The 230,686-nt window shown below is 62.0% G+C and carries 186 protein-coding genes and 1 pseudogene (2 of these 187 cut by a window edge); 83 read left to right on the plus strand and 104 right to left on the minus strand.

Features of this window, described 5'->3' with window-relative positions; genetic code table 11:
- The 3 genes in view from MKD49_RS08315 to MKD49_RS08325 are tightly spaced (at most 30 nt apart) and all read left to right on the plus strand, a layout consistent with a single transcriptional unit that may run on beyond the window.
- Window positions 1-3,550: the 3' portion of a non-ribosomal peptide synthetase gene (locus MKD49_RS08315; protein ID WP_252696031.1), read on the plus strand. The gene continues 8,651 nt to the left of window position 1, outside the view; only the last 3,550 of its 12,201 coding nucleotides appear in the window; the start codon falls outside the window, past its left edge; it ends in the stop codon at window positions 3,548-3,550.
- Window positions 3,547-6,645: a non-ribosomal peptide synthetase gene (locus MKD49_RS08320; RefSeq protein ID WP_252696032.1), complete on the plus strand. Its 3,099-nt coding sequence runs from the start codon at window positions 3,547-3,549 to the stop codon at window positions 6,643-6,645. Before MKD49_RS08315 ends, MKD49_RS08320 begins: the two co-directional genes overlap by 4 nt.
- A gap of 30 nt (window positions 6,646-6,675) precedes the next feature.
- Entirely contained in the window at window positions 6,676-16,764 is a 10,089-nt protein-coding gene (locus MKD49_RS08325; RefSeq protein WP_252696033.1) for a non-ribosomal peptide synthetase, read from the plus strand.
- Between the two features lie 90 nt (window positions 16,765-16,854).
- Here the strand turns inward: MKD49_RS08325 and MKD49_RS08330 are convergent, their stop codons facing one another.
- From MKD49_RS08330 to MKD49_RS08345, 4 genes are all read right to left on the minus strand, one after another.
- Window positions 16,855-18,126 carry a PepSY domain-containing protein gene (locus MKD49_RS08330; RefSeq protein ID WP_256497636.1) on the minus strand — a complete coding sequence of 424 codons (1,272 nt, stop codon included), beginning with the start codon at window positions 18,124-18,126 and terminating at the stop codon, window positions 16,855-16,857.
- Window positions 18,120-20,339 carry a TonB-dependent siderophore receptor gene (locus MKD49_RS08335; protein WP_252696035.1) on the minus strand — a complete coding sequence of 740 codons (2,220 nt, stop codon included), beginning with the start codon at window positions 20,337-20,339 and terminating at the stop codon, window positions 18,120-18,122. The genes MKD49_RS08330 and MKD49_RS08335 overlap by 7 nt, the downstream gene beginning before the upstream one ends.
- A gap of 94 nt (window positions 20,340-20,433) precedes the next feature.
- Window positions 20,434-21,753 carry a lysine N(6)-hydroxylase/L-ornithine N(5)-oxygenase family protein gene (locus MKD49_RS08340; protein ID WP_252696036.1) on the minus strand — a complete coding sequence of 440 codons (1,320 nt, stop codon included), beginning with the start codon at window positions 21,751-21,753 and terminating at the stop codon, window positions 20,434-20,436.
- A 13-nt stretch (window positions 21,754-21,766) separates the two neighbouring features.
- Entirely contained in the window at window positions 21,767-22,834 is a 1,068-nt protein-coding gene (locus MKD49_RS08345) for a GNAT family N-acetyltransferase (protein ID WP_252696037.1), read from the minus strand.
- Between the two features lie 330 nt (window positions 22,835-23,164).
- Here MKD49_RS08345 and MKD49_RS08350 point away from each other — a divergent pair, with 330 nt between their 5' ends.
- Window positions 23,165-24,814, plus strand: a complete 1,650-nt coding sequence (locus MKD49_RS08350) for a cyclic peptide export ABC transporter (protein ID WP_252696038.1) — start codon at window positions 23,165-23,167, stop codon at window positions 24,812-24,814.
- Between the two features lie 47 nt (window positions 24,815-24,861).
- On the opposite strand, the gene MKD49_RS08355 is transcribed toward MKD49_RS08350, so the two are convergent.
- A complete protein-coding gene (locus MKD49_RS08355; RefSeq protein ID WP_252696039.1) occupies window positions 24,862-25,854 on the minus strand; it encodes a hypothetical protein in 993 nt (330 codons plus the stop codon).
- Between the two features lie 266 nt (window positions 25,855-26,120).
- On the minus strand, window positions 26,121-26,882 hold the full coding sequence (locus MKD49_RS08360; RefSeq protein WP_252696040.1) for a site-specific integrase: 762 nt from the start codon (window positions 26,880-26,882) through the stop codon (window positions 26,121-26,123).
- Here MKD49_RS08360 and MKD49_RS08365 point away from each other — a divergent pair.
- The 13 genes from MKD49_RS08365 (at window position 26,874) to MKD49_RS08420 (ending at window position 43,350) form a co-directional block, all read left to right on the plus strand.
- Entirely contained in the window at window positions 26,874-27,302 is a 429-nt protein-coding gene (locus MKD49_RS08365; RefSeq protein WP_252696041.1) for a transcriptional regulator, read from the plus strand. The two genes, MKD49_RS08360 and MKD49_RS08365, sit on opposite strands and share 9 nt — an antisense overlap.
- Before the next feature lie 870 nt (window positions 27,303-28,172).
- Window positions 28,173-28,757 (plus strand): abortive infection family protein, encoded by a 585-nt coding sequence (locus tag MKD49_RS08370; RefSeq protein WP_252696042.1) that lies wholly within the window; start codon window positions 28,173-28,175, stop codon window positions 28,755-28,757.
- A 1,067-nt stretch (window positions 28,758-29,824) separates the two neighbouring features.
- Window positions 29,825-33,319: a P-loop NTPase fold protein gene (locus MKD49_RS08375; protein ID WP_252696043.1), complete on the plus strand. Its 3,495-nt coding sequence runs from the start codon at window positions 29,825-29,827 to the stop codon at window positions 33,317-33,319.
- Between the two features lie 112 nt (window positions 33,320-33,431).
- Window positions 33,432-34,508, plus strand: coding sequence for a CHC2 zinc finger domain-containing protein (locus MKD49_RS08380; protein ID WP_252696044.1), 1,077 nt, complete (start codon window positions 33,432-33,434; stop codon window positions 34,506-34,508).
- On the plus strand, window positions 34,501-37,698 hold the full coding sequence (locus MKD49_RS08385; RefSeq protein WP_252696045.1) for an RNA-directed DNA polymerase: 3,198 nt from the start codon (window positions 34,501-34,503) through the stop codon (window positions 37,696-37,698). The genes MKD49_RS08380 and MKD49_RS08385 overlap by 8 nt, the downstream gene beginning before the upstream one ends.
- Window positions 37,695-38,570 (plus strand): carbon-nitrogen hydrolase family protein, encoded by an 876-nt coding sequence (locus tag MKD49_RS08390; RefSeq protein ID WP_252696046.1) that lies wholly within the window; start codon window positions 37,695-37,697, stop codon window positions 38,568-38,570. The genes MKD49_RS08385 and MKD49_RS08390 overlap by 4 nt, the downstream gene beginning before the upstream one ends.
- Window positions 38,571-38,585: 15 nt before the next feature.
- Window positions 38,586-39,329 (plus strand): endonuclease NucS domain-containing protein, encoded by a 744-nt coding sequence (locus MKD49_RS08395; RefSeq protein ID WP_252696047.1) that lies wholly within the window; start codon window positions 38,586-38,588, stop codon window positions 39,327-39,329.
- Window positions 39,330-39,348: 19 nt separating this feature from the next.
- On the plus strand, window positions 39,349-40,269 hold the full coding sequence (locus MKD49_RS08400; protein WP_252696048.1) for a hypothetical protein: 921 nt from the start codon (window positions 39,349-39,351) through the stop codon (window positions 40,267-40,269).
- A 33-nt stretch (window positions 40,270-40,302) separates the two neighbouring features.
- The gene (locus MKD49_RS08405; RefSeq protein WP_252696049.1) at window positions 40,303-41,118 is read left to right on the plus strand and encodes a competence protein CoiA; all 816 of its coding nucleotides are present in this window, start codon (window positions 40,303-40,305) and stop codon (window positions 41,116-41,118) included.
- Between the two features lie 60 nt (window positions 41,119-41,178).
- Window positions 41,179-41,595: a hypothetical protein gene (locus tag MKD49_RS08410; RefSeq protein ID WP_252696050.1), complete on the plus strand. Its 417-nt coding sequence runs from the start codon at window positions 41,179-41,181 to the stop codon at window positions 41,593-41,595.
- Between the two features lie 190 nt (window positions 41,596-41,785).
- Entirely contained in the window at window positions 41,786-42,271 is a 486-nt protein-coding gene (locus MKD49_RS08415; protein ID WP_252696051.1) for an ABC transporter ATP-binding protein, read from the plus strand.
- A 40-nt stretch (window positions 42,272-42,311) separates the two neighbouring features.
- Window positions 42,312-42,398, plus strand: coding sequence for a hypothetical protein (locus MKD49_RS26570; protein ID WP_371925463.1), 87 nt, complete (start codon window positions 42,312-42,314; stop codon window positions 42,396-42,398).
- Window positions 42,399-43,026: 628 nt separating this feature from the next.
- Entirely contained in the window at window positions 43,027-43,350 is a 324-nt protein-coding gene (locus MKD49_RS08420) for a hypothetical protein (RefSeq protein ID WP_252696052.1), read from the plus strand.
- Window positions 43,351-43,563: 213 nt separating this feature from the next.
- On the opposite strand, the gene MKD49_RS08425 is transcribed toward MKD49_RS08420, so the two are convergent.
- The gene (locus MKD49_RS08425) at window positions 43,564-44,013 is read right to left on the minus strand and encodes a helix-turn-helix domain-containing protein (RefSeq protein WP_252696053.1); all 450 of its coding nucleotides are present in this window, start codon (window positions 44,011-44,013) and stop codon (window positions 43,564-43,566) included.
- Window positions 44,014-44,118: 105 nt separating this feature from the next.
- Between MKD49_RS08425 and MKD49_RS08430 the strand changes: the two genes are divergently transcribed.
- Entirely contained in the window at window positions 44,119-44,415 is a 297-nt protein-coding gene (locus tag MKD49_RS08430; protein WP_252696054.1) for a hypothetical protein, read from the plus strand.
- Between the two features lie 442 nt (window positions 44,416-44,857).
- Here MKD49_RS08430 and MKD49_RS08435 read toward each other — a convergent pair whose 3' ends face one another.
- The 11 genes from MKD49_RS08435 to MKD49_RS08485 form a co-directional block, all read right to left on the minus strand.
- Complete coding sequence (locus MKD49_RS08435) at window positions 44,858-45,721, minus strand: alpha/beta fold hydrolase (RefSeq protein ID WP_252696055.1); 864 nt, start codon at window positions 45,719-45,721, stop codon at window positions 44,858-44,860.
- A 75-nt stretch (window positions 45,722-45,796) separates the two neighbouring features.
- Window positions 45,797-46,915, minus strand: a complete 1,119-nt coding sequence (locus MKD49_RS08440) for a porin (protein WP_252696056.1) — start codon at window positions 46,913-46,915, stop codon at window positions 45,797-45,799.
- Window positions 46,916-47,085: 170 nt separating this feature from the next.
- Window positions 47,086-47,862, minus strand: a complete 777-nt coding sequence (locus MKD49_RS08445) for an enoyl-CoA hydratase/isomerase family protein (RefSeq protein WP_252696057.1) — start codon at window positions 47,860-47,862, stop codon at window positions 47,086-47,088.
- An 18-nt stretch (window positions 47,863-47,880) separates the two neighbouring features.
- Entirely contained in the window at window positions 47,881-48,789 is a 909-nt protein-coding gene (locus MKD49_RS08450) for an amidohydrolase family protein (protein ID WP_252696058.1), read from the minus strand.
- Window positions 48,786-49,415, minus strand: a complete 630-nt coding sequence (locus MKD49_RS08455; protein WP_252696059.1) for a carboxymuconolactone decarboxylase family protein — start codon at window positions 49,413-49,415, stop codon at window positions 48,786-48,788. Before MKD49_RS08455 ends, MKD49_RS08450 begins: the two co-directional genes overlap by 4 nt.
- A gap of 34 nt (window positions 49,416-49,449) precedes the next feature.
- On the minus strand, window positions 49,450-50,670 hold the full coding sequence (locus MKD49_RS08460; protein WP_252696060.1) for a CaiB/BaiF CoA-transferase family protein: 1,221 nt from the start codon (window positions 50,668-50,670) through the stop codon (window positions 49,450-49,452).
- A gap of 50 nt (window positions 50,671-50,720) precedes the next feature.
- Complete coding sequence (locus MKD49_RS08465) at window positions 50,721-51,341, minus strand: glutathione S-transferase family protein (protein WP_252696061.1); 621 nt, start codon at window positions 51,339-51,341, stop codon at window positions 50,721-50,723.
- A gap of 47 nt (window positions 51,342-51,388) precedes the next feature.
- Window positions 51,389-52,168: a GntR family transcriptional regulator gene (locus MKD49_RS08470; RefSeq protein WP_252696062.1), complete on the minus strand. Its 780-nt coding sequence runs from the start codon at window positions 52,166-52,168 to the stop codon at window positions 51,389-51,391.
- Between the two features lie 149 nt (window positions 52,169-52,317).
- Window positions 52,318-53,106 (minus strand): enoyl-CoA hydratase-related protein, encoded by a 789-nt coding sequence (locus tag MKD49_RS08475; RefSeq protein ID WP_252696063.1) that lies wholly within the window; start codon window positions 53,104-53,106, stop codon window positions 52,318-52,320.
- Entirely contained in the window at window positions 53,103-54,638 is a 1,536-nt protein-coding gene (locus MKD49_RS08480; RefSeq protein ID WP_252696064.1) for a 3-hydroxyacyl-CoA dehydrogenase, read from the minus strand. Before MKD49_RS08480 ends, MKD49_RS08475 begins: the two co-directional genes overlap by 4 nt.
- A 28-nt stretch (window positions 54,639-54,666) precedes the next feature.
- Complete coding sequence (locus MKD49_RS08485; protein WP_252696065.1) at window positions 54,667-56,016, minus strand: MFS transporter; 1,350 nt, start codon at window positions 56,014-56,016, stop codon at window positions 54,667-54,669.
- A gap of 662 nt (window positions 56,017-56,678) precedes the next feature.
- On the opposite strand from MKD49_RS08485, the gene MKD49_RS08490 reads away from it, so the two are divergent.
- Both MKD49_RS08490 and MKD49_RS08495 read left to right on the plus strand, forming a co-directional pair.
- Entirely contained in the window at window positions 56,679-58,307 is a 1,629-nt protein-coding gene (locus MKD49_RS08490) for a methyl-accepting chemotaxis protein (RefSeq protein ID WP_252696066.1), read from the plus strand.
- Window positions 58,308-58,543: 236 nt separating this feature from the next.
- Window positions 58,544-58,852 (plus strand): winged helix-turn-helix transcriptional regulator, encoded by a 309-nt coding sequence (locus MKD49_RS08495; RefSeq protein ID WP_371925464.1) that lies wholly within the window; start codon window positions 58,544-58,546, stop codon window positions 58,850-58,852.
- Between the two features lie 606 nt (window positions 58,853-59,458).
- On the opposite strand, the gene MKD49_RS08500 is transcribed toward MKD49_RS08495, so the two are convergent.
- Window positions 59,459-60,352: a LysR family transcriptional regulator gene (locus MKD49_RS08500; protein ID WP_252696067.1), complete on the minus strand. Its 894-nt coding sequence runs from the start codon at window positions 60,350-60,352 to the stop codon at window positions 59,459-59,461.
- A gap of 415 nt (window positions 60,353-60,767) precedes the next feature.
- On the opposite strand from MKD49_RS08500, the gene MKD49_RS08505 reads away from it, so the two are divergent.
- Entirely contained in the window at window positions 60,768-61,571 is an 804-nt protein-coding gene (locus MKD49_RS08505) for a methyltransferase domain-containing protein (protein ID WP_121040244.1), read from the plus strand.
- An 89-nt stretch (window positions 61,572-61,660) separates the two neighbouring features.
- Here MKD49_RS08505 and MKD49_RS08510 read toward each other — a convergent pair whose 3' ends face one another.
- The 5 genes from MKD49_RS08510 to MKD49_RS08530 all read right to left on the minus strand — a co-directional run bounded on the left by MKD49_RS08510 (window position 61,661) and on the right by MKD49_RS08530 (window position 66,601).
- Window positions 61,661-62,329 (minus strand): methionine ABC transporter permease, encoded by a 669-nt coding sequence (locus MKD49_RS08510; protein WP_039785741.1) that lies wholly within the window; start codon window positions 62,327-62,329, stop codon window positions 61,661-61,663.
- Window positions 62,313-63,482 (minus strand): methionine ABC transporter ATP-binding protein, encoded by a 1,170-nt coding sequence (locus tag MKD49_RS08515; protein WP_252696068.1) that lies wholly within the window; start codon window positions 63,480-63,482, stop codon window positions 62,313-62,315. The genes MKD49_RS08510 and MKD49_RS08515 overlap by 17 nt, the downstream gene beginning before the upstream one ends.
- A 31-nt stretch (window positions 63,483-63,513) precedes the next feature.
- Window positions 63,514-64,335, minus strand: a complete 822-nt coding sequence (locus MKD49_RS08520) for a MetQ/NlpA family ABC transporter substrate-binding protein (RefSeq protein ID WP_121040230.1) — start codon at window positions 64,333-64,335, stop codon at window positions 63,514-63,516.
- Window positions 64,336-64,484: 149 nt separating this feature from the next.
- Window positions 64,485-65,318, minus strand: a complete 834-nt coding sequence (locus MKD49_RS08525) for a MetQ/NlpA family ABC transporter substrate-binding protein (protein ID WP_252696069.1) — start codon at window positions 65,316-65,318, stop codon at window positions 64,485-64,487.
- 221 nt (window positions 65,319-65,539) lie between these two features.
- Window positions 65,540-66,601: a DNA-binding protein gene (locus MKD49_RS08530; protein WP_252696070.1), complete on the minus strand. Its 1,062-nt coding sequence runs from the start codon at window positions 66,599-66,601 to the stop codon at window positions 65,540-65,542.
- A gap of 168 nt (window positions 66,602-66,769) precedes the next feature.
- Between MKD49_RS08530 and MKD49_RS08535 the strand changes: the two genes are divergently transcribed.
- Window positions 66,770-67,765, plus strand: a complete 996-nt coding sequence (locus MKD49_RS08535) for a site-specific integrase (RefSeq protein WP_252696071.1) — start codon at window positions 66,770-66,772, stop codon at window positions 67,763-67,765.
- Window positions 67,766-67,790: 25 nt separating this feature from the next.
- On the opposite strand, the gene MKD49_RS08540 is transcribed toward MKD49_RS08535, so the two are convergent.
- On the minus strand, window positions 67,791-68,159 hold the full coding sequence (locus tag MKD49_RS08540) for a hypothetical protein (RefSeq protein WP_039788085.1): 369 nt from the start codon (window positions 68,157-68,159) through the stop codon (window positions 67,791-67,793).
- Between the two features lie 273 nt (window positions 68,160-68,432).
- Between MKD49_RS08540 and MKD49_RS08545 the strand changes: the two genes are divergently transcribed.
- Window positions 68,433-69,053 (plus strand): carboxymuconolactone decarboxylase family protein, encoded by a 621-nt coding sequence (locus tag MKD49_RS08545; protein ID WP_252696072.1) that lies wholly within the window; start codon window positions 68,433-68,435, stop codon window positions 69,051-69,053.
- A gap of 75 nt (window positions 69,054-69,128) precedes the next feature.
- Here MKD49_RS08545 and MKD49_RS08550 read toward each other — a convergent pair whose 3' ends face one another.
- The 5 genes from MKD49_RS08550 to MKD49_RS08570 all read right to left on the minus strand — a co-directional run bounded on the left by MKD49_RS08550 (window position 69,129) and on the right by MKD49_RS08570 (window position 81,022).
- Window positions 69,129-74,627, minus strand: coding sequence for an AAA domain-containing protein (locus tag MKD49_RS08550; RefSeq protein ID WP_252696073.1), 5,499 nt, complete (start codon window positions 74,625-74,627; stop codon window positions 69,129-69,131).
- Entirely contained in the window at window positions 74,624-75,823 is a 1,200-nt protein-coding gene (locus MKD49_RS08555) for a M48 family metalloprotease (RefSeq protein WP_252696074.1), read from the minus strand. The genes MKD49_RS08550 and MKD49_RS08555 overlap by 4 nt, the downstream gene beginning before the upstream one ends.
- A 226-nt stretch (window positions 75,824-76,049) precedes the next feature.
- Window positions 76,050-76,844: an EAL domain-containing protein gene (locus MKD49_RS08560; RefSeq protein ID WP_121040218.1), complete on the minus strand. Its 795-nt coding sequence runs from the start codon at window positions 76,842-76,844 to the stop codon at window positions 76,050-76,052.
- A 72-nt stretch (window positions 76,845-76,916) separates the two neighbouring features.
- Window positions 76,917-79,436 carry a YbcC family protein gene (locus MKD49_RS08565; protein ID WP_252696075.1) on the minus strand — a complete coding sequence of 840 codons (2,520 nt, stop codon included), beginning with the start codon at window positions 79,434-79,436 and terminating at the stop codon, window positions 76,917-76,919.
- A gap of 23 nt (window positions 79,437-79,459) precedes the next feature.
- Window positions 79,460-81,022, minus strand: coding sequence for an NADH-quinone oxidoreductase subunit L (locus MKD49_RS08570; protein ID WP_252696076.1), 1,563 nt, complete (start codon window positions 81,020-81,022; stop codon window positions 79,460-79,462).
- A 98-nt stretch (window positions 81,023-81,120) separates the two neighbouring features.
- Between MKD49_RS08570 and MKD49_RS08575 the strand changes: the two genes are divergently transcribed.
- From MKD49_RS08575 to MKD49_RS08605, 7 genes are all read left to right on the plus strand, one after another.
- Window positions 81,121-82,014, plus strand: a complete 894-nt coding sequence (locus MKD49_RS08575) for a LysR family transcriptional regulator (RefSeq protein ID WP_252696077.1) — start codon at window positions 81,121-81,123, stop codon at window positions 82,012-82,014.
- Window positions 82,015-82,216: 202 nt separating this feature from the next.
- A complete protein-coding gene (locus MKD49_RS08580) occupies window positions 82,217-82,432 on the plus strand; it encodes a hypothetical protein (protein WP_034329223.1) in 216 nt (71 codons plus the stop codon).
- A 153-nt stretch (window positions 82,433-82,585) separates the two neighbouring features.
- Window positions 82,586-82,903, plus strand: a complete 318-nt coding sequence (locus MKD49_RS08585) for a metalloregulator ArsR/SmtB family transcription factor (protein WP_121040210.1) — start codon at window positions 82,586-82,588, stop codon at window positions 82,901-82,903.
- A 2-nt stretch (window positions 82,904-82,905) separates the two neighbouring features.
- Entirely contained in the window at window positions 82,906-83,355 is a 450-nt protein-coding gene (locus MKD49_RS08590; protein WP_252696078.1) for a YeeE/YedE family protein, read from the plus strand.
- On the plus strand, window positions 83,352-83,780 hold the full coding sequence (locus MKD49_RS08595) for a YeeE/YedE family protein (RefSeq protein ID WP_252696079.1): 429 nt from the start codon (window positions 83,352-83,354) through the stop codon (window positions 83,778-83,780). The genes MKD49_RS08590 and MKD49_RS08595 overlap by 4 nt, the downstream gene beginning before the upstream one ends.
- Window positions 83,781-83,867: 87 nt before the next feature.
- Window positions 83,868-84,743, plus strand: a complete 876-nt coding sequence (locus tag MKD49_RS08600) for an MBL fold metallo-hydrolase (RefSeq protein ID WP_252696080.1) — start codon at window positions 83,868-83,870, stop codon at window positions 84,741-84,743.
- 424 nt (window positions 84,744-85,167) lie between these two features.
- Window positions 85,168-85,863, plus strand: coding sequence for a VIT family protein (locus MKD49_RS08605; protein WP_121040202.1), 696 nt, complete (start codon window positions 85,168-85,170; stop codon window positions 85,861-85,863).
- A gap of 3 nt (window positions 85,864-85,866) precedes the next feature.
- Here MKD49_RS08605 and MKD49_RS08610 read toward each other — a convergent pair whose 3' ends face one another.
- Both MKD49_RS08610 and MKD49_RS08615 read right to left on the minus strand, forming a co-directional pair.
- The gene (locus tag MKD49_RS08610) at window positions 85,867-86,280 is read right to left on the minus strand and encodes a DUF2306 domain-containing protein (RefSeq protein ID WP_252696081.1); all 414 of its coding nucleotides are present in this window, start codon (window positions 86,278-86,280) and stop codon (window positions 85,867-85,869) included.
- A gap of 286 nt (window positions 86,281-86,566) precedes the next feature.
- Complete coding sequence (locus MKD49_RS08615; protein ID WP_134136288.1) at window positions 86,567-88,618, minus strand: response regulator; 2,052 nt, start codon at window positions 88,616-88,618, stop codon at window positions 86,567-86,569.
- A 236-nt stretch (window positions 88,619-88,854) separates the two neighbouring features.
- Between MKD49_RS08615 and MKD49_RS08620 the strand changes: the two genes are divergently transcribed.
- A complete protein-coding gene (locus tag MKD49_RS08620; RefSeq protein WP_252696082.1) occupies window positions 88,855-89,685 on the plus strand; it encodes a VOC family protein in 831 nt (276 codons plus the stop codon).
- A gap of 12 nt (window positions 89,686-89,697) precedes the next feature.
- Here the strand turns inward: MKD49_RS08620 and MKD49_RS08625 are convergent, their stop codons facing one another.
- The 18 genes from MKD49_RS08625 to MKD49_RS08705 form a co-directional block, all read right to left on the minus strand.
- Window positions 89,698-91,710 (minus strand): AsmA family protein, encoded by a 2,013-nt coding sequence (locus MKD49_RS08625; RefSeq protein ID WP_252696083.1) that lies wholly within the window; start codon window positions 91,708-91,710, stop codon window positions 89,698-89,700.
- A gap of 186 nt (window positions 91,711-91,896) precedes the next feature.
- On the minus strand, window positions 91,897-93,642 hold the full coding sequence (locus tag MKD49_RS08630) for a methyl-accepting chemotaxis protein (protein WP_252696084.1): 1,746 nt from the start codon (window positions 93,640-93,642) through the stop codon (window positions 91,897-91,899).
- A gap of 226 nt (window positions 93,643-93,868) precedes the next feature.
- Entirely contained in the window at window positions 93,869-94,261 is a 393-nt protein-coding gene (gene rbsD / locus MKD49_RS08635) for a D-ribose pyranase (protein WP_252696085.1), read from the minus strand.
- A 21-nt stretch (window positions 94,262-94,282) separates the two neighbouring features.
- Window positions 94,283-95,182 carry a ribokinase gene (gene rbsK / locus MKD49_RS08640; protein ID WP_252696086.1) on the minus strand — a complete coding sequence of 300 codons (900 nt, stop codon included), beginning with the start codon at window positions 95,180-95,182 and terminating at the stop codon, window positions 94,283-94,285.
- A gap of 36 nt (window positions 95,183-95,218) precedes the next feature.
- Window positions 95,219-96,232 (minus strand): LacI family DNA-binding transcriptional regulator, encoded by a 1,014-nt coding sequence (locus MKD49_RS08645; RefSeq protein WP_252696087.1) that lies wholly within the window; start codon window positions 96,230-96,232, stop codon window positions 95,219-95,221.
- 11 nt (window positions 96,233-96,243) lie between these two features.
- Window positions 96,244-97,230 carry an ABC transporter permease gene (locus tag MKD49_RS08650; RefSeq protein WP_121040189.1) on the minus strand — a complete coding sequence of 329 codons (987 nt, stop codon included), beginning with the start codon at window positions 97,228-97,230 and terminating at the stop codon, window positions 96,244-96,246.
- 51 nt (window positions 97,231-97,281) lie between these two features.
- On the minus strand, window positions 97,282-98,850 hold the full coding sequence (locus MKD49_RS08655; RefSeq protein WP_134222354.1) for a sugar ABC transporter ATP-binding protein: 1,569 nt from the start codon (window positions 98,848-98,850) through the stop codon (window positions 97,282-97,284).
- A gap of 91 nt (window positions 98,851-98,941) precedes the next feature.
- Window positions 98,942-99,886 carry a sugar ABC transporter substrate-binding protein gene (locus MKD49_RS08660; protein WP_039788120.1) on the minus strand — a complete coding sequence of 315 codons (945 nt, stop codon included), beginning with the start codon at window positions 99,884-99,886 and terminating at the stop codon, window positions 98,942-98,944.
- 426 nt (window positions 99,887-100,312) lie between these two features.
- Complete coding sequence (locus tag MKD49_RS26435) at window positions 100,313-100,438, minus strand: hypothetical protein (protein WP_255475291.1); 126 nt, start codon at window positions 100,436-100,438, stop codon at window positions 100,313-100,315.
- A gap of 491 nt (window positions 100,439-100,929) precedes the next feature.
- Window positions 100,930-102,126, minus strand: coding sequence for a Na+/H+ antiporter NhaA (gene nhaA / locus MKD49_RS08665; protein WP_252696088.1), 1,197 nt, complete (start codon window positions 102,124-102,126; stop codon window positions 100,930-100,932).
- 224 nt (window positions 102,127-102,350) lie between these two features.
- A complete protein-coding gene (locus tag MKD49_RS08670) occupies window positions 102,351-102,788 on the minus strand; it encodes a universal stress protein (RefSeq protein ID WP_034332574.1) in 438 nt (145 codons plus the stop codon).
- A 159-nt stretch (window positions 102,789-102,947) separates the two neighbouring features.
- Entirely contained in the window at window positions 102,948-103,745 is a 798-nt protein-coding gene (hutG, locus tag MKD49_RS08675) for an N-formylglutamate deformylase (protein WP_252696089.1), read from the minus strand.
- A gap of 19 nt (window positions 103,746-103,764) precedes the next feature.
- Window positions 103,765-105,231 (minus strand): formimidoylglutamate deiminase, encoded by a 1,467-nt coding sequence (locus MKD49_RS08680; RefSeq protein ID WP_252696090.1) that lies wholly within the window; start codon window positions 105,229-105,231, stop codon window positions 103,765-103,767.
- A gap of 97 nt (window positions 105,232-105,328) precedes the next feature.
- Entirely contained in the window at window positions 105,329-105,988 is a 660-nt protein-coding gene (locus tag MKD49_RS08685) for a HutD family protein (RefSeq protein WP_252696091.1), read from the minus strand.
- Window positions 105,978-106,754 (minus strand): amino acid ABC transporter ATP-binding protein, encoded by a 777-nt coding sequence (locus MKD49_RS08690; RefSeq protein ID WP_371925450.1) that lies wholly within the window; start codon window positions 106,752-106,754, stop codon window positions 105,978-105,980. Before MKD49_RS08690 ends, MKD49_RS08685 begins: the two co-directional genes overlap by 11 nt.
- Window positions 106,751-107,416, minus strand: a complete 666-nt coding sequence (locus MKD49_RS08695; protein ID WP_039788129.1) for an amino acid ABC transporter permease — start codon at window positions 107,414-107,416, stop codon at window positions 106,751-106,753. Before MKD49_RS08695 ends, MKD49_RS08690 begins: the two co-directional genes overlap by 4 nt.
- 113 nt (window positions 107,417-107,529) lie before the next feature.
- Window positions 107,530-108,282, minus strand: a complete 753-nt coding sequence (locus MKD49_RS08700) for a glutamine ABC transporter substrate-binding protein (protein ID WP_084320297.1) — start codon at window positions 108,280-108,282, stop codon at window positions 107,530-107,532.
- A 138-nt stretch (window positions 108,283-108,420) separates the two neighbouring features.
- Window positions 108,421-109,158, minus strand: coding sequence for an IclR family transcriptional regulator (locus MKD49_RS08705; protein WP_034332582.1), 738 nt, complete (start codon window positions 109,156-109,158; stop codon window positions 108,421-108,423).
- 262 nt (window positions 109,159-109,420) lie between these two features.
- Here MKD49_RS08705 and MKD49_RS08710 point away from each other — a divergent pair, with 262 nt between their 5' ends.
- From MKD49_RS08710 to prpF, 3 genes are read left to right on the plus strand one after another with little or no spacing between them, the layout of a single operon-like run.
- Window positions 109,421-110,143, plus strand: coding sequence for a GntR family transcriptional regulator (locus tag MKD49_RS08710; protein ID WP_034332584.1), 723 nt, complete (start codon window positions 109,421-109,423; stop codon window positions 110,141-110,143).
- Window positions 110,144-110,196: 53 nt separating this feature from the next.
- Window positions 110,197-112,818: a Fe/S-dependent 2-methylisocitrate dehydratase AcnD gene (gene acnD / locus MKD49_RS08715; RefSeq protein ID WP_252696092.1), complete on the plus strand. Its 2,622-nt coding sequence runs from the start codon at window positions 110,197-110,199 to the stop codon at window positions 112,816-112,818.
- A complete protein-coding gene (gene prpF / locus MKD49_RS08720) occupies window positions 112,815-114,005 on the plus strand; it encodes a 2-methylaconitate cis-trans isomerase PrpF (RefSeq protein WP_209568978.1) in 1,191 nt (396 codons plus the stop codon). Before acnD ends, prpF begins: the two co-directional genes overlap by 4 nt.
- A gap of 87 nt (window positions 114,006-114,092) precedes the next feature.
- Here prpF and MKD49_RS08725 read toward each other — a convergent pair whose 3' ends face one another.
- The 3 genes from MKD49_RS08725 to MKD49_RS08735 form a co-directional block, all read right to left on the minus strand.
- A complete protein-coding gene (locus MKD49_RS08725) occupies window positions 114,093-114,299 on the minus strand; it encodes a hypothetical protein (protein ID WP_039788137.1) in 207 nt (68 codons plus the stop codon).
- A 122-nt stretch (window positions 114,300-114,421) separates the two neighbouring features.
- Window positions 114,422-115,171: a transporter gene (locus MKD49_RS08730; protein ID WP_051156555.1), complete on the minus strand. Its 750-nt coding sequence runs from the start codon at window positions 115,169-115,171 to the stop codon at window positions 114,422-114,424.
- Window positions 115,172-115,693: 522 nt separating this feature from the next.
- The gene (locus MKD49_RS08735; protein ID WP_121040171.1) at window positions 115,694-116,626 is read right to left on the minus strand and encodes an HDOD domain-containing protein; all 933 of its coding nucleotides are present in this window, start codon (window positions 116,624-116,626) and stop codon (window positions 115,694-115,696) included.
- A gap of 353 nt (window positions 116,627-116,979) precedes the next feature.
- Between MKD49_RS08735 and MKD49_RS08740 the strand changes: the two genes are divergently transcribed.
- The 12 genes from MKD49_RS08740 to MKD49_RS08795 all read left to right on the plus strand — a co-directional run bounded on the left by MKD49_RS08740 (window position 116,980) and on the right by MKD49_RS08795 (window position 131,270).
- Window positions 116,980-118,050, plus strand: coding sequence for a ligase-associated DNA damage response exonuclease (locus MKD49_RS08740; protein WP_252696093.1), 1,071 nt, complete (start codon window positions 116,980-116,982; stop codon window positions 118,048-118,050).
- Entirely contained in the window at window positions 118,043-119,746 is a 1,704-nt protein-coding gene (locus MKD49_RS08745; protein ID WP_252696094.1) for an ATP-dependent DNA ligase, read from the plus strand. Before MKD49_RS08740 ends, MKD49_RS08745 begins: the two co-directional genes overlap by 8 nt.
- Window positions 119,727-122,285, plus strand: coding sequence for a ligase-associated DNA damage response DEXH box helicase (locus tag MKD49_RS08750; protein WP_252696095.1), 2,559 nt, complete (start codon window positions 119,727-119,729; stop codon window positions 122,283-122,285). Before MKD49_RS08745 ends, MKD49_RS08750 begins: the two co-directional genes overlap by 20 nt.
- Entirely contained in the window at window positions 122,282-122,938 is a 657-nt protein-coding gene (gene pdeM / locus MKD49_RS08755) for a ligase-associated DNA damage response endonuclease PdeM (RefSeq protein WP_121040163.1), read from the plus strand. Before MKD49_RS08750 ends, pdeM begins: the two co-directional genes overlap by 4 nt.
- 61 nt (window positions 122,939-122,999) lie before the next feature.
- Entirely contained in the window at window positions 123,000-123,803 is an 804-nt protein-coding gene (locus tag MKD49_RS08760; RefSeq protein WP_252696096.1) for a transporter substrate-binding domain-containing protein, read from the plus strand.
- A 290-nt stretch (window positions 123,804-124,093) separates the two neighbouring features.
- Window positions 124,094-127,051, plus strand: a complete 2,958-nt coding sequence (locus MKD49_RS08765; RefSeq protein ID WP_252696097.1) for a type VI secretion system tip protein TssI/VgrG — start codon at window positions 124,094-124,096, stop codon at window positions 127,049-127,051.
- Window positions 127,038-128,354 (plus strand): hypothetical protein, encoded by a 1,317-nt coding sequence (locus MKD49_RS08770; RefSeq protein WP_252696098.1) that lies wholly within the window; start codon window positions 127,038-127,040, stop codon window positions 128,352-128,354. The genes MKD49_RS08765 and MKD49_RS08770 overlap by 14 nt, the downstream gene beginning before the upstream one ends.
- Window positions 128,351-128,845 (plus strand): hypothetical protein, encoded by a 495-nt coding sequence (locus tag MKD49_RS08775; RefSeq protein WP_252696099.1) that lies wholly within the window; start codon window positions 128,351-128,353, stop codon window positions 128,843-128,845. The genes MKD49_RS08770 and MKD49_RS08775 overlap by 4 nt, the downstream gene beginning before the upstream one ends.
- Before the next feature lie 94 nt (window positions 128,846-128,939).
- On the plus strand, window positions 128,940-129,512 hold the full coding sequence (locus MKD49_RS08780; RefSeq protein ID WP_252696100.1) for a hypothetical protein: 573 nt from the start codon (window positions 128,940-128,942) through the stop codon (window positions 129,510-129,512).
- A 178-nt stretch (window positions 129,513-129,690) separates the two neighbouring features.
- Window positions 129,691-130,176, plus strand: a complete 486-nt coding sequence (locus tag MKD49_RS08785; RefSeq protein ID WP_252696101.1) for a hypothetical protein — start codon at window positions 129,691-129,693, stop codon at window positions 130,174-130,176.
- Window positions 130,177-130,245: 69 nt separating this feature from the next.
- Window positions 130,246-130,686: a hypothetical protein gene (locus MKD49_RS08790; RefSeq protein ID WP_252696102.1), complete on the plus strand. Its 441-nt coding sequence runs from the start codon at window positions 130,246-130,248 to the stop codon at window positions 130,684-130,686.
- Between the two features lie 83 nt (window positions 130,687-130,769).
- Window positions 130,770-131,270 carry a hypothetical protein gene (locus MKD49_RS08795; RefSeq protein ID WP_252696103.1) on the plus strand — a complete coding sequence of 167 codons (501 nt, stop codon included), beginning with the start codon at window positions 130,770-130,772 and terminating at the stop codon, window positions 131,268-131,270.
- A gap of 45 nt (window positions 131,271-131,315) precedes the next feature.
- Here the strand turns inward: MKD49_RS08795 and MKD49_RS08800 are convergent, their stop codons facing one another.
- The 4 genes from MKD49_RS08800 to MKD49_RS08815 form a co-directional block, all read right to left on the minus strand.
- The gene (locus MKD49_RS08800) at window positions 131,316-132,683 is read right to left on the minus strand and encodes a hypothetical protein (RefSeq protein WP_252696104.1); all 1,368 of its coding nucleotides are present in this window, start codon (window positions 132,681-132,683) and stop codon (window positions 131,316-131,318) included.
- Between the two features lie 106 nt (window positions 132,684-132,789).
- Window positions 132,790-133,875 (minus strand): nucleotide excision repair endonuclease, encoded by a 1,086-nt coding sequence (locus MKD49_RS08805; RefSeq protein ID WP_252696105.1) that lies wholly within the window; start codon window positions 133,873-133,875, stop codon window positions 132,790-132,792.
- Between the two features lie 186 nt (window positions 133,876-134,061).
- Window positions 134,062-136,635, minus strand: a complete 2,574-nt coding sequence (ligD, locus tag MKD49_RS08810) for a DNA ligase D (RefSeq protein WP_252696106.1) — start codon at window positions 136,633-136,635, stop codon at window positions 134,062-134,064.
- Window positions 136,632-137,651 carry a Ku protein gene (locus MKD49_RS08815; protein WP_252696107.1) on the minus strand — a complete coding sequence of 340 codons (1,020 nt, stop codon included), beginning with the start codon at window positions 137,649-137,651 and terminating at the stop codon, window positions 136,632-136,634. Before MKD49_RS08815 ends, ligD begins: the two co-directional genes overlap by 4 nt.
- A 229-nt stretch (window positions 137,652-137,880) precedes the next feature.
- Between MKD49_RS08815 and MKD49_RS08820 the strand changes: the two genes are divergently transcribed.
- From MKD49_RS08820 to MKD49_RS08835, 4 genes and pseudogenes are all read left to right on the plus strand, one after another.
- Window positions 137,881-139,575 carry a thiamine pyrophosphate-binding protein gene (locus MKD49_RS08820; protein ID WP_209569000.1) on the plus strand — a complete coding sequence of 565 codons (1,695 nt, stop codon included), beginning with the start codon at window positions 137,881-137,883 and terminating at the stop codon, window positions 139,573-139,575.
- Between the two features lie 3 nt (window positions 139,576-139,578).
- Window positions 139,579-139,836 carry a hypothetical protein gene (locus tag MKD49_RS08825; RefSeq protein WP_252696108.1) on the plus strand — a complete coding sequence of 86 codons (258 nt, stop codon included), beginning with the start codon at window positions 139,579-139,581 and terminating at the stop codon, window positions 139,834-139,836.
- Between the two features lie 147 nt (window positions 139,837-139,983).
- On the plus strand, window positions 139,984-140,202 hold the full coding sequence (locus tag MKD49_RS08830; protein WP_121040144.1) for a hypothetical protein: 219 nt from the start codon (window positions 139,984-139,986) through the stop codon (window positions 140,200-140,202).
- A gap of 72 nt (window positions 140,203-140,274) precedes the next feature.
- Window positions 140,275-140,823: pseudogene (locus tag MKD49_RS08835) on the plus strand (type 1 glutamine amidotransferase domain-containing protein); the annotation flags it as partial.
- A 385-nt stretch (window positions 140,824-141,208) separates the two neighbouring features.
- Here MKD49_RS08835 and MKD49_RS08840 read toward each other — a convergent pair.
- From MKD49_RS08840 to MKD49_RS08850, 3 genes are all read right to left on the minus strand, one after another.
- Window positions 141,209-141,457 (minus strand): hypothetical protein, encoded by a 249-nt coding sequence (locus MKD49_RS08840; protein ID WP_121040142.1) that lies wholly within the window; start codon window positions 141,455-141,457, stop codon window positions 141,209-141,211.
- 141 nt (window positions 141,458-141,598) lie between these two features.
- The gene (locus MKD49_RS08845; RefSeq protein WP_252696109.1) at window positions 141,599-142,168 is read right to left on the minus strand and encodes a DUF4142 domain-containing protein; all 570 of its coding nucleotides are present in this window, start codon (window positions 142,166-142,168) and stop codon (window positions 141,599-141,601) included.
- A 168-nt stretch (window positions 142,169-142,336) separates the two neighbouring features.
- Window positions 142,337-142,609: a PQ-loop repeat-containing protein gene (locus tag MKD49_RS08850; protein ID WP_034329984.1), complete on the minus strand. Its 273-nt coding sequence runs from the start codon at window positions 142,607-142,609 to the stop codon at window positions 142,337-142,339.
- A gap of 289 nt (window positions 142,610-142,898) precedes the next feature.
- Between MKD49_RS08850 and MKD49_RS08855 the strand changes: the two genes are divergently transcribed.
- Window positions 142,899-143,429, plus strand: a complete 531-nt coding sequence (locus MKD49_RS08855; RefSeq protein ID WP_252696110.1) for a CBS domain-containing protein — start codon at window positions 142,899-142,901, stop codon at window positions 143,427-143,429.
- A gap of 368 nt (window positions 143,430-143,797) precedes the next feature.
- Here MKD49_RS08855 and MKD49_RS08860 read toward each other — a convergent pair whose 3' ends face one another.
- Entirely contained in the window at window positions 143,798-144,058 is a 261-nt protein-coding gene (locus tag MKD49_RS08860; RefSeq protein ID WP_252696111.1) for a hypothetical protein, read from the minus strand.
- 288 nt (window positions 144,059-144,346) lie between these two features.
- Here MKD49_RS08860 and MKD49_RS08865 point away from each other — a divergent pair, with 288 nt between their 5' ends.
- On the plus strand, window positions 144,347-145,102 hold the full coding sequence (locus tag MKD49_RS08865; protein WP_209580474.1) for a YoaK family protein: 756 nt from the start codon (window positions 144,347-144,349) through the stop codon (window positions 145,100-145,102).
- Window positions 145,103-145,290: 188 nt separating this feature from the next.
- Here the strand turns inward: MKD49_RS08865 and MKD49_RS08870 are convergent, their stop codons facing one another.
- Entirely contained in the window at window positions 145,291-145,644 is a 354-nt protein-coding gene (locus tag MKD49_RS08870) for a KGG domain-containing protein (protein WP_209580476.1), read from the minus strand.
- 383 nt (window positions 145,645-146,027) lie between these two features.
- On the opposite strand from MKD49_RS08870, the gene imuA reads away from it, so the two are divergent.
- From imuA to MKD49_RS08885, 3 genes are read left to right on the plus strand one after another with little or no spacing between them, the layout of a single operon-like run.
- A complete protein-coding gene (gene imuA / locus MKD49_RS08875) occupies window positions 146,028-146,777 on the plus strand; it encodes a translesion DNA synthesis-associated protein ImuA (protein ID WP_252696112.1) in 750 nt (249 codons plus the stop codon).
- Entirely contained in the window at window positions 146,704-148,188 is a 1,485-nt protein-coding gene (locus MKD49_RS08880; RefSeq protein WP_252696113.1) for a DNA polymerase Y family protein, read from the plus strand. The genes imuA and MKD49_RS08880 overlap by 74 nt, the downstream gene beginning before the upstream one ends.
- 9 nt (window positions 148,189-148,197) lie before the next feature.
- Complete coding sequence (locus MKD49_RS08885; RefSeq protein WP_252696114.1) at window positions 148,198-151,434, plus strand: error-prone DNA polymerase; 3,237 nt, start codon at window positions 148,198-148,200, stop codon at window positions 151,432-151,434.
- A 25-nt stretch (window positions 151,435-151,459) separates the two neighbouring features.
- Here MKD49_RS08885 and MKD49_RS08890 read toward each other — a convergent pair whose 3' ends face one another.
- The 3 genes from MKD49_RS08890 to MKD49_RS08900 form a co-directional block, all read right to left on the minus strand.
- The gene (locus MKD49_RS08890) at window positions 151,460-152,641 is read right to left on the minus strand and encodes a diguanylate cyclase (protein WP_252696115.1); all 1,182 of its coding nucleotides are present in this window, start codon (window positions 152,639-152,641) and stop codon (window positions 151,460-151,462) included.
- A gap of 243 nt (window positions 152,642-152,884) precedes the next feature.
- Window positions 152,885-153,826 carry a LysR substrate-binding domain-containing protein gene (locus MKD49_RS08895; RefSeq protein ID WP_121040118.1) on the minus strand — a complete coding sequence of 314 codons (942 nt, stop codon included), beginning with the start codon at window positions 153,824-153,826 and terminating at the stop codon, window positions 152,885-152,887.
- A gap of 64 nt (window positions 153,827-153,890) precedes the next feature.
- Complete coding sequence (locus MKD49_RS08900) at window positions 153,891-154,667, minus strand: FadR/GntR family transcriptional regulator (RefSeq protein ID WP_204725461.1); 777 nt, start codon at window positions 154,665-154,667, stop codon at window positions 153,891-153,893.
- A gap of 309 nt (window positions 154,668-154,976) precedes the next feature.
- On the opposite strand from MKD49_RS08900, the gene MKD49_RS08905 reads away from it, so the two are divergent.
- The 4 genes from MKD49_RS08905 (at window position 154,977) to MKD49_RS08920 (ending at window position 159,778) form a co-directional block, all read left to right on the plus strand.
- Window positions 154,977-156,410 carry an aldehyde dehydrogenase family protein gene (locus MKD49_RS08905; RefSeq protein WP_252696116.1) on the plus strand — a complete coding sequence of 478 codons (1,434 nt, stop codon included), beginning with the start codon at window positions 154,977-154,979 and terminating at the stop codon, window positions 156,408-156,410.
- Window positions 156,411-156,454: 44 nt separating this feature from the next.
- Window positions 156,455-157,213 (plus strand): SDR family oxidoreductase, encoded by a 759-nt coding sequence (locus MKD49_RS08910; RefSeq protein ID WP_121040112.1) that lies wholly within the window; start codon window positions 156,455-156,457, stop codon window positions 157,211-157,213.
- Window positions 157,214-157,361: 148 nt separating this feature from the next.
- Window positions 157,362-158,669, plus strand: coding sequence for an MFS transporter (locus MKD49_RS08915; RefSeq protein WP_121040111.1), 1,308 nt, complete (start codon window positions 157,362-157,364; stop codon window positions 158,667-158,669).
- 323 nt (window positions 158,670-158,992) lie between these two features.
- Entirely contained in the window at window positions 158,993-159,778 is a 786-nt protein-coding gene (locus MKD49_RS08920; RefSeq protein WP_227022690.1) for a glycosyltransferase family 2 protein, read from the plus strand.
- A 29-nt stretch (window positions 159,779-159,807) separates the two neighbouring features.
- Here MKD49_RS08920 and MKD49_RS08925 read toward each other — a convergent pair whose 3' ends face one another.
- The 5 genes from MKD49_RS08925 to MKD49_RS08945 all read right to left on the minus strand — a co-directional run bounded on the left by MKD49_RS08925 (window position 159,808) and on the right by MKD49_RS08945 (window position 163,827).
- Entirely contained in the window at window positions 159,808-160,101 is a 294-nt protein-coding gene (locus tag MKD49_RS08925; RefSeq protein ID WP_034335679.1) for a hypothetical protein, read from the minus strand.
- A 99-nt stretch (window positions 160,102-160,200) separates the two neighbouring features.
- On the minus strand, window positions 160,201-160,917 hold the full coding sequence (locus tag MKD49_RS08930) for an ABC transporter ATP-binding protein (RefSeq protein WP_252696117.1): 717 nt from the start codon (window positions 160,915-160,917) through the stop codon (window positions 160,201-160,203).
- Window positions 160,910-161,668 (minus strand): ABC transporter ATP-binding protein, encoded by a 759-nt coding sequence (locus MKD49_RS08935; protein WP_252696118.1) that lies wholly within the window; start codon window positions 161,666-161,668, stop codon window positions 160,910-160,912. The genes MKD49_RS08930 and MKD49_RS08935 overlap by 8 nt, the downstream gene beginning before the upstream one ends.
- A complete protein-coding gene (locus MKD49_RS08940) occupies window positions 161,665-162,888 on the minus strand; it encodes a branched-chain amino acid ABC transporter permease (RefSeq protein ID WP_252696119.1) in 1,224 nt (407 codons plus the stop codon). The genes MKD49_RS08935 and MKD49_RS08940 overlap by 4 nt, the downstream gene beginning before the upstream one ends.
- Before the next feature lie 3 nt (window positions 162,889-162,891).
- Window positions 162,892-163,827 (minus strand): branched-chain amino acid ABC transporter permease, encoded by a 936-nt coding sequence (locus MKD49_RS08945; RefSeq protein ID WP_134136250.1) that lies wholly within the window; start codon window positions 163,825-163,827, stop codon window positions 162,892-162,894.
- Window positions 163,828-163,991: 164 nt separating this feature from the next.
- On the opposite strand from MKD49_RS08945, the gene MKD49_RS08950 reads away from it, so the two are divergent.
- From MKD49_RS08950 to MKD49_RS08975, 6 genes are all read left to right on the plus strand, one after another.
- Window positions 163,992-165,467, plus strand: a complete 1,476-nt coding sequence (locus MKD49_RS08950) for a YdiU family protein (RefSeq protein WP_209569019.1) — start codon at window positions 163,992-163,994, stop codon at window positions 165,465-165,467.
- Between the two features lie 88 nt (window positions 165,468-165,555).
- Window positions 165,556-165,951 (plus strand): peptide-methionine (R)-S-oxide reductase MsrB, encoded by a 396-nt coding sequence (gene msrB / locus MKD49_RS08955; protein WP_034335690.1) that lies wholly within the window; start codon window positions 165,556-165,558, stop codon window positions 165,949-165,951.
- A gap of 45 nt (window positions 165,952-165,996) precedes the next feature.
- Window positions 165,997-166,617 (plus strand): septation protein A, encoded by a 621-nt coding sequence (locus MKD49_RS08960; protein WP_039788195.1) that lies wholly within the window; start codon window positions 165,997-165,999, stop codon window positions 166,615-166,617.
- Entirely contained in the window at window positions 166,614-166,898 is a 285-nt protein-coding gene (locus MKD49_RS08965) for a BolA family transcriptional regulator (protein WP_252696120.1), read from the plus strand. Before MKD49_RS08960 ends, MKD49_RS08965 begins: the two co-directional genes overlap by 4 nt.
- Before the next feature lie 94 nt (window positions 166,899-166,992).
- On the plus strand, window positions 166,993-167,769 hold the full coding sequence (locus MKD49_RS08970; protein WP_121040097.1) for a peptidylprolyl isomerase: 777 nt from the start codon (window positions 166,993-166,995) through the stop codon (window positions 167,767-167,769).
- Between the two features lie 504 nt (window positions 167,770-168,273).
- Complete coding sequence (locus MKD49_RS08975) at window positions 168,274-169,383, plus strand: porin (protein WP_252696121.1); 1,110 nt, start codon at window positions 168,274-168,276, stop codon at window positions 169,381-169,383.
- A gap of 181 nt (window positions 169,384-169,564) precedes the next feature.
- Here MKD49_RS08975 and purL read toward each other — a convergent pair whose 3' ends face one another.
- The gene (purL, locus tag MKD49_RS08980) at window positions 169,565-173,596 is read right to left on the minus strand and encodes a phosphoribosylformylglycinamidine synthase (protein WP_252696122.1); all 4,032 of its coding nucleotides are present in this window, start codon (window positions 173,594-173,596) and stop codon (window positions 169,565-169,567) included.
- Window positions 173,597-174,065: 469 nt separating this feature from the next.
- Here purL and MKD49_RS08985 point away from each other — a divergent pair, with 469 nt between their 5' ends.
- The 3 genes from MKD49_RS08985 to MKD49_RS08995 all read left to right on the plus strand — a co-directional run bounded on the left by MKD49_RS08985 (window position 174,066) and on the right by MKD49_RS08995 (window position 178,042).
- Complete coding sequence (locus MKD49_RS08985) at window positions 174,066-175,337, plus strand: FAD-dependent oxidoreductase (RefSeq protein WP_204725453.1); 1,272 nt, start codon at window positions 174,066-174,068, stop codon at window positions 175,335-175,337.
- A 238-nt stretch (window positions 175,338-175,575) separates the two neighbouring features.
- Window positions 175,576-177,144 (plus strand): NAD(P)H-hydrate dehydratase, encoded by a 1,569-nt coding sequence (locus MKD49_RS08990; RefSeq protein ID WP_252696123.1) that lies wholly within the window; start codon window positions 175,576-175,578, stop codon window positions 177,142-177,144.
- A complete protein-coding gene (locus tag MKD49_RS08995; protein ID WP_121040085.1) occupies window positions 177,098-178,042 on the plus strand; it encodes a DMT family transporter in 945 nt (314 codons plus the stop codon). Before MKD49_RS08990 ends, MKD49_RS08995 begins: the two co-directional genes overlap by 47 nt.
- Window positions 178,043-178,052: 10 nt before the next feature.
- Here the strand turns inward: MKD49_RS08995 and MKD49_RS09000 are convergent, their stop codons facing one another.
- The gene (locus MKD49_RS09000) at window positions 178,053-178,760 is read right to left on the minus strand and encodes an ABC transporter ATP-binding protein (protein ID WP_134136242.1); all 708 of its coding nucleotides are present in this window, start codon (window positions 178,758-178,760) and stop codon (window positions 178,053-178,055) included.
- On the opposite strand from MKD49_RS09000, the gene MKD49_RS09005 reads away from it, so the two are divergent.
- Complete coding sequence (locus MKD49_RS09005; protein ID WP_199725024.1) at window positions 178,759-179,436, plus strand: arylesterase; 678 nt, start codon at window positions 178,759-178,761, stop codon at window positions 179,434-179,436. The two genes, MKD49_RS09000 and MKD49_RS09005, sit on opposite strands and share 2 nt — an antisense overlap.
- 80 nt (window positions 179,437-179,516) lie before the next feature.
- Here the strand turns inward: MKD49_RS09005 and MKD49_RS09010 are convergent, their stop codons facing one another.
- The 3 genes from MKD49_RS09010 to MKD49_RS09020 form a co-directional block, all read right to left on the minus strand.
- Window positions 179,517-180,236 (minus strand): glutamine amidotransferase, encoded by a 720-nt coding sequence (locus MKD49_RS09010; RefSeq protein WP_039788210.1) that lies wholly within the window; start codon window positions 180,234-180,236, stop codon window positions 179,517-179,519.
- Between the two features lie 464 nt (window positions 180,237-180,700).
- Window positions 180,701-182,620 carry a SurA N-terminal domain-containing protein gene (locus MKD49_RS09015; protein WP_252696124.1) on the minus strand — a complete coding sequence of 640 codons (1,920 nt, stop codon included), beginning with the start codon at window positions 182,618-182,620 and terminating at the stop codon, window positions 180,701-180,703.
- Between the two features lie 212 nt (window positions 182,621-182,832).
- Complete coding sequence (locus MKD49_RS09020; RefSeq protein WP_252696125.1) at window positions 182,833-183,357, minus strand: TonB C-terminal domain-containing protein; 525 nt, start codon at window positions 183,355-183,357, stop codon at window positions 182,833-182,835.
- A 337-nt stretch (window positions 183,358-183,694) separates the two neighbouring features.
- Between MKD49_RS09020 and MKD49_RS09025 the strand changes: the two genes are divergently transcribed.
- The 5 genes from MKD49_RS09025 (at window position 183,695) to MKD49_RS09045 (ending at window position 191,255) form a co-directional block, all read left to right on the plus strand.
- Window positions 183,695-184,783, plus strand: coding sequence for a putative 2-aminoethylphosphonate ABC transporter ATP-binding protein (locus tag MKD49_RS09025; protein WP_121040370.1), 1,089 nt, complete (start codon window positions 183,695-183,697; stop codon window positions 184,781-184,783).
- A gap of 12 nt (window positions 184,784-184,795) precedes the next feature.
- Window positions 184,796-186,553: a putative 2-aminoethylphosphonate ABC transporter permease subunit gene (locus tag MKD49_RS09030; RefSeq protein ID WP_252696126.1), complete on the plus strand. Its 1,758-nt coding sequence runs from the start codon at window positions 184,796-184,798 to the stop codon at window positions 186,551-186,553.
- 81 nt (window positions 186,554-186,634) lie between these two features.
- Entirely contained in the window at window positions 186,635-187,666 is a 1,032-nt protein-coding gene (locus MKD49_RS09035) for a putative 2-aminoethylphosphonate ABC transporter substrate-binding protein (RefSeq protein WP_252696127.1), read from the plus strand.
- 155 nt (window positions 187,667-187,821) lie between these two features.
- Window positions 187,822-189,024 carry a TIGR03364 family FAD-dependent oxidoreductase gene (locus MKD49_RS09040; RefSeq protein WP_252696128.1) on the plus strand — a complete coding sequence of 401 codons (1,203 nt, stop codon included), beginning with the start codon at window positions 187,822-187,824 and terminating at the stop codon, window positions 189,022-189,024.
- Between the two features lie 569 nt (window positions 189,025-189,593).
- Window positions 189,594-191,255 carry an MFS transporter gene (locus MKD49_RS09045; protein WP_134222306.1) on the plus strand — a complete coding sequence of 554 codons (1,662 nt, stop codon included), beginning with the start codon at window positions 189,594-189,596 and terminating at the stop codon, window positions 191,253-191,255.
- Between the two features lie 174 nt (window positions 191,256-191,429).
- Here MKD49_RS09045 and MKD49_RS09050 read toward each other — a convergent pair whose 3' ends face one another.
- Window positions 191,430-192,368, minus strand: a complete 939-nt coding sequence (locus MKD49_RS09050) for a LysR family transcriptional regulator (RefSeq protein WP_252696129.1) — start codon at window positions 192,366-192,368, stop codon at window positions 191,430-191,432.
- Window positions 192,369-192,582: 214 nt separating this feature from the next.
- On the opposite strand from MKD49_RS09050, the gene MKD49_RS09055 reads away from it, so the two are divergent.
- The 5 genes from MKD49_RS09055 to nadB all read left to right on the plus strand — a co-directional run bounded on the left by MKD49_RS09055 (window position 192,583) and on the right by nadB (window position 199,207).
- Window positions 192,583-193,884, plus strand: a complete 1,302-nt coding sequence (locus MKD49_RS09055; RefSeq protein WP_039788220.1) for a CitMHS family transporter — start codon at window positions 192,583-192,585, stop codon at window positions 193,882-193,884.
- A 43-nt stretch (window positions 193,885-193,927) separates the two neighbouring features.
- The gene (locus MKD49_RS09060; protein ID WP_252696130.1) at window positions 193,928-195,283 is read left to right on the plus strand and encodes an acyclic terpene utilization AtuA family protein; all 1,356 of its coding nucleotides are present in this window, start codon (window positions 193,928-193,930) and stop codon (window positions 195,281-195,283) included.
- 1 nt (window position 195,284) lies between these two features.
- On the plus strand, window positions 195,285-195,590 hold the full coding sequence (locus MKD49_RS09065) for a hypothetical protein (RefSeq protein ID WP_252696131.1): 306 nt from the start codon (window positions 195,285-195,287) through the stop codon (window positions 195,588-195,590).
- Window positions 195,591-196,221: 631 nt separating this feature from the next.
- Window positions 196,222-197,433: a formate-dependent phosphoribosylglycinamide formyltransferase gene (purT, locus tag MKD49_RS09070; RefSeq protein WP_252696132.1), complete on the plus strand. Its 1,212-nt coding sequence runs from the start codon at window positions 196,222-196,224 to the stop codon at window positions 197,431-197,433.
- A gap of 169 nt (window positions 197,434-197,602) precedes the next feature.
- On the plus strand, window positions 197,603-199,207 hold the full coding sequence (gene nadB / locus MKD49_RS09075; RefSeq protein ID WP_252696133.1) for an L-aspartate oxidase: 1,605 nt from the start codon (window positions 197,603-197,605) through the stop codon (window positions 199,205-199,207).
- Between the two features lie 4 nt (window positions 199,208-199,211).
- Here the strand turns inward: nadB and MKD49_RS09080 are convergent, their stop codons facing one another.
- From MKD49_RS09080 to MKD49_RS09105, 6 genes are all read right to left on the minus strand, one after another.
- Window positions 199,212-199,919, minus strand: a complete 708-nt coding sequence (locus tag MKD49_RS09080; RefSeq protein ID WP_252696134.1) for a hypothetical protein — start codon at window positions 199,917-199,919, stop codon at window positions 199,212-199,214.
- Between the two features lie 156 nt (window positions 199,920-200,075).
- Window positions 200,076-200,399: a DNA-binding transcriptional regulator gene (locus MKD49_RS09085; protein ID WP_252696135.1), complete on the minus strand. Its 324-nt coding sequence runs from the start codon at window positions 200,397-200,399 to the stop codon at window positions 200,076-200,078.
- Window positions 200,400-200,447: 48 nt separating this feature from the next.
- Window positions 200,448-202,040, minus strand: a complete 1,593-nt coding sequence (gene guaA / locus MKD49_RS09090; RefSeq protein WP_039788239.1) for a glutamine-hydrolyzing GMP synthase — start codon at window positions 202,038-202,040, stop codon at window positions 200,448-200,450.
- Between the two features lie 105 nt (window positions 202,041-202,145).
- Window positions 202,146-203,615 carry an IMP dehydrogenase gene (gene guaB, locus MKD49_RS09095; protein ID WP_121040026.1) on the minus strand — a complete coding sequence of 490 codons (1,470 nt, stop codon included), beginning with the start codon at window positions 203,613-203,615 and terminating at the stop codon, window positions 202,146-202,148.
- A gap of 132 nt (window positions 203,616-203,747) precedes the next feature.
- On the minus strand, window positions 203,748-204,053 hold the full coding sequence (locus tag MKD49_RS09100) for an RnfH family protein (protein WP_121040023.1): 306 nt from the start codon (window positions 204,051-204,053) through the stop codon (window positions 203,748-203,750).
- Window positions 204,046-204,477, minus strand: a complete 432-nt coding sequence (locus MKD49_RS09105) for a type II toxin-antitoxin system RatA family toxin (RefSeq protein ID WP_034336959.1) — start codon at window positions 204,475-204,477, stop codon at window positions 204,046-204,048. The genes MKD49_RS09100 and MKD49_RS09105 overlap by 8 nt, the downstream gene beginning before the upstream one ends.
- Window positions 204,478-204,544: 67 nt before the next feature.
- On the opposite strand from MKD49_RS09105, the gene smpB reads away from it, so the two are divergent.
- Entirely contained in the window at window positions 204,545-204,994 is a 450-nt protein-coding gene (smpB, locus tag MKD49_RS09110; RefSeq protein ID WP_088753876.1) for an SsrA-binding protein SmpB, read from the plus strand.
- 73 nt (window positions 204,995-205,067) lie between these two features.
- On the opposite strand, the gene MKD49_RS09115 is transcribed toward smpB, so the two are convergent.
- Both MKD49_RS09115 and MKD49_RS09120 read right to left on the minus strand, forming a co-directional pair.
- Window positions 205,068-206,648, minus strand: coding sequence for a hypothetical protein (locus MKD49_RS09115; protein ID WP_252696136.1), 1,581 nt, complete (start codon window positions 206,646-206,648; stop codon window positions 205,068-205,070).
- Between the two features lie 46 nt (window positions 206,649-206,694).
- Window positions 206,695-207,441, minus strand: a complete 747-nt coding sequence (locus tag MKD49_RS09120) for a hypothetical protein (protein ID WP_252696137.1) — start codon at window positions 207,439-207,441, stop codon at window positions 206,695-206,697.
- A 371-nt stretch (window positions 207,442-207,812) separates the two neighbouring features.
- Between MKD49_RS09120 and MKD49_RS09125 the strand changes: the two genes are divergently transcribed.
- Together MKD49_RS09125 and MKD49_RS09130 are read left to right on the plus strand one after the other, a co-directional pair.
- Window positions 207,813-208,502 carry a response regulator transcription factor gene (locus MKD49_RS09125; RefSeq protein WP_039788247.1) on the plus strand — a complete coding sequence of 230 codons (690 nt, stop codon included), beginning with the start codon at window positions 207,813-207,815 and terminating at the stop codon, window positions 208,500-208,502.
- A 1-nt stretch (window position 208,503) separates the two neighbouring features.
- Window positions 208,504-209,928: an ATP-binding protein gene (locus tag MKD49_RS09130; protein ID WP_209580542.1), complete on the plus strand. Its 1,425-nt coding sequence runs from the start codon at window positions 208,504-208,506 to the stop codon at window positions 209,926-209,928.
- A 107-nt stretch (window positions 209,929-210,035) separates the two neighbouring features.
- Here the strand turns inward: MKD49_RS09130 and MKD49_RS09135 are convergent, their stop codons facing one another.
- The 5 genes from MKD49_RS09135 to MKD49_RS09155 form a co-directional block, all read right to left on the minus strand.
- Window positions 210,036-211,256 carry a serine hydrolase gene (locus MKD49_RS09135; protein WP_252696138.1) on the minus strand — a complete coding sequence of 407 codons (1,221 nt, stop codon included), beginning with the start codon at window positions 211,254-211,256 and terminating at the stop codon, window positions 210,036-210,038.
- Window positions 211,257-211,325: 69 nt separating this feature from the next.
- Complete coding sequence (locus MKD49_RS09140; RefSeq protein WP_034336986.1) at window positions 211,326-212,237, minus strand: SPFH domain-containing protein; 912 nt, start codon at window positions 212,235-212,237, stop codon at window positions 211,326-211,328.
- A gap of 45 nt (window positions 212,238-212,282) precedes the next feature.
- Window positions 212,283-212,717: an NfeD family protein gene (locus MKD49_RS09145; RefSeq protein ID WP_252696139.1), complete on the minus strand. Its 435-nt coding sequence runs from the start codon at window positions 212,715-212,717 to the stop codon at window positions 212,283-212,285.
- Between the two features lie 151 nt (window positions 212,718-212,868).
- Complete coding sequence (gene ppsA / locus MKD49_RS09150) at window positions 212,869-215,223, minus strand: phosphoenolpyruvate synthase (protein ID WP_240733890.1); 2,355 nt, start codon at window positions 215,221-215,223, stop codon at window positions 212,869-212,871.
- Between the two features lie 10 nt (window positions 215,224-215,233).
- A complete protein-coding gene (locus MKD49_RS09155; RefSeq protein WP_084320188.1) occupies window positions 215,234-215,539 on the minus strand; it encodes a hypothetical protein in 306 nt (101 codons plus the stop codon).
- A gap of 49 nt (window positions 215,540-215,588) precedes the next feature.
- On the opposite strand from MKD49_RS09155, the gene MKD49_RS09160 reads away from it, so the two are divergent.
- Window positions 215,589-216,443, plus strand: coding sequence for a pyruvate, water dikinase regulatory protein (locus MKD49_RS09160; RefSeq protein WP_039788257.1), 855 nt, complete (start codon window positions 215,589-215,591; stop codon window positions 216,441-216,443).
- On the opposite strand, the gene MKD49_RS09165 is transcribed toward MKD49_RS09160, so the two are convergent.
- The 15 genes from MKD49_RS09165 to pyrH form a co-directional block, all read right to left on the minus strand.
- Window positions 216,424-216,918 carry a DUF6314 family protein gene (locus tag MKD49_RS09165; protein WP_134222274.1) on the minus strand — a complete coding sequence of 165 codons (495 nt, stop codon included), beginning with the start codon at window positions 216,916-216,918 and terminating at the stop codon, window positions 216,424-216,426. The two genes, MKD49_RS09160 and MKD49_RS09165, sit on opposite strands and share 20 nt — an antisense overlap.
- Window positions 216,919-216,932: 14 nt before the next feature.
- Window positions 216,933-217,724: an RNA methyltransferase gene (locus tag MKD49_RS09170; protein WP_252696140.1), complete on the minus strand. Its 792-nt coding sequence runs from the start codon at window positions 217,722-217,724 to the stop codon at window positions 216,933-216,935.
- An 11-nt stretch (window positions 217,725-217,735) separates the two neighbouring features.
- Window positions 217,736-218,368: a ribonuclease HII gene (gene rnhB / locus MKD49_RS09175; protein ID WP_121040000.1), complete on the minus strand. Its 633-nt coding sequence runs from the start codon at window positions 218,366-218,368 to the stop codon at window positions 217,736-217,738.
- Window positions 218,369-218,427: 59 nt separating this feature from the next.
- Window positions 218,428-219,603 (minus strand): lipid-A-disaccharide synthase, encoded by a 1,176-nt coding sequence (gene lpxB / locus MKD49_RS09180; RefSeq protein ID WP_252696141.1) that lies wholly within the window; start codon window positions 219,601-219,603, stop codon window positions 218,428-218,430.
- Window positions 219,587-220,375: an acyl-ACP--UDP-N-acetylglucosamine O-acyltransferase gene (gene lpxA, locus MKD49_RS09185; RefSeq protein ID WP_039788266.1), complete on the minus strand. Its 789-nt coding sequence runs from the start codon at window positions 220,373-220,375 to the stop codon at window positions 219,587-219,589. The genes lpxB and lpxA overlap by 17 nt, the downstream gene beginning before the upstream one ends.
- 135 nt (window positions 220,376-220,510) lie before the next feature.
- Complete coding sequence (gene fabZ, locus MKD49_RS09190) at window positions 220,511-220,975, minus strand: 3-hydroxyacyl-ACP dehydratase FabZ (RefSeq protein WP_006462531.1); 465 nt, start codon at window positions 220,973-220,975, stop codon at window positions 220,511-220,513.
- Window positions 220,968-222,056: a UDP-3-O-(3-hydroxymyristoyl)glucosamine N-acyltransferase gene (gene lpxD / locus MKD49_RS09195; protein WP_121039991.1), complete on the minus strand. Its 1,089-nt coding sequence runs from the start codon at window positions 222,054-222,056 to the stop codon at window positions 220,968-220,970. The genes fabZ and lpxD overlap by 8 nt, the downstream gene beginning before the upstream one ends.
- Before the next feature lie 128 nt (window positions 222,057-222,184).
- Complete coding sequence (locus MKD49_RS09200; protein WP_227022628.1) at window positions 222,185-222,694, minus strand: OmpH family outer membrane protein; 510 nt, start codon at window positions 222,692-222,694, stop codon at window positions 222,185-222,187.
- Between the two features lie 45 nt (window positions 222,695-222,739).
- Entirely contained in the window at window positions 222,740-225,121 is a 2,382-nt protein-coding gene (bamA, locus tag MKD49_RS09205) for an outer membrane protein assembly factor BamA (protein ID WP_134135298.1), read from the minus strand.
- A 193-nt stretch (window positions 225,122-225,314) separates the two neighbouring features.
- On the minus strand, window positions 225,315-226,688 hold the full coding sequence (rseP, locus tag MKD49_RS09210) for an RIP metalloprotease RseP (RefSeq protein ID WP_252696142.1): 1,374 nt from the start codon (window positions 226,686-226,688) through the stop codon (window positions 225,315-225,317).
- Window positions 226,685-227,857 (minus strand): 1-deoxy-D-xylulose-5-phosphate reductoisomerase, encoded by a 1,173-nt coding sequence (ispC, locus tag MKD49_RS09215; RefSeq protein WP_252696143.1) that lies wholly within the window; start codon window positions 227,855-227,857, stop codon window positions 226,685-226,687. The genes rseP and ispC overlap by 4 nt, the downstream gene beginning before the upstream one ends.
- A gap of 26 nt (window positions 227,858-227,883) precedes the next feature.
- Entirely contained in the window at window positions 227,884-228,711 is an 828-nt protein-coding gene (locus MKD49_RS09220; RefSeq protein WP_039788277.1) for a phosphatidate cytidylyltransferase, read from the minus strand.
- Window positions 228,711-229,469, minus strand: coding sequence for a polyprenyl diphosphate synthase (uppS, locus tag MKD49_RS09225; RefSeq protein WP_083859609.1), 759 nt, complete (start codon window positions 229,467-229,469; stop codon window positions 228,711-228,713). Before uppS ends, MKD49_RS09220 begins: the two co-directional genes overlap by 1 nt.
- A gap of 194 nt (window positions 229,470-229,663) precedes the next feature.
- On the minus strand, window positions 229,664-230,224 hold the full coding sequence (gene frr / locus MKD49_RS09230) for a ribosome recycling factor (protein WP_039788280.1): 561 nt from the start codon (window positions 230,222-230,224) through the stop codon (window positions 229,664-229,666).
- 116 nt (window positions 230,225-230,340) lie between these two features.
- Window positions 230,341-230,686 carry the final stretch of a UMP kinase gene (gene pyrH / locus MKD49_RS09235; RefSeq protein ID WP_006462540.1) on the minus strand. The gene runs 371 nt beyond the window's last position, so only the last 346 of its 717 coding nucleotides appear in the window; its start codon lies beyond the right edge, outside the window; the stop codon is at window positions 230,341-230,343.

Below are 230,686 nucleotides of genomic sequence, written 5' to 3' on the forward strand. Positions count from 1 at the left end.
CATCACTACCTTGCACTTCGTGCCCTCGATGCTGCAAGCCTTCGTCAACGACGGCCACGGCCCGGATTGCCCCAGCCTGCGCCGGGTGATCTGCAGCGGCGAAGCGCTGCCGATGGAATTGCAGCAGCAGACCCAGCGCCAGCTTCCACAGGCGACCCTGATCAACCTGTATGGCCCGACCGAAGCCGCCATCGACGTCACCCACTGGACTTGCCAGCCCGACGACGCAGGCCACAGCGTACCCATCGGCCGCCCCATCAGCGCCACCCGGACCTATGTGCTGGATGCGGCAATGCAGCTGGTGCCGCCGGGGGTAGCGGGGGAGCTGTACCTGGGCGGCGTCAATCTGGCCCGCGCCTATCTGAACAAGCCGGACCTGACGGCCGAGCGTTTCGTCGCCGACCCGTTCTCCAGCGACGGCCAGCGCCTGTATCGCACCGGCGACCTGGTGCGCTGGCGCGAAGACGGGCAGTTGATGTACCTGGGCCGCTTGGATCATCAGGTCAAGCTGCGCGGCCTGCGCATCGAACTGGGCGAGATCGAGGCGGCCTTGCTGGCGCAGCCATCCATCCGTGAAGCGGTGGTGGTGGCGGTAGAGGGGCAGCGGCTGGCGGCGTACGTATCGCTGCATCAGGGCGCCAGCCATGACGAGGCGGCGCTCAAGAGCGCACTGGCCGAGCATCTGCCCGAGTACATGGTGCCGGCCATCATCATGGTGCTGCCGGCATTGCCGCTGAACACCAATGGCAAGATCGACCGCAAGGCCTTGCCGGCCGTGCAGATCAGCCAGCAGAGCAATTACAGTGCCCCGCAAGGCGAGATCGAGCAGGCGCTGGCGGCGATCTGGTGTGAGGTCTTGGGCTTGCCGCAGGTCGGCCGCGATGACCATTTCTTTGCCCTGGGCGGGCATTCGCTGCTGGCCACCAGCGTGGTCACGCGTTGGCGCGCCCGTCATCCCCAGCACGCGCTGACGCTGCGCGACCTGTTCGCGGCACCCGTGCTCAGGGAGTTGGCTGCCGAGATCGCCCGCGCCAGTGCACCCCAACGCGTGCAGGCCGCGCTGCTGCCGGTGGCGCGCACACCACGCATGCCGCTCTCGCCGATGCAGCAACGTTTGTGGCTGGTGCACCGCATGCAGAGCGGGCCGGGTACGGGTGCCTACAACATGACTGCAGCGCTGCAGTTCGATGGCGCACTCGCTCCGGCCTTGCTGGAGCAGACGCTGGCGCTGCTGGTGCAGCGTCACGAGATCCTGCGCACCAGCTATCACGAAGATGACGACGGCGAACCGTTCGCCCGCATCGCCGCGCCCGCAGACAGTGCGCCGCTGCTGGCGATACAGGATCTGCGCGGGCAAGCGCCGGCCGCGCAGCAACAGAGGCTGGACGCATTGATGCGTGAAGAAGCGGCGCGTCCCTTCGATCTGGGCGCCGCACCGCTCGTGCGCGCCGTGCTGGTGCAATTGGCGCCGGCAAGCGATGGGCGCGCCCGCCAGGTGTTGCTGCTGGCCGTGCATCACATCGCTGCCGATGGCTGGTCGGTCGGCGTGCTGATCCGCGAATTCTCGGCCATCTACCGTGCGCTTCACACAGGACGGGCGCCTGGGCTACCGGTACCGACGCTGCAATACGGCGATTACGCGGCCTGGCAGCAGCAGCAGGGCGTGTGCGCCGCCGACGAAGCATTCTGGCGGGAGACGCTGCAAGGGGCGCCCGCGCAGCCGGCCTTACCGTCTGACCTGCCACGTCCGGCAGTGTGGTCCGCAGACGGCGCGGGCCTGTCGGTGCGCATTCCCCAGGCTCTCACGGAGCAGCTGCAAGCGCTGGCCCGCGACAGCGACTGCACGCTCTTCATGCTGCTGCTGGGCAGCTTCCAGTTGCTGGTGCACCGCCTGAGCGGCCAGGCAGACCTGCTCATCGGCACGGACGTGGCCGGGCGCGAGCACGAGGCGCTGGAAGAGATGGTCGGTTTCTTCGTCAACGTGTTGCCGCTGCGCTCGCGCCATCAGGGCGAACAGAGCTTCGTGCAATGGCTGGCGACCACACGCGCCGCCGTGCTGGATGCCTTTGCCCATTGCTCGCCGCCGTTCGAACGCATCGCCGAACTCGCTGCGGCCCGGCGCGACCGCCGCTGGAACCTGCTAGTGCAACTGCTGTTCGTGATGCAGAACATGCCCGTGCATGACGTTGACTTGCCCGGTTTGCAGGTGCAGGCACTGCCATCGCGCCATGCCCATGCCAAGTTCGACATCGCGCTCTTCGTCACTCCGGTGGAGGGCGCGCTGCAGGCCGATTGGGTCTATGCCAGCCAGGTCTTCCAAGGCAGCACCATCGAGCGCATGGCGGCGGCCTGGACCGCGCTGCTGCAACAGATCGTGGCGCATCCGCAATGGCCGCTGTCCCGGTATGAAATCCCTCTCATGAAAGAACCCGTCACCATGCCAAGCACTGCTTCCATTTCCACTGCCCCCGCGCCTCTGGCGCCGGGCAAGCTCGACAAGCTGAGCAAGCTCAAGGGCCTGAGCGCTGCAGCTCCCAAGGCGCACGTGCGCATGAGCCCCTTGCGTCCCGGCGCCGATTTCCCGCTGCTGGTGGAAGCCACCAGTGCCGACCTCGATACGGTCGCCTGGGCGCGCGCCAACCAGCCACTGATCGCCAGCCTGCTGGAACGCCATGGCGGCATCCTGTTCCGCCGCTTCGGCCTGGCCACGCCGCAAGACTTCGAGCGCTTTGCCGAAGCCATCGAGCCCGAACTGTATGGCAGCTACGGCGACCTGCCCAAGAAGGAGGGCGGCAACAAGACCTACCGCTCCACGCCCTATCCCGAGAAACAGATGATCCTGTACCACAACGAGAGCGCCCACATCGAACGCTGGCCGCGCAAGCAATGGTTCTTCTGCGAGTTGCCCTCGCCGGTCGGCGGTGCCACCCCCATCGTCGATTGCCGCGAGATGTTGCGTCGCCTGCCGGCCGAGCTGCGGCGCGAGTTCGAGCAGAAGCAGCTGCGCTACGTGCGCACCTTCACGCCGCGCCTGGATGTGAGCTGGCAATCCTTCTTCGGCACCGGGGAACGCACCGTGGTCGAAAGCAGGCTGGCAGCGGCCGGCACCAGCTATCGCTGGCTCGACGACGACACCCTGCAGACCAGCACGCTGTGCCCGGCCGTGATCGTGCATCCGGTCACCGGGGCCCAGGTGTTCTTCAACCAGGTGCAGCTGCACCATCCGTATTGCCTGGAGCCGGAAGTGCGCGCAGACCTGCTGGCCATGGTCGGGCCGGAGCGCCTGCCGCGCAATGTGCTCTTCGGCGATGGCACGCGCATTCCCGATGCCACCATGGCCTTGATCGGCGAGCTCTACGAGCAGTGCGCGGTACGCTTCGACTGGCAGCAGGGCGACGTGGTCATGCTGGACAACATGCTGGCCGCGCATGCCCGCGATCCCTACGAGGGCCCGCGCAAGATCGTCGTGGCCATGGGGGCCATGGTGGAACGTGCCGAGGTCGCTACCCCTTCGGCTGCGGCGACTGAACTGCCGGAGGGTGCAGCATGATGCCACTGGACCAGACTGTCGCCCTCAGTTCCGAACAGCGCCTGCAGCAGGCGCAGCCACAGGCCACCCGTACCCTGCAACTGGACTGGCAAGGTCCGCTGGAGTTCTCCCGCCTGGAGGCTGCCTGGGAAACGGTGGTGGCGCGCCACGCCATCCTGCGCCATGCCTTCGGCCAGGCCGAAGGCTATCGCGGCCTGCGCCAGGCGCCGCTGTCGCAGCCACCGGCACAGAACCTGCGCTTGCACAGGTTGCCGCCCGGCACCCCTATGCCAACGGCTCGCTTCGACCTGGCGTGCGGGCAGGTGATCCAGGCCTGGCTGGCCCAGGATGAGGCGCAGCGAGGCCGCCTGCTCCTGGCGGCCTCGCCACTGGTGGCCGATCACCGCAGCCTGTGGCTGCTGGCCGATGAAGTGCGGCGCCAGTACCGCGATCAGGGAACACCCGCCCAGGAAGCCTTCCAATATGCCGATTACGTGCAATGGCGCCAGTCTCTCGATGAGGATGACGATGCCCGCATCGGCCAGGCTTACTGGGCCACCCTGGGCCAGCAACTGGCCCAGGTGCCGGCGCTGCGCTTGTCCTATCGGCGCGAGGGAGTGTCTGGTACGGCTGTACCGGCTGTCGTGCGCAGCTGTATCGGTACTGTACCGGCCACTGGCCTGCAGGCGCTTCAGGCCAACCGGCAACTGGACGCCGCCACCGTCCTGCAGGCGGCCTGGCTGGCGCTGCTGGCCCGCTTGGGGCAAGTCGGCCAGGTCGCCTGCGCGTGGCAGCACGATTGCCGCGACGACTACGAACCCATGGCCCAGGCGCTGGGCCTCTATGGCAAGACCTTGCCGCTGACCCTGAACCTGGCGCCGCAAGCAACGCTCGGCGAACTGGCGGCGCAACTGGCCGCCCAGTGTGAACAGCACGTAGGTGCACAGGAATACCTGCCCGATGATCTGGCGGCCAGACTGCCGGAAATCGGCTTCAGCGCCCGTCACACTGCGGGGGGCTGGCAGGATGGCGCGCTGCGTTGGCAGCTGCAATGGCAGGCGTGCCGCGATGCGCGACTGGCACTGTCCCTGCAAGTCGATCTGGCCGATCCGTCAGCGCCCGCGCTGGAATTGCACTACGACGCGCGCCGCTACGATGCCGCTACCATGGCGGGACTGCTGCGCCAGTACGAAGCCTGGCTGGGCGAGGCGCTGGCCCGGCCCGATGCGGCCTGGACGCAATGGCAATGGGAGGATGCCGCAGTGTGGCCCCAGCGGCTGCCGGCACAGGCACAGACCCTGGCGTTGAGCGGTGACAGTCTGCTCACGCACATCGCCGCGCATGCCGTCACCACCCCCGAGGCCATTGCCTTGTCCAGTGCCGGCAGCAGGATCAGCTATGCGCAACTGCTGCAGCGCGTGAACCAGCTGGCGCACTGGCTGCAGGCGCAGGGCGTGGCGCGCGGTGCACACGTGGCACTGGTGTTGCCGCGCTCGCCGGACATGGTGCTGGCGCTGCTGGCGGTGTGGCGTTGCGGCGCAGCCTATGTGCCCATCGATCCGGACTGGCCTGTGGCGCGCCAGCACGCCGTGCTGGCCGATGCTGCCCCGGCGCTGGTGCTGCATGATGGCAAGGCCGCATCCGCAGCGGGCTGGCGCCACGCCGTGCTGCCCGTGGATCTGCAGGGCTATCCCGCGCATGCGCCTGCCATCGAGCCGAGCCTGCAGAATCTGGCTTATCTGCTCTATACCTCGGGGTCCACCGGCACCCCCAAGGGCGTGCTGATCGAGCATGAACAATTGCTCAACTATGTGGTGGCGGCCTCGCAAGGCATGGCGCTGGCACAGTGCCGCTGCTGGGGCCTGACCAGCACGGTGGCGGCCGACCTGGGCAATACGGCCTTGTTCGGCGCGCTCTTGCATGGCGCCGAACTGGCCATTGCCGACGCCAGCGACATGCAGGATGGCGCGCACTTCGCCGCCTTCCTGCAGCGCCATCAGGTCGATGCGATCAAGATCGTGCCCTCGCATCTGGACGCCTTGCTCGATGGCGGATCGGCGGTCTTGCCCGCGACCCTGGTATTGGGCGGCGAGAGTACGCCAGCTGCCTTGTTGCGGCGGATCTGGCAGTGCCGGCCGCAGGCCCGCATCTTCAACCACTATGGCCCCACCGAGACCACCGTGGGGGTGATGTGGCATCCGTGTTGCGCCGCCGATGCGGCCGACGATGCCGGCGCGGTACCGTTGACCCGCGTGATGGCCAATTGCCGCGTGGCGATCCTGGACGACGATCTGCGCCCGGTGCCAGTGGGCGGCATCGGCCAGCTCTGCATCGCCGGCGCCCAGCGCAGCCGGGGTTACCTGAACCGTCCAGAGGAAGACCGCCAGGGCTGGTACCGCAGTGGCGACCTGGCCTGCTATCTGCCGCAAGGTGGTTTGCGCATCCTGGGACGGGCCGACGAGCAGGTCAAGATCCGGGGATTCCGCATCGAACCGGCGGAGATCGAAGCCGCCCTGCTGCTGCAGCCTAGCGTGCGCCAGGCTTGCGTCATGTCGCCGGCGGCACAGGGTGAGCCGGCGCACCTGGTGGCCTGGGTGACCGGCGACGGCATTGTCGCCGACAGCCTGCGCAGCGCTTTGCAGGACTTGCTGCCGGAACCGATGCAGCCGGCCCGCATCGTGGTACTGCCGTCCTTCCCCCGGCTGGCCAATGGCAAGGTCGACCGGCGTGCCTTGCTGGCTAGGCTGGCAGAACAGACGGCGCGCGCAGGGCAGGGGAGTGAAGCCGAAGCGCTACGCGACGATCTCGAATTCATCGTCCTGCACACCATGCAGCAACTGCTGCCCGACGGTGCAGTGCTGGGGCGCGAGAGCGACTTCATCGAAGCGGGTGGTCATTCGCTGCTGGCCATCAAGCTGGTGGCGCGGCTGCGCAAGCTGCTGCAGGTCGACATCGCCCCAGCCCTGGTGTTCGACCATGCCACCCCGGCCGCACTGGCGGCCGCGCTGCGCGCAGAGGCGCCCGATGCGACCGCCCTGGAGCAGCTGGCCGGCCTGCGCCGCACTTTGCTGGAGATGCCCGCTGCGCAACGCGACGCCCTGCTGGAACAGGCCTAGCCGCCGCCTCTTTTCTTGGATCACGCTTTCATGAACGAAAAAAATCATCAATTGCTGGCACTGCTGCAGGCCGATCAACGCGAACAGGAGCAGGCCGCTGGTGCTGCACCTCAGGAGGGCCCGGCGCCGCTGTCGTTCTCCCAGCAGCAGCTGTGGTATCTGCATCAGCTGGCGCCGCACCAGACCGCTTACAACCTGACCCGCGCCTTCCGCCTGCAGGGCCGGCTGGACCGCGCCGCGCTGCAGGCCGCCTTCGATGCCCTCATCGCGCGCCATGCCAGCCTGCGCACGCGTTTTGTCGAGCACGACGGCGTAGCCTGCCAGGAAGTCCTCCCGGCCGTGGCGCTGCCGCTGCAACTGAGCGACCTGCGCGGGCAGCCGGCCGAGGCGCATGAAGCGCTGGTCACGGCGGCCATCGACGCCGCCGCGCACCACGTCTTCGACCTGGGCCAGGCGCCGCTGATGTTCGTGCGGCTGCTGCAACTAGGCGAGCAGGATCATCTGCTGGTCATGGGCATGCATCATATCGTTTCCGATGCCTGGTCCAATCCCGTGATCGCCCGCGACCTGCAGCAAGCCTATGCGCAAGCCCTGGCCGGACAGGCCCCGGCGCTGCCGCCGCTGGCCTTGCAATACGCCGATCACGCGCGCTGGCAGCGTGCACATTGCCAAGGGGAGTGGCTGCGGCAGGAGCTGGATCACTGGCAAGCCAGGCTCGGCCAGGACGTGCCGCCGCTGAACCTGCCGGTGGAGCAGGGCGGCAGCGCCAGCGAGGAAGACGGCGCGGGCTACAGCCTGGTACTGGATGATGCGCTGGCGGCGCGCCTGCGCCCGTTCTGCCATCAGGAGCGCTGCACGCCCTTCGTGGTCATGCTGGCGGCCTGGCAGGTGACGCTGCGCCATTGCTGCGGCCAGGATGATTTCGCGGTCGGCATTCCCCAGGCCGGTCGCAACCGCCCTGAACTGCAGGAGATGGTCGGCTTTTTCGTCACCACCCAGGTGATGCGCGCGCGCCTGGACCCCGGCATGAGCCTGCGTGCGCTTTGCCGCCAGGTGCGCAGCGACACGCTGGACGCCATGGCGCATGCCGAGCTGCCCTTCGAACTGCTGCTGGAGCGCTATCCCGCCGAACGCGGCCTGCCGCGCCATCCGCTGTTCCAGACCCTGTTCGGACTGCAGGTCATCGACGGCAGCGGCACGCTGGATCTGCCGGGACTGCAGTCCAGTACGCTGGAGATTGCCTTGCATGCGGCCAAGTTCGATCTGGCGCTGGACGTCAAGCTCATCCGCGGACAAGTGAAACTGCGGCTGGAATACCGCCGTGCCCTGTTCCGGGAGAGCAGCATTGCCTGTATCGCTGCGGTCTATCTCACCGTACTGGAACAGTTGAGCAGCGCCGCCGACACCCCCCTCGGTGAACTGGCCCTGCTCGGCGGCAAGGAACAGTCGATGTTGCAGGCATGGAGCGTCAATCCGCAAGCGCATGGGGCCGGTGACGTACTGGCGCTGATCGAGGCGCAGGCACAGGCGCACCCCGGCCGGCCGGCCTTGCGCGTGCCGCATACCGGACAGGCGCTGGATTACGGCCAGCTCAATGGCCGCGCCAATGCACTGGCACACTGGCTGATCGCACAGGGCGTCAGCCGCGATCAGCGGGTGGGCGTCTGCATGGAGCGTTCCGAGGACATGGTGCTGGCCCTGCTGGCCATCATGAAAGCCGGGGCCGCCTACGTCCCGATGGACCCCGATCATCCGCCGCAGCGCTTGCGCTACTTCATCGAAGACAGCCGCACCTCTCTGCTGCTGACCCACGCAAGTGTACTGGGCCAGTTACCGGAAGTGTCCGGTTGCCGTATCGTTGATGTCGCCTTACTGTCCGGTCTTCTGCCTGCCGGGAATCCCGGCCTGCCGATTCATCCGGAACAACTGGCCTACGTCATCTACACCTCCGGCTCCACCGGCCAGCCCAAGGGGGCGGCGAACCGCCATGGCAGCCTGCACAATCGGCTGGCATGGATGCAGGCAGCCTATCGGCTGGGCCCCGATGACCGGGTGCTGCAGAAGACGCCCTTCGGTTTCGATGTCTCGGTGTGGGAATTCTTCTGGCCGCTGATGACCGGTGCCGAACTGGTCATGGCCGCGCCCGGTGAACACCGCGATCCGGCACGGCTGGCGGCGCTGATCGAACAAGCCGGCATCACTACCTTGCACTTCGTGCCCTCGATGCTGCAAGCCTTCGTCAACGACGGCCACGGCCCGGATTGCCCCAGCCTGCGCCGGGTGATCTGCAGCGGCGAAGCGCTGCCGATGGAATTGCAGCAGCAGACCCAGCGCCAGCTTCCACAGGCGACCCTGATCAACCTGTATGGCCCGACCGAAGCCGCCATCGACGTCACCCACTGGACTTGCCAGCCCGACGACGCAGGCCACAGCGTACCCATCGGCCGCCCCATCAGCGCCACCCGGACCTATGTGCTGGATGCGGCAATGCAGCTGGTGCCGCCGGGGGTAGCGGGGGAGCTGTACCTGGGCGGCGTCAATCTGGCCCGCGCCTATCTGAACAAGCCGGACCTGACGGCCGAGCGTTTCGTCGCCGACCCGTTCTCCAGCGACGGCCAGCGCCTGTATCGCACCGGCGACCTGGTGCGCTGGCGCGAAGACGGGCAGTTGATGTACCTGGGCCGCTTGGATCATCAGGTCAAGCTGCGCGGCCTGCGCATCGAACTGGGCGAGATCGAGGCGGCCTTGCTGGCGCAGCCATCCATCCGTGAAGCGGTGGTGGTGGCGGTAGAGGGGCAGCGGCTGGCGGCGTACGTATCGCTGCATCAGGGCGCCAGCCATGACGAGGCGGCGCTCAAGAGCGCACTGGCCGAGCATCTGCCCGAGTACATGGTGCCGGCCATCATCATGGTGCTGCCGGCATTGCCGCTGAACACCAATGGCAAGATCGACCGCAAGGCCTTGCCGGCCGTGCAGATCAGCCAGCAGAGCAATTACAGTGCCCCGCAAGGCGAGATCGAGCAGGCGCTGGCGGCGATCTGGTGTGAGGTCTTGGGCCTGCCGCAGGTCGGCCGCCAGGACAATTTCTTTGCGCTGGGCGGCGATTCCATCTTGAGCCTGCAGATCATCGCGCGCCTGCGCAAGGCCGGATGGAAGCTGACGCCGCGCCAGATGTTCGATCGACAGACCATCGCCCAACTGGCCGAGGTGGCGCAGCCCATCGAACAGGCCGTCCGCCCTACGGCCGTGGCGGCCGCCGCCAGCGGCCCCGACCTCAGCCTGCTGGCCTCGGCCGCTATGCCTGCCTTGCCGGTGCCGTCCGAGCAGGTGCTGGCCCTCTATCCGCTCTCGCCGATGCAGACCGGGATGCTGTTCCACAGCGTCTACGAGAGCGGCAGTGCGGCCTATCTCAACCAGTTGCGTATCGACATCGATGGCGAGCTGGACGTGGCACGCCTGCAGCGTGCATGGCAGGCGGTGCAGGACCGGCATGAGGTGCTGCGCACGGGCTTCCTGGCCGAGCATACGCCGCCGCTGCAATGGGTCGCGCGCACGCTGGTGCTGTCCGTCGAGCAAGCCGACGTGCGCGCCAGCAGCGATGCCGAGACGGCGCTCGAAGCGATCGCCGCCGAACAACTGGGGCGCGGCTTCGACCTCGCCCGTCCACCGCTGCAGCGCCTGATGCTGGTGCGTACCGGTGCAGCCCGCCACCATTTCATCTGGACTGTGCACCACCTGCTGCTGGATGGCTGGAGCACTTCGCAACTGCTGGGCGAGGTGGTGCGCCACTACCATGGACAGCCCGCCACCGAGCCGGTGCCGGGAGCCTACCGCGATTACATCGCGTGGCTGCAGCAACAGGATGGCGAGGCCGCCCGCCGCCATTGGCAGGAAAGCCTGGCGCCGCTGGCCGCACCGACCTATCTGCATCAGGCTTGCACCCCGGTGCAGCCGGATCAGGAACCCATGGGCGATGGTGAATACAAGGTCTTCCTCCCGGTGGCGCAGACCGAGCAATTGCAAGGCTTCGCAAGGGCGCAGCGGGTGACGCTGAACACCTTGCTGCAAGCTGCCTGGGGCCTGCTGCTGCAACGCTATACCGGGCAGGCGGCAGTGTGCTTCGGCGCCACCGTCGCCGGACGTCCCGAGGAACTGGAGGGCGTGCAACAATGGCTGGGCCTGTTCATCAACACCCTGCCCGTGCTGGTGGCGGCGGCCCACGCGCAGCCGGTCGGCAAGTGGCTGCAAGCGCTGCAGGACCAGAACCTGGCCGCACGCGCCTTCCAGCACACCCCGCTCTACGAGATCCAGCGCTGGCACAGCCATCTCGGCCAGAGTCTGTTCGACAGCATCTTGGTGTTCGAGAACTATCCCATCGACAGCGTGCTGCGCAGCGGCCAGGCGCAGGGCCCGCGCTTTTGCCGTACCCATACCCGCGAGCAGACCAACTATCCGATGACCGTGGGCGTGGCGCCGGGCGATGGCGTGCAGAGCGGCTTGCAGATCGGCTTGCGCTATCAACGCCAGCACTTCGATGCGCAGACCGTGCAGCAGATCGGCCGCCATCTGCTGCAGGGATTGCTGGCACTGACACAATCGGCGACGCGCGCCGTGGGCGACGTGACGCTGCTGGCGCAGCAGGAGCAGCAGGCGCTCTTGCAGTTGGGGCAGGCGGCACCGGACGAACTTCAGCGCTTGCCGGTGCACGTCATGTTCTCGCAGATCGCGCAGTGTCAGCTGCACGCCGAGGCGGTGGTGATGGGCGAGCGCAGCCTCAGCTATGGCCAGATCGAAGAGCGCTCCAATCGCTTCGCCCATCATCTGCTGGCGCGCGGCCTGCCTTCTGGCACTGGCGCAGAGGAACAGCGCATCGCCGTGGCGCTGCCGCGTTCGCCGGAGATGATCGTGGTGTTGCTGGGCATTCTCAAGGCTGGAGCGGCCTACGTGATGATCGATCTGGAAGCGCCCCAGGAGCGCGTGGCCTATATGCTGCGCGATTCCCGCGCCGGCCTGGTGATCGTGCAGGACCAGCCCTGGCCGGCGCTGGCGACGCAGACCGGCCCCGACTGGCTGGATATCGGCAGCCTCGATCTCGAAGATGGTCCGGCGCGGCTGCCTGCCGTCGATACCAGCCCGGAAAGCCTGGCCTACGTCATCTACACCTCCGGCTCCACCGGCCGAGCCAAGGGCGTGGAGGTGGCGCACGGGCCGCTGTCCATGCACATCCAGGCCACCGCCGGGCTCTACGAGATGGGGCCGCAGTCGCGCGAACTGCATTTCCTCTCCTTCAGTTTCGATGGTGCCCATGAGCGCTGGATGACGGTTCTCTGCGTGGGCGGCGTGCTGGTGCTGCGCGATCCCGACCTGTGGACGCCGGAGCAGACGGCAGCGGCGCTGCATCGGTACCGCATCACCCATGCCGGGTTCCCGCCGGTCTATCTCAAGCAACTGGCCGACTGGGTGGAACGCAGCGGCAATCCGCCACCGGTCTTCCTGTATTCCTTCGGCGGCGAAGCCATGCCGCGCGAGACCTTCGAGCAGGTGCAGCGCGTGCTACGTCCGCAGCGCCTGATCAATGGCTACGGCCCGACCGAAACGGTGGTCACGCCCCTGGTCTGGAAGGCCGCTGCGACCCAGCCGTGCGATGTGCCGTATGCGCCTATCGGACGGCCTGTCGGCCAGCGCACCGCCATGATCCTGGATGACCGGCTGCAGTTGCTGCCGCGCGGCGTGGCCGGCGAACTCTACATCGGCGGCACCGGACTGGCGCGCGGGTACCTGGACCGTCCGGGCTTGACGGCGACGTCCTTCCTGGCCGATCCATTCGGCGCAGCAGGGCGGCGCATGTACCGTACCGGCGACCTGGCGCGCTGGCGCGAGGATGGGCAGATCGCCTACCTGGGGCGTATCGACCATCAGGTCAAGATCAAGGGTTTCCGCATCGAACTGGGCGAGGTCGAGGCGGCACTGCTGGCCCATCCGGCCATCCGTCAGGCCGTGGTGGTGGTGCGTGCCGTGGGCGGGGTCGACCGGTTGCTGGCCTTCGTCAGCGCGCCTGCGGGAAGCACGCCCGATCTGGCGGCGATCCAGGGTGCACTGGCTGCAAGCCTGCCGGCGTACATGCTGCCCAGCCGCATCATCGTGCTGCCGGCGCTGCCGCTCAATGCCAATGGCAAGATCGACCGCAAGGCGCTGCCGCAGGAACTGCCGGCCCTGCCCGAAAGCGATGTCGGCGCGGCCCCCGAGGGCGCGCTGGAAAGCCTGATCGCGGCTACTTGGGCCGAAGTGCTGGGGGTGCAACGGGTCGGCCGTCATGACAATTTCTTTGAGCTGGGCGGCGATTCCATCCTCAGCCTGCAGATCATCTCCCGCCTGCGCCAGCAGGGCTGGACGCTGACCCCACGCCAGATCTTCGAGCAGCAGACCGTGGCGGCGCTGGCCCAGGCGGCCAGTCCGGCCGAGCCGGTGGCGCAGCGGGCACAGGCCGGAACCGAGCCGGATCAGGCCAGCGATGGCCCGGTGCCGCTGCTGCCGATCCAGGCGGATTTCCTGGCCAGCGCCATCCCGCAGCGTCATCACTGGAATCAGGCCATCCTGCTGCACAGCCGCCAGCCCATCGATTTCAGCGCGATGCAGCATGCCCTGGTCGATGTGGTCAACCATCACGACGCCTTGCGCATGGTGTTCCGCCAGGATGCGCAGGGCCAGTGGCAGCAGGCCTATGGCCCGCGCCGCGAGCGCGATGCCGATGCGTCGCTGCTGTGGCAGGCGCAGGTGCATACGCCGGGCGAGCTGGATGCCTTCTGCGCGCGCGTGCAGCGCAGCCTGCAGCTGGAGCGCGGCCCCTTGCTGCGCGCCGGCATCATGACGCTGGAGGACGGCAGCTGGCGCTTGCTGCTGGTGGTACACCATCTGGTGGTCGATGGGGTGTCCTGGCGCATCCTGCTGGAAGACCTGCAGCTGGCCTACCGCCAGCGGCTGGCCCATGCCGAACCGGCCTTGCCGCCGCGCACCGCCTCCTATCGCCAGTGGGGCCACTGGTTGCAGGCCCAGGCCGCCCTGCGCGGCAAGGAGTTCGGCTACTGGCAGGCACTCACCGCGCTGCCTGCCAGCCTGCCGTGCGATCATCCCGACGCACCGCGGCTGGCCGCCGACCAGGCCCGCGTGGCGTGCCGCCTGGATACAGCGCACACGCAGGCGCTGGTCAAGCAGGCAGCGGCGGCCTACCGCACCCGCATCAACGATCTGCTGCTGGCCGCACTGGGGCGTGCGCTGGGGCAGTGGGGCGGCATGGCGCAACTGCTGATCACGCTGGAAGGGCATGGCCGCGAGCAGCTTGAGAGCGGCAGCGAGGTGCTGGACGTCTCCCGCACCATAGGCTGGTTCACCAGCGTCATGCCGATCGCCTTGCCCACGGCCGGCGATTGGCCCACGCTGATCCGCGCCGTCAAGGGCCTGCTGCGCAGCCTGCCGGACAATGGCATCGGCTATGGTCTGTTGCGCCAATGGGGCGACGATGCCCAACGCCAAGCCTTGCAGCGCATGCCCAAGCCGGCGCTGGCCTTCAACTATCTGGGTCAGTTCGACGGCAATTTCCGTGAAGAGGGCGGCTGGCAGCCAGCCATCGAATCACCGGGCGCCTCGCGCGATCCGGCGGCACCGCTGGGCTGCGAGCTGTCCATCAATGGCCAGGTGGTCGGGGGCGAGTTGCGGTTGGAGATCAGCTACAGCCGGCAACGCTATGAGGACGTTACCGTGCAGCGCCTGGCCAGCGCATTGGAAACCGCCTTGCACGAGCTGATCGCCCATTGCACCAGCAGCGCGGGCGGGGTGACGCCGTCGGACTTCCCGCTGCTGCAGCACGACCAGGCGCAGCTGGACGCCATCGTCGCCGAAATGGCTTGCCCGCCGGCCCTAATCGAGGACATCTATCCGGCCACCCCTTGGCAGCGCAATATGTTGCGCCATCTGCAGGACTCGCCCTACTCGGTGGCCAACGTCGTGCAGCTCGATGCCAGCAGCCCCCACATCGATTTGGCGCGCTTCGGCCAGGCCTGGCGCACTGTGCTGCTGCGTCATCCCATCCTGCGCACCGGCTTCGCCCGGGGTGGGCAGGCGCAGCCGGTGCAGGTGGTGTTGCGCCAGGCCGAGCTGCCGCTGACCGTGCTGGACTGGCGCGGCCAGTCGGCGGGCAATGTGCGGCAGCAATGGGAAGCGCTGTGCCAGTACGAGCACCAGCGCGGCTTCGCGCCGCAGCAGGCGCCGTTGATGCGCTTCGTCATTGCTCAGGAGGATGGCGGTTATCGGCTGCTCTGGACCTGGCACCATGTGCTGCTGGATGGCTGGAGCATGTCGCAGCTGCTGGGCGAGGTCTTCTCGCTGATGGAAGAACAGCCGCTGCAGCACCAGGCGCTGGACTTCCGCCACTACATCGCCTGGCTGCAACAGCAGGCCGGACCGCAGGATGAGCCATTCTGGCGTGCCCAGTTCGCGCGCTGCCCGCAGTTCCCGGCCGGGCTGCTGTGCGCTGTCCCCACCCGGCTTCCGCAAGGCCAGGCCAGTGGCGCGCCATCGGCCTATGGCACTGTGCGCGAGCAGCTCACCACCGCGCAGACCCAGGTGCTGCAAGCCTTTGCGGCCCGCAGCAAGGTCACCTTCAATACCCTGGTGCAGGCGGCCTGGAGTCTGGTGTTGCAGGAAGCGACCGGGTCCGATGATGTGGTCTTCGGTGTCACGGCCTCGGGGCGCAGCACCGATTTCCCGGGCATCGAGCGGGTCATGGGCATGTGCATCAATACCTTGCCGCTGATCCAGCATCTGGACGGCGCCATGGGTGTGCCACAGTGGCTGGCCGGGCTGCAATCGCACAACCTGGCGCTGCGCCAGCGCGAGCATGTGGATCTGGCGGCGATTTCGCAATGGGCGGCACGCGATGAGGACGACTGGTTCGACAGCCTGCTGATCTTCGAGAACTTCCCGGTGGATGAATCGCTGAAGAAGGGCGTTGGCCGCTCGCTAGCCTTCGACGCCATCCGCAGCCGCGGCGCCACCGAATTCCCGTTGACGGTGGTGGCGTTGCCGGGCGCTGCGTTGCGCTTCCAGCTCGAATACGACGGCGCACGACTGGAGCAGGCGCGGGTAGCGCAGCTGGCGCGCCGGCTGATCGCACTGCTACTGGCGCTGCCGGGGCAGGACAAACTGTCCGGCCTGCTGCGCCAGGGTGGCCTGGGAGATGCGCGCAAGTGTACAGCCGACCGTACCGGTACTGCACCGGTACTGCAGCGCCATCCGTCCAGCCGCGCGCGCGGCGATGGTCAGGACGAGCGCCAGGAGGATGCGGCACTGGTGTGCATCCCGGCGCACATGTGTAATGCCCATGAGTACGACGCGTTGGCCGCGGTCATCGGCAGCGAGCACACGGTGTACCAGCTGCTGTGTCCGCCGCATGAGCAGTGGCGCTGGAGCAGCATGGATGCCGCTGCGCTGGCGGCGCAATATGCCATTGCGCTGCGCGCAGCCCTGCCGGGCCGTCGTCTACGCCTGCTGGGCTGGTCAGTGGGTGGCCTGCTGGCGCTGGAAACGGCGAGGCAGCTGCAGGCGTGCGGCGATGACACGGTGCAGGTGGAATGGATCGGCCTGGCCGACAGTGCCGACTTTGCCGGGCTGCGTCAGCAGCTTGCGCAGATGCCCATGCCGCCAGCGGATGTGCTGCTGGCCCATGAGGCCACGCTGGATCGCTGGCTGGCGGGTTCGCAGCGGCGCGCACTCTGGTATGCGGTGCTGGGACAGATGAGCGCCGCGCAGCGGGCGTATTTCCTCATGGAGATCGTAGGGCGGCTGGGTGAGCGCCTGCCGCTGGATGCGCCGGGCGCAGTCGGGGCGGAAGCGGCGCTGTGGGAACGCATTCGTTGTCTGCGGCTGGGCCTGCAGGCACAGGTAACGGTGCCGGCGCCGCTGCACGTCTGGCAGGCCGGGCGGCGCGATGCCGGGCAGTCGCCGACCGACTGGGCGCAGCATGGCGCCACGCTCATCTCGGTGAACACGGTACCGCAGGCCGATCACCTGTCCCTGCTCACCGATGGCCACTGGCATGCCAGCGTGCGCGCACTGCTGGCCTGAAGCGGGCAGGGCGGAGATGCAAAAACGGTCTCCCGGAATCATCCGGGAGACCGTTTCAGAGGTCGATGCAAGAGAGTGGCAAGGCGGACTTCAGGCCTGGCGCAACTTCTCCTTGTTGAGCTTGCGGCCCTTACGTTTTTTCCACCAAATCACGATGCCGGTCACCGACAGCAGGGTGATGACCATTCCCATGAAGGAAATGAAGATGCGCCATGGCAGCCCGAACAGATGCCCCATGTGCAGCGCACCTATCCAGTTGCTGAAGGTGTTGCCGCTGCGATCGCCCTCGGGCAGCCAGTGGCCGCGTAACTGCCCGGTGCGGGCATCGATCAGGATGCCGGTGTTGCCGACGTTGCTGCGCAGGTCGGCAGTGCTGTGCACCATGTAGGCATACAGGCCGCGGCGGCGATCGAAGCTGAGTCTTTCCTCGAAATCGGTGCGTATGCCCCGTTCGGCGGCAAAGCGCTGCATCGCCTCGCGCGCCATCGTGTGCGCCTGTTGCCAACTCATCGGCGGCGCGGTCAGCGGCTCGCGCAGCGGTTGCTGCGCGCGCCAGCTGTTATCGAAAGGCAGGATACGCGACATCACCGGCATGTAGATCTGATCACGCAGGTTGAACATCACGCTGGACCAGGCGAACAGCAGCAACATCAGCCAGCACCACAGTCCGAAGGCCCGATGCAGGTCGAGGTTGACGCGGTAGATGCCGGCCTGCCACTTGACCATCCACGTGGGTTTCCACTTGGACCAGAAGGGCCGCCCGCGCGGCCAAGTGAGATAGACGCCGACGAAGCAGTCGATGGTCCAGAAGGTCGAGACCAGCCCCATCAGCAAGGCGCCCGGAACGCGCGGCAGGGCCATGGAATGGTGGATATTGAAGACCAGCGGCATCAGGTTCTGTGGGCGCAGGCTGATCTTGTCGCGGTCGCGCACCCCTTGCACCTTGCCGGTGTAGGGATTGACCAGGATTTCGTTATAGCCCAGTCGGTAGGGCCGGCCCGTAGCCGGATCGGTGGCGGGGTCAGCCATGAAGGAGACGGTGCGGCCGGGTTGCGGATGCAGTATTAGCTGGTTGATGCGGACCTTCTCGCCCAGCTGCTGCTGGACCCGTTCACGCAGGGTGTACGGGTCCAGCATGGCAGTGGCCGTCTGGCCCGGTGCGGGCTGGGCCAGTTGCAGCTCGGGCGCGAGCCAGACCTCCAGCTCATCCTCGAAGGCGAGCAGGATGCCGGTCAGGCTGGCCACCACCAAGAAAAATGCGATTGCCAGACCGGTCCAGCGATGCAGCAGGACGAAGGTCTGGCGAGTTGGCACCCACGGCCTCCAAGCGCGCCCGGAGGGCGCCGGAGCGGGCTTTACCATCGTGTGGTCACCTGTATCAGACCGGTGCGCCGAGCACCGTATTCACACAGTTCCGAGCAAAAGGCATAGACACGGTCGGTGACGTTGTTGAGCTTGAGCGCTAGCTCGAAGCTGCGCCAGTCACTGGAAATGCGGCCCAGGTCGAAGCGCGCGCCGAAGTCCAGCAGTGTGACCGAGGGTGTCTCGAAGGTGTTGAGCGCATTGCCATAGGCGCGGCCGATGTAGCGCACCCCAGCCGAGACGTGCGCCCCAGCGAGCGCGCCGCGCTGGAAGCCGTAGTCCAGCAGCACGCCGGCATTGTGCTTGGAGGCGCCCGGCAAGGCTTTGCCCAACGTGCTGGTAGCGGAACTGCTGGAGGTGTTGCTGGTGACCTTGGTGTTGGTGTAGCTGTAGCTGGAGGTCAGGTTCAGCCCATCGGCCAGCGATATCTTACCTTCCAATTCGACGCCGCGCGAACGGGCCTCGCCCGTTTGCAGGAAGTAACCGGCGTGGGCCAGGTCGGCGGTGGAGACGTTCTGACGGCGCAGGTCGAATACGGCCAAGGTGAACAATGCATTCGTGTTGACCGGTGCGTACTTGACACCGGCTTCGTACTGCTTGGCCGTTTCCGGTGTGAGCATGGCGCCGCCGAAGCTGGTGCCGGTGGTCGGGGTGAAGGATTCCGAGTAGCTGGCATAGGGTGACCAGCCACCATCGAGCTCATACACGGTGCCCAGGTTGCGGGTATTGGCCTGGTCGCTACGCTTGGTCTGGGTTCTGGCGATGTAGTTGCTGACGGTCTGATCGGAATTGTCGTGACGGATACCCGCCGAGACGATCCAGCGCTGGCCAATCTTGAGCTGGTCCTGCAGATACACGCCGACCTGTTCGTCTTCGGTCTTTGTGTTGTAGTTGTCCGCCACCGCCGGCAGATTGGCATAGGTGCTGGTGTAGATGTTGGAGAGGACGTAGCCGGCCAGGGTGTTGGGACTGAGGTAGCCGGTCACGGTGCCGGCGGTGCGATGGTAGTCCACGCCGATGAGCACCTTGTGCTTGACCAGGCCGGTGCTGAAGTCGGCTTGCAACTGGTTATCCGCCGTGAGGGTGTCGGAATTGGTCTTCAGGCGCCAGCGCTGCAGGGCCGCGGTGGCGAACTGCGTGGTCGGGAAGTAGGAGGCGAAGCGCAGGTTATTGCGCGTGCCATCGTACTTGGTATAACGCAGATTCTGACGGAAGGTCCAGACATCGTTGAACTGGTGCGAGAACTGCGAGCTGATCGACGCATTGTCGTACTTCTCGTTGTTGTCGGCCGAACGGCCCAGCGCGGTGCTGGTGGGGATGCGGCCATTGGGGTTGTAGGTGACCGTGCCGGCGGCCGGGAACAGGTTGTTGGCCAGGCCTTCGCTGCGTTGCAATTCGATACGGCCGGTCCATTCGGTGCGGTCGTCGGGGCGCCAGGTGATGGCCGGGGCCAGGAACAGGCGATTGTCGACGGTGTTGTCGACCTGGGTCCTGGCTTCTCGCGCCAGAGCGGTAATGCGATAGGACCAGACACCCGCATCATCGAGCGCTCCGCCGAAGTCACCGGCGATCTGCTTGCGGTCGAAGCTGCCGACCTGCACCTGCAGTTCGTGCTGCGGCGTGCTGGTCGGCTTCTTGGAGACCACGTTGATCAGGCCACCCGGCGAATTCTGGCCAAACAGCACCGAGGCAGGGCCGTGCAGCAACTCGATGCGTTCCAGACCATAGGGCTCGGGCGCATAGCGGCTGTAGCTGGCGTTGGAGGAGGTCAGCATGCCATCGCGATAGAACGAGCCGCCGTTGTTGAGGGCGAAGCCGCGCAGCAGCGAGCCGGTATCGACGATGGCGAAGGCGCCGGTGGAGACCTGCACGCCGCTGGTGTAGCTGAGCGCCTCGGAGACGGTACGGGCCTGCTGGGTGGCGATCTGGTCGGCCGTCACCACCGAGATCGACGTCGGCGTTTCGGTGATGGGGGTGTCGGTCTTGGTGGCGGTGGCGCTGCGCTTGGCCACGAAACCATGCACCGGGCCGGTGGCTTTCTCTTCTTCGCCCGCAGCCGTGACGGTGACCTGAGGCAGTTTCTCATCCGTGCTGGCGTTCTGGGCCATGCTGTTGGCGGATACCGACATGCCGAGCAGGGCGCACTGGAGGGAGCTGACCAGCAGGCGCTGGCGCAGTGGGGAAGGGTGAATCCGGAAGTTTCGTGTGGTCATGGTAAAACGCGTTCCTCGATTGCTGTTGTTGTTGATGTTGTTGACGTGAAATTGAACATGGGGCGATGCGGGCGGCGGCTGGCTTGCCCCGAGGTCAGGCTTGCAAGGCGCCGTGGCGCTGGACATCCCCTGATGCTTGCAGTGCTGTGGGTACGGCATGGCCCTGGTGCAGCGTATGCGCGAGGGCCATGCGGATTTCGTCGGTACGGACCGCGGTGATCGACAGCAGCGTGTCGGACAGGCCATGCGAGGCTTCGCAACTACCTTGCAGGAAGATCGCCGGGCGGAAGTTGGGTGTACTGTCCAGACGGTAGTGCCGATCCACGCGCATGCTGGGCAAATACACCTGCAGCTCGCCCAGCAGGGCGTGATGTTGCTGACGCTGGTAGCCGGTGCCCAGGATCACCGCATCGTAGGTTTCGGTAATCACCGCTCCGCTTTCCAGGTCCTTCAGGGCCAGGTGCACGCCGGTGTCATCGCTCCAGGCCTCGACGGTGTCGTGGCGGCGCAGGAAACGATGGCGCTGCTCGCCCCGCACTTTCTGCTGATACAGGACGTCGTAGAGGCGCTCGATCAGCGCCATGTCGGGCGCGGCGTAATTGGTCTGCATGAATTCATCCAGCAGCGCCGCACGGCTGTCGGCCGGGGTGTTGTAGACGTAATCGGTATAGTCGGGATTGAAGATCTCGTTGACGAAGGGACTGTCGTCGGAAGGCTTGATGGTACGCGCGCGCGTGACCAGGTCCACCGACAGGCGCGGATGGCCCTGCAGTTCCAGGAAGATCTCGGTGGCGCTCTGGCCGGCACCGATGACGGCCACGCGGCGTGGCTGCTGCAGCCGCGCGAAGGCGCTGCGGAAGCTGCTGGAATGGAACACCCGTGGCTCATCGCGCAGATGCGCTAGGCAATCCGGGATATTGGGTGCGCCACCCAGGGCCATCACCAGATTGCGCGTGAGGCGCTCATGGGTGCGATGCTGGGCATCGCGCGAGACCACCCGCAGCAGTGTCACCTCGCTCCCCTTGACCTCGGGCAGCACGGCGATGACTTCTTCGCCGTAGCGGCATTGATGATCGAAGTGCCCTGCGGCCCAGGCCAGGTAATCGTTGAACTCAACCCGGCTGGGGTAGAAGGTCTTGAGATTGATGAAGTCCGACAGCCGCTGCTTCTGGTGCAGGTAGTTGATGAAGGTATAAGGACTGGCTGGATTGCGCAGCGTGGCCAGATCCTTGAGAAAGGAAATCTGCATGTGGGTGCCATCGAGCATCATGTCGCCGTGCCAGGCGAAATGTGGCTGCTTTTCCAGGAACAGGGCATCGATTGCGCCGGTCTGGGGCTGGCCTTCTTGCAGGGCGATGGCCAGCGCCAGGTTGGACGGGCCGAAGCCGACGCCGATGAGGTCATGGATCTTCAAGACGGGTCTCCTTTCAGGGGGAGCAGGGGAAAAACGGCGGGTCCAGTGGCGCCAGCGTGGTCTGGGGTTGCCACAGGCCCTGCCCGAAATAGCGTTCGCGCGACAGCATCACCAGCATGGCGCGCTTGTGGGGGAAATCGAACTCCTTGAGCTTGGCGTAGCCGCTCTTGTCCAGATTGCGAATCTGCTTGTCGTGGTCCGCACGCGGCTCGCCCACCACGGTCTGGGTTCGGCAATCGTCGAGGAAGAGGTAATGCGAGATTGAGGTCAGCCAAGCCACGGCGAACTGCTTGCCACGGAAGGCTTCCTCGCCCACCAGCACATGCCAGCCGCGGTCGAAGTCGCCACAGTCGTAGAAGGGCGCGATGCGGTTTTCCTTGGCCCAATAGACTTCGAAATAGGCAAATGGCTGATCATCGAAACTGGCGATCAGCGAGGTCATGTGTGGATCGGCAGCGATGGTGTCGAGATAGCGGCGATGGCGCGCCAGGTCACCGGCTTCGTCCCAGAACTGCACCACCACCGGATCATTCATCCAGCGGTTGAACAGCGGCAGATCCTGTTCCAGGTGCAGACTGCGCAGCGACAGTGTCTGGCCCAGCCAGGGCAGGTAGCGACGATAGACTTCTCCCTCCGGCTTGGGGGGGCGCAGTGGATGGCGCTTGCCCTCGCTCATCACCTGCTGCACCGGGAAGGCGGGGCGTTCCCGCGGCATCCAGCCGGCGGCGTGCTGCCAGATCAGTTCCGCCGCCGCCACATGGCGTGCGCCTTGGCGCAGCAGCAGGCCGGCGCGGCACATGGTGGTGGCCTGCTCCTGGGCCAGTTCGACAGTGACGATCTTCGCTTCCGGCACATGGAGGAAGATCGTTTGGAGGATGGCCAGCAGATCTGCGTAGGAGACGGCGCCGCCTTCGTGGGCGATGGCCCAGCTTTGGCTGCTTGCACTGTGCTGCCAGGACCAGCGCGTCCGCACGCGCCCATCGGGATCAGTCACGGCGAGTTGTTGTGCCTGGTACGACACCAATAAGGACTCGCCGCTGATGCAGACAGGCGTGACGGCGGAGGAGGGGGACTGCGGCATAAACAAAGGCTCCCAGTAGGCAAGAGGAAGTAGGGCGAGGCAGCAGCGATCGATACTCAAACAAAAATGATTTAAGGCAACCTTTTTGAATGCCCGGATCGCAAAAAATCCTTCACCTTTATCTAGACGAATGAGAAGTATTTTTATTTATAAACGACGATCAAGGCGGCGTAATGCCGCGTCAGCGCGGGAAAGAAGATTGGAAGTCGCTATCCCGATAAGCCAGCAGGGGTAAATGGCGGGGTGGCTGAATCGTCAATTCAGTATGAATTCTGCATTCACAATTTACTTGCATTCCCCCTTCACCCGACTACCAAACTCTGTCACCGCATGCTCAATTTCCTGATACGCCAATCCTGGCGCCTGCTTCTGTTAGCCGCTTCTGCCAGCGTCCTGCGTGGCATCTGCAGCGTGCTCACAGTGGTCCAGATCAATGCTGCCATCGCTGGCCAGGCGGCCAGCCGTCCCCAAGCCGCCTGGCAATTCGCTGCGACGGTACTGTTGCTGATGGTGTTTCACATGCTTTCCAATACTTCGTTCGAGCGGCTGAACCAGCGTGCCCAGGCCGATCTGCGACGCTACATCTCCGCGCGCGTGATCCGCGCCGATTACCGGCATATCGAAAAGATCGGCGCACCGCGCATTCAGTCGGCGCTGACCGAGCACAGCGCCAAGGTCGCCGAATTCTTTGTCGGCATGCCCGCCATCCTGACCAATTCGGTGGTTGTGATCGGCTGTCTGATCTACATGGTGCTACTGTCCTGGCAGGTTTTCCTAGGCGCGCTGGTAGTGCTGGCGCTGGGTTCGGTCGGCTATCACCTGGCCCATCTGAAGGCCATCCGCTACCTGGAGCAGGCGGCGCGCGAGCAGGATGTGATGTTTGGCCATTTCCAGGGCATGACCCATGGGGCCAAGGAGTTGCGCCTGCATCGCGACAAGCGTGAGCGGTTCGAGCGCGGCTTGCTGCACGCAGCCATCGAGAACGTGCGCCGCCTGCGTACCCTTGGCATGTGTACCTTCAGCGCCTCAGCCGGCTGGGGCAATTTCCTGATCTTCGCCTTCATCGGCGTGGTGCTGTTCGCGCTGGTCGGCGATGCCCATGGACAGCGCGCGGTGGTGAGCGGTTTTGCGCTGGTGTTCGTCTACATTGTCACGCCGCTGGAAGTGCTACTGATGAACATCCCGCGCGCCAACCTGGCCCGCGTGGCGGCCGCCCGCATCGATGCCGTTACGCAGGAAATGGCCAACAGCGAGGCGCCCGCGCCGGCCGGTCAGTGTAGCCAGTTGGACAGCTTGGTCCTGCGTGGCGTAACCCACCGTTACTATCATGAGCGTAGCGATGGGATGTTCATGCTGGGTCCGATCGACCTGAGCTTCTGTCCAGGCGAGTTATGCTTTCTAGTGGGTGGCAACGGCAGCGGCAAGACCACGCTAGCCAAGCTGCTGGTGGGATTGTATGTGCCGCAGGATGGCGCGATCCTCTGGAATGGCATCGTGGTCGGCGACGCCAACCGCGATGCGTATCGACAACTGTTCTCGACGGTGTTCTCGGACTTTCACCTCTTTGATCAATTGCTTGAAGGGGTTCGCCCCGACTTGGATACGGAGGCCAACCGCCTCCTGGAACGGTTGCAGCTGCAGCATGTGGTGCAGGTCAAGGAGGGCGCATTTACCACGCGCGCCCTGTCACAGGGCCAGCGCAAGCGCCTGGCACTGGTAGTTACGGCATTGGAGGATCGTCCCTTCATTGTTTTCGACGAGTGGGCTGCCGATCAAGATCCCTTCTTCAAGGACGTCTTTTATCGTGAAATTCTGCCGGAACTGAAAGCGCAGGGGAAGGCTGTGCTAGTTATCACGCACGATGATCGATACTTCGACCAAGCTGATGTGCTCCTGTCCCTAGAGAACGGTCAATTGGCCCGAAAGTCGACAGTGAAGCCAACTGAGAGTGAGTCGCGGCAGGAGGAATTTGCGCCCTGAAGAATAACAAAGGAATGGATGGGTCAGATTCCAATGCAATTCAACAATTAGTAGATCTCTAGCTGGTCAATTCCGAGTTTGGTCCTCAGTTCAGCCTCGCGATTATTCAGCCATGTTTTCGCCTGGTCTTTCCCTCCTTCTAGGCCACTCTGGCGCATCGCTACTCTTGCGCATTTGTATCGCTCGGCGCGGTCATCCACCAGATAGCATAGAAGCTCCATATTGTTGCTCATGAACTGAGCTTCAGCGCCCAGTAATGAATTGCCTTCTTTCATAACCCTATCGAAGTCGTCCAACTGAGCAACTACAGCATCCATTTCGTTCCGTTTGGGGCGGTCTCCTAATCTAGCTGCAGCATCAAATGCACCTAACAGGTTGTTGATGGAAATAAATGTTGGTACGTAAGAGTCTTTAGTCACCACCATCAAGGCATTCAGCATTCCCAATCTGTGCTGAAAGGCACTGCGTTCAGTCTTTTTTCTTCCATTCTCTACGTATTCACGATATCGCACAGCTGTCACGACTACATCCGCAACTCGCGATCGTGCCATATTTAGTAGACGTTTAGAGATTCCGGGACCTAAGTTGATCAAGAAGTCTGAGATACGGATATGCATGGCTTCTAAATCAGTTCTCAGTTTTCTAAGAACCATGGTGCGCTCTGTGCGTTTGCCCAAGTGACTCAGTAGCTTTTCCTGGCGCTCATGTTGCCGGATCGCGTTCTTATAATTTTGAATGTCTTTGATCAGCCTTGGATCAGCACCAAATTTTTCGTTGGCGCAGTCTTTGCCGAGGAGCGTGTGCGTCCCGTCGTCCTTTTCTACGACCCATCCTTTACTATGCTCATGTCTGCAGCGGTTTCCATTTTCTTTCTCAAGGCAACAGAATTGCTTTTCGGCCAAATTGTAGTAACCCACTAGAGCGCGATATGACTGCCGAGTTAGTGGGTTGCCCTCACGGTAACCTTTGAGCTCATGGAATTCATCAGCCGACTCAAAGCATCGCACCTTAATTTGAGCAAACGACGTTCTGCGTGTCATTACTATCTCCTAGGAGAATATGGACACCAGAAATTATACTGTATGCAAATACAGCTATTAATAAAATTGTTGTTCTATCTGGTTCGGACTAAGCGAACGTTCCGCGTGGAAATTCTGCCTAGTCATCTATCTTTTGGCGGTGCTCACGGTCCTAGGGCGCCTAGCCGCGGCTCATTTGCGGGGAATTTCACGAGAAGACTAGTCTGCAGAAAGCTTACGGCTTGATTGCCAACGTCGTACCTCCAGGGCATCTCCGAGAAACGGGATCAAGCAGGTGGCTTTCGAAGTAGGTGTCGCGCAGCATTCTCTTCAAAACGGCCGGCCTCCTCGATGTACCCCTGCACAGTGCCGTCATGTCGCCAGCCGCCTTGCCGTTTAATGTCTCGGAAATCCGCACCGGCGCGATAGGCGCTAGTCGCCATGCCACGGCGCAGGCTGTGACTGGAAAGATCTGGGACATAGTCCAGCCCGGCCAATGCTGCACAGTCGGCCAGGATCGTATTGATGCTCGCCGGGTGGATGGCTCGCTCACCGACCATTTCCCGTTTATTAATCGACCGGAAAACAGCGCCGCCGTCGATGCTAGCTGCGTCCAGCCAGGTCCGCAGTGCTGTGGCCGGGCAGCAGGTACCGGTGCCGTAAGGAATAGCCTTGATGATGCCTTGTCCTTGTTGGTCGGTCTTAGAGCGTTGCAATGTGATGACCAAACCGTCCGGCTCCCATGCAATATCAGCAAACTGCAGCGCGGCCAGCTCGCTGCGGCGATATCCGCCAAAAAACCCCATTTGCAGCAAGGCTATATCGCGTTTTGCCTTGATGGTTTTCAGGCTGGCCAGCTTACAGACGATTTTTTCAAGATCTTCGATAGGCAGGGCCTTGGCCTGTTTTTTGGGGCGACCATAGGTACGACCGATACCTTTGAGAGTCTTTCGCACGGCGGCGGTGCCGGCTGGATCAGGGAACCCTTGATACAAATAGGCGCCGCTGTCAAAACGCGCCGGGAAGAGGTGGGGCTGTCGATGCAGCAACTAGCCGCGTTCAGCGGAATGCACGCCCACACGCTCGCTGCACTGGAAAACGGGACGCTTTCCGATATTGGCTATAACCGGTTGGCCGCCTTGCTGCAGCTCCTCAGCCTGTCTTTCGGGAGCCTGAGCATCTCGGCGCGGCTCGCCAAGCGCGGCCTCTGGATGGCAGCGAAAAACGTGAGTGTCTCTTATCGGAATGAAATGCCGCCTGACCTGCTATCCAGCGTATTGCGCAGCGGGGTCTGTCCGCCCGAATATGCCTCAAATATCGTGTGCTTTCTGGATGAAACACCCCTTGAACTTGTCATTATGACGGTAGAGGAGACGGCCGCCGATGCCCAAGCTAGAGCGCACATCTGGCGACATATCGCCAGCCTGGCGTCACAGTACGGCTCAGCTAGGAATTCACTTTGGGCCTGAGAATGCCACCAGATGAGTGAATATTTTTTAGGAACTAAGCAACGGCACAACAGAAGCTATGTTCCGGCGGCTTAATCTCTCCGCAATCGTATTAAATTTTCAATAAGTTCGCCAAAACTTGCGAAAACTCAGGGAAAGCTTACCGCCTCATCATTAGGGTCTCGTTAGATGAGAGAATCAGGCAGCGTGGCATTGTAAAAAAGACTAAGAATATTTCACAAGGGGGACGTATATGGCTTTGAAATTCTTGGTATTTCGAAGTCGTTAGCTGATAAGAGTTTTCTGGACGATTTGTTGATCGTACCTGATCTGGCTGCGGGAATTCTTCATGACCTGGTGATTTTTCGACGACACGGGCGAAGATCCCCCTGGCAAGGATGGGAAAGTGGATGTACTGATATGGTTAGCTACATCATCTAATTTTCTAACTAAGATCCACCTACGCATTTCGCCGAAAAGTGACGGCACATATGTAGCTCATAATCTTACATTGGAGCCCAAATGGAGTGACCCTCTCGGGCTAGATAACGCCAGTCAATGAAGTGATACGCTTGTCGAGCCTTCCCTTGAAGAACGGCACCATGGCATCACGAGGATCCTAGTAGCAGAAGCTATGAGATAAGAACAAAATGGAAAGGATGAATCCCAATGAGGCAGCTTATTCCGTCGCCAGTAATTTCGGTAGTAGCAGATGCCTGCGCAGCCAGAGAGACACATGCATCTCTCGACAGTCTTTTTGCCTACGCTGACGCGCCAGGAGAGCCGCCCGATGGAAGTAAGCACGTAAAAGCCCTTGAATGGCTCCGTCGTACAAATAAGGACCACTCCGTCGATCCGTTAGTAGTGCTCGGACGGCTGATCGAGAACTATATGGAACAGCCAATTGGAACTTGGAATGATGGTTCGGATGCAAAGAAAATTGAAGCGATCCTGGCGCAATGCAAATTACGTTATGTAACTGGCGGAAGAGTCGTAGCCGCGCAGATGAGCGCAGCCGCATCTCGCACGCTCGAAACCTTGCTTAAGTCTTTCGACTATCGAGCCATTGATGAAGAGTTTTCTAGGGCGTTGGAGAACGTTCAATCGGAACCGCGTGAAGCGGTTTCGGCTGCGAGCAATATATTAGAGTCTTTTTGCAAGGTATTTATCGCAGAAAACTCGTTGGATCTGCCCGCCAAGCAAGACCTGAAACCACTTTGGACGGTAGTTCGCAAGCACTTAGGATTCGATCCATCGGCCATTGCCGATACCGACCTGCAGACTATACTAACTGGTATGCTTGCCACGGTTGAGGGCATCGCAGCATTGCGTACTCATGCCAGCTCAGCGCATGGCGCTGGCGTTACGTCTTACCGCATTGAGTCCCGTCATGCTCGACTCGCCATACATGCTGCACACACTATTACCTTGTTCGCACTGGAGACCTGGGAAAAGCGGCGAAAGGGTGCTGGCTAATTGTTTCGCAAGCTCACCACATGCGCTGGTCGGCCACGCAAACAGGCACCAGGGCTGATGCTGCAAGTTAAGCGCCAACAAGGGAAAAGCCTGATACAAATCGGAAAACTATAATTCCATGAATCCACTACGTGAGCGCATTCGAGAAGAACGAGAAATTTTCCGCATGACGGGGCCACGCGCATTCCGGCGAAAGCGATTTGTTGCGAAGAAAGATCTACGTCCTCTTCGGGTGGTAATTCGACGATCAATGCCTTTGAAACCCAATCCCAAGTGGGACGCCGTACCCAACATACATAGGGCGGCTTAGTTACATTTACACTGATATCCGAAATTTTTCGTTATTTCGGCTGGGTCGCAAGAAGACCGGCGCTTTATCTTTTAAATAATCAATTAAATCAATTGCTTAGATAAACTGCTGCTGCAAAAATTTCCAGAATCTCGGCCGACCCTCATAAAGGTCTCACGCAAAAGACTCGTCAAGAAGACACTCTCCATGTTTGGTGCCCATGGGCAACTTCGTAACAAATTATAACGATGTCATTTACTGCTGAGTTTGAGAATATACTTAACTTGCTGTCAATAAGCTGACACGGCATCAGAGCGCGGAAAGTGTGGCCACATGGGGCAGCTGCACGTTCAATAGCTAAAGTTTTAACATGTCCGCACTGATGACTTTTAGAGGTCCATCGGTGCACTTTCGGTCGAGCGACTGATTCGCTAAAAAGTGCGGGGGCGAAATTGGGTATTGGCGAAAAATTCAAACAGTTTTTCGCGAACATCAAAGTTGAAAATGATGCTCAGATTGAGCTACGGTAAGGTGAAATAACGGCAGCGTTAAATCAAGAGTTTAGGGAACCCAGATAGTAAAACCGCAAACAATCTTCAGGATGGCGCGTAGCGCCGTTAGACAGCGATCAATGGCGTGTCGGATTTGGATATGCTTTATATCGTACCGGCGTCCCAATGGGATCGATATCATGATGGTGGCCAGGCGGCGTTATTGAAGCGAACGTATGAATCTCGATTTCGCTCGATAATCAACAAAAAAAGGGAAGGGGAAGCTCATGCCAGGCACGACAAGAATTATTCAAGATGCACCTGCTGAAGTAGATGAGTTTGGCGGGAAAGGCCATGACCGAACTGCGAATGCGTTGGTAGATGCCGTTAGTCAGATGGAAGGACGTGATGGTGCAATCGGTTTGGAAGGATCTTGGGGGGCAGGGAAGTCGACGGTCATAAGAATTGCTGAGAAAAAGCTCGCTGCCCATGATCGCAACGATCTCAAACATTCGATATTCACGTTCGATCTATGGGCGCATCAGTCTGACGATTTTCGGAGAGCATTTCTTGAGTCATTTGTTGCATGGCTCTCGGGCCAGCATATTTTGAGTTCTTGGACGCTCGATAACGCTCGCAATCAGATACGTGATCGCGTTAAGTCTGTAACGGTTGAGAGTTCCAAAAGGTACAACGCCTTTGGAATTGTCTTTATTCTCATCCTCCCGCTTCTTCCTTTTATATACGCATGGCTCGGCCCATCAGCGCTTAAGCCCGCGAGTGGCCCTAATCCGGCTCAAACTCTGGATTGGACGGTTTATCTTGCTGCCTCTTTAGTCGCGATTCTGTATTTAAGTGTCTTCGTCCGATTTTTCCATCTCTACTTTGTGATCTCTTGGCCATACATTTCACGATCAGGAAAAAGTTTTGCAGATGCAGCCTCTAATTGTGTTTCGATGTTTTCCAAAGACGTGGAAAGTGAGACGACAACGCAAAATATTCGAGAATCAGACCCAACCACAATTGAGTTCCATCGAATATTTCGAAACCTTCTGAGTGAAGCGCAATCACGTGGCGTCACAATCATCCATGTGTTAGACAATATTGACCGGCTTCATAAAGACTCGGTCGCCGGCACGTGGTCTGAGATTCGCGCTTTGTTTGCAATTAGAGGAGAGCCGGCTAGAAGATCCCACGATAGCGTTCTTGTCATTCTGCCGTACGATAAACAGTTCGTGATGAGCGCGATAGGAGAAAAGGGATTAGACAAAGAAGCTGATTTTATTGAAAAAACATTCAGCCGCACTTTACGTGTGGCGCCCCCGATTTCTCACGATTGGCGTAAATTCTTCCTGGCCAAACTAAAAGAGTGCTTTTCTGACATCAATGATGCGGAATTAAATGAGCGCCTTTTCCGACTACTTAGGTACAGCTTTCAGAAGACAGATACTCACGCTAGCCCGCGGCGAATTATCCATTTCATCAATGAGCTAGGTGCATTGGACGCGCAATGGCAGCGCACCATATCGCTCGAAGCATGTGCGATCTACATCCTGAATCGCAAAGAAATCGAGGCGAGTTCAGATAGCTTGCGCAAAGAGGAAACAATTGATCCTCGCTATATCCAGATCGCAAACGTAACTGAAATAAATAAGGAAATTGCTGCACTTGCATTCAACGTAGAGCCGACTGCTGCTAATCAAGTGCTCTTGCAAGATCCGATTTCCAGAGCGTTGACTAGTCCAAATCCTGAAGATTTGAAGAAACTAGCCTCGATACCAGGATTTGATGATGTTCTTCAAGACGTTTTGCAAGATCCGACCCGTGAATGGCTACTTTCACCGAACGGGGTTCTGGATAATGTATGTATCAACTTGGCGAGTCTCGATTTGGACGATGCTCGCGCCAGAGTCTGTTGGCGTGACGTTGCAGGTGACATCAAGAGGCTGAAAGAGAGTATTTATCCAAACGCCAACGTCCTTAAATCCTTGTCATTAGTGATCCCAGGCATTAGAGATGCTCGAACGGCTCCAGACTTGGCGCACAAACTTCAGTCCCTCTTAGGCGGCAGTCAACTTGAGATTGGAGAAAAGGATGCTTTTGATTATGGAGTAGATTGGTTCAACGCAACCATAACTATTCAGGACGCTTTGCAGCCGGTTATCTCAGAAGACGCGCTAGCTGAATTCCGGAAGAAAACAAAAATATCACTTTCTCCCGCAGCTATCATAGGTTGCGCTCACCAATGCGCCCAAGCACGCGACTATAAGCTGTCCGCAGTACATCCGTTACAAGTTGATATAAACAAGCTTGAGCATAGCTTCATCGAGACGTTTGACAATCGTCCCTCAGTTTCCGTGGATGTACTAAATCAAATCATCGGATACTTTACGATCGACAAGTGCAAAGGCCTGTTAACGACGCTTGTAAAAAGTATTCACACGGATCGTCTCGCGTCGGAAGATGAGGCTGAAAAACGAGCTGCGCTACTGCAGGTAATACATCGTCTCTGCTCTAGGATTGGCGATGGTTTGCTTGAGCCATGGAAGGATGTTGTATTGCCTTTGGCAGTGGATGGCTCGCTTGCTGTTCATGCTTTCAACGCCGGAGAGTCCAATGATAAGTCCGGTTCGGCAAAGATGGTGGCCATACTGATGGCATTGCAAGATGCGGCCAAGCCTTATGCCGTGCCAGGTGATCATCCTCATATGGGCAGCGCCGCGCCCACAGCGATCAGATGGTTCAACAGCTTATCGAGCGATGGGGCCGTGGATGACGAATTTCCCAACTTGATTGCACAGGCTACTCGGGAGCTGTCTCCCTTCGGATATTGGCTTGATCGTGGACTCCAAGACGCTGTGCCAGCGATCCTGCACGCAAAGGTATTGTCCAGCATCATTCGCTTACGAAATATGTACCGGCTAAATGTATTCAAGACACTGGCGGCGTATTCCAAGATTAAAACCTTCCTTAGCGAGGATGAAGCGGCGATCCAGTTCCTACTGAAATTGGCCGAATGGAAGAAAGATTTCGACGGTTTCTTAAAAAACAAAGACCTTTTGTTGACTTTGCCTTCCGAACTTATCACCGATATACAAGCTCACGGCGCGAATACCAGCTTGATGGTGATTCTTGAAGCGATAGATAAAGTTCTTACCTCGGCCACGCAAGAGGATTGGAAAGGTGCCTTTAACGAGTCGGATAATTTGTTACGGCTATACCTAATCCGGCATAAAGACGTCTTGCTAATGCCCCCTACCAGCGAATATAAGCCCGCACTGTTCGATCATGCGACTTACTTACTCAAAGGACTTGTTCATGTCGAACTATCGCCAAGTGATTGGCATACTGTGATCGATGGCTTGGGGGCCAGTAGCCAGAGCACATTGGCAGCAGACGTCCTGCTGGCAATCACATCGATCGTGGTTAATGAGGAAGGTTTGCTTTCATTCATTCGAAACTATAGTGAAATCGCTGCCCGCATGAAATTCATTGAGCAACCGAACGTTTCTCTTAATCAGATATTTTCGAAGTTGATTGTTAGCGAAAATTCACAGGCGCAAGCATTCTCCGACCAAAATCTTGAAATAATTGACGCTCTTTTGGCTAACGCTTCAGAGGATGCGAAGGGCACATTTATCGAAACGATTAAATCGAAAGCAATGTTGGATGGGGCGAACGAAGAACGCCTAAGAATGTTAAGAGGGAGATATGGAATCGTTGACGAGGCCTTGCCAGAAGAGGGGGATGATGATGTTGAGGAAGAAGTCGGCCTGTCCTAACCGGCCAGCGTTTCTCGTGCAAATCTAGGAACCCCTTTTTTTATGGACAGATCTACAAAAAAGGCTGCTGCAGGGGGCTACTTCAGTGCCGAAATTAACTTCAAGGTCGCATATGATGACATCTGCGGGGAAACTTGATAGGGATCGACAAGTAGCTCGGCGGCGCATCGATGGGACAATACTCGACGCACTTCGAAATTTGCCGACGGCAGACGTTGCGCTTGCCTTGGGGATAAAGGTTCGAGGGAACAAAGCGATGTGCTTCAATGGGCATGATCGGCAATCGCCGAGTTTTACCATTGGAAAAAATAAGATCTCTTGGAAATGCTACGGATGTGGAGAATATGGGGACTCAATCGCTCTGGTTGAAAAGATTCTCGGTTTTGATTTTAAGGCCGCCTGTGATTGGCTGTGCGATCGATACGGCATAGGCACTCCGTATGCAAGAGGAAAGAGTAGACGTGTTTCTGCTCAAAAACCTCCCCCAATACATTCATCAGCGTCGGACACCAATTCAGGGACGTTGGGAGATCCAGAGATTTATAGCTGGTTAGTCAGCCGATGCGGTCCAGTTACCGATCCGCGAGGACTTGCGTATCTTAAATCGCACGGAATACCTCAAAGCATCGCAGCGGCATTTGGCGTCGTAGAGTTAAGAAATACCACTCGCGCCTATGCGTCATTGAAGTCCAATTGGGGAGCTGATCGTATTAAGAAATGTGGTTTATCAAGTAATGGCCGCTCTCTTTTATGGCGTGGATATTGCCTAATTTTCCCTTTCAAAACTGATTCTCAAGTGACATATCTACAAATCAGATGTCTCGAAGGGAACATGAAATTTGTTGGGCCTATCGGCATAGAAAAGCCAATTTACAACTCAGAGCGGCTCAATAAAATGCCTCGCAATCAACCGCTGCACATATGCGAAGGGATTCCGGACACGTTAGTTCTCGAGGGGCGAGGTCTCGCAGCTATAGGGATACTAGGTGCAAACTCCTTTCGTCGCGAATGGGTTGATGTACTTATCCCATTTGACTTAGTCGGTGTACCGGATGGCGACGACGGTGGAAAAAGATTTCGTCAGTGTCTAACTAAAGAATTTCATGCACGCAGCAAAAGCATCCGATTTGTTGTGTTGCCGGATGGTGAAGATGCATGTGATGTAGTTTCAAAGGTAAACGATGCTTAATTTCTTGGATCAAGTTTGCGATCAGATCAATCTAAGGTGGGCGTGGGAAAAGGTCAAAAGAGCGTCTGTGCCAGGAGATATTTGGATTAACGAAGCGGAGCTTTCGTCTTTTGAATTACATTTGGGAGAAGAACTGGAGCACCTGGCGAAAGACCTGAGAGAGGGGAGATATCAAATCAGGCCCTTGCGGCCGATGGCTTTTCCGAAAAATCCAGATGAAAATGGAAAGGCTCGTGTCCGGCAATATTTCAATTTCTCAATTAAAGATCAGGTTGCTTGGACTGCTGTGGTCAATATAGTTGGCCCATATGTCGATGCAAAAATGCCGGTCTGGAGCTACGGTAATCGCTTGTTTCGCTCAACGTGGATTGACGAAGACGAGATGGGGAAGAGCCGAAAAACGGGGCCCTATAGGCATTCATCTGGTCGTATCTATCGTCCTTTTCAACAAGCATGGCCATTGTTCAGAAGGCACATTGCATTGTCTCTAGCCGCTGCCACTGCGAAGTTCGGTATTGACCAACAAAACCTCGATCAAGATGATCTAGATGAATTAAATGTTCAACGTTCACTTTCGAGAGCTAATCGCTGTCCTTATGTCCTTGGAGAGTATTGGTCCAGGCCTGCTGATCCGACGATGCGAAACGACGTCTATTGGGCATCTATTGATCTTGAGAAGTTTTTTCCATCGATATCAATAACTTCATGTATAGAGGCTCTTGTCTCGTGTCTTCCTGAGTCATTTAAGGAAAGCGCCGCCGGTCTGCTGCAAGGATTAGGTCATTTTCCTTTGGATTTGGCTGATTGGGATGATGATGACCTTTCTCATATAGGGTTACAAAAAGACTCGAAAGATTTTCGAAGCATCCCCACTGGCCTTCTTGTTTCTGGATTTCTCGCAAACGCTGCGTTACTTCGGGTTGATCATGCCGTAGAGCGAGATTTACCTAAAGGATCTGTTGCGCATTTTCGATATGTAGATGATCACGTCGTCGTAGCAACTAGTTTCAAGGATTTGGTGCAATGGATAAGGCGCTATAAAGAAATATTGGACGAACTTGGTGGTGGAGCAAAAATCAATCCGGCCAAAACAGAACCAGCTCAGTTAGGTGAACTTTTTGCGGACGACATAATTGCATCGGAGGACTCTGATTGTTGGATAAAGGCGAAAAAAGCTTGTCTATTAGATCCAGATTTTCCGTCGCCGTTGATGACAAGAACTATCGCACTTGTTTCTGCAATTGGCCGAACTGATTTCACGATTCTGGATGAAAACGAACTCAACATCTTATCTCGTCAGCTAGAGCATCTCCTTTTGGTTGACCTACCAGAAACCGAGATGCCAGAACGTACCCGACTTGCTTTTGCGGCTACGAGGCTCGCGCGTGTCGCGGAGGCTCGACTTTCATCCCCTGAGCTACTGACCAAGCCGACGGCTCCCCCCCATTCCACCGCAATGCAACGTTTCGACACAAGGTCGTTGTTTGGTCGCAATACCGGCGAAAGTGAGCTCGCTCGCTTGATAGGAATTGATGACCCAAATGTACTGGAGCAACTAGAAGGAATAGCTAACCGAGCATTTAATTTAGTGAGACGAGTTCTTCGTGAAAGGCCTGATCGCGTCCGCTTATGGACTCATGCGCTATCGATAGCTCGGCGCTTGGGAGCCAGCGGACTGACTCAATTGTTTAGCGATATTCGCGAATATGGTGACAATTCAATAAACAGACTTTCCGCGCGGTACATTCTAGGAAATTCTTATGCTGTCCTGGCTTCAGAGGTTATAAACGCCTCACAGGTTCTTACAGATCGCGATGCCGCTGGATGGCGAAAAGCTGCGTCGCTCCGGTTCCTCCGGGACGTTGCTACGTGCACCGCTAATAAGGAATTAGGACAAGTGGACTGCTGGTTTGTGCAATTAAGCTATAACCAGCTTTGCGTCGGCATCTACTGTGCGAATCAGATATTGAAAAAGACAATTGCTCAAGGTGCTAATTTTCATTTTTCCTTCAAGCACTCTTTAATCTCGACTGGTGAGGCGTTATTAATATCACGCGACGTTGCTCCCACTTACAGGGTTGCCCTAGCTTGGTGGGGCGCCAGGTTCGAGATGAGACAACCAATTCGAAAAGCTTCAGATCTTATCGGTCATCTCGGTTCTACTATCCAGGAACTGCCGGAGTCAGACGCCTTTTGGGTATTTTTCCCGGAAGCTGCTCCAGCGATATCGATGAAGCGAATGGCCGCGCAAAGAGCTCAGAATAGGGAAGGGTGGTGGTTTGATGCACTTAATGGAAGGGTGCCAACGAATGAACTACAGCACATAGTTGAGAACTCCGTTGTCGCATCGCGAGTTCAAGAAAGCCTGGATAGAACAAAGGAAAGTCGCTTTCTACCACTGCCAGTATGGGCGGAAGCGATTTGGAAGAACGCTGGCACCGAGGAGTTTAGGCTGGGGGAGTGGACGTGTTTGGAAATAATTCGTCAGGCCGCCGTACTATTTACGCAAGAAGAACTGCTTAGTGTTAGCTATCTGGAGAAGGCTTCTAAGCCAAGAGAGTCACCGTGCGCCCACCCGCTAAATTTTCAGCTCCCTTCGGAAATCATCCAAACTCCAGTGACGTCTTGGCTGGACTGGCAACAAAGGTTACGGGCAAACGGAAAAGGAGTTGTTCGATTCTCTCCAATACGACAAAGGCTTCGAGATGAAAGGTATGCGCCGCTTGTATCAAACCAGATAGGAAGTGAACAGAACGTGATTAGAGGCCTTGGATTGTGCCTCTTTGGCCTATTGTCACGTTCGTTTTTGCTTCCTGTGCAGTGGAATGGCGCCGGCCATGAGAGCCTATTGAAATATTTACCTCAGCTTCTTAGAGAAGAAATTACATATTCTTCGGCCACTTTAGGAATTCTTGAGGCTTGTCTTTTGCCCCGTTCTTCCGAAAATGTATTGGCCAATCTCTATCAAACTTGGGCGGCGTTAGCCCCATTTGATGATGACACAAAGCATGATCCTATTCGCTTGATTGATGCCGGGCAGTTGGCGGACGTAATTGGTATTGCTCAAATGGAGCTCGAGAGAAATCAAATTTCCACTTTAAATCATCGACCTCGTCAGCTAACGCCCATAAGCCTCTTTCATCTTACCGAAGTCGATTGGAAATCATATTTTGGTGGAGAAGCCACATGACCAACACTGAGGTATCGCTGATGGACTCTGTGACCATAGGGATAATTCAAACGACACTGGACGCTAGGGCCGCTTGGAACGAAAGCAGTGATCCGAAAATTGGCATTAGGGAGGACAATCGAGCTTGGCATGAAATCCGGCGCGCGATGAAAGCGCTACGGGACCAAGACGATCAACCCCAAATTGTCTTACTACCAGAGCTCGCTCTCCCTCGCACGCGCTTAGATGATTTTCAGCGTCTAGTATGTTCAATGAATGTGCTTGCTATTGTCGGAGTTGATTATCGGTTAGATCACACAGCCAACTCTGCAAAAAATGAAGGATTAGTGCTCGTTCCTAGAAACATCTGGCGCAAACGTCCGTCACGATATGCTTCACGCATATGGTTTGGAAAACATACTGCCGCTCCTGCAGAAAGCGATGGCCTAAAAAAATATAGCCCGCCATGGTCGTTTAACGGCGATGAGAATGTCTATGCTTTTGACGCGGGCCCCTTTGGTCGCTTTGGTGTCGCTATTTGCTATGACTTCATGGATATAGAGCGGGCGCTTTTGTACAGAGGGCGCGTTCACCACTTGATCGTGCTTGCATATAACCGCGATATCAAGATGTTTGAATCACTAGCTGTCTCGCTTTCGAGAACGGTCTATTGCAATGTAATTGTCTGCAATACCGGCTATTACGGCGGCTCCTTATTGGTTTCACCATTTTATGAGGCACATAAGCGGATTGGATATTCAATCGATGGTGGCTCACTATTTTCTGCCCAGTCCGTAACGTTACCAATTCAAGGATTGGACGATGCGATTCATGGCCGATCGGATCCTAAAAATTATAAACATCTCCCTCCTGGGTTCAAGGTAGTTATTTAATCTCCGTGACGCAAAATGCTCAAATATAAAACACTCACACCTTCCAAGCCTGGTGTTCTTCCGTTATTGCAAGCATATGCTTTTGCAAAGGAAATTGGTCTTGAAAAAGAAGCCGAAGAAATACGTTACTTTGAAATCGAATGGGATCGAAAATACAACAGCAAGCTTCGACGTGGCTATATCGTCCGACTTTTGGAAGAACATGGCGTTTACGAGAAGTTTGTCTCTCAGTGTTGGCCAAGTGGTGCAACGTCAGACGGCGTACGTAGGCGGACGCGTTACCTTCAATATGCAGATGACTATGACGCATTTCTGGAGCTGGCGGCTGGAGAGGAGGGGGACAATTCTGAGGGAACAGTGAATGGCTCGCTGGAGTTTGCCCTTGAAGCGCATCTCAGAGATTTTCTAGCTAAAAATCTCTCGCAGATCGAGTCCGGATTGCGCCTGTATCGGGATGGAGAGCGTTCCGGCATTGAGTATCCAGTTGGCGCTGGACGCATAGATATCTTAGCTGTGGACTCGGAAGAAAAATTGGTGGTTATAGAACTAAAGCTTTCGCAAGGAAGAAATAAAGCGCTTGGTCAACTGCTTTATTACATGGGCTGGGTTGATAGTAATTTGAGGCGCGGACAATCTCGGGGAATAATCATAGCTAGTGAAATCTCGGACGAACTATCGATTGCTGTCAAACGTGTGTCTGGCATCTCGCTGTGTCAATACAAAATGGATTTTGCAATTAATAAAGTGGTAGCGGGTTGAGTTATTGCGTCTAACGAAAATGAAAATACTTGATAACCGTCGGTATCTAAAAAATAAACATCTGTATTCAAAAAAAACGGAACCAGCAGCAAAGTCGACCTTCAAGGATACGCTTTCCCTGTTGGCACTTTTTTTGTCGGTCTTGGCGACGGTGCTTTCTTTCACCGGTTACGGTGTCGCTCTTGCCACGAATATAGTGTTTTCGATTCCACATGAGCCGATCTTTCAATCGACATTCGAGCTTCTCGAACTATCAGTGTGGGCGGTGACTTCGCTTTACAGCAAGGCTGGAGAAATCTCCTTCAAATCTACCTACATCACTTTGCTTAGTGAGTCTATTTTTGGAGGACTCATTCTTTTAGCTTCGTGGTTCATTACATATGGCATCATCAAGCTCCCTTCAGTTCGGTCTGCTTCAGCCAAGAAGCTTGATTCTCTAAAACGAAAAATACTTGTTCCACCTAGTGAGAAGGTGCCGTTTAGAATCGTTGTCTTACAAGGGTTACTTGGCTTTGCGACGTATGTTGTGGCAATGCCTTTAATAGTGACATTCCTTCTTTATCTGTTCTTAACGCTGACTTTCATCATGCCGATAATTTCACTTATAGGCGAAGCAGCGGCTGAGCGTCATCTAAAAGAGTACGTAATTGAACCAACGCGCTGCCAGCCGCTACAAGGGCGAATAGAGCGCATTGATACGTTCAATGAGAAGGCGAAAAAAAAATCGAATGAAAAGGTGGCACTTTGCTTATCAATAAAGCTGCCTCGCGAGATCGAATTCCAAGGGAGAGAAGCTGTTACAACCAGCAGCAGCATAGTTTTGTTCGATCCTGATACTGGAAAAGTGCAGAGAATACCTCTTCGAAATGCGATTATCGAAACCGTGGGAGAGCTGCGGCCGACTCGAGAGGAAACTTCACCTACTAATCATCTCAGATAAGCTCATTGCTGAACGGGAAGAAGGAGAGTGGTCATGCTAGTAGCTCTGATGGAGAAACAGAGGATTCTTGCTAGTCTGGCTGAAAAAGGTCGGGCGTATTTCTGTCCTGGTTGCTCGCAAGAAGTAACTTTAAAAAAAGGACGGAAGATGATTCATCATTTCGCGCATAAGCCCCCTGTTAGTTGTTCCTGGGCCGCGGGCGAGACTCAGCTTCATTTGAAGGCCAAAGAGCTTTTATATCTCCATTTCAAAGCTGAAGGTAGGTTTGTTGAAATTGAATACCCAATCGCCGATCGCCAACTAAGAGCGGATGTATTAGTGTCCGCTAGAAACGGTCAATCGGTAGCATTTGAATTGCAGCACTCAACCATAAGCCCGGATGAAATCGAGCATCGTACGAGCCTTTATTTCCAGCATCAGGTGGCTTTAACTTGGCTACCGTTAATCAAGCTAGAGAAGCTGGAGTTCGAAAGAACGATGAGTGGCGGCATAGTTAAACGCTACTCTCCTAAACCATTCGAACGCTGGATACACGGATTTAACTTTGGTCACATTTGGTATTTAGATGCAGAGAGCGCGCAGCTATGGCATGGTAAGTTCGATAAAAGCATGATTGACGTCCCATATAACGAATGGTACGAGAGTGGCGGTCATCACGTTTCCGTTGGAGGCTACGAGAAGATTTCCAAGAGATGGAAAAAGCTAACCTTAACAGGGCCATTTTTTCTCAATGACGTACGCTTCACCATCAAACCGAGGCCAGAGGCAAAGATTGGCACTCATTGGTATCCGAAGGGGGCGATCTTAGCTATTGAATCGAAGGTGAAGGAAAATAGCGTCGCAGGGTAGGTGAGCCCACGGGGTCTTTGTTGGCCCCTGGCACAATTAGTGAACCATAGGAGAGTCATCTTGGGCGCTACATACAACGGACAAAATTTTCGAACTCCACTAGAGGCTCAATGGGCGGCATTTTTTGACTTGGCCGATTGGAACTGGCGAGCGAACCCTTCGCGGGTTGGAAACTGGGCCTCTGATTTTCTAGTCTCTTTTCCATGCAGCCATTCCTATTGCAACGGGCAACATCAATTACTTATCGCCGTTCTGCCGCTTTCTTCGATTGAGCAATTTACTGGTCATCCATGTTTATTGCATTGTTACGGCGTCAAAAATGAACGGGGTCACCTAGTAGCCGATGGTGGAGTGGCGTTTGGAAAAGATTCACATATCACAAGATGGGAAATTAGTCATGGCGCCAGTGGCGGCATCGAAAACGTAGACTTTCGCGTTTCAGATGCTCCGGTTCTGTGGGATCAGGCACACCACTAAGTTGTCCATAACCAATGTTGAGGCTTCACGAAATTGGTGAGGTCGTGGCCACGGCCCCTCGACAGGCGTCGAGTGAGTTACAAAATTACTTCTAAGACGGTAACAAAATTACTTCAATGGACGCCTGGCTAAGGGGCTGAGGGGTATTCGGGCGGTAATTACCGGTGGCGCAGAACAGCATGGGGCAGCATTGCTCCCAATTCTCCGCACCAAGGTCACGGCAGAGCAGCTGTATGAGCATCTCCTCGACCTGAAGCAGCTAGAAGTCAAGTTCTCGCTGAGCCTGGCTGGAACCAGCATCCAGCAAATGTCACCAGGTCAACGCGGCGCCTTGCTACTCATCTTCTATCTGCTGGTCGATACGGACCCGACGCCGCTCATCCTGGACCAGCCGGAAGAAAACTTGGACAACCAGACCGTCTACTCCATGCTAGTGCCAATAATTCAGCGCGCCAGGACGCGCCGGCAGATCGTCATGGTCACCCACAACGCTAATTTGGCGGTGTGCTGCGACGCGGAGCAGATCATCCATGCCGAGTTCGACCGCGGCGACCAGTTTGCGATGACGTACGTCTCCGGTGCCATCGAGAGCTCGGAGATGAATCGTTCGGTCTTGGATGTCCTTGAAGGGACGATCCCAGCATTCGACAATCGCCGAGACAAGTATTTCCACTGACCCGAGGAAGAGCCCTTAGAATTTCCATATTCTAACTGGTATGCTTGCCACGATTGAGGGCATCGCAGCATTGCGTACTCATGCCAGCTCAGCGCATGGCGCTGGCGTTACGTTCTACCGCATTTAGCCCCGTCATGCTCGACTCGCCATCCATGCTGCACACACTATTACCTTGTTCGCACTGGAGACCTGGGAAAAGCGGCGAAAGGGTGCTGGCTAATTGTTTCGCAAGATCACCACACCAGGGCTGATGCTGCAAGTTAAGCGCCAACAAGGGAAAAGCCTGTTGCATATCGGAAACTATAATTCCGTGAATCCACTACGTGAGCGCATTCGAGAAGAACGAGAAATTTTCCGCATGACGGGGCCACGCGCATTCCGGCGGAAGCGATTTGTTGCGAAGATAGATTTACGTCCTCTTCGGGTCGTAATTCGACGATCAATGCCTTTGACACCCAATCCCAAGTGGGACGCCATACCCAACATCCATAGAGCGGCGGCTTAGTTACATTTACGCTGATATCCGAAATTTTTCGTTATCTCGGCTGGGTCGCAAGAAGACCGGCGCTTTATCTTTCAAATAATCAATTAAACCAATTGCTTAGCTCAACTTCTGCAAAAATTTCCAGAATCCCGGTCGACCCTCGCCTTGGCATCACCAGACGTTCAAAGACAGAATCGATAAGCTCGAGCAAGCGCAGCGGTATCTTGAAAAGTCGTGGCCATCATATCCGGACGAGGAGCAATCCAGTGCCATGCGGCAGCAATACAGCAAGTTACGCGCCACGATCGAGCGAATGATTCAAGACATAGTATTCAATGGCGTGGTCGTGAGGTACCGTGACTGGATCAAAGTTGGCAACTTGGGCGAAGTCGTGACCTTTGAGGACACTGATTGCAAAGAGATAGAGCGGCTGCATAAGGCTTGCTGCGATGTAACGGAGGCCCATGATCCATCGTCTGCGAAAAATATACCGGTGCCTACGGCACAACAACTTGGTATCGATATCGCAGCACTCGTTGCGGTGGCCCAGTCCAGTCGGACGAAACGCGACGCTAAAAAAAAGCGGCCAAATTGAGTCCTTAATGGGTGTCAGTTAAGCGCACGCCGAATTGCACCAGGTTCGTTCGGAGCGAAACCAGCAAGCTGCGCAACTCTAGGAGTTGGTTGTAGTGCAACCGATGCAGAGCGGCGATTTGACATCGTGCAGCAGGCGCTGATCAAGGCCAAGGCAGGTGTAGCGGCGACCGGCGCCTCTGGCCGCCGAGTTCTCAGTCTCTTCTTGGCAAATTTATTCAGACCGGGTCTGACTATCAGCATAAGCGGTGATAATTTTAGTTATCGTCAATATATCTTTCGCACTAAGCCGTTGAATTTGTTCCGCCAAGATTAGGCTGTTCGAGACCCTATCTTCTTTCGCGGACAGGAAAAGTGTCCAAACAGGCGTCGTCAGAACACTGGCAATCCTGCCGAGCTGTTCTATCGGTGGAGCTATGTGTCCCCGCTCATATCGAGAGACCGTCTCGACCTCAATTCCTAAAGCCTGCGCCAAATCTTGCTGGATAAGCCCAACAGCAAGACGGCGTCTTCGTATGTTTGCGCCCACTAGGGCGGCCAAGCTGCCTTCGGAAATGTCTTTGTTTATCTTCATGTGTGACCACTGGACAATCACACATAATCCGTTTCTCTGCGGGCAACATACAGGGCGTTTTACATCATGTTTATTGACGTAAAAAGTCATGCCTCCTAATATTAAGCACTTGATGTCGTCGTCGACACCCCAAAAATTTCCTCGTGGAATAAAAAGAAGCGGTTAATGTTGCATGCAGAAACTACTGGAGCTCAAATGAATATTGCCGACATTCGTCCGCTTTCGACTTACATAGGCAACGGGGGCGTGACCCGTAAGGTCAAGTCAATTTCAATGGCTATCGACGGTTCGTTGACAGTGGAATGGCGCCGGGTGCCGCCTTTACATGGGGTATCGCGTTATTCCGAGCCTCGCGGGAATGAGCCGATCGAGCAATTTGCAATGTGGGCAAAGGTTTTAAAAGACACTCTGTCTTCTGATCTCGAGCACCACATGTTTGATCATGATTTGTACTCCGGGCAAGAGGGCGCTCAGGCCTGCAGCTCTGCCTGAAACGATGGTGGAATATCCTCCGATCCAATGCTTAATACGCGGTTTTGGTCATCCAGCTACAGGAAGGGCGGCGAATGATATCCATGCCATATTCAACTGACACACCACAGATGGATCTTCAAGAAGCACTTAGAACGTTTGATCGCCTTCAATTAGAAGGCGGAGATCTAGGTGCCATATATTGGCATCGAATTTCCCTTCTTGTACAAGATGCTGCGCGGTATCAGGCAAGAGCGCTCACGGCGGAGGCGAAACTTGACCAAATAAGGGCGCTACTGCATCAATGAGAAACTGGATGCCCTGACTATTCGCCACGTAGTGACGGTAGCACCTTGTTGCTGTTCCGGCGCATGTTCATCATAGCGACCTTGCCGGGCGGAACACCGCGCGTTGCGAATAGGGCTGCGCAAGCGCCTCCGTCGCCTCCGTCCAACGATGGTGACTAGCGAGGAAGCCTGTCGGCCCAGTCCACAATCTCCTTGGCAACCGCCTGCGGCTGTTCCGGGAACAGCGCATGACTGGCATCAGGAATCACCCGTACCTCCACCATGCCGGGCAGTGCGTCGCACAGTTCATCGCGGGTGGCGGCAGGGCGCCATGGGTCGTGCTGCGCTTGCAGGTCGAGGATGGGTACGGTCGAATACGGCCACCACGTCGATTGTGGTGTCGTCCGACTGGCCTGCCGATAGGCCGAAGCAAGCTCTGGATGCCATCCCTTCAGCCAGGACTGCGGCACGAACGGTCCGGAGAAGAATGCCTCTCTGAGCGCCGCAATCCTTTGCGCGGGTGAGTTGCGCTGGTCAGCAGCGGTATCCAGCGCCGCGCTCAATTCCGCCAGGAGCGGTCCTTTGGCCGCCGCAGCTGCCACGACCACGCCGCGTACCAACGTTGGATAATCCTGCGCAGTGACTCGGGCCACGTAATGTCCGTAGGCATGCCCCACCACGACAGCGCGGCCTTGTCCCAACAGCCGGATCGCCAGCGCCACATCACCGGCCAGGGTGTGCAAGCTCATCCCTTCCAGTGCTCCCCGGCTGGCACCGATGCCACGCGGTTGCGGCCGCAGCACACGGTAACCGGCCTGGGCCAGGAGTTTGGCGACGTTGTCGAAGTCCTCGCTGCCACGTTGTGAGGACGGTAGCAGCACGATTACCCCCTTGCGCTCCCGGGCATCGGGGCCCGAGGCTTCATCGACGATTACCTCAATCGACGTTTCACCCTGTTGAACAATGGCATGGTTGCGTACATTGGCTGCCGCCAGTGGCGTGCTCCACGCCAGCCATGCCGTTACGGCGGCCAGCAACATCGCAATCTCCTTTTCTAGTCATGGTCTTGGCGCGGGCGGCACTCGTATCCACGCATGCGCTCAGGCAGGTGCTGCTCAGAACGTATGCCTGATCCCGGCATTCCAGGCCATGTCGCCCGAGCCAGTCTCGATGGCGCTGCCTACCGTGTAGCCGGCGCCGTTCCGGTTCCAGATCCTGGCTACCGTTGTGTACAGTTCGGTACGTCGGGAGAGCGCATACAGATAGCCCAGTCCCAGTTGCGAAGCGTCCTGGTTGAAGCGGGTGCGGTCATCCTTGCGGATGTAGGAGGCGATCAGCTTGTGCTGTCCCAAGGGCAGGGTCACGCCGAGGATCATGTCGCGGCTGTCGGTGGTCGGGGTAGGGGCCACCGCCAGGCCGTAGGCATTGGCATTGTTGAGTGCCGAGCTGCCATAGCCCTTGTTGATGCCGTAGCCGAAGTTGAACTTGACCACCTTCAGGTCATAACTGCCGGAGAACAGCGTGTTCTTGGCGTTCTCGCTGCGCTGGACGGTGGGGGTATCCATGTTGCGGTTGTGATGCGCCAGGCGTAGCGAAAGGGCGCCATTGGCATAGGCCAGGGCACCGCCCCAGGCGCGGCCCATGGCATTGGAACCGGCGTTTTCGCCGAAGCCGTAGACCGCTTCGGCGGAGACGCCGCCGAAGGAAGGGGACACGTACTTGACCGTGTTGTCCATGCGACTGCCCGAATTCGCCGCCAGGTTCGCGGCGTTACCGGCAAAGCCTGCCGCAAACGGATCGGCCAGCACGAAGCCGGTGTAGTGTGGCGTGTACTGGCGGCCTACCGTGAGCGTGCCTTGCGAACCCGACAGGCCCACATAGGACTGGCGCCCGAAGAGCAGGCCACCCTGGCCCATTGCTCCGGTGTCGCTCTGGAATCCGGATTCCAGTACAAACAGCGCCGCCATGCCGCCACCGAGATCTTCGGTCCCCTTGAAGCCGAGTCGGGAACCCGATCCTATCCCGCCGGTGATCTTGTTGACCGAGCCGTTGCGGCCACCGGATTCGTGCACGAAGCCGGTATCGACAATACCGTAGATGGTCACGCCGGACTGCGCCAACGCGGCTTGGGTCGACAGCAGCAGGGCGGCGCCCATGGCCAGTTGGCGGGCATATGTGCGGGTGTCAGACTGCTTTGTCGACCGGGAAAACTGTGGTGGCAATGGGTAAGACATGGATGCTCCTCCTTGTAGTTGATATGTGTCTGCTGCCCGGCCCGATGCCGGGCGCAGGCAAGACGTGTCCCTTCCACTGCAACGGCGGGGTCGCAGCGGTGGAATCTTGTGAAGGTGTTCCGGGCCGGCCGCTACGTGGGTGTGCAGCGGTGGGACGGCACCGGCAGAGGTCAGCGGCCGGTGAAGACCGGTGCGCGCTTTTCCTTGAACGCCAGCTGCGCTTCGCGCGCATCCTCGGTCTTGCCGATGGCGGCGGTCATGTCCTGTTCGTAGCGATAGCCGTCGCGCAGGCTCAGATCTTCGATGACGTTCATGGTGTGCTTGCTCATGCGCGTCGAGACCGGGCTTTTGGATGCGATCACATGCGCGATCTCCAGTGCCGTCTCCAGCAGGGCCCCGGGCGCCACGCAGGCTTCGACGATGCCCAGCCGGTATAGCTCCAGGCCGCCGACCCGGTAGCCGGTGAGGGCCATGCGGCGCAGGCGCGAATGCGGGAACAGACGCATGGCATGGCGGCAACCACCGAGCAGCCCGACATCGACCTCCGGCAAGCCCAGGCTGGCCTGCTCGGACGCCACCAGGATGTCCGAGGAGGCCACCAGTGCCAGCCCCGAGCCCAGTGCGGCGCCGTTGATGGCGGCCACCACAGGCTTGGCGCATTCACGCACGGCATGGAAGCATTCCCGGGTACGCCGCGAGTGCGCCATGAAGTCGCCCGGCTGGCGGATGTTCTCGGCACGGCCCTTGAGGTCGGCGCCGGCGCAGAACACCTTGCCGGCGCCCGTCAGTACGATGGCGCGAATGTCATCGGTCTCGGAGATGGCGTCCAGTGCCATCGTCAGTTCATCGTTGAGCGTGCGGGTCAGCGCATTGACCGGCGGCGCATTCAGGGTCAGCGTGGCGACATGGCCATCGAGTCTGACATTGAGCTGGGTGAAGTCGAACATGGAATCCCTCGTCGTGAATTAGCGGCCGGCCTGGTCAAAGCCATACAGTGTCTGCGGGTTGTCCACCAGGATCTGCTGCCGCACCGCGGCGTCCGGCACCCACTGGTGGAACAGCTCGATGAGTGCGCCCACATCCGGTGCCTTCTCCCCCATGCGTACATGGGGCCAGTCCGAGCCCCACAGCAGGCGCGCCGGATTGGCCGCCACCAGGGCGTTGTGGAAAGGTTTGAGATCGGCATAGGCGGGGGCCGCACCGGAGATCCGGCAGACCGACAGCTTGATCCATACGTCACCGTCCCGAAGCGCGGCCAGCACCGTCTGGAAGGCGGGATCATCGACGCCGCGCTCGACCTTCAGGCAAGCCATGTGATCCAGCACCAGTGTCAGCCCGGTCGCACGCAGCTGCGGCAACAGCTGCGCATAGTCCTCGCAGGGCGCCCACAGTTGCGCGTGCAGGCCCGCTTCGCGCATGGCCGGTGCCAGCTGCAGCAGATCGTCCACGCCCACGCTGCCGGCAAACCTGTCACCGGCGGGGGTGAGCATTTCCACGAAACGCAGACCACGGATGCCGCCGGCATGCCAGGCCTGCAGAGTGGACAGCGGTGTGTGGGCGCTGGCCACGGCGATGCCGCGTACCTGTCCGGCACTGGCGGCGATGGCTGCCAGCATGCAGGCCGGATCGCTACCGTAAGGAGCGGGTTGCACCAGCACGCCGCGACTTGCACCTACCGTGGCCAGCATCTGCGCATGGAGTTCGGCAGGGGCCAGCGGCGGCGGATAGTTCGATGCGGTGGATAACGGAAAAGCCGCATACGGACCGAAGACATGGGCGTGGCTGTCGCAAGCCTGGGCCGGCAGGGAGGTACGCGGCGCCGTGGGCATGCGCGGTGTCTCGGTCTCGGTGGGGATGAAGCCGGAGGTCGTCACGATAGCGGCTCCTTGACCGGGCTCAACTGGCCGGGTGGCAAGTCGGTCAACTGTGGCCGGCCGTGGTGCGTGGCGACCTGCAGGCGCGGCTCGGCATATTCCTCCGGCACCGGAATCTGGTGCACGTTGAGCGTCATGGCTACCATCGTGTAGTAGCCCAGGATGGCGCCCAGTTCGACGATGCCGGCCTCGCCGTACAGACCCAGCACGCGTTGATACACCTCCTCATCGACGTTGCCGTGTTGCTGCAGTTGCCGGGCATATTCGTAGACGTGGGCATCGGCGGCGTCGGCAAACAAGGGGGCCTGGCATGCGCACAGCGCATCGATCACCGTTTGCGGCAGGCCGGCGGCCTGTGCTGCCTGCGCATGGATGGCCCATTCGAGCTGGCTGTTCCAGCGCCGCGCTGCCACCAGGATCACCAGTTCGCTATGACGCGGCGGAATGCTGGTGCCGAAGCGCAGCAGGGCGCCCATCTTCTGCCAGCGGTCAGCCAGTGCCGGGTTGTGCAGGGCGGCTTTCAAGGGGCCGACCAGGCGCGCGCGCGGGCCGCTGACGATGTCGTCGTAGACCGCACGCTGTTCGGCGTTCATGGTCTCCGGGGAGGGGAAGGAAATTCTTGGCATGGCGTTTCGGTCAAGTTCTTGTCGTGGTTCGATTTCAGATCACGCCAGCGTCATTCCACGCGGCGATCTGGGCGGCATCAAAGCCGAGTTCGGTCAGCACCTCATCGGTATGCTGGCCCAGCAGGGGGGGCGCCTTATCGAAGCGCAAGGCAGCGTCGGCAAAGCGCATCGGGCTGCGGATTTGCGGCACCGACCCCGCAGTGGGGTGGGGAATCTGGATCAGCATTTCGCGGTGCTTCACCTGTTCGTCTTCGAACACCTGCGGGATGGTGTTGATCGGGCTGCATGGGACCCCGGCGGCATCTAGCAGCGCGGCCCACTCCTGCATGCCACGGGTCTTCAATACGTCGGTGATCATGGGCAGCAGCACATCCTTGTTGCGCACCCGATTGCCGTTGGTGGCGAAGCGCTCGTCGGCCGGCCATCCGGCCTGGCCGATCACCTGGCAGAACTTGGCGAACTGGCCATCGTTGCCGACCACCAGGACGATGTAGCCATCGGCGCAGGCGAACACGTCCTGGGGCTGGATGTTGGGGTGCTTGTTGCCAGCGCGTTGCGGGGTCTTGCCGGAGATCAGGTAGTTCATTCCCTGGTTGGCGACCGAGCCCACCATGACGTCGAGCATGCCGATATCGATGTAGTCGCCCAGGCCGGTCTCTGCCCGTCGCGCCAGCGCCGCCAGTACCGACACCGAGGTGTACATGCCGGTCATCAGGTCGACGATGGGCACGCCCACCTTCTGCGGGCCGCCGCCTGGCAGGTCGTCCCGTTCGCCAGTGACGCTCATGAGGCCGCCCATGGCCTGGATCATGAAGTCATAGGCGGCGTTGTCGGCCTTGGGGCCGGTCTGGCCGAAGCCGGTCACCGAGCAGTAGATCAGGCCGGGGTTGATCTGCTTGAGGCTGGCGTAATCCAAGCCGAACTTGGTCAGCGTGCCGACCTTGTAGTTTTCCAGGAGGATATCCGAGCGCGCCGCCAGATCTCGGATGATGCGCTGGCCCTCGGCCGTGTTCAGATCCACCGTGATGGACCGCTTGCCGCGGTTGCAGGCCAGGTAATAACCGGCTTCGCGAGTTTCGTTGCCCTCTGCGTCACGCAGGAAGGGCGGGCCCCAGCTGCGGGTGTCGTCGCCTACGCGCGGGCGCTCCACCTTGATGACGTCGGCGCCGAGATCGGCCAGGATCTGGCCCGACCAGGGACCAGCGAGGATGCGGGAAAGATCGAGCACCTTGATGTGGGAAAGCGGACCTGCCATGAGAACTCCGATATCAAACCAAAAAGCAGAAAAAAGAAGTGCAGCCGTGTTTAGGCCGCAGCGTTGTCCGGCATCGTCGCCTGTGCCGAGGGACGCAGGCAGAATCCCGCGTGCCAGCTCGCCAGCTGCGGGCGGCCGGTACGCCAGTCGAGATCGGCGAAGCGGTAATCGAGATAGGACAGCGTGCAGCCGAGGGTGAGATGGCCGATGTCGAAGCCACCGTCGGCCAGGGCCGGGGCCTCGTTTTCGAGTCGGTCGAGGGCAGTGCTGATCTTGAGCGCAAATGCCTGCAGCCAGCTATCCAGTTGCTGGGCGGGCGTCTTCATGCGTTCCTGGCGCCAGATCAGCAATACCGACAGCATGCCGTCGCCCAGTGCCTGGCGGCGCAGCGCAGTCCAGCGTGCCGGGCCGGCCGCAGGGAAGAACCGTGGGCCGTCGTGCAGGCTGTCGAGGTATTCGCAGATCACCGGCGAGTCGTACAGCGGCTCACCGCCGGGCAGCACCAGCGCGGGAATCTGCGAGAGGGGATTGTCGGCCATGATGGCCGGATTGGGCGTGGCGATGGCGGCCACCGAACGCACCAGCTGCACGCGCGATTCGAGACCGGTTTCCTTGAGCAGGATGACCACCTTGCGCACGAAGGGCGAGCGTGGCGACCAATGGAGTTTCATGCCGTTTCCTCATCTGTCGATGACTGGCAACGGCAATCAGTGCACCGTTACTTCAGTCGTATGTCGAGGCGAATCACATCGCCCCGGTAAATGCCCCGGCCCACGAACACGACGCGGCCGGCCTGGTCTACCGCCGAGCGCGTCACATACGCGATCGGCGCATTGAGCGGGATCTGCAGCAGTTCCGCAATGAGCGGATCGGCCGAGCCCAGCGTCAGCGTCTGGTGCGCCTCCTTGATTTCCAGCCCCGGCAGATCGCGCAAGATGCGCATCGAGGTCTTGGTCTCGAAGGACTTCTTCGGGATGCGAGCGCAGACGCGCGCATCGATATACACATCGCCGAGGTAATACGGCTTGCCATTGCGCCAGTGGCGGCGCCGCCAGTGCTCGTAGGCCTCGGCCATCTGGCCCAGCGACGGCTCCACCGGTGCCGGCGCCAGCCGCTCGCGCTCAGTCAGCACTTCGATGGTGGCACCTTCCGGTGCCAGCAACTGGCCTGACCAGTCGGTGGCCACCTCGCACCAGAACTGCTCCTGCGGTTTGCCGATCACGAATGTGCCCTTGGCACGGTAGCGCGCGATCAGCTTTTCCTCTTCCAGCATGTCCAGCGCCTGGCGTACCGTGGCGCGGGCCACCTGGCATTCCTCGGACAGTTCATCGACCGTGGGAATTTGCGTGCCGACCGCCCAATCACCCGATTCCACCCGATTGCGGAACAGACTGGCCAGCTGGACGTAGCGCGGTACGGCGCTACGGCTGAAATCGATGGCCAGCTTGCGCGGGTCGGCCAGGTCAGGGAGGGAGTGGCGGGAGGGCGGGTTTTTCATCAAAAGCTTTCGTGAGCTTGGCGGCCGCCGGGGGGCGGTGCACTGGGCGATAATTCGGCCGTTTATTGACGAATTATCCCCGAATTATCCGTTAGCTCAAACTTTTGACTGATATCCGTCCGCACTGTCTTTGCCCGCTGCCTGACGGCTCAGCGCCCCTGATAGCGCGCTGTTCTCTTTTCCAGAAACGCCTGCATGCCCTCCTTCTGGTCCTGCGTGTCGAACAGCATCTGGAAGGCGCGCCGTTCCAGCGCCAGCGCACTGTCCAGCGCCATATCCAGACCCTGTTGCATGACCTCCCGGATCGCCCGCACCGCCAGCGGCGGCATGGCCGCAATGGTGCTTGCCAGTTCACGCGAGCGCGCCAGCGCCTGGCCGTCTTCGCAGACTTCGGAGACCATGCCCATGGCCAGGGCATCGCGTGCGCTGACCGCTTCGCCGGTCAATACCAGCTTCATGGCCTGGTACTTGCCGATGGTGCGCACCAGCCGTTGGGTGCCGCCGGCACCTGGCATGATGCCCACGCGGATTTCCGGCTGGCCCAGCCTGGCAGTCTCCCCGGCGACGATGAGGTCGCAGCACAGCGCCAGCTCGCAGCCGCCGCCCAAGGCATAGCCTTCCACTGCCGCGATCAGCACCTTGTCCACACGGCGCAGCACATTGAAGACGCGGTCGGTGGCTTGCAGGGTATGCGAGGTCGGCGTCATCGTCGCCATCTCGCCGATATCGGTCCCGGCGACGAAATAGCTGTCCGAGCCGGTGAGGATGATCACGCGTACCGCCGGGTCCGCCGCCGCCGCGTCGATCAGCTCGGCCAGGGCCTGCTTGACCTCCAGATTGAGGGCATTGCGGCGTTCCGGCCGGTCGATGGTGATGACGGCCACCGCGTCGGAGATTTCGCAGCGGACGGGCGCTGTCCTGTCGGCAGCCTGGCTCATGCGCTGGCCCTCTCGGAAAAGAAGGCGCAATTCGTCAATGCCATGCGCGCCAGCAGCGGCGAGAGACGGTAGCGGTCCTCGCCATAGCTCAGTGACAGATGGCGGATCACGCGCGCCACATGGGCAATGCCGATGCGGTCGGCCCAGGCCAGCGGTCCACGCGGATAGTTCACGCCATTGAGCATCGCCAGATCTACATCGGCAGCCGTGGCAATCGCCTGCTGCACGGCATCCGCGCCTTCGTTGGCCAGCATCGCCACGGTGCGCATGACCACCAGCCCCGGGCAGTCATCCAGCACGACGACCGACTTGCCGATACCGGCGAAGAAGGCCTGGGCGACGGTGAGTGCATGGCGATCCGTCTGGTCGGCCGGCGCCAGCGCAATGCTGCGCGCCTGACGATAGTCCAGGGCCAGGTCGAAAACCACCTGCACGCCATCCCGGGCAAAGCGCTCGCTGGCACTGCGGCCGTCGCTCAGGGCCAGCGTCACGCCATCGATGTGCAGCACACCCGGGCCGTCGGTCACGCGCACTGGCAGGCCGTGTTCGTGCGCCAGGTCGATGAGTGCGGCGACGGGGCCCAGTTCGCCTTCGGCGATGACACTACCTATGGTGTAGCCGGCAGAGGTGTTGGCGCCGGAGGTAACCGCGTCGCCTGTCTGCGCCTCCACGTCATAACGGTAGAAGCCGCGCCCGCTCTTGCGCCCCAGCCAGCCGGCGTCGACCAGCTCTTTCTGCAACAACGAGGGTTTGTAGCGTGGGTCCTGGTAGAGCGCGTCGTAGACCGACTGGGTGACGGCGTAATTGACGTCGTGGCCGATCATGTCCATCAGTTCGAAGGGGCCCATACGGAAGCCGCCCGTCTCGCGCAGCACCCGATCCAGGGTGGCGGCATCGGCAGCACCCTCGGTCAGCAGGCGCAGCGCCTCGCCATAGTAGGGGCGGGCGATGCGATTGACGATGAAGCCCGGCGTGGAGCGGCAATGTACGGGGACTTTTTTCCAGGCCAGGGCGGTCTCGAAGATGGTCTGCACCACTGTCTCGGCACTGGCCTTGCCGCTGACCACCTCGACCAGCGGCAGCAGCGGTGCCGGGTTGAAGAAGTGCATGCCCACCACCTGCTGCGGCCGCGCCAGTCCGGCGGCGATGGCGGTGATCGACAGGGAGGACGTATTGCTGGCGATGATGGCGTCCGGGCGCAGCAGTTGCTCCAGTTGCGACAGCACGGCGATCTTCACGTCCAGTCGTTCGACGATGGCTTCGATCACCAGTGCGGCGCCGGCCAGCTCCTGCAGGGTGCCGCCGCGCAGGCGGACCAGGCAGGCGTCGTGATGGGCCTGGTCTATCTTGTCCTTGGCCAGCAGTCGGGCGTAGCGGCTGCGGATGCCATCGAGGCCGCGTTCCAGTGCGTCCGCTGCGGCATCGTGCAAGACCACCGGGTGACCGGCGTCGAGAGCCACCTGGGCGATGCCGCTGCCCATGGCGCCGGCACCGATGATGCCGATGAGGGCGTCTGGTTTTAAGGCGTTCATGTGGGTATGCAAAGAGGTCATGGCGTGGTCAGGCTGCGGCGGTGCTGGACTTGGGCTTGACACCCAACAGAAGGGTGAACGCACCCACCAGCATCCACGCGCCGAAGTAATACTGGCCGGTGGCGAGGCTGCCGGTAGTGCTGGAGAGCCAGCCCACCAGCATCGGGCTGAACACGCTGCCGATACCAGCCAGGGTGCTGAGCAGGGCGATGCCGGCCGCCAGTGCGGTGCCCGAAAGGAATTGCGCCGGCAGGATCCAGAACGGTCCGGTCAAGCTGAAGGTGCCCGCGGTCACCAGGGTCAGCATCGCCAGCGACAGGGGAATGCTGTTCTGCACCGAAGGCAGAGCGATCCAGCCGATGCCGGCGATGATGGCCGGAATGGCCACGTGCCAGCGGCGCTCGCCGCTGCGGTCGGAGTGACGGGCATTGAGATACTGGATGACGATGGCTGCAGCAAAAGGAATGGCCGAGAGCAGGCCCACCGTGGCGATGTCATGCACGCCGGCCTTGCGGATGATGGTGGGCAGCCAGAAGAACACCCCACCGGTGCCGACCAGCACGGCTACTCCCATGCCGGCCAGCCAGTACAGCTGAGGATTACGCAGCGCGTCGCCGAAGGAATGCCCGCCGCCCTTGAGTTTGGCGGCCTGGTCGGCCTGCATGTCGGCCGCCACCAGGGCGCGTTCTTCGGAAGTGAGCCAGCGGCAATGATCCGGCTTGTCATTCAGGTAGAAATAGGCCACCACGCCCAGCATGCAGGCCGGTAGGCCCTCGATGATGAACAACCATTGCCAGCCGCGCATGCCCGCCACGCCCTCGAAGGCGTGCATCAGCCAGCCCGAGAGCGGGCCGCCGATCAGTCCGGCCAGCGGGATGGAGGCGGTGAACAGGGCCGTGAAGCGTGCACGGCGCGACAGCGGAACCCAATAGGTGAGATAGAGCAGCATGCCCGGAAACAGTCCTGCCTCGGCGGCGCCCAGCAGCAGGCGCATCAGGTAGAAATGCGTGGCGGTCTGCATGAACGCCAGGGCGGCACAGAACAGGCCCCACAGCACCATGATGCGCAGCAGGGTCTTGCGCGCGCCGATCTTTTGCAGCCACAGGTTGCTGGGGACTTCGAAGAGGATGTAGCCCACATAGAAGATGCCGGCGCCGATGCCATAGATGGCATCGGTGAAATTGAGATCGGCCAGGAAGTGCAGCTTGGCAAAGCCGACGTTGGAGCGGTCGATGAAGGAGACCACGTACACCAGCATCAGGAAGGGCATGATGCGCCACAGGATCTTGCGGTAGGTGGCATCAGCCAGCGTGGCGCGGTCCGGCGCCATGAACTGCTGGCCGGCCTGCCCCAGGGATGGGGAATCAGCGTTGCTCATCGGGTCTCCTCGTTCATTGTTCTTTATCGATGCTGTTGGATGCGCCGGCCTCTTGCCTCATGTAAGGGGAGGGGGGAGGGGGAGCGGATCATTAAAATCATTAGGTCATACTTATGACCTTTTTGTGAGAATACCGTGCCGATGCTTCGCTGTCAAATCCGGACCGGGGATGTGGTCCGGTGCGGCGGTTATGTGAGCCCGCAGTACGATGCGCTCGGTCGCGTAGGTTATCAGGATCGTATGACCGCGTGGCTACCTTCGGAAGGCAGTGAAAAGATGGACAACGGCAGAGGCGCAACTCTGCGAGCAAATCAACATGTTATCGGCACAATCTACCTTCAAAGTCTTTGAAATTATGAGCCCGGGCGCTTTCACGATGCTTCGCCGCATGGAGAAGTAGGTCACGAGGCTATCTGACAAAGTCGGCGCAGCAATCCTACGGCGCTGAGCACACCTGGCCATTGCTCAAACAGAAACATAGCTGGGACTTCGCGGCTGATGAGATTTTTGACTCGTGTTTAGTAAGAATGTCGCCTAATCTCTTCAATATGCGGAAAACCCCTAAAGCCCAATATCGATCTACCGCTTATAGTTGACCTCGAAGCGATTGATGCTCATCGAAATCAATCGACACAGAAAACTCGTATTTTCCAGGAGGAAATATGTCTTATTCTCAACGTATGAAGATCGGTACAAAGCTGGCGTTGGCCTTTTCAGTTCTGCTGATTTTGACGGTATCGCTTGCGGGGATCTCGCTGTACAGCATCAGAACGCTGACCGTTTCAATCAAGGCAGCCGACGCGGTACAGGATCAAAAGCTAACCCCCCTCTATCTCGCCCGCGAGGCACTAGATCAAACGGGGCTTGCCGCGCGCAACGCGTATGTATTCCGCAGCGACGCCGATGCTCAAAAAGAGCTCGCCATTGTGGATGAGCAAAAGCAGCTATATTTGCAAGCGCTGAAACAACTTGAGCCACTCTTCGCCGGTGACAGGGACTTTGAAAAAGTGCGGTCTGGACTTCTGAATATGGCAGAGGAACTTAAGCGCCCTCGCATTTATCGGGAAAGCGGTAAATCCGAAGAGTTCCGCGATTTTCTGGTGAATGACTGTAGCCCACTTCGCCGTCAAATCGTTCTAGACATTAATAAGGTCATCTCGAAAGTAGAGGCCGAAGATGATAAGGCTCACGAGGTTACCAACGACATGGCGGGAAATGCTTCGCTAATAGTCATGATATTGACGGCAGTGGTAGCGATCATTTCGGCAATAGTCGCAATTGGCATCACGCGGGGTCTGTTGAAGCAGCTCGGCGGCGAACCCTCATATGCAGCGGATATCGCTCACCGGATCGCCTCCGGCGATTTGGCATCGGAAGTCAATACCAAAGCGGGCGACAATACGAGTCTCCTGTTTGCTATCAAGACAATGCGGGACAGCCTCGTCGCTATCGTCGGAAAAGTTCGGGAGGGTACGCACTCAATTGAGCAGGCCTCATCCGAAATAGCGTCAGGCAACCTAGATCTCTCCTCGAGAACCGAACAGCAAGCAGGAGCTCTTGAAGAAACAGCGTCGGCCATGGAGGAACTGATGGCGACCGTTAAGCAAAATGCTGAGAATGCGAAGCAGGCAAGTGAGCTTGCAATATCGGCGTCAGATGTTGCTAGCCAAGGCGGAGAGGTTGTCAGTCGTGTCGTCACTACCATGGAGGGGATCAATGACTCATCGAGAAAAATCGTAGACATCATCAGTGTCATCGACGGAATTGCGTTTCAGACTAATATCCTTGCGCTGAATGCTGCCGTGGAAGCGGCACGGGCCGGGGAGCAGGGGCGTGGCTTTGCAGTGGTCGCATCGGAAGTGCGGAGCTTGGCACAGCGTAGTGCGACCGCAGCAAAAGAGATTACCGACCTGATTAACGCCTCCGTGGGACAGATTTCGCAGGGGAGTAGCCTTGTGGAGCAAGCGGGGAGAACAATGGAGAACGTTGTGACGAGTGTGAAGCGCGTGACCGACGTAGTGGCCGAAATTTCGTCGGCAAGCCAAGAACAGAGTCACGGGATCGGCCAAGTCAATATGGCGGTAACGCATATGGATGAGGCGACTCAACAAAATGCTGCGCTAGTTGAAGAAGCTGCCGCAGCTGCCAATGCCATGATGGAACAAGCCAGTGCGTTGGCAGGCCTAGTGTCCACATTCAAGCTGGATGCATCAACTGCTCATACAGCAGACCTGATCGCGGGGACCTCGCGCGGCCGTACTGCCCAGCCCGTGATCATGACTCTGACGTGAGACCCATCTTTCCGTGAAAGAGCAATTCTTATATAAATTTTCTCTTGCTATTGCTGTCATTTCTATCTCATGGTGGCTGCCGCCAAGTCTGCGCGCGGCCACCCAAGGAAAAATGTCAATTTGTTGAATTGCGCTGAAAACTGACCCACTTTCTCCGGAAATTTGCATCCTAAGTTGACCCATGTTTAGACCACAATCCTGCTCATGACAGTGAGCGGGAGAACGGAGTGATAAACGTGGCCCTACGTGGAATTATTCGACGCTGGTACATCAGAGACCATATCTCAATCCGGGAAATCGCTCGCCGCCTAGACATCTCCCGGAATACGGTACGCCGTTATATCCGGTCAGACGCGATCGAACCAGCATACCCAGCAAGGCATTCGCCTAGCACCCTGAAACAGATGTTCCTGGATCTACAAGAGCTGGGATATAAAGGGTCGTACGACCGTGTCGCCGCCTTTGGTAGGCGGTGGAAGGTGGGTCAAATGGAGAGGGTCAAATCCGCGAGCAAATCAACAGATGCCAGTTGGCTCACGCCGTGAGCTGAGGCCCCAGAGCGAGTAAGGTCAATCTTTTCCCTGAAGTCCATTTTGCGCTAGGAACTGAGCGGGCCAGCCCTGACATTCCTGGCGGCACTTGTTCTCCCTCTGACATTCATTTTATTTGCTGGCGCACCGCAAGAGTCGCTGGGCACTTGGCTGACACTTCGCTGCAACACGCGTTATTCAGCAGATGAATGAAGACAAGAATATGCGCTGAAAAGAAACAGTAAAATAATTCGGTGACACAAATATGAGATGGAAATGAATAAACGGCGAAAACATCAAAACATCCTATGTTTATGTTTCAAAGACACCGTAATTTATGTCCGGGCGCTGCTGTTGCGATAATTTTTTGAATCCCGCAACACTTCGCCAACTACCAAGCATTCGTATAATTTGTATTATGTAAAATCTAGTTTGCAGCTTGCCTGATTAAGGCAAGCTGCTGCATGGTCCCGATGTCTCAACCAAGCCCGAATTCCTCGACATGCGCCGCCAGGCCGCTCTGGCATGCTGTAGCACGAACGTAACCACGCCCATGGCGGACATCGCTGGCTACGCGACGTGATTATCGAGTTGGCCTCAGACATGTAGCGTATTGACCTGTCAGTTCTTGCTTTCTTTTGTCAGGATCATGTCGTAGAGCGCCTGTGCCGCCGGCGAGAGGCGCGCCGACTTGCGCTTGATCAGCACCAGATTGCGGGACACCACAGGCTCCACCAGCTGGATCGTGCGCACATCAGGATAGGCTCCTTCCTGTACGGCCAGCCCCGGCACCACGGCGATGCCCACCCCCTGCGCCACCAGTCCCATCGCCGTTGAGCTGCGCTGCACTTCATAGAAAGAACGCAAGGCGAGGCGGTTGGCGTCCAGCACCGGATCGAGCAAGGTGCGATTGCCGCTCACCTCCCCTGCAAAGATCAGCGGATACGGCTTGAGCTGCGCCCAGGTGGCCCGGCGGCGCTTGGCCAATGGATGGGTGTGGTGGCAGATCAGCACGTACCGGTCCGTGGTCAATGAAACGCTTGCCAGCTCGGGATGATGTTCCCTGGCCATGTTGATGCCGAATTCGGCTTCCCGGCGCAGCACGGCGTCAGCCACGGCAGATGAGGCGTGATCGAGAATCTTGATGCGGTTGTGCGGATAGCGCGCGGAATACGCCTGCAGGATGCGTGGCAGGTACTGCACACCCACGGTGGGCACACAGGCGATGCAGACGTCGCCACGCCGCGCCATCCCGGTTTCCCGGATCTCCACCAGCGCGCCCGCCAGCTCATCCAGCAGCCGCCGGGCCTGGGGCAGGAAGTCCTGTCCGATGTCGGTGAGGGCAAGGGAGCGCGTGGTCCGCTCTATCAACGTGACACCCAGAAAATCCTCCAGCTTGCGCAAGCGCAGCGTCACCGCCGTCTGCGTTACGTGCAAGGCGCCAGCGGCTCCCTGGAAGCTGCCTTGATCGGCAATCGCAACAAACGCCTGCACACCGAGGATGTCGATTTTCATGAGTAAAACTTATTAATCTTTCAGATAATTTCATTTTACTGCTTCTCCGCCAGCACTCAAGATACAAGCCTCAAGCCAGCCAGGAGGGAGCCAGATCATGAACATCACCCTATCGGACGCGCAGCCAGATCATGAAGAACCGGCCGCAAGCGACGCCGTCGAGCCGCTCATCCTTGATCTTCTCGAATGGATAGGAGCCGATGGACGGCCTTACAGCGAAGTGATCGAACCTTGGCGAACCTCATGCCCTCGCCTGCCGGTCTGGGAAGACGCCAATGCGCGCGGCTATCTGGCACGCGTCCATGCATCTGGCGGCGTGGCCCGGATAAAGGTTAGCCAAGCCGGTGCCGCTCATCTGCAAGCCAGGCGAGGCAGACTGCTCAGCCTGACTCAACCTTCGCCACAGGAGCAATCCATGCAAACCTCTCCAGAATCCATACAAGCCCAGGTTCAATGGGACGTCAGCCAGTATTTGCGTTTCGGCGGCGAACGCCTGCGCCCGGCCCTGGACCTGATGTTGCATCTGCCCACGCAGAACCCCGCGCGCATCCTCGACCTGGGGTGCGGCACCGGCAACCTGACCGCACTGCTGCAGCAGCGCTGGCCACGGGCCGAGGTGCTGGGCGTGGATGGCTCCGATGACATGCTGGCCAAGGCGCGCCTGAACGTGCCGCAGGCCAGGTTCGTCGCTGCCGATCTGAATCATTGGGTGCCCGAGCACAAACTGGACCTGATCTACACCAATGCGACCCTGCAGTGGCTGCCCGATCATGCGCAGCTGTTCCCGCGGCTGCTGTCCTTCCTCAATCCTGGCGGTTGCCTGGCGGTGCAGATGCCGGTCATGCATGACGCGCCGTTGCGGCGCGCGCAGGTGGAGCTGGCGAGGTCACCCGCCTATGCCGATGTGCTGGGCGAGGTGTCGGAACGGCGCAATGTTCTGGAGGTGGGCCGCTATTACGACCTGCTGCGCCCGCGCGTGGCGACGCTGGACATCTGGCAAACGAGCTACCTGCACATCCTCACGGGCGCGGACCCGGTACTGGAATGGGCCAGCGGCAGCAGCCTGCGTCCCTATCTCGAGAAATTGGAAGGCGATCAATTGCAGGCCTTCCGCACCGAATATGCGCGCCGCATGCAACAGGCTTACCCGCCCAGCGCAGACGGCAGCACATTGCTGCCGTTCCAGCGCATGTTCATCGTGGCGAGCTTGCCTGGCTAAGATGGCACTACCACAAATGAAAACAGGGACCTTGCATGCAAGGTCCCTGCATCATCAACAGCAAGCCTCAGGGCGCTACCGGCGCTAAATCAGCGTTGACGCAGCCAGCGCACGTAGCCGTCCCCGATACGCTGCACCACCGACACCAGCAAAATCAGCACCGCAATGACGATCACCATGACCTGCGTATCGAACCGCTGATAGCCATAGCGGATCGCCAGATCTCCCAAGCCGCCCGCGCCCACCGCACCGGCCATGGCCGAAGAGCTGATGAGGGCCACCAGTGTGATCGTGAATCCGCCCACGATGCCGGGCAGAGCCTCGGGCAGATAGACATGCCGCACGATGTCCCATTTCTTGCAGCCCAGTGCCTGCGCTGCTTCGACCAGACCAGGATCAACCTCGCGCAAGCTCACCTCGACGATGCGCGCAAAGAAGGGCGTGGCGCTGATGGCCAGCGGCACGATGGCGGCCCAGACGCCGATGGTGGTGCCCGCCACCAGGCGCGTGAGCGGAATCAGCGCCACCAGCAGAACGATGAAGGGCGTGGCACGAAAACCATTGATGATGCTGCCCAATACCCGGTGCACGCGCGGCGAGGCCAGGAAGCCGCCCGGCGCCGTCACGATCAGCAGCACCGCCAGCGGAATGCCCGCCACCAGCGCCAGTGCGCCCGAGATGCCGACCATCTGCAGCGTATCGACCAGCGCATTGCCGTAGCGCTCGATGGGAATGGAAAGACTAAGTTCGAGTGACATATCCCAACTCCTTGATGTGATGCGCAATCGCCGTGGGTCCCTGCGTCAGGGCCTGCCAGTCTGGTGATCCCGTGACGTCGGCCAAGGCGATGTAGAGCTGACCGTGGGTATGTCCCTGGATGCGCTCCACGCTGGCCTGCAGCAAGCGCGTCTTGCCACCCAGCGCCTGCGCCACGCGCAACAGATCAGGCTCCAGGCCATCCCCGCCACGGTATTGCAATTGCAGAATGCGCTCATGCAGCCCGGACGGCGGCACGGTCTGCAGCTGGTCCAGCAGTTCCGGCGGCAGGCCTTGCTGCAGTGGCGCCAACAAAGCTTGCGTGGCTGGATGGGCGGGATTACCGAACACCTGCCACACCGGTCCCAGCTCGGCGATGCGCCCCTGCTCCAAGACCAGCACCTGGTCGGCGATCTCGCGAATGACGCTCATTTCATGCGTGATCAGAATCACCGTGATGCCCAGCTTGCGGTTGATGTCGCGCAGCAGTTGCAGGATGGCGTGGGTGGTTTCCGGGTCCAGCGCCGAGGTGGCCTCGTCGCAGAGCAGGATCTCGGGCCCGCTAGCCAGGGCGCGCGCGATGCCCACGCGCTGCTTCTGGCCACCGGAGAGGCGGCGCGGATAGGTATCGGCCTTGTCCTCCAGGCCAACCAGGGCCAACAGTTCGCGCACCCTGCCCTCCACCTGCTGGCGCGGCACGCCGGCCACGCGCAGCGGCAAGGCGATGTTGTCAAAGACGGTCTTGGCCGAGAGCAGGTTGAAATGCTGGAAGATCATGCCGATGCGCCGGCGCAATTGCACCAGTTGCGCATCGTCGAGGGTCGCGATATCCACCCCATCGACTTCGATGCGCCCGCTGGTGGGCGTCTCCAGCCGGTTGATGGTGCGCAGCAGGCTGGATTTGCCGGCCCCGCTGCGGCCGATGATGCCGAAGATGCTGCCGGGCGCAATCTCCAGGTCGATGTCCTGCAAGGCCTGCACCGGGCCGGCCGATGAGAGGTAGGTCTTGCCGACCTGGCGCAAGGCCACCCTGCCCTTGGGACCGCTGCCGGGCCACGGGCCGCCGGGGGCCGAGGCCTGCGCGGCAGCATCATGCTCCGCCTCGGGACGGCTGGGAGCGGTCAAGGATTGTCTGGCCGTGATCGAGAGTTCCATGCGGTTTCCTTCCGGGACGGGTGCGGCGGTTTCAGGGCTTCTGCCAGGCCAGCGTGTAGAGACGCTTGTCGCTGTTGAAGGCACGATGGATGTCGGCCTTGACGGTCTCCGAGTTCTGGTAGATGCGGATGAATTTCTGGATCACCGGATCATTCACGCGGCTGGCCTTGGTGACGAACTGGATGGCGAAACGGGCATCCTCGATACCGGAATAGGCCAGGCCGCTGGAAGGATCGAAGGCCTTGGCCGCCACGATGAAGTGCGGATAGCCCTGGGCCAGGTCGACATCCGGCGTGATGCGCACCAGCTGCGGGCCTTCCACTTCGACGAAGTTCAGCTTCTTGGGGTTCTCGACGATGTCATTGAGACTGCCCAGGTAGCCGACGTTGGGCTTGAGCTTGATCAGTCCCACACTCTGCAGCAACAGCAAGCCGCGCCCCTGGTTGACCGGATCGTTGGCGATGCCGACCTTGCCGCCCTGTGGCACCTGGGCGAAGGACTTGTGCTTGAGCGAATACAGGCCGACGTTGGCCAGGATGCCGGTACCGGCACTGGCCAGCTTGTAGCCGTTCTTCTGGATGGCATTGTCGAGGAAGGGCTGGTGCTGGAAATAGTTCAGGTCCAGGTCCCCTGCATCCACCGCCACATTGGGTGTGGTCCAGTCGGTGAATTCGACGACTTGCACGTCAATGCCCTGGTTCTTGGCCTCCTTGGCGGCCACTGCGATGGAGTCGCCATAGGCCCCAGGCACCACGCCGATGCGCAGCTTGTCGGCGGCGTGCGCCACACCGGCATGGGCAGAAAGGACAGTCAGGACGACCAGCAAATGACGGAAAAGACGGGAAGGCTGCATGCAGGGCTCCGGAAAAAATGGGTTTTGGGAAAAAATGTTCAGGTCGTGAATCAGCCGCTGGCAGCGTCGGCGCAACGGGAGGCCGCTGGAAGCGGGCTTGCGGCCGGCGAGGCACGAGAAGATCACTCGCCAGCGACATAAAGCTTCACTCAGGGCTTTTGCCAGGGCAGGCTGTAAAGCCGTTTGTCGTGTGCATAGCGCTCATCGATCTTGGCCAGCACGGCGGGCGATTGCTGGTACAGCGTGATGAATTTGCGGATGCGCGGGTCAGCGGCATTGCTGGTGCGCGAGACGAAAACGATCGCGAAGCGCTGGTCGTCCACGGTCGAATATTGCAGGCCGCTTTTGGCGATCTCCGGCTTGCCGGCGGCAACCAGATGCGCCGGGTAGCCCTGTGCCAGATCGACGTCATCCAGAGCGCGGACCAGTTGCGGACCTTCGATTTCCTTGAAATCCAGTTTCTTCGGGTTGCTGGCGATGTCAGCCAGGCTGGCCTTGGCGCCCACACCGGGCTTGAGTTTGATCAGTCCGGCGCGTTCCAGCAGCAGCAGTCCCCGGCCCTGGTTGACGGGATCGTTGGCCACGGCGACGGTGGCACCGTCCTTGAGTTGCGCCAGGCTCTTGATGCGGGTGGAGAACAGGCCGATGTTGGGCAGGACGCCATAGCCGGCAATCGCAAAGGCGTAGCCACGTTCACGGATGGCGTTTTCCAGGAAGGCGGTGTGCTGGAAGTAATTCAGGTCGAGGTCGCCGGATTGCAGGGCGACATTGGGCGTGGTCCAGTCGGTCATCTCGACCACGCTTACCTCCAGTCCCTGCCGCTTGGCTTCTGCTGCGGCCACTTGGATGGAGTCGGCGATCACGCCGGGCGTCACGCCGATGGTCAGGGCTTGAGCGTGCGAAAACGCTGCGCTCAAGGCCAGGATGGCACCGGCCAGAGTCTGCGGAAACCGGAAGCGGCGAATGAAGTTCTTTACGTGCATGACCTGATCGTGGAGTCGTTCAATGGAGGCAGCGGACACGGCCTCGAAAGCCGCCGCGAGCCCCGATTGTGGGCGATCAGATCATTTGGAGCTACAAAGTAAAACATGCTTGGATATCAGCTTTTTGCATGAGCCTTCATCGGCGGGCATGGCTGGCTGAATGGAAGTGCAGCACGGACGTGCAGCGAGCGCATACACGGCACCACTGCCCTGCCCCGGTATCAGCCGGGGTCGGTGCCTGGGTCTTTTGGTACCGGTGGCGCTGCCTTTTTATCCTGTTGCACAGCGGAGTGGTCGCGCCACTCTTTGAGCAGCGCTTCGTGCGTTTCCAGTCGTGCGCGTACCGCCGCCAGCTCGCGCTCGCCCTGCTGCCATTGCCGGCGCGCGCTGGCGGCCTCTTCTTCGGCACTGATGACCCGGGCCTGCAGTTGCGTCAAGGCCTCGTTCCTGGCAGCCAGTTGCGCTTCGAGCACGCGCTTCTCGGACGCCTGTTCCAGCAGGACCTCCATTTGTTGTTCACGACGCGTCGCCAGCGTGTGCTGTTCTGCCAGCGCCTGCCGCGCATGCGACAACTCGGCAATCAGGCGCACGCCTTCCTGATTGAGCCGGGTGACGTCCTCCTGGCGCACCACTGCATCCTGGCGCAACTGGCGCATTTCGGCTTGCAGGGTCTGGAGTTGTTGCTCGTGGCGTCGCTGGTCCTGGTCGCGCTGGTCCTTGGCGGCACTGCGGTAGTGTTCCAGGGCATCGCGGGCGTGCTGGTGCTTTTCTTCGAGCGACTGGCGGTGCTGTTCGTTTTCGGCCAGGCGTTCCTGCAAGGCAGCGAGCTTCACTTCCAGGGTGCGTGCCATGGCGGTTTGCTCCTGGCGTTCCTCGCGGGTTTTCTCATGGGCAGCGCGCTCGGCGATCAGGGCTTTTTGCGTCTGATCCAGACGCAGGCCCTGCTCGGCATGGGCGGCCTTCAGCAATGCCAATTCCTGCGCCAATCGGGCCGTTACGCTCTCGGTTTCGGCACGCACTGCCTTGACCTCAGCCCGGGCCTCCTCCTGCAACTGCACGGCGAGCCGCTCCACCAGGTCCTGCAGCGCCTCGCTGATGCTGCGCGGCTGGCCCTGGTCGCCCTCCTCTTCTTCCAATTCCTTCAGGTATTTGTGGATTGTAGTCTTGGAGCCGGTATTGCCCAGCTCGACCCGAACGGCATCCACCGACGGATGCCGGCCCAATGCCAGCAAGGAATCGCGCGCTTTCTTCACTTCCGATTTGTAGAGGCCGGTACGTGCCATGGTCCAGATCCGTTATTTGATGATGCATTACATAATACGTAATTACATAACATTATTGAAGAGAAATCGGAAATATTGCAAACAGATTTCACACATGATATTTGATGATTATCGAATCTGATCGCGTAAAATCCTCCGAGTCTGCCGTCACCCGTGTGTAATGAGCCCATGCCAGCCAAACCAGCGCCGTTGAATATCGATGACTATCTGCACGCCGCCACGCGTGACAACACTCGCCGCAGCTATCGTGCGGCCGTGAAGCATTTCGAAGTGGAATGGGGTGGTTTTCTGCCAGCCACGGCGGACAGCCTGGTGCGCTATCTCGCTGAGCACGCTGGCAAGCTGGCCCACAACACGCTCAAGCAGCGCATCTCCGCGCTGGGCCAGTGGCATGTGGACCAGGGATTCCCGGACCCGACCAAGGCTCCGGTCGTGCGCAAGATGCTGCGCGGGATCCTTGAACTGCATCCTGCCCAGGAAAAACGCGCCAAGCCGCTGCAGCTGGAGGCGCTGGAGCAGACCATCGCCCATCTGGAGCGCGAACGGGAACTGGCACGCCAGCAGGCGCGCTTTGCCGACCTGCTGCGGCATACGCGCGACAAGGCATTGTTGCTGATCGGATTCTGGCGGGGATTTCGCAGCGACGAACTGGCGCGGCTGGATATCGAACGCATCGAGGCGGTAGCAGGCGAAGGCATGCGCATCCACCTGCCTCGCACCAAGACCGACCGCAGCCTCAAAGGCAGCACCTACAAGACGCCGGCGCTGTCACGGTTGTGCCCGGTGGCGGCTTATCTCGACTGGCTGGCGGTGAGCGGCCTGAGCAGCGGACCGGTACTACGCGGCATCGACCGCTGGGGCCGCATCAGCGAAGAAGCGGTCAATGCGGCCAGCATCATCCCCTTGCTGCGACGGATCCTGAAATCGGCAGGGATTGATGATGCACATCTCTACAGCTCGCACTCGCTGCGGCGCGGCTTTGCCAGCTGGGCCAGCGCCAATGGCTGGGAGATGCGCGCCCTGATGGAATACGTGGGATGGAAAAACATTCATTCGGCTGCACGCTATGTGGAATCTCAGGATCCCTACCACCGCGCCATGCTGGAGCGTCTGCTGCCGCAGCAGACTGCGGCGCTCGGCACGCCCGATCAGGCCGAACCATAAACCACCGCGATCCCGTCTGGCCGGACTACTCGCAGTCCGGATTGCCGTGCGTTCTGACGCATTGCGCACGGGCGCAAGCGGCGATCACCTGGTTGCGGCCATATTCATTGATGTCGACCGTCACGTAGACGGGATATTGCTGGTACTCGGTACGCAGGATGTCCTGGCAGACCGTATCGGTCCGGTTGCCGTTGACCACCGAGCTGCAGCGCGTCTGCCCGGTCGGTACCTGGATGGTGCGGGTGCGCATTTCCATCCGCGTCTGCTGGATGATCGGGTACTGGGCATAGGCGGCCGGGGCGCACTGGCTCTCGGTGGCCCGATAGGCCTCGGTGGCGCAACCGCCAAGCGCCAGCATCACGGCCAGCCACGGGAGCACGGCGTAGGTTTTCATCGGTAAGGTCTCGTTGCTTGTTCTGTGGGCAGAGATTGTAGCCGCGCACGGGTCCCGGCACCATGACGCCGCGCAGCAGCACCTCCGGACGGGAGCGAAATCGGCAAGGACGTGCCGATGTTGCATGACATTCACATGGGCTCAGGCGAAAGTGAAGACTCAGCAACACAATCCGCTGCAGCTCCCCTATCCTTGGCGAGCCGCCGTCCCGGTGGCCCGCCAAGGCCAGCGTCGGCACCATAACCAGACCAACATCCAGAGACAGAGACCTTCATGAAACGATTCCTGCGCATTGCCCTTGCCTCGACCTTGCTCTCGGCCGCCGTAGCCCAGGCTGCGGATCGCCTGCCGGTGATCCCGCCCGATCAATACACGCCGGAACAGAAAAAAGCCGCCGATGAATTCCTGGCTGCCCGCAAGGTGCCGGTGTTCGGGCCCTTCGAACCGCTGATGCACAGCCCGCAAGTGATGACGCAGGCACGCTCGATGGGCGACTACTTGCGCTACAACTCGGCCATCGGCAATACCCTGAGCGAACTGGTGATCCTCATCACGGCCCGTGAATGGACTCAGGATTACGAGTGGTACGTGCACTACCCCATCGCCATCAAGGCCGGCATCAAGCCGGAAGTGGCGGCGGCCATCGCCGACGGCCGCCGTCCCGAGGGCCTGAGCGAGGACGAGCAGATCGTCTATGACTTCTCGCTCGAACTGCATCGCAACAAGCGCATCTCCGATCCGACCTTCGCCCGCGCCGAAAAGCGTTTCGGCAAGAAGGGCGTGGTCGATCTGACCGGCATCAATGCCTATTACACGCTGCTGGCCATGCAGATGAACGCGGCGCAATACCAGGCACCGAAGGAGGCCAAGCGGCTGGTGCGCTTCCCCGAGTAAGCTCACCTGCCTGCACCGGAGCGGCACTGCGCAGGTTGGCTGTAGCGCTCCGGCCCTTCCCTGCGCCTTGGATGATCATGGTGCGTCGACGTATCCCTTGCGCAGCTTTTCGGCGACCAGTTTTTCCATCTCGCGTTGTGCACGCTCTTCCGATTCATGCGACTTGATCAGGCGCTGACCTTGGGTCCCGGTCCGGCCGTAAGTGACGGTCAGCTCGGCACCCGACCGGCTGATGTTCCAGAACTTGCTGGAACTCCCCTGCGCATAGGAAAGCGCACGGCTCTCGGCGGCGGCACCGCTCGCAGCGGTCACTTCCGACAACTCATCGATGGCAACATGCGCGGTCGGTGTGGCTGTTGACTCGGCGGGCTGCTCGCCCGGAGCGGCGTTCTGCTCCGGCAACACCGCCTCCTCTCCCTCGGCCAATATCCGTTCGATGCGCTCGATCACCGCAACCGGATCGCGCAACCAGTCACGTCCCGGCAGGTCCAGCACTTTCCATCCGAAACTGCGCAGGATGGCCGGACGGAAGACGTAGCGCTCCACCGTATCGGTGACCGCCTGCGCGGGATTGTCGAGCAGGATGGCCAATGCATAGGTACCTTCCTCGCCCTCGATGGCGAGATCGCAGCGGAACTGCGACCGTCCGACCTGCAGCTGGACCCGGTGCCCGCGCTGGCGCAGGGCCTGAGCCAGTGCATCGCGGATGCTGTCTGGCTGCAGCTCGGCGGCAAAGGCCTTGCGCGCCCCCTGGTTGAGCGCGCCCAAGATGGTCTGGGCGTGATCGAAGCGGCCGGTGGCGCTGGCCTGCGCAAATTGCAGGAAGCTACGCAAGGCTGCCGCACCGTCGTTGTGGACGTTGGTGATGGCGTCCGCCTGGATCGAGGTCACCACCGCCATGCGATGGCGTGCCCGGCTGAAGATCACGTTGAGCCGCTTCTCGCCGCCGCGCTGGTTGATCGGGCCGAAGTTCATCAGCATTTTGCCGTTGGAGCCGGGGGCGTAACAGATGCTGAGGATGATGACGTCACGCTCGTCGCCCTGCACGTTTTCGAGGTTCTTGATGAAGAGGCCATTGAACTGGTCGTCGTCCTCGCGCACGTATTCGCGCTCCAGACGGGTACTGAACTCCGGATCTTCAGAGGCCAGCGCCTCCAGCGCCGCTTCGATGGTGCTTTGCTGGGCTTCGGAGAACGCCACGATACCCAGGCTCAGGCCGGTCTCGCGATTGAGCATTTCCCGCACGGCCTGGGCGATGTAGCGCGCCTCGGCTTGATTGCTGCGATCGGCGTAGACCCCGTCCTCCAGCCAGTGGAAGCTGACCGGGCTGCCCATGAGCAGGTCGGCGGCCAGCGTACCGGCATCGTCCTGGTCCGAGCGCGGGCGCGGCAGTTGCTCCAGCGGGCGTTCACGCAGGCGGTCCGGAATGGTGACCAGACGGCCGTCATAGAAGGCCGCATTGGAGAAGCTGATCAGGGTCTCATGGCGGCTGCGATAGTGCCAGGCCAGCAGTGTGGCGGGCAGATTGCGGGCTGCCTGGTTCAGCAGGCTGTCGGAATCCAGATTGATGGCGATGCGCTCCCCATCCTCTTCCACCAGGATCTCGTCTTCCTCGCCGCTGCCGGCCGCCGAGAAGAAACTGGTCGGCGGCAACTGCATCTCGTCGCCCACCACGATCACCTGCTGGGCGCGGCTCAGTGCCGGGATCGCCTCTTCGGTAGGAATCTGGCTGGCCTCGTCGAAGATGACGACGTCGAACAGCGTGCTGCTCAAGGGCAAGGTATCTGACACCGACAGCGGACTCATCAGCCAGATCGGTTTGAGGTCATTGATGACCGCGCCGGTCTCATCATCGGCCAGGTCACGGATGGAGCGATAGCGCATGCTCTTGCCGAACTCATGTTCCAGTTCGCGGCGGCCGGTGGCGTATTGCTTCTTCAGGGCCTTGCCCTGGGTATCGAGCTGCGTGGCCGAGAGCCCGGAAAGGCGTACATGCTCGCTGAACTGTCCCTGCAAGGTGGCCTTGATCGCCTCGGCATTGATGTCCAGCAAGCTGCGCTGGGCCTGGGCTACCGCGCGGGTCGCCAGCGCCAGGTCGGTGCCGCTGAAGCGTTCCAGCACCGGATGGGCGCGCCCCAGGCGACGCCAGGCCTCATCCGCCACCAGGGCTTCCAGCGCCAGCGGATCGGCATGCACGCCAAGTACCGTCGCAGCGTAGGTGGCGTCAGCGTCATGGACCGCCTGCAACAGCGGCAGCAGGTCCGGCAAATCTTCCAGGGCTTCGCGCAGATCGCGGAACAGCTCGCCTGTCTGTTCCAGATTCCGTTGATCCCGAGCCGAAAGCGTCGAATCGACCAGTGCTGCCAGCGCCTGCACATCGTCATGCGCACCCGCCAGACCCATCACCAGCGCAGCCGGATCCCCGGCGCGGCGCAGATGATCGACCAGCGCTTGCAGACCGGCCGGCGTGTTCATGCGGTTCCTGAGCGTTTCCAGGGTCTGCAGGAACTGCTGCATGTCACTGGCCCCATAACGTCGACGCGCCTCCTCCTCCGTCGCAGCCAGCCGTGACAGCGCCTCGTGTTCGGCCTTCAGTTGCGTCAGGACGGTGGCATAGCCGGGGTGCAAAGCATGCTGGCTGAAATCGTAGCGACGCTTGAGTTCTCCGCGCAGACGCCACCAGGCAGGCTTGAACCAGCGCGAGAAGGATGATTCCATCTGGCCGGCCAGCCGCAGCGCGGTCTCGGTATCGTCCGCCCGCAGCTTGTCGCGCCAGTGGCCGGTGACCGACTGGGCTGCCGTCACGGCTTGCTGGCGTTGTGCCATCGCTTCGCGCCATTGCGACAAGGCCGCCTGGCCAGGTGAAGCAGGATCCAGCAGATCCAGATGGCGCGCCAGGCCGCTGTCGACCAGGCGCTTGCTTTCGGTGACGACCTGCTGCGCGGCCTTCAAAGGGGTGTCGGCGACGATCGGACTTTGGCTGCTTTCCAGCAAAGACGTCAGACGCCCGAGGATGGCATCGACCGCATCACAGCGACGCTCCAGTTCCGCCACCACCCCTTGCTGGCGCAAGACCGTGGCAGAGAGCGTGGCAAAGGGATGGGTGGCCGGCACACTGGTGCCAAAACGTTCCTGCATGACGCCCTGCAAGCGCCGGGTCAGCTCGCGCTGCCCGTCCCACAGCGTCCACGCGCACAAAGCTTCACGTACCGCTGCACCCACGTCCAGTGGCGGCGGCAGCTCGGCCAGCCGCCGCAACAGGCTGCGCACGCTCAGGCCGACACTCTCCGGCACCATTGCCATGGCTTGTTCGAACTGGTCGATGTGCCGCTGCTGCTCCTGCAAGCCTGCCGCCACGCCGGCGCGCCGGGCGCGCAAGCGCTCACCCTCAGGCGGCTGGGCGATCCACTGCTCATAGCATTGCTTCAGATCGGCGATGAAGGCCTTCTTGTCGGCCTGTGAGTCGTGGATCAGGCAGCACAGCTGCGCCAGCCCGCTCTGCTTGAGACGGTGGAACACCACATCCAGCGCCGCCCGTTTCTCGCAGACGAACAGCACCCGCTTGCCCTGCCCGGCATAATCGGCAATCAGGTTGGTGATGGTCTGCGATTTGCCCGTGCCGGGCGGCCCCTGGATGATGAAACTGCGCTGCGTGCGCGCCAGTTGCACGGCGGCGTTCTGGGTCGCATCCGAGGACACCACGTTCCATTGCTCGGAGGGGGCCAGCGGTGCCGGCGGGCTGGTATCGAGCTCGCGTGGCTGGATCGAGAAGATGCGATCAAAGGCTGGATTGCCGTTGGCGTCCTCCAGCAGCTGGGCATAGTCGCGCACCAGCGACATTTTCCTGTAGTTGAAATTGGCCAGCGTTACCTGGGTGAGATCCAGATCCCAGGCGTAACGATGCCCGCTGGATTCCTCCAGAACATAGCCGGCCCGCTCTTCCTGCTGCTCGCTGACGGCCGCTTCGCTGGTGGCCACCATCTGCGGGCGGCGCAGCGTGGCACCGGCCTCAAAGCGCTGCGGCAGCTCGCTGGGACGCACATAGTGCTCGAACAGCGCCTTGCCCAGCGGACGATAGTCATCACGGGCATAACTGTAAGGCGGAAGCCATGACGTGGCCCGGCTGCGCTGCGCACCGCCACCCGGGCGGCGGCGCGTGTATTGCTGCATGCGTTGCATGGCCTTCTGCCGCACCAGCCGCACCGAGGCCTTGTCGACCAAACGTAACTCCACCGCCGGTTCGGACTGGTGGATCTTGTTGCGCAAGTCCTCGTGGATCTGCTGCAGGGAGGTCTTGGCCAGGTCGATGGTTTCAGGCAGCGCGATGTCGTACAGCTGGGACAGGCAGTGGCGCAGCACCGGATTGAATTCGGCTTCGGAAGTACTGCACTGGATGAGGTACTGATCCCGCACGCCCTTGCGCTTGACCAGCTCCACCGGCAGCCACAGCAGCGGCGAGACGATACGCTCATCAGGCGCTTCCTTGAGGTTGTGCCAGCGCAGGAAAGCCACCACCAGCCGCAGGTTGCTGAAGCCGAACTCGGCACGGTCGTGGCGTGTCTCGGAAATCAGCTTGTCCAGCGTGGCGGGCAGATAGAGCTGGTCATCGAAGCGCAGCCAGTTCTGCAGGGAAATCGGCTTGCCCGCCACCAGTTGTTCGGCGAAAGGGCCGCCCCAGGTACAAATCTGTTCCGGCTTGATGCTGTCGACGTTGAGCATCAGGGGTACGCTGGCCACCGTCAGGTTGACGTTGGCACTGGTGGGGCGGAAATACAGCAGCCGGTTGCGGCGGGACAGGTCGAACAGGCGATCCCGCAGGTGCGACAGCACGGCGATGCGGCGCGGGGCCACCCCATCCTTGCCCGCCAGCGCCCGTTCCACATCCAGCGCCACCGGCTGGTCGCGCCAGGTACGCAGGCGCAGCGCCAGCGCAGCCACATCGGTGGCGCGATCATGGCGGTTCAGTTCGGTCATCTCGACGATGACGCTGGCGATGATGGGAGACAGCTTGTCGTGCAGCTCAAACAGATTGTGACGGTGCTGCACGAAGAGGCGCAGGTCGTCCTGCTCGGCCAGGTCCAGCCCGCAGGCCAGCCCGCCAAGCAGCATGCCGAGCTGGAACACATCGGTGATTTCATCATGATGGCCCAGCGCGATTTCCCAGCTCTTCGGACCGCTCAGGTAGACCGGCCGCGTCATCCGCGCGGATTCGTCCTCGAGCAAGGCCAGATCGTGCTGGGTGCGCAGGCCGTCGGAGTGATGATCAAGCTGCAGCGCACCCACGATGGACAGGCCCGAAGACAGATGCGGTTGCAAAGCATGGACGGCATCGATATTCATCTGCGGGGCTTGACCCGCCGGATGCCGCAGGGACAGTCCGCCTTGCTGATCCACCAGCAGCGTCTCTTCGCTCAGTGCGGCGACCCGGCCCTGTGAATGCAGTTCTGCGACCTGCGCAAAGAGCGGCAGCATCAGCACCAGCAGGTCATCGTTGGAGAGCAGCTTGCCGGCTTGCGCATCGATCAGCTCGCGCAGGCTGGCCGATGCGGCCGGGGAGGATGGGTGTTCACTCATGCTGCGGCCTCCTTGGCCAGTTGTCGCTTGTATCGGTCCAGTTCGCGCTTGCCGAAGCCAGCCTCGCGTTTGAGCAGTTGATGCAGATGGTCCAGCGTCGCCAATGCTTGCGCGATCACGCCGGCACGCAGCAGGACCGGTTCCTGCTGGTCCGGATCGGCCAAGGCCAGATCGAGCATCAAGGCCGTCAGGTAATGGCGCACGGGTTCATCGGCGTGTTCCGGGGCAAAGGCTTGCGGTGTGACGGCGGGTTCATCCTGGTGCCAGTCGGGGAACATCAGCTCTATCTGCGCCTTCACCGTCTCGCTCAGGAGCTCCGTCCCGGCAAAGAAGTGCGCCAGGAATCCGCGGGTCATGCCTTGCAGCCGGTGCTGGCCAGGCAGGTCCAGGCCGCGCAGCGCCAGCGGCCCCTGCAGACGCTGCTGCAGCCACGGGCCGAGTTCTTCGCTGCCTTCCCACCAAAGCTGCAGGGCGCGGGCGCGCATGAATACTTCCGGATGACTGGCCGCCTCACTGGCACCGGTCTGCTGCGCATCGACCTCGGCCGCCTGCCGCAGATAGGCGGCCGCATCGACCTGGCGGATGCCGGTATTGAGCTTGACCAGCGAGGAAATCGCGGGGTCCGGCGAGCCGCAGGCGATGGCCGCACCGCGATCAGCGAACAGTTCGGTATGCAGCGCGTAGCGACGCCAGGTTTCGCTGAAGGAGGCGGCGGCACCCGGAGCCGCGCTGGCATCGGAGAGGATGCGTTCGGCCTGCAGGAACGCCCCCTCCTCCTGCGACCAGAGCACGTAATGCGCAAGTTCATGCCCGAAGACGGCCAGCAGTTCCTGTTCGGACAGGCGCGCCAGGAGGTCGCCCTGCACGATCAGGTGAACCTCACCGGGCACGAACACCAGCGAGGCATTCATCTCCGTCCCGGCCGACTGGTACAGGGTGGCCGGTACCTCCACGTTCAAGCCCAGGCGCTGCCGCGCCAAGTCCAGTGTGGCGTGAATCTCGGGATGGGCCGCTTGGTCGATGCGGTAAGTGTTGCGCAACAGTGCCGTGCGCAAGGATTCGCGCTGCTCTGCATGGTTGGTCCGGGCGGCCGCCCAGCGCCAGACTTCGGGCTCGTGCGCGCGCAGATGGTCGATGACGGCGAGGTGATAATCAAGCGGAGTCAGCCCCCTGAGCTCCTGCGTCGTGGGATTCATGCAAGCCCTGTCGGTCGTAAATTTTTGTGACGATTCTACAGGGAAACACCAACATGCTGCATACCCACACATGCTGAACTGAAGCACAAATAACGCTACAGGGCGGCGCGAACCCGGTAGCGTTTTATAAGCATGCTTGCGTCAGGATCTTAAAATCGCGCGCGACGCGGCTCACGGGCATCTGCCCACAAGACAGTCCGCCAGCGCCGGTGGGAGCAAGGTTGCGCTATTCCCAAACCGAATTCTCTAACACGCTCAGTGCCTGAAACTTAGGCTTGGCAAACCAGTACCCCTGCATCAGGTCGATCCCCAGCGCCGCCAGGTGATCTCGTTCGGCACGGGTCTCCACGCCCTCGGCCAGGATCTCGATATCCAGTTCCTTGCAGATGGCGGCGATGCCGGCCACGATGGCCTGGCGCGGCTTGTCGGTGTCGATGTTGCGGACCAGGTCCATGTCGATCTTGATCAGATCGGGCTGGTATTCGGCCAGCAGGTTCAGGCCCGCGTAACCGGCCCCGAAATCGTCAATGGCGGTGCGGAAACCGAAGCGGCTGTATTCCCGGAAGATGTTCACCAGGTGCGGGCGGTCGACCACGCGCTCCCCTTCGGTTACCTCGAAGATGATGCGCTCGATCGGGAAGTCATGCTTGCGCGCTGCCTTGAAGGTGCTCTGGATGCAGACCTCCGGGCGATACACCGCATTGGGCAGGAAATTGATCGACAGGTACTGCGTCATGCCCAGCCGTGCCGCGCCTTCCACCGCCTTGGTACGGCAAGCCTGGTCGAAACGATAGACGTTGCTGTCGTTGACCTGCTCCAGCACCGTGTACGCGGGCTCGCCCTGCGGCCCGCGCACCAATGCTTCATAGGCGTACACCGAGCGCGTGGACAGGCGCACGATGGGCTGATAGGCATATTCAAACTCGATGTCCAGCTTACCGTCGTCCGAGCAGCCCTCGCAGGAGCGACGCGCGGCGTCCTCTCCCGGGCTGGCATTGGAGTCTGGAATGATGGGGATCATGCTTTCTCCGGTAAATCATTAGTTGCAAAACGGCATCTATGCTACCGCATCTTGCCAACGATACCAGAAGTTTCACAAGCCGATTGACTTCCATCCCTCGCGCCGCCACTGCTCCAGGCCTGCCTCTCCGAAACGCCACAGGTGCAGCCAGCCATGTTCCAGCAGCTGACGCACGATGGCGTGACGGCCGACGACGGCATCGATGGCCTCGGCCGGCGCATCGATCACGACGGTCAGGCGCAGCGGTTCATGCACCCACTGCTGGCCATCATGCAGCGACTGGCGTGACAGGCCGATGCGCAGATCGCCGCCATTGCCTTCGAACACACCGATGGTGCCCCCGACCACATTGTGCAAGAGCTTGTTGCCGCTGCCCAGGCGCTGCGGATCGCTGGTGGAGGCGTGATATTGCCAGTTGATCCAGTGCGTCACCAGCATGGGCGCGGTCATCAGCAGTTCCAGCACGCTGCCGTCCCGATCCTCGCTGGCCTCATAGTCATGCAGGAAACAGCGGCCACCCAGGTCCAGTCCACGGCTGCGTGAACGCGGGGCGATCAGGAAGGCGGCATTGCCGGTCAGGCCCCATTCAGGACGCGTCTCGGCACCGTCGTTGGCGCGGCGGCGCAGTTGCTTCAGCAAGGCCGGCGCGGCCTGGGCCGGCTCCATCCCCAGGCGCAGCGCACGCTCGCGGCGCACGTGGTCACCGGCTTCGGCCAGCACCGGCTGCAGGGCTTGCCAGCGCGCGCGGGCCGCTGCCGGCATCAGGTCGAGATCGAAGGCTTCGATTTCGTCGGTCGTGGTGTTGTGCAGGACGGCCAGGAAGTGGCTGTCTTCGGGAATGAAGATCTGCCGGTCCAGCAGGCCGCGGCGCACCTCCTGTTCGTTGAGCAACTGGGCCAGCGTGCGCGCGTTGACTTCGCCGGTCTGGCCGCAGCAGGCGCCACAGTCCAGCGCTGCCGCATGCGCGTTGTTGGCGGACTGGCTGCCATGGCCGGCCAGCAGCACCAGCGGGGCCACCTGGCGATCCAGGCCCATGGCGTGCAGCACGCGGGCGGCCAGCGCCACCTTGTCTTCCAGCGCGACGCCGACCAGTTGCGGCCGGCACACATCGCGATAGCGCGCCGGCAACCCGGCCAGGTCATCGCGCGCACGTTCGGCCTGGCCAGGCTGCAGCCATTTCCAGAGACCGCCCAGTGCTGTCACGCCCGCCACCTCGACGAAGGAAAACGCCGACCCCGGCCAGCGCGTATTGCCCTGCCACTGTTCCTTGAAGGCCAATGTCTTGCGCCGCGCCCGTGCCACGGCACTGGCCAGCACGCCGCCATCGGCGACCGTTCCGGCGGGGGCGACCACATCCTGCACCTGATAGGCCGGTGCCAGCAGGCCCGGCAACTGCGGACGGCTGGCCTCGGTGGCCAGCGGCGTGTAGGCCACCGGCAGGCCGAAGAAACCCGCGAAGCCCATCGTCTGCATGCCGGGATGGACCGCCTCCAGCGCCCGCCGTAGCGGTTCGCTGCGTACATCGATGCAGAATGCGGCTTGCACCTCGACCTGCGGCGCTGCATTGGCCGACTGTTGCAGCAAGGCTGCCGCCAGCTTGCGCTGGTAGCCGACCTCCAGTGCGACCTGCCAGAGTTCATCGACCAGCAGGTCCTGACGCACTTGTTCCAGACGCTCCTGCGAGCGTGCCCAGGCCTGTTGCACCGTGTGGAAGGCGTGGCTGGCGGCTTCGTCATCCTTGCACTCCAACAGCAAGGCACCCCAGGCCATGCGGATGGCCAGCAATTCACGCAGGTGTTCATCACTGCCGCCTGCGAGTTTGGCCTCCCAGCCCAGATAGGCACACCACGAGGCCCAGCCATTGACGGTCAGCAGGACCGATTCAAGATAGTCGGCCCAGACCTCGGGCGGCAGGTCCATGCGCCGCATCACCCAGCGTTCGGCCTCGCGCGCGCAGGCCGGCAGCGCCCGGACGCCATCGGCGATGTGCGGCAGGCCCATCAGCAGGCCGATGCCGTGGTCGTGTTCCAGCGTCTCGCGCCAGAAGGCATACAGGCCCATGCCGCGTTCAGGCTGCCAGTCGGCCTGGTGCTGGTCGAAGTAGGCGGCACAGGTCTGGCTGACCTGGTGCGTGATGGCCTGCCGCCAGGAGAGCCGGGTGTGGCGCTGGGGATCGTTGTCCAGCACGTCGATCAGCAGCGGCAGCCTTGGCGCCGGGCCGGTGGCGGCCGGTACCGACAGACAGTGGGCAACGTCGAAACCGCGTTCCTGGGCCTCGATCGAGTGTGCCAGGGCGTATTCCAGATCTGCTTGGGTCACCCGGCCCTGGTCCCAGGCCTGCTGCAGCTGTTCCTTGGGCGGAAAGACCTGGATCCCGCCCAGCAGGGCCATGCGCGCGGCTACCTGGCGCAGCGGCATGCCGACCCGCGACCAGTGCGGATTGACGGCGATGGCACGATCCAGTGGCCAAGCCGGGGCGATGGCACCGCAGGCGTCCTGGCAGGCTTGCTGCAATTGCTGCTCCAGCTCGGCGCTCCACGCAGCGATCGGCGCGGCGGCTGGTCCTTGGCTATCTTGGGCTAATGCGTTCATGCTGTTTCTCCGGTGAGGCGGGCTCAGCCCTGGCTACGGCCATCGGCGGCGAGATTGTTCACTTGTTGTTCGGCAGCGGCCCGGCGGGCACTGGGAGCCCAGTTCGAGGGCCACAACTGCAGCGCCAGGCGGGTATAGGCTTCATCGAGGTAGAAGCCGGCGTAGCTGCGGCGTCGCCAGGCGGCCATGGACTGCGGTGCCAGTTGCAGCAAGCCCATGCAGACATACAGGGCCAGCATCGCCAGCAAGGCCGTCACGCCGAACACGGCACGCGGGTAATCGTTGACGTGCAGCGGCAGCAGGTGGGCCACCAGGGCCGCGAGGGTCAGGCCGGCCGCACCCAGCAGGCCCAGCAGCCAGCCGCGCAGGCCGCCACTGCCCTTGGCCATGGAGCGCCACAGCAGCGGTGCCCAGGCCAGCCCGAGGATGCCGCTCCACCACCATGGCCAGGCCGCATGCGGGCTCAGGCTGTGCAGGCCCAGCACCAGGGCGATGCTGACCATCGGGGCGAGGATCACGCTCCAGGCCGACGGCAGCGCCGGGCTGTGCAAGGCCGACAGGCGGGTCTCCCGCACCACCGAGGAGGCCGACAGGAAGGCGTGTGCCTTGTACAGCGAGTGGCCGATCAGGTGCAGCGCGGCGAACAGGTACAGTCCGGCGGCGCACTCCAGCAGCATGAAGCCCATCTGTGCCACGGTCGACCAGGCCAGTTTGACCTTGATGCTGATGCGGGTCAGCATCACCAGCCCGGCCAGCAGCACGGTACCGGCGCTGACGATGAGCAGCACGGCGCGCGCCGCGACGGCCTGCTCCAGCAAAGGAGCAAACCGCACCAGCACGAAGCCGCCCAGATTCACCACGCCGGCATGCAGCAGCGCCGAGACCGGGGTCGGCGCTTCCATCACCTGAATCAGCCAGCCGTGTACCGGTAGCAGCGCAGTGCGCAGGATCACCGCCAGGGTCAGGCACAGTGCGCTGATCTGCAGGCTGGTGCTCATGCCGTGCTGGCTCAGGTAGGCCCATAGGTTCGAGAAGGAGCCGCTGCCCACGGTCGTCCAGGCCAGTGCGGCCGCCGCGATCAGCAGGCAGTCGGCGATGCGGTCGGCGATGCTTTTCTTGTACGAAGCCAGACGGGCAAAGGGACGTTCCGGATAGAAGCACAGCAGGCGTTGCAGGGCCAGGCCCACGACGGCCCAGGCGGCGATCAGCACCACCCAGTGATCAGCCAGCAACAGCAGGTGGACGGCAGTCAGTACCAGCGCGAGCGCCGCGGCATACTGGCGCTGGCCGGCTTCACCCTGCAGGTAGCGTGCCGAAAAACTGCCGATGACGGTGCCCAGTCCCTGTACCAGCAGGGCCAGCACCAGGCCCAGCGTGGACGGATGCAGCACGCCCGGCCACGGGGCGCTGTCGCGTGCCATCACCAGGTTGAACAAGGTCAGCAGCAAAGCCAACAGGGAGAGCGACTGGAACAGCGTCCAGACGCGCGGCGGTGCCAGCCGGGACAGACACAGCGCCAGGGCGGCGGCCATCGTCAGCGCGGGCGGTGCCCAGGCGCTGCAGGAAATCAGGGGGATGGTCGTCATGACAAGAACCTCATGCATTGGAATGGCATCATGATGCTTGCCATCGATCGTTCTGTAAATTACATTTATCAGAACAAATTCATTCATAAAATCGAACGATGCGCCTAGAACAGCTTAACTTTCATCATTTGCGTTATTTCTGGCGGGTGGCCAAGCTCGGCCATCTGACACGGGCGGCGGAAGAGCTGCACACCTCGCAATCCGCCGTGTCCGCGCAGATCCGCCAGCTCGAAAAGCAGCTGGAAGAAGATCTCTTCATCCGTGAAGGCCGCCGCCTGACGTTGACGGACACCGGGCAATTGGTGTTCACCTATGCCGACAATATCTTTGGACTGAGCCAGGAGCTGCTGGGCCGGCTGGAGGGCCGCTCGGCCGGGGTGACGCGCCTGCGGGTGGGCAGCGTGGCCACACTGTCGCGTAACTATCAGGAAAACTGGATCCGTCCCATGCTCTCTGACCCCTCGGTCTCCCTGACGCTGGAGTCGGGCTTGCTGGAAGGGTTGCTGGAGCGGCTGATGCAGCATCAGCTTGATGTGGTGCTGGCCAATGAGACCGTGCCCTCCGACCCGGATCGGCCCCTGCACTGCCGCTTCCTGGGCAGCCAGGCGGTCTCGGTGGTGGGTCCGGCGCACCGCTGGGAGGCACGCAGCCTGCGCATTCCGCAAGACCTGGAAGGCGTCGACATGGCCCTGCCCGGCCCGCGTCACGCCCTGCGCATGCAATTCGACGCGCTGTGCATCTCCAACGACGTGCGCCCGCGCATGCGCGCCGAGGTCGACGACATGGCCATGCTGCGCCTGATCGCGCGCGACAGCGGCTGGCTCACCGTGTTGCCGGAGGTGGTGGTGCAGGACGAACTGCGCAATGGTGCCCTGGTCGTGGCCGGCCAGACCAGCGATCTGGTGGAAAGCTTCTATGCCATCACCACGCCGCATCATCACTACGACGAGCTGCTGGACCGGCTGCTGGCGGGCGGTCCCGTCCCTTCTTGATCTTCGAGGAAGATTGTTTCAGTCGCACGCTGGTTACCGGCCAGAAATAAATGCTACTCCTTGGTAGAATGCAAGAAGATTTGCGCAAATATATGTACGCTAATGCCAATATTGCCAACGTGGTAATGGCGTACACTTGGGCAACTCAGGGGGCAAGTGTTGTCGAGCTTGCTGCTTCACGACAAGAAACCCGGCGGGCACGATGAGGAAGGCACTTTTCAGGTATCGCGACGAGCTGGTCAGGATAGAGCTCAAGTGTCCGGGCGACGCCGGCACCGGCTGGACCTGGGATCTCTATATCAATGGCGAACTGCAATTCTGTGGCGAAGATGCCCCGTTTGCGTTCGCTGAAGAGGCGATGGCGGCCGCCAAGCAGGCCAGCCGCCACCTGATCGATCTGCTGCACGCCTCCCACTGAGCAGCGCAGCGCGCTTGCCACAGCTGTTTCAGCGAATCACCCATCGTTTCACACCCTCCTCTTGCTTCGCTTCCGGTTCAGAAAGCCTTGCCATCTTCATGTCGCGCATTTATTATATGAATTAATATATTATTAAATTGAATAGTGTTCACCATGACCAGCCCCAGCTCGCTACAAGCCGACCAGATGCGCCGCGCCGCCGGCCAGGCGGTGGCCGCGTTGAAGGTACTCGCCAATGAAGACCGGCTGTTGCTGATGTGCCAGCTATCGCAGGCTGAAATGTGCGTCAGCGAACTGGAGGAAACACTCGATATCCGCCAGCCCACGCTGTCCCAGCAACTTGGCGTGCTGCGCAACGAAGGGGTGGTCAGTACGCGGCGCGAGGGCAAGCGGGTGTACTACCGTGTCGCCGATCCCAAGCTGCTTGAGATGCTGGGACTGATGTACCAACTTTATTGCCCCAAGGAATGAGCATGGACATGGCGTGGAATGCCTTCACCCCCGTCGCCTCGCTGGCTGGTGGCCTGCTGATCGGAGCGGCCGCCAGCGTGCTGGTGCTCTGCAATGGACGCATTGCCGGCATCAGCGGCATCGTCGCCGGGCTGCTGCCGCCCTCGGCATCGGATCGCGCCTGGCGCGCCCTCTTCGTTCTCGGCTTGCTTCTCGCGCCGCTGCTGGTGTCACTGGCAAGCGCCCTGCCCGCGCCCCGCATCGATGCCGGCTATGCGGCCATCGTACTCGCAGGCCTGCTGGTCGGCGTGGGGACCCGTTACGGTGCCGGCTGCACCAGTGGTCACGGCGTCTGCGGCTTGTCGCGCCTGTCGCCACGCTCGGCGGTGGCGACGGCGTGCTTCATGGCGGCCGGATTCCTGAGTGTCTATCTGCTGCGCCACATGCTGGGGTTGCAAGGAGTACTGCCATGAGGCTCCTGCGCAACCTCGCCGCGCTGGCCGCTGGCTTGCTGTTCGGCTTAGGCCTGATCGTCTCGGGCATGGCCGATCCGGCCAAGGTATTGGGCTTTCTGGATCTGGCTGGCAAGTGGGATCCGTCGCTGGCCCTGGTGATGGGCGGGGCCATCGCCATCGGGCTGCCGGCCTTCACGCTGGCACGCAAGCGTCAGCGGACACTGCTGGGCGAACCGATGCAATTGCCCACGGCGCGCACCCTCGACCGCCGGCTGATGCTGGGCAGCTTGCTCTTCGGCATCGGCTGGGGCATTGCCGGCATCTGTCCGGGACCGGCATTGGTCTTGCTAGGCATGGCATCGGGCAAGGGCCTGGCCTTCGTGCTGGCCATGCTGGCCGGCATGCTGCTGTTCCGCTGGAATGAGCGGTTTTGGGCGAAATGAATGTTGCTGCACGCAGGGTGTCCTTACAGGGGGCCTCTTGCCGTAATCTGCCCGTTTGAATGTGAAGAAAAAACACCAAGATCACCCATGGACAATCTGCATATCGAAGGTCATTTCGACACCATCACCAGTACCGTCAGCTACCTCGTGCTGGACCGCGCCACCTTGCACTGTGCGCTGGTGGACAGCGTGCTGGACTACGACCCCAAGTCCGGCCGCACCTCCACTCGCAGCGCCGATCATCTGATCGCCCGTGTGCAGGCACTCGGTGCGACGGTGCAATGGATACTGGAAACGCATGCGCATGCCGACCATCTCTCCGCCGCGCCCTACCTGAAGCAGAAGCTGGGTGGCCGCATCGCCATCGGCGAGCACATCCGCCAGGTGCAGCAGGTCTTTGGCAAGCTCTTCAACGCCGGCACCGAATTCGAGCACGACGGCAGCCAGTTCGATCATCTCTTCACCGATGGCGAAACCTTCCGGATCGGCCAGCTGCAGGCGCGCGTGATGCACACGCCTGGGCATACTCCGGCTTGTGTCACCTATGTAGTGGAAAAAGACGGACACAGCGCCGCCTTCGTCGGTGACACGCTGTTCATGCCCGACTATGGGACGGCGCGTTGTGACTTTCCGGGCGGAGATGCGCGGCAGCTGTTCCGTTCAATCAATGCGGTGCTGTCGCTGCCGCCGCAGACACGCCTCTTCATGTGCCACGATTACCAGCCGGGGGGCCGCGAACTGCGCTTCGAGACCACCGTGGCGGAAGAACGCCAGCACAACATTCACGTTCGCGAAGGGATCAGCGAAGAGGCATTCGTGGCCATGCGCAGCGCGCGTGATGCCACGCTGGACATGCCGGTGCTGCTGCTGCCTTCGGTACAGGTCAATATGCGCGCCGGACAGATGCCGCCAGCGGAAGGCAATGGTGTGCGTTATCTGAAGATCCCGCTCAACGCGGTGTGAGCAAGGTCAGCTGTGTCCGGCGGACTGGAACAGACCCAGCAGCGCGAGGCCGCCGATCAGTGCCAGGATGAGGATGCCGGCCACGATGGCGATGGCGGCTTTGGGCTTGCGATCAGCCATGATGAGATCTCCCTTGATGCATGGATGTAATGGGGTCTGCGGACGGATCGCTCAAAATTCAGAATGAAGACTCATCCGCAAGCGTTCACCCTAGCAAGCGGAGTCGGGCAACGGCATCAGCGCCAGCCTGGAAATGGCCTTCCGAAAGCCTGTCATCCTCGTGGGACAAACGGCGGTCAAGCTGCGCCATCCGTTCGCCATCAAATACGAATTGCCCTCATTTTCGCTAATTGTCGTGGCCTTTGCCGCAGCACAGCCCTAGAATCTGCGCCATTCCGCAACCCTGTATATGAACAGAAGTGTCATGGCCAAATTCCATCTCGAACATCACAAGGTCGACGCCATCTCCTGGCTACGCGCCGCCGTCCTGGGTGCCAACGACGGCATCGTCTCCACTGCCAGCCTGCTGGTGGGCGTGGTGGCGGCCAATGCCACGCATGAGAACGTGCTGCTGACCGGCGTCGCCGGCCTGGTCGCGGGCGCCATGTCGATGGCGACCGGCGAATATGTCTCCGTGCACTCACAAGCGGACAGTGAACACGCCGCCCTGAGCCAGGAGCGCGAAGAACTGGCCACGGATCCGGAAGGCGAACATCGCGAACTGATGGGCATCTACATGCGCCGGGGACTGAGTCAGGAGACCGCGCATCAGGTCGCCACCCAATTGATGGCCCACGATGCCCTCGATGCGCATGCGCGCGATGAACTGGGCATTTCCGAAACCACGGCAGCGCGGCCGGTCCAAGCGGCCATCGTCTCGGCCCTGAGCTTTGCCGTCGGTGCGGCCTTGCCACTGGCGGTGGTGCTGCTGGCACCGGTCGCCAGCCTGTTGCCGGCCATCGTGATCGCCGCCCTGCTGTCGCTGGCAGTACTGGGTGCGGTCGCGGCCAAAACCGGTGGTGCCAACTTGTGGAAGGGAGCCTTGCGGGTGAGTTTGTGGAGCTCGCTGGCCATGGGGTGTACGGCGGCGATCGGGTCTTTCTTCGGCGCGGCCGTCTAGCCATCAAAGCCAACCCAGCCATTGCCCCCAAATCAGTTGGCCGAGATAGCGTGACGGCAGCAACGTGAAGACCCCCGCCACCAGGCAAGCACCGATGTAGACCCGCTGCATGGTGCGCCGATGCAGTGCGATATCACCACGCATCACCGCCGAGAGCCCGCGGTAGAGCAGGAAGGCCGTAGCTGGCACCAGCAGATGCAGCGGCGTATAGCCCGCGATGTTGGGCAGGTCATGCGAACGGATGAAGAGCGCCGAAAGGACGGTAACGGCCATGCAGCTGAACCAGGCATAGCCCAGGACGCGGTGCCATCGTGGCCGCACCGTGCGGCCGAGCCGGGCCCAGAAGGCGAAGGGTCCAATGACGACCGCAGCGAGTGCGACGCTCAAATGGAGTGCGATGAGAGGTGTGAGGGACATGGCAGGCTTTCAGCGAATCGGTGGAGCGATTCTGCTGAGGCTGCTGGCAGGACGATAGCGGGATGCGACGAAATGCAGATGGGATGCCGCAGAGTGCAGCGGCAAGGCGAATTAGTGTCGTCAAGGCCGCCCAAGTCCGATCAACACTTGCCGCAATACCCCGACCACCTACGCGAGGGATGGGCCGTCCTCAGCGGTGGTGGCGGAGCAAGCACGTCGGGGTCGGAAACACGACGAACCACTCGGGCACCCGACCCGGGCCGCCGGAGGCACCCCCGCTGCCGTATCACCCGCTGCGATCCGAACTCTCCTCCCCCACCAGCTCCCTGACCCTGCGCGCCAGTACATCGGCCGCAAACGGCTTGGTCAAGACCTGCATCCCGCGTTCAAGATGACCATGATTGAGCACCGCATTCTCGGCATAGCCGGTCACGAACAGCACCGGCAATTCGGGCCGCGGTGCGCGGATGGCATCGGCCAGCTGGCGGCCGTTCATGCCATTGGGAAGCCCGACGTCGGTGACCAGCAAATCCAGCTCGGGATAAGCGGCCAAGACGCGCAAGGCCGAGGGACCATCTTCCGCCTCCAGCACGCTGTAGCCCAGATCGCTCAGGACCTCCACCGTCACCATGCGCACCAGCGGTTCGTCATCGACCACCAGAATGGTCTTGCTGCCAGGCGCTGCCGCCGCAGAGCCGTCGTCCGGCAACGGCAGGTCCTCTTCCCCGGCTTCGCCCAGGTGGCGTGGCAGGTAGATGCAGAGCGTCGCGCCCTGACCCAGTTCTGAATAAATGCGCACCGCACCGCCCGACTGGCCGGCAAAACCATACACCATGGACAGCCCCAGCCCCGTGCCCTGCCCGGTCGGCTTGGTGGTGAAGAAAGGATCAAAGGCGCGTGCCACCACATCCGGCGACATGCCGGTGCCGGTATCGCTCACGCACAGCGACACGTACTGGCCCGGCGGCACACCGCGCTGCATGGCGGCAATGTCGTCCAGCCAGCGGTTGGCGGTTTCAATGGTCAGCCGCCCGCCGTGCGGCATGGCGTCGCGCGCATTGATGCACAGATTGAGCAAGGCGTTTTCCAGCTGGCCGACGTCCACGAAGGTGTTCCACAAGCCACCTGCCGCGATGGTTTCCACCGTGATCGCCGGGCCCACGCTGCGGCCTATCAGTTCGTGCATGTCAGCCACAATGCGGTTCAGGTCGGCTGATTTCGGATCCAGCGTCTGCCGGCGCGAGAAGGCCAGCAGCCGCTGCGTCAATGAAGCCGCACGCTTGACGGCAGATTGCGCGCCATTGAGGTGGCGCTCGATGTCCGAGATGCGGCCCTGGGCCAGCCGCACTTTCATCAGTTCCAGGCTGCCGCTGATGCCGGCCAGGATGTTGTTGAAGTCATGTGCCAGGCCGCCGGTGAGCTGGCCCACCGCTTCCATCTTCTGCGCCTGGCGCAGGGCTTCCTCGGCTTCCAGCAAGGCAGTGGTGCGTTCCTGCACACGTTGTTCAAGCGTGTCGTTGAGGGCGCGCAGCGCAGCCAGTGCGCGATCGCGTTCGGCTTCGACGGCGCGCCGCCCTTCGATGTCGATCAGCACACCGGGGAAGGTGCTGGCATGGCCGTCCGAGGTCAACTCCACGCGGCCATTGGCTTCCAGCCAGTAGTAGCGGCCGTCGCGGCGGCGCGTGCGGTATTGGTGGGCATAGGCACCGCCACGCGCCAGGGCTTCGCGGATGCGGGTGGAAAGCAGATCACGGTCGTCCGGATGCACTGACTGCATGAGGTCTTCCAGCTTCAGGCCAGCCAGGCCCTTCTCAGGGGGAACGCCGAAGGCGGCCGCAAAACCGTCATCCACGCTGAACCGGTCGGAGGGGATGTCCCAGATCCAGGTACCGATGATGGCCCCGGCCTCCATGGCCAGCTGCACGCGCTGGACGTTCTCGCGCAGAGCGGCTTCGGTACGGCGGCGTACGGTAATGTCGCGGAACAGCACCGAGACCTGCCGCATCTCCACCGGCCCGACGCGCGTGGCCGAGACTTCGATGTGCCGGCCCACGGCCTGGAATTCCTGTTCGAAACGCAGCGGCTGGCCGGTCAGCAGGACCTGGCCATAGACATCCAGCCAGACCTGGGCATTGTCCGGCTCGATCTCGCGCAGGCGTTTGCCGACAATGCCCTCGATGCCGGTATGCCGGTAATAGCCCGAATTGGCTTCGATGTGGACGTAGTCACTGAGCGGTCCATGCGGACCATCGATGAATTCGATGATGCAGAAACCGTCATCGATCGCCTCCAGCAAGGCGTGCCGATACGCTCTGCTCAAAGGAGAATTGCTTTCCATTGCCGTTGCCGCTTGCTGATCCAAGATTACGCCCTTCCTCGTCGCACTGTTCTGATTGAGCGTCCTCCGCCACCACGCTTGCGTCGTTACGGTAGAGCTTGTCGGCATAGTAATGGAATCCCTGACCCTGCGGCCAGTTTCCCGGACAAATCCCCCCGCCATGACAGTCCATGTGGCTGCCCTTACAATGGCAGCCCGCTGCTGGTTGGCGCGCTCTTTCTTGTTGATTGGCTTTTATGACTACCGCTTCCTCCAAAACGCTCCCGTCCTCGCAAAATATTCCTGCCCGGCTGGATCACGTGGTCCTCAATACCCACTACCAGATCGATCGTGCCCACGCGCAACTGCATGCGCTCGGTTTTACGCTGACACCGCGCGGCCATCATACGTTGGGCTCGGTGAACCATCTGGTCATGTTCGAAGGCGGTTACCTGGAGCTGATCGGCCAGCCCCGGGAGAGCGAAAAAGTCCGCCAGGAAATCCTCGACAGTCCGCTCGGCCTCGATGGCCTGGTCTATGCCGTCGATGACGTTCCCGCCTGCCACGATGCCTGGCAGGCGCTGGGGCTGGCCGTGCAACCGGTGCAGCACTTCTCGCGGCCGGTGGAAGTGGACGGGGTGGCCATCGATGCGCGCTTCTCCACGGTCCGCCTGATTCCCGGCCAGTTCGCCGCCGGACGCGTCTATGCCTGCCATCACTTCACGCCCGAACTGGTCTGGCGTCCGCAGTGGATGGCCCACGCCAATGGTGCGCGCGGTGTTGCCAGCATGGTCGTGGTGGATCGCGATCCTCAGGCGACCCGCCTTTCCTATGCACGGCTGGGCCAGTGGGAAGACGGCTTCCAGCTGGAGTTCCTGAATGCTCCTGCCCTCGCTTCACGTCTCGACACGTTGGCCGAGCATGCTCCCTCGCGGCCGGCGGCCTTTGCCATGCTGCATTTCTTCGGGGCGGACCGGGCCATTGTCGCCGCAGGTGCGCGCTCCCTCGGATTGCCGTTGCAGCAGGATGCGCAACGGGTGCTGGTGGCCCTGCCCGATTTTGATGCGGTCTTCGAATTCACCGACTGAAACGTAATCCTTTCAAGAGGGTGCCGCAGCGGCATGCGGCGCGCAGTCGTCGGGAATCTTCTGTCCCGGCGTAATCAATGGAATCACTGCGGCCACCGGCGCCACCAGCGCCAGCGCAGCGGCCGCACCAGCCCGCGCGGCCAGTGCACCCTTGCTGGCACCGATGTCCGGTTTTGCGAACGTGCCACGTACATACAAGGGCGTACGCAGCGACAGGATGCGAACCTGCTTGGTGCGCGGGACCACGTCCAGCGAGAGGGTTTCCTTGGCCAGATCAACCTGGCCGCTGATGTCGATGGCGGCATCCTCGGTATTGAGAATGCCATGACGCACCTGCGCCAGTCCGTCCTTGATGCCAACATCGGCGGCACCACACAGCAGCTTGACCTGCTGGTCCCGATACAGCTTGGCGAACACTGCATTGGCCAGGTTCAGGCCGGCCGCTTCCAGAATGAATTGACTGATGGTGCCCTGGCTGAGGTCCGCCTTGATTTCGCCATTGGCATGGGCCAGCATGGCTGCGACCGAATTGCCGCTACCAGTCAGCGTGGCGCGGCCATCGACCTTGCCGAAGCTGGCATCGATGCGGGCCAGACGCGGGAACAGTTCACGCACCTGCACACCCTGCACTTGCAGTTGCAGCTTCGCGCCGATATCGGTCTGGCGTCCGTCCAGGCGTATCTCTCCTTCTCCCTTGCCACCGGCCAGAGCAAAGTGCAGTGGCGCGGCGGTCAGCACCTGGTCTTGCAGGCGCAGCGTGGTGCTGGCGTCCTGCAGGGCGATGTCCGGATGCAACTGCACGCGTTTTGCATGCAAGGCGATCTCGGCATCCAGCTTGGCCCAGCGCTGTGGTTTGGCAGGCTGATCGGGAAGAACGCGGGTGTCGGTCTTGTCCGGATGCGCGCCGGATTTTTTCCCTGCATCGGGAACGTAGTCGGACAGGCGCAGCAGGCCCGCCTCCGCCGTCACGCGCAAGCGATTCTTGGGGGGGCCGCGGTAGTACTGCGCATCGCCGGAGAAATCACTGTCACCGACCTTTCCGGTGAAGTGCGCATAGTGCCAGTCCCAGGCGCGGGTCTCGGTATCGAGGCGGGTGATGCTGAGCTGACCTTGGGTCGTGAAGGGCCGCGTGGCGGGAAGCGGGACACCGCTGGCGGCGTAAAGCCGGTTGAGGCTGTCGCCGCTGAGTTGCAACTGCAGTTCGGCACGGGTCAATTGATGAGGATTGATGAGTTTGCCCGATAACGCCGTATGGACTTCGCCAACCTCACCTTCGGCCTGCAAGGGATAAATACTGTCTTCATTGAGGAGATCGGGCAAGGCTCCGCCGCGCAGATTGCCCTGAATGCTGGCATCTCCAAAGCGCCCGGTGATCGCGGCCTGCAACAGCATGGCCGATGGGTTGGCAGGGCCGACACTGGCAGCGCCTTCTGCCTGGCGTACCTCCGCGGCCTGGTTAGCCGAACTGACCAGCGGTCGAACATCGAAGTGCAGATCCATGTTCAGCGGCTGGTCGACATAACGGATCTGTGCGCGCTCGAAGACGATCTGATGAATGTCGAAACTCCAGCGTGAACGTGGCTGGTCGGAAAAGCGCCAGCTCTTGCGACGCTCATCGGCGCGTTCCATGACCAGGTCCAGGCCTTCGACGCGCAGGTCGGTAATGTGCCAATGCCAGCGCAGCAGCGGCAAGGGAGAAAAGTGCAGATCCAGCGTGCGGGCGCGCAGCAGGTGGTCGGCACTGCGGGCCCAATCGGGATTGCCGATGTGCAGTTCGCGTGCAGTGAAATGCAGTTGGGGGAGCCAGGGGCTGCTGCCGTCCTTGTGCGCAGGAGCCAGCGACCACCCCAGCGTGATGGGGCCATCGACACGAATCTCGCGCGCCAGCACAGCAGAGAGCTGGCGCGTGATCCAGGGCTTGGCCAGGTTCCAGTCGAACAGGGCAACGGCCAGCGCGAGCGTGGCCATCAATGCGACCAGCGTCAGGGCCACCCAGGTCAGGAACCTGAAACCCCGCCTCATCATGATGGTGATTGCCGTCTCCCCGCCCTCTCGCATGTTTCCCCTTCCTCCCTGGCCGCTGGCCATCGACTGATCTGCGTTCTGCAAACGCAACAGTATCAGCTGGCGGACGCGCCAAGGCTATAGGAGGCTGCGCCACCTGCTTGTCAGAGTAGCGGCAGCGCGGAGGGCAGCACCGTCAGGAACCGCTCAGAAGGTTTCCCAGAGGTCTTCGTCAGCGCGCGCTGCGGACTTGCTCGCGGGTGTGGACGCCGGGACCGCCACGGCAGGCGCACGGAGAACCGGGACGGCCGCTGCCTTCGGGGCCAGAACTGGCGGCCGGACCGGAGGCCGGACAGGTGCTGCCGGCTTGGCAGGCGCTGCCACGGTCACCTGCGGGCCTTGCGCCAGCTTGAAGATGCTGATCGCGGTGGCCAGGTTGGCGGCCTGGTCCTGCAGGGCTCCCGCAGCGGCAGCGGCCTGTTCGACCAGGGCAGCATTTTGCTGGGTGCTTTCATCCATCTGGCCCACTGCCCGGTTGATTTCCTCAATCCCGGTACTCTGCTCGACACTGGCGGCCGAAATCTCGCCGACGATGTCGGTAACGCTGCGCACGCTGCTGACCACCTGCTCCATGGTGTGGCCGGCTTCGGCCACCAGCAGGCTGCCGCCCTCCACCTTGGCGACGGAATCGCTGATAAGGCCCTTGATTTCCTTGGCTGCGGCCGCCGAACGCTGCGCCAGCGAGCGCACTTCAGAAGCCACCACCGCAAAGCCGCGGCCCTGCTCGCCCGCGCGCGCCGCTTCCACGGCAGCGTTCAGAGCGAGGATGTTGGTCTGGAAGGCGATGCCGTCGATGACACCGATGATGTCGACGATCTTGCGCGAAGACTGGTTGATTTCTTCCATCGTGGTTACCACGCGGCCGACGATTTCACCGCCTTGCAAGGCCACCTCGGAGGCCGTGGCAGCCAGTTGGTTGGCTTGGCGGGCATTGTCGGCGTTCTGGCGCACGGTGGAGGTCATCTCTTCCATGGCCGATGCGGTTTCTTCCAGCGAACCGGCTTGCTGCTCGGTGCGCGACGACAGGTCCATGTTGCCGCTGGCGATTTCTCCCGAGGCGGTGGCAATCGAGTCGGTACTGCGACGCACACCGGAGACGATGTCGACCAGGTTGTCGTTCATCTTGCGCAGGGCCGCCATCAGCTGGCCCGTCTCATCTCTGGAATGCGGTTCGATGCGCGTGGTCAGGTCACCGGCAGCGACGTTCTCGGCCACGCGGACGGCCTCGTTGAGCGGCTTGACGATGGAACGTACCATCAAATACCCCAGCAGGATCGCGGCCAGCACGGCGACCGCCGAGCAAGCCAGGGTGACCTGGATCGCCAGTGCGCCGTCAGCGACGGCCTGCGCACCTTCAGCACGCAGCTGACTGTCCTGGGAATCGGCGAAGGCGGTGGCGAGGGAAAGATAGGCGTTCTGGCTGTCGGTAATCTTGCGCAGGACGAATTCGTCGGCGGCATCGCCCTGGCCTGCCCGTATCAACGCCAGGAACTGCGTCCGGCTGGTCTCGAAGAGCTGGCGCGCATCATCCAGCGCCTTGGCCTTCTTCTGGCCTACTGCAGTCACCTGGCGCGCCGTGATCTTGTCCAGGGCTTCCTTGCTGGCGCGGACCGCAACGTCCAGCTGGCCGATGCGCTTTTCATTGGCGGCCGGATTGCCGATGTCGATGGCCATCCCACGCAGGTACTTGATCTGCTCGTTGACGCCGTCACGCAGGTCGAATGCCCAGCGCACCTTCAGGTAGCGGTCATTGACGATCTGGTCGATCGCACGATTGATGTTGTTGATCTTGATGAAGGCGGTGATGCTCACCACGGCCAGCAAGGCCACGATAAAAGCAAACACGATCGCCAGGCGCGCGCCGACCTTGAGATTCCCGAAATATCCAAACATGCTGGTTCCCTATGCTGTTCATTTATTGTCTGTCTCTTCCAGTCCTCGAAGATCCAGCTTCTTGTTATCGAACAGGGAAACAAGCTCCTCTGTATTTTTATTCTGGAGCCCGCATGATGCGCCAAGGCAACCCATCGTACAACCGTTGCGCGACACTATTTCAGCAAGTGTCGCAAAGTCATCACACAACTAGATGTATAAATGTGTTTGTTTGTAAATCTCTTGCTCAGAACACCACGCCAGCGCCGAGGATGATATTGGCGTAAGGGGTGCATTCCCCGGTGCGGATGTAGGCCTTGGCAGCGGCGGTTGCCTGCTTGAAGGCCTCATGCGAGAGGGCACGCGATTGCGGCAGGTCCAGCGCCGCAATCTGTGCAGCCAAGGCAGGGCTGACGGTCTGCATTTCATCGGCCACGACGTGGAATTCCACCTGCAATTCCGTGAGCACCGTCTTGAGTACCGTCATGAAGTCCGGCACGCCGCGGGTCACCGCCAGATCGATCACGGGGACACCTGCGGGGGCAGGCAAACCGACGTCCCCGATGACCAGCGTATCGCCATGCCCCATGGTGGCGATGACCTGGGAAATGGCAGCGTTGAGCAGAGCAGTCTTTTTCATGGCAATCAGAAAGATAAGCGATCAGAGCACGACTTCGTCGCGCGTGGGAATGGAGGTCTGGGCACCGACGCGGGTCACGCTCAGGGCGGCCGCCGCCTGGGCATAGGCGATGGCGTCGAACTGATCGCGGCCCTGCGCAATGGCACCGATGAAACCGCCGATGAAAGTGTCGCCTGCCGCCGTGGTGTCGATCGCCTGTACCTTGCGCGCCGGCAGATGGCGCTGCTGGCCGTCGGCGAAGGAGCCGTAGACGCCCTTCTCGCCCAGCGTCACCACCACGTTGCGCGCGCCCAGATCGTGCAACTTCTGCGCCAGCAGCGGGATGTCCTCGGATTGTTCCTCGGCCAACATGGCGGCTTCGATTTCGTTGAGGATCAGGTAATCGATCTTTTGCAGCAGTGCACGGGGCAAGGCTTGTGCCGGTGCGGGATTGAGTACTACGGTCTTGCCCAGGGCGTGAGCCAGTTCGATGCTGTGGATGACGGTCTCCATCGGCACTTCCAGTTGCAGCAGCATGATGGAAGCCTGTTCGATCACGGGGCGCGCGCGTTCGATGCGCTCCACGTCCAGACGGCCATTGGCACCGGCGGCGATGACGATGCTGTTCTGGGCATTGGCGTCGACCATGATGGAGGCAATACCGGTGGCTTCGCCCGCGACTTCGTCAATGTAACGGTCATCGATGCCGCAGGCGGTGATCGACTGGCGCATCTGGCCACCGAAGGCATCGTCGCCCACGCAGGCTACCATGGCCACCGAAGTACCAGGTGCGGCCAGGCGGGCGCAAGCCACGGCCTGGTTGGCACCCTTGCCGCCGGGGATGGTCATGAATTTGTCGCCAGCCAGGGTTTCGCCCGGCAAGGGCATGCGCGGGACGCGCAGGACCAGGTCCATGTTGACGCTGCCGATGATGACGATCATGTGTGTTCTCTCGTGCTCTGTTGAAGTGTTTCTTGTTCAGGTCGGGTTCCGGCGCGGGCCGGTCGAGCCGCGCAGCTGGAGTTGCGGCGCCACCGTCTCGCGGCGCGCCGGCAGGCTGGGGTCGGCGATGCGTTCCAGCAGGAACTGTGCCGTCAGGTTGCCCAGCTTGCGGGTATTTTGTGCCACCGTGGTCAGGGGCGGATGGACGAATTGCGCCAGTTCGATATCGTCGAAACCCACCACCGACAATTCGCCCGGCACCTCGATCTGCAATTCACCGGCTGCGCGCAACACGCCGATGGCCATCATGTCATTGCAGCAGAAGATGGCATCCGGCCGTGCGCCTTGCGCTCGTCCCTGCAGCAATTGCATCGCAGCCTGATAACCGCCGATGCCGCTGAAGTCGGCATGCAGCAGGTCGCCGTCGGCCAGCGCCAGGCCGCCCGCCTGCAGGGCCTGGCGGAAGCCCTGCACGCGCTCGTCCGATAGTTCCAGACCACCCGGCCCGGCGATGCAAGCCACGTGGCGGCGCTGCAAGTCCAGCAGATGGCGCGCCGCCAGGCTGCCGCCGAGCGCGTTGTCGGTGCTGACCAGATCGATGTCCAGCTCCTTGGGCGCACGGTCCAGCAGGACCGTCGGAATATCGAGCCTGCCCGCCGGATTGAGATCGGCCTGGTTCAGGGTGGCGATGATGAGGCCATCGCAGCGCTTGGTCTGCAGGACTTGCAGGTAGTCGCGCTGCTTGTCGGGATCATCGTCGGAATTGCAGAGGATGACGCTGTAGCCGGCGCCATAACAGTGGTCTTCGATTCCGCGCGCCAGCTCCGAAAAGTACGGGTTGGTGTTGTTGGGAATGATCAGGCCGATACTGCCCGTGACCTTGCTGCGCAATGACCGCGCCAGTGCGCTGGGCACGTAGTCCAGTTCCTTGACGGCGGCCAGCACGCGCTCACGGGCGTCGCTGCTGACCGGGCGCGTCTGGTTGAGCACATGCGAGACCGTGGTGTAGGACACCCCGGCCAGCCTGGCGACATCCTTGATGGTGGCCATGGCGAATTCGCTCAGCGGGCGTGGCGTTGGCCGCGACGGCGATAGGTATCCAGGATCACGGCGACCACGATGACGGCGCCGGTGATGATGCGCTTCATCGGCTCGCTCACGCCAACCTGGGCCAGGCCCGCTTCCAGCACCGAGATGATCAATACGCCGATGAAGGTGCTGACGATGGAACCCCGGCCACCCATCAGGCTGGTGCCGCCGATGACGACCGCCGCGATGACTTGCAGCTCCATGCCCACGCCGCCGTTGGGATCGGCCGCTTCCAGGCGCGAGACCTGGAACAGCGCCGCGATACCGGCCAGCGCGCCCATCAGGGCGAAGGCCAGGATCTTGCTGGGATTGGGATTCACGCCGGACAGGCGCACCGCTTCTTCATTGGTGCCGATGCCGATCCAGTAGCGGCCCAGCACGGTGCGGGTCAGCACCAGTTGGGCGATGATCACGATGGCGATGGCCGACAGGAAGGCCGGCGACATGCCGAACAGAATCGGCGAGCTGATCACGTCCACCGCGCTGCCGATGTATTCGGTGCGCGAGTTGGTGACCTGGTAAGCCAGGCCACGAGCGATCTCCAGCACACCCAGCGAGACGATGAAGGAAGGAATGCGCCAGTGCACCGAGACCATTCCGGTCAGCGTGCCGCACAGCGCCGCCACCACCACGCCCAGCGGGGCCGCAGCGTACAACGGCCAGCCCCAGCGCACCATGGCCATGGACAGCATGGAGGCCGCCAGTGCCATCACCGAGCCGACCGAGAGGTCGATGCCGCCGATGATGAGGATGAAGGTCATGCCCACCGACATCACCACCAGCGGCGGGATGTCATTGGAAAGCGTGATGAAGGTCGCCGCACTGAGGAAGTTCTCGCTCAGGAAGGCGAACATCACGCACATGGCCAGCAAGGCCGCGATCAGGCCCAGGTAGTTCTTGAAACCGGCCAGGTAGGCCGCTTGCCGGCTGGCGGCGGGGGTAGAGGAAGAAGTTTGCATCTGTCTCGTTGATTCTTGGCAGTTGATAGTCGGGCCGAAGAGTGCGGCCACTCAGGCAGTATTGCCGGCCACGTGCGCCGCTGCGGCAGCTTCCTGGCGTCCCACATAACCGCTGAAGGCGGCCGCCAGGATGCGCTCCTGCGACCAGTCATCGCGGCTGAAGGTATCGGCAATGCGGCCTGCGCTCATGACGGCGATGCGGTCACAGATCTGCATCAGCTCGCGCAGGTCGCTGGAGACCACCAGCAAGCCCTTGCCCTGCGCCGCCAGTTCGGCAAAGAGGCGATAGATATCGGACTTGGCGCCGATGTCGATACCGCGCGTGGGTTCATCGAACAACATGATGGGGCAATCGCGGTACAGCCAGCGGGCGATCACCACCTTCTGCTGGTTGCCGCCCGACAGTTCGCCGGCGGCTTGCGCCACGCTGCCGCTGCGGATGCGCAGTTTCTTCACATAGTCCTGCGCCACGCTGCTCTCGGCCGCGTGATCGAGCATGCCGGCGCGGCTCACGCTGCCCAGATTGGCCAGCGAGGTATTGACGCTGATGGCTTGCGGCAGCAGCAGCCCCTGCCCTTTGCGGTCTTCGGTGACCATGGCGATACCGGCCTTCACCGCATCCTTGGGACTGCGGATGCGCGCAGGCTGCTGGCTGTCGCCAATGAAGATCTCGCCCTGATCGGCACGGTCTGCGCCAAAGATCAGGCGCAGGAGTTCGGTCCGGCCGGAGCCGATCAGGCCGGCAATGCCCAGCACTTCACCAGCATGCAGCGCCAGGCTGGCCGGCTGCACGACTGGAGCACGCCCGAGGCTACGAATGCGCAGCACCGGAGCGCCGATGTGGCGATGTTCGGCATCGAGGTCAACCTTGGTCAATTCACCGGCCATCAGTTGTACCAGTTGCTCGGTCGAATAGCGGCCGATGTCGTCATTGCAGACCAGCTTGCCATCGCGCAGAACGACGATGCGATCGGCGATGCGCTTCAATTCTTCCAGCCGGTGCGAGATGTAGATGATGGCCACACCTTCGGCGCGCAGGCGCTCGATGCGCGAGAACAGCAGTTCCACCTCGCGGTTGGTCAGCATGGCCGTGGGTTCATCCAAGATCAGGCAGCGGCAGCTGCCGATCAGGTTGCGGGCGATCTCGACCATCTGCTGGTGGCCCAGGCCCAGGTCGCCGACCGGCGTCCACGGGTCGAGCTCACCGAGTCCGACCACTTCCATCTGGGCGCGAGCGGCCTCGGCCAGCTTCTTGCGGTCGATCCAGCCGAAGCGGCGCGGCAGTTTTTCCAGGAACAGGTTTTCCGCAATCGACAGCGTGGGGATCAGGTTCAGTTCCTGCATCACCATGCGGATGCCCAGGCCTTCAGCCTGCGTGCGCGATGTCGGTTGATAGGGCTGGCCATCCAGCGTCATGCCGCCAGCGCTGGCATCGACCAGGCCGCAGATGATCTTGGAGAGCGTGCTCTTGCCGGCGCCGTTTTCGCCGGTCAAGGCCAGCACCTGGCCCGGACGCAGGTCCAGGTCAATGCCATCGAGCACCGGTGCGGCGTAGCTCTTGCCGATGCCGGACAAGGTCAGCAAGGGCGAAGCTTGGGAGGGAGAGTCGTTGGGCTGCATGGTTCTGTAGCGCACAAGGAGGGAGAGGCAAAGACCTGCGCCCGGTCACGGGCGCAGGTACCTTGCGGAGAAGACGCCAGGGGCGTCGGTATTACTTGGTGACCAGCGAGACCTTGGTCTCAACCACGCCACCCAGGGCGCTTTGCGGCTTCTTCTCGGTCACGGCCTTGAGGGCGGTCTCGATGCCGAAGACGGCTTGCTGCTGGGCGAACTGGTCCACGGTGGCCAGTACGCGGCCATCCTTCAACATCGGCTTGATGGCGTTGATGTTGTCGTAGCCCACCAGTTGCACCTTGCCGGTCTTGCCAGCGGCGCGGATGGCTGCCACGGCGCCCAGCGCCATGTTGTCATTGCCGGCCAGGATGGCCTTGATGTCCGGATGCGCGTTCAGGATCGACGCGGCGACCTTGTTGCCCTGGTCGATTTCCCACTGGCCCGACTGCACGGTCACGACATTCGCTCCGACATCCTTCATGGCATCCTGGAAGCCCAGTGTGCGCTGCTGTGCGTTGAAGGTGGTGGACACGCCTTCGATGATGGCGACCTTGTCACCCTTTTGCAGCTGCTTGCCCAGGTAGTCGCCAGCCAGCTTGGCGCCCTTGCGATTGTCGGGGCCCACGAACGGCACGGTGATGCCCTTTTCCTTCAGGGCGGCGTCGTCCAGCTTGTTGTCGATGTTGACCACGATGATGCCGGCGTCGATGGCCTTCTTGACCACCGGCACCAGGGCCTTGGAATCCGCCGGCGCGATCACCAGGGCATTGACCTTGGAGACGATCATCTGCTCGACGATCTTGATCTGGTTGGCGGTGTCCTGCTCGTCCTTGATGCCGTTGGCGATCAGGTCGAACTTGCTGGCGTTGGCCTTCTGGTATTCGCGGGCACCGTTCTCCATGTTCAGGAAGAACTCGTTGGCCAGCGACTTCATGACCAGGGCTACCTTGGGCTTGGCCGGAGTCTGTGCCATGGCGGCACCGGGAAGGACTGCACATGCCAGGGCGGCGATGGCGAAATGGCGGCGGGTGAATTTGTTCATCTGGGTCTCCAGTATTGATGTTGCCGGCGTTTCCTAGAAGATAGACGCCGTTATAAGTGCGCAAACGTTTGCGCGGAAAGGAGAATAGCACCGCAAAATAAGAAAATAAAGCTGCGGTGCAGCTTTTTTTCATCCTTGGAGATTGCGTGAGGAAGCCCGCTGCAGCCCTTCTCCACCGCCGAAACGGCGAACGGCGAGGAGCGCCGGCAAGACGCTCCCCGCCGTTCTGGCAGGCAAATTCAGGTGTCAAATGACAAGTCGACGATACGCGCGGGAGACCAGCACGGCACCGCTCCCATGTCCACGCCCTTGCGCGGGATGGGAAGCGGCATGCTTCAGGCCAGCACTGGTCCGGTACCCTCGCCTGGCGTCGATCACGCAGCGCCGGCGTTCATTCCGGCGTGCGTCAGGGTGAATGTTTGGAGGTCAGTGACCGAAATGGGTGCGGCGCCAGACATAAGCTCCGAAGGCACAGCTCCCCACGATCACGTACATCGCATACCACACCAGTGCCTGGCTACCGTAGCTCATGAGCAATTCCATCAGTTTCATGCTTGTCTCCTCTGCTTTTGATGGCCGGGCTGTTATTCGCCTGCCTTATCGTCCCAAGGGGTGAAAATGTCAAAAAGACAATATCCCCGGCTTGCTGCGGACGCTGTTGTCAGTAGTGTCAGCAGCGGCGCCCTTCCACGCCGCGCCGTTACAGGCCCGTGCAAGTATCTTGCTACTGCCAAAAGGTGATGTAAACAATCGCTTGTTCTGCGCAGCAGCAATTCATGGCCGAGCTGCCGGTCGACATTTCGTTGTCGTAGGGATTCACTTCGTCATGTGGAAGCGGAAGCCCGTCGGGACCCCATTTCCAGCCGGAATCGCACTAATGGTGTGCAAACAATTATTTTTTATATAATTTTTTGCATCGCAAAACAGAAAGTCGATATTTCGTCGCCAAATGGCGACTTTTCGTGTGTCTCAAGCGTATTGATGAGGTTTTTGATAGACAACACGCACAGTGGCCGCATGGAAAATGCGGGGCACCGTGATGTTCACGCTGGTGATATCTCTTTGCGCCACAAGACCAGTGTGCCCAGCAAGCCCGCCAGGATGGAGCCGCCCAGCACCCCCAGTTTGAGCTTGGCTTCGAAATCCGCACTCAATCCCTGAAAGGCCAGGCCGCCGATGAAGAGACTCATGGTGAAGCCGATGCCACACAGCATGCAGACGCCGATGAACTGCCGGGTACTGGCACCGGCCGGTGCTGCGGCCAGTCCGCTGCGGATCATCAGCCAGGCTGCACCGAAGACACCGATGGTCTTGCCCAGTACCAGTCCGCCGGCGATGCCGAGCGGGATCGGCTCAAACAGGTTGCCCAGCGACATGCCCTGGAAGGACACGCCGGCATTGGCGAAGGCAAACATGGGCAGCACAAGGAAGGCCACCCAGGGATGCAAGCCATGCTCCAGGGCACCCGCCAGCGGCTGGTCGTCGGCGTCGCGCATGGGAATGGCCAGCGCCGTGACCACCCCGGCCAGCGTGGCGTGGATGCCCGACTTGAGCACACACACCCAGATCACCAGACCGACGACGATGTAGATATCTGCGCGCCGCACGCCGCTGCGATTGAGCAGCAACAGGACCAGCGTCCCTACCCCGGCCCCGGCCAGCATGCCCAGTGAGAGGTTGTCGGTATAGAAGAGCGCGATGACCACGATGGCGCCCAGGTCATCGATGATGGCCACGGCGGTGAGGAAAACCTTGAGCGAGGTCGGAACCCGCGACCCCAGCAGCATCACGATACCGATCGCAAAGGCGATGTCGGTCGCCGCCGGAATGGCCCAGCCGCGCAGCGCTACCGGATCGCCCAGGTTGATGAGCGCATAGATCGCCGCCGGCACCACCATACCGCCCAAGGCCGCTGCCGCCGGCAGGACGGCCTGTTTGCGTGAGGCCAGTTCGCCTTCGACGAATTCGCGCTTGATTTCCAGACCGACCAGGAAGAAGAACACCGCCATCCACAGGTCGTTCACCCACAGCAGCAGCGGCTTGGACAAGACCACAAGACCACCGATGTCGACCTTGCCGGGAATGCGGGTGAAGGCCTCGTAGGTTTCTCGCCAGCTGCTGTTGCTGATGATCAGCGCCAGCACCGCAGCGATGGCCAGCACGATGCCGCCAGCGGCTTCATGCGCGAAGAAGCGGGTAAAGGCGTTGCCGCCGTGGGCCTGATGAGGGGATGTGGTCAATGCGGGCTCCTTGTTGTCGTCTTCAAAACAAGGCCTGACTGTAACAAAGGCCGAGGTCTTTCTCCAAACTTTCGGCCCCGGGGCTCGCGATGCGCGGACAAAAAAAATGGGCCGTCCCTCTCCACAGGAACGGCCCGACCCTCCACACCACAAACCTTCATGACGGCATTTTCAACCGCCCTATGCGCACGCATGCGGTGCGCATCTCTTCATCTTTTCGCCAATTAGCGATAAACCAGCACCGGTACCTTGCTATGCGCCAGCAGCTTCTGGGTCTGGCTGCCGAGCAGCAGGCGGCCCAGCGTGGAACGGGCCTTGGAGGCCATGATGATGGCATCGCAGTGCTCGCGTTCGGCCACGCGCATGATCTCCTCAAAGGGACGTCCACCCTGGGCCACCTGCACCGTGCAGGGGACACCTTCTTCACGGGCCATCGCGGTGATCATCTCGACGCTGGCCAGGGCGCGTTCGCGGCCGGCTTCATCGGTGCGCTCCACATCCACGCCGACGCTGACTTCAGGAATCGACAAGGCCCGCAGATTGCCTGCTACCGACAAGCCAACCAGGGTGCTGCCGCAGCTCTTGGCCAGCGCGATGGCGGCCTTGACGGATTCGTTGCACAGACGGGAACCATCGGTTGCCAACAGGATGTTCTTGAACATGATGACCTCAGCAGGTGACTGGATTGCGTTGACTTGGTATGACTGCATACTAAGCCTCGCCTGCATGAACGGATTTGACATGCATCAAGCCGCCCGGGCTGCAGCGCCGCAGCTGGCCTGCGTTTGCGCTGGATCAAATGGTACGGGCGCAGGCTCGCATCAGGGATGAAACGCCATGAAGCGCGTCACCAGCGCCTGCAGCACCGGCTTGAGCCGATCTACCAACGCTGCCTGCAACGCGTAAGGTGCGTGCTCCTGCATGTAGCTGCGCTGCGCCAATTCCAGTTGGAGGGCATGGACCTGCCGGGCGGGCTGGCCGTAATGACGAGTGATGTAGCCGCCTTTGAAGCGACCATTGAGTACGGCGGGAAACTGCGGTGCCAGTTGCTGCGCCAGCGCCAGCAAGTCTTCTCCAAGACCAGGTGCGCAGGCAGCACCGCTGGCAGTGCCGAAATTGAAGACCGGCAGTTCGCCCTCGAACAGATGCGGAATCACCGAGCGGATCGAGTGCGCATCCCACAGCAGCGCGTAGCCATGCACTGCCTTCAGGCGCGCCAGTTCGGCCTGCAGTGCCGCATGATAGGGATGCCAGTAGACCTGCAGGCGGCGTGCGACCTCGGCGGCATCCGGCTCACAGCCCTCGCGGTACAGCGGCAGGTTGTCGAATGTCGTCAGCGGACACAGCCCGGTGGTGTTCTGCCCCGGATACAGGCTCTGTCCGTCCGCTGGCCGGTTGAGATCGATCACGTAACGTGAATGAAAAGGACGAATCACCGAAGCACCAAGACCAACGGCAAAATCATAGAGCTCGGCGATATGCCAGTCGGTATCGTCCACCTGCAGGCCAACCGCACTAAAGGAGGCCAGCAACTCCTCCGGCAGACGGGTGCCCACGTGAGGCATGGAAATCAGCAGGGGCGAACTGCCCTGGTGCAGTTGGCAAATATCGTGCGGCATTACTGGCATCGTGCGGTCCTCAATCCTTCAACAATTCGGCAATCGCGCGGCGATAGGCGCGGCGCGCATCATCCTGCAAGGGGTGCTGCCCGGCGGTCACGACCTGGCGGCCACCCACGTAGACATCCTGGATGGGCTGGCCATCATGCTCGCAAAACACCAGGGCCGAGAGCAATTGCCCGGGGCTGCGATCGGCCAGGTTGACGTCGTCCCCGTCGAGGACCACGAAATCCGCCTGCTGCCCCACAGCCAGTCCGGCGACCGCGCGGCCGCTGGCAGCCGCACCGCCTGCCACGGCCTGGGCAAACAGGCGGTCGGCCGTGGCCGGTGACGCTTCGGAGGCCAGCACGTTGCGCCGGCGATGATGCAAGCGTTGTCCATACTCCAGCAGCCGCAATTCGGAACGCGGGTTGATGGCGATATTGCTGTCCGAGCCCAGGCCCCAGGGAGTCCGGGACTGCAAAAGCTGCCCGGCATCAATGATGCCATCGCCCAGATTGGCCTCGGTCGTCGGGCACAGTCCCACGATCGCACCACTGGCGGCCAGATCCAGGTATTCCCCTTGATCCATGTGGGTGGCGTGAATCAGGCACCAGCGCGCATCCACCTCCTGCAGCGACAGCAGCAATTGCACCGGACGCTGGCCGCACCAGGCCAGGCAATCCTGAATCTCGCGCCACTGCTCGGCGACGTGGATGTGAACGGGTGCGTCGCGTCCTCCCGGCTGCTGGCGCAGGCCGCTGACCAGTTCTTCCAGGCCTTGCGGCGATACCGCCCGCAGCGAATGCGGGGCTGCGCCATAGCGGCGCATCGGGTTCTCCGGCAAGGCGTGCAGCAGGCGCTCGCGCAGGGCCAGCAGGCCGTCAGGCGTAGCGATGAAGCGCGCCTGCTCCTGCGAACCCGGCTGGCCCCCGAAGCCGCCGTACTGGTACAGCACCGGCAGCAGGGTCATGCCGATGCCCGCCTCGGACGCCGCCTGCATCAGACGCAGCGCCAGTTCGGCGCGGTCGGCGTAGGGGCTGCCGCCCGGGGCGTGGTGCAGATAATGGAATTCGCAGACGGAGGTATAGCCCGCTTTGAGCATCTCGATATAGAGATGGCAGGCAATGGCGTGCAGGTGCTCCGGCTGCAGTCGCTGGGCAAAACGGTACATCAGCTTGCGCCAGCTCCAGAAGGAATCCGAAGGACTGCCCATGACCTCGGTCAGGCCGGCCATGGCGCGCTGGAAGGCATGCGAATGCAAGTTGGGCATGCCGGCAATCACCGGGCCGGATGCCTGAGCTGCTTCGCCGCGCGGACTGCGGACGCTGACCTCAATGAGGCGTCCCGAGTCATCCCAGCGCAGCAGGACGTCATGCTGCCAGCCATCCGGCAGCAAGGCCAGCGGGCAAAACAGGGCACGCGCCGATTGGCGAGGGAGCGCGTGCGCATGCGGCTGTGGATGTGCATGCAGGTGTTGCTGTGTTTGTTCGCCAAGCGATGCCATATGCTCACCTTTTATACTGGCGGTTTTGTAGTGTATGCCGGACACCGTTGTGCCGCTTGCAGCGGGTGGAATCAGAACGGCCTCGGCGCTTCAACGCTTACATGTGCTGGCCTTCCTTTGGCTTGGGGATGATGCAGACCAGCAGCACCACCGCCCCCGGCGCACACAGCAGATCGGGCATGCGCGCTCTGTGCCCTGGTTGCAGCCGCGCGAACTGGCCGGCGCGCAAGGCCTGTTGCAGACCGTCTTCATCGGAAAGGCAGGCGGCGCCTCTTGCCACGTACAACAAAGCGCTGTGGCTGGGCAGGCAACGCGAATTGCGCTCGTCCAGCATCACTACCCTGCCCTCGGCGACTTCACGCCGCACCATCAGGTTGAAGTCCAGCGTGGGCGCACCATGCATCCGCACCTGGATCGGCTGCTCGCCGGGGAAGTCGTAGGGCGCAAAGCAGTGCGCCAGATCGTGGACCTGCCGTCCCTCGCTGTGCAGCGTGAAACCGCCGCCTTCAAGCAGGACAATGGTGCGATCGATACCCTCGAAGGTGGAAAAATCTGCATCGCTACCGACGTCGGCCACGCTGGCCCGCCAGATAAAACTGGCGAAGTCGGCCTCCGGCGGCTCCACGCACAGTTCACGGGTCTGCCCGCCCTCGTTCTTCCAGGGGACGGCTGCCACGCTGGCCAGCTCGCCGACGAACGCTATCGCGCCGTGCTGCGGCACCCCGGAACCCGCCACCGCATCGGCTTTACCCGGCATGACCCACCTCGCGGGCCAGCATGGTTTGCAAGAAACTGCGGGTACGTGCCTCGCGCGGTGAAGTAAATATCTCGGAGGGCGGACCGGACTCGACGATGCTGCCGTGATCCATCACCACCACCACATCGGCCACCTCGCGCGCAAATCCCATCTCGTGCGTGACGATGAGCATGGTCATGCCGTCGCTGGCCAGGTCCTGCATCACCTGCAGCACTTCGCCGACCAGTTCCGGATCCAGCGCCGAGGTGGGCTCGTCGAAGAGCATCACCTTCGGTTCCATGGCCAGCGCACGGGCAATGGCCACGCGCTGCTTCTGGCCTCCGGACAAGGTGCCGGGATATTCCTTCGCCTTGTGTTCCAGCCCGACCTTCCTGAGCAGCCGCAGCCCCTGCTCCTGCGCCGCCTTGCGCGGCACGCCGCGCAGGCAGGTCGGTGCCAGGGTGATGTTGTCCAGCACGTTCAGGTGCGGGAACAGGTTGAAGGACTGGAATACCATGCCCACCTCGGCGCGCAGCGCATCGAGCATGGCTTCGGGCATCATGCGCCCGCCCTCGACCACCGTATGGCCGCCGACCACCACGGTGCCGCCCTCGGCGGTCTCCAGCCCGTTCAGGCAGCGCAGCAAGGTGCTCTTGCCACTGCCGCTGGGGCCGATGATGACGACCACCTGACTTGGGGCGACCGAAAAATCGATGTCCTTGAGCACGAGATGGCTGCCGAAGGATTTGCGCAAGCCTTTGATATCGACCACGCTGTGTTCCATCATACCCTCCCTTCGGAGCGCAGGACCTTCTCGATCCGGCGCAGCGCCAGCGTGGTCACGCTGGTCAGCACGAGATAGATCAGGGCAATGACCAGATAGGTTTCCAGCGAGCGGTAAGTAATGCTGATGATCTTCTCGCCCTCATGCATCAGGTCGGCGATGGTCAGCAACGACACCAGTGCCGAGTTCTTGATCAGCGCGATGAATTCATTGCCCAGCGGCGGAATCATGCGCACGAAGGCCTGCGGCAGGATCACGCGGCGCATCGCCATCCGATAAGGCAAGCCCAGCGAGCGTGCCGCTTCCATCTGGCCGCGTTCGATGGACTGGATCGAGCCACGCACGATTTCCGAAATATAGGCAGCGCTGTAGATACCGAGCCCGAGGATGCCGCACACATACGCCGGCAGAATCACGCCCACATGCGGCAATCCGAAGAACCACAGGAACAGTTGCACCAGCAAGGGCGTGCCTCGTACCAGCGTGAGATAGAAAGTACACAGACCATACAACAGCCGGCGCTGCGGATTGAGCCGCCCCAGGCCGGTCAGCAGGCCCAGCACGCACCCCAGCACCAGCGAGGCGGCGGTGATTTCCACGGTCACCATGGTGCCGTGGAGGAGCGAGGGCCAACTGTCCCAGACGCCCGAAAAATCCAGTTTCATGAAGTGCTCCGGCAAAAGGAGTCGCTTGCCCGGTCACGGCTGGCGGACCGGGTCGGCCATGCAGAGAGGAATGGAGGAGCCCGGCGACAACGCCAGGCCAGGTGCGCAGGAACTCAGTCCTTCCTGGCAAACCACTTGTCGGTCAGCGCATCGTAGGTGCCGTTCATGCGCAAGGTCTGCAGGGCCTTGTTGAGATGCTCGACCAGCGCGGTATCGTTCTTGCGCAGGGCAAAACCATACAGTTCGGTGGTCAATCCCTTGTCCAGCACACGTACCAGCGGCTGGGTGCGGGCATATTCGACGGCGGCCGGACGGCCGGTCACCACCGCATTGACGCGGCCGGTGGCCAGCAGGTCGAACATGGCCTGGTTCTTTTCCACTTCCACGCGTTCCACGCCGGGGAAGTTGTCACGCAGATAGCTCACCGATTTGGTGCCGACCTGGACCGAGACGCGCTTTCCCTTGTTCAGGTCTTCCGGCACCTTGATGCTGTTGTCGTCACGCCGCACCAGCACGGCCAGCCCACCCCGATAGTAGGGATCGCTGAAGGTAACCACCTTGCGGCGCTCGTCGGTCATGTAGATGGCCGAGGCAGCGATGTCGAAGCGGTTGGAAATGAGGCCGGGAATCAGGCCCTTGAAGTCGATGTCGATCCACTGGATCTTCTTGCCCATGGTTTTGGCCAGGGCTTCCATCAATTCGATATCGAAACCGGTACGTTTGCCATCCTTGACGAATTCCATCGGCGGGAAGGTGGCATCGGTACCGACACGGATCACGTTGTCGGCGGCACGGGCGGCAGGCGCGGCCGCCACCAGCAGAAACAGGCTGGCCGAGACGGCGCACAGCAGGCGGGAAAGCTTCATCATGAGTTCCTCGGTAGAAACGACGACATGGACTGGACGCCGGGGTACCGGCGCAATGGATTATTCATCCCTGGGCCCGGATGGGGCCCTCCCGCGTCCAGCCAGCACCGTCTCTCCGGACGGCGCAGCCTGACTGGCTTAAAAACGATTACATATGCGCTGGGCGGACTCCACCGTCATGCGGACCAGCTCCTGTTCGCGGTTACCCACGCGCAGGGCCGGAGCCATCAGGGTGATGGTGCCTTCCAGGCGGCCATTGGAAGTCATGATGGGTACCGAGACGCCCCACACGCCCAGGTCCACTTCACTCTCGCTGATGGAATAGCCGCGACGGCGAATCTCATCGAGCTGTGCTTCCAGCGCGGCGGCTTCCTCGGGCTTGTCGCCCAGCTGGTCAGCCACCAGTTTCTGTTGCAGCTTGCGTGGCATGAAGGCCAGCAGGCTCTTGGCCGATGCTCCCTTAAGCAAGGGATGTGCCCGGCCCTTGGTGAAGGAACAGCGCAGTGGCTGATCGCTTTCTTCCATGGCGATGCACACCATCTGGCCGTTGATCGGCACCAGCAGGCCCACGCTCTCCCCGCTGCGCTGGACCAGCGAAATGATTTCCTCGCGGCTCTGGCTGATGAGGTTGGAGTTCTGGTCGAACCCCCACGCCAGCTGCACCCCGGTCGGACCCGGCTCGAAGGTGCCGGAATTCATGTGCTCCTGCAACAGTCCCCATTTCTTGAGGGATGCCAGGTGGCGATAAACGGTACTGACCGGTTGTTGCACCATCGCAGCAATCTGCTTGGCACTGACGGGCTTGCCGGCACGGGCCACGCCGGCGAGTACGTGGAGAACGCGGTCAACGATGGTAGAGGTTTGTGGTGAGTCCATGGCGGCAATATAAGGTTAAATTCTCACTTTGGGCGAACGATTCCCGTATATGAGGAAATAAATAGAAAAATTTTGAGCTACTTTTTCATATATTCCCAGCGGGCGGCTGAATTTTCTCACCTGTAACGAAAATTGCCTCATGCTATTTTTTTACTAGGTAGTGCCGAAAATATTCTAGTGTCGACACTTCTTCCATTTTTCAGGCGAAGTGCTATGATTAAACGCATCAAATCCCTTGGATTGTTGACACGGTAAAAAACCCATGAGCGAGCTGATTGCACTGCCTGGTGCCGAACGTGAGGGAGAGACCCTCTCAGAACACGTTTTTCGCAAAATCCAGAGCGCCATCGTGCAGGGCGAGATCGCGCCCGGCAGCAAGATTTCCGAACCGGAACTGGCCCGCACCTATGGCATCAGCCGCGGACCGCTGCGCGAAGCCATCCACCGGCTGGAAGGCCAGAACCTGCTGGTGCGCGTGCCGCACGTGGGAGCGCGCGTGGTTTCACTGACCCTGGAAGGGCTGGTGGAACTGTTCCAGATCCGCGAATCGCTGGAAGGCATGGCTTGCCGCCTGGCGGCGCAGCGCATGAGCCGCGCCGAGCTGGACGAGCTGCGCCGGGTGCTGGAAACCCACGAGAAGGACGAAGCCTTCCAGGCCGGACGCGGCTATTACCAGCAGGAAGGCGACTACGACTTCCATTACAAGATCATCCAAGCCAGCGGCAACCAGATCCTCACGCGCATTCTCTGCGGCGAGTTGTACCAGCTGGCGCGCATGTATCGCATCCAGTATTCGGCCGCACCCAACCGGCCACGCCAGGCCTTTGCCGAACACCACCGCATCCTCGATGCCCTGGCCGATGGCGACGGCGAACTGGCCGACCTGCTGATGCGGCGTCACATCGGGGCCTCCCGCCGCAACATCGAACACCAGATCGCCCAGACCGGGCCCGGCAGTACCGGGCAGCAGCGCGATCAGGCCTGAACGCATTCCTCCACACAACAACCATTCCATCAACGAGACACGAGCCAACCGCCATGAATACCCAATACCGCAAGCAACTGCCGGGCACCCGACTGGATTATTTCGATGCCCGCGCCGCCGTGGAAGCGATCCGTCCTGGCGCATGGGAAACCCTGCCCTACACTTCCCGTGTGCTGGCAGAAAACCTGGTGCGCCGCTGTGATCCGGTGACCCTGACGGATTCACTGCGCCAGCTGATCGAACGCAAGCGTGAACTGGACTTCCCGTGGTTCCCGGCGCGCGTGGTGTGCCACGACATCCTGGGCCAGACCGCGCTGGTGGATCTGGCCGGCTTGCGCGACGCAATTGCCGACATGGGCGGCGACCCGGCCAAGGTCAACCCGGTGGTACCGGTGCAACTGATCGTGGACCACTCGCTGGCGGTGGAATGTGGCGGCGACGATCCGCAGGCCTTCGAAAAGAATCGCGCCATCGAAGACCGCCGCAATGAAGACCGCTTCCACTTCATCGACTGGACCAAGCTGGCGTTCGAAAACGTGGACGTGATCCCGCCCGGCAACGGCATCATGCACCAGATCAACCTGGAGAAGATGTCGCCGGTGATCCACGCCAAGGATGGCGTGGCCTTCCCCGACACCCTGGTCGGCACCGACAGCCACACCCCGCACGTGGACGCGCTGGGCGTGATCGCCATCGGCGTCGGTGGCCTCGAAGCGGAAAACGTCATGCTCGGCCGCGCCTCCTGGATGCGCCTGCCCGACATCATCGGCGTGGAACTGAGCGGCCGCCGCCAGCCCGGCATCACGGCCACCGACATCGTGCTCTCGCTGACCGAATTCCTGCGCAAGCAGAAGGTGGTGGGGGCCTATCTGGAATTTTATGGCGATGGCGCGGCCAGCCTGACGCTGGGGGATCGCGCCACCATCTCCAACATGGCCCCGGAGTATGGCGCGACGGCCGCCATGTTCTCCATCGATCAGCAGACCATCGACTACCTGAAGCTGACCGGTCGCGAAGATGAACAGGTCAAGCTGGTGGAAACCTATGCCAAGGAGGCGGGCCTGTGGTCCGATAGCCTCAGCAAGGCTGAATACGAGCGCGTGCTGCGCTTCGACCTCTCCACCGTGGTCCGCACCCTGGCCGGTCCCAGCAATCCGCACAAGCGCCTGCCGGTCTCCGAACTGGCCGCCCAAGGCATCGCCGGCAAGGTGGAGAACGAGCCAGGCAAGATGCCCGATGGGGCCGTCATCATCGCCGCCATCACCAGCTGCACCAACACCAGCAACCCGCGCAACGTGATCGCAGCCGCCCTGCTGGCACGCAATGCCAATCGCCTGGGCCTGACCCGCAAGCCGTGGGTCAAGAGCTCGCTGGCACCCGGCTCCAAGGCGGTGGAACTGTATCTGGAAGAAGCCGGCCTGACCGCTGACCTGGAAAAGCTGGGCTTCGGTATCGTCGCCTTCGCCTGCACCACCTGCAACGGCATGTCAGGCGCGCTCGATCCGAAGATCCAGCAGGAAATCATCGACCGCGACCTCTACAGCACTGCCGTACTGTCCGGCAACCGCAACTTCGATGGCCGCATCCACCCGTATGCCAAGCAGGCTTTCCTGGCCTCGCCGCCGCTGGTGGTGGCCTATGCCATTGCCGGCACCATCCGTTTCGATATCGAACAGGACGTGCTGGGCGTGACCGCCGAAGGGAAGGAAATCCGTCTCAAGGACATCTGGCCCAGCGACGAGGAAATCGATGCCGTGGTGGCCAGCGCAGTCAAGCCGCAGCAGTTCCGCAATGTCTACACCCCGATGTTCTCCGCCCGCGTGGACCGCAGCCAATCAGTCAGCCCGCTGTACGACTGGCGTCCGCAAAGCACCTACATCCGCCGTCCGCCCTACTGGGAAGGTGCGCTGGCCGGTGAGCGCACGCTCTCGGGCATGCGTCCGCTGGCCGTGCTGGGCGACAACATCACCACCGACCACCTCTCGCCCTCCAACGCCATCCTGCTCGACAGCGCGGCCGGCGAATACCTGGCCAAGATGGGCTTGCCGGAAGAAGACTTCAATTCCTACGCCACCCATCGCGGCGACCACCTGACCGCGCAGCGCGCCACCTTTGCCAATCCCAAGCTGTTCAACGAAATGGTCAGGAAGGCCGATGGCAGCGTGCAACAAGGTTCACTGGCGCGCCTGGAACCGGAAGGCAAAGTCATGCGCATGTGGGAAACCATCGAAACCTACATGGAACGCAAGCAGCCGCTGATCATCATTGCCGGGGCTGATTACGGCCAGGGTTCCTCGCGCGACTGGGCCGCCAAGGGCGTGCGCCTGGCGGGTGTGGAAGCCATCGTGGCCGAAGGCTTCGAACGCATCCACCGTACCAACCTGATCGGCATGGGCGTGCTGCCGCTGGAATTCAAGGCCGGCGAAAACCGCAATACCTACGCCATCGCCGGTACCGAAACCTATGACGTCATCGGCCAGCGCCGTCCGCGCGCCGACCTGACGCTGGTGATCCACCGCAAGAATGGCGAGCGTGTGGAAGTGCCGGTGACCTGCCGCCTCGATACCGCCGAAGAAGTGTCGATCTACGAAGCCGGCGGCGTGCTGCAACGCTTCGCCCAGGATTTCCTGGAAGCCTCCGCCAACGCCGGCCAGAACGCCAAGGAACAAGCATGAGCCAAGTCCCCCAGATCCGCATTGCCGCCACCTACCTGCGGGGCGGCACCAGCAAAGGCGTCTTCTTCAAGCTGGATGACCTGCCCGAAGCCGCCCGCGTCCCGGGCCCTGCGCGCGACAAGCTGCTGCAGCGCGTGATCGGCAGTCCCGATCCCTATGGCAAGCAGATCGATGGCATGGGCGGTGCGACTTCCAGCACCAGCAAGACAGTGATCATTTCACGCAGCGAGCGGCCGGGCCATGATGTCGACTACCTGTTCGGCCAGGTCTCCATCGACAAGGATTTCGTGGACTGGAGCGGCAATTGCGGCAACCTGTCCGCAGCCGTCGGCCCCTTCGCGATTTCCGCCGGGCTGGTGGACCCGTCCAAAGTGCCGCAGGACGGCGTGGCCGTCATCACCATCTGGCAGGCCAACATCGGCAAGACCATCGTGGCTCATGTGCCCATTCGCGGCGGACAGGTGCAGGAAACCGGCGACTTCGAACTGGATGGCGTGACCTTCCCCGCCGCTGAAGTCCAGCTGGAATTCATGGATCCGGCGGCCGAGGAAGAAGGCGCCGGCGGTGCCATGTTCCCCACCGGGAACGTGGTCGATACGCTGGAAGTGCCCGGCGTCGGCAGCTTCCAGGCCACCATGATCAATGCGGGCATCCCGACCATCTTCCTCAATGCCGACGAGATCGGCTATACCGGCACCGAACTGCAGGACGCCATCAACAGCGATCCCGCCGCGCTGGCCCGCTTCGAGACCATCCGCGCCCATGGAGCGATCCGCATGGGATTGATCAGCAAGGTGGAAGAAGCCGCGACCCGGCAGCACACGCCCAAGGTCGCGTTTGTTGCGCCGCCCAAGGAATATGTCTCTTCGAGCGGCAAGACCGTCACGGTACAGGATACCGACGTGCTGGTGCGTGCCATGTCCATGGGCAAGCTGCACCACGCCATGATGGGCACGGCTGCCGTGGCCATCGGCACGGCAGCCGCCATTCCCGGAACGCTCGTGAACCTGGCGGCCGGCGGCGGTGAACGCACCAGCGTACGCTTCGGCCATCCGTCCGGGACCTTGCGTGTCGGTGCGGAAGCGAAGCTGGAAGACGGCCAGTGGGTCGTCACCAAGGCCATCATGAGCCGCAGCGCGCGGGTGTTGATGGAGGGTTGGGTGCGGGTACCGGGGGACGCGTTCTGAGCCGAGGCTGCGGCCAGTGGCTGCAGACATGAAAAAGCCGGCCACCTTGCGGTGCCGGCTTGATCGGCTTGCGGGTCCAGGGTGGACTCAGACGCGGTAGATTTTCTCCCCGGTCTGGACGATCCTGAATTTCTCGTTGGTCAGGGGATCCAGCGCGCGACCATCGGCCAGCTTGTAGCTGCGGCTGAAGGCCCGGGCCGCTTCATCGGCCTCGTCCTGTTGCGTCTGATACACCTCTACGTGGTAAGGTGCGCCGGTCTTGCCCTTGGCATCGAATTTTTCCACCAGATCCATATGTCGTCTCCTTAGTCGTGGCCTAGCGCCAAGGTCAACGATAGCAGATTTGCCGCGGCTTTCCAGCGCATTGCATGTTGCAGCGCACAGAGATGAAGCTTTGTGCGCCGTTGCCTGCCTCGTCAGAAGTGCAAGGTCACCCCGACGCCGAACTGGCGCGTCACCTCGGCCTTGTTCAGGCCGAATTTGGCGCCGGCATCGATGTCCACCGTCTTGTTGGGCGACCAGATGGCCCCTACCAGGGCATACGATGGCAACTTCCGGCTCGATGCATCCTGATTTTGCGCCACGCCGGTATCGGCCACCAGGCGCCATTGTTCGTTCAGCCCATACCAGACCGCCACCGAGGCGCGCCAGATGGTCTTGCGCTTCGTTTCCTGGTCAGTCTCCAGCTTGTACGGGCTATAGCGCAGGCCCAGGTTGCCGTGCAGGGTCCAGGGGCCGGTCTCGTAGGAAGCGATGCCAGTCAGGCCCATGCCGTTGCGGCCGCTCCCCAGCCCCTTGCTTTCCTCGCCGCTGGGCATGAACAATTCCGGCTTGAGCGCCAGGGCCAGACCGTCCGCCTCGTAGTAGCGCCACTTTGCTCCTGCCGAGACATCGCCCACCCCCGTGCCGTTAGGCGACTGAAAGGTCTGTGGCAGGTTGAAGAAGAGGTCGAGCTTGTCGGTGACACCATAGGTGAACGTAAATGCCCCGACGTGGCCGGCATCGCCACTCTGCTTGCTCCAGTCGGTATTCATTTCGAGCTGGATGCCGCCGGCCCCCTGTACGCCGGCATCGTCGGTGTTCAGCGGATGGGCCGCGAAGGCGGGATGGCTGGCTGCCAGCAGCAGTGCGGTCAGGCAGGACAGACGGATGGTGTTGTTTTTCATGAAAGACCCCACTTTCTTGTACTTTGTGTACTTTGTTTTGATCGGTACGGCATTCGCGTGGCCACACTGACACACCCGTGCCTGCCACGGACGTGACGGAGCACGCCGCAGGCGACGGGTACAGCAAAGTGGTCGGAGCGAACCGAAGGGAAATCGCGCCGCTGCCATGCCGGGACACATTAGCAAAGGAATTTGCCAGGCATTCCGGACAGGAGAGGCGCAGGCAAGGCCTTATTGATGAATATGTCCTCGTTGGTGGCTGCGGTAAATGCCGTGGCTTTTACGGAAGGAACATCAATCTGGCTGGGTTCATCGAGCCTTGCATGCGGCTGGAAGCGAAGTTTTGGCAGGGTCTGATGATGACGGGGAATGCCGGCTGCAGGCGGTTCCCGCAGCGATCCTGACGGTCAACAGAGGCGCTTCACTTCCAGAGCGAGGGGGATAGTACCATCGGCGACTGACAAATCAGCAACAAAAAACTTCGATTTTTCATGACTAAATCTGACGATTCTTGCAGATCCGTCACTCCGGCTTTTCCGCGGCGGCAGCCAGTTCGGTCCCGATCTCGCGCAGCACCCGGGTCGGCACCTTGAGCAAGGCCCCCCAGTCACTCCAGTCCCATGAAACGCGGCCGCACAGGTACTCCAGGCTGGAGAGCGGCAGCTCGAAGCGCTCACCCAGCGCCAGCAGGCGCGGCAGCAAAGCTGGCCGTGCGGCATCGCTGGCCACGCAGACGTCCGCCACACAAGCCGCCAGTTCCAGCAAGCGAATCAGACGCTGCTGGCGGTCTTCCTCGTCCATGCCGGTATTGTCGGCGTCATGGTGATACAGCACCGTTTCACAGAAGAGCTTGGGGAAATGCCAATCCTGCATCATCGCGGCGGCCAGCTCCAGGTGATTGAATCCGAACAGCGCCTTTTCTTCCTGGCGCAACTGGCTGCCCTGCACGCCGCTAGCCAGCAGTTCGCCATACCGCTTGGGGCGGGCCGAGGCCAGACCCAGGCGGCCGATATCGGCCAGCAGGCCGATGGTGAACATTTCTGCCGGGGGAGCCACCTGCAGCAGGTCGCCCAACGCCTGGCCGGCGCAGGCCATGGCCGTGGAACGGCTCCAGAACAGGTCGTAATCGAATTCCTTGCAATCGCCGCGCCGTGCCGATTCCGTCAGCGAAATCGCCAGCGCCATCTGGCGTACCGCGTGCAGCCCCACCATCAGCAACAGCTCGACATTGACGGCTGCAACCATGCGCCCCTTGTTGATGTTGGGGATGTTGGCAATCTGGATCAGGCGGCCGGCCAGTACAGGGTCGCCCTGCACCTGCGCCACCAGATCCGGCAGCGCGATGTCTTCCTGCTGGCACATCTGCATGATCTTCAGACGCACGCCGGAAGGCGCAGGCAAGACTTCGGAGTCTTGCAGTTCACGGAAAACCTTGGGATCGACGTAATGAGACATGAGGATTGGTGTGATTCTTTTGAGTTCGATGCTTGGCGCAACGCCAATTGGAATTGACGACAAGCATACCCAAATAATAGCCGTTGTGCGTTGCATCATTGCAAACTGAAATCAAGTTTCATGCGTGCTCGCGACCTTCACGCTGACAGAAAGGCAAGACAGGCACTGACAGCTTCCGGACCGGCTTGCCGTTAAGCTGACCGAGCATGACAAGTAGCGGCAAATTTGCCTGAACCTTCATATAACTTGCGGCAAAGCCGGGACAAGGACGCGGCAGGCATGGACAAAGCCCGCCGGACACGGCACAACGGAGCGGCACGATTTCGACAAGGCAGAGCGAGGACACATCAGCAATGGCAGGCAAGGAAGACATGGTCGTGGTACGCAAAGAGGGCCTCTATTGCGTGCCCGGCGACTTCTACATCGATCCCTGGCGACCGGTGGCGCGCGCGGTGATTACGCATGCCCACGCCGACCACGCGCGCGTAGGGCATGGCCACTATCTGGCAGCAGCGCCGGGGGCCGGCATCCTGCGTGCGCGGCTGGGCGCAGAGATCAACCTGCAGCCCCTGCCCTATGGCGAAACCATCACCCACAATGGCGTGCGCCTGTCGTTGCACCCGGCCGGCCACGTGCTGGGCTCGGCGCAACTGCGCATGGAACATGACGGCCGCATCTGGGTAGCCTCCGGCGACTACAAGCTGGAAGCGGATGGCACCTGCGCCCCCTTCGAGCCGGTACGCTGCGACGCCTTCATTACCGAATCCACATTCGGCATGCCAATCTACCGCTGGCAACCACAGCGGGAAATTTTCGAGGAAATCAACCAATGGTGGCGCAGCAATGCCGCCGAAGGGCGTGCCAGCGTCTTGTTCTGCTATTCCTTCGGCAAGGCGCAGCGCATCCTGCACGGCATCGATGCCAGCATTGGCCCCATCGTGTGCCATGGCGCGGTAGAGCCGCTCAATCGCCTCTACCGCGAGGCCGGGATCGCCCTGCCGGAGACACTGACGGTCGGCGAAGCGGAAGCCGGGAAGCGCGGCAAGGCGGCCGCCTACGCGGGCAGTCTGGTGATTGCCCCGCCATCGGCGGCCGGGTCTCCCTGGATACGCCGCTTCGGCGACTACAGCGATGCCTTCGCCAGCGGCTGGATGCGCCTGCGCGGCACGCGCCGCCGGCGTGGCGTGGATCGCGGGTTCATCCTCTCCGACCATGCGGACTGGCCGGCCCTGCACGAAGCCATCCACGCCACCGGTGCTGAACGCGTCATCGTCACCCACGGCCAAGTCGCCACCATGGTGCGCTGGCTGCGTCAGAACGGACTGGATGCCGGGGCCTTCGCCACTGAATACGGAGATGAAGAAACTGACGAGAACCCCAGCCCCGCCGCCGCCGTGACGGCGCAGGAAGGCGGCCATGCGTGAATTTTCACGGCTGTATGCCGAACTGGACGCCACCACCTCCACCACCCGCAAGCTGGCGGCCCTGCAGGATTACTTCGGCCGCGCCGATGCCGCCGATGCGGCCTGGGCGGTGTATTTCCTGGCAGGCGGCAAGCCGCGCCAGGCCGTCCCAACGGGCTTGCTCAAGCAATGTGCCATGGAATACGCGCAGATCGATGAATGGCTGTTCGAGGAGTGCTATCACAGCGTCGGCGACCTGGCCGAGACCATCGCCCACGTCCTGCCGCCGCCCAAGGGGTCGAGCGACCTGGGGCTGGCGCGCTGGATGGAAGAGCGCATCGCGCCCTTGCGCGGGGCCGATCCTGCCGTGATCCGCACCGCCTTGTTTGCCGCCTGGGATGAACTGGACTGGCAGGGACGCTTCCTGCTGGCCAAACTGATCGGCGGCGGTTTCCGGGTGGGCGTGTCGCGGCTGCTGGTCACGCGTGCACTGGCCAGCGTCGCACAACTCGATCCCAAGCTGGTGGCGCAACGCATGGTTGGTTGGACAGATGGCCGCGCCCGTCCGGACGCCCGCCGTTTCGCCGCGCTCATCGCGCCGGCGGACGGCCAGGATGCGCAGTTGCAGGGCGGCCAGCCCTATCCATTCTTCCTGGCGCATCCCCTGTTGGAAACACCGGACACCCTGGGTCCGCTCTCGGACTGGCAAGTCGAATGGAAATACGACGGCATCCGCGCCCAGCTGGTGCGACGTCAGGGAAGCAACTGGCTGTGGTCGCGCGGTGAAGAATTGATCACGGATCGCTTCCCCGAGCTAGCCGCTTTGGCCCTCCCGGACGGCACCGTGATCGATGGCGAGATCGTGATCCGCCTGCCCGATTCCGGCCCCCGGGCCGATCGTGTGGCCCCCTTCGCCGATCTGCAGAAACGCATCGGCCGCAAGAACCTGACCGCCCGCCTGCTGGCCGACCTGCCGGCCGGACTGATTGCCTACGACCTGCTGGAGCAGGATGGGCAAGACCTGCGCAGCCTGCCCCAGCACGAACGCCGCAGCCGGCTGGAAACGCTGGTGCAGGGCAATGCAAGCCCGGCGTTGATGCTGGCACCGCAAATCGCCTCGGGCGACTGGGAGGCGCTGGCGCGATTGCGCAGCACCTCGCGCGAACGCGGCGTGGAAGGCATGATGCTCAAGCAACGGGAAGCCCATTACGGCATCGGCCGCACGCGCAATGTCGGCACCTGGTGGAAGTGGAAGGTCGATCCCTATTCCATCGATGCCGTGTTGATCTACGCCCAGGCCGGCCATGGCCGACGCGCCTCGCTCTACACCGATTACACCTTCGCCGTCTGGGATGCACCGGATGACCAGGGCGAACGCAAGCTCGTACCTTTCGCCAAGGCGTATTCCGGCCTCACCGATGCCGAAATTGCCGTGGTAGACCAGGCCATCCGCAAAACCACCATCGAGAAATTCGGCCCCGTCCGCAGCGTCAAGCCGAGCATGGTGTTCGAGATCGGCTTCGAAGGGATTGCGCTGTCCTCGCGCCACAAGGCAGGCATCGCCGTGCGCTTCCCGCGCATCCTGCGCCAGCGCCTGGACAAGACCATCGAGCAGGCCGATACCCTGGCCAGCCTGCGGGCGCTGCTGGGGCCGTCGGCCAGCCTGCCGCCTGAAGAAAAACAGAAAGAACTGCATCGTGCCACGCAAGACGACTAACTCCCGTGCGCCCGCACTGAAACGCGCAGAACAATGGTTCAGCCAGCGCGGCTGGGAAGTCTTCGATTTCCAGCGCGCCGTCTGGCAGGCCGCTGCCAGCGGCCAAAGCGGCTTGCTGCATTCCGGCACGGGGTCGGGCAAGACCTATGCCGTCTGGTTCGGAGCCCTGCTCCATGCCGAGCCGAAGCTCGGCATGCCTGACCTGCCCGCCAACGCTCCTGGCTTGCGGGTCTTGTGGATTACACCGATGCGCGCCCTGGCGGCCGACACCCTGCGCGCCCTGCAAGCGCCGCTGGCCGATCTGCTGCCGCACTGGCAGGCGGGCATGCGGACCGGCGATACCGCCTCCGGCGAACGTGCGCGCCAGATGAAATCCCTGCCGCAGGCGCTGGTGACCACCCCTGAAAGCCTGTCCCTGCTGCTTTCGCAAGCCGATGCCCGGCAGCGCTTTGCCAGGCTCGATGCCGTCATCGTCGATGAATGGCATGAGCTGATGGGCAACAAGCGCGGCGTGCAGGTGCAATTGGCGCTGGCGCGACTGCGCCGCTGGCGGCCCGGAATGGTGGTCTGGGGGCTGTCGGCGACGCTGGGCAATCTTGAGCAATCACTGCAAGCCCTGCTGGGTCCGGCAGCTGCCGAACAAGGCGTACTGGTACGCGGCGAACAGCGCAAGCGCATCGTCATCGACACCCTTCTGCCGCCGCAACCGGCACGCTTCGCCTGGGCCGGCCACCTGGGCATGCAGATGCTGCCGGCCGTGGTGCAGGAGATCGAGGCCAGTGGCAGTACGCTGGTCTTCACCAATACCCGGTCCCAGGCTGAACTTTGGTACCAGAATTTGTTGGACGCCCGGCCTGACTGGGCTGGCATCATTGCCTTGCACCATGGCTCGCTGGACCGCGAAGTGCGGGACTGGGTCGAACACGGCCTGCGCGATGGCCGGCTCAAGGCCGTGGTCTGCACCTCCAGCCTGGACCTGGGCGTGGATTTCACGCCGGTAGAGCGGGTATTGCAGATCGGCAGTCCGCGTGGCGTGGCCCGCTTGCTGCAACGTGCCGGACGTTCCGGCCACTCCCCGGGTCGCAGTTCGCGCGCCACGCTGGTGCCGACCAACAGCCTGGAACTGGTGGAAGCCATCGCGGCCCAGGATGCGGTTGCAGCGGGTCGTGTGGAACAGCGTCCGGTACCGGAAACGCCACTGGACGTGCTGGTGCAGCATCTGGTCACCATCGCGCTGGGCGGCGGCTTCCAGGCCGATGCGCTGCTGGACGAAGTACGGCAAGCCTGGTCTTATCGCGATCTGCGCGAGGACCAGTGGCAGTGGGCGCTGGATTTCGTGGTGCGCGGGGGCCAGAGCCTGACCGCCTATCCCGAATACCACCGGGTGCGCCAGGGCGAGGATAGCGTCTACCGTGTGGATGTGCCCGCCATCGCGCGCCGGCATCGCATGAACATCGGCACCATCGTGGCCGATGCCAGCCTGCATGTGCAGTACATGAAGGGCGGACGCATCGGCACCATCGAAGAAGGCTTCATCGCGCGCCTGCGTCCGGGTGACCGTTTTCTCTTCGGGGGGCGGGTGCTGGAATTTGTCCGGATGCATGAAATGACGGCCTGGGTCCGCCGCAGCACCGCCGGCAGTGGCGCGGTCCCTCGCTGGCAAGGCGGGCGCATGCCGCTGTCCTCGACGCTGGCGCATGCCGTCCTGGATCGTTTGCAACAAGCTGAACAACAGCACTTCGACGGCCCCGAGATGCAGGCCGTGCAGCCGCTGCTGGCCTTGCAGCATGCCTGGTCGGCGCTGCCGACGGGTAAGCGGCTGGTGGTGGAAGCCCTCAAAAGCCGCGAGGGGCATCACTTGTTCTTCTATCCCTTTGCCGGGCGTCTGGTCCACATGGGGCTGGCCTCGCTGCTGGCCTGGCGACTGGCCAGCACGCGCGCCGCCACCTTTTCCATTGCAGTGAACGACTATGGTTTCGAATTGCTGGCGGCGGACCAAGTGGAGATGGCCCGTCTGGCCCCGCAACAGGCGCAGGACCTTTTCAGCGAAGAACACTTGCTGGAGGACGTGCTCGCCAGCCTGAACGCGACGGAATTGTCGCAACGGCGCTTCCGCGAGATCGCCCGCATTGCCGGACTGGTCAGCCAGGGCTATCCGGGCCAGCACAAGAGCGCGCGCCAGTTGCAGGCGTCGTCGGCGCTGTTCTTCGAGGTCTTCCGCAAGCATGATGCCGGCAATCTGCTGCTCACCCAGGCCCAGCGCGAGGTACTGGAACAGGAGCTGGAACTGGAACGCCTGCGCAGCACCCTCGCCGAGCTGCGGGCGCGCACCATGACGCTGGTGCAACTGGAGCGCCCTACCCCGTTTGCGCTGCCGCTGATGGTGGAACGCTTCCGCGAGAAACTCTCGACCGAGAAACTGGCGGACCGTGTCGCACGCATGCTGCGCGAGCTGGAAGGTGCCGCTGACAAGACCGCTTCTCGTGAACACCCCCAGCCCGCCGCACGGCGCAAGGCCAAGCCCAAGACAGCCGCATGATGCACTACCCCAGCTTCGACGCCGATGGCGCAATTCTGACCATGTTGCCGGAACGCGCCCTGCTGTGGCGCGAGCGCGGCATGCTGATCCTGGCCGATGTGCATTTCGGCAAGGCGGCGGCGTTTCGGGCGGGCGGCATTCCCGTCCCGCACGGCACGACCCGCGCCAACCTGGAGGCCATTGATGCGCTGGTTCAGCAGCATGCGGTGCGTCACATCGTGTTCCTTGGGGATTTCCTGCATGCTCGCGCGGGCCGTGCTGCAGGAACGCTCGCGGCGCTGGCGCAATGGCGTGGCCGCAACGCGGGACTGACGCTCACGCTGGTGCGCGGCAATCACGACCATCATGCGGGGGATCCGCCTGAAGCACTGGGCATGGAGCTGGTCGATGAACCCTGGCGGGTCGGCCCGCTGGCCTTTTGCCATCATCCGCAGACGGTCGACGGTGCCTTTGCCATTGTCGGCCATGTGCATCCGGTGTATCGCCTCTCCTCGGCGGGCGACAGCTTGCGGCTGCCCTGCTTTGTCGTGGATGAGCGCTGGGCGATGCTTCCGGCCTTTGGCGCGTTCACGGGCGGTTATCGTGTCGATGCCTTGCCGGGGCAGCGCATCTATCTGGCGGCGGAGGATTGTGTCTTGCCGCTGCCGGGCTGAACCCCCATGCAATATGGGGGTATCATCGGCGCGCTGATATTCATAAGAGGAGACCAAGAAAATGACATCCAAACACCGCCTGCTGGCCCTTTCGATTGCACTCGGTCTGGGCGTGCTGGCCAACGCGCCGGCACAGGCCGATGCACTGGCCGACATCCAGAAGGCCGGCGTGGTTCGTATCGGCGTACCGCAGGACTTTGCGCCTTTCGGTTCAGTCAATACGGACCTGCAAGTGCAGGGGCTGGACATTGATGTGGCCAAGCTGATCGCCCAGAAAATGGGCCTCAAGGTGCAACTGGTCCCGGTAGCCAGCGCCAACCGCATCGCCTATCTGCAGACGCACAAGGCCGATCTGGTCATTTCCACCCTGGGCAAGAATGCCGAGCGTGACAAGGTGATCGATTTTTCCCAGCCCTATGCACCCTACAACAACAGCGTGTTCGGTGTGGCCAGTGTGGCGGTGAGCGGCCCTGCGGACCTGGCCGGCAAGACCGTGGGCGTGGCGCGCGGCACTTTCCAGGATTTGCAACTGACCGACACGGCGCCCAAGAGCGCCACCATCAAGCGCTACGAGGACAACAACGCCATGATCTCGGCCTATGTCTCGGGCCAGGTACAGCTGGTGGGTACGGGCGACTTCGTCGCCTATGCCCTGGCGGAGAAGGCACCCAACAACAAGCCGGTGCTCAAGTACATCATCCAGGAATCGGCCTGCAACGTCGGCTTGAACAAGGGCGAGACGGCCTTGTTGGGCAAGGTCAACGAGGTGCTGACGGCGGCCAAGAAGAGCGGCGAACTCAATGCCATCGTGCAGAAATGGCTCAACGTGCCGCTGCCGGCGAAGATGGCAAGCACGTTCCAGTAAAGAGCAAACCTGGTTGAAGCTTCATGTCGCCATGCTGCGGCATGAAGCTTTATTTTTCTTGCCCATATTTCAGTCATGAATTAACGAACTTTTTCGATGGAGGGTGAAGGCCCGGATTGGCAAAATGCACGGCACAAAAATGAGCGGGCTTATTGCTGAGCGCCGCTGCCATGCAGCAGTCGATACGGGGGTAGCACGGGGACAACTTGATGCCAGCGTGGTGTTGAAGACCAACACACGTTCATTCGCAGTACAGCGCGAATGGCGGACCATCAAGATGAGGCTATCCCGTGACGCAAGATGCAGCACCGCCCGGCAGGCAGCACAGCGCGCCCGTTGCACCGCGCTTTCCTTCCACACTCCTTTCTGGCTTCCCCTCTTCGCTCTTCGGCCCCGGCCTGTCGCAACACGCGCGCCTGATCAGGCTGGACAGCGCGCAGGAAGCCGGTCTGTCTGAATCCCTGGTCGTGGAGTGCTTCCACGGCCAGGAGAGCGTCAATGACAACTTCCAGTTCGACATCGATGCCCTTTCGGTTTCCACCGATCTCGATCTCAAGCAATTCATCGGCACCGAGCTGACACTTCGTCTGCTTCAGGCTGACGGCAGCCGACGCGCCTGGCATGGCTACTGCACCCAGGCTTCGTGGCTGGGAGCTGATGGCGGACTGGCGCGCTACCGGCTGCGGCTGGAATCCTTCCTCGCCTTCCTCGAATGTCGTCGCAACAGCTTCCTGTTTCAGGATATGAGCGTCACCGACATCGCCAGCGCCGTCCTGAAGGAATACCCGCAAGCCAATTTCGCTCTGGATGTCACCCAGACGCTGTCCAAGCGCGACATCTGCACGCAATATCGCGAGAGTGATTTCGCCTTCCTGCGCCGTATTTTGGCCAGCGAGGGGCTGAACTTTCGCTTCGAGCATCAGCAGGATGGCGGCCAAGCGCACGCCACTGGCCAGCACCTGGCGCGCCACAAACTGATCATCTTCGACGGCCAGGCCAAGGTCCCGGACCTGCCGGGCGGCGATACGTATATTCGCTTTCATCGGGTCGCGGCCACCGAGGCCAGCGACGCCATCACCGACTTCAGCGCAGTGCGCAGCGTGCGTTCCAACGCAGTGGCGCTGGCCAGTTGGCATCCCGAGAAGATTTCTTCACTTTCAGCCGAAGAGAACTCCAGCCTGGATGCCGGTGAAGTCCCTGCCCTGCCGGTCTACGACGGCACCGGCCAGCAGGACTTTGCAGACCAGCAAGCGGCCGCGACCCATGCACGGTTGATGCTGCAGGCATTTGAAATGCAGAACAAGCGCTTTGAAGGCGCAAGCGCGGCGCGCCAGCTCGGTGCTGGTATGCAGTTCACGCTGAGCCAGCACGAGCGCTATCCCGAAGGTGAAAACCGCTTCAAGCTGCTCTCGGTCAGTCATAGCGCTCGCAATAATTTCGACAGCAACATTGCCCCGATCATCGATCAGGTACTCCCCCCCTCGCTGGGAAATCTGTTCGACGAGAGGCCCTCTTCGAGCAGCGTATGCCATGACGACCTAAAGGCAGGGACCTACCGCAATCGCTTCATGGCCTTGCGCGACGTGGTCCCCATTGTCCCCATCGCCATCACGCAACCCCTGAAACCGACTGCACGCGGCCCCCAGACTGCGCTGGTGACTGGCCTGCCGGACGTGGCCGTCACCACGGACCGTAATCACCGCGTCAAAGTCCAGTTCCACTGGCAGCGCGGGAAGTTGCCCAATCCGGGCGGCTTGCGCGAAACCGGGAACCTCGGTGACAAGAACGGCAACGCCCCCGGCAACTATGCCTCCGGTACGTGGGTGCGGGTGGCCGAAGCGCAGTCCGGCCCCAACTGGGGCAGCCAGTTCACGCCACGGGTTGGCAGTGAAGTGCTGATCGATTTCATGGAGGGTGACATTGACCGGCCCGTGGTGGTCGCGCAGCTCTACAACGGCAGCGATGAGCCGCCCTTCTCCGCTGGGGTGAATTCCGGGGCCAATCACGCCGGCACGATCTCGGGTTGGCATAGCACAGCGCACGATGGCAGCGGCTTCAACCAATGGGTGGTGGACGACACGCAATCGCAGTTGCGCATGCGGCTGGCGTCCAGCCAGGCCAGGTCCCAGCTCAATCTCGGCCATCTGATCGATCAGGCAGATACCGGAGCCCAGCGTGGCAACTATCGCGGCCTGGGCTTTGAACTGCGTACGGACGCTTGGGGCGTTGTGCGCGGTGCGGAGGGCTTGCTGATTTCCTCGACGGCGCGTCCGGTTGCCGGTGCCAGCGTGACGAGCACGCAGATGGATGCTCATGAAGCCGTCGCCCAACTGAAGGGGGCGCAGCAACTGGCCCAGGCCATGGGCGACGCCGCCACGCAGCAACAGGCGCTGCATAGTGCGGAGGCTTTCCAGGCCAAGACTGATTTCATCTCCATCATCGATCCGGCAGACCAAGGCAAGCATCCGGGCAGTGTGAATGGCCAGGACGCGTTCAAGAGCCAGGCGGATTCCCGCGAGAACGACAGTGCGCAGCCGGTCGAGAAGTTCGCAAAAGCCGCTGTGCTGATGGAGTCCCCGACCAACATCAACTGGGCCAGTGCGGCATCCACCGTGCTCTACGCTGGCGAAAACCTTCACTGGACCACGCAGGGGGATACCCACTGGACCGCCGCCGATACCGCCAGCCTCGCGGCCGGCAAGGCAGCCACGCTGTTTGCGCACGACGGCGGCATCCAGGCCTTCGCCGGCAATGGTCCGGTTTCCTTGCAGGCGCATACCGATGCGCTGGAAATCCTGGCTGACAAGGAGGTGAGCGTCATCAGCGTCAATGAAGGTATCGAAATCAAGGCGCGTCAGAAGATCGTGCTGCAGGCGGGGCAGGCTTCGGTGACGTTGGAGGGTGGGAATATCACGTTTGCCTGTCCGGGGACGTTTTCGGTGAAGGGGGCGACGCATGCGTTTCCCGGAGGAGCGAGAGATTCGCCAGAATTTCCGAAGCTACCTGACAGCCGACCACATCGATATTTTGAACGCTTGCGAGCGATTGACGTTACCAGCGGCAACCCTATAGCGGGCCTTAACTACGTGTTTAAGCTGGACGACGGAACCTTACTACGAGGAGTTACTGATGAACATGGACGAACCGAGCAAGTAAGTACTGCGGAGATGCAAGCAGTCCAGGTTTTCTGGAATACGTCAGTAATGCCTCCGGACGAGGAGGACACCAACCCTATTGAAAGTTGCTGAAATGAACGAAGATTTACCTGCACTGACTACTCAAACCAAGCTTGACAATCACGCCATCAGGGATGTCAAGGTCGAAGCAAGATTTACTGTCAAATATATTTTTGACGCGAGAATTGCAAAAGGTCTCTCAATTCCCTATGCAGTGGCCGTTGATGGCGTCGCTCAGGAAATCTATAAGAACAAGCCCAAACGGGTCAGCGGGGATAATGGACAGATTGTTATCCCGTCCCTAAAGTCAGGAGCAAGCGTAGCCTTGTATCTCAATAGCGATGCACATCCGTCTTATAGAAAAAATCCCGTCTATGTGGTCAAGGTCGGAGAAAGAAATGTTGTGGTAAAGGTCTTGGAGAAAAGTGGGAAATCAGATGCTACTGACGCACCAGTTTTAAACGATCAAAAAAATAATGAAGATATAAGAACGGATGTCTATGAAGCGCCGCTAACCGGGGATATCTGGATGAAGATATCGCACAAATATACGGCTGCTGAAGTAGCTGCCTTATTACCCCGAGACACATCACCGGAGATATTGGAAGCCATCGAAGCGATTTATAACGGGCTAGCAAGTCCACGCCTGCGCTTAGATGCAGAAGGCAAGTCGTTGACGATAAATTTTGAGGACTCAGACAACCCAAGAGCCAATATTAAAAAAGGTTACAGCCTACTAAGCGAGGGGCTTACACGGGTCCACCCAGCAGGATATGCAGCGTTGATGATTGCTGCGCTGAACGCTAACGTTGACAAGATTGCTGTCACTTCATGTTGGCGTCCCATGCTTGGGTCTATCGCACATCGGGCGGGTCTAGGCCTTGATATTAATTATTTAGATGATATTCGCCTGAATCGGGAAGAACTTCGCAAAAAATGGGGTATTGACACGCCTAATGTGAGTGAAGCTGAGAAATCTCTGTTTGCAGAATTCAGGCAGGCGAAGACAGAACAAGCCGCTGCTCGTCAGCAGCTTGCGAAAGCCGCCAAAGCGAGTAAAAACCATCCTGACAACTCAGCGGCATTGGAAGCTTTAACTACGGCAAGAGAGCTGGCCGCAAAAGCAGACGTCAGGCTCAATCTGGCCGAAGCTGCTTGGAATGAGGAAAGAAATAAGAATGAACCTAGCAAGGTCAGAGCATTTAGAAAGTCACTGATGAAGTCTCCAGCCGTTTCGCAGATATTTGATCCATGGTTCATGGATACCAATAGCAAAGACAAAAATGCGCCAGTCGCCAATCTGCAAATATCACGAGATGAAAAGACACATGCACATCATTTTCACATCACTGTCTTAGAACCCAAGATTCTATGAAAAGCAGACCCCTCCTCTATCTGTTCTCGATGTTCATCATCGTTCCCTCCACGACATCAGCGAGCCCGCCGCACTCTGATTTACCGCCCATCAATGTCCAAGGCGAGATGAAAGCAAACGCATGCCTACCCGAAGAAAGAGAGTCCGTGCGGGCAGAACTACCGGAAGGATCTGCGGATTTAGTTGAGACGCTCCTATGCGCAAAGAAGACGGAAGCCAGCAAAAACTACTTGCTACGGCATATGAGCAAGTTCATAAACTACACATCGATGGATGAAAACTACGTGGAGCGCACCCAAAGAGTCAAAGCCGACGCGGCGCTTGCAGAACGATTATTGAGCGCAGGCGAGGCATGGGATGTCAGTGTAGAAATCTCAGCTAACCGGGTCAGTATCACCTACATGCCCAACGAAGCCTGCATTTCTGACCGAGAGCTGGTGCGCAAAAAAGGGCGCTGGATGATTACGGCAATCGGTAGCGCTTGCGATTAGTTTTTCCCCCAGATGCCAAAGGTGGCGTGCCGACAGAATCCTCTTCATGCCAATGAAAAATGGTAAGCCTTCACATCAATTTTGAGAAAAATGAATGACACTCCGCAATACCACGCAAGCGATCCTGATTACCCTTGCTGCCACCCAGGCAAACGCAAGCGAAACCACGTCGTCGACTCAGACATTCTCACCATGTCAGCAGGTAAAGATAAAGGATAAGAGCTTAACGCTTACAAACTGCACGCAGTCAGACAATGTGACTTATGCCACTTATGAACGCCCAGAATCAATCTCTGGGAGTGCTAATGAATTTGATAAAGAAAGAGCCATCATCGCGACATCAACCGACAAACAACATCTTCTGAAACAGTCAGGATTTCGCTTTAAATCGGGAGAGCCCGTTTTTAATCAAACAAAGCTTGAAGTGATTATTTCTCCTGATTCCGTATCAAAGCGGAAAGCTATCCGGACGCTCGCAGAGCGAGGTTGGACAATAAATGGAGAGGATATCGAGTATTTTTCTCCGCACGATAGAGGTTATGTCATGAGTTGCTTCACTGCATTCAAGGGCCACGAAAAGATCAGCGTCACCGTCGCCCAGTGTCTGGACTATGGTGAACTTCAAAGCTTCAAACAATTGCTAGGAAAAGTTCGTATTGAACAATGAAGACATCAATACGATTTGATGGCACGGAGCGATCGGCTCCTCAAACATGTCGGTACAGAGTGCATGATTCTGGATGCGCTTGTAACTGTATGCCGCCGGCCCGTTCCATGAAGTTAAATTCTGCGCAGCCATGGTTTCGCCGTGACCGCAGGATCCATTGAAATCAAAACCTCCGATCATGCGCCTGATGCTGACGTCAAACTACTCGCTAGCTCTCTTTCTTCTCGCACTCTTTGCCTGCCCTGCGCGGGCTGGAGCCGAAACTCCCGTGCATCGCAGTTCCTTCCGCGCTGTCGGCAACCAATTCGCTTTTGAAGCGGGCAGACGCACTGTCGCCGTCCAACTGGACATCCCGGTGAATCAATGGGCCGTCAACTGCGCCCGGACCCACGCCATCGTCTGGGGAATCGACCAGCGCAAGCTACCGATGGGCGTCCCGCCATTCAACAAGATCTACATCATCGATCTCCGGCGGGGCAAGCCTGTCGGTCATTTCACGCGCACGCGTGGCCCTTATGAGGCCCGTTTCAGCGCGGATCAAACAATGGCGATCGTCGATGACGAAGTCGTGGATCTGGCCAAAGGGAAGGTGGTCGGGTATATCTACGACATGAAGCTTGATGATGAGACATGCTCGCCTTTCCCCGGAAAGCAGTCAGGCTAACAATTACCGACTCCTGCTGCACTCATGATGTCGAGGTGCAAAAGGCTCAAGCTCAGAAATTTACGAATCATGAAAATACCAGGCACGATACTTTCTTTCCTTGGCGGGGCCACTGCCGCAAGTTTGCTGTTCTGCGGCTACCTTGTCTGGAAGCCCGCTACCGTAAAAATCCATCGCCTGGCCGCACCGCTGCAACTCGGCACGAAGGAGGCTTCCAATGGACTTTTACCGGTTGGCACAACGCTCTATTACGACACCTCGTTCCCTGAAGGATTTTCCCGCTACAAGATCTACGTCAACATCGACCGCATGCCGCTGCCGCTGGAGAACCTGCCGGATCCGACCATGATCGCCCCGATAGAAGCAGCTCCTTTCCGTCAGGACGCGCTGCTGAAACTTCTCAGGAATCGTCCCCTTACCAGAAAGGATCTCGATACGATCCTCAGCACGGACTATCTGACCAAGGACGAGATCAAAGAAGTACTCAGTGAATTTGTGGCATCAAAATGACCTAAGCACACAGCTGTAGCTCCCGGCCTTCAAGGGAATGCCGGAGCGTTGATAAATGCATATTTTGAATCAGCCTTTCCTTCATGAAAAGAACTGCTCTACTGATCATGGCTACCGTTTTGGGCATCGCCACGGCCCTGCTCCTTGCGAGCGCAACAAAAGTCGAACAATCATTCCCACCGCTGGAAGTGCAAGGCACAACGTATCAAAATGCCTGCACAGCGCCTGAGCGTTCAGAGCTGCGCCGCGAACTGCCGCACGAGGCGCATGAATTGATCGAGACCTTGCTCTGCGCAAGCAAAACCCCCGCCCGCAAGGCTTATCTCAAGCAACATGTCACGCCCAACGTCAATGCCGAATACAGTGGAAGCGGCCAAGAGGACATACAAGAAGTACTTCAAGTTGACGACGAGCTGCTCGATCACCTGATGAAAGCCGGTGAAGCCTGGCAAGTCACCACAACCGTCACCGATGAGCAAATTGAGGTGATGTTCTTTGCCGACGAAGCCTGCGTGGAAAGCCGCAGCCTCCGACTCGACCAGGGAAAATGGCTGCTCTACGGGCTTGGCGCAGGATGCGATTAAGCATCGCGACAGCGCCGCCGACCCCGTCAGCGCTGCGTCCACTCATCAGAACTTGCTCGATACCCCCAACCCCCACTTGCGCTCCGCATCCCCGCTATCCGGCAGCAAGCCGTTCGAATAATCCAGGCTCAGGCCCACGTTCTGGTTGAAGTTGTAAGTCAGCACCGACTTCCAGTAATGAATGCTGCGATTGCCCTGCAAAGCCTTCAACCCGGTGTAGGTCGTGGTGAAATCAAACGGCAAGGCCGGATTGGTCGAAGACAGCGTGAACCCCGCCTGCGCCCCCAGTCGGATGAAATCCCGGTGCTGGTCGTAGACATCCGGATCCCCCCGGTTGATGTAGATACCGTTACGGCTCTGGCCGATCAGGATGGGCTTGAACGCCAGCCCGTTGTTCCAGCGCAGGAAATCGTTGAGCACCCCGGGGCGAACCGGCGTAAGCGTGAAGTTGACCGTCAGCAGGCGGCTGCCGTCGGTATTGTTGACCAGGTAGTCGGGACGCGCCGTCAGATCCTCCGTATTGGCCGTATCCGCATGCGCGAAGTGGAAGGCGGACAGCATCCCGACCTGGCTGGTGCGCGTCGTGGTGATCTCGGGATTGCCCGTGTCATAGGTGGTCACCCGATTCTGCTTGAAGCCCACATAAGGCACCGCCTCATAGGTGCTGCCCGGCTCGCCCATGGGCCGCTTGTCCAGCGAATACCCGGCAAACACCACAACATCATTGGTACGCGATTGCGCCACATCGTCATTGGCCAGCGACACCCTGGCCCGGTCGACCGAGGCGAAAGCCGCCTTGTTGCGATGATCGATGGAAAGCTGGTCAGGATTGCCGCGAATGCGTACATGGTCCATCCAGCCCGCCTGCTGAGCCTCCTGAGCCTGCGCCGTGGCTGGCGCGGCGGGTGCGGCCGCTGGCGTCGATGCAGGAGCCGGTGCCACGCCCATGCGCAAGGCGGCATCTGCATGGGCCAGCCGCGGAGTGGCATCGGCCGTCGTGCAGCGCAAGGCCACGCGGCTATTGTCGCGGAAGAAGGCGATGACATCGCTGCGTCCACTCGGCTGGAAACGGTCATCCTTGCCATCCAGCAGCGCTTGCACATCGGCCGCCATGTGGTCGACGTTGCAGCTGTCGCCCTGGCAGGCCTGTCCCCCTGACTTTTCCGTGGCGCGCTTTTGCAGCAGCCAGGCGACCAGCGCGCGCGGCGAGTTCAGCGGCGCTGGCTCCTTGCCGACCGACAGATAGGCGGTACTCACGGGATAGGTACGGATCAGCGTAGCGGCCAACCGGTCCTTGTCCAGCGTTTGCTCGGTATTGCAGAAGCCTGCGGAATCTGCGGCATGGGCCGGGTTCAGGCTGAAGGGAGCGGCCAGCAGGATGGCGGCGACAGGGAGAGGGAATCGTCGTTGCATCGGATCGAAGGGAGTCAAAACAGAAAAAGCGGGAGGAGTGTGATGCGGACTTCTGGTCCGGCAAAAACAGCAAGGGCCGGGAAGACCGGCCCAAGTCAATGCGAATTCAGCCCTGCGCCAGCGGCAGCCCGGGCAGTGGACGCAATTCCAACTGGCCCAGCAGATACGGCTGGATCATCAGTTTGTAGCTGCCCAGGTCAAAACCCTTGAGACTGGCGGCCGGACGGCTGGCCAGTTGGCGGTTGTCCCGGTCCAGCGAGCCCAGATAACGCCAATGATCGATGACATGCACCTGCTGCCAGCCATCACCCTGCTCTACCAGGGCCATCGGGCCAGCATAAGGCCAAGGCAGGATGCGCAAGTCTTCCAGCGCCTGCATCAGGCGCTGCTGGTGCTGTTCATGCGTTTCTTCCCCGGTGCAGGCACCGCGGCAGCGGCGGATCTGGCGGCCGAAGCAGGCCATGCCGACACCATCGGCCTGCTCCAGACCGGTGGCAATGGAGCACAGGCCATGGCGCTCGACCATCTTTTGCAGCGCTTCCTGTGCAGCACGCTCGCTGGTATAGATGCCAAACAGATTCTCGGCACGGCTGAATTCACGTTCCTCGACCTGGGCCACCTGCGGCTGGCCGGCAGCGTTCAGGCGCAAGGTGAACAGTCCACGCTTGGTGCGCTGCTTCTTGTTGTGCGCCGGACGCAGATCGCGCAGCAGGCTGCTTTCCAGCAGGGCAGCGCCCAGCTCACCGGCGGTGCGACGGCATTCGATGCGGCGGGTCTGGCCGATCAGGAATTGTTCTTCATGATTGTGCAAATGGGCCAGCACGCGGCTGCGCAGGTTCACGCTGCGGCCCACGTACAAAGCCTGATCGTTCACACCTCGCAAAATGTAGACACCGCAGGCTGCGGGCAAAGCTTCAATGCTGGCGCGGTCGATATGCAGCGGATAGCTGAACGTGGCAGCGCGATGGGCCGCCGGCTGCGGTGCATTGAAGGTGGCGCGGGGCAAGCCCGCGTGGCGCAGGCCGCGCTGTCCTTCCTGTTCCAGCAGGCGGTCCACCAGTGCCGCCGGCAACTTGCGCGGCTGGGCAACGTGCAGCGCGGCGGGAGCCTGCGGCATCAGGGCCGGCATCACGGCTTGCAAGGGGCGGGTAAACAGCTGGGTCAGCGAAGTGCGGTGGCTGATGGTATTCATGGCGCTGGCCAAATCCTTCTTGTTGTTCATGTCACGGCGGGGCGTGCTCTGTCAGGTTGCAAACGGACCGGCTAGCCGCGTCCATCAAGTTAAAGTGGATTATGAAGTTTGCCCTTGTCATCCACAGTCGGCAGGAAGATGAACCGCGTGTAGGACATCACCTCCTTGTTGAGCTTGCCGGCCGGCTCAGGCCGGATCGAAGGCATCCAGCATGGCGCGCGTCAGGCGCTGCGGAGGCTTGTTGAAATCGGCCCAAGGGTCGCTGTGGGACAGGCTTTCCAGCCTTTTCTGCATGGTGGAGACCCGAAAATGGTCGGCCTGCACGCCCTGCTCCGGCTCTTCCCAGGTGATCGGCACCGACACCGGCGCACCGTCGCGGGCGCGCACCGAATACGCCACAACCGTAGTGGCACCGGGCGCATTGCGCAGGTAGTCGATGAAAATCTTTCCAGTGCGGGCGGCCTTGCTCATGCGGGCAACGAAACGATCCGGCAGCAGGCGCGCCAGATGCGCCGCCAGGCGGTGTGCCCAGTCCTTGATGACGTCCCAGTCGTGTTCCGGACGAATTGGCACCATGACATGCAGGCCCTTGCCGCCGGAAGTCTTCAAAAAACAGCTCAGGCCAAGCTCCTCCAGCAGCCCCCGTACCAGTTGCGCACCCTCCACCACCGTGGCCCAGGGCACATCAGGTGCCGGATCGAGGTCGAACACCACCCGGTCCGGCTTGTCCAGCGCCCGCCCGGTGGCCCCCCAGGCGTGCAGCTCCAGGACGCCCATCTGGACGGTGGCGACCAGTCCGGCGACGTCGTTGACCATCATGTAGCGGGCCGTACCCTCGCCCTCCGGCACTTCTATGGTCTCGATGGCGTCCGGCATGCCCTGGCCAGTGTGTTTCTGGAAGAAGCACTTCCCGGCGTGGCCATCCGGGCAGCGCACCAGGGATAGCGGGCGCTGCTTGAGTTCGGGCAGGATCCAGGGCGCAACGCTCTGGTAGTAGCGCGCCAGTTCCAGCTTGGTCAGGCCGGTATCGGGGAACAGGATCTTGCCGGGATGCGTCAGTTTGACGCCCTCCACCGTCACGGGCCTGGACAGGTCCTGGGCGCTGCGGCGGGCGGGTGCTTTCGGCTTCGCTTCCGCGTGTTCGGGACGGACCTCATCAGAGGCGCTTCCCGGCGTTTCCCTGACGATCTCCTCCGGTGCCTTGTCCTCGCGCAGCGCTACGAAGCTGCCGTGACGCAGGATGCCGGACTTGGTCCACTGGGCGAATTTCACCTCCGCCACCAGTTCCGGCTTCAGCCAGTGCACGCCACGCCGCTGCTGCCCGGTCGGCGGATTGACGAAGGCAGGCTGGTCCTGTTCGCGCTGGCGGAACTGCTTGAGCATGCTGCCCAGCAAGCGTTCGTCGAAGCCCGTGCCCACGCGGCCGGCATATTGCAGTTGTCCTTGCTCGTCATGCACACCCACCAGGATGGCCCCGAAGCCGCTGCGCTGTCCGGCCGGCTCGGTATAACCCGCGATGACGAACTCCTGCCGATGTTCGCATTTGACCTTGATCCAGTTGCGGTCGCGCCGCCCGCTATAGGGCGCATCGGCCCGCTTGACCACGATGCCTTCCATCCCGTGCTGGCACGCGTGGCGAAATACTTCATCTGCGTGGCCGGCGATATGCTCGCTGTAGAGCAGCAAGCCCTGTTCATCGCCACCCGGAATCACCTCGCGCAACAGCTCCTTGCGCTGGTGCAGCGGGAGTTCGCGCACGTCATGGCCATTCAGGTACAGCAGGTCGAAGGCGTACAGGGCCAGGCGGATGCCGTTGGCCTGCTGGCGGTCGCCGCGCACCAGATTTTGCAGGGCCTCGAAACTGACACGGCCGTCGGCATCCAGTGCCACCACCTCGCCGTCGATCCAGGCCTGATCCACCGGCAGCTTGGCCAGCGCCTCCACCAGGATGGGCCAGCGATGGCTCCAGTCCAGTCCTTCCCGGGTATGGATGGCAGCCCGGCCGTTCTCGATGCGGCACAGGCCGCGATAACCGTCGAACTTCAGTTCGGAAAGCCATTCCTCGCCCTGGGGTGCGCTGTCGGCGAGCGTGGCCAACTGCGCTTCCATGCGTTCGGGCATGTCGCTGGTGGATTGCGCGGGCGAAGGCGCGATGGCCTTGCCAGCAGGGGGCGTATCCCCCTGGTCCTTCACGCTTTCCGGGCGCAGGTCGGTGATGGCGGCGGCGGCACCGGTCCGGGCGGCGTCATCTTCTTCCTTGATGAGCAGCCAATTCTCCTTGCCATCCTCGGCGGGCTTGCCCATGCGCACCAGAGCCCAGCGGCCCTGCAGTTTCTCACCCGTGAGCAGGAAGCTGAGATGGCCTTTCCTGAGCCCGGCCTGCGGATCGCCATGCGGTTGCCATTGGCCGCGATCCCACAGCACCACGTGGCCTGCTCCGTACTGGTGGGCCGGGATATCGCCTTCAAACGTGCCGTAATCAAAAGGGTGGTCTTCGACCCGCACGGCGAGCCGCTTGTCATGCGGGTCCAGGCTCGGCCCCTTGGGAACGGCCCAGCTCTTGAGTACGCCATCGAGTTCCAGCCGGAAGTCGTAATGCAGCCGACGTGCATGATGGCGCTGGATGAAGAACTGCAAGCCCTCCGGTGAGGCCTGCTTGCCCTGCCGCCGGGCAGCCTGAGCGTGACCGGACGGCTCGGGCGTGACGCTGAAATCACGCTTGGCATGGTAACGATCCAGTGCGGAAGAAGACCGGCTCATGCCTGCGCCCTCCTGGCGTTGGCGCGCGCAGGCGTGCTGCGCGCCGTACTCTTGCTGGCGGCGGCCTTGCTACGGGGCGATGCCTTGCTGCGGGCCGCCGTTCGGGACTCGCTCTTGGCCGCGCTGCTGCGTTTGGCAGCAGGCTTGCGGTCGGCCATCTTGTGGACCTTGGCAGTGCTTTCTTCAGCCTTGTCTTTTGGGGCTGGCTTGGATTTGCCTCGTCCCTCCAGACTGCTCTTGAGCAAGGCCATCAGGTCCACCACCTTCGCGCCCGAAGTAGCTGGCGCAGCGGCCTCATCGGGTTCGGCCACCGCATGCGTCTGGCGGCTCTTGATCTTCTTCTTGATGAGCGCCAGCACGTCATCACGATAGGTATCGTGGAACTGCCCGGGCTCCCAATCGGAAGACATGTGATCCACCAGCGCCCGCGCCATCTCGACTTCCTGCTTGGTCACGGCGGATTTCTTCGATTTGCGTGACGGCACCGGCAAGTCATCCGGTGCCCGCAATTCGCTGGGATAGCGCAAGGTGATCAGTTGCAGCATGTCGCCTTGGGGAATCAGGGCGGCCAGATGCTGCCGGGTACGGATGACAATCTGGGCAATGGCCATCTTGTCGCTGGCCAGCAGGGTTTCGCGCAGCAAGGCGTAGGCCTTGTCGCCGCCCTTGGCCGGAGCCAGGAAATACGGCTGCTCATAGTAGAGGATGGGGACTTGCTCACGCTCCACGAAGCTCTGGATGTCGATGCTCTGGGTCGCCTCCACATTGGCCTGGCGCAAATCTTCATCGGACATGAGGACGAACTTGCCCTCCTCGTACTGGTAGCCCTTGATGATGTTTTCCCAGGGGACTTCGCGCCCGGATTTCTTGTTGTAGCGCTTGTAGCCCACCGGAGACAGGTCGCGCTTGTCGAGCAGGGTGAAATCCAGCTCATCGTGTTTTTCGGCGGTATAGAGTTCGACCGGGATATTGATCAGCCCGAAGCTGATGGCTCCCTTCCACAGTGCGCGTCGCATCGCTTCCTCCGCAAGTTCGCTGATGCGTCGATTATCAAATCGCCCCGTCCGCCGCGCAGTCGGCCTGCCGATGAAGCCCGCGTAGGAATGTGCCGCTCCCGCCCGCCAGGGCGCGCCTTGCTGCCCCCCGCCCGGTCTTCTCCTACATGGATTTACCGCACATGCCGATACAGGCCCGGCACTGCCGGACTTACTCTTGAGCGATTCCCTCCCCCTCCCAGGAGCCGCCATGCCCGCTACCGTTGCAGACATTCTCATCGACACGCTCTACGAGATCGGCGTGCGCCAGATCTTTGGCGTCGTCGGTGATGCCTTGAACCCGCTGACCGACGCCATCCGCCGTGACAAGCGCATCGAATGGATCGGTGTGCGCCACGAAGAAGGCGCCGCCCTGGCCGCCGCCGGCCAGGCCAAACTGACCGGCCGCCTGGCCGTGTGCTGCGGCACCACCGGCCCCGGTGCCAACCACCTGGTGGCCGGGCTCTACGAAGCCCGCAAGGACCACGCGCCGGTGCTGGCCATTTCAGGCGGTGTGCCCGCAGCCAAGCGCGGCACCGACTATTTGCAGGAAAATTCACCCGACATGCTGTTCCGCGATGTTGCTGCCTACAGCCAGGTCGTCACCAGCCCGGAACAGGCCCCCGCCGTGTTCCACCAGGCCATTGCCCAGGCCTATGCGCAACGTGGTGTGGCGCACCTGAACATTCCTGCAGACATCATCGGCGCCAAGGTCAGCGGCACCGTCCCCAGCATTCATACGCTGCGCGAACGCAGTGAACTGGCCCCGCCGGCCGCCGAGATTGCCGCTGCGGCTGAACTGATCAATGCCGCCGGCTCGGTGGCCATCTTCGCCGGCAATGGCTGCCGGGGCTCCATCGACCAGGTGCTGGCCCTGGCCAGCAAGCTGCAGGCTCCGGTCATGCATACCTTCCGAGGCAAGGATCTGGTGGCTTACGACCATCCGCACTGGATCGGCGGCGTCGGCCTCATTGGTGGCGCGCCTGGCACTGATGCCCTGCATGGTGCAGAGGTGATGCTGATGCTGGGCTCGGATTATCCGTATTCGGAATTCCTGCCGACCAAAGCCAAGATCATCCAGATTGACGAACGCGGTTTCGTGCTCGGCCGCCGCGCCCCGGTCACGCTGGGCATTACCGGCTCGGTCGGACCGGCCGTGCAAGCCTTGCTGGAAAAGGTCGACGGCAAGACCGATGGCAGTTTCCTGCAGAAAGCCAATGCCGATCGTGAACGCTGGAACAGCAAGCTGGACAGCGCCGCCGAGATCAAGCGCCATCACAAGAAGATCAAACCGCAAAGCGTGGCCCGGGCCCTGAGCGACCTGGCCGACGATGATGCGCGCTTCGTGATCGATACCGGCGTGGTCACGCTGTGGTGCGGCAACTGGATCCGCCAGCGCGGCCAGCAGCGCCTGCTGGCCTCGTTCAACAATGCCGCGGTCGGCACTTCGCTTGGCCAGGCCAATGGCATCCAGGCACTGGACCGCGAACGCCAGGTGATCGTGGGCGTGGGTGACGGCGGCTTCACCATGCTGCTGGGTGAGTTCATGACCAGCGTGGAGCACAAGCTGCCGGTGAAGGTGATCGTCTTCAATAACCGTGAATGGGGCCTGGTGCATCTGGAGATGGAAGAAGCCGGCATGCCTGCCTTCGAGGGCTCGGAATTCCCCAATGCCGACTTCGCCGCCTTCGCCCGTGCCTGTGGCGGCCAAGGTTTCACTGCGCGCGCGCCGGAAGAGTTGCAGGAGAGCCTGCAGCAACTGCTGGCCGCGCCTGGCCCGGCGGTGCTGGATGTTTTCATCGATCCGTCGGAGCTGCCCGTCATGCCGCACATCAAGATGGAGCAGATCTGGAAATTCGGCCTGGCCAAGGTCAAGGAAAGCCTGATTGCCATGCAAGGAGGATGAACCATGGATGCCATCGAACAGCAACGAGAAGAGTACGCCAGGCAGCTGCGCCTGCGTTTCGAGCAATACAAGTGCTGGGCCATCGAGCACTGGCCCGTGGCGGAACAGCCGCTGGACGACAGCGCGTTCATTGCGGCCGAACGTGAACTGGATCTGCTCACCGGCACCATGCTGCACCCGGGCCGCAAACCCGACGGCATTCCCGCCAGCGGCGCGCAGCAAGCGCAGTTTGAAGACGTGACGCCAGCGCCCTGGCCGTGAAATCTGCGCGGGGAGAAATCTTCCTCGCGCATTCTTACGTGCGGTTACGCCTCCCGCTTATAGGGGGGCAGCGGCAGGCACAGTAAGCTTCATCTCACAGGCTGCACCGCTTGCCAGCCCATTCCATCAGACCAGAAGGAGAACAGCATGAGCGAAAGCAAAACCGGCAAGGACCATCGTCCCAACCAGTACGACACGCCGTCCGAAGTAACGCTGGATGAGGCCAATGAGATGAGCTTCCCCGGCAGCGATCCGGTGTCCACCTCCAACATCACGCGCATCGAAAAGGCGCCCGAGATGGACAAGGCCAAGGACGACCACCAGAACAGCCACCGCGTCAAGGAAAACACCCCCAAGGCCAACTGATCCAGTTGCGCCCGATTCCTGGGCGGCCGGTGCATGCCGGCCGCTTTTTTATTTGATGAAGGGAGAACCATGATGAGCAATCGCTACAACCAATTGAAGGTCGCCGTGCTGGTGACCGATGGCTTCGAGCAGGCCGAACTGCTGGAACCGAAAAAGGCGCTGGAAGCCGCCGGCGCGACGGTCCACATCCTCTCCGACAAGAGCGACAGCGTGCAGGGCTTCAAGCACGTGGACAAGGGCGAAGTGGTCAGTGTCGATGGCAGCCTGGATAGCGCCAATCCGGCTGATTATTCGGCCGTGCTGCTGCCGGGTGGCGTGGTCAATGGCGACGCCATGCGCCTGCTGCCCGAAGCCCGCAATTTCGTGCGTGCCGCCAATGATGCGGAAAAGCCCATCGCCTCCATCTGCCATGGCGGCTGGCTGCTGATCTCGGCGGGCATCGCCAAGGGGCGCACCGTGACCAGCTGGCCCAGCTTGCAGGATGACTTCAAGAATGCGGGTGGCCAGTGGGTCGACCAGGAAGTGGTGCGGGACGAAAACTTCGTGTCCTCGCGCAAACCCGCCGATATCCCGGCCTTCAACAATGAATTCATGAAACTGCTGGATGAGCAGCAGCGCCGTGAACAGCGCCAGCAACCCGCCGACGCTGCAGGCGATGGCTCCATCTCTGCCGGCGGCTCCTCCAAACCGCAATTGTCGGAGAAAGGCAGTGCCCCGGCCGCACCGCCCAACCATGAAAGCGAAGCCTTTGCGGTCGCCCATGGCGAATCAGCACAAAGTGATGGCTAGGCACGGTTTCAGGCTGATATGAAGGAAAGTGAAAATCGAGGGCTAGCCCCTCGATTTTTTATGGCCGGGCGACGGGTTGGCTCTGAAGCGCGCGCCTGTTGCGTGAAGGAATTGACCAAAACTGCCAGCCCTGAAAATGAGCATGCCGCCCGGACCACGCCGGACGGCATTGGCACCACCAAGGACGCCAGGCAAATGGCCGGCATCCATCGGCGGCCTAGCCCCTCTGTTCCGCTTGATGCTTGTGCATGGCTTCGGCCAGCAGTGCCAAGGCAGCCTTCTCGGCCGCTTTACGTTTCTTGCAGATACGCACCGGTTGCGCACCGAGGTCCAGCAAATCCATGTGCCAGAGTTCATCAATACGGGTATCGATGTAGGCGACGTATTTGTGCTTGTCCAGCTTGGTGACACGCGGCATGAAATGACCGGCTTGCTGCTGTTCGACGGAGCGGGCGAAGTGTTTCATGACAAGTCTCCTGGGCACACGGGCGTGAGGGGGGGACGGCATGACAGGGGGCGGGAGTGAAGCTGACTACAGCTTAGTCGATCAACGCCGCAAGGGAAGGTTTATTTCATTTGCAGTGCTGATCGACTGAAGGGATGACGATTATTTCTTGGCGGCATCCACGGTTTTCTTCAGGTCACGGCCCATCTGCAGGTGTTCCTGCAGGCCCGGCAGCGTCTTGGCGGCAAAAGTCTTCACATCTGGATCTTGGGCTTCCTTGGACGACTTCTGGAACAGCTTGACCGCATCTTCATGAGCGGACACACCAATCATGCTGGCATAGCGCTTGTCGAAGGTATTGCCCTTGAGCTTTTCCAGGATGGCGATCTTGGCGCGCTGGGCCATGCTGGGTTCAGCCGGCAGGGTGACATCCTTGCTGGAGGCCAGTTGCTTGAGCTGCTCATCCACCGTGGTGTGCTGGTCGATCATTTTCTGGGCGTAATCCTTGACGGCCTGGTTGCTGCTCTTTTCGAGCGCGATCTTGCTGGCTTCGATTTCAGCGTGGCCGGCTTCGGCGGCGTTGGTCATGAAGCTCTTGTCCTTGCTGTTCACGGACTCGGCCGCTGCATTGAAGGAAAAGGCGGCCCCGGCGATCATCAGGACGCCGGCCCCGATCAGGCGGCGGCTGGCGCAGGTGTGCAGGCGGGATTGAATATTCTGGGTACGTTGCATGAAAGGCTCCTTGTCGTGTGGATGATGGATCAGCTTCTGCCCCATTCGGGGCTGCCATGTTTTCACTGTAGTCAGGAAGGGCGGCGGCTTGCATCAGACAGCGCCAATGACCGATGTAAGAATCGATGAGCGGCATGGCGCCCGGATCATGCGTGACTCATGCGTGACTCACTGCTGACGGCGGCGATTGCGCAGATACAGCACCTGCCCCAGCAAAGCGGTGAAGAGCAGGAACACATTCGAGACTACGAACACCCAGTCCCCTTGCAGGACGCTGTAGGCGACGAAGCCGGTAGAAGCCGCCAGTTGACCCGCAAAGAGCCAGTGCGAGACGCCCTGGGTGGAGCGGCTGCGCCACTGTTCGTAGACCTGGGAGGAGATGGTGAGCAGAAGGATGAGGGTCGCGCCCCAGCCGATGAGGTCGGTGATGTGATCGGACATGATGGTCGATATGAGCCCGTGAAGGCCCGGCAAGCGAATGGTGTGCCGATGGTGGACCAAGCCGGCAGCGGCCACCATCGGCCAGCGCCGCGAGGCGCTGTAGGAAGTTTCCCCGGCAGCCCTGCAACGCAGGTCGGCGCATTCGCACGGGCCTGCGCGAATTGGCCGACCCGACAAAGGGCGCATGTGGCATTGCGGCATCGGCGTCACTTCCCTAGTCTGGAGTGGAAGTCAAGATCCCCCTTCAGATCCCCCTTTACAGCCATTCCCATCCACTCAGGAGGTCAACATGCACGCTACCCGAACCATTGCCGACGTCATGACACGCGGTGTCCATACCTTGAGCCCGGATGATTCCGTCATCCGTGCCGCCCAGGCGATGGAGTCACTGGATGTAGGCGCCCTGCCCGTCTGCGATGCCCAGCACAATCTGGTCGGCCTGGTCACCGACCGCGACATCGTCCTGCGCGCCGTGGCCCGCAATCGCCTTTCCGAGAGCCTGCCGCTGACCGAGGTAATGAGCCACGAGGTCCTGTGGTGCTACGAAGATGAGCCTGTAGATGATGTGCTGGACGATATGGTGCAGCGCCAGATCCGCCGCCTGCCCGTGATGGACCGCCAGAAGAATCTGGTCGGCATGGTGAGCCTGGGCGACGTCGCCGCCAAGACCCAGAATCGCGGCGTGGGCAACGCACTGGCGGAGATTTCCTTGCCCGCTGCACCGGTGCGTCCGGCACAGGAAGTGTCGCCTTCTGGCGACTTCGAATTGCCGGAAGTGCGCAACAGTGACATGCACGAGGTCAATATCGGCCACAAGTAGGGCTGGCGCGGATTTGCGGCGCGTTCGAAGGCGTGCGATGTAGGTGTTTTCCTACGCGTTTATTGGACACTGTCCGATCTTCTTTTTTGCGCTGCATCGCTACTATGCATCTCAACGAACTCGAAACCGAGGACCCCACATTCCGATACGAACGTCCCCCTCCGTCGTGTCATGAATACAGTCCATCCCCCATCGGTTTATCCCCACGAGTCGTTTTCATAAGCAGAAATTCTCCGGCGATTCCCCCGATCCCCGGCGTCTTATATCCCTCCCCCTCAGGCCGCCTCCCTAGGCGGCCTTTTTTTTATCTTCATTTTTATCCGCATTGGTTTCTTCACCTGAAGAATGGTTCGCATGGTTCGAATGATTCAGTTGCCCTGTCCGGCGATAAACGCCAGAGCATCGGCATAGGCCAGTTCGCTGGTCGTGCGCAACATCGGGCAGACATGGGTAGAGACCGGCTCCTGCGGCGCTTGCGGAGAAGCGCCGATGAGTACGATGCCGCGAAAGCCGCCTTCCTCGGATTGCTGCACGCCTGGCTGCATGACCGGTGCTCCTTGCGCATCGGCCACGGGGCCGCTCAGTTCGCCCAGATGGTGACCGCCGGGAATGTCGATGGGAATGCTCATGGTGTGCTCCTCTGTTCAAGGTGAAAGACCCGGCAGGAAGAAACCTGTGCCGCCCGCGCCACTGACGCAGGTCAGGCAATGCAGCCTCTTTCCCCGCGCCGGGCCAGGAAGAAGTATTCTTGTCAGCATAAGAAACACTGAAGGCAAAGGCAGCAAGAAGCCACCGGCTCTCTGCGTAGGAAGCGGCGAAGATGAGTCTCTCCGGGGGGACAGGAGAGGCAGACGTTGCGCAGGGGTGGCTTGGGGATGCTGTCGCCTGGGGTGCTTGCCTCTCTGTCTGGAACCGTCATGCCCATCAATTACCTGCGCCGTCTGACCAGTCCGGCGCGCACCGATCTCTCCAACCGCCATCTGGGGCGTTCGCTGGCCTTCATCGCCGGCGCCGTCAATGCGGGCGGTTTCCTGGCCGTGGGCCAATACACCTCGCACATGTCGGGCATCGTCTCCTCGCTGGCCGACAACCTGGTGCTGGGGGAAACCCTGCTGCTGGTGGCCGGCGCCAGTGCCTTGCTGTCGTTCCTGCTGGGAGCGGCCTGTTCAGCGGTGATGATCAATTGGGCGCGGCGGCGCGGCCTGCACAGCGAATACGCCATGCCGCTGATGCTGGAAGCCATGCTGTTGCTGTGTTTTGGCATTCTCGGCAGCAATCTGGAAAATCACCGTCTGCTGTTCGTGCCGGTGACCGCGGCCTTGCTGTGCTTCGTGATGGGTCTGCAAAATGCCATGATCAGCAAGATTTCGCGATCGGAGATCCGTACCACCCACGTCACGGGCCTGGTCACCGACATCGGTATCGAGATCGGCAAGATGTGCTACTGGACCCTGGCCCCCCGCCAGCCCCATGAGGCGGTGACGGAAGATCCCGTGCCGGGTGCGCGGCGCAAGTTCATGCTGCTGTCGTCCTTGCTGCTGATGTTCTTCCTGGGGGGCGTGGCGGGGGCCTTCGGTTTCAAGGCGCTGGGTTTCCTGGCGACCATGCCGCTGGCGGCCGCGCTGTTCCTGCTGGCGCTGGTGCCAATGATGGATGATCTGGCGCGCCCCTGAGAGGAACGGCTTGATCCACCCTTGCCCGTACAGCGTACAGGCAACAGGCAACAAAAAAGGCGCTGAACGCGCCTTTCGTTTTCTTGTTATCGGTCTCTCGCGCCGACGGTGCGGCCTCGGAGGGCCGTGTTCTGCTGTTGTGACCGTGCTGCGCCCGCCGCTGCCTGAGGCGGCCAAGTTCTTTCCGTTCAGCCCTGCTGCTGCGGGGTGCTATCGGTGCTATCCGACTGCTGCGGTTGCCGGGGGGCGCCGTTGCCCTCCTGCGGGGTGCTCTGGCTCATCTGCGGCTGGGCCGAGGTCGCGGCACCGTTGCCGCCACCACCGTTTTGCGCTGCTGCCGCTGCAGCTGCTGCGTTCTTGCGGCCATGGCTGTTGAGGCCACCCTTGCGTCCGGCTTCCCGGGCTTCGGCGGAGGTGAACTCATGGGCGGCACCCTTGGCGTGGGCGGCCTTGCCTCCCATGCTGGCGATCTGGCGCTGTTTCTCCCTATCCATGGCGGCGAAGCCGCGATTGCTGTTCCCCGGATTTTGTGAATTTGCCATGTGTGACTCCTTGTCTTGGATGATCGAATGGAGCAGACATTTGTCATTCGCCGCCCTCTTGCTCTGCGCGAGCATGCAAATGACAACCCAACTTTTGTCCACATCTGCAGTGTAGAAAGCCTCACCGATCCTCACTATCGGAAGAGCTCTTCTGCCAAGGTCAGCAATGGCTGTCAGACATGTAGGAAAAACTGAAGATGAGCTTGCATTTTAGGTATCAATTGCTGATGGATCAGCGATCTTCGGCATTGCCCCCGGGAAATTTCACGTGATTGAAAGCCCAAAGGCAGTTTTTTTCACACCTCAAAACAATTACTGTATATTTATACAGTCTTTGCTTTTACCCGCACTTTCCTGCTGTTTCGCATCCTCGTTTTCTTGCCATGTTGACATCCAGCTCTCCGGTCCCTCGTCCGGAAATCATCCACCCCTCGCTCTGGCTGGCCTCCCAGCTGGCGCGCGGTGGTGCGCGCGGTGTCTCCAGCGGATTCGAGGCGCTGGATGCCGAGCTGCCCGAACGCGGCTGGCCGCCCGGGGTGCTCATCGAGCTGCTGCTGCCGCAGGAGGGCGTGGGCGAGCTGCGCCTGTTGCGCCCGGTACTGGCGCGTGCGCCCGCCACTGCCCGGCGCCCGCCGCAGGCTGGCCGGATCGCCCTGCTGCAGGCCCCACACCAGGTCAATGCCCCCGGCTGGGCGCATATGGGGGTGGAAGCATCACGGCTGCTGCAGCTGCAGGCCGATCATGCGGCCGACGCCTGCTGGGCCGCCGAGCAGGTCTTGCGGGCCGACAGCTGCCAGGCCCTGCTGATGTGGCAGCCGCGCTTGCGCAAGGGCGATCATGACCTGCTGCGGCGACTGCACGTGGCAGCGCAGGCCGGGCAGACGCTGTTCTTCATGCTGAGGCCGCTGTCCTGCGCGCGCGAGCCTTCCCCCGCGCCCCTGCGGCTGACGCTCAAGTCAGCGCGCGACGGGCTGGAGATCGGTTTTCTCAAGCGCCGCGGACCGCTGCGCGAACAAAGCCTGTTTCTCCCTTTGCTGCCTTCACCGAATTTGCAACGCCATGTCACCCCTGTGGATCGCCGTACACCTGCCACTGCTGCCGCTGGAAGTCTTCCGTCCGAACTGGCTGGATGAGGCAGCGGCCGTGGTCTTCGAGCGCGATCGCGTATCCGCCCTGACGGCACCGGCGCGCGCGCTGGGCGTGCACGAAGGCATGCGGCGCGGCGGCGTGCAGTTGCTGGCACCGCAAGCGCATCTGAACGAGCGGGATATCCTGCGGGAGCAAACCACCTTGCAGCAAGCCGCCCTGGCCCTGCTGCAATACACGCCCCAGGTCACGCTGGCCGAAGAGGACTGCATCCTGCTGGAAGTGGGCGCCAGCCTGCGCCTGTTCGGCGGCATCCGGGCCCTGTGCCGCAAGATCCGGGTGACCATTGCCCGGATGGGACTGTCGGCCACCCTGTCCTGCGCCGTCACGGCCACCGGGGCCTGGCTGCTGGCACGCTATGGCTACGTGCGCACCCTGAGCCACCATTCCCTGCAGCGCCGACTGGACCGTCTCCCGGTGGTTCTGCTCACCGCCGCCCGTGCCCATCTGGAATGGCTGCACGGGCTGGGCTGCCGGCAGCTGGGCCAGGTGCAGCGCCTGCCCCGCGCCGGCTTGCAGCGCCGCTGCGGCAAGGAATTGCTGGGCATGCTGGACCGCGCCTATGGTGCCACGCCCGAAGTGCATGACTGGATCGTGGCACCGCCAACCTTCCAGGCCCGGGTGGAGCTGCCGGACCGCATCGAGCACACCGACATCCTGGCCGCCTATGCTCAAGGCTTGCTGGCCCAGCTGGCCGGCTGGCTGACCGCACGTCAGTTGGCCATCAAGAAGCTGCGCCTGTGGCTGGAACATGAACGCGGACGGCAGGCAGTGGCGCCCACCGAGCTGCAGGTAGCGCTGTCGGTCCCGGCCTGGCAGGAAGACCACCTGCACACCCTGGTCAAGGAAAAGCTGGCCCGTTCCTCCCTGCCCGCCCCGGCCATCGCCCTGGGGCTGGCCGCCGATGAACTGGAAAGCCAGCAGGCGGCCAGCGAGATGCTCTTTCCCGAACCCGGCGGCAGTGCCGAGGATCACCAGCGCCTGCTGGAACTGCTGGTGGCGCGTCTGGGCGCGGACAAGGTGCAGCAGGCCGCCCCGCGCGCCGATCACCGGCCCGAGATCGCCAACCGCTGGTGCAGCGTGATGCAGAGCCCCGCCAGCCTGCCGGCTGCCCTGAACACCGATGCGGCACGATTGCCGCCGCGTCCGTTGTGGCTGCTGGCCGAACCCTTGCCCTTGCGGATGCAGCAGCACAAGCCCTTCTATCGCAGTGCGCTGGAATTCACTTCGCCGCCCGAACGCATCGAAGCCGGCTGGTGGGAAGGCCGGCCATTGACGCGCGACTACTTCACGGCGCGCGATGCCAGCCATGCCTATTACTGGATCTTCCGCCAGTGGCGCGGCGGCGAGTGGTCCGACGAGGAGCCGCAGTGGTTCCTGCACGGCCTGTTCGGCTAGGAGCACGGCATGCAAGCTTCCCTGCCCTTGGGCGTCCCCCAGACCGGCCTGCCCGACTATGCCGAACTATATTGCCGCACCAACTTCAGTTTCCTGCATGGGGCCTCGCATGCGCAGGAACTGGTGGATCGTGCCATCGAACTGGGCTATCGGGCCCTGGCCATCACCGATGAATGCACCATGGCCGGCGTGGTGCGCGCCCATGCCGCCTGGATGGAACAGGTCAATCGCGGCAAGGCCAAGGATTTCAAGCTGCTCATCGGCAGTTGCTTCCGTTTCACGGCTTTGAAGGATGATCCGGCCCACCCCCTGGCGAGGATGACCCTGGTGGGGCTGGCCAGGAACCGCGAAGGCTATGGCAACCTCTGCGAACTCATCACGCTGGCGCGCACCCGCGCCGAAAAAGGCAGCTACCTGCTGTCGCCGGAAGACCTGAGCCAGCCGCCGCCCGCCCTGTCGCACCTGCGCACCCTGCCCGATTGCCAGTTGATCCTGGTGCCGGACTACCCGGCCGATGAAGAAACGCTGGATGCGCAATTGCGCTGGTTCGCCCCGCTGGCCCCCGGCCGCTCATGGGTCGGCATGACGCGCCTGTACCGTCCGCTGGACGACCTGCATCGCGCTGCCATCGATGCCGCAGCACGGCTGCATGGCTTGCCGCTGGCGGCGGTGGGCGATGTGCAGATGCACCAGCGTTCGCGCAAATACCTGCAGGATGTGGTCACGGCCATCCGCGTCGGCAAGCCGGTGCAGGAATGCGGCCTGGCCCTGGCACCCAATGCCGAACAGCACCTGCGGCCACGCATGCGGCTGTCGCTGGTGCACAGCCCGGCGACCTTGGCCCAGACCCTGGCGGTGGCGGCCGGTTGCCAGTTCAGCCTGGCTGAATTGCGATATGAATATCCTGACGAACTGGTGCCGCTGGGCATGAGCCCGGCCGACTACCTGCGGCAGGAAACCCTGGCCGGGGCCTTTAAACGCTATCCGCAAGGGATGCCGGGCGAGGTGCGCGCACAGATCGAGATGGAATTGTCCCTGATCGCCCAAAAGGAATATGAAGCTTATTTCCTGACGGTCTACGACCTGGTCAAGTTCGCCCGCTCGCGCGGCATCCTGTGCCAGGGACGCGGCTCGGCGGCCAACTCGGCGGTGTGCTACTGCCTGGGGGTGACCGAGGTCGATCCCACCTCCACCCGGCTGCTGTTTGCCCGCTTCATCAGCGAAAAGCGCGAGGAACCGCCCGACATCGACGTGGACTTCGAGCACCAGCGCCGCGAAGAAGTGATCCAGCACATCTACCGCAAGTACGGCCGCCGCCGCGCTGCGCTGGCGGCCGCCGTGCACAGCTACCGGCCGCGTGGCGCTCTGCGCGAGGTCGGCAAAGCACTGGGCGTGGATGCGGCCATCGTCGATACGGTGGCCAAGTCGCAGCACTGGTTCGACAGCCGGGAAGAATTGCTGGCCCGCTTTGCCGAAGCCGGGCTGGACCCGGAACTGCCGCAGATCGGCCTATGGGCCAGCATCACCGGCAAGCTGCTGCGCTTCCCGCGCCATCTGTCGCAGCACACCGGGGGCTTCGTGATCGCGCGCGGGCAGTTGTCGCGGCTGGTGCCGATCCAGAATGCAGCCATGGAAGAGCGTTCCGTCATCGAATGGGACAAGGATGACCTGGAGTCACTGAAGCTGCTCAAGGTCGACGTCCTTGCGCTGGGCATGCTGACCGCCCTGCGCCGCTCGCTGGAACTGGCGAGCCTGCGGCGCGGCCTGCCGCAGGTCATGCAGATGTACGACATTCCGCGTGAAGATCCAGCCACGTTCGACATGATCTGCAAGGCCGATACCATCGGCGTGTTCCAGATCGAGAGCCGCGCCCAGATGAGCATGCTGCCGCGCATGCAGCCACGCACCCAGTACGACCTGGTGGTGCAGGTCGCCATCGTGCGGCCGGGGCCGATCCAGGGCGGCATGGTCCATCCCTACCTGCGGCGGCGGGAATTGGTGCGCAGCGGCGGCAGCTTCGACTATCCGGACAACACCAGCAAGAGCGGCAAGATCAGGAAAGTGCTGGAGCGCACCCTGGGCATCCCGATCTTCCAGGAGCAAGTGATGGACGTGGCCATCGAGGCTGCCGGATATTCCCCCAGTGAAGCCGATGATCTGCGCCGCTCCATGGCCGCCTGGAAGCGCAAGGGCGGCATGGGCCCGCACCATGAACGGCTGGTGCTGGGCATGACCGACAATGGCTATTCACGTGAATTCGCCGAGAGCATCTTCAACCAGATCGAGGGTTTCGGCGAATACGGTTTCCCCGAAAGCCATGCCGCCAGCTTTGCCCTGCTGACCTATTTCAGCAGCTGGCTCAAGTGCCACGAGCCGGAAGCCTTCCTGTGCGGCCTGCTCAACAGCCAGCCCATGGGGTTTTATTCGCCCTCCCAATTGATCCAGGATGCGCGCCGGCATGGGGTCAAGGTCCTGCCGGTGAACGTCTTGCGCAGCCGCTGGGAATCCATTCTGGAGCTGGACCCGACCGGCCAGGCGCGTCCGGCCGTGCGGCTGGGCATGAGCCTGCTGCGCGGCATGCCCGAACAGGCGGCGCAGCGTATCGAGCAGGCCGGGGCCGAACGTCCCTTTGCCGATGTCGATGACCTGGCCCGGCGCGCCGGGCTGGACCGCCACGCCCTGCAAGCGCTGGCAGCGGGCGATGCCTTGCGCGAGCTGGCCGGACACCGGCGCGCCGCGCTCTGGCATGCGGTAGGCGCAGTGCCCGACCGTGACCTGCTGCGCACGGCAGCGCGCGGGGATGACGCGGTCCAGCTGGAGGCACCCGGCGAAGGCGACCAGATCGTCGACGACTACCGCGCCATGAATTTGACGCTGCGCCGCCATCCGCTGGCGCTCTTGCGCCCGACCTTGCAGCGGCGGCGCTTCATGAGCGTGGCCGACCTGAACACACTGCAGAACCGCCAGTTCGCCTGCTGCTGCGGCATCGTCACGGTGCGCCAGCGGCCGGGCACGGCCAAGGGGGTGATCTTCATGACGCTGGAGGATGAGACTGGTTCAGCCAATGTGATCGTCTGGCCTTCGGTACTGGAGCGGCAGCGCAGCGAGGTCTTGAATGCGCGCTTGCTGGGGGTGTATGGCAGCTGGCAGTGCCATGGAGAAGTGCGCCACCTGGTGGCGGGGCGGCTGGAAGACTGGACCCATCTGCTGGGCGAGCTGCAGCCGCGCAGCCGGGATTTCTTCTGAAGCGATCCTCAACGCCACAGCCGGATCAAGCTGCCAGCGCCATCCGGAAAGCATTCCGCCCTTCGGTCTTGGCACGATACAGCGCCAGGTCAGCTTCGTGGACCAGTGCATCCCAGCTCATGGACTGGCCCGGCTGCAATACCGCCAGCCCGACGCTGATGGTGACCCTTTGTCCATGCCCGAAATCGTGGTTGCGCACAGTCTCCAGCAGATGCTGGGCTATCTGGCGTGCCTGGACCTCCGACCAGTCCGGGAAGACCGCGCAGAATTCCTCGCCACCGTAGCGGCCGACCATGCCGCCCTGGCAACAGTGCTCGCGCAGCAAGGCGCCGATGTCAGCCAACACCCGATCTCCGACCAGGTGGCCGTGGGTGTCGTTGATGTCTTTGAAGTGATCCACATCGATGAAGGCCAGCGTCAGGACCCGCCTGCCCTGCACGGCCCGGGCCAGCGCCTCTTCGCCACAGCGCACCAGCTCGCGGCGGTTGAGGGTGCCGGTCAGTTCATCTTCGGTCGCCAGCCGCTGCTTGTCGGCCAGCAGCCGTTCGAAGTAGATCATCATCAGCGACACCGACAGCAGCAAGGTGCCACTGATGGGAATCAGATAGATCAGGCCTACACCCAGACTGCTCATCTCGGGGGGCATGAACAGTTCCGGATGCGACAGCGACAGCAGCAGCCGGTTCACATGGGTGGCGCTGAGGATCAACAAGGCCACGATGCCGATCCAGCGGCCAAAGGTCCAGCGTGGATAGCGCGCGGCCAGCGGCCCGGACAAGCCCTTGAAGAATTCAAGCAGCACCAGGCAGAACACCACCTGCATGCCGCCCACGGCGAGGTAGGCACGATGGGTGAAATCGGCGCCGCCGATCAGCAGCGCGGTAAAGCTGACGGTATAGGCGATCAGCAGCATCCAAGGCCAGTCGCCCGACTGGCGCTGGTAAAAGCTGCGCAGTCCGCACCAGGCAACGATGCCGGAAGAAAACACCAGCGTATTGCCCAGCAACAAGCCGAGCGGCCGCAGGCTGCCAGCCAGCCCGGCATACACTGCAACGGTGACGCAGATCCCCAGTGCCGAGAACACGCCCGAGAGCGCCCACAGCCGCGTGAAGCGCTCTGACGGCGTGCTGATGAACAGGCCGGTCATGATCACGCCACTGCAAAACTGTACGATGGCCAGCGCAATGCTGGCGGTGAAAGGATTCATGCGGATTCGCTTGCCCTTGCGGGCAGGTATAGAAGGCATCGCGGCAAGCGATGCGGAGGATGCGCCCCTCAGCGCATCGGCGGCATCCTCAGTTGGCTTGGGGCTCGAGGACGGCCAGGGTCGTCGCCAGTGTAACCGAAGGCGCCAGCTCAGCAGTGATTTTCAGCAATTCATCAAAAAATCTGAACTTTTAAGCTCAAAAAGACGGCGCTTGTTCAATTTTATTCACTTTATTAGCGTGGTTCATGTACGTTCCAATAGCCGGGTATGCCCCCACTGGCCGGAACGGCACAGCGCGTCGGTCACATCCAGCACCAGCCGTTCCACCGCAGCCGCCGCGGTGGTCAGCGGGATATTGCGCGAGGCGCACAGCACCAGGGTGCGCGAGATCTGTTCGCCGGCAATGGCATGGGCCACCATCTCGCCGCGCTCGATGTCGGCCAGCAGCGGCGCCACCGGCAGGATGGTGGCCCCGATATCGGCCAGGATGGCCGATTTGAGGATGGCCACCGAGTTGATCTCAATGACGTTGTCCAGGCTCATGCCCTGCCCGCGCACCAGGCTCTCGATGCGCGGGCGCACCCCATGGGCCAGGCCCGGCAGGATCAGCGGTGCTTCGATGGCCTTGGCCAGCGGCACGCCCTTGCGGCCTTTCACCCCATAGCGCGACTTGGCGCGGGTGATGTACATCATCTCTTCCTCGATCATGGGCGTGGCTGCGAAGGACGACAGCTGGCCGTCGTCAAACAGCACCGCCAGATTGATGCGGCCGGATTTCAACTGGGTGATGAGGTTACCGGTCAATTCCTCGGTCAGTTGCAGGGTGATCTCGGGGTAGATCGAGCGCACTGCATTGAGCAGCGGCAAGGCCAGCGCATTGGAGACGCTCTGCGGAATGCCCAGCGCCACCGTGCCGGAGGGTTTGTCGGTGGACTGCGCCACGGCCTGCTTGGCATCCTGCACCTGTTTCAAGATCGCCAGCGCGTGCTCATAAAAGACCTTGCCGGCATCGGTAGCGATGACCCCTTGGGCCGAGCGATGCAGCAATTGCGCCGCCATCTCGTCCTCCAGCTGGCGGATCTGCTGGGTCAGCGCCGGCTGGGCGATGTGCAGCACACGCGCCGCGCGTGAGAGCGAGCCGTGATCGACGATGGCCACGAAGTAGCGCAGTTGGCGTAATTCCATGCGAAGAGCTTCCTGCTTGACGATAAGTAGTTAACTAAATTGACAGCCTGAATGTCAAGCAGCCTTACAAGCCGGGCCGGCTGTTGAACATGCGCGTGCGGGCATTCTCGATATGCCCACGCATGGCGCGCCGTGCGCCTTCGGCATCCTGCAGGCGGATCAGCTCGAAGATCTGGCGATGTTCGTCCATGGCATCCTGCGAGCGCTTCCAGGGCGGGATCTGCATCAGGTGGCGCAGCATGTTGACGGCGTGGCTGACATCGTATTCCAGCGTCTTCATCACCTGCACGAAGCGCTGGTTGCCGGTGGCCTGGGCGATGGCTTCATGGAAGCCGAAATCATAGTGATGGGCGATGCCGCCCACGCGGTTGGCTTCCTCGAATCCGAGCAGCAAGGCATCCATCTTTTCCAGATCCTGCTTGTTGCGTCGCAGGGCGGCCATGTAGGCGCATTCCGGCTCCAGCACCAGCCGCAGTTCCAGCCCGTTCATGATGTGGCCGATGCGGGTCTCGGGATCGCCATCGGGACGGGCCGGGGCCAATCCTGCCTTTTCCTTCACATAGGTCCCGGAGCCACGCTGGGACTCCACCAGCTGATCTTCACGCAGCCGATCCAGCGCCTGCCGCACCACCGGCCGCGAAACCTCGAACAGCGTGGCCAGGTCGTTTTCGGAAGGCAGTTTGCTGCCGACGGCAATGCGGCCTTCAACGATGGCATGGAACAAGGTTTCATATACCCGTTCAGCGAAGCGTTCCGGCCGCACCGGACCCAGGCCAGCCGCGGCCAGGCTCAGGATGTCACCGGAAGCGCCGGGGCGTGGGGACTTGCTCGATGAGGGCATCGACACTCCAGTTAGGCAGGAAAGGACAGGAACGGCATGGGCCGCATGGTAGCGGATTTGTCAGTCTCACCGCCAGCCATCCGATGCAAGTAGTCATCAAAGTAGTAAATATATTTGACATCTTGGATGCGCAGGCTTAGATTCAGGCACAACAAAAAACAGCAGCACACGACAAGACACCAGGAGACAAGCCCCTACCCGGCCAAGCTCGGACTGACCATCCGAAGCAGGCCCGCGCCTGCAAGGCGTGCCATCCTGCCGCTTCCCTGTGCTGCTCCCCCGTCATCCGCCCCCAAGGACCGCACCGCCATGAAACAGCACTTCATCGACAATCGCTGGGTCGCCCCCGCCTCCGGCGAAAGCATCCCGGTCATCGATCCCTCCGATGGCCTGGCCTTCGAGGCCATCGCCCGTGGCAATGCCGCCGACATCGACCAGGCCGTGCAGGCAGCACGCCGCGCGTATGAAGGTGCGTGGGGCAAGCTTTCCGCCGCCGAGCGCAGCCGCCTGCTGATGAAGCTGGCCCACAAGCTACAGGATCACCAGGAAGAACTGGCCCAGCTTGAAGGACGCGACTGCGGCAAACCCATGAAACAGGCACGTGCCGATGCTGCGGCCATCGTGCGCTACTTCGAGTTCTACGCCGGTGCCGCTGACAAGCTGCACGGCGACACCATTCCCTACCAGGCCGGCTATACGGTACTGACCCTGCGCGAGCCGCATGGCGTGACCGGCCACATCGTGCCGTGGAACTATCCGATGCAGATCTTCGGACGCTGCGTGGGCGGCGCCCTGGCTGCCGGCAATACCTGCGTGGTCAAGCCGGCCGAGGATGCCTGCCTGTCCATCCTCCGGGTGGCCGAACTGGCCGCCGAGGCGGGCTTCCCCGAGGGTGCGCTCAACATCGTCACCGGCTATGGCCACGAGGTCGGCGACCTGCTTGTCAAGCACCCTGACGTGGACCACGTTTCCTTCACCGGCTCGCCCAATGTGGGCAAGCTGGTGGTGCGCGCGGCCGCCGAGCATCACACCCCGGTCACTCTGGAGCTGGGCGGCAAGTCGCCGCAGGTGGTCTTCGAGGATGCAGACATGGACGCCCTGTTGCCGGTGGTGGTCAATGCCATCGTGCAGAACGCCGGCCAGACCTGCTCGGCCGGCAGCCGCCTGCTGGTGCAACGTGGCGCTTACGAGCAGGTGCTGGAACGGCTTGGCGGGCTGTTCTCGCAACTCAAGGTGGGTTCCTCGCAGATGGACCTGGATTGCGGCCCGCTGATCCGCAAGACCCAGCAGGAGCGCGTGGCCGGTTTCCTCTCGGATGCGCGGCGCGACGGCATCGCCCTGGTGGCGCAGGGCGAGATCGCGCCCGGCGCCCCGGCGGGCGGTTTCTACCAGGCCCCGGCGCTGCTGCGTGACGTGCCGCCGCAGCATCGGCTGGCGCAGGAAGAAGTATTCGGTCCGGTGCTGGCGGCCATGTCCTTCGAGGATGAAGCCGAAGCCATCGCCCTGGCCAATGGTACCGACTACGGCCTGGTGGCCAGCGTCTGGACCCGCGACGGCGGCCGCCAGCTGCGGCTGGCGCGCGCCATTCGCAGCGGCCAGGTCTTCATCAACAACTATGGCGCCGGCGGCGGCGTGGAACTACCCTTCGGCGGCGTCAAGGCCAGCGGCCACGGACGCGAGAAGGGCTTCGAAGCCCTTTATGGCTTCACGGTCCTCAAGACCATCGCCATCCGCCACGGCTGACATCCCCCCTCATTCAACCCACACAATTTTCAAGGAGACACATCATGCGTTTGCAAGACAAGGTAGCCATCGTTACCGGTGGCGGTTCGGGTTTCGGAGAAGGCATCGCCAAGGCCTATGCCCGTGAAGGCGCCTCCGTGGTGGTGGCCGATATCGGCGAAACGGGCGGCCTGCGGGTGGTTGAAGAGATCAAGGCGGCCGGCGGCCGTGCGGTCTTCGCCAAGGCCGACGTCTCCAAGCGCGCTGACATGGACCAACTGCTGGCCAGCGCCCTGGAGCACTTCGGCAAGCTCGACATCGTCGTCAACAATGCCGGCACCACGCATCGCAACCGCCCCATGCTGGAAGTGGAAGAAGACGAGTTCGACCGCGTCTATGCGGTCAACGTGAAGAGCATCTTCCTCTCGGCCAAGACCTTCGTGCCCTATTTCCGCCAGGTCGGCGGCGGTGCTTTCGTCAACATCGCATCCACCGCCGGCATCCGCCCGCGTCCCGGGCTGACCTGGTACAACGGCAGCAAGGGCGCCGTCATCACCACCAGCAAGTCGATGGCGGCCGAACTGGGTCCGGACAAGATCCGCGTGAACTGCGTCAATCCGGTCATCTCGGCCACCGGCCTGCTGTCCGAATTCATGGGCGTGCCCGACACCCCGGAAAACCGCAAGAAGTTCGTCGCCACCATCCCCATGGGCCGGTTCTCCACTCCGGAAGACATCGCCAATGCCTGCCTCTACTTGGGTTCCGATGAAGCAGAGTTCGTCACCGGCGTGTGCATCGAGGTCGATGGCGGGCGTTGCGTGTAAGGCGGCGATGTAAAAATCTTCATGCAAGCGGTGAGGATAATGATTTGACAATGTCCTCACCGCCACTACAATGCGTGGCACCGTCAAGCGGTCACAAAGAACCGGCGACGCACAACAACGATACGTCAAACATCATCTGGAGCGAGACATGACCTACCAAGCAGGCGCAGCCGCCGACGGCGCGCGCGCATCCTTTGAAGACGCGACCTACAGCAAGGTCACCTGGCGGCTGCTGCCGCTGCTGTTCCTGTGCTATGTGGCTTCCTACCTGGACCGGGTCAACGTCGGCTTTGCCAAGCTGCAGATGCTGCAGGACCTGAAATTCAGCGATACCGTCTACGGCCTGGGCGCGGGCATCTTCTTCCTGGGTTACTTCGTCTTTGAAGTGCCCAGCAACATGATCCTGCACAAGGTCGGCGCGCGCCTCTGGATCGCCCGCATCATGATCACCTGGGGCATCATCTCGGGCGCGATGGCCTATGTCACCACGCCGGAAATGTTCTACATCATGCGCTTCCTGCTGGGGGTGGCCGAGGCCGGCTTCTTCCCGGGCGTGATCCTGTATCTGACCTACTGGTATCCGGCTGCGCGGCGCGGCAAGATCACAGCGCTCTTCATGACCGGCATTGCCCTCTCGGGCGTGATCGGCGGCCCGCTGTCGGGCTGGATCATGCATGCCATGCCGGGCGTATGGGGTCATACCGGATGGCAGTGGATGTTCATCCTGGAAGCCATTCCTTCGCTGATCCTGGGCGTTCTGGTGATCCTGTATATGAAGGATCGCATCCGTGACGCCGAGTGGCTCACCGAAGACGAAAAGCGCCTGCTGGAAACCAACATCAGCCACGAAGAAAGCCAGAAGGAGCACCTGTCCCTGGGTGCCATGTTCGCCAACGGCCGCGTCTGGCTGGGTGCGCTGATCTACTTCTGCTTCGTCATGGGCCTGTATGGCGTGAGCTTCTGGCTGCCGACCATCATCAAGGCCACCGGCGTCTCCGATCCGCTGAACGTGGGCTTGCTCACCGCCATCCCCTACGCCTTCGCCGCTGCGGCCATGGTGTTGATCGGCCGCAGCGCCGACGCCCGCCGCGAGCGCCGCTGGCACGTGGCCATTCCCGCATTTGTCGGTTGCATCGGTTTGTTGCTGTCCACCCTGTATGGTCACAACACGGCGCTGGCGATGGCCTCGCTGACGCTGGCCAGCGTCGGCATCCTGACCACCCTGCCACTGTTCTGGAGCCTGCCGACGGCCTTCCTGTCGGGCACCGCAGCTGCAGCCGGTATTGCGCTGATCAATTCGCTGGGCAACCTGGCCGGTTTCGTCAGCCCCTTCCTGGTCGGCTGGCTCAAGGACACCACGCAGAGCACCAATGCCGGCATGTATGTGCTGGCGGCCTCGCTGGTGATCGGCGGTCTGCTCACGCTGAGCTTGCCAGCCAAGCTGGTCAACAAGTAAGACAGCCTGGCAATCCTCTTCGCATTCAGGTCAGCCCTCCACCTGCCTCCCGGCAGGTGGACTTCTTCATGCAGCTCCCCGCATCAAGTTTACAGTGCCTGCTTTGGGCGCTATAGTTAGCCCCCAATAAAAGTCGATTCCGGGGGGGATCCCATCTTGCTGCATCGTCTGCCCGCCGGGCCGATGTCCATCGACACCCTGCACCTCTTCTACGTTCGCCGGGAGAGCATTGCCTGCCAGCCGGACGAATGGCCTGACAATCTCCTTTCAGGATTACCGGCCCAGGCCGGCTGACATCCACCGCCCACTACTGACTCATGACCATGCATATTGCGCCCGTGTTTTCCATCGTCGTCTCCACGCACCGCCGCCCGGCCATCCTTGAACGCGCTCTGCAATCCTTGCTGGCCCAGAGTTTCAGGGATTTCGAGATTGTCCTGGTCGCTGATGAAGGCACTGCCGCGACCAAGGAAGTCGCCAGCCGCCTGCTGCGCGAAACTGATGTCTTCCTTTGCCTGCCCGGTGCCAAGGGCCCGGCCGAATCACGCAATGCGGGCGTGCAGCTGGCGCGTGGCCGTTTCATCCTGTTCCTGGATGATGACGACAGCTATCGGCCCGATTTCCTGCAAGCCATCGTCCAATGCAACCGCTTCCGCAGCGATGCCGTCAACTACGTGTCCTATAGCCAGGTAAGGGAAATGCGTACAGCAGAGAGCACCCAGGTGATCTCCAGCACCGACATCGATATGAGCGGCACCGACATCCGCGGCCTGCTGGTCAGCAATTTCATCCCCAACAACACTATCATCCTCTCCTCGTCCATCGCCAAGCGCCATCTGGTGGATGCCGCGCTGCAAAGCCATGAGGACTGGGATTACCTGATTTCGCTGGTGGTCAAATACGACTTCAATTTCCTCGGCATTTCCGGGCCGGTCGTGCACATCAATGAAGGCCAGAGCCGCAACAACGACGCCAAGTCCCAAGGTTCGATCGCCTTGGACTATTTGTCGATCTACCGCAAATGGCCGGCCAGCGACGACGACCTGCGCCTGCGTCGCAAGGAGATGCTGCGCACCCTGGGATTGGATTTGCCACCGGCCATGCTGTAATCAGAAGAGAAAAATCCACACGCCGTGGATCAACGTCTGCGTTCCGATTGGCTTGCGGATTGCGGCTCCAGCAATGCCCGCATGGCCAGCCGCACCAGCTCGGCATGCCCCGCCTGCGGAAATCGCTGCCGCTGGCGGGCAATCAGCTGGTCAACCCGCATCCGGTCGCCGTGGCAGAGTTCAGTCATGCGGGCGGTCATCTCCAGATAGCCCTGCGGATCGTGCAAGGGCACATCCTCGCGGCGGACGTAACGCAACCAGGCGCGGTCAGCCGCATACAGGGCCAGGACGGCCAGGCAAATCAGCAGGGGCCAGAGCAGCATGAACATCTCCCGATCGGCTAAAGCGGGGATTGTGCGCGTCCCCTGATGGCCCGGCCATCGTGGCGGCACGAGAATTGCCCCCTTTCGCCGGCGATGGCCTCAGAGAGCCAGCCACTCCTGCTGCAAGGCCTGGTCCGCCGCCAGTTGCGCCGGCGTGCCATGAAAGACCATTTCGCCGCGTCCCATCACGTAAACCCGCTGTGACAGCTCCAGCGCCAGTGCCTGTTTCTGCTCGATCAGCAGCACCGCCACCTGTCGCTGGCGCAGCAGTTCGAGGTAATGGGCGACCTGCCCGACCATCTGTGGCGACAGGCCCTCGGTCGGTTCGTCAATCAGCAACAGCCGGGGATTGCCCATCAGTGCGCGGCCCAGCGCCAGCATCTGCTGCTCCCCGCCCGACAGCGCCCCGGCCGCCACCTTGTAGCGCCGTTCCAGGGACGGGAACAAGGTCAATACTTCCTCTTCGCGCCAGCCATCGTCCGGTACCGTCCCGCTCTTGCGGCCGAGCAGCAGATTTTGCTGCACGGTGAGCGCTGGAAAGACATCGCGGCTTTCAGGCACGTAGCCGATGCCGCGCTGCGCGATGGCGTAGGTGGCCAGACCGGCCAGCGAACGGCCCTCGAAATCGATCTCCCCCGTACTGCGCACCTGGCCCATCACGGCCTTGAGCAGGGTCGAACGGCCCGCGCCGTTGCGGCCCAGGATACTGACGATCTCGCCGCGTGCCACCTCCAGCGAAACGCCATGCAGCACGTGGCTCTGGCCGTACCAGGCCTGCAGGCCGGTGAGCCTGAGCAACGCAGAGGATTTATCCATGGGGCCTCCGGTCCAGATACAGCGCCTGGACATCCGGATTGGCGCGGATGCGCTCGGCGCTGTCGCAAGCGATCACGCGGCCGTTGTCCATGACTGCGATGCGGTCGGCCAGGCCGAAGACCACCTGCATGTCGTGTTCCACCATCAGCAGGGTCTTGCCGACGGTGACTTCGCGGATCAGCGCGACCATGGCGGCACTCTCGGCACGGCTCATGCCGGCAGTCGGTTCGTCCAGCAGGATCACGGAGGCATCGGCCGCGATGGTCACCGCCAGCTCCAAGGCACGCTGCTCGGCATAGCTCAGCTCGCCCGCGGCCACCTCGGCACGCTGGGCCAGACCGACCTTGTCCAGCACGGACAGCGCCCGCTCGCTGGCATCGCGCAACTGGCCGATGCGACGCCAGAAGGCATAGCGGTAGCCCAGCGTCCACAAGAGCGCGCAACGCACATTCTCAAAAGCGCTCAGGCGCGGGAACAGACTGGTGATCTGAAAGCTGCGTGCCAGTCCCAGCCGGTGAATCTGCTGGGGCGGCTGGCGCGTGATGTCGCGTCCGTGCAGCAGCACGCGGCCGGCATCGGCGCGATAGCGTCCCGAGACGACGTGGAACAGGCTGGATTTGCCGGCTCCATTCGGCCCGATCAGGGCACAGCGCTCGCCGGGCTGCAATTGCAGATCGACACCACGCAGGATCTCGCTGCGGTCGAAGGCCTTGTGCACATCCTGCAGTACCAGTGGCAAAGGGCCCGTCATCGCGCCCTCCCCGAACGATGCCAGGCCACCAGCGCACCCGTGCCCACCACCACGCAGAGCGCTGCGAGGCCCCACGGGGCTGCGGCATGAACGTCGATGCGCCAGCCCCACAGCATCAGCGATGCAGCGCCTTCGCCAGTATCGGCGAGGCTGCCCAGGCTGGCCTGATACGCCATCTCGGTCGCCAGGATGACACCCGTCAAGGTACAGAATGCAGCCGCCAGCCACCATGCCAGACGTCCCGCAAGACGGGCATTCATCTGGCCGCCTTGCAGCAGGTGCCAGCTGCGGTCGATCAGGCTGGCCAGCCCGCCCGGCGTAGTCATCACGATCAGGATGAAGAGCGCACCCAGATAGAACTGCCAGGCCTGCGTATAGGCCGACAACCAGGAAGAAAACAGCACCCCGACGACGCCCCCGATGACGGGCCCGTAAAAATAGGCGGTGCCACCGATGAAGGTGAACAGCAGGATGGTGCCGGAGCGCAGCGCTCCGACGTATTCCGCACTGACGATTTCGAAATTGATGGCCGACAGCCCGCCAGAGACGCCGGCAAAGAAAGCCGACAGGATCAAGGCCAGATAGCGCACCCGCTGCCGATCGTAGCCGAGGAAGGCGGCGCGTTCAGGATTGTCGCGCACGGCATTGAGGATGCGGCCCAGCGGGGTATGGCGCAGGGCATGGATGGCGACGGCACAGACCAGCAGCCAGCCGGCGATCAGGTAATACACCTGAATCTGCGGGCCGTAGCTGATCCCGAGCACGGGCTCGCCGATGACGCGGTTGCCCGAAATGCCGCCCTCTCCGCCGAAAACCTCGGGAAACATCAACACGCAGGCCGAGACCAGTTCCACCAGTCCCAGCGTGATCATGGCGAACGTCGTGCCGGCGCGGCGCGTGGTGAGATAGCCCAGCACCACCGCACAAAGCGCGCCGGTCAGGCCGCCGGCCAGCGGGACCAGCGTCACCGGAAAGGCCAGCACGCCATCGGCCATGCGGTTCATCAGGTGGATGGCCCCAAAGGCGCCCAGGCCGGAATACACCGCATGCCCGAAAGAAAGCATGCCACCCTCGCCCAGCAGCATGTTGTATGAGAGGCAGAGCAGCACCATCGTGCCCATCTGCGACAGCAGCGACAACGCTGCGCTCTGCGGAAACACCAGCGGTGCGGCCAGCAGCATCAGGGCAAAGAGCAGCCAGGGAAGCACGATCCGTCGCATGGCTCAACTCTCCCGCCGGCCCATGAGGCCCTTGGGACGCACGATCAGCATCACCACCAGCAGCAGATAGGGCAGGACCGGTGCCACCTGCGCCAATGTCAGCCGCGCCAGCGGTGCCAGCGCGCTGGCGGCCGGCACCTGCAAGCCCAGGCTGGCCAGCGAGACATCCAGCGCCACCGCAAAGGTCTGCATCATGCCGATCAGCAGGGAGGTGATGAAGGCGCCGGCCAGCGAGCCCAGGCCGCCCACCACCACCACCACGAAGATGATGCTGCCCACGGCCGCCGCCATCCCCGGCTCGGTGACGAAGGCATTGCCACCGATCACGCCTGCCAGCGCCGCCAGTGCGCAGCCGCCGCCAAATACCAGCATGAACACGCGCGGCACGTTGTGGCCCAGCGCTTCGGCCATCTGCGGATGGGTCAGCGCGGCCTGGATCACCAGTCCGATGCGGGTATGGCGCAGCAACAGCCACAAGGCCAGCAGCATCAAGGCCGCCACCAGCAGCATGAAGCCGCGATAGACCGGGAAGGCGGTCGAATACAGGGTAAACAGCGTGCCGTCCAGTTCGGGCGGGATGCGATAAGGCACCGGCGAGCGGCCCCACACCAGTTGCACCAGTTCCACCACCAGATAGGACAGACCGAAAGTGAACAACAATTCCGGCACATGCCCATAGCGATGCACGATGCGCAGGCCGTAATGCTCGACCAGCGCCCCGGCCACACCCACGATCAGGGGCGCCAGCAGCAGCGCCCACCAGAATCCGAGGACGCCAGCCAGTGCATAGGCAACATAGGCACCCAGCATGTAGAAGCTGGCATGGGCGAAATTGGGCACGCCCATCATGCTGTAGATGAGCGTCAGGCCCGAGGACAGCAGGAACAGCAAAAAGCCGTAGCCCAGGCCGTTCAGGAAGGTGATCAGCGCGAATTCCAAATTGCCAGCCTTGCGGGGAGATGCCGTATCGAGGAGGTTGAAGAGCTTGCCGCGTCCGGCCAGGCGCGGCAGGACGCAAAAGTGCAGCGATCCTATGGGATTCGCGCTTCTCTGTCAAAATAGCGGATTGCGGCCCGGTCCGGGCTGCGCGCCACAGGCTGACCATGACGCAATCCTATCCGCTGCCCCCTTTCGGGAACCGTTTCGCCGAACTGCCACCGGCCTTCTATACCCGGCTGCAGCCCACGCCCCTGCCCGCGCCCTACCTGGTCGGATTCAGCGAGGCAGCCGCGGCCACGGCCGGTCTGCCACGGCCGGCCGATGAGCACTTCAGCTTCCTCGACATCTTCGCCGGCAACCTGATCCCGCCCGGTTCGACGCCGCTGTCGGCGGTCTATTCCGGACACCAGTTCGGCGTCTGGGCCGGCCAGCTCGGCGATGGCCGCGCCATCACCTTGGGCGACCTGCCGGCCGCCGACGGCCAGGGACGCATCGAGCTGCAGCTCAAAGGCGCGGGCATGACCCCCTATTCGCGCATGGGTGATGGCCGTGCCGTGCTGCGCTCTTCGATCCGTGAATTCCTCTGTTCGGAAGCCATGGCCGCGCTCGGCATCCCGACCACGCGTGCCCTGACCGTGATCGGCTCGGACCAGCGCGTCATGCGCGAAGCCCCGGAAACCGCCGCCGTCGTCACCCGCATGGCCCCCAGCTTCATCCGCTTCGGTTCTTTCGAGCACTGGTATTACAACCAGCGCTTCGATGAACTGAAGATTCTGGCCGATACCGTACTCGAACAGTTCTATCCGGAACTGCTGTCTGAAGAGAACCCGTATCAGGCCCTGCTGAAAGAAGTCACCCGCCGCACGGCGGCGCTGATGGCGCAATGGCAGGCCGTGGGCTTCATGCATGGCGTGATGAATACCGACAACATGTCCATCCTGGGCCTGACGCTGGATTACGGCCCCTTCGGCTTCATGGAAGCCTTCGACGCCCGCCACATCTGCAACCACACCGACCGCCAGGGCCGCTACAGCTACCAGATGCAGCCACGCATCGGCCAATGGAACTGCTTCGCGCTGGGCCAGGCCATGCTGCCGCTGATCGGCTCGGTGGAGCGGACCGAAGCGGCGCTGGCCGACTATGAAGCCATCTTCCAGGCGCGCCATGCCGAATTGCTGCACGCCAAGCTGGGGCTGCGCACGCAACAGCCCGAGGATGAGCAACTGATCGAAGCGCTGTTTGCCATCCTGCAAGCCAATGGCGTGGATTTCACCCTGTTCTTCCGCCGCCTGGGCGACTTGCGCATCGGCAATACGGCGGACGATGAGCCGGTACGCGATCTCATCCTCGACCGCCCCGCCTTCGATGCCTGGGCCACGCAATACCGCGCCCGGCTGCGCGCCGAAGACAGCGACGACGCTGCCCGCCGGCTTGCAATGCACGCGGTCAACCCCAAGTACGTGCTACGCAATTACCTCGCCCAGGACGCCATCGACCGTGCGCTGGAGAAGGACTTCAGGGAAGTGGCCCGCCTGCAGCAGATCCTGCAGCATCCCTTTGACGAACAGCCCGAATTCGAGCGCTATGCCGAACTGCCGCCGGAATGGGCCCGTCACCTGGAAGTGAGCTGTTCATCCTGAAGCATGGCCTGACTTTTGGCACATCTGAAACTTTCTTCCTGAGCAGGCCGCAGTTGCCCGCCGCCCGTCATCCCCCAAGGAGCCAAGCATGAACAAACGTGTAGAAAAGACCGAAGCGCAATGGCGCGAACAACTGGACCCGATGGAGTACCAGGTCACCCGCGAAGCCGCCACCGAGCGCGCCTTCACCGGCCGTTACTGGGATCATCATGAAGCCGGCACCTATACCTGCGTCTGCTGTGACACGCCGCTCTTCACCTCGGATGCCAAGTTCGACTCCGGCTGCGGCTGGCCCAGCTACTTCGAACCCATCGATCCGGCCAACGTGCGCGAGAAAGTGGACCGCAGTTATGGCATGATTCGCACCGAGATCATCTGCAACGTCTGCGACGCCCATCTGGGCCACGTCTTCCCCGACGGCCCGCCGCCGACCGGACTGCGCTATTGCATCAATTCGGCTTCGCTGCGTTTCGACCCGGCGTAAGCCGCTCCTCCACCGTTTCATTGACTCACTGAAGAAGCCAACCCGATGAAGTTCCTGTTCGACCTGTTCCCCGTCATCCTGTTTTTCGGCGTCTTCAAATGGGCCGAGGGCCATCCCTCGGCCGCGCAGGACCTGGTGATGCAATACCTGGGCGGGGCCATGTCGGCCGGTGCCGTCACGGCCAGCCAGGCCCCGATCCTGCTCTCGACCGCGGTCGCCATCGTCGCCTCGCTGGGCCAGATCGCCTGGCTGCTGCTGCGCCGGCGCAAGGTGGACGGCATGCTGTGGGTGTCGCTGGCCATCATCGTGGTCTTTGGCGGTGCCACTATCTATTTCCGTGACGATACCTTCATCAAGTGGAAACCGACCATCCTGTACTGGGCCTTCGGCCTGGCCTTGCTGGTGTCGCAGCTGTTCATGAAGAAAAATCTCATCCGCGTCATGATGGAAAAGCAGGTCACCCTGCCCGAAGCGATCTGGCCGCGCCTGAACCTGGCCTGGATCGTGTTCTTCGCGGTCATGGGCGTACTGAACCTGTACATCGCCTTCAATTACTCGCTCGATACCTGGGTCAACTTCAAGATGTTCGGCAGCATGGGCCTGATGTTTGCTTTCATCATCGGCCAGAGCCTGTTCCTCTCCAAGTACATGAAGGATGCCGAATGAACGCCGCTGACACCCGCGTGCAGCGCATCACCGAGCGTCTGACTGCAACTTTCTCGCCGCAGGTCTGTCTGGTCGAGGATGAGTCGGCCCTGCATGCTGGACATGCCGGTGCCGCCTCTGGCGGAGGACATTACAGGATCCGCCTGGTTTCCGACTTGTTCGCGGGCAAAAATCGGTTGAACCGCCATCGGCTGGTGTATGATTGCCTGTCCGACCTGATGCAGCAGGAGATCCATGCGCTGGCCATAGTGGCGCTCTCCCCATCAGAGGCAACGAACTGAGACCAAGAACAAAGACCGACGCCTGCTTTTATCCAAGCCCCTCCTGTTTTTCTTCTCCGTTTTGATTCATTCCTTTCTTTTCTAGGATTCAACAATGACATTCAAACCCGCTCGTCTGCTGGTGCTGCTGTTCGCCATCGCTTCCATCCCGGCCTTCGCTCAAAACCTGGCCGTCGTGAACGGCAAGGCGATCCCTTCCTCCCGCGCCGAACTGATGGTCAAGCAGATGACTGCGCAAGGCCAGCCTGACAGCCCGCAACTGCGCGGTGCCATCAAGGAAGAGCTGATCAATCGTGAAATCCTGATGCAGGAAGCCGACAAGCAAGGCCTGTCCAACAGCACCGACGTCAAGAACCAGCTGGAACTGGCCCGCCAGTCCATCGTCATCCGCGCCCTGATCGCTGACTACCTGAAGAAGAACCCGGTCTCCGACGCCGACATCAAGGCCGAATACGACAAGTTCAAGGCCCAGGCCGGCGACAAGGAATACCACGCCCGCCACATCCTGGTGGACAAGAAGGAAGACGCCGAAGCCATCATCGCCAAGCTGAAGGCCGGTACCAAGTTCGAAGACCTGGCCAAGCAATCCAAGGACACCGGTTCGGCAGCCAACGGTGGCGACCTCGACTGGGCGACCCCGGCCTCCTTCGTCAAGCCGTTCTCCGACGCCATGGTGGCCCTGAAGAAGGGTGACATCACCCAGACTCCGGTGCAGACCCAGTTCGGCTGGCACGTGATCAAGCTGGAAGATGTGCGCCCGGCCAAGGTCCCGACCCTGGACGAAGTCAAGCCGCAGATCGCCGAAGCCCTGCAACAGAAGAAGCTGCAGGCTTACCAGGAGCAACTGCGCGCCAAGGCCAAGGTGCAATAAGCCTGACGCCCTGATCGCCGAAGAGGACGGCCGCGCGCCCTCCTCTTCATCGCTCTCCCCGCATGCCCGGCCAGGTTTCCTTGCCGGGCATGTTGCTTTTTAGCTACGTTTGCACGCACAAGTTCTGCTTGAAACGTCAAAAAGTCGCTCGCAAACCCCGGATTTCCTCCAAAAAACCGCTGAAATTGGCTTTCCTGTCATATGGAAGACACAAATCCAGTTTCATAGTGAAGATTTATTTTTATAAAAGATTTACGCAATGAATTTTTTATAATCATATAAATTCACTAAATAATTAAAAAAGAGGAATTTTCCTGCAGCATTTCGCGCATTTTGCGAACCATCGTTCTGATATTCTTCGATCCAGTTCCAAATAGGGACAGGCTGCGGCCGGCCACGTTGACTGCGGTCGCGGCGATAAAAGAGGTGTTTCGGGGAGAGGCACACAAGGCTGATCCGCGGCGCCATCAACAACACAACATCGTGCTTTCTGGAGAGAAACCTATGAAGAAGAGTTCCATGCTGCTGCTGGCAGCCGGCCTGACCACCGGCGGCGCAGCCTTTGCCCAGTCCTCCGTGACCATCTACGGCATCGTCGACACCAGCATTCGTTATCTGAGCAATGACAATGCCCAGGGCAGCAGCAACGTGCGCATGGACAATGGCGCCATTTCCAACAGCCGTATCGGTTTCAAGGGGACCGAGGACCTGGGTGGCGGCCTGAAGGCAGTGTTCCGTCTGGAAAACGGTTTCAGCAGCGACACCGGCGCCGCCCAACAAGGTGGCCGTCTGTTCGGTCGTCAATCGTGGGTTGGCCTGGCCGGTGATTTCGGCAAGGTCTCCGTGGGCCGCCAGAACACCGCCCTGTTCGACCTGATGGCCGATCACTTCGATCCGCTGACCGTCGGCAACTACGAAACCAACTCCTGGATGCCGGCTGCCGCTACCCGCGTGCGCAGCGACAACACCGTGCGCTATGACGGCCAGTTCGGTCCCGTGGCCGCTTCCGTGAGCTACGCCTTCGGCGAGCAAGCCGGTTCGACCCGCAGCGGCAGCCAGATCAGCACCGCCCTGCGCTACAACAACGGTGGCTTCGCCATCGGTGGCGGCTTCCAGCAAACCGTGGACACCACGACTGCACGCAACAAGGCCACGACCTACAACCTGTCGGCTTCCTACGCCTTCGGCGCGGCCAAGGTCTTCGCCGGTTACTACCGCATGAAGGATGCGACCGGCGTGAACGGTGCATTCATGGAAACCACCAACTACTCGCTGGCCAACACCGCAGGTGGCAACACCGTCGGCGTGGAACGCAAGGATGATGGCTACTTCTTCGGCGCCAACTACCAGGCGACCGCTGCACTGAGCCTGACCGGCGGCGTGTACTACGACAAGAGCAAGAACGTGGCCTACCAGGCCCTGGGCAATGTCGGCGACGGCAAGCGTTACACCATCGTTGGCGTGGCCGAATACGCCCTGTCCAAGCGCACCCAGCTGTACACCACCGTGGACTACAACAAGGCCAAGGATGCTGCCGTGTACGAGATCACCAACTCGGCCAACGGCAAGAGCAACCTGACCACCGTCGGCGTTGGCATTCGTCACATCTTCTGATCCGGCTTGAGGATGGCGCTTTCCTTCGGGGAAGCGTCATCATCCGACCGCGCAGCAGAAACAAAAAACGCAGTTCCGAAAGGAACTGCGTTTTTTTTCATCCCGCTTTTTCAGCCCCTGCCCGAGTGCCCCGCACAGCGGGCAGTCGGAACAGGAAACTTCATTTCAAGCCATTTCCAGCTCAACCCACCCACTTGCGGGCATTGCGGAACATGCGCATCCACGGCGAATCCTCGCCCCACGATTCCGGGTGCCAGGATTGGGTCACGGTACGGAACACGCGTTCGGCGTGCGGCATCAGGACCGTGAAGCGGCCGTCCGGGGTGGTCACCGAGGTGATGCCCTGCGGCGAACCGTTGGGGTTGAACGGATAGGCTTCGGTGGCCGCGCCGCGATGGTCGACGTAGCGCATGGCGATCAGGGCCTTGTCGATGTCACCGGTCTGCGAGAAGTCGGCAAAACCTTCACCGTGGGCAGTGGCGATCGGTGCCTGGGTACCGGCCATGCCCTGCATGAAGATGGACGGCGAATCGGCCACTTCCACCATCACGAAACGCGCCTCGAACTGCTCGGACTTGTTGCGGGTGAACTTGGGCCAGGCTTCGGCGCCCGGGATCATGGACTTCAGGTTGCTCATCATCTGGCAACCGTTGCAGATGCCCAGCGAGAAGGTGTCCTGGCGCTGGAAGAAGCGCGAGAACTGCTCGGCCAGCTGCGCATTGAAGAGAATCGTCTTGGCCCAGCCTTCGCCGGCGCCCAGCACGTCACCGTAGGAGAAGCCGCCGACGGCGATGAAACCCTTGAAGTCATCCAGCTTGGCACGGTTGGCGATCAGGTCGCTCATGTGCACGTCCACGGCGGTGAAGCCGGCCTTGTGCATGGCGTAGGCGGTCTCGATGTGCGAGTTCACGCCCTGCTCGCGCAGGATGGCGACCTTGGGACGCGCCGCTGCGCCCAGAGACAGGTAGGGTGCGGCGATGTCTTCCTGCGGATCGAAGGTGAGCTTGGGCGTCATGCCGGGGTCGGCTGCGTCCAGCAGGCGTTCGTATTCGGCATCGGCGCAGGCCGGGTTGTCGCGCAGGCGGGCGATGCGCCAGCTGGTCTCGCTCCAGACCCGGTGCAGCTCGGCACGCGGCTGGCTGTAGATGTTCTTGGCGTCGCGCATGAATTCGATCACGTCGCGGTCGTTGGGCTTGCCGATGATATGGCTGCACGCGCCCAGGTTGTAGCTGCGCAGCACGTTCATGACGTCCGACTTCTGCTCGGCCGGAACCTGGATGACCGCACCCAGTTCTTCGCTGAACAGTGCGCGCAGGGTCAGTTCATTGCGGCGTTCGGCCACTTGGGTGGTCCAGTTCTTGGAATCGCCCCAGTCAGCGGCATGCTCGGCTTCCATGGTCAGGATGTCGAGGTTGACCGAGATGCCGGTGTGACCTGCAAAGGCCATTTCGGCCAGGGTGGCATACAGGCCGCCATCGGAACGGTCGTGGTAGGCCAGCAGGCGGTCTTCGGTATTGAGTTGCTGAATGGCGTTGAAGAAGGCCTTCAGGTCTTCTGCGCTGTCCACGTCCGGGGTCTGGTTGCCGATCTGCTGCATCACCTGCGTGAGCGCCGAGGCGCCCATGCGGTTCTTGCCACGGCCCAGGTCGATCAGGATCAGGACGCTTTCTCCCTTGTCCTTGCGCAGTTGCGGGGTCAGCACGCGGCGCACGTCGGTCACCGGCGCAAAGCCGGAGACGATCAGCGAGACCGGCGAGGTCACCGACTTGGCGCCCTCTTCATCGCTCCAGGTGCTGCGCATGGACAGCGAATCCTTGCCCACGGGGATCGAAATCCCCAGTGCCGGGCACAGTTCCATGCCCACGGCCTTGACGGTATCGAACAGCGCGGCGTCCTGGCCGGGCTGGCCGCAGGCCGCCATCCAGTTGGCCGACAGCTTGATGTCGCCGATTTCGGCGATGGGCGCGGCAGCGATGTTGGTGATGGCTTCACCGACGGCCATGCGGCCAGAAGCCGGGGCGTCGATCACGGCCAGCGGGGTACGCTCGCCCATGGCCATGGCTTCGCCGAGGTAGCCTTCCAGGCCCATGGCGGTCACGGCCACGTCAGCCACCGGCACCTGCCAGGGACCGACCATCTGGTCGCGCACGGTCATGGCACCGACGCTGCGGTCACCGATGGTGATCAGGAAGGACTTGTCGGCCACGGCCGGCAGGCGCAGCACGCGCTGGGCCACGTCCACCAGCTCCATGCCGGTCAGGTCCACCGGCGGCAATTGCTTCTCGACGTGCTGCACGTCGCGGTGCATCTTGGGCGGCTTGCCCAGCAGCACATCCATGGGCATGTCGACCGGGCTGTTGTTGTGCTCGGGATCGATCACCTTCAGCTGGCGTTCTTCAGTGGCGGTACCGACCACGGCGAAGGGGGCGCGCTCGCGCTCGCACAGGTATTTGAACAGGTCCAGGTGTTCCGGCAGGATGGCCAGCACGTAACGCTCTTGGGATTCGTTGCTCCAGATCTCGCGCGGAGCCAGGCCGCTTTCTTCCAGCGGCACCTTGCGCAGGTCGAAGATGGCACCGCGCTTGGCATCATTGGTGATCTCGGGGAAGGCGTTGGACAGGCCGCCCGCACCCACGTCGTGGATGGACTGGATGGGATTGTCGTCACCCAGCGCCCAGCAGGCATTGATGACTTCCTGGGCACGGCGCTCCATTTCCGGATTGCCGCGCTGGACCGAATCGAAGTCCAGATCGGCAGTATTCACGCCGGTAGCCATCGAGGACGCAGCACCACCGCCCATGCCGATGCGCATGCCGGGGCCGCCCAGCTGGATCAGCAGGCTGCCCACCGGCAGGTCGTTCTTTTTGGTGTGCTTGGCGGAAATGTTGCCCATGCCGCCGGCGATCATGATGGGCTTGTGATAGCCCATGACCTGCCCGCCCACGTTCTGCTCGTAGGTGCGGAAGTAACCGCCCAGGTTGGGACGGCCGAATTCGTTGTTGAAGGCCGCGCCACCGAGCGGGCCGTCGATCATGATCTGCAGGGGCGAAGCGATGCGCTCCGGCTTGCCGTAGATGCCGCCCTGGGCGTGTTCATCGCGCTGGTCCACCGGCTGGGCGACGTCGTGGGCGTTTTCCCACGGCTGCACCGCATGCGTGACCATCAGGTTGGACACGGTAAAGCCGGTCAGACCGGCCTTGGGCTTGGAGCCACGGCCGGTCGCACCTTCGTCGCGGATCTCGCCGCCGGCGCCGGTGGAGGCACCCGGGAACGGGGAGATGGCGGTCGGGTGGTTGTGGGTCTCGACCTTCATCAGGATGTGGGTCAGCTCGTCCGAAGCTTCATACACGTTGCCCTTGGTGGCACCACGCTGGTAGAAGCGCGAAACGGTCGCGCCCTCGATGATGGAGGAGTTGTCCGAATAGGCCACCACGGTGCCCTTGGGCGCCAGTTGATGGGTGTTCTTGATCATGCCGAACAGCGACTTGTCCTGCTTTTCGCCGTCGATGGTCCAGTCGGCATTGAAGATCTTGTGGCGGCAGTGTTCGCTGTTGGCCTGGGCGAACATCATCAGTTCGACATCGGTCGGATTGCGCTGGGCCTTGGTGAAGGCGTCCACCAGGTAATCGATTTCGTCATCCGACAGGGCCAGGCCCAGTTCGGTGTTGGCGCGTTCCAGCGCGGCACGGCCGCCGCCGATCACGTCCACCGATTCCAGCGGCTTGGCCTGCAGTTCCGAGAACAGGCCGGCGGCGTCCTGCGGATCGCGCAGCACGGTTTCGGTCATGCGGTCGTGCAGCAGCGCGGCCACGGCCGGGATGCTGGCTTCATTCAGTTTCTTGGTACCCCCCAGCAGGCCGGTCTTGACCTGCACGCGGAAGATGATGCCGCGCTCGACCCGGTGGATGTGGCCCATGCCGCAGTTGCGCACGATGTCGGTGGCCTTGCTGGCCCACGGCGAGATGGTACCGAAGCGCGGGATCACCACGAAGGCATCGCCCTCGTCGCTGCCATTGAAGGGATCGCCATAGGTCAGCAGGCCGTTGAGGCGTGCCTCGTCCTCCCGCGTCAGGGCCTGGGCCTGGCCGGCGTCGACGAAGTGCAGATAGCGGCCGGATACGCCGGTGATGGCGGCATCCACTGCTTGCAATTGGGTCAGAAGGCGTTGGGTACGGAAAGCGGAAAGGGCATTGGAGCCCGGCAGGATCAGCATGGCGAGGTCGAGGCAGTTAGCTTGAATCGGGAAAACCGTCGCAGCATCGCGGCAGGGACCGGTCCACCGACACCAACCGCCCCGGATGACGCATCGCACAAGGAAAAATCGTGCAGGTCGGGGACTGGCGGAATGATGGATCGTGCGCGCGTTTGCTGGCAGAGCCGGCATTATACAGTGGACACCGCGCCAAGTCCCGCGCAAAGCGAGCGGTGGGGCCGCGCTGCCTCCAAGCGGGCGGCAGCGCGATGCAGCAGACCGCTGTCATCCGCGCCGTGTCGCCAGACGTTGTCATTTGGAGCAGAAAATGTCCCCCCTTTCGGGCAGGACGCACGTAGCCCTGCGGCAATATCCAAACTGCAAGGAAATTTCGCGGTATCATTCGGCCCGCATCGGCGCAGGGCCAGCCCGGCGATCCATGGCCGATGCCCACGACCACAGCGGCCCTGCCGCTTCCAAGACGAACAGAGTGAACAGCACACAACGACAGATCGCCGTCATCGGCGGGGGACTTTCAGGGATTTGCAGCGCCTACTTCCTGGCCGCCAGAGGCTATGAAGTTGCCGTCATCGAGCGCCGTGCGCACGTGGCCGAAGAAGCCACCTTCGGCGATTCAGGACTGTTGGCACCGGGGGCGGCCATGCCGCTGACATTACCGGGTGCCATGGCGACCTTCGCCTGCCGCTTCCAGGACGAGCCGCGGGTCCTGCTGGCCCCCGGGACCGATTTCGGCCGCCGGCGCTGGATGCGCGCCACGCGCCAGGCCCAGCACCACGATTTTGCCGGGAACAAGCTGCGCCTGACGCGCCTGTCGGCCTACGGCCAGAGCCTGACCTTGCAATTGCAGGCCCATCACAACCTGGACCATGAAAATGGCCAGGGCGTGTTCCACCTCTTCCGCCAACCTGCCGAAGCGGCCCGCATGGCGCAGCTGGAGGAAGCCGCCGGCCAATGCGAGTTCAAGCACCAGGCCCTGGACGCGGCCGGCATCCGCACACTGGAACCGGCCTTCTCGTCGGAAGCGAAGCTCTCCGGCGCGCTCTACTACCCGGAAGACATGGCCGGCAACTGCGTGCTGTTTGCCAAGCAGATGCGCAATGCGGCCCAGGAGCTGGGGGTGAGCTTCCATTTCGATTCCACCGTCACCTCGATCAACGCCGAATTCGGCGGCCGCCTGACGCTGCACGTCAGCTCGCCTCATCTGGCCTCGCAAATGCGGGTTGATGCCGTGGTCGTGGCAGCCGGCATGTCCAGCGCCGAACTGCTGCGTCCGCTCGATACCGACCTGCCGCTGCTGGCCCTGCAGAGCTATTCGGCACTGGTACCCGTGAAAAATCCGGATGATGCACCCAGCATGGCCCTGCATGACGACAGCTACAAGGTCAGCATGACGCGCCTGGGCAGCCGCATCCGCATCAGTGGTTTGCTGGGCTTCGTGCCGCAGAGCCAGACCTTGCCGCCCAAGGCACTGCGCAACCTGCTCAAGATTGCCGGCGACTATTACCCCAATGCCGCCAACTACAACCAGGCGCATTTCTGGAGCAATACCATGGCCCTGCTGCCGCACGGCCTGCCTGTGGTGGGACCGACGCGGCAAGGCAACGTCTTCGTCAACGTCGGCCACGGTGCCACCGGCTGGGCCGCCAGCGTCGGTTCGGCGCGCCTGTTGTGCGACATGATCAGCGGCGATGACAGCGAAATCCCGGTCGAAGGCTTGCTGCCGCGTGACGTGCTCGGCTGAGCGAGCAGTTGCCGAACCACGCGGTGCAGGCCGACCGCGTGCATTCTTTTCATCGATGAAAATCGCCGAAGCGCCTGCGCTGGCAGAACAATTCACTTAAAATCAAGCACCCGCGTGACCAGCGCTTGAGCAGGTGAATTTTTCTTCACTTGGCTTCCCAGCGCCGATCTTTCGCGGGTTCCAGCGATCTGCCTGCTGCACTGACGCCCATCCACTCAACGTCCCTGCCACCCCGATCATGAGCGCGCTCCATTCCGTTGCCGAGATCCGCCAGGTTGAACAAGCGGCCCTGTCCGCCCTGCCTCCTTACACCCTCATGCAGCGCGCCGGTGCCGCCATCGCCGAGCAGGCCCAGCAGTTGCTGTGCTCGACCACGGCCTCCTCGCCCTCGGTGCTGGTCCTGGCCGGTCCCGGCAACAATGGCGGTGACGCACTGGAAGCCGCCTGCCTGCTGGAAGAAGCCGGCATCGAAGTGAGCGTGCAACTGCACGCAGATGAAAGCCGCCAGCCTGCCGATGCGCGCCGTGCCCTGGCACGGGCGCGCGAGGCCGAGCTGGAGTTCATTGAAGGAACGGGGGATGTCCCGCTGCGCGCCCGCTCCTGGGCGCTGGTGATCGACGGACTGTTCGGCATCGGCCTGACGCGCCCGCCCGGCCCGGCCCTGCGGCCCATCATCGAGTACATCAACAGCCTGCGCTGCCCGGTGCTGTCCATCGATGTCCCCAGCGGACTGAATGCCGATACCGGCAGCATCGTGGGCGGCCGCGAGGGCGTGGCGGTGCAGGCCACCCATACCCTGAGCTTCATCGGCGACAAGCCCGGACTGCACACCTGTGACGGCAGCGACCACAGCGGCCAGATCGTGGTCGACGCGCTGGAGATCGACACCGCCCTGCTGCCACCGGCGCGTGCCTTCCTGAATGGTCCGCAGAGTTTTGCCACCGCGCTCAAGCCACGTGCCAACAACAGCCACAAGGGCAGCTACGGCGACGTCATCGTGGTGGGCGGTGCGCGCGGCATGGCCGGTGCGCCGGTGCTGGCGGCGCGCACCGCCGCCTTCGGCGGAGCCGGACGGGTCTATGTGGCCTTCGTCGACGATGGCCCGGCCTACGACGACAAGCATCCCGAACTGATGTTCCGCCTGGCCGACCGTGTCGAATTCGGCGCCAGCGCGGCGCTGGTGATCGGCCCCGGCCTGGGTACCTCGCGCCATGCGCATGACATCCTGGCGCGGGCGCTCGACAGCGAAGCCGACATCGTGGTCGATGCCGACGCCCTGAACCTGATCTCGGCCGAACCCACGCTGCAGCACAAGCTGCATCGCCGCAGCCAGCGCAGCAAGGAGGCCTGCAGCATCATCACGCCCCATCCGCTGGAGGCAGCACGCCTGCTCGACAGCACTACCCAGCAAATCCAGCAGGACCGCCCGCAGGCCGCACGCCTGCTGGCACGCCAGTTCAACTCCATCACCGTGCTCAAGGGCGCGGGGACCGTCATTGCCTTCCCCGATGGCGAGATCGCCATCAACCCCAGCGGCAATCCTGCGCTGTCCACGGCCGGCACCGGCGACGTGCTGTCAGGCTTGTGTGGCGCGCTGCTGGCGCAGGGCTGGCCGACCCGGGCAGCGGCACTGGCGGCCACCTGGATCCACGGCGCCGCCGCCGACCAGTTGGTGGCGGCCGGCCAGGGCCCGGTGGGGCTGACCGCCAGCGAATTCATCCCGGCCATCCGTGCCGTGTTCAACCAGATCCTCCGAGACCATGTCCAGCGCCGTCCTGCCTTACATCCGCATCGCCCACAACCATAAGCTGGGCATCATTTTCCTCATCGCGGGCCTGTGGACGCTATCCTTGCTCGATACGGCCGGCAAGCTGCTGGCGCTGGCCGGGTACCACGTGGTGATGATTGCGTGGATGCGCTACACCATCAACCTGTTCTTCATGGCGGCCACGCTGGCACCGCTCTACCGGCGGCGTCACGGGCGCAGCATCCTGAAGTCGAACCGGCTGGGACTGCAGTTGGGGCGCGGCGCACTGCTGCTGGCCTCGACGCTGATTTTCTTCTCGGTGTTGAAGATCGTACCGCTGGCCGAAGGCACGGCCATGAACTTCTGCGCGCCCATGATCGTGCTGGCGATTTCTCCCTGGCTGCTGGGCGAGCGCAGCTATCTGTCACGCTGGATTGCGGTGCTGATCGGTTTTACGGGCATGCTGATCGTGATCCGCCCCAGCGGCGACATCCCGCCGGTGGGCGTGGCGCTGGGCCTGGTCTCGGCCTTCACCCAAGCCTTGCTATCCATCCTCAACCGCAAGGCCAGCCAGGCGGACAATCCGATGGTGACGCTGTTCTATGGCGCGCTGGTGGGCAGCATCGTCTCGACGCTGCTGGTGCCCTTCTTCTGGACCAGCCATACGCCGACGGTGGTGGAACTGGCGATCCTGGTCTCGACCGGCATCACCAGCACCATCGGCCATTTCCTGCAGAACTCGGCCTACCGGCACGCGGAAGCCTCGGTGCTCACGCCCTTCTTCTACGCCCAGATCATCTCGGCCTGCGGCATGGGCTGGCTGGTCTTCGGGCAGTTCCCGGACCAGATCACGGTGCTGGGCATTGCCATCATCTGCGCCAGCGGCATCGGTATTGCCTATATCGAACACAAGCGAGCGCACCCGCTGCCGCCGGCTGATCCGATGGAATCCGTCTGATCGGTCGGATTTACTTCACCAGCCGCCCGGCCGCGATGGTCAGGGTGCGCTCGCAGCGCGCCGCGATGCCGGGGTCATGGGTCACCAGCACCAGGGTGGAGCCGCGCTCGCGGTTCAGTTCGAACATCAGCTGGATGACCGATTCTCCTGTCGCCGCATCGAGGCTGCCAGTCGGTTCATCGGCAAACAGTAACGGCGGTTCGGTCACGAAGGCGCGTGCCAGCGCCACCCGCTGCTGCTCACCGCCGGAGAGGTATTTGGGATAGTGCTTCAGCCGGCTGCCCAGGCCGACCCGGCCCAGCATCTGCTCGGCCTTGGCCCGCGCTTGGCCATCACCGCGCAGTTCCAGCGGCAGCATCACGTTTTCCAAGGCATTGAGGTGCCCGAGCAACTGGAAGGACTGGAACACGAACCCCAGCTTGCGCTTTCTCAGCAGCGCCCGGCCGTCTTCGTCGAGGGCATAGATGTCTTCGCCATCAAGCCGCACGGAACCTTCGCTGGGCGTATCCAGTCCAGCCAACAGGCCCAGCAAGGTGGACTTGCCGGAGCCGGAGGCGCCGACGATGGCCACCGTGGTCCCGGCGGCCACGGTAAAATCGATGTCGCTCAGGATGGTCAGCCGGCCGGCAGGCGCGGAGACATCGGCAACGTGTTTGGATAACTGAAGGACTTCAATGGCGGCAATGACGGCGGAACTGGCAGGAGCGGAAGCAGGCATGCAGGGCAATCGGGCAAGAGGGTCCGGAACAGGGGCGAGGCGCAAGGCGCTGTTGGGCGCGGCAGTGCGGCTGCTGGCGGGCGTCGCGCTGGTGGTTGCGGCGACGAGCGCTTATTCTGCCCCAAAAAACCTGCTCGTGCTCGGCGACAGCCTCTCGGCCGAATACGGGCTGCAGCGCGGCACCGGCTGGACCGGACTGCTGCAGCAGCGGCTGCAACAGAGCAAGGCGGATTACCGGGTGGTCAACGCCAGCATCAGCGGTGACACCACCATCGGTGGGCGCAACCGCCTGCCGGCACTGATGACGCAGCACAAGCCGGAGGTCCTGGTGATTGAACTGGGTGCCAACGATGCCCTGCGCGGCCTGCCGCTGAAGACCAGCCAGGACAACCTGCAGGCCATGATCAACCTGGCGCGCCAGCAGAAGGCCAAGGTGCTGCTGGTGGGCATGCAGATTCCGCCCAATTACGGCCCCGACTACACGCGCCGCTTCGCAGGGATGTTCCAGGAGCTGGCCAAGAGCAACAAGGTGGCACTGGTGCCGTTCTTCTTCGAGGGGATTGCCGCCGATCTTTCACTGTTCCAGGCCGACCGCATCCATCCCAATGAACAGGCCCAGCCCAGGCTGCTGGACAATGTGTGGCCGTATCTGAAGCCGCTGGTCGGGGTGAAGTAAGCCTCCTCAGCGCAGCAACACAAAACAAAGCCCCTGTGCCATCGCTGGTCGCAGGGGCTATTTCATTGAGCGCAGGCGCTTCAATGCCGCGCGTACAACTCCAGGAATCGCCGCAGCAATCCGGTCGATTGCGGCGTGTCACACACCTTCTCGCACAGCGCCTGGGCGTCGATGCCGCAGCCGCGATAGATATCGGTGTAGTAATGCAGGTGCGCCCGCACGAACTCCGGCGAAAACTCGGGGTGGAACTGGGTCGAATAGACGTTGTGCTTGTGCTTGATGACGTGGTGGGGATCCATCGGCGAACGCGCCATGACGATGGCATCCTTGGGCGGACGCAGCACCGACTGCATGTGCAGCATGTGGGCCGGAAACTCCGAAGGCAGCACGCCCAGCAATTCATCCTGGCGGCAGCATTCCAGCGTCTTCACGTGCATGGTGCCGGCCGCGCGGCCGGCCGGGTTGTAGCCGACTTCGCCGCCAAAGGCGTGGGTCAGCAACTGGTGGCCGTAGCAGATGCCAAACATGGGGGTGTCGAGCTCGGCAGCGTCGCGGATCCATTCGGCGGTCCGTTCGCTCCAGTCTTCCTTGTCGGTCACCATGGCCGGTGAGCCGGTGATGAAGACTGCCCGGTAGCTGCGCGGGCAGGACGGGCGCTGGCCTTCATAAACGGTGACGACTTCGATCTCGGTGTGGCACAGGCCGGCAGCGCAGCCTATCTGGTCGGCGTAACCACCGTAGTTGGTCTTGAGGGCGGGATTGGCATCGCCGGTTTGTATGATCAGGACTGGGGCAGGCATAAAAACGTGGTCGTATTCAGGGCAAGACTCGCATCGGACGTACTCCTCGTGGAAATACCCCCTGCGATGCTTTTCGAATGTCGACTGGAGAAAGCGACAACAAGTACGGCAGCCGTTTGTTTCCGAAACGGCGCAACATGACGTGCGGATGACAGGAAATTCATCTCGACAGCACAAAAACTGCCTTTTCCCGCTAGATGGAAAGCTGACGAAACGCCAACGGCGATGGAAGAAATGAAGCGGATTCCCCGGTGCCGGCTCCCTTGTGCATCCCGCCCGAATGCAGCGCCGGTGTCCATGATGAAACAAAAAGGGCCGCTGGAAAAGCGGCCCGTGTAAATTTTTTAGTAAATTGTGGCAGTCATGCCGACAATTCCCCGCCTTGGGGCGGCACTGCGCACCGATTCACGATCCCGGTGCACCCTCTGCACGCATTGCCCCAAAGGCGGGCCATGCCCTTCACCTTACTTGGCGGCGTCATCCGCGCTGACGGCGGCGGCGCCCTTCAATAGCTTGGTCTTGGCCTTCTCGCGCAGATAGTCCAGGTAACCCAGTGCTTCCTGCTGCGACAAGGCGGCGGTGATCTGTTCCTGCTCGGCCTTGCGGCGCGCGGTGTCGACCGTCTTGGGCTGTTCCACCTTGGTGATGCGGTAGATCTGGTAGCCCATGCCCGGGGTCTCGGCGCCGACGTAGGCCGGCAGCTTGGCGGTATCGGCCTTCATGACGGCGTTGAAGGCTTCCTGGGTCCAGCCCTCGGACTTCACGCGCGAGACCACCTTGGCATCGCTGAAACCAGTCGCATCATCCTTGGCTTGCAGCTGCGCCAGGCGTTCCTGGCCGGCCTTGACCGCCAGCGACTGCTCTTCGGCCAACAGAACGGCCTTCTGCACATCGGCCTTGACTTCCTCGAACGGACGCTTGGCCACCGGCTTGTAGCTGGTCATGCGGCCGGCCACCAAGGTGTTGGGGGCGGTCTGCACGGCTTCGGTATTGTGCTTGGCCTTGATCACGTCGTCGGTGAACAGGGCGGCCAGGAACTTGCCATTGTTGTACGGCGCAGCGCCGGCAGCCGGATTCGGATTGCGGGTGACGCCCGAGGCGGTCTGGATCTTCAGCTTGAGCTTGTCGGAGACGGCCTTGAGGCTGTCGCCGTTTTCATAGACCAGGTTGTTGAACTGGTCGGCCATTTCGGAATACTTCTTGGCGGCGATCTGCTTCTTGATCTCGGCTCCGATCTCGGCCTTGACCGACTCCAGCGGCTTGACGGCGGCCGGCTTGATGCCGGTCACTTCGATGACGTGATAACCGAAATCGGATTCGACCGGATCGCTGATCTCACCCTGCTTCAGGCTGAAGGCGGCATCGGCGAAGGGTTTGACCATCGCACCACGGCTGAAGTAACCCAGGTCGCCGCCATTGTCGGCCGAACCCGGATCCTGCGAATTGGCCTTGGCCAGCTTGGCGAAGTCGCCCGGGTTCTTGCGCAGCTGTGCCACCAGGCCTTCGGCCTTGGTCTTGGCGGCAGCCTTGTCGGCGGCAGAGGCATCCTTCTTGACGGTGATCAGGATGTGGCTGGCGCGACGCTGTTCTTCAGTGGCGTACTGCTTCTGGTTCTGCTCGTAGTAGGCCTTGATGTCGTCATCGGTGACGCTGGCCTGGGCGGCCACGGCAGCGGCATCCAGCACCACGTATTCGATGTCGGCCTGTTCCGGAGTCTCGAAACGGGCGCCGTTCTTGTCGTAGTAGGCCTTGAGCATGTCATCGCTCACCTTGACCTGGCCGGCGTAGCTGTCCGGCTTGAAGTTGAGCATCTGGACCGTGCGCTCCTGGTCGTTCAGGCTGGACAGGTTCTCGGCCACGGTCTTGGGGGCGAAGGCGGTAGTCTGGATGGCGGCGTTGAGCTGCTGCAGGGCCATCTCGCGGCGCAGGCCGGCTTCGTAGGATTTCTGGGTCATGCCCTGCGCGGCCAGCAGCACGCGGTACTGCTCGTTGTCAAAGCTGCCGTCCGGCTTGGTCAGGCCGGGGATCTGCAGGATGCTTTGCTGCAGCACCTGGTCCGGCACCACCAGCTTGCTGGCTACCACTTCGGCACCCAGGGCGCGCTGGGCGATCAGGTTGTCGAGGATGGCGCGGCGCGCCTGCGGGCTGTCGAAGATCTTGCTGTCGAACTGATTGCCATACACCTGGCGCATGCGGTCCAGCTGCTGGCGATGCGCGGCGTCCCACTCTTCCTTGGTGATGGTCTGGCCGGCCACCTTGGCCACGCCGTTGTCGTCGGTCAGGCGGCTGTAGCCTTCCAGGCCGAAGAAAGCGAACGACGGGAAGATGAACAGCAGCAGCAGGAACTGCATCAGACGCTGGTGAGTACGAATGAAATCAAACATGTATAGCCAATCAATAAACGATCTGGTCAATGAAGGACAGCGGGGTTCAGCGCAGACGGCCGCTGGTGCGCGCCCATAAGAAAAAAGGCGAACTCGCGTTCGCCCTGATCCGGCGCAGGCCCGTCAGGCCCGGGAGACACAACGCACACCGTCGTGCTCGCGCGACATTATACACATGCCAATGCCGGGCGGCATCTTTGGCAGGGCTGCCGCTAGCGGTCCATCTGGGCCAGGGCCACGCTGCGCAACTGGAAGCGGCCGTCGTTGTTGAACAGCCAGCTTTCCGACAGTTCGATGCGACCCTGCTTGAGCAGCGCCGGCGGCGGCTTGGGGAAGGGCGCGGCCGATTTCAGGCTGCCCAGGGCGCTGGCTTCGGCGTGCTTGTCGCGGTTGCTGCGCAGAATCTCGCTCTTGACCAGATTGCCGTCGCCATCGATCACGTACTTGATGACGATCACCGAGCGCAGCAAGGCCTGCGGGCGTTCCACGTAGACACTGGTGAAGTTGACCTGGGAAATGCGCTTGGCCAGGTCGACCTTGTAGCCATCCACGGACGTCGCTGTGGAGGTGGCGTCCTCGGTGGTCTTCTTCTGCTCGATCAGGGAGCGCGCCAGTGCATCCCGCTCCTGCTGGGTGCTCTCGGGTGCGGAGCAGGCCGCCAGCATGGCAGCAATGCCCACGCCCGACATCGCCAGGCGCACGCCCGGCCGGCGGGCCGGCCTACCGTATTTATTCATTTTCTCCTCCTGATCACTGGCCGATCTTGCTTCACTCGCCGCATGGCGTCAATGAATGATCGGACCGAATTTGGACAGCGTTGCGCCGCCCGGATTCCCTCGCCGCGAGAGCTTCCTAGATGATCCATAGCTTCAATCTATAGCAAGGATTCCGGGCTGCTATCACAGCAGGGGGTGTCATCCAGCAGTCATATTTGGCCCGTACCATCCGCTTGCCTCTGAACGGGCCAGTCCATCCGGCGAAAGTCCGCATGGGGACTGCCTTTGGGCAACATCGCGAACCAGCTGGAAACCCTCCGAAATGATGCAGACACCCTCTTCCGCCGCCGCCCTTGCGATGCCGGTTTGCCCGCCTGATGACACCGACGGCAACGCGCGTTTCCTGTCGGTGCGCGGCATCGACAAGCGTTTCGGCGCCTTCACCGCGCTGGACGGCGTTTCGCTGGAAGTGCGCCAAGGCGAGATGGTCTGCCTTCTGGGTCCGTCGGGCTGCGGCAAGACCACCCTGCTGCGCACCATCGCCGGCCTGGAGCGCCAGGATGCCGGCCAGATCTTCGCCGCTGGCCGCGACATTTCCGATCTGCCGCCGCAATCGCGCGATTACGGCATTTTGTTCCAGTCCTACGCCCTCTTCCCGAATCTGACCGTAGCCGACAACGTCGCCTACGGCCTGCGCAATATGAAGCGCCAGGCACGCCAGGAGCGCGTCACGGAAATGCTCTCCATGGTCGGCCTGGCCGGCAGCCAATCCAAGTATCCCGGCCAGCTTTCAGGCGGCCAGCAGCAACGGGTGGCCCTGGCGCGCGCGCTGGCCCCCTCGCCTTCGCTGCTGTTGCTCGACGAACCGCTCTCGGCCCTGGACGCGCAGGTGCGCGAACACCTGCAACTGGAAATCCGCCGCCTGCAGAAGCAATTCCGCATCACTACCCTGATGGTCACGCACGATCAGGAAGAAGCCATGGTCATGGCCGACCGCATCGCCGTCATGCAGCATGGCCGCATCGAACAGTTCGGCACGCCCGCCGAGATCTACCGTCGCCCGGCCACGCCCTTCGTGGCGGATTTCATCGGCCACGCCAACTGGCTGCCGTTTTCGCGCATCTCGGGTTCGCAGGTCACGGTCGGGGCCTTGCGCTTCGAAGTCCGCCCTGAAGAAGCGGAGCTGCAAACCGGCCGCCTGTTCTGCCGCCCCGAAGCCGTGGAACTGTTTGCTACCGAGTCCTGCGCCAACCGCTTCCAGGCGCGCGTGATCGATCGCATCTATCTCGGCAACCGCTATCGCCTGGCCTTGGCGGCCGATGCCCTGCCGGGCCAGACGCTGCTGGCCGATGTCAGCGGTGAATCGCACGAGCGCCTGGCCGATTTGCCGGCGCACGACGGACTGTGGGTGGCGCTGCCGCGTCAGGCCCTGCAGGTCTTTGCCTGAGCCGGACCGTTCATGACGATGCAATCTTCCTTGCCGCCCACCTCCCCCATGCCTGCCCTGGCGCGCGATCGCACCCAAGCTGGCGCCCCAGCGGCGCGGCGTTCCCCGACCGACCGCAGCCAGCGGCTGCCGGGCGCGATGAAATGGATGCTGCTGGCCCTGCTCCTGCTGGGTCTGGGCGGACCGCTGCTGTTCATCCTGGCGCAAGCCGTGCTGACGCCCGAGGGCAACTGGGCGGGCAGCCAGCCCTTCGTGACCCTGTTCTCCAACATCAATTTCCTGCCCATGCTGGGGCGCAGCCTGTGGGTCTCTACAGTGACCGCCGTGGTGACGGTACCGCTGGCCTATGTGTTCGCCTACGCCCTGCAGCGCACCTGCATTCCCTTCAAAGGCCTGTGGCGTGGCATCGGCCTGCTGCCGCTGCTGGCACCGTCGTTGTTGCCCGGTATCGCGCTGATCTACCTGTTCGGCAACCAGGGGCTGTTCAAGGAGTGGATGGATGGCAGCATCTACGGCTTCTGGGGCATCCTGCTGGGTGAAGTGTTCTACACCTTCCCGCATGCCATGATGATCCTGCTGTCGGCGCTGTCGCAGGCCGATGGCCGGCTGTACGACGCGGCGCACGCCATGGGCGCCTCGCGCTGGCGCATCTTCACTACCGTCACCCTGCCGGCCACGCGTTACGGTATCTTCGGTGCGCTGTGCCTGGTGTTCACGCTCACCATCACCGACTTCGGCGTACCCAAGATCACCGGCGGCGCCTACAGCGTGCTGGCCGTGGAAGCCTACAAGGCGGTGGTCGGCCAGCAGCAGTTCGGACGCGGTGCCCTGATCGGCTTGCTGCTGCTGGTGCCGGCCCTGCTGACCTTTGCGCTGGACGCCTGGCTGCAGCGGCGCCAGCGCGCCACCATGAGCAGCCGCTCCGAAGCTTACGTTCCCCGCCCCGACTGGCGCCGTGATGGCATCAACCTGGTGGCGGTGGCCCTGATTGCGGCGGCCATCCTGATGATGATCGTGGTGGCCATGGGGGCATCCCTGGTCAAGCTGTGGCCCTACAACCTGCAACTGACGCTGCAGCACTACGACTTCGACAACATGGATGGCGGCGGCTGGCTGGCCTACTGGAACAGCCTGAAACTGGCCTGCGGCACCAGCGTGGCCGGGACCCTGGTCATCTTCACCGGTGCCTGGCTGATGGAAAAGACGCGTGGCCAGGCCTGGCTCGCACCCCTGCTGCGCATGCTGAGTTTCCTGCCGATGGCCGTGCCCGGGCTGGTGCTCGGCCTGGGCAGCCTGCTGTTCTTCAACCATCCGTCCAACCCGTTCAATTTCCTCTACGGGACCATGACGCTGCTGGTGCTCTGCTCCATCGTGCACTTCTACACCACGGCCCATCTCACCGCCGTCACCGCGCTCAAACAGCTCGATCCTGAATTCGAAGCGGCCTCGCTGTCGCTGAAGGTGCCTCTGCTGCAGACCTTCCTGCGCGTGACGGTGCCGCTGTGCCTGCCGCAGATGCTGGAGATCTTCCGCTACCTGTTCGTCTCCTCGATGACCACGGTGTCGGCGGTGATCTTCCTGTATCGCCCGGATACGGTACTGGCCTCGGTGGCGGTGTTGAACATGGACGACGCCGGCGATGTCGGCCCGGCGGCCGCCATGTCCACGCTGATCCTGCTGACCTCGGCTGCGGCCTCGCTCTTCATGCACCTGGCCGGCAGCCGCTGGCTGGCGCGGGCCCAGGCCTGGCGCCGTGGACGCGCGCATTGAGCCGGACCGGCAGCCCTACGATTTCTCCACCTTGCGTCCCCGACGCGTTTTCAACCCAGCCATTCACTGACGAAGGCCATCATGAAAAAAACCAAGCTGTTTTCCCTGTTCGCATCGGTGATCGGTGCCGGCCTGCTGTTCTCGGCCCAGGCCCACGCCGCTACCACGCTGACCGTCTACACCGCCCTCGAAGCCGACCAGATCAAGGCTTACCAGGCCGCGTTCCAGAAGGCCAACCCGGACATCGAGATCAAGTGGGTGCGCGACTCCACCGGCATCGTCACCGCCAAGCTGCTGGCCGAAAAAGCCAACCCGCAGGCTGACGTGATCTGGGGCCTGGCTGCCACCAGCCTGGCCCTGCTGGACAAGGAAGGCATGCTGACCCCGTACGCCCCGCAAGGCTTGTCAGCGATCGACGCCAAGTACCGCAGCGCCGCCAATCCGCCGGCCTGGGTCGGCATGGACGTGTGGGCCTCGGCCATCTGCTTCAACACCGTGGAAGCGCAAAAGCAGGGCCTGCCCAAGCCGACCTCCTGGGCGGACCTGATCAAGCCGGTCTATGCCGGCAAGATCGTCATGCCCAATCCGGCCTCGTCCGGCACCGGCTACCTGGATGTCTCGGCCTGGCTGCAGATGATGGGTGAAGAAAAAGGCTGGGCCTACATGGACGCCCTGCACAAGAACATCGGCCAGTACACCCACTCCGGCTCCAAGCCCTGCAAGCAGGCGGCCACCGGTGAATTCCCGATCGGCATCGCCTTCGAGTACCGTGCCGTGAAGACCAAGAAGGAAGGCGCACCGATCGACGTGATCCTGCCGTCCGAAGGCCTGGGCTGGGATATCGAAGCCACCGCCATCGTCAAGGGCACCAAGAACCTGGACGCCGCCAAGAAGCTGGCCGATTTCTCCGCCAGCAAGGAAGCCATGGCCCTGTATGAAAAGAACTTCGCCGTGGTCGCCATTCCTGGCGTGGCCAAGCCGGACGAGCTGCTGCCGGCCGACTATGAAAAGCGCCTGATCAAGAACGACTTCACCTGGGCCAGCACCAGCCGTGACCGCATCCTGACCGAGTGGAGCAAGCGTTACGAAAGCAAGTCGGAGAAGAAGCAGTAATTCCAGGACTTGCCCGCAATACCGCGCCGTCACGGGCCCGATGCTTTCGGGAAGCACCGTGACGGCGCACGGAGAGGACCGCAGGACGCCGCCAGAGCGTCCCCGCACAAGACGCCACACGACATCTCGCAACTGACTCCGATGGAGCACTTCCCATGAACAATTCCCTCTCAGAACACGATCCGCAGCACTTCGACCTGGCCGTGGTCGGCTCCGGCATCCTTGGCCTCGCCCACGCCTATGCCGCCGTCAAGCGCGGCCTCAAGGTGGCCGTCTTCGAACGTACCGGCACGCCGCTGGGCGCGTCCGTACGCAACTTCGGCATGGGCCTGGTGACCGGCCAGCCGCCCGGCATCATGCTGGACCTGGCCCGCGAAAGCCGCGCCCTCTGGCTGCACCTGGCCGCGCGCGCGCATTTCAGTGCCCGTGAAGCTGGCACCCTGCTGTTTGCCCGCAGCGAGGCCGAGCACGACGTGCTGCTGGAATTCATGACCGTGCGTGCACGCCAGTACGACTACCGCGCCTCCCTGCTCGAAGGCGACAAGCTGGACGCGCTCTACAACGGCCGTTTCAGCCATCACCGCTCGGCCCTGCACGGCACCGAAGACCTGCAGCTGTATTCGCGCGAAGCCATGCCGGCCCTCGTAGCCTACCTGCATTCGCAGGGCGTGCATTTCCGTTTCAACACGCTGGTGCATGGCACCGCCGACGGCCGCCTCTCGACCACCGCCGGCGAATTCCGCGCCGAGCGCGTGGTGGTGTGCTCGGGCCACGATTACCTGACGCTCTTCGCCGATCGCCTGCAGCCGATGAACCTGAAGCAGTGCCGCCTGCAGATGCTGCGCCTGAAGACCGAGGAAGCCGTCCCGCTGACCCATGCCGTACTGACCGGCCTGTCCTGCACCCACTACGGCGCTTTCTCGGACCTGCCGACCGCCCGCGCGGTGCACGCGGAGATCGAGGCGAACGCCCCGCTGCTGAACAAGCACGGCATCCACCTGCTGGTCAGCCCGACCCCGTATAAGGAGCTCATCGTCGGCGATTCGCACCATTACGGTACCGATTCGCCCCCGTTCAACAGTGAGGAAATCGATGAACTGCTGATCGGCCTGGCCGAACATACCCTGGCTTCGCGCGTGCAGGTGATCGAGCGCTGGCAAGGCGTCTACGGCAGCAAGGGCCCGGGCCCGTTCTCGGCCCTGGCCATCGACGACCACACCTCGGTGGTACTGATGCATACCGGCATCGGCATGAGCGTTGGCCTGGGCCTGGGCGAACGCGTGGTCAAGGCGCTGCTGGAGGGCGACAGCCTGCCCACACCGACAGCGCAAGCAACCCCGGCCACTGCGCTGGCCTGATCCCCGCACCTGAGCGGTGACAGGGCGGTGATGCCGTCCTGTCACCGCCGTCCCGTCTGCCGTCCCGACGGGGAGCACCTGCCGCTGATCCGCATGCTTGGCACGATGCTTCATTTGCCCGCGCTGATTCCTGACAGAAAAATCTTTTTGACCGCATTCCCAAAAAGGCGAGCCGCGCGCTGCGGTCGCTGCGCCGCAATATCTGTTACCACCCCGCAAGGCCTTGGCTGACGCGCTTTTTGCTGCTGCGTCGCAACCAGAAATCGACTTGCTGCGCTGTAAGCTTGTGTAAGTTTGGAGCAAGTCCTGCGTAAGTTTGGCGTCGCACACTCGCCGCATGGACAAGTGGGTCCTTACGCAAGCAATGCGAAGCCAATATCGCGGTTTGTGTCAGACGGGGAAGCGAGGGGTGTCGATGTTTCATGCTTTGCATGCTCTTCATGCTTTGTTCTCCGGTGCGTTCTTGCATAACGCCCCATTCGGCCATCTGTTGCATTGTTGCCCTGTTGCCCCGAGTACCTGGTTGCATTCCATGCAGTAGCACACTCATTAAAACCAAGGAGACAGACATGACCACAGCATCAGTCAATACGACTGCGCGCGGCATCACCCCGGAGGAGAAGAAAGTCATCTTCGCCTCTTCGCTAGGCACCGTTTTCGAATGGTATGACTTCTACCTGTACGGTTCGCTGGCGGCCATCATCGCCAAGCAGTTCTTTGCCGGCACCGACCCCAATACCGCGTTCATTTTCGCCCTGCTGGCCTTTGCTGCCGGTTTCATCGTGCGTCCCTTCGGCGCGCTGGTGTTCGGCCGCCTGGGCGACCTGGTCGGCCGCAAGTACACCTTCCTGGTGACCATCCTGATCATGGGGGCCTCGACCTTCATCGTCGGCGTGCTGCCCAACTACAACTCGATCGGCATCACAGCCCCGATCATCCTGATCATCCTGCGCATCCTGCAGGGTCTGGCGCTGGGCGGTGAATACGGCGGTGCCGCCACCTACGTGGCCGAGCACGCGCCGGAAGGCCGCCGCGGTGCCTTCACCGCGTGGATCCAGACCACGGCCACGATGGGCCTGTTCCTGTCGCTGCTGGTGATCCTGGGTGTGCGTACGGCGGTGGGTGAAGCCGCCTTCGCCGACTGGGGCTGGCGCATTCCCTTCCTGGTCTCCATCTTGCTGCTGGCCATCTCGGTGTGGATCCGCATGTCCATGAACGAGTCACCGGCTTTCCTGAAGATGAAGGCTGAAGGCAAGACCTCCAAGGCCCCGCTGACCGAAGCCTTCGGCCAATGGAAGAACCTGAAGCTGGTGATCCTGGCGCTGGTCGGCCTGACCGCCGGTCAAGCCGTGGTGTGGTACACCGGCCAGTTCTATGCCCTGTTCTTCCTGACCCAGACCCTGAAGGTGGATGGCCCGACCGCTAACATCCTGATCGCCGCCGCGCTGCTGCTGGCGACGCCTTTCTTCCTGTTCTTCGGTTCGCTGTCGGACAAGATCGGCCGCAAGCCCATCATCCTGGGTGGCTGCCTGATTGCCGCCGTCACCTACTTCCCGATCTTCAACGGCCTGACCCACTTCGCCAACCCGGCGCTGGAAGCCGCACTGCAAAAGTCCCCGGTGATCGTCACCGCCGACCCGGCCAGCTGCCAGTTCCAGTTCAACCCGACCGGCACCAAGAAGTTCACCTCGTCCTGCGACATCGTCAAGGCCAAGCTGTCGGCCGCTTCGGTGAACTACCAGAACGTGGCCGGCGCCCCGGGTTCGGTGGCCACCGTCAAGATCGGCGACCGCGTCATCACCTCGTATGATGCCGCCGGCCTGTCCAAGGAAGACGCCGCCGCCAAGGACAAGGAACTGTCCAAGGCCCTGGCTGACGACATCAAGGCCGCCGGTTACCCGAGCAAGGCCGATCCGGAGCAGATCAACAAGCCCATGGTCCTGCTGCTGCTGTTCATCCTGGTGATCTACGTGACCATGGTCTACGGCCCGATCGCCGCCTGCCTGGTCGAAATGTTCCCGACCCGCATCCGCTACACCTCCATGTCCATGCCTTACCACATCGGCAACGGCTGGTTCGGCGGCCTGCTGCCCACCACCTCCTTCGCACTGGTGGCCTTCAAGGGCGACATCTACTACGGCCTGTGGTATCCGATCGTGATCTCGCTGATCACCGTGGTGATCGGTCTGCTGTTCGTGAAGGAAACCGTGCGCAACAACATCCACGAGTAACACTCGCAATGACGTGCTCGCCGCCCGGCCCCCAAGGCAGGACGGCGCAGCGCGAAGCACTCCCGGACCGGGCGCAATCATGATTGCGCCCGGTTTTTCGTTTGCGGGAACGAGAGGCAAGCTATCTCCATGCAGCCCGCGTCGCGCGCACTGCAGGGGCCCGAGCTCGCGCCTCTAGGAACGCTGCGGTGGGCGATTGCGCCGCGCGGGAGCACCGGCTTCAGCGCGCGCCTTGGCCTGGACCAGTTCCAGAAGGCCTTGCGCGGCGATGGACAGGCTGCGCTCCTTGGGCGTGACGATCAGCAGCGGCCGCACCAGCTCCGGCGCGTCCATCGGGATGGCCACCAGATTGGGCAGGCGGAACTGAAACAGCGTCAGCTCCGGGACTACGCTCACGCCCAGGCCGCTTTCGATCAGGGCCGCCAAGGTCGCCAGGTGTTCGACCTCCAGCCCGGTGTGGATCACCGCGCCCGGCCGCAGCACGGCATCCAGATGCTGGCGCACGCTGGTGGAGCGCGCCAGGTGGATCATTTCGCACCCGGCCAGTTGGGCCACCTTGATGCGGCGCTTGCCGGCCAGCGCATGGTCCTTGCGGCAGACCAGGTAGAACGGGTCGGCGCACAGGGGCTGCGTGGTGAACTCCAGCAGATTGGGGCCCGGCGCAGTGAGGGCGATATCGGCCTTGCCCTGGCGCAGAAGGTCCAGGCATTGATCCGATATGGCATCGAACAGCTCCACCGCCACGCCCGGATGACGTTGCCGGTAAGCCGCCAGCACCGGCGGCAGCCACCCCGCCGCCAGCGATGGCAAGGCCGCGATGGCCACCCTGCCCTTGCGCCGTGCGACGTAATCGTTCATGTCCGCCAGCGCTGCCTCCATGTCCGCGACCAGCTGGCGTGCCACCTCGACAAAGACTTCACCTTCCGGGGTCAGGCTCACGTTGCGGGTATCGCGTTCGAACAGGCGCGCACCTGTTGCCGTTTCCAGCTTCTGGATCATGGCGCTGAACGCTGACTGCGACACATGGCAGCGCTCGGCCGCGTGGCCGAAATGGCGACAGTCGGCCAGTGCGAGGAATGCGTGCAGCAGGCGCGTGGACAGGTTGGCGTGCATGGTGGAAGACGGGAGCGGATTATGCCGAAAAGCAGGTCAATCAATCGAAAAAAGCGACTTTACAACAAAATCAGCCGCCACCTACACTCGCCCTGCTCACATCCGCGCACCCTGTACGGAATCATGTACAGAAGCTGAAGCAGAAAAAAGAACGAACCGGTACCGGATGTGCTGACACGACAAGAACATCACATCAAAAAAACCGGAGACACGCATGTTGGCCCTGCTCGGCTTTGTCACGATCGTATCCTTGTTCACGGCCATCCTCACCAAGAGGATGTCGCCCCTGGTGGCGCTGATCGCCATTCCCATCATTGCCGCGCTGGTCGGTGGCTTCGGCTTGCAGACCTCCAAGTTCATCGTCCAGGGCGTAACCGCCATTGCGCCGGTGGCCGGCATGTTCGTCTTTGCGATCCTGTTCTTCGGCATCGTCACCGATGCCGGCATGCTGGACCCGATCATCAGCCGCATCCTCAAGACCGTGGGCAGCCGCCCTACCCGCATCGTGCCGGGCACGGCGCTGCTGGCGCTGCTGATCCACCTGGATGGCTCGGGTGCGGTGACTTTCCTCATCACCATCCCCGCCATGCTGCCGCTGTACACGCGGCTGGGCATCGACAAGCGCATCCTGGCCTGCGTGGCCTCGATGGCGGCAGGCGTGAATTTCCTGCCGTGGACCGGGCCCATGATCCGCGCCTCGGCGGCGCTGCACATCCCGGTCTCGGACATCTTCACGCCGCTGGTGCCGGTGCAACTGGTGGGGCTGGCGTTCGTGTTCATCGCCTCGTATCTGCTGGGCCTGAAGGAAGAGCGCCGGCTCGGGCTGGGCAAGGGATCGACGGTCGATTTCGTGCAGCAGCATGAGCTGAGCGAAGCACAACTGAAGATCCGTCGCCCGCAGAATTTCTGGGCCAACATCGTGCTGACGGTCTTCGTGCTGGGCGTGATGATCAGCGGCAAGGTCGATCCGGTGGTGATGTTCATGATCGGCGTGGTGCTGGCGCTGATGATCAACTACCGTGACGTGGCCATGCAGCGCGAGCGCATCGACGCCCACGCCAAGGCGGCCCTGCTGATGGCCAGCATCCTGTTTGCGGCGGGCGTGTTCACCGGCATCATGACCAAGTCGGGCATGCTCTCGGCCATGGCCAAGACCGCGGTCGGCTTCGTGCCGCCCGAGATGGCCGGGCATATCCCGGTGGTGCTGGGCGTGCTGTCGATGCCGCTGTCGCTGCTGTTCGATCCGGATTCCTTCTACTTCGGCGTGCTGCCGGTGATCGCCGAGGTCAGCCACATGCTGGGCGTACCGACCATCCAGGTGGCCCAGGCAGCGCTGTTGGGCCAGATGACGACCGGTTTCCCGGTCAGCCCGCTCACGCCCGCGACCTTCCTGGTGTGCGGCCTGGCCGGGATCGAACTGGCGGACCACCAGAAATACACCATTCCCTTCCTCTTCGGTGCCTCCGTGGTGATGACCATCGCCTGCGTGGTACTGGGGCTGTTCCCGCTGTTCTGAGCGCGGGCCACCGGAAGTGCAACACCCTGTTTTGGAGAATCGCATGACCCAAGATCCACAGCGCACCGTGCGCATCGGCGCCGGTGCCGGCTATTCAGGCGACCGCATCGAGCCGGCCGCCGAACTGGCCGAACACGGCCAGCTGGATTACCTGATCTTCGAATGCCTGGCCGAGCGCACCATCGCCATCGGCCAGCAAGCCCGGCTGGCGGACCCGGGCAAGGGTTACGACCCGCTGCTGGCCGAACGCATGTACGCGGTGCTCAAGACCTGTGCCACCCAGGGCATCCGCATCATCACCAATATGGGCGCGGCCAACCCGCTGGCGGCGGCGCAACGCGTGCGCGAGATCGCGCGTGAACTGGGACTGAGCGGACTGAAGGTAGCAGCCGTGGCAGGAGACGACGTGCTGGAGGCCGTGCAGCAGGACGCATGGCGCATCGAGGACAATGGCCAGCCGGTCGCTTCCCTCGGTAGCCGCCTCATCTCGGCCAATGCCTATCTGGGCATCGCCCCCATCGTCGAAGCCCTGCAGGCCGGGGCCCAGGTCATCATCACCGGCCGCGTGGCCGACCCTGCGCTGGTGCTGGCGCCTCTGGTACACGAATTCGGCTGGGCCGCCGATGACTGGGACAAGCTCGGCCAGGGCACCCTCATCGGCCACCTGCTGGAGTGCGCAGGACAGATTACCGGTGGCTATTTTGCCGACCCCGGCAAGAAGGACGTAGCCGGACTGGCGCGGCTGGGGTTTCCCATTGGTGAAGTGAAAGCCGATGGCAGTGCAGTCATTACAAAAGTGGCCGGCTCCGGAGGACAAGTCACGGCGCGTACCTGCAAGGAGCAATTGCTCTATGAAATCCATGATCCGAGCGCCTACTTCACGCCGGATGTGATTGCCGATTTCTCGCAAGTCCGCATCGAAGAAGTCGGGCCGGACCGCGTCGCCGTCACCGGCGGCCGTGGCCGTGCGCGACCGCAGACGCTCAAGACCACGCTGGGCTACCGCGACAGTTTCATTGGCGAAGGCCAGATCTCGTATGCCGGGCCGGGCGCGCAAGCGCGTGCGCAACTGGCCGGCGAGATCGTGCGCGAGCGGCTGGCGCTTACCGGCGTGCAGACTGAAGAACTGCGCGTGGACCTGATCGGCATCAATGCCATTGCCGGTGATCAAATGTCGGCGCATGCGCCCGAGCCGCGCGAAGTCCGCCTGCGTGTGACCGGCCGCACGGCCAGCATGAAAGAGGCGGTCCGCATCGGCAATGAAGTCGAGACGCTTTATACCAACGGCCCGGCCGGTGGCGGTGGTGCCACCAAGTCGGCCCGCGAAGTCATCGCCGTGCTGTCGCTGCTGCTGCCGCGCACGCTGGTGCATCCATCCGTTTTCATCGAGGAGGCCTGAGATGCTGCTCAGAGAAATTGCTCATTCACGCGCCGGAGACAAAGGCGACATATCGAATATCTCCGTAATCGCCTATCGGCAGGAGGACTATGCGCTGCTGGAGCGTACCCTGACGGCCGAACGCGTGCGTGTGCATTTTGCCGGCGTGGTCCATGGGGAAGTGATGCGCCACGCGCTGCCGCATCTGGGGGCACTCAACTTCGTGATGCAACGCGCGCTGGGCGGAGGGGTTACCCGGTCACTGGCGCTGGATGCGCATGGGAAGGCGTTGTCGGGGGTGATGCTGGACTTGGAGCTGGACTACTGACCAAGTCGCCCTTGCAGGCGGTGTCAAAGGCTCGCAGCCTCCATGAATACGGGTGCGATCATTCGAACCGGATCGGCTCGGCAGGACTGCGATCAAGAAGGTCCTCCAGCGCGCTCACATCCTCATTGATGAGGCCATGCTCTCGATTCATCTGGCAGAGCGCGTCACCCATTCGCAGATGGCCGCTGGGCTCACACCGTTCACTAATTCAGGGAGCTCTGCTTCAGGGCTGTATGGCTGCAGGGCAACGCACAAGGTGGGCACCAAAGAATTGCTCGAAAGAAATGGCGGTTGATCTGTCTTCGACATGGATATTCTCTTTTATGTTGAGATAGCCGAATTTGGCGCAACAATTCAAACTCGTCCAGCGCCAAAGTCCCGTCTCGTAGGAAACGTGCTCGGTTGCGTTCATTCGCTGCAAAAACGCGAGAAAAGACCGACGTTGTTCGATCCGCGTCGGTACCGTAGCCAAAATTCATTTCCCAAAGGAAAAATAAGCAATTTTTCGCCGATACTTCTTGTCAGAACTAGGCATATTGCGACTGTCCAAACCCTGCAAGATTTGGTATCGTCCGCCCGTGATTGATTCTCGCACTGCATCAGCGCCCCCCGCTGACACACTCCCCCCGATATGAAAAAACCAATCCGACTCGGCACTCCGCTGTCTCCTTCCGCTACCAAAGTCATGCTGCTGGGCTCCGGCGAACTCGGCAAGGAAGTCATCATCGCCCTGCAACGCCTGGGCGTGGAAGTCATTGCCGTTGACCGTTATGAGAACGCGCCTGGCCAGCAGGTCGCTCATCGCGCCCACGTGATCAACATGACCGACGGTGCCGCCCTGGCCGCACTGATCGAGCAGGAGCAGCCCGACCTGATCGTGCCCGAGATCGAGGCCATTGCCACCGAGACCCTGGTCAAGCTGGAAGAAGCCGGCCGTGCCCGCGTGATCCCGACCGCGCGCGCTGCCTGGCTGACCATGAACCGCGAAGGCATCCGCCGCCTGGCCGGTGAAACCCTGGGCCTGGCAACGTCGCCCTACCGCTTCGCCGACAGCCTGGAAGAACTCAAGGCCGCCATCGACCAGATCGGCTTCCCCTGCGTGATCAAGCCGGTCATGTCGTCGTCTGGCAAGGGCCAGTCCAAGATCGACGGCCCTGACGAAATCGAGGCGGCCTGGAACTACGCCGCCGCTGGCGGCCGCGTCGATTCCGGCCGCGTGATCGTCGAAGGCTTCATCGACTTCGACTATGAAATCACCCTGCTGACGGTGCGCTCGCTCAACGAAAACGGCGACACCATCACCAGCTTCTGCGACCCCATCGGCCACGTCCAGGTCAAGGGCGACTACGTCGAGTCGTGGCAGCCGCACCCCATGCCCAACGCCGCGCTGGAAAAGGCCCGCGACATCGCCCGCAAGGTCACCGAGAACCTCGGCGGCCTGGGTCTGTTCGGCGTGGAACTGTTCGTCAAGGGCGACATGGTCTGGTTCTCCGAAGTCAGCCCGCGTCCGCATGACACCGGCATGGTCACCATGGTCAGCCAGGTGCAGAGCGAATTCGAACTGCATGCCAAGGCCATCCTCGGCCTGCCGGTCAATACCGCCCTCAGGAGCCCCGGTGCCTCCGCCGTGATCTACGGCCAGCATGACGCCCGGGGCATCGCCTTCGATGGTGTGGCTGAAGCGCTGCGCATCCCGGGTGCCGATATTCGCCTGTTCGGCAAGCCGGAATCCTTCGCCCGCCGCCGCATGGGCGTGGCGCTGGCTTCCGGTGACAGCGTCGAAACCGCACGTATCCGCGCCAAGCAGGCTGCGGCCAAGGTCAAACCGGTCATTCCGCAGTGATCTTGCGCTCAGTCGCATGACGTGAACGGGCTCCGACGAAAATCGGCGCCCGTTTTGTTTTATGCGGGCAAATACCTCGCCAGGGTGCCGGAAACGATATAAACGATATGCCCACGGCATGCCGCTATAATCACCGTCTCCCTCCACAACAGCAGCTTTGCTCACGATCATGAAGTGTGATGTCGCCATCCTCGGCAGCGGTCTGGCCGGTCTTTCCGTGGCCCTCCATCTGGCAGAGAAGTACCAGGTGGTGGTCGTTTCCAAGGGCGAGCTGCTGGACGGGGCCAGCAACTGGGCACAAGGCGGCATTGCTGCCGTGCTCGATTCGGGCGACAGCCACGCCCAGCATATCGACGATACGCTGGTGGCCGGTGCCGGCCTGTGCGATGAAAGCGCCACCCGCTACATCGTCGAACACGGCCGCGAGGCCATCGAATGGTTGATCGCGCAGGGCGTGCCCTTCACCCGCGACGACAGCGCCGAGCTGGGCTATCACCTCACCCGCGAAGGCGGCCACAGCCAGCGCCGCATCATCCACGCCGCTGATGCCACCGGCCACGCCGTCCAGGTGACGCTGGAGCAGCGCGTGCGCGCCCACCCCAACATCACGCTGCTGGAGCATCACTGCGCCATCGACCTGATCCATGCGCGCAAGCTCGATCCCAAGCCCGAACCGCGCTGCCTGGGCGTGCATGTCCAGGACACCGCCAGCGGCCGCGTGCTGGCCATTGCGGCCGGCCGCACGGTGCTGGCCACGGGCGGGGCCGGCAAGGTGTATCTCTACACTTCCAATCCCGATTCAGCCACCGGCGACGGCATCGCCATGGCCTGGCGCGCCGGCTGCCGGGTGGCCAACATGGAATTCATCCAGTTCCATCCGACCTGCCTGTATCACCCTTACGCAAAATCCTTCCTCATCAGCGAGGCCTTGCGCGGCGAAGGGGCCTTGCTCAAGCTGCCGGCTTCGGCGGGTGCTCTGGCGGGCCAGCGTTTCATGCCGGAACACGATGAGCGTGCCGAACTGGCGCCGCGCGACGTCGTGGCGCGTGCCATCGATTTCGAGATGAAGAAACGTGGGCTGGACCATGTCGACCTGGACATCAGCCATCAAAGCCCGGCCTTCATCGCCGAGCACTTCCCGACCATCCAGGGGCGCTGCCTGGAGTTCGGCATCGATATCACGCGCCAGCCCATCCCGGTGGTGCCGGCAGCGCACTACACCTGCGGCGGCGTGGTGACCGACATGGCCGGCCGCACCGACCTGCCAGGCTTGTACGCGGTCGGCGAGACGGCCTATACCGGGCTGCATGGCGCCAATCGCCTGGCCAGCAATTCGCTGCTGGAATGCCTGGTGCTGGGCCGCTCGGCCGCCGAGGATATTGAACGGGAATTGTCAGCGGGCACCTGGCGCATCGCCGAGGTACCGCAATGGGATGAAAGCCGCGTCAGCGATGCCGACGAGGAAGTGGTGATCGCCCACAACTGGGACGAGCTGCGTCGCTTCATGTGGAATTACGTCAGCATCGTGCGCACCGACAAGCGTCTCGAACGCGCCCTGCACCGCATCCGCCTGCTCAAGGAAGAGATCGACGAGTACTACGCCAACTTCCGCATCTCGCGCGATCTGCTGGAGCTGCGCAACCTGGTGGATGTGGCGCAGTTGATCGTTTCCAGCGCCCTGATGCGCAAGGAAAGCCGCGGCCTCCACTTCAGCCAGGACTATCCACGCACCCTGCCCCGCGCCACACCGACCATCCTGCCGGGACGCCCGTAAGCGGCTATTTGCGCTGGCGGTATTGTTTGCGGTAGACGTTGGGGGCGGCCAGCACGTCGGCGACGGTCCGGCTGTAGCGGGTGGCGGCCTCCCCTTCCAGGGTATCGAAGTGCAGCACAGGCCGTTCGCGCGGCACGGGCATGCATTGCGCGACCGGCATGCCTTTGGGCAGTACGCCGACAAACTCTTCATCGGTCCAGACGGCAGGGAAATTGATACCGGCGTCATGGAACTGGTCCGCATCCACCAGTCCTGAGAGCAGTCGGAACGGCAGGTCGTGGCGGTTCACCGGATGCGTCGCGAAGAGTGACCAGCCAGGTTCCAGTTCGATGGTCCAGAAGCTGTTGAACTTCAGCACCAGCGCATCGCCCTGTTCGAAGGGTGTGCCGGTGACCTGTGCGGGCGGATGAAAACTCAATGGTGCGCGCGGATGGCCCTCCACGGTGGTCGCCGGGGCTTCCCAATCCCAACTGAAGCTGCCTTTGTCCACGTGCACGTCGCAGGGCAGCAGGATCATGAAACCATGGGCCATCGCATCGATGAAGGGCGGGCATTGCTTGACGGTACGGATATCGCGGTCATGCAGCGCGGAGAAGGCCTTGGCCGGCATGCTGCGGATCCAGTCGGGGATCAGCTCGCGGGCCAGGCGGGGGCGTGGGAGATGGTCAATCAGCGCAGGATCGCATCGGAAGTGGATTTGCGGTGGGGGCATGAGGTTCAGGGGCGATATGAAGATTCAAGGCCAGGCCTTTGCCCGAAACAGCGGCGCAATGGGGCGAAGCCAATGATAGCGCGCCACGGTCGCCCTCCGGATATGAAAAAACCCGCCTTCAGCGGGTTTTTTCAGGGTGGTCAGGTTCAAGAAACTTCATACGACGCTCAACTCTTCGGACAGCTCGGGGTGCTTGATGATCAGCCGTAGCAGGCATAGCACCCCTCCTGGTGGCGCGAACCGTCCTTGTTCCCAATCGCGCAATGTCGCTACCGGGGTTTCGATGCGCTCGGCAAAAGCAGCTTGCGTCAGACCGGATTTCTCCCGTGCCTGACGCACGATAATCTGCTCCGGGGTTGTGACACGCCCAACCCCTGCCTTCGCCTCTGCAAGTGCTTGCCGCAGATCGGGAAGAGCCTCACCAACATCGGCCTCAATAGCCTTTGCCACCTTCTCAACGTCGATTTTCCTGATGCCCATGTCACACCACCTTCTTGATGTCAGCGGGAAGCAATGACGGGCCCAGGATCACTCCCACTCAATGGTCGCCGGCGGCTTCCCCGAAATGTCATAAACCACCCGGTTCAAGCCACGCACCTCGTTGATGATGCGATTGGACACGCGTCCCAACAGTTCATGCGGCAGATGCGCCCAGTGCGCCGTCATGAAGTCTTGCGTCTGCACCGCACGCAAGGCCACCACGTATTCGTAGGTACGGCCATCACCCATGACGCCCACCGACTTCACCGGCAGGAACACGGCAAAGGCCTGGCTGGTCTTCTCATACCAGCTTTGACCATCTTCATCCTTCGTATTGCGCAGTTCTTCGATGAAGATCGCATCCGCACGGCGCAGCAGGTCGGCGTACTCTTTCTTCACTTCACCCAGGATACGCACACCCAGGCCAGGACCTGGGAACGGATGGCGATACACCATCTCCGGCGGCAAGCCCAGCGCCACGCCCAGTTCGCGCACTTCATCCTTGAACAGTTCGCGCAGCGGCTCCAGCAGCTTCAGGTTCAGCGTTTCCGGCAGGCCGCCGACGTTGTGGTGGCTCTTGATGGTGTGGGCGGTCTTCTTGCCCTTGCCGGCGCTTTCGATCACGTCCGGATAAATCGTGCCCTGGGCCAGCCACTTGGCGCTGGTCAGCTTGGCCGATTCGGCCTGGAACACTTCCACGAATTCGCGGCCGATGATCTTGCGCTTGGCTTCGGGATCGGTCACGCCCGCCAGATGGCCCATGAACTGCGCGGTGGCGTCCACATGGATCACCTTCACACCCAGGTTCTTGGCAAACATCTCCATGACCATCTTGCCTTCGTCCAGGCGCAGCAGGCCGTGGTCGACGAACACACAGGTCAGCTGGTCACCGATGGCGCGATGGATCAGCGCTGCCGCCACGCTGCTGTCGACACCGCCCGACAAGCCCAGGATGACTTCATCGCTGCCCACTTGCTGGCGGATCATCTCGACGGCTTCGGCGATGTAGTCCGGCATGTTCCAGTCCGACTGGCAGCCGCAGATCTCGTGCACGAAGCGGCCCAGCATGGCCTTTCCCTGCACCGTATGAGTCACTTCCGGGTGGAATTGCACACCGTAGAAACGACGCTCTTCGTCGGCCATGCCGGCGATCGGGCAGTTGCCCGTGGAGGCCATGAGCTTGAAGCCGGCGGGCAGTTCGTTGACCTTGTCACCGTGGCTCATCCACACCTTCAGCATGCCGTGGCCTTGCGCATTAGTGAAGTCGCTGATGTTGTCCAGCAGCTTGGTGTGGCCGTGGGCGCGCACTTCGGCGTAACCGAATTCACGCAGGTGGCCGTTCTCGACCTTGCCGCCCAGTTGTTCGGCCATGGTCTGCATGCCGTAGCAGATGCCCAGCACCGGCACGCCCAGTTCGAAGACCGCTTGCGGGGCACGCGGCGTATCGCCTTCGGTGACGCTGTTGGGGCCGCCGGAGAGGATGACGCCGGCCGCGCCGTAGTTGCGCACGAACTCGTCGGTCACGTCATGCGGGAATACCTCGGAAAACACACCGGCTTCGCGCACGCGGCGAGCGATGAGCTGGGTCACCTGGGAACCGAAGTCGAGGATCAGGATTTTCGAATGCGAATGCGTGGACATGGGCAGTGAGGTCTGGCTACGTTAAAAATGGACTTCTGAAAAGATCAACAGCCCGACAGCCTGGCACAAGGCCGGTGGGCTGTCGGGCTGTGGCCGCATCGAAAATTACTCGGCGCGGTAGTTCGGGGCTTCCTTGGTGATCTGCACGTCGTGGACATGCGATTCACGCATGCCGGCCGCGGTAATCTCGACAAACTCGGCGCGCTCGCGGAAGTCGTCGATGGAGGCACAACCGCAGTAACCCATGGAGGAGCGCACGCCGCCCACCAGCTGATACAGGATCGCAACCACGGAGCCCTTGTAGGCAACGCGGCCTTCGATGCCTTCCGGCACGAACTTGTCTGCGGTATTGTCGCCGTCCTGGAAGTACCGGTCGGCCGAACCGTCAGCCATCGCACCCAGCGAACCCATGCCGCGATACGACTTGTAGCTGCGGCCCTGGTACAGGATCACTTCGCCCGGGGCTTCTTCGGTACCGGCGAACATGCTGCCCATCATCACGGCCGAAGCGCCGGCGGCCAGCGCCTTGGCGACGTCGCCCGAGAAACGGATACCGCCGTCGGCGATCACCGGAACGCCAGTACCCTTGAGGGCTTCAGCGACGTTGGCGATGGCCGAGATCTGCGGCACGCCGACGCCGGCGACGATACGGGTGGTGCAGATGGAGCCGGGGCCGATACCGACCTTGACAGCATCCGCGCCATGTTCCACCAGAGCCTTGGCGGCGGCGGCGGTAGCGATGTTGCCGCCGATGACTTCGACGTGCGGGTAGCGGGTCTTGACCCACTTGACGCGGTTGAGCACGCCAGCAGAGTGGCCGTGGGCGGTGTCGACCACGATCACGTCCACGCCGGCCGCCACCAGCAGCTCGATGCGCTCGTCATTGTCCGGGCCGACGCCGACGGCGGCGCCCACGCGCAGCTTGCCGTGTTCGTCCTTGCAGGCGAAGGGGTGTTCGGTGGATTTTTCGATGTCCTTGACGGTGATCAGACCGCGCAGTTCGAAGGCATCGTTGACGACCATCACGCGCTCCAGGCGGTGCTTGTTCATCAGACGCTTGGCTTCTTCCGGATCGGCGCTGGAGCCGTTTTCCTTGACGTAGACCAGCTTGTCGCGCGGGGTCATCTTGGCGCGGACTTCTGCGTCCAGTTCTTCTTCAAAGCGCAGGTCGCGGTTGGTGATGATGCCGACCAGCGCCTTGCCTTCCACCACCGGGAAGCCGGAAATGCCATGCTGCTTGGACAGCGCGATGACGTCACGGATCTTCATGGTGGGGGGGATGGTGATCGGGTCACGGACCACGCCGGACTCGAAACGCTTGACCTTGGAAACCTCGCGCGCCTGTTCCTTGGGCGTCAGGTTCTTGTGGATGATGCCGATGCCGCCCTCTTGCGCCATGGCAATGGCCAGGCGGGCTTCAGTCACGGTATCCATTGCCGCGGAGACCAGCGGAATGTTCAGCGAGATGTTGCGCGTCAGGCGCGTGGTCAGGGAAGTGTCTTTGGGGAGGATGTCCGAGAAGGCCGGAACGAGCAGCACATCATCGAACGTGAGTGCTTTTTGGAGAAGACGCATAGTGTTTCCTATAGGCGCAAAAGCGAATTATACAGAAAAGCTGAACGCGCGTCTTGCTCTACTTGCGTTTCTCCCTCCGGGCGTCGTAAAAATGCCGGAAGGCTGGGATTCCGGGCCGGGCAGCAGCGCCGTTCAAGGGCGGTCCGCTTGCTCCCGGTGCGCGGCGCGGCGGCGGCGCGACTGCTTGGGGTCCGCAATCAGCGGCCGGTAGATCTCAATGCGGTCGCGTGCGCGCAGCACCGTGTCGAGCGTTTTGATCTTGCCGAAGATGCCGACCTTGCACACCGACAGGTCGATGGCCGGCTGCTCGCGCAGCAGGCCGCTGTCCAGAATGGCCTGCTGGATGGTACTGCCGGGGGCTACCTGCAGGTCCTGCAGGATCTGCAGGCCGGGCGCGGCGTAGCAGAGCTGGACTTGCAAAAAGGCATCGTCAGCCATATATCTGTTCGGCGCGTTTGCAGAAGGAATCGACGAAGCTGTTGGCGATCATGCTGAAGACCGGCCCGATCACCCCTTCCAGGATGCGGCTGGAAAATTCATATTCCATGTCGAATTCGATCTTGCAGGCATCCTCGCGCAGCGGCTTGAAGGTCCAGCGGCCTTCGAAATGCTTGAACGGGCCTTCCACCAGGCGCATGGTCATGCTGGTCGGGCGCACGTTGGTGTTCTGGGTGCTGAAGGATTGCTTGAGGCCGTGATAATTGATCTTGATCTTGGCCGTGAGGCTGTCATCACTGCGCTCGGAAACCTCGACACCGCCACACCAGGGCAGGAATTCAGGGTAATCCTCAACCTTGTCGACCAGGTTGAACATCTGCTCCGCGCTATAGTTGATCAGGACGGTTTTGTGTACGACTGCCATCGAGGGTGATCCGTTTGATAAAATCGCAAAGGCACAATTTTAACCGACGAGACGAATTTTTATTTAGATGAGCATTATTGATAACAAAAAGGCCTTTTTCGATTACTTCATCGAAGAGCGATTCGAAGCAGGCCTCGTCTTGCAAGGTTGGGAAGTCAAATCGATCCGCGCCGGCCGCGTGCAACTCAAGGAAGCCTACGTGATCGTGCGCAATGGCGAGGTCTACCTGTTCGGCTGCCACATCAGTGCACTGACCAGCACCTCCACGCACGTGCATCCGGAGACCACCCGCACCCGCAAGCTGCTCTTGAATGCCGCCGAGATCAGCAAGCTGATCGGCAAGGTGGAACGCTCCGGCTACACGCTGGTGCCACTGAACTTGCACTACAGCAAAGGCCGCGTCAAATGCGACATCGGCCTGGCCAAGGGCAAGAAGCAGCACGACAAGCGCGAGACCGAAAAACAGCGCGACACCCAGCGCGAAATCCAGACGGCGATGAAGCAGCATCGCCGCTGATCCCTTCCTGCCTCTCCTTGACTGCGACCACGGCTGCCTTGTGCAGCCGTTTTCATGTCCGCTTGCAACGCGCTTACGCCCAACCCTCAAACCGTTCACGGCAAGCGGCGACGATCTCCTCCACCACACTGCCCCACTGCCCCCGCTGCTGCTGGCGGAACAGCTTCACCGAGGGATACCAGGCAGTCTGCTCGCCCTGCACGCCCCAGCGCCACTCGCCCTCCAGCCGCTGCGGCAGGAAGCACGGCAAGCCTAACGCGCCGGCCAGGTGCACCACGGCGGTATCGACGCTGATAACCAGATCCAGCGCGCAGGCCAGCGCTGCCGAATCGGCCCAGTCCGCCAGCGGGAAGGTGCGGAGCCGGCCAGACAGCTCCTGATGCACGCCCTGATCGGCCAGCGGGATCTCGACTTGCAGGCAGACCACCTCTACCGGCAACTCAAACAAAGGTAGCCACTCGGCCAGTGGCACGTCGCGACTGGGGTGCGGCGTGGCGTACTGGCGACCGGCCCAGGCCAGGCCGATGCGCGGACGGCGCGGTGAAGCCGCCGCTGTCTCGGCGAGACGCTGCTGCCATTGCTGAAGGCGGATCGGATCCACCTTCAGGTAGGGCGCAGACGGAGCCTGGCTCGGATGCGGCAGATCCAGCAAATACGGAAGACTGAGCAAGGAAGCGTGACAATCATGCGGACCGGCTTCACTGACATGCGCCACGCAGCGAACCTGCGCAAAGGACGGCGCGAGCACTGCCAGCAAGCCCGCCGGGGCACACAGGGTGACCTGTGCCGCCTGCGCTGCCACCAGCGGCAGATAGCGAGCAAATTGCAGACAATCGCCCTGCCCTTGTTCAGACCACAGCAGGATGTGTTTGCCACTGAGCGACTCGCCGTGCTGCCAGCACGGACTGGGCGTGGTGATGGCGCGCCGGGCCAATTCCGGAATCCGGAAGCGCGCTTCATGTTCGCGCCAACCTTCGGCGAAGACCCCGCGCGTGAGCAACATATGTGCACGCCCCACCTGGGCTTGCGGAAAGTCGGCATGCCAGCGCAAGGCTTCTTCATATCCGGCTTGAGCCGCCTCGATCCGGCCCATGCGACGCAGGATGTCGGCCCGATTGAAGGCGATCAGGGCGCGCGCCTCATCCTCGGCCGCCTCGTCGGGATAGCAGCGCAAGGCCTCTTCATGGCGATTCAGCCGCAGCAGGATATCGGCATGCAGGGCCTGGTCCTCCAGCGCCGGCAGCGGGAGGGCAGGTTCGATGGCGGACAAGGCCGCATGAGGCTGGTCCAGCTGGTGGTACAAGCGCGCCAGCAACACCCGCTGATCGACAGGCCTTGCGCCCTCCTGCAGCAACCGCGCTTGGAGCGCATCGGCCCATTGCAGCAAGACGGCACGATGCGCCACACGGGCTTCGTCGTAATCGGGCAGCAGATCGAGGCAGGCTTGGTAGGCAGCGGCCGCGGCAGGAAGATCGCCGGTTTCCTGCAACAGGCTGGCACGCTGCATGAGCACGGGCAGGAAGCTGGCATCGAGTCGCAGAGCCTGATCGAGAGCGGCCAGGGCGACGGCAGGCTGGCCTGCACCGCGCAGGGCGATGGCCTCGCACATCAGGCCCATGATGCCAGCCAGGGTGGCGGGGTCGGGAGCATTCATGGCCGGCAGCTTAGCATGGCTGCCGGCCCGGGCACGGCCCTTCCCGTCACGCCGTGGTATCGATCAGGTTGCCGGTGGTCTTGCCTGCGGCCAGCTTGCTCTGCAGGCTTTGCAGGAAGCTCGAGAGCGAGGTCGTGGATGACGACGCGCCCAAGGAACTGAGGAGGTTGCTGAACGCACTTTCCAGCGAGGAGACGGTGCCGTCTCCTGAGCCTGCATCAGTGCCGCTGCTGCTGCCGGAGAGGCTGGAAATGAGGCTCTGGAGATCCGCCTCCAGCCCTCCTCCCGGTGGCGGCGGACGGCCGCCCGGTGTGTAGGCGCGTGCGGTGGTATCAGTACTGGTTGAACTGGTGGTAGTGCTCGTGCTGCTCGTGCTGCTGGTATCGCTGGTGGCCGATACGCTGCTGGTGCTGCTGTCCGAGGAAGACGTGGAGCTGGCCGGGGGCGGTCCCGGCGGCGGATTGTTCTGGCCCTTCAGAGCCGCCATCAATTCCTGCAGGAAGGCATCGAGCTTGGAATCGACGTTGGCCGACGAGATGCTGCTGCTGGAGGAAGTGGTGGTCGCCGACGTGACCGAAGTGGCGCTGGTGGCCGAGCTGTCGAGATCGACGCCCAGCGCGGACAGGATATCCTTGAGCGCCCCGATGAGGCCCCCGCCCTTGTCACCACGCGGCGGCGGCGGTGGCGGCGCATCCATGCGCGGAGTGGCGCTGGTAGAAAAACCGCTGGTTCCGGACAACGCCGACAGATCGGCAAGACTGAAATTGCTGGACGACACGCTGCTGATGGCCATGACGGACTCCTTTTATTGTGCGCGATGCCCCATGCATCGCTCCCTTGTACATGCCAAAAGTATCGGTCATCAAGACGTGTTAAGTTGATGCCTGCCGCGTAAAGCCGAGTAAAGTCTTGTTAAGCGAGCTCGTCCGCCCTCCGCGCTCCAGCCAGGCCCGGTGCGGGTTGCCGTCAGGCACTGATGAATGGAAAGCAAGAAAAATGCGAGTTCTCGTACTTTGACAGGCCGCGGCCGGCCGCGGTAAATGAATGTAAAGATGCAATTGTAAAGAAGGCCTGAAACACTTCTGCAAAACCTTTTACGGCATATTACGGGCTGCCGACGCCCTGCGGCCTGAAGGCAGGGCAATTCGAGAATGGAATGCAGCAATGTCTAAAGTGCTTTTGATCGACGATGACGTGGAGCTCGTCGAGATGCTCAAGGAATACCTGGAGCAGGAAAAATTTGAAGTCAACGTCGCCCATGACGGCGAAGCCGGTGCCGCCGAGGCGCTCACCGGCCAGTACGCCATCGCCGTGCTGGACGTGATGATGCCGCGCCTGAACGGTGTCGACACCCTGCGCCGCATTCGCGCCAAGAGCAACATGCCGGTCGTGATGCTGACCGCCAAGGGCGATGACACCGACCGCATCATCGGTCTGGAACTCGGTGCCGACGACTACGTCCCCAAGCCCTGCACGCCGCGCGAGATCGCTGCCCGTATCCGTGCCATCCTGCGTCGCGCCTCGGCCGAAAGCAGCGAGCAGGCGCCCTATTCGCCGCTGGCCGTGGGGGCCCTGTCGATGTGGCCGGAACAGCGCCGTGCCACCTGGAACGGCCGTCCGCTGGAACTGACCAGCAGCGAATTCAACCTGCTTGAAGTGCTGGCCCGCAATGCCGGCAAGCCGGTCAGCAAGCAGACCCTGTCGGAGCAAGGCCTGGGCCGTCCGCTGGCGCGCTTCGACCGCAACATCGACGTCCACCTCTCCAGCATCCGCCAGAAGATCGCCGCGCTGGGCAGCGACAAGAGCTGCATCCAGACCGTCTACCGCCTGGGCTACCAGTTCATCAAGGAATAAAGTGGGCCGGCTTTTCTGGAAGTTCTTCTTCTTCATTGCGATCGCCCAGATCACCGCCACCTTCGGCGTGGGCGTGCTGTTCTGGATCGAGAACCTGGAACGCAGCAACCGCAATTCGGAGATCGACCTCAGTCCACCGGCCTCCTTCATGATCCGCGCGGCCGCCGCCACCCTGCAGTTCGGCGGCCCGGAAGCCTTGCGCAGCCTGATCAACGAGGGCCGGCCGCATCGCCTGCAGCTGTATGCCGTGGATGAAGAAAACCAGGACCTGATGGGCCGCGAAGTCTCGCCGCATCTGGTGGAACAGGCGCGCCGCGTGCTGGCCACCGAACGCGATCGCCGGGTGGTGGAACTGGTCAAGGCCGCCAATGGCCACAGCTACCTGATGTTCATCCCCACGCCCAACGACGAGTTCGGCCCGCCCCCGGGCGGCATGCCGGGCCGCGAGCCTCGTTACATGAAGGACAGGGGCGGACCCAAGCCGCTGTTCTTCCCGACCATGCCGATTGCCGTGGCGCTGGTGGCCAGTCTGGTGTTTGCGTTGCTGCTGGCCTGGTATTTCTCGCATCCGATCCGGCATCTCAAGAATGCCTTCAACCAGGCCGCCAACGGCAATCTGGACCAGGCGCTGGAACCGGTCATGAGCGCGCGCAACGATGAACTGGCCGACCTGGGACGCGACTTCGACGCCATGACGGCCAAGTTGCGTACCCTGATGGAAAGCCAGCGCCGCCTGTTGCACGATGTCTCGCACGAGCTGCGCTCGCCGATTGCGCGCCTGCAGATGGCCATCGGCCTGGCACGCGTGCAGGACAAGGACAAGCTGGAACTGACCCTGGAGCGCATCGAACGCGAAAGCGTGCGCATGGACAAACTGGTCGGCGAATTGCTGACCCTGTCGCGGCTGGAAGCCAACGTGCCCGGTTCGATGGAAGAAGCCATCGCCATCCAGGCCATGCTGGCCGACATGACCAATGACGCCAGCTTCGAGGCCGAGGCGCTGGGCAAGCGGGTGGAAAGCCGCATCGATTGCCGGGTGCAGGTCAAGGGCAATCCGGAATTGCTCTATCGCGCCATCGAGAACGTGCTGCGCAATGCCATCAAGCACACTGCACCCGAGACGGCCGTGCAATTCGTGGCCGAGATCGACGAGGTCAACAAGCTGCTGCACCTGTCCATCCTGGATCGCGGACCGGGTGTACCGGAAGAAGAAATGGACAGCATCTTCGAGCTGTTCTTCCGCAGCAGCCGCACCAAGAGCAACAGCGCCGGCCACGGACTGGGGCTCTCGATTGCGCGCCGCATCGTCGAAGCGCACCAAGGCTTCATCCGCGCCGCCAATCGCAGCGACGGCGGCCTGCGAGTCGACATCACCCTGCCCTTCATGGCCGATGAGCCGGCACGCGGAGACACTGCCGAGATCTGATCGCCGCCTCACGGGCGACAGGCACGATATGAACGATATGCACCAAGACCAAGCCCCGTCCGGTTTCACGCCGGGCGGGGCTTTTCAATGGGCGTTTGCTGTATGAATTATTGTGCAGCAGAAGGCACCGCGGCCGGATTGACGATGGCATTCATCAACCCGCGCTGCACCGCCACCTGGAAGGCCTGCAACTCGCTCACGCCCTGCTCGGGTGGATAAGGAATCGGCAGGCGGTTCATCAGCACTGCCCAGGTCCAGCCATCGGCGCGCGATTGCAGGTAGGCGTAGGTGCCGGTGGTGAGTGCGCCGCTGTGGGAGAGGATCTCCACCCCATTGCTGAGGGTCACCACCCAGCCCAGGCCATAGTTGTTCTCGGCCTGTGCGGGATTGCGCTGCTTCATCAGCGCCAGGGTCTGCGGCTGCAGCAAGGCGGGAGCGCCGCGCCCTTGCGTCGCATCGGCAAAGCGTACCAGGTCGGCCGCCGTGGCAATCCAGCCCGCAGTGGCATCCATGGCCTTGAAATGCAGGGCCGAATAGGATTCCGGACCGGTGGCGCCACTGCCATCGCGATCGGCCACAGCGGGCCATCGTGGATCGTCGTAGTAGACGGTCTCGTTGGCGGCGCGCTCGATGCGGCGGTCACCGGCGATGGCGGCGCCCTCCACCGCAGCGGGCTTGAAGACCAGTGCCTGCAACGCCTCTTCATAAGACATGCCGGACTTCTGCTCCACCAGGCGTCCCAGGACGTTGTAGGCAAAATTGCTGTAGAAATACTCCGTCCCAGGCGCTGCATCCAGCAGGCGCTGCTTGAGCACGTAGGCGATCACGTCGCGGGCCGAGGCCGGTGCGGCTACCTGGCGCGCCTTGGCGATGTTGACCAGGTCGTATTGCGGATCGTAATCGCTGCCACCCCAGCCGCTGGTGTGCTGCAACAGCTCGCGCAAGGTGATCTTCAGGACACGCTGGTCCAAGGGCTGGGCAAAGTCAGGATAGGCGGCGTCCGGCAGCAATCCTTCCGGACCGAACACGGGACGATCCAGGACCTGCGGCAGCTCCTTCTCGAACAGCTTCAGCACCGCCACCGCCGTGACCGGCTTGGAGACGCTGCCGATCCGAAAACGCGTCAGCGGCGTGACCGGCGTATTCGATTCGGTCACCGCCATGCCGTAGCCACGCTGATACACCAGCCGGCCCTGATAGGCGATGGCGATGCTGGCACCGGGCACGGGATATTGACCGAGCAATTGCGTCATCTGCTGGTCGACGCGTTCGGCCAGGGCGGCCATGTCGGGGCTTTCCTGCGCCAGCACGGAAACGGAAGCGAGCATCAGGCCTGCCGCCATCAGTGCAGCCAGCGGTTTGCATGCAAAAACGGACGTAAAACGTGGATGCATGGCTTACTTCTGCTGCTTGACGACTTGCAGGGCCGAGGCGATCAGCCCGCTCATGTCCGCCAGATTGGCCGGCACGATGATGGAGTTATTGGTCTTGGCCAGCTTGCCGAAGGCATCGACATACTGCTCGGCGACCTTCAGGTTGACTGCGTCCGAACCACCCGGCTGCTCGATGGCGGCAGCCGTCTTGCGGATCGCTTCCGCGCTGGCTTCGGCGATGGCGAGGATGGCCGCAGCCTGGCCCTCCGCACGGTTGATGGAGGCCTGCTTCTCGCCTTCGGAACGGGCAATCGCGGCTTCGCGCTCACCGGTGGCGATGTTGATCTGTTCCTGCTTGCGGCCTTCGGAGGCAGCGATCAGGGCGCGCTTCTCGCGTTCGGCGGTGATCTGGGCCTGCATGGCGTGCAGGATTTCCTTGGGCGGGGTCAGGTCCTTGATTTCATAGCGCAGCACCTTCACGCCCCAGTTCTCGGCCGATTCATCGATGGCGCTGACGATGGCGGTGTTGATGTGGTCGCGTTCCTCGAAGGTCTTGTCCAGTTCCATCTTGCCGATCACCGAGCGCAGCGTGGTCTGCGCCAGCTGGGTGATCGCCGCGATGTAGTTGGAGGAGCCATAAGAGGCACGCATCGGGTCGGTGATCTGGAAATACAGGATGCCGTCGACCTGCAATTGCGTGTTGTCCTTGGTGATGCAGACCTGGGGTGGCACGTCCAGCGGGATTTCCTTGAGGATGTGCTTGTAGGCCACGCGGTCGATGAAGGGCACCACGATGTTCAGGCCAGGGGCCAGCGTGGCGTGGTATTTGCCCAGGCGCTCGACCACCCAGGCATGCTGCTGCGGGACCACCTTGACCGTCTGCACGACGAAGACAATGGCAAGGAAGAAGATGACCAGAGTGACGCTACCCAGCATGAAATTCTCCTGAAAACGAGAGGGGGGAAGAAGTGAAGACGCCGATCAGCGCGGCGCAACCAGCAAGCGGCTGCCACGGATTTCACGGATGACGAAGCTGCCGGGACTGGCATGATGGCCGGGCAGCAACTCGACATCCCACTGCGCACCGCGATAAGGCACGCGCGCCATGAACTGGTTGCCGTGCAGCTGCCAGGCCGGGACCTCGACGCTCTGACCGATATCGAGCAAGAGATTGGGATCATCGTTGGCGCTGCTGCGTCGCAGCCGGCCATAAGGACTGCGGCGAAGACCGAGCACCGCCGCCACGCCGACCACGGCGGCCACCAGCAACTGCCACTCCAGTATCAAGCCGCACCAGGCGGCGATGGCGCCGGCCACCAGTCCCAGCGCGATCATGAGCAGGTAAAAGGTGCCTGTGAAGAGTTCTGCACCTAACAGCGCGCCGGCCAGCACCAGCCAGAGTGACCAGTCAGTCATCGTCGGATTCCCATGAAGAAAACTGCAAACGACGTCAGTCTACTGCAGCTTGAGAAAATAAAACAAAGGCGCGGACATTTCTGCCCGCGCCTTTCACTTCTTTCGAAGTTGGTCGTGAGTGACGCTTAAAGCTTCATCACTTCTTGCTTCATCACTTCTTGGCCAACTGCTGCCAGGTGTCGATGACGGTATCCGGATTCAGCGAGATGGACTCGATGCCCTGCTCCATCAGCCATTCGGCGAAGTCCGGATGGTCCGAAGGACCCTGGCCGCAGATACCGACGTACTTGCCCTTTTCGCGGCAGGTAGCGATGACCTTGGTCAGCAACGCCTGCACGGCCGGATCACGCTCGTCGAAGTCGGCGGCCAGCAGTTCCATGCCGGAATCGCGGTCCAGGCCCAGGGTCAGCTGGGTCAGGTCGTTGGAACCGATAGAGAAGCCGTCGAAGTGCTCCAGGAACTGCTCGGCCAAAATGGCGTTGGACGGGACTTCGCACATCATGATGACGCGCAGGCCGTTCTCGCCACGCTTCAGGCCATACTTGCCCAGCAAACCAATGACCTTCTCGGCCTGGCCCAGGGTACGCACGAAGGGCACCATCACCTCGACGTTGGTCAGGCCCATGTCTTCACGCACACGCTTCATGGCCTGGCATTCCATCTGGAAGGCTTCGGCGAAGTCGTGGGCCAGGTAACGCGCGGCACCACGGAAGCCCAGCATCGGGTTTTCTTCGTCCGGCTCGTAGCGCGAACCGCCGATGAGCTTCTTGTACTCGTTGGACTTGAAGTCCGACAGGCGCACGATCACCGGCTTGGGCCAGAAGGCCGCAGCGATGGTGGCGATGCCTTCAGCCAGCTTGTCGACGTAGAAGGCCTTGGGCGAGGCATGGCCACGGGCGACCGATTCGACGGCCTTCTTCAGGTCGGCGTCGATGTTCGGGTATTCCAGGATGGCCTTGGGGTGCACGCCGATGTTGTTGTTGATGATGAATTCCAGACGCGCCAGGCCGACACCGCCGTTGGGGATCGACTGGAAGTCGAAGGCCAGCTGCGGGTTGCCCACGTTCATCATCACCTTCAGCGGGATCGGGGGCAGTTCGCCACGGGCCACTTCGGTCACTTCGGTTTCCAGCAGGCCGTCGTAGATCTTGCCTTCATCGCCTTCGGCGCAGGAGACCGTCACCAGGGTGCCATCCTTCAACACTTCGGTGGCATCGCCGCAGCCGACCACGGCCGGCACGCCCAACTCACGGGCGATGATGGCGGCGTGACAGGTACGGCCGCCACGGTTGGTGACGATGGCCGAGGCACGCTTCATGACCGGTTCCCAGTTGGGATCGGTCATGTCAGCCACCAGCACGTCGCCGGGCTGCACACGTTCCATTTCAGCCGGATCGCTGATGACGCGCACCGGACCGGCACCAATCTTCTGGCCGATGGCACGGCCGGTGGCCAGCACGGTGCCCGAGCTCTTGAGCTTGAAGCGCTGCTGCGCATCGGTCGCCTTCTGCTGCGACTTCACGGTTTCCGGACGAGCCTGCAGGATGTAGAGCTTGCCGTCGCGGCCGTCCTTGCCCCATTCGATGTCCATCGGACGCTGGTAGTGCTTCTCGATGATGGTGGCGTACTTGGCCAGTTCCACCACTTCGGCGTCGGTCAGGGAATAGCGGTTGCGCAGTTCCACCGGCACATCCACGGTCTTGACCGAACGGCCAGCTTTGGCTTCGCCGGTGAATTCCATCTTGATCAGCTTGGAACCCAGGTTGCGGCGGATCACCGGCTGCTTGCCCAGTTCCAGCATCGGCTTGTGGACGTAGTATTCGTCCGGGTTGACGGCACCCTGCACCACGGTCTCACCCAGGCCATAGCTGGAGGTGATGAAGACCACATCCTTGAAGCCGGATTCGGTGTCGATGGTGAACATCACGCCAGCCGCGCCCACGTCCGAACGGACCATGCGCTGCACGCCGGCCGACAGGGCCACTTCGGCGTGAGTGAAGCCCTTGTGGACGCGATAGGAAATCGCGCGGTCGTTGTAGAGCGAGGCGAAGACGTGCTTCATCGCTTCGAGCACGTTGTCGATGCCGACCACGTTCAGGAAGGTTTCCTGCTGGCCGGCGAAGGACGCGTCAGGCAGGTCTTCTGCGGTGGCGGAGGAACGCACGGCGAAGGACATCTCGGCGGTCGAATCGGCCACCAGCTTGTCGTAGAAGGCACGGATTTCCTGGTCCAGGCGGGGCTGGAACGGGGTCTCGATGATCCATTGACGGATCTCGGCACCGGCTTGCGCCAGCGAACGCACGTCGTCGATGTCCAGGCCTTCGAGGCGCTGGGCAATGCGGGCGGCCAGGGTTGGGCCGCCATCGGCGCTGTGTTCCAGGAAATCACGGAAAGCTTGCGCAGTCGTGGCGAAACCGCCCGGCACGCGTACACCCGCGCCGGCCAACTGGGAAATCATTTCTCCCAGCGATGCGTTTTTGCCACCGACGGACTCGACGTCCGTCATGCGAAGAGTTTCAAAGGAGGCTACGTATACCGCCCCCTGGGTGTTTACTGCGTTGGACATGACAACCCCTAGCTTGATGATAAGAAATCTTCGCGGGCGCGGCATGGGTCGGTTTATTTTTGTTATTCTGCGACGGTTGCGGCAGCAGGTGCGGCTTCGAGGACCAGCCCAGGGACAGCATCAGGCGCGCAGCCACACCGAGGACGTTTGCCATTGCAAACATCATCAGGAATTCGGGCAAATTGCGCAGCGACATGACGGTCATCAAGATGGGCTTCTCGAAATTGTTGCCAAGCATTGTACCGCGTGAAATCATTTTTGTTCGTAGCACCCAATACTTTTTCTATTTTCCAAAAGACAACTAAATGCTCGACCCCATGCCGATCCCGCACCCTTCCCCCGTCGTGGCCGCCAACCGCACCGTGTTCTTCGTCTCCGACGGTACCGGGATCACTGCGGAGACCTTCGGGCATTCGGTGCTGAGCCAGTTCGAGCTGCGTTTCAAGCAGATCCGCCTGCCCTTCATCGATACCCTGGAAAAGGCCCACGACGCCACCCGCAAGATCAATGAAGCCTATGCGGTGGATGGCAAGCTGCCCATCGTCTTCTCTACGCTGGTGAAGTCGGAACTGTCTTCGGTGATCCGGCGCGCCAAGGCCATGCACATGGACCTGTTCCAGACCTTCGTGGAGCCGCTGGAGCAGGAACTGGAGATGAAGTCCACCCACACCATCGGCCGCAGCCACAACACCACCGATTCCGAGGAATACCGCAACCGCATCGAGGCCATCAATTTCTCGCTGGCACACGATGACGGCCAGTCCAACAAGAACCTGTCGGAAGCCGACGTGATCTTGGTGGGCGTATCGCGCTCGGGCAAGACCCCGACCAGCCTGTACCTGGCCATGCAGTTCGGCATCAAGTGCGCCAACTATCCGCTGATCCCGGAAGACTTCGAACGCGAAAAGCTGCCCAGCGGGCTGGTGCTGCACAAGAAGAAGATCTTCGGCCTGACCATCGCCGCCGAACGCCTCTCGGAAGTGCGCAATGAACGCCGTCCCGGCAGCAAGTACGCCGCGCTGGAAAATTGCCGCTATGAAATCAATGAGGCCGAGAAGATGATGCGCCGCGAAGGGATACGCTGGATGTCGTCGACCACCAAGTCCATCGAGGAAATCGCCGCCACCATCCTGCAGGAGATCAAGCTGGAGACGCGCTGACCGACTGTCGGCGTAAAAATTCAGTGCGCACGCGGGTGCGCTTCTTCGGGCCGTTGATGGTGGTTTCCATGGTGAAGGAGTCTTCACCATGGGCTGTATACACCGCGGTATAGCAGTCCGGGCCGCACAGGTGATCGGCGGCCGGTATCAGTTCCTGTCCACGCAACAGATAGTCCTGATAAGGCTGGCCGACACGCTCGCCGTCAGCGAACAGCACGCACAGGCGGTCCGGGCCGAAGCGATAGTCAAAGACGCGGGAAAACGGAATCAACCTGCCGGGCGCGCTGGTCATGCGCAGTTGGCCCTGCTCGCGGTAGACCAACTGGCCCGGCGTCTCGCCTCTAGTGAAACTTAGTTCACCTGACGCCGTAGCTTGCGGGCTTTCGCTGCCTTCCCAGATAGTACGGCTGAAGATCCATTCCCCGAGAAAGTAATCGGCCATGGCGGCCAGATCGATGGGGGGAAAGGCCGCCATGATACGTGCCGCCCTCAGCGCCCGACGGTACGCTGGCGCAGTTGTTCGAAAAGGCAGACCGCCGCTGCCGCCGCCACGTTGAGCGATTCCATCTCGCCCAAGTGCGGGATCACCACTTCATGGGTGGCCGCATCCTGCAAGGCCGGCGACACGCCTTGCCCTTCATGCCCCAGCAGCCAGGCCACCGGACCGGAGAGGTCGCAATCGTAAATGGTCTGGGCCGCGTGCGAGCTGGTAGCCAGCAAGGGGATGCGGCTGGCGGCGCACAGAGCGACCAGGTCGGCATTCTCGAAGATGTCCAGCACGAAATGCGCGCCCATGCCGGCCCGCAGCACCTTGGGCGACCAGGCCGCTGCCGTGCCGGGTGAACAGAACACTTGCTTCACGCCTGCCGCAGCGGCGCTGCGCAGAATGGAGCCGAGATTGCCCGGATCCTGCAGACCATCGAGGAGCACCGCCGATTCCTTCAATTGCGCCGGGGCCACCGGCTCGGGCGTGCTCACCAGCAACAGCAAGCCCACGCCGTTCTCCACGGTACTGATGGCGTCATACAGCTTGTCAGCCAGCACCAGGCATTGCGCGTGCAAAGCTTCACATTGCGCCAGGATGGGCGCTACTTCCGGGTGATACTGGGCGCTCTCGGCCACCACGCACACCTGCGGCGCGCCGCGATGCTGCAGCCACGCCTGCGCCAGATGCACGCCATCCAGCAGGCTCTGGCCGGCGCGGCGGCGGGCCTGGCTGCTGGTGGCCAGTTGCTTCAAATCCTTGAAGACCGAGTTGTCCTTGGAAGTGATCAGTTTCATGCCTGTCTCGCTCACGCCATCACCACCGTCTGGCCGGACAGCAAGGCCCTGACCGGCGCATAGGAGCGCCGATGCACCGGCGAGACGCCATGCAGGCGCAGCATCTCCAGGTGCAGCGGGGTCGGATAGCCCTTGTGGCGGTCGAAACCGTAGTGTGGATAGGTGTCATGCAAGACCAGCAGCGCCGCATCGCGCGCGGTCTTGGCGAGGATGGAGGCGGCCGAGATGGCCGGCACCTTGTCGTCGCCCTTGACGATGGCTTCGGAGCGGATGCTCATGACCGGGCAGCGGTTGCCATCGATCAGGGCCAGTGTGGGCAGCGTGGAGAGTGCCTCCACCGCGCGGCGCATGGCCAGCATGCTGGCGTGCAGGATGTTGAGCTCGTCGATCTCCTGCTCGTTGCAGGAGGCAATGGCCCAGGCCAGCGCCGATTCCTTGATCTCCAGCGCCAGGCTGTCGCGCGCGGCTTCGGAAAGCTTCTTGGAGTCGCGCAGGCCCTTGACCGGACGCGCCGGATCGAGGATCACGGCGGCTGCGAAAACCGGACCAGCCAGCGGACCACGGCCGGCCTCATCGACGCCGCAGATGATCTCGCCGGTATAGTCGTCAAACAAAGCCAGGGTCTGGGGGGCCGCCTTGGGCATAGCAATTTCCTTCATCAAACTCTCACACGGATCGCCGCAGCGATCCTTCTTTCGACCCGTCAACGACGACGCGCGCCAATGACTTCACAGACCGCATTGGCGCTCTCCCTGCTGGTATCGCGCAGCAGGGAGTGGTGCATGTCGGCAAAGCGCCGCACCAGCCGCTGCTGGTGCGCATGGTCTTCCAGCTGGTGCCACATGGCATCGGCCAGGGCCTGGGGCGTGGCCTGTTGCTGCAGCAGTTCCGGCACCAGGAAGTCGCGCGCCAGGATATTGGGCAGGCCCACCCAGGGCTGGTAAGCCATGTGCCGCATGATCTGGTACGAGGCCCAGTTGACCTTGTAGGAGATCACCATCGGCTTCTTGTACAAGGCCACTTCCAGCGAGGCCGTGCCCGAGGCCACCAGCACCGCATCGGAGGCTTCCATCGCACTGTGCGACTGGCCACGGATGACGCTGATGCCAAGATCTTCATATCCGCCCTGGCGAATCTGCTCTTCAAAAAAGGCCATCTGCCGGTCACCCGCCATGGGCGTGATGAACTGCAATTGGGGGTCGCGCTGCCGCAACAGCCGTGCCGCGGCGAGGAAACCTTCGCCGTTCTGCTTCAGTTCGCTCATGCGGCTGCCCGGCAGGATGGCCACCAACCTGCCCGGCCCCGCCAGTCCGAGGCGCTGGCGTGCGCCTGCGGTATCCGGTTGCAGCGGGATCACCTCGGCCAGCGGATGGCCGACATAGGTCACCGGAACGCCCGCCTGCCGGTACAGGTTTTCCTCGAAGGGAAAGATCACCAGCATGTGCGACACCGCGCGCTGGATCTTCTTGATGCGCCAGCCGCGCCAGGCCCAGATCTGCGGGCCGATGAAGTGGATGGTCGGGATGCCGGCCTTCTTGAGCTGTTCTTCCAGGCCCAGGTTGAAGCCGGGATAGTCCACACCCACGAAAACATCCGGCCGGTCCGCCAGCAGCTTGTCACGCAGCGAATCCTGGATGCCCTTGATCTCGCGGTAGCGCGGAATCACCTCGAACAGGCCACGCACCGTCAGCTTGTCCATCGGCCAGTCGCTGGTAAAGCCGTGCGCCATCATGTGCTCGCCACCAATACCGTGCAGGCGCACTTCCGGCAGACGCTCGCGCACGCCGGCCAACAGGCGGCTGCCCAGCAGGTCGCCCGAGCTTTCGCCGGCCACCAGTGCGATCGACTGGCGGCGCGTGATGTCAGCGGATGATGCCACGGGCCGAAGCCTCGATGAACTCGCGCAGCAGGCGGATGTGCTCGGCGCTGTGGGCCGACTTGGCTTCCATCTCCGCCAGTTGCTGCTTGGCTTCTTCCAGCGGCAGGCCGGCGCGGTAGATCACCTTGTAGGCGCGCTTGATCTCCATGATCTGCTCGCTGGTGAAGCCACGGCGCTTCAAGCCCTCGCTGTTGATGCCGGCCGGCACGGCACGGTTGCCGGCCGCCGTCACGAAGGGCGGCACGTCCTGGCTCACGGCCGCCGTAAAGGCCGTCATGGCATGGGCGCCGATATGGCAGAACTGGTGCACGGTGGTGAAACCACCCAGGAACACGTGGTCGCCCAGGTGCACGTGGCCGGCCAGCGTGGCATTGTTGGCCAGGATGATGTGGCTGCCCAGCTGGCAGTCGTGCGCCAGGTGGACGTAGGCCATGATCCAGTTGTCATTGCCGATGCGGGTTGCGCCGCCATCCTGCACGGTACCCCGGTTGAAGGTGACAAATTCGCGGATGGTGTTGCGGTCGCCGATCTCCATGGTGGTCGGTTCGCCGGCGTACTTCTTGTCCTGCGGTGCGGCGCCAATGGAGGCGAACTGGAAAATCTCGTTGTCACGGCCAATGGTGGTGTGGCCTTCGATCACCACGTGGGGACCGATGCGCGTGCCCGCGCCGATGCGCACGTCAGGACCGATGACGGCATACGCGCCGATCTCGACCGATTCGTCGATCTGCGCTCCGGGGGCAATCACTGCGCTGGGATGGATCTTGGACATGTCCTGTGCTTCGATGGGTTCACTTGTTGCACATCTTGCAATGAAGCAATCTGCACAATGAATCAGGCCCGGCGCGATCTTGCCGATCACCGCCGGGCCTGGCTTGATGCGTCAAGCCTGCAGGCAGGCCTGGGGTCAGGCGCTCTGGCTGGCGTCGGCGGCGCTGCGCATGGTGCACATCAGGTCGCCTTCCACAGCCACCTGGCCGTCCACGGTGGCCACGGCACGGTATTTCCAGATGCCACGGGCACGGCGGGTGATTTCCACTTCCATCTTGAGCTGATCGCCCGGTTCCACCGGACGCTTGAAGCGGGCATTGTCGATGCCGACGAAGTAGACCACGGTGTTCTCGTCGGGCTTGCGGCCTTCGGTCAGGAAGGACAGCAGCGCAGCGGTCTGGGCCAGCGCCTCGATCATCAGCACGCCCGGCATCACCGGCTTGTGCGGGAAGTGGCCGTTGAAGAATTCTTCATTCACGGTCACGTTCTTGATCGCGGTGATGGTCTTGCCGCTCTCCCAGTTCAGCACGCGATCAACCAGCAGCAGCGGATAACGGTGCGGCAGGTACTGTTTGATTTGATTGATGTCGAGGCTATTCATTCTCTTCTTGATTCTCTGAAAGCGGGGCTTGGCCTGCTTGTTCTTGTGTCAACGTTTTAAGCGATTTTTCCAACGCCCGGATTTTCTCACGCATCGTGCCCAGATTGCGCACCAATGCAGCTGATTTTTCCCAGTCGCGGTGTTCGGTGATGGGATAGAAGCCGGTGTATTGCCCCGGCTCAAGAATCGAACGCAGGGCCAGCGTACCGGCCGAGACGTGCACCTTGTCCACGATGGTGATGTGGCCATGGATCATGGCCGCGCCGCCGATGGAGCAGTATTTGCCGATTTTCGCGCTGCCGGCGATGCCGGCACAGGCGGCAATGGCAGTATGGGCGCCGATGTGGCAGTTGTGGGCGATCTGGATCTGGTTGTCGAGCTTGACGCCCTCCTCGATCACGGTATCGGCCAAGGCACCGCGGTCGATGGTGGTATTGGCACCGATTTCGACGTCATCGCCGATCATGACACGGCCAACTTGCGGAATTTTGATCCATTGCCCGGCTTCGTTGGCGAAACCGAAGCCATCGGCCCCGATCACCGCACCCGAATGGACGATGCCGCGCGCCCCGATCTCGCAGGCGTGATGCAGGGTGGCACGGGCGTGGAAATGGGTGTCCTCACCGACCTTGGCGTGGTGGCCGATGAAGCTGCCGGCGTCGATACGGGCGCGGGCACCGATGACGGCACCGGCTTCGATCACCACCAGCGGGCCGATCACCGCATCCGCCGCGACCTGGGCCGATGGATCGACCACGGCGCTGGCATGGATGCCGGCAGGCGCGCGCACTTCGGCCTGAGCCTGAAACAGCTGGGCCGCGCGGGCGAAATAGGCGTAAGGATTGCGGGTGACGATGCGGGCACCGGCATAGCCCTGCACCTGGGCGTCGTCCGTCTCGGACAGGATCAGCGCCGCCGCCTGGGTCTGGTCGGCTTGCGCACGGAACTTGGGATTGGAAAGGAAAGTGATGTGGCTGGCACCGGCGGCATCCAGCGGCGCGATGCCATCGACCGCGATGGTCGCATCACCCTTCAGCTGACCGCCCAGGCGCTCGACCAGTTGCTGCAGTCGAATACTCATCTTGGCTTTTCCGAATGGTAGGCGTTGCTTGGCTTACGGTAGAACAAAGGCCGCCCTGAAGGCAGCCCCTGAAGCGACATGCGGGCGCAGGACGTTGCCGCCCGGCGCCCGCATGGTGAAGGCGGCAATTACTTGGCCAGTTCCTTCAGGACCTTGTCTGTGATGTCGATGCGCTTGGAAGCATAGACGGCTTCCTGGAAGACGATGTCGTACTTCTCGGCTTCGGCGATCTGGCGGATCACCTTGTTGGTGCGTTCCAGGACCACGGCCAGTTCCTCATTGCGGCGCTGGTTCAGGTCTTCGCGGAATTCACGCTGCTTGCGCTGGAATTCCTTGTCCAGGTCGGACAGGTCACGCTGGCGCTTGGCGCGGTCGGAATCCGACAGCACGGCAGCATCCTTGTCCAGCTTGTCGGACTGGGCCTTCAGGCGCGCAGCCATATCTTGCAGGTCACGGTCACGCTTGGCGAACTCGGCTTCCAGCTTGGTTTGTGCGGCCTTGGCAGGCGCCGCTTCGCGGAAGATGCGCTCGGTGCTCACGAAGGCGATTTTCGAGCTTTCCTGCGCGTGGGCGGGGGCAAAGCTCAACAGGCAGGCAGCCATCACGATGGTCTGCAGGGACAGGAACGATTTGGTCATGAACTTCAAGATTACTCTCCGTATTACGAATCAATGATGACCGCTTTAGAAGCCGGTACCCAGTTGGAACTGGAAGGTTTGAGACTTGTCACCCGCCTTCAGGTTCAATGGCTTGCCGAAGCTCAGCTTCAGCGGACCGATCGGCGACACCCAGCTGATACCGACACCGGCCGAATAGCGCAGGTCGTTGAGCTTGATGTTTTCGCCGTCGGCGAAGACGTTGCCGCCGTCAAAGAAGGTGAACCAGCGCAGCGTGCGGTCCTGGCCCGAACCCGGGAACGGGAACTGCAGTTCGGCATTGCCGTACAGACGCGAAGCGCCGCCCATGGAGTCACCGTACTGGTCCTTCAGGCTACCCAGCGAGGAGGCTTCATAGCCTCGCACGGTGCCGATACCGCCGGCGTAGTAGTTCTTGAACACCGGGTACGGCTTGCTGCCCAGGCCGCGGCCGTAGTCGACTTCGCCATTCAGCGCCAGGGTCACGGCCTTGCTGAAGAACGGCTGGAAATACTGCTGCTGGTAGCTGGCACGGTAGTACTTCAGGGTGCCCACATAGGAGACCTCGAAGTTGGCGCGCTGATAGCGGCCGGTGGTCGGCACCAGAGCCGAGTCACGGCCGTCACGCTGCCATGCCACGGTCAGCGGGATGCTGGTGGTACGGGCGCTGCCAATACCGCAAGTCGCGGTCGACGACACGTCAGTTACGTTACAACCGGAACCGCCCACGCCGCCGAAATCACGCACGTACTGGCGATACAGCGTCGGGCTGGTGTTGTCGGTGCTGACGTTGGTGTTTTCCACGCCAATACCGAAGAACACGCGGTCCAGTTCCGAGAACGGCACACCGAACTTGATGCTGCCGCCCAGCGTCTTGACGCGGTAGTCACCGGTCGTATAGACCGACGGACGAATCGTGCGCAGGTAGATTTCGTAGGTGCGGCTGATGCCGTCATCCGTGAAATACGGATTGGTGGTCGACAGCGAGATCGTGCGATAGCGCGAGCTGGTGTTGATGTCGATACCGACGGTGTTGCCGCTGCCGAAGGCGTTTTCCTGCGAGATCGAGCCGGTCAGGCTCAGCTTGTCGGACTGCGAGAAGCCGGCACCGACCATGATGTTGCCGGTCGGCTTTTCCTCGACCTTCATGTTCACATCAACCTGGTCGCTGGTGCCCGGCACTTCAGGCGTATCCACGGTCACTTCCTTGAAGTAGCCCAGACGGTCGACGCGATCGCGCGAAAGCTTGATCTTCTCGCCGTCGTACCAGGAATCCTCGAACTGGCGGAATTCGCGGCGGATCACTTCATCGCGGGTCTTGGTGTTGCCGGCGATGTTGACGTGACGCACGTAGACGCGCTTGCCCGGGTCGACCATGATGGTGAAGGCAACTTCCTTCTTCTCGCGGTCCACATTGGGGTTGGCGTTGACGTTGGCGAAGGCGTAACCGAAGTTGCCCAGGCGTTCACCGATCTTCTTGGTGCTGTCGGTCAGCTTGGCGCCGGAATAGACGTCGCCCTTCTTCAGCTGCACCAGCTTGGCCAGTTCCGGCTCCATACCGAACATCTCGCCTTCCAGCTTGATGTCGGAGACGGTGTACTTCTCACCTTCCTTGATGTTGACGGTGATGTAGATGTCTTTCTTGTCGGGCGTGATCGACACCTGGGTCGATTCGACCTGCATCTCCAGATAGCCACGGTCCAGGTAGTAGGAGCGCAGGGTTTCGATGTCGCCCTGCAGCTTTTCCTTGGAGTACTGGTCGGCCTTGGTGTACCAGGTGAACCAGCCCGGGGTGGTCAGCTTGATCTGGTCGCGCAGGGTGCTGTCGGAGAACACTTTGTTGCCGACGAAGTTGATCTGCTTGATGCGCGAAACTTCACCTTCATCCACGGCGAAGGTAATGGCGACGCGATTGCGCTCGACCGGCGTGACGGTGGTCGACACCTTGGCACCATACAGGCCGCGCGACAGGTACTGACGCTTCAGTTCCTGCTCGGCGCGATCGACCTGCGAGCGGTCGAAGATGCGCGACTCGGCGACACCGATTTCCTTCAGGGCCTTGGTCAGTTGCTCCTTGTCGAATTCCTTGATGCCGGAGAAATCGACGCTGGCAATGGCCGGGCGTTCGACCACCTGCACCACCAGCACGTCGCCTTCGGCTTCGATACGCACGTCACGGAAGAATCCGGTGGCGTACAACGCCTTGATGGCGGCGGTGGCCTTTTCATCGTTGAAGGTATCGCCCACGCGCACCGGCAGGTAGCTGAAGACGGTACCGGCTTCGGTACGCTGAATGCCTTCGACGCGGATATCCTTGACCACGAACGGCGTGATGGCCATGGCCTGGCTGGAGCACAGGGCAAAGGCGGCAGCGGCAATCAGGCGACGGGAGAGAGTCGGAATGGGATGTTGCGCAGGGTGTAATTTCATCTATCGTTCATCAACAGTTTTTCGCTGCGGCACTGCCTGACATGATGCTGGTAAGCAATTGAAAACGGATTCCTGATCCATTGCCAATTGCTTAACAACTGCCATCGGGGTTGGCCGGCAAATGTAAAAAATCCGGTCTTTCTGGCCGCCCCGCCGATCTTGCTTGCTCGACGGGGCCGGCATCAGGCCGGATTCATCCTTGGAACATCAGTCGCACGATATCGTTGAAAGCGGCAACGAGCATCAGCGCCATCAGTAATCCCAGGCCGGCGCGCTGCGCGATTTCCCCAAACCGCTCGGAAACGGGCCGCCCTGTCAAAATCTCCAGCGCATAATACAGCAAATGACCGCCGTCTAAAACCGGGATTGGCAACAGATTCATCACTCCCAGGCTGATACTGATGAAGGCCAGGAAGCTGAGGTAGCTCACCAGGCCCACGCGGGCGGTCTGTCCGGCATAGTCGGCGATGGTGATGGGGCCGGTAATGTTCTTCAGCGAGACCTGCCCGATGATCATCTTGCCGATCATCTTGATGGTCATCACGCTGGTATCCCAGGTGCGCTGCGCGCCCTTGGCCACGGCCGTCAACGGGCCATCGCTGACGGTGGCCATCTCCGGTGCCAGCGGCACTTCGACCTTGATGCGGCCGATGCGCTTGCCGCTTTCACCCTCTTCCACCGACTCCGGCGTGACGCGCACCTCGATCGGCGCCGTGCCGCGCACGCCCTGCAGCAGCAGAGGCTTGCCGGCGGATTCGCGCACTTTTTCCACGAAGGCCAGGCCATCCTGGACCGGCACGCCATCGATGGCGGTGATGCGGTCGCCGCTTTCCAGGCCTGCCATCTTGGCCGGACCCTCCATGATCTTGCCCAGCACGGCAGGCGGACGCGCCAGCGACAGGCCGAGCCTGGCGAGGAAGTCGCCTTCCAGCTCATTGCTGTCGATGCCACCCAGACGCAGCGTGACCGAGTTGAGCAGCTTGCCGCTGCCATTAGGGTTGGGACGTTCGACGTCGATGCGGGCATCGGCCTTTTCCAGCACCAGTTGCATCAGTTTCCAGCGTACTTCGGACCAGACCTGCACCGGCGCGCCATTGATGGCCGTGATGCGGTCACCGGCGCGCAAGCCGGCCTGGTAGGCGGCCGACTGCGCGGTCGCTGCACGCAGCACGGGCACCGGCTCCGGCACGCCGTGCATGTAGAGACCAGCAAAGAGGAGAATGGCCAGCAGGAAATTGGCGATCGGCCCGGCCGCCACGATAGCGATGCGACGCCAGACGGATTGGCGCGTGAATTCGCGCTTGAGATCGGCTTCCGGAATGTCTTCCAGCGGCTGTTCGCGCGCGTCCAGCATCTTCACATAGCCGCCCAAGGGCAGCACCGACAACGCCCATTCGGTCTGGTCGCGGCCGAAGCGGCGCGACCAGATCACCCGGCCCATGCCGACCGAGAAGCGCAATACCTTCACACCGCACCAGCGCGCCACCAGGTAATGCCCCAGCTCGTGGACTACCACCAGGGTGCCCAGGGCAACGAAGAAAGCGATCAGGGTATGCAGCAGGTTCATCGTGAAATCAGGGCCTCGGCGTGGTCACGCGCCTGCCGGTCCTGCTCCAGCAGCGCCGTGATGTCATCGGCTTGCCGGTTGGGGATGGCGGACATGACCTCGTGGATCAGGGGAGCGATCTTCCCGAAGCCGATGCGGTCATCGAGGAAGGCTTGCACGGCGACTTCGTTGGCGGCGTTGAGGATCGCCGCCAGCGTACCGCCGGCCCGCAGCGCATCATACGCCAGTTTCAGGCAGGGGAAGCGCTGATAGTCAGGCGGCAAGAACGACAATTGCGCGATCTGCGCCAGATCCAGCGCTGCCACGCCCGAGGCGATACGCTCCGGATAGGCCAGCGCATTGGCAATGGGCGTGCGCATGTCGGGGTTGCCCAACTGCGCCAGCACAGAGCCATCGGCATACGAGACCATGGAATGAATCACGCTCTGCGGGTGGATCACCACCTCGATCTTGTCCGCCGGCGCGCCGAAGAGCCAGTGCGCTTCGATCACTTCCAGACCCTTGTTCATCATGGTGGCGGAATCCACCGAGATCTTGCGCCCCATCACCCACTTGGGATGGGCCACGGCTTCTTCCACGGTGACTTGATCCAGCGTATTCACATCCCGATGGAGGAACGGACCGCCAGAGGCCGTCAGGAGGATTTTCTCGACACCATGCGCCGTCATCGAACGGGTGTAACCGGCGGGCAGGCACTGGAAGATGGCATTGTGTTCGCTATCGATGGGCAGCAGGCTGGCACCATGTGCCTGCACCGCATCCATCAGCAGCTGGCCGGAGATCACCAGAGCTTCCTTGTTGGCCAGCAGGATCTTCTTGCCGGCACGTGCGGCGGCCAGCGTGGAGGCCAGTCCTGCGGCACCGACGATGGCCGCCATGACCATGTCGCAGCCGTCGGCCGATGCGATGTCGCACAAGGCTTGCGGACCGTAGGCCACTTCAGTGGACAGCCCGGCTGCGCGCAACAAGGTTTGCAACTGCGCGGCCGCTTCGGCGGAACCGACCACGGCCACTTGCGGACGGAAGCGCTGGCATTGCTCGGCCAGTTCAGCAACACGGGAATGGGCGCTCAGCGCAAAGACGCGATAGCGGTCGGGATGGCGGGCCACCACGTCCAGCGTGGACACGCCGATGGAACCGGTGGCACCGAGAATGCTGATGGACTGCATGGAATTTCCAAAAGGAAAGCGGCGGCTCAGGCAGCCGCCAGCCAGAGATCGACCAGCGCTGCCAGCGGCAGCACCGGGATGAGCGCATCGATGCGGTCGAGCACGCCGCCGTGGCCGGGCAGCAGGTTGCTGCTGTCCTTCATGCCGGCGCGGCGCTTAAGTTGCGACTCGAACAAGTCGCCGACCACGCTGGCCACCACCATGAGGCTGAGCACGCCGACAAAGCCGCCCCAGCCCCAGCGATTGAACAGGTGATACTGGAAGGTCTCGCCACCACTCATGGACATGGCCACTGCCGCCGAAATCACCAGCACCGCCAGCCAGCCGCCGATGGCACCCTCCCAGGACTTGCCCGGGGAAATGGTGGGAGCCAACTTGTGGCGTCCGAAGCCCTTGCCAGAGAAATAGGCACCAATGTCAGCCACCCACACCACGGCCATCACCGACAGCAGATACAGCGGCGAATGCTGGAACAGGTCCACGATGGCAACGAAGCAGCCGAGGATGGACAGCATGTAGGTGCCGTTGAGCAGCCGATTGCCGAAAGCTTCGATCCGAGGCAGGCCCAGGCCAAGCGCGGGCACGAAGCGCAAGGCCCACAACAGCACGCAGAGCACATACAGGGCGCGCACGCTGGGCAAGCCGGAGAAGAACAGGATGACGCTGAAGACCAGCGTCCACACGGCAGCCCACAAGGTGGGACGCGGGCTCTTGAAGAGACGGAAGCATTCCCACGAACCGGCGGCGAAGAACACCAGCACCGCCATGGCAAAGGCCGGGAAATAACCGAAATACAGGATGGGCAACAGGATTGCCAGCAGGATCAACGCCGTGATGACACGCGTCTTGAGCATCAGGAAGCCTTTTTCTGGTCCAGTACCTGGGCACTGGTGCGCCCGAAGCGGCGCTCGCGTTGTTGGTAGGAGCCGATCGCCTGATCCAGCGCCTTGTCGTCGAAATCGGGCCAGAAGGTTTCGGTGAAGTACAGCTCGCTGTACGCCAGCTGCCACAACAGGAAATTGGAGATGCGCTGTTCACCGCCGGTACGGATGAACAAATCGGGCTCGGGGGCATACGCCATGGCCAGATACGGGGCCAGTTCTTCTTCGGTGTAGTCGGTCGCGCCCGGCTTGTCCTTGACCATTTTGGAAACGGCCTGCATGACATCCCAGCGCCCGCCATAGTTGGCGCAGACGGTCAGCGTCAGGCGACTGTTGCCGGCGGTCTGTGCCTCGGCCTTGGCCGCCATCTCCTGCAATTTCGGATCGAAGCGACTCATGTCGCCGACGATGCGCAGGCGGATGCCATTGTTGGCCATCTTGCCGACTTCACGCTCCAGCACCGTCATGAACAGACGCATCAGCACCGACACTTCGTCGGCAGGGCGACGCCAGTTTTCGGAACTGAAGGCAAACAGGGTAAGGAATTCGATACCGCGCTCGGCGCAGGCCTCGACAATGGAGCGCACTGCATCCACGCCCTTGGCATGCCCCGCCACACGCGGCAGGAAACGTTTGGTCGCCCAACGACCGTTGCCGTCCATGATGATGGCAACATGGCGCGGAACCGCGGAAGTCTCCGGAACCGCCAGAGTTGAGCTTTGATGCTTCATGTAAATGATTTATTACTTTTCCGTGCGCCGGATGGTGAAGCGCAACATGGTAACGGGCATGCGCCGCTTTGACAAACCGGCCAGCCTCCTCCCCCCCATTGCCGCTCTCACTTCCCGCCTGCACTTTTGCTGTCTTGGACTTGTTCGTGCAGCGCGGCCGCCATGGCAGCCGCGCGTGAGACCTGCAGGACGGCTTACACCGTCATCACTTCCTTTTCCTTGTCGGTGACCATCTTGTCGATGTCAGCCACGAACTTGTCGGTCAGCTTCTGGATCTCGTCCTGGCCGCGGCGCTCATCATCTTCCGAGGCGATCTTGTCCTTGACCAGCTTCTTCAGGCCTTCATTGCCTTCGCGGCGGATATTGCGTACGGCGATCTTGGCATCTTCGGCTTCACTCTTGACCAGCTTGACCATTTCCTTGCGGCGCTCTTCGGTCAGCGCGGGCATCGGCACGCGGATCAGGTCGCCGTGGGTGGCCGGGTTCAGGCCCAGGTCGGCTTCACGGATGGCCTTCTCGATGACGGCGGCCATCTTCTTCTCGAACGGCTGCACACCGATGGTGCGCGCATCGATCAGGGTCAGGTTGGCGACCTGCGACAGGCCTGTCGGCGAACCATAGTATTCAACCATGACCTGGTCCAGCAGGCCGGTGTGGGCGCGGCCGGTACGGACCTTGGCCAGGTTGGCCTTCAGGGTTTCGATGGACTTGGCCATCTTCTGCTCGGTATTTTTCTTGACGTCAGCGACACTCATGCTGCTCTCCTAACTTTGGTGCAATAACTTGGCTTGTCTTGATGGCAAATGCCTGAAAGACGGGCATTGTAAACGGGAATCCCGGCCTGCGGCCGGTTTCTGCACTGCAATATCAATCAGACGTGGACCAGGGTGCCTTCATCGTCACCCATGACCACGCTCTTGAGCGCACCCGGCTTGACGATGGAAAACACCTTGATCGGCAGCTTCTGGTCGCGGCACAGCGCAAAGGCGGTGGCATCCATCACCTGCAGGTGCTTGGCGATGGCTTCATCGAAGGAGATCGACTGGTAGCGGGTGGCGGCCGGATCCTTCTTGGGGTCGGCGGTGTAGACACCATCCACCTTGGTGGCCTTCAGCACGATCTGGGCACCGATTTCCGAGCCACGCAGGGCGGCGGCGGTATCGGTGGTGAAGAAGGGGTTGCCGGTACCGGCGGCGAACACCACGATCTTGCCTTCT

This window comes from Herbaspirillum sp. WGmk3 (assembly GCF_023952535.1).
GTDB lineage: Bacteria > Pseudomonadota > Gammaproteobacteria > Burkholderiales > Burkholderiaceae_D > Herbaspirillum > Herbaspirillum huttiense.

Coding starts and splice junctions, on each gene's coding strand:
- MKD49_RS08320 (WP_252696032.1), top strand. CDS start 3,547: ATGATGCCACTGGACCAGACTGTCGCCCTCAGTTCCGAACAGCGCCTG.
- MKD49_RS08325 (WP_252696033.1), top strand. CDS start 6,676: ATGAACGAAAAAAATCATCAATTGCTGGCACTGCTGCAGGCCGATCAA.
- MKD49_RS08330 (WP_256497636.1), bottom strand. CDS start 18,126: ATGGTAAAGCCCGCTCCGGCGCCCTCCGGGCGCGCTTGGAGGCCGTGG.
- MKD49_RS08335 (WP_252696035.1), bottom strand. CDS start 20,339: ATGACCACACGAAACTTCCGGATTCACCCTTCCCCACTGCGCCAGCGC.
- MKD49_RS08345 (WP_252696037.1), bottom strand. CDS start 22,834: ATGCCGCAGTCCCCCTCCTCCGCCGTCACGCCTGTCTGCATCAGCGGC.
- MKD49_RS08350 (WP_252696038.1), top strand. CDS start 23,165: ATGCTCAATTTCCTGATACGCCAATCCTGGCGCCTGCTTCTGTTAGCC.
- MKD49_RS08355 (WP_252696039.1), bottom strand. CDS start 25,854: ATGACACGCAGAACGTCGTTTGCTCAAATTAAGGTGCGATGCTTTGAG.
- MKD49_RS08365 (WP_252696041.1), top strand. CDS start 26,874: ATGCAGCAACTAGCCGCGTTCAGCGGAATGCACGCCCACACGCTCGCT.
- MKD49_RS08370 (WP_252696042.1), top strand. CDS start 28,173: ATGGAACAGCCAATTGGAACTTGGAATGATGGTTCGGATGCAAAGAAA.
- MKD49_RS08375 (WP_252696043.1), top strand. CDS start 29,825: ATGCCAGGCACGACAAGAATTATTCAAGATGCACCTGCTGAAGTAGAT.
- MKD49_RS08380 (WP_252696044.1), top strand. CDS start 33,432: ATGATGACATCTGCGGGGAAACTTGATAGGGATCGACAAGTAGCTCGG.
- MKD49_RS08385 (WP_252696045.1), top strand. CDS start 34,501: ATGCTTAATTTCTTGGATCAAGTTTGCGATCAGATCAATCTAAGGTGG.
- MKD49_RS08390 (WP_252696046.1), top strand. CDS start 37,695: ATGACCAACACTGAGGTATCGCTGATGGACTCTGTGACCATAGGGATA.
- MKD49_RS08395 (WP_252696047.1), top strand. CDS start 38,586: ATGCTCAAATATAAAACACTCACACCTTCCAAGCCTGGTGTTCTTCCG.
- MKD49_RS08400 (WP_252696048.1), top strand. CDS start 39,349: ATGAAAATACTTGATAACCGTCGGTATCTAAAAAATAAACATCTGTAT.
- MKD49_RS08405 (WP_252696049.1), top strand. CDS start 40,303: ATGCTAGTAGCTCTGATGGAGAAACAGAGGATTCTTGCTAGTCTGGCT.
- MKD49_RS26570 (WP_371925463.1), top strand. CDS start 42,312: ATGCTTGCCACGATTGAGGGCATCGCAGCATTGCGTACTCATGCCAGC.
- MKD49_RS08420 (WP_252696052.1), top strand. CDS start 43,027: ATGCGGCAGCAATACAGCAAGTTACGCGCCACGATCGAGCGAATGATT.
- MKD49_RS08425 (WP_252696053.1), bottom strand. CDS start 44,013: ATGACTTTTTACGTCAATAAACATGATGTAAAACGCCCTGTATGTTGC.
- MKD49_RS08430 (WP_252696054.1), top strand. CDS start 44,119: ATGAATATTGCCGACATTCGTCCGCTTTCGACTTACATAGGCAACGGG.
- MKD49_RS08435 (WP_252696055.1), bottom strand. CDS start 45,721: ATGTTGCTGGCCGCCGTAACGGCATGGCTGGCGTGGAGCACGCCACTG.
- MKD49_RS08440 (WP_252696056.1), bottom strand. CDS start 46,915: ATGTCTTACCCATTGCCACCACAGTTTTCCCGGTCGACAAAGCAGTCT.
- MKD49_RS08445 (WP_252696057.1), bottom strand. CDS start 47,862: ATGTTCGACTTCACCCAGCTCAATGTCAGACTCGATGGCCATGTCGCC.
- MKD49_RS08455 (WP_252696059.1), bottom strand. CDS start 49,415: ATGCCAAGAATTTCCTTCCCCTCCCCGGAGACCATGAACGCCGAACAG.
- MKD49_RS08460 (WP_252696060.1), bottom strand. CDS start 50,670: ATGGCAGGTCCGCTTTCCCACATCAAGGTGCTCGATCTTTCCCGCATC.
- MKD49_RS08465 (WP_252696061.1), bottom strand. CDS start 51,341: ATGAAACTCCATTGGTCGCCACGCTCGCCCTTCGTGCGCAAGGTGGTC.
- MKD49_RS08470 (WP_252696062.1), bottom strand. CDS start 52,168: ATGAAAAACCCGCCCTCCCGCCACTCCCTCCCTGACCTGGCCGACCCG.
- MKD49_RS08475 (WP_252696063.1), bottom strand. CDS start 53,106: ATGAGCCAGGCTGCCGACAGGACAGCGCCCGTCCGCTGCGAAATCTCC.
- MKD49_RS08480 (WP_252696064.1), bottom strand. CDS start 54,638: ATGAACGCCTTAAAACCAGACGCCCTCATCGGCATCATCGGTGCCGGC.
- MKD49_RS08485 (WP_252696065.1), bottom strand. CDS start 56,016: ATGAGCAACGCTGATTCCCCATCCCTGGGGCAGGCCGGCCAGCAGTTC.
- MKD49_RS08490 (WP_252696066.1), top strand. CDS start 56,679: ATGTCTTATTCTCAACGTATGAAGATCGGTACAAAGCTGGCGTTGGCC.
- MKD49_RS08500 (WP_252696067.1), bottom strand. CDS start 60,352: ATGAAAATCGACATCCTCGGTGTGCAGGCGTTTGTTGCGATTGCCGAT.
- MKD49_RS08505 (WP_121040244.1), top strand. CDS start 60,768: ATGCAAACCTCTCCAGAATCCATACAAGCCCAGGTTCAATGGGACGTC.
- MKD49_RS08510 (WP_039785741.1), bottom strand. CDS start 62,329: ATGTCACTCGAACTTAGTCTTTCCATTCCCATCGAGCGCTACGGCAAT.
- MKD49_RS08515 (WP_252696068.1), bottom strand. CDS start 63,482: ATGGAACTCTCGATCACGGCCAGACAATCCTTGACCGCTCCCAGCCGT.
- MKD49_RS08520 (WP_121040230.1), bottom strand. CDS start 64,335: ATGCAGCCTTCCCGTCTTTTCCGTCATTTGCTGGTCGTCCTGACTGTC.
- MKD49_RS08525 (WP_252696069.1), bottom strand. CDS start 65,318: ATGCACGTAAAGAACTTCATTCGCCGCTTCCGGTTTCCGCAGACTCTG.
- MKD49_RS08530 (WP_252696070.1), bottom strand. CDS start 66,601: ATGGCACGTACCGGCCTCTACAAATCGGAAGTGAAGAAAGCGCGCGAT.
- MKD49_RS08535 (WP_252696071.1), top strand. CDS start 66,770: ATGCCAGCCAAACCAGCGCCGTTGAATATCGATGACTATCTGCACGCC.
- MKD49_RS08540 (WP_039788085.1), bottom strand. CDS start 68,159: ATGAAAACCTACGCCGTGCTCCCGTGGCTGGCCGTGATGCTGGCGCTT.
- MKD49_RS08545 (WP_252696072.1), top strand. CDS start 68,433: ATGAAACGATTCCTGCGCATTGCCCTTGCCTCGACCTTGCTCTCGGCC.
- MKD49_RS08550 (WP_252696073.1), bottom strand. CDS start 74,627: ATGAGTGAACACCCATCCTCCCCGGCCGCATCGGCCAGCCTGCGCGAG.
- MKD49_RS08555 (WP_252696074.1), bottom strand. CDS start 75,823: ATGAATCCCACGACGCAGGAGCTCAGGGGGCTGACTCCGCTTGATTAT.
- MKD49_RS08560 (WP_121040218.1), bottom strand. CDS start 76,844: ATGATCCCCATCATTCCAGACTCCAATGCCAGCCCGGGAGAGGACGCC.
- MKD49_RS08565 (WP_252696075.1), bottom strand. CDS start 79,436: ATGAACGCATTAGCCCAAGATAGCCAAGGACCAGCCGCCGCGCCGATC.
- MKD49_RS08570 (WP_252696076.1), bottom strand. CDS start 81,022: ATGACGACCATCCCCCTGATTTCCTGCAGCGCCTGGGCACCGCCCGCG.
- MKD49_RS08575 (WP_252696077.1), top strand. CDS start 81,121: ATGCGCCTAGAACAGCTTAACTTTCATCATTTGCGTTATTTCTGGCGG.
- MKD49_RS08580 (WP_034329223.1), top strand. CDS start 82,217: ATGAGGAAGGCACTTTTCAGGTATCGCGACGAGCTGGTCAGGATAGAG.
- MKD49_RS08585 (WP_121040210.1), top strand. CDS start 82,586: ATGACCAGCCCCAGCTCGCTACAAGCCGACCAGATGCGCCGCGCCGCC.
- MKD49_RS08590 (WP_252696078.1), top strand. CDS start 82,906: ATGGACATGGCGTGGAATGCCTTCACCCCCGTCGCCTCGCTGGCTGGT.
- MKD49_RS08595 (WP_252696079.1), top strand. CDS start 83,352: ATGAGGCTCCTGCGCAACCTCGCCGCGCTGGCCGCTGGCTTGCTGTTC.
- MKD49_RS08600 (WP_252696080.1), top strand. CDS start 83,868: ATGGACAATCTGCATATCGAAGGTCATTTCGACACCATCACCAGTACC.
- MKD49_RS08605 (WP_121040202.1), top strand. CDS start 85,168: ATGGCCAAATTCCATCTCGAACATCACAAGGTCGACGCCATCTCCTGG.
- MKD49_RS08610 (WP_252696081.1), bottom strand. CDS start 86,280: ATGTCCCTCACACCTCTCATCGCACTCCATTTGAGCGTCGCACTCGCT.
- MKD49_RS08615 (WP_134136288.1), bottom strand. CDS start 88,618: ATGGAAAGCAATTCTCCTTTGAGCAGAGCGTATCGGCACGCCTTGCTG.
- MKD49_RS08620 (WP_252696082.1), top strand. CDS start 88,855: ATGACTACCGCTTCCTCCAAAACGCTCCCGTCCTCGCAAAATATTCCT.
- MKD49_RS08625 (WP_252696083.1), bottom strand. CDS start 91,710: ATGATGAGGCGGGGTTTCAGGTTCCTGACCTGGGTGGCCCTGACGCTG.
- MKD49_RS08630 (WP_252696084.1), bottom strand. CDS start 93,642: ATGTTTGGATATTTCGGGAATCTCAAGGTCGGCGCGCGCCTGGCGATC.
- rbsD (WP_252696085.1), bottom strand. CDS start 94,261: ATGAAAAAGACTGCTCTGCTCAACGCTGCCATTTCCCAGGTCATCGCC.
- rbsK (WP_252696086.1), bottom strand. CDS start 95,182: ATGATCGTCATCATCGGCAGCGTCAACATGGACCTGGTCCTGCGCGTC.
- MKD49_RS08645 (WP_252696087.1), bottom strand. CDS start 96,232: ATGGCCACCATCAAGGATGTCGCCAGGCTGGCCGGGGTGTCCTACACC.
- MKD49_RS08650 (WP_121040189.1), bottom strand. CDS start 97,230: ATGCAAACTTCTTCCTCTACCCCCGCCGCCAGCCGGCAAGCGGCCTAC.
- MKD49_RS08655 (WP_134222354.1), bottom strand. CDS start 98,850: ATGCAGCCCAACGACTCTCCCTCCCAAGCTTCGCCCTTGCTGACCTTG.
- MKD49_RS08660 (WP_039788120.1), bottom strand. CDS start 99,886: ATGAACAAATTCACCCGCCGCCATTTCGCCATCGCCGCCCTGGCATGT.
- MKD49_RS26435 (WP_255475291.1), bottom strand. CDS start 100,438: ATGAAACTGATGGAATTGCTCATGAGCTACGGTAGCCAGGCACTGGTG.
- MKD49_RS08670 (WP_034332574.1), bottom strand. CDS start 102,788: ATGTTCAAGAACATCCTGTTGGCAACCGATGGTTCCCGTCTGTGCAAC.
- hutG (WP_252696089.1), bottom strand. CDS start 103,745: ATGCCGCACGATATTTGCCAACTGCACCAGGGCAGTTCGCCCCTGCTG.
- MKD49_RS08680 (WP_252696090.1), bottom strand. CDS start 105,231: ATGGCATCGCTTGGCGAACAAACACAGCAACACCTGCATGCACATCCA.
- MKD49_RS08685 (WP_252696091.1), bottom strand. CDS start 105,988: ATGCCGGGTAAAGCCGATGCGGTGGCGGGTTCCGGGGTGCCGCAGCAC.
- MKD49_RS08690 (WP_371925450.1), bottom strand. CDS start 106,754: ATGATGGAACACAGCGTGGTCGATATCAAAGGCTTGCGCAAATCCTTC.
- MKD49_RS08695 (WP_039788129.1), bottom strand. CDS start 107,416: ATGAAACTGGATTTTTCGGGCGTCTGGGACAGTTGGCCCTCGCTCCTC.
- MKD49_RS08700 (WP_084320297.1), bottom strand. CDS start 108,282: ATGAAGCTTTCCCGCCTGCTGTGCGCCGTCTCGGCCAGCCTGTTTCTG.
- MKD49_RS08705 (WP_034332582.1), bottom strand. CDS start 109,158: ATGGACTCACCACAAACCTCTACCATCGTTGACCGCGTTCTCCACGTA.
- MKD49_RS08710 (WP_034332584.1), top strand. CDS start 109,421: ATGAGCGAGCTGATTGCACTGCCTGGTGCCGAACGTGAGGGAGAGACC.
- acnD (WP_252696092.1), top strand. CDS start 110,197: ATGAATACCCAATACCGCAAGCAACTGCCGGGCACCCGACTGGATTAT.
- prpF (WP_209568978.1), top strand. CDS start 112,815: ATGAGCCAAGTCCCCCAGATCCGCATTGCCGCCACCTACCTGCGGGGC.
- MKD49_RS08725 (WP_039788137.1), bottom strand. CDS start 114,299: ATGGATCTGGTGGAAAAATTCGATGCCAAGGGCAAGACCGGCGCACCT.
- MKD49_RS08730 (WP_051156555.1), bottom strand. CDS start 115,171: ATGAAAAACAACACCATCCGTCTGTCCTGCCTGACCGCACTGCTGCTG.
- MKD49_RS08735 (WP_121040171.1), bottom strand. CDS start 116,626: ATGTCTCATTACGTCGATCCCAAGGTTTTCCGTGAACTGCAAGACTCC.
- MKD49_RS08740 (WP_252696093.1), top strand. CDS start 116,980: ATGGCAGGCAAGGAAGACATGGTCGTGGTACGCAAAGAGGGCCTCTAT.
- MKD49_RS08745 (WP_252696094.1), top strand. CDS start 118,043: ATGCGTGAATTTTCACGGCTGTATGCCGAACTGGACGCCACCACCTCC.
- pdeM (WP_121040163.1), top strand. CDS start 122,282: ATGATGCACTACCCCAGCTTCGACGCCGATGGCGCAATTCTGACCATG.
- MKD49_RS08760 (WP_252696096.1), top strand. CDS start 123,000: ATGACATCCAAACACCGCCTGCTGGCCCTTTCGATTGCACTCGGTCTG.
- MKD49_RS08775 (WP_252696099.1), top strand. CDS start 128,351: ATGAAAAGCAGACCCCTCCTCTATCTGTTCTCGATGTTCATCATCGTT.
- MKD49_RS08780 (WP_252696100.1), top strand. CDS start 128,940: ATGACACTCCGCAATACCACGCAAGCGATCCTGATTACCCTTGCTGCC.
- MKD49_RS08785 (WP_252696101.1), top strand. CDS start 129,691: ATGCGCCTGATGCTGACGTCAAACTACTCGCTAGCTCTCTTTCTTCTC.
- MKD49_RS08790 (WP_252696102.1), top strand. CDS start 130,246: ATGAAAATACCAGGCACGATACTTTCTTTCCTTGGCGGGGCCACTGCC.
- MKD49_RS08795 (WP_252696103.1), top strand. CDS start 130,770: ATGAAAAGAACTGCTCTACTGATCATGGCTACCGTTTTGGGCATCGCC.
- MKD49_RS08800 (WP_252696104.1), bottom strand. CDS start 132,683: ATGCAACGACGATTCCCTCTCCCTGTCGCCGCCATCCTGCTGGCCGCT.
- MKD49_RS08805 (WP_252696105.1), bottom strand. CDS start 133,875: ATGAATACCATCAGCCACCGCACTTCGCTGACCCAGCTGTTTACCCGC.
- ligD (WP_252696106.1), bottom strand. CDS start 136,635: ATGAGCCGGTCTTCTTCCGCACTGGATCGTTACCATGCCAAGCGTGAT.
- MKD49_RS08815 (WP_252696107.1), bottom strand. CDS start 137,651: ATGCGACGCGCACTGTGGAAGGGAGCCATCAGCTTCGGGCTGATCAAT.
- MKD49_RS08820 (WP_209569000.1), top strand. CDS start 137,881: ATGCCCGCTACCGTTGCAGACATTCTCATCGACACGCTCTACGAGATC.
- MKD49_RS08825 (WP_252696108.1), top strand. CDS start 139,579: ATGGATGCCATCGAACAGCAACGAGAAGAGTACGCCAGGCAGCTGCGC.
- MKD49_RS08830 (WP_121040144.1), top strand. CDS start 139,984: ATGAGCGAAAGCAAAACCGGCAAGGACCATCGTCCCAACCAGTACGAC.
- MKD49_RS08840 (WP_121040142.1), bottom strand. CDS start 141,457: ATGAAACACTTCGCCCGCTCCGTCGAACAGCAGCAAGCCGGTCATTTC.
- MKD49_RS08845 (WP_252696109.1), bottom strand. CDS start 142,168: ATGCAACGTACCCAGAATATTCAATCCCGCCTGCACACCTGCGCCAGC.
- MKD49_RS08850 (WP_034329984.1), bottom strand. CDS start 142,609: ATGTCCGATCACATCACCGACCTCATCGGCTGGGGCGCGACCCTCATC.
- MKD49_RS08855 (WP_252696110.1), top strand. CDS start 142,899: ATGCACGCTACCCGAACCATTGCCGACGTCATGACACGCGGTGTCCAT.
- MKD49_RS08860 (WP_252696111.1), bottom strand. CDS start 144,058: ATGAGCATTCCCATCGACATTCCCGGCGGTCACCATCTGGGCGAACTG.
- MKD49_RS08865 (WP_209580474.1), top strand. CDS start 144,347: ATGCCCATCAATTACCTGCGCCGTCTGACCAGTCCGGCGCGCACCGAT.
- MKD49_RS08870 (WP_209580476.1), bottom strand. CDS start 145,644: ATGGCAAATTCACAAAATCCGGGGAACAGCAATCGCGGCTTCGCCGCC.
- imuA (WP_252696112.1), top strand. CDS start 146,028: ATGTTGACATCCAGCTCTCCGGTCCCTCGTCCGGAAATCATCCACCCC.
- MKD49_RS08880 (WP_252696113.1), top strand. CDS start 146,704: ATGTCACCCCTGTGGATCGCCGTACACCTGCCACTGCTGCCGCTGGAA.
- MKD49_RS08885 (WP_252696114.1), top strand. CDS start 148,198: ATGCAAGCTTCCCTGCCCTTGGGCGTCCCCCAGACCGGCCTGCCCGAC.
- MKD49_RS08890 (WP_252696115.1), bottom strand. CDS start 152,641: ATGAATCCTTTCACCGCCAGCATTGCGCTGGCCATCGTACAGTTTTGC.
- MKD49_RS08895 (WP_121040118.1), bottom strand. CDS start 153,826: ATGGAATTACGCCAACTGCGCTACTTCGTGGCCATCGTCGATCACGGC.
- MKD49_RS08900 (WP_204725461.1), bottom strand. CDS start 154,667: ATGCCCTCATCGAGCAAGTCCCCACGCCCCGGCGCTTCCGGTGACATC.
- MKD49_RS08905 (WP_252696116.1), top strand. CDS start 154,977: ATGAAACAGCACTTCATCGACAATCGCTGGGTCGCCCCCGCCTCCGGC.
- MKD49_RS08910 (WP_121040112.1), top strand. CDS start 156,455: ATGCGTTTGCAAGACAAGGTAGCCATCGTTACCGGTGGCGGTTCGGGT.
- MKD49_RS08915 (WP_121040111.1), top strand. CDS start 157,362: ATGACCTACCAAGCAGGCGCAGCCGCCGACGGCGCGCGCGCATCCTTT.
- MKD49_RS08920 (WP_227022690.1), top strand. CDS start 158,993: ATGCATATTGCGCCCGTGTTTTCCATCGTCGTCTCCACGCACCGCCGC.
- MKD49_RS08925 (WP_034335679.1), bottom strand. CDS start 160,101: ATGCTGCTCTGGCCCCTGCTGATTTGCCTGGCCGTCCTGGCCCTGTAT.
- MKD49_RS08930 (WP_252696117.1), bottom strand. CDS start 160,917: ATGGATAAATCCTCTGCGTTGCTCAGGCTCACCGGCCTGCAGGCCTGG.
- MKD49_RS08935 (WP_252696118.1), bottom strand. CDS start 161,668: ATGACGGGCCCTTTGCCACTGGTACTGCAGGATGTGCACAAGGCCTTC.
- MKD49_RS08940 (WP_252696119.1), bottom strand. CDS start 162,888: ATGCGACGGATCGTGCTTCCCTGGCTGCTCTTTGCCCTGATGCTGCTG.
- MKD49_RS08950 (WP_209569019.1), top strand. CDS start 163,992: ATGACGCAATCCTATCCGCTGCCCCCTTTCGGGAACCGTTTCGCCGAA.
- msrB (WP_034335690.1), top strand. CDS start 165,556: ATGAACAAACGTGTAGAAAAGACCGAAGCGCAATGGCGCGAACAACTG.
- MKD49_RS08960 (WP_039788195.1), top strand. CDS start 165,997: ATGAAGTTCCTGTTCGACCTGTTCCCCGTCATCCTGTTTTTCGGCGTC.
- MKD49_RS08965 (WP_252696120.1), top strand. CDS start 166,614: ATGAACGCCGCTGACACCCGCGTGCAGCGCATCACCGAGCGTCTGACT.
- MKD49_RS08970 (WP_121040097.1), top strand. CDS start 166,993: ATGACATTCAAACCCGCTCGTCTGCTGGTGCTGCTGTTCGCCATCGCT.
- MKD49_RS08975 (WP_252696121.1), top strand. CDS start 168,274: ATGAAGAAGAGTTCCATGCTGCTGCTGGCAGCCGGCCTGACCACCGGC.
- purL (WP_252696122.1), bottom strand. CDS start 173,596: ATGCTGATCCTGCCGGGCTCCAATGCCCTTTCCGCTTTCCGTACCCAA.
- MKD49_RS08990 (WP_252696123.1), top strand. CDS start 175,576: ATGAGCGCGCTCCATTCCGTTGCCGAGATCCGCCAGGTTGAACAAGCG.
- MKD49_RS08995 (WP_121040085.1), top strand. CDS start 177,098: ATGTCCAGCGCCGTCCTGCCTTACATCCGCATCGCCCACAACCATAAG.
- MKD49_RS09005 (WP_199725024.1), top strand. CDS start 178,759: ATGCAGGGCAATCGGGCAAGAGGGTCCGGAACAGGGGCGAGGCGCAAG.
- MKD49_RS09000 (WP_134136242.1), bottom strand. CDS start 178,760: ATGCCTGCTTCCGCTCCTGCCAGTTCCGCCGTCATTGCCGCCATTGAA.
- MKD49_RS09010 (WP_039788210.1), bottom strand. CDS start 180,236: ATGCCTGCCCCAGTCCTGATCATACAAACCGGCGATGCCAATCCCGCC.
- MKD49_RS09015 (WP_252696124.1), bottom strand. CDS start 182,620: ATGTTTGATTTCATTCGTACTCACCAGCGTCTGATGCAGTTCCTGCTG.
- MKD49_RS09020 (WP_252696125.1), bottom strand. CDS start 183,357: ATGAATAAATACGGTAGGCCGGCCCGCCGGCCGGGCGTGCGCCTGGCG.
- MKD49_RS09025 (WP_121040370.1), top strand. CDS start 183,695: ATGCCGGTTTGCCCGCCTGATGACACCGACGGCAACGCGCGTTTCCTG.
- MKD49_RS09030 (WP_252696126.1), top strand. CDS start 184,796: ATGACGATGCAATCTTCCTTGCCGCCCACCTCCCCCATGCCTGCCCTG.
- MKD49_RS09035 (WP_252696127.1), top strand. CDS start 186,635: ATGAAAAAAACCAAGCTGTTTTCCCTGTTCGCATCGGTGATCGGTGCC.
- MKD49_RS09040 (WP_252696128.1), top strand. CDS start 187,822: ATGAACAATTCCCTCTCAGAACACGATCCGCAGCACTTCGACCTGGCC.
- MKD49_RS09045 (WP_134222306.1), top strand. CDS start 189,594: ATGACCACAGCATCAGTCAATACGACTGCGCGCGGCATCACCCCGGAG.
- MKD49_RS09050 (WP_252696129.1), bottom strand. CDS start 192,368: ATGCACGCCAACCTGTCCACGCGCCTGCTGCACGCATTCCTCGCACTG.
- MKD49_RS09055 (WP_039788220.1), top strand. CDS start 192,583: ATGTTGGCCCTGCTCGGCTTTGTCACGATCGTATCCTTGTTCACGGCC.
- MKD49_RS09060 (WP_252696130.1), top strand. CDS start 193,928: ATGACCCAAGATCCACAGCGCACCGTGCGCATCGGCGCCGGTGCCGGC.
- MKD49_RS09065 (WP_252696131.1), top strand. CDS start 195,285: ATGCTGCTCAGAGAAATTGCTCATTCACGCGCCGGAGACAAAGGCGAC.
- purT (WP_252696132.1), top strand. CDS start 196,222: ATGAAAAAACCAATCCGACTCGGCACTCCGCTGTCTCCTTCCGCTACC.
- nadB (WP_252696133.1), top strand. CDS start 197,603: ATGAAGTGTGATGTCGCCATCCTCGGCAGCGGTCTGGCCGGTCTTTCC.
- MKD49_RS09080 (WP_252696134.1), bottom strand. CDS start 199,919: ATGCCCCCACCGCAAATCCACTTCCGATGCGATCCTGCGCTGATTGAC.
- MKD49_RS09085 (WP_252696135.1), bottom strand. CDS start 200,399: ATGGGCATCAGGAAAATCGACGTTGAGAAGGTGGCAAAGGCTATTGAG.
- guaA (WP_039788239.1), bottom strand. CDS start 202,040: ATGTCCACGCATTCGCATTCGAAAATCCTGATCCTCGACTTCGGTTCC.
- guaB (WP_121040026.1), bottom strand. CDS start 203,615: ATGCGTCTTCTCCAAAAAGCACTCACGTTCGATGATGTGCTGCTCGTT.
- MKD49_RS09100 (WP_121040023.1), bottom strand. CDS start 204,053: ATGGCTGACGATGCCTTTTTGCAAGTCCAGCTCTGCTACGCCGCGCCC.
- MKD49_RS09105 (WP_034336959.1), bottom strand. CDS start 204,477: ATGGCAGTCGTACACAAAACCGTCCTGATCAACTATAGCGCGGAGCAG.
- smpB (WP_088753876.1), top strand. CDS start 204,545: ATGAGCATTATTGATAACAAAAAGGCCTTTTTCGATTACTTCATCGAA.
- MKD49_RS09115 (WP_252696136.1), bottom strand. CDS start 206,648: ATGAATGCTCCCGACCCCGCCACCCTGGCTGGCATCATGGGCCTGATG.
- MKD49_RS09120 (WP_252696137.1), bottom strand. CDS start 207,441: ATGGCCATCAGCAGCGTGTCGTCCAGCAATTTCAGTCTTGCCGATCTG.
- MKD49_RS09125 (WP_039788247.1), top strand. CDS start 207,813: ATGTCTAAAGTGCTTTTGATCGACGATGACGTGGAGCTCGTCGAGATG.
- MKD49_RS09135 (WP_252696138.1), bottom strand. CDS start 211,256: ATGCTCGCTTCCGTTTCCGTGCTGGCGCAGGAAAGCCCCGACATGGCC.
- MKD49_RS09140 (WP_034336986.1), bottom strand. CDS start 212,237: ATGCTGGGTAGCGTCACTCTGGTCATCTTCTTCCTTGCCATTGTCTTC.
- MKD49_RS09145 (WP_252696139.1), bottom strand. CDS start 212,717: ATGACTGACTGGTCACTCTGGCTGGTGCTGGCCGGCGCGCTGTTAGGT.
- ppsA (WP_240733890.1), bottom strand. CDS start 215,223: ATGACGGACGTCGAGTCCGTCGGTGGCAAAAACGCATCGCTGGGAGAA.
- MKD49_RS09155 (WP_084320188.1), bottom strand. CDS start 215,539: ATGATTTCACGCGGTACAATGCTTGGCAACAATTTCGAGAAGCCCATC.
- MKD49_RS09160 (WP_039788257.1), top strand. CDS start 215,589: ATGCTCGACCCCATGCCGATCCCGCACCCTTCCCCCGTCGTGGCCGCC.
- MKD49_RS09165 (WP_134222274.1), bottom strand. CDS start 216,918: ATGGCGGCCTTTCCCCCCATCGATCTGGCCGCCATGGCCGATTACTTT.
- MKD49_RS09170 (WP_252696140.1), bottom strand. CDS start 217,724: ATGAAACTGATCACTTCCAAGGACAACTCGGTCTTCAAGGATTTGAAG.
- rnhB (WP_121040000.1), bottom strand. CDS start 218,368: ATGCCCAAGGCGGCCCCCCAGACCCTGGCTTTGTTTGACGACTATACC.
- lpxA (WP_039788266.1), bottom strand. CDS start 220,375: ATGTCCAAGATCCATCCCAGCGCAGTGATTGCCCCCGGAGCGCAGATC.
- fabZ (WP_006462531.1), bottom strand. CDS start 220,975: ATGAATAGCCTCGACATCAATCAAATCAAACAGTACCTGCCGCACCGT.
- lpxD (WP_121039991.1), bottom strand. CDS start 222,056: ATGAGTATTCGACTGCAGCAACTGGTCGAGCGCCTGGGCGGTCAGCTG.
- MKD49_RS09200 (WP_227022628.1), bottom strand. CDS start 222,694: ATGACCAAATCGTTCCTGTCCCTGCAGACCATCGTGATGGCTGCCTGC.
- bamA (WP_134135298.1), bottom strand. CDS start 225,121: ATGAAATTACACCCTGCGCAACATCCCATTCCGACTCTCTCCCGTCGC.
- rseP (WP_252696142.1), bottom strand. CDS start 226,688: ATGAACCTGCTGCATACCCTGATCGCTTTCTTCGTTGCCCTGGGCACC.
- ispC (WP_252696143.1), bottom strand. CDS start 227,857: ATGCAGTCCATCAGCATTCTCGGTGCCACCGGTTCCATCGGCGTGTCC.
- MKD49_RS09220 (WP_039788277.1), bottom strand. CDS start 228,711: ATGCTCAAGACGCGTGTCATCACGGCGTTGATCCTGCTGGCAATCCTG.
- uppS (WP_083859609.1), bottom strand. CDS start 229,469: ATGAAGCATCAAAGCTCAACTCTGGCGGTTCCGGAGACTTCCGCGGTT.
- frr (WP_039788280.1), bottom strand. CDS start 230,224: ATGAGTGTCGCTGACGTCAAGAAAAATACCGAGCAGAAGATGGCCAAG.